The following is a 230686-nucleotide window of genomic DNA, read 5'->3' as shown; positions in this document are numbered from 1 at the left end:
ACAATCAGCTCGCCGTCGGCGAGGGTGCGACTACCGGCGGCGATCGTCGACCATGCCCGTTGGCGCGAGGCGTGAAGCGGGAACGAGATCGTCATGGCGTGATTCCTTGCTGCGCGGTTGAACTGGTCGCGGACTGATCGAGTGGTTGGGGCTACACGGATTCGAGCGCCGAGTGCGTGCCGAAGACGCGACGGTGGTAGGTAAGCGGATCGCTGTAGTGGTTTTCCGCCGCGACGACGTGGCCGAGAACGACCACGTGGTCTCCGCCCTCGACGAGCTGGTCGACGTGACAAGCGATCCACCCGGCGGCGCCTGCGATACGGGGGAGGTCGTGGTCGAGGTCCCACTGCACGCCGTGGAACTTGCCTACTCCGCCCTTCTTCGCGAACTTCAACGCGGTGCCGTGTTGGTTGCTAGCCAACACATTCAAACCGAACTTTCTCGATGCCGTGATGAGTTCGAGCGTCTCGGATCCCTTGTCCAAGGAAACCAGGACCATCGGAGGTGTCATCGACAGGGAGGTGAAGGCGCTGACGGTGGTGCCGAAGGGCAGGCCGCCGTCCATGGCGGTCACCACGGCGACCGGAGTCGCCACGTGCGCCATCACATCCTTGAACGCTTCCTGGACAGGACTCGAGGGAATGTGCATCGGAGACTTCCTTCTGTCGACTGTGTCCTACGCCACAAGTAGAGCGCATGAGTTGCCTGGTTCGCACTACTGCAGAACCCAGGGTTCTCGCCGGGTTTTGGTCTCTGAACCAATTAGGTGGCGGGCCCTCCCTACCGACCGACGACCGCTACCACTGAGCGATGGCGGCGCCTCGAAGCCAGTCGTGGACCCTGAGTGCGGCACGGAGGTTGGTCGTCGATTCTCCAGGAGGATGCTCACACAGGCTCAGCGCCTTCTGAACGCGGTAGGTGACGGTGTTCTTGGAAATATGCTCGGCAGCAGCCACTTTTGCCAGACTGTGATCCATGTCGAGATAGCGGACGAGGGTGGATCGCAGATCGGCCATTCGTGAGTCGTCGGCGGCGAGGGGGCCCAGCAGACGACTGGCGAATCCGGCAGCGGCATCCGGTTCGGCGAGGAGGAGCACTTCGAGGGCGACGTCTTCGTGTGCGCACGTGACGTGTGGCAGATCCGCGCGAAGACGCACTATCCGCTCCACCGCCAGGGCCTCCACGTGGCTGCGCCGGAACCCGTCCACTCCGGATCCCGGCTGACCGACGACCACGGTGATGTCACAGAAATCCGGCAACGGTTCTCGTGGGACGTCACCCTGCTCCGGCGCGACGGCCCCCCACGCCCAGATGGTCTGGAGTCCCACGGGAATCACCAGCGTCGCTGTAGAGATGCCCCAGTGCCGCAGTACAGGGTCGACGATGCTTCGCAGGTCATGACGCGAATGCGGCCCGCTCCACGCGATGATCGCCACGTGGTGCCCGCCGAGCGGATATCCCAGTACCTCGTATGCGCGAGAAAGGTCGACGGGTTCGGCTTCGATGATCTTCTTGACGAAGTCGAATCGAGCGGCGGAGACACCGGCCGCCCACGCGCTCTGCTCCTCGAGAAAGGTGGTGGCAGCGACGCCGGTGAATTTGTCCAGAACCTCGAAAAGCAGCACCGAGACCCGTCGCAACTCAGCGCTGCTCTCCGTCGGTGGAATCAGTCGGAGAGCCGCGTCGAGGAGGGCGGCCGCGAGAACGGCGTATCCGACCCGGATCGAGCCGAGAAGGTCGTTGAGCTCCAGACCGCGGCGCGCGAAGTCGGCCGCGACCTCCTCGACCTCGGCGCTCGCCAGGGAGGCGTCCGGCTCACCGAGGCCGGCGACCAGCGTCAGAGCCCGGAGCGTGGTCGACGTCGTCGCCCGGCGCACGGCGGCGAGCTGTGAGGCGCCTTCCCGAAGGACAGGCATCTCCCGCGAGATCGTGGAAGCGATATCTTCGCCGACCTCGACGGCCCAGGTCACAGCACCGTCGCCAAGGCTCGAGCGGATGCGATCCGCATCGAGACTGAGCCACTCGTGCTCGGATTGCCGGGGGCGGGTCCCCTCGAGTTCGTGAGTCCAGTGCGGCACTCGGCATCCTTCCACTCCGCCCCCCGGTCCCCGCGATACCGCCCTGTTGGGCTCTAGCCCAAATTACCCCGAAGTTCCTGGTCCTCAGCCAGTAGCAACACCTGCCGTAATCGAATGAAATTGTGACATCGATTCGTGACGGGCACCACAACGTCGGCATCCTCGGATCCGGCGTCGCCATGAGGCTCTTCACAGACGTCTCGGTCGCCGGCTAGGCACACCCGACGCTCGAGGGTGCGCCGGCCCGACCTCATCTATCCCTTCGCGGTTCCCGACTGCGAGCGGAGTCAAAGGAGCCAACGATGACCGCTACCCCCAAGTTCGCGCACGTCGTACTGCAGACCAGCCGGTTCGAGGAAATGCGCGACTGGTACTGCACGGTGCTGGACGCACATGTGGTCTACGAGGGACACGGCCTGTGCTTCATCACCTTCGATGAAGAACACCACCGCGTCGCATTGCTGGGAGCGCCGGTTCAGCTCGAGCCGAGGAATCCGGGTGCGGCGGGGATGCACCACACCGCCTACACCTTCGATACCCTCGACGACCTTCTCGATCGGTACGACTCGCTCAAGGAGAAGGGGATCGAGCCGAAGGTGCCGATCCAGCACGGGGTGACGACGTCGCTGTACTACCAGGACCCTGACGGCAACTTCGTCGAGTTGCAGATCGACAACTTCACCACCCCCGACGAGGCGACGGCCTACATGAACGGCCCCGAATACGGCAACAACCCGGTCGGGGTGTCGTTCGTACCCGAACTGATGCGGGAAGCCCTCGTGAAAGGCACACCGATCTCCGAGATCACCACCCACTCCTGGGCGTTGCAGACCAGCCCGGACCTCCCCGACCCGATGGCGGCGTTGACCAGCTGATCTTGCCCGTGCTCGGCCCGGCAGAAGCACCTCACTCTCACCGAAGGACACCTTTCATGCGTGTGGCAAACCAATCCGGCCGGCTCCAGATCGTGGCAGATGGGGTCGCCGTCGACGTCGAGCAGGCCAGCGGGTGCCGGTTCTCGCCGGACCCGCAGCACATCTTCGACCGGTGGGACGAGTTCACCGCATGGGCGGCCACGGTGGACTTCACCGGCGGGGTGCCGGTGGTCGAGTCGGAGCTGGGCGCTCCGGTGCCGCGGCCCGGCCAGATCTTCGCCGTCGGAGTGAACTATGCCGACCACGTCGAGGAATCCGGCCTGACGCTGCCCGATGCTCCGTTCGTGTTCACGAAGTTCCCCGCGTCGATCGCCGGTCCCTACGACATCATCGAACACCCGGGCGGGTCAGTCGATTTCGAGGTCGAACTCGTGGCGGTAATCGGCAAGGAGGCCCGCAACGTCCCCGTCTCGCAGGGCTGGGACCACGTTGCCGGGCTCACCCTCGGCCAGGATCTCTCCGAGCGGGACCTGCAGCTGTCCGGTCCGCCGCCGCAGCAGTTCAACCTCGGCAAGTCGTTCGCCGGTTTCGCCCCGATCGGGCCGGTGCTCGTGACCCCCGACGAATTCGGCGATCGTGATGACATCGAGGTCAGCACAATCCTGTCGGGCGAGGTGATGCAGAACTCGCGCACCCGGCATCTGATCTTCCCGATCCCGGTTCTCGTGGCCTACCTGTCGTCGATCCTCCCGTTGCGGCCCGGCGACCTGATCTTCACCGGTACCCCCTCGGGTATCGGCTTCACCCGCGATCCGAAACGGCTCATCGGCGTCGACGACGAACTCGTCAGCCGCGCCGAGGGTATCGGCGAGATGCGGCACCGCTTCACCGCCACGGATCGCCCGCACCCTCTCACCACTGCCTCCAGGAGCACCAACCATGTCTGACATCACCGTCCCCGTACTCGTCGTCGGCGGAGGCGGGTGTGGCCTGACCACCTCGATCCTCCTCTCCGAGCACGGCATCGAGCACCATCTCATCGAGCGGCACACCGGCACCTCGCACCTGCCGAAGGCGCACTACCTCAACCAGCGGACGATGGAGGTGCTGCGCCAGGTCGGTGTCGCGGACTCGATCTACGCGGTCGGCACTCCACCGAAGAACATGGGCAAGACGAGGTGGGTCACCTCGCTCGGCGGTGACGGCGAACTCGACGGCCGCACGCTCTTCACGCTCGAATCATTCGGCGGCGGACGGCTCGAGAGCGACTACGCAGTCGACAGTCCGTGCCCGTCCAGCAACTATCCGCAGATCCGGCTCGAGGTGCTGTTGCGCGAGCACGCCGAGAAGCGGGCGCCGGATTCGATTCACTTCGGCCGCGAACTCGTCTCGTTCGAGCAGGACGAGGACGGTGTCCACGCCGTCATTCTCAACCGGGAGACGCAGGAGACCTACACCGTTCACGCCCAGTACCTGGTCGCCGCCGACGGCGGCAAGACCGTCGGACCCGAACTCGGTGTGACGATGGAGGGCCCCACCGGGATCCTCGACATGGTCAGCACCCACTTCACCGCCGACCTGTCCCAGTGGTGGGAGGACGACGTCCTGATCACCTGGCTGCTCAACCCCGAGGGCGCCGGATCCTGGAACAGCGGCGCCATGGCCGCCATGGGCCCCACGTGGGGCAAGCACTCGGAAGAATTCGTCCTGCACTTCACCTTCCGCCCCGACGACCCGGCCCGATTCGACGAAGAAGCCATCGTTCCGCGACTCCGGGAACTGCTGAAGCTGCCCGACCTCGAACTCGAGGTGCACAAGGTCAGCCACTGGATCCTCGAAGGGGTGCTCGCCGACAAGTACCAGGTCGGCCGGATCTTCCTCGCCGGCGACGCAGCCCACCGACACCCGCCCACCACCGGTCTGGGTCTGAACACCGCCATCCAGGACGCCCACAACCTGGCCTGGAAGCTGGCCGCGGTGATCAAGGGTGACGCCGCCCCCGCCCTGCTCGACACCTACGAGCCCGAACGCCGCCTCGTCGGCATGCGCAACGTCGACTGGGCCATGTTCACCTTCCTCAACCACATGGTCGTCGACGCCGGCCTCGGCCTGATCCCCGGCCAGCCCCTCGAGGCCCAGGTCCAGGTGTTCCGGGACTACTTCTCCGACACCCCGATGGGTGAGACCCGCCGGGCCCGTGCGGCCGAGGTGATCAGTACCCAGCGCACCGAATTCCAGGCCCACGACCTCGAGATCGGGTTCGCCTACCGGGACGGGGCGCTCGTCCCGGACGGCACCGAGGCACCGCCGCGCGACCCGATGGGGCACAACTACCACCCCACCACGCGCCCCGGGCACCGCCTGCCCCACGCCTGGCTCGAGCACGAGGGCCGGCAGATCTCCACTCACGACCTGACTGAGAACAACGCGCACTTCGTGCTCATCACCGCCGCGGACGGTGCCGCGTGGTCCGACGCCGCCCGGTTGGCGAACGACAAGTTCGGTATTCAGATCAAGGTCGCCCAGATCGGCGCCGGCGCCGACTACACCGACCCCACCGGCCGCTGGAGTGAACTCCGCCAGATCGACGACACCGGGGCGATCCTGGTCCGCCCGGACAACCACGTCGCCTGGCGCGCCGCCGGCGCCGCCGCCGACCCCGCAGACGAGCTCACCCGGGCCCTCGGCACCGTGCTCGCACGCTGACACCACCGCACGAAACCCTCCCGCCACGGGCAGACCACGACACCACCTCTGCCCGTGGCGAGGGAGCCGGAAAGGACGCACCAACAATGACCGCGCCAGGACGTGAAGTGTTGTGGACCCCACCACCCGAGCGGGTCTTCGCCTCGAACATGAGCCGGTACCAACGCTGGCTCGCGGCCGAGAAGAACGTCGCCACCACCGACTTCGACTCTCTGTGGTGCTGGTCGATCAGCGACCTCGAGAAGTTCTGGCTCTCGATCTGGGAGTACTTCGACGTCATCGCCTCGGCGCCACCGCACACGGTGCTCGCCGACCCCCAGATGCCCGGCGCCCGGTGGTTCCCCGGCACCCGGCTGAATTGGGCCGAAAACCTGCTCCGCCATACCGACCAGGCCGGGCCCGCGATCATTTCGGTCGACGAAACCGGCACCACCGGGGAACTCTCGCGGGCCGAGCTGGTTGCGCAGGTCGCCAACCTTGCCGCGCACTTCCGGAACATCGGCGTGCGGCCCGGAGACCGGATCGCGGCGATGCTGCCGAACATCGCGCCCACCGTCGTCGCGGTGCTGGCCGCGGCCAGCGTCGGGGCGGTGTGGTCGTGTTGCGCACCAGATTTCGGTGTCAAAGGTATGGTCGACCGGTTCGCGCAGATCGAGCCGACCGTGCTGATCGGGGTGGACGGCTACCAGTTCAACGGCAAACGCGTCGACCGCCGGGACGTCTTCTCCGCCCTGCTGGACCAGCTGCCGACCGTGCGGCACGCCATCGTCGTCGACAACCTCGGTCTCCCATTCGATGGGGACCGCCTGCACAGTGTCGCCGATTATGCGGACCTGGTCGTCGGCGACGCCCGACCGGAGTACGAGCAGGTGCCGTTCGATCATCCGCTGTGGATCGTCTACAGCTCCGGCACCACCGGGATGCCGAAGGGCATCGTCCACTCGCACGGCGGCATCCTGCTCGAAGCCCTCAAGGCCAACGCGCTGCATTACGACCTCGGTCCCACGGACCGAGTGTTCATCGCCGCGAGCACCGCCTGGGTGGTGTGGAACATGCTCGTCGACGTCCTCGCGGTCGGCGCCACGCTGATCACGTACGACGGCAGCCCCACCTACGGGCGACCCGACCACCAGTTCGAGATCTGCGCCCACTACGGGGCAACACGATTCGGCACCGGCGCGGCCTATCTGACGTTGTGCGAGAAGGCCGGCACCCAACCCGGTACCGACTTCGACCTGACGAGGTTGCGGTCGATCATGTCCACCGGCTCCCCGCTACCGGACACCACCTGGCGGTGGATCTACGACGCGGTCAGCAACGATGTTCATTTGGGCTCGGACAGTGGTGGCACCGACGTCGCCACCGGATTCATCGGAGCCAACCCGCTGAGTCCGGTCCGCACCGGCGAACTTCAGGGCCCCTACCTGGGCGTCGACGTGCAGGCTTGGGACGAGAACGGCCGGTCCGTGATCGGTGAGGTCGGGGAAATGGTGATCGTCGCGCCGATGCCGTCGATGCCGATCTACTTCTGGAACGACCCCGACGGCAGCCGCTACCGGGACGCCTATTTCGAGACCTACCCCGGAGTGTGGCGGCACGGAGACTGGATCACCATCGACGCAAACGGCGCTTGCGAGGTCCATGGGCGATCGGACTCGACGATCAACCGTGGAGGTGTCCGGATGGGGTCGGCCGACATCTATCAAGCAGTCGAAGCCCTCCCCGAGATCGCCGAGGCCCTCGTAATCGGCGCCGAACTACCCAACGGCGGCTATCACATGCCGCTGTTCGTGGTCCTGCGCGACGGACATGACCTCGACGACGCTCTCGTGGAGAAGATTCGCACCACGATCCGTCGTGAGACCTCTCCCCGGCATGTCCCTGACGCGATTTTCGACGTCCCCGCAGTTCCCACCACCCGCACCGGGAAGCGCCTGGAGATTCCCGTCAAGAAGCTGATCCAGGGCGTTGCCCCGGAGACCGCGATCAACCGGGCCACCGTCGCCGACACGGCGGCCCTCGACTGGTACATCGACTATGCCGAACGCTTTCGCCGCAACAACGCGACATCGGCGGGCACGATCGGGGAGCGATAGCCGGGTCCGCCCTTGCCACGGACCGGGTGAAAAGTTTATGGTCAGTCCATTCGCATGAGAGGAGATCAGCGTGTCGATCAGAGTGGGATTGTCGGTCACCGACGCACTCCTTGTGCCGAAACCCGCAGATCGGCGACTTCTCCTCGATTCCGCGGCAGAGGCGGGGATCGACCACATCACCGTCGGTGACCACATCAGCTTCCACGGCGGTACCGGGTTCGACGGCATGGTGTCGGCGACGTCCGTGCTGTCGGCCCACGACACGCTGTCGGTGATCATCGGTGTCTACCTGCTCGGCCTGCGACATCCGATGCTCGCTGCGCGCCAGATAGCGACGCTGTCGCAGATCGCGCCCGGCCGGTTGGTCCTCGGCGCCGGTGTAGGCGGCGAGGACCGCTCCGAGATCTCGAACAGCGGGGTCGACCCCAGCACCCGCGGGCGTCGCCTCGACGAGACCCTCGACGTGTTGCGCGCCGTCCTCACCGGCGAGGAGGTGACGCATCACGGCGAGTTCTTCACCCTCGACCGCGCGCGCATCCTGCCGGCGCCCCAACCGCAGGTCCCGATCCTGATCGGCGGCCGCGGCGAATCCGCCATCCGACGCACCGCCCGCTACGGCGACGGCTGGCTCGGCATCTTCTGCACACCGCGGCGCTTCGCCGAGACGCGTACCGCGATTCTCGACGCTGCGGCGAAGGAGAACCGTGCTCCGGATTCGTTCGGTGTCAACGTCTGGTGTGGCCTCGACACCGATGCCGAGACCGCAGATCGTCTGGTCGGCGAGAAGATGCAGGCGCTGTACCAGTTGCCGCGCGAGAAGTTCCGACATCTCGCACCCGCCGGCACCCCCGAGCAGGTGGCCGAGTGGCTGAACTCGTTCGTCGAGGCAGGCGCCGACAACATCACCCTGGTCCCGGCAACCACGTCGATGGAATCGGCCATCGAGCACACGGCCTCGGTCCGCGCGCTGCTCCTCGACCATCACCGCTGACGGCAATGTCCACCGCAGACGAGGGGACCGGCCGTAAGCATCTGCCGCTGAGCGTGTTCGACGAACTTCTCGACGACGCTGCCGTCGCGGTCGACTGCCTGTCCGCAATCGTCCGGGTCTGCTCGGAGGCCACCGGAAAGGCGGTGACCCTGTTCGATCGCAAGGGCCACATCGTCGCATCGACCCGGCCCGAGGCGGCCAGGCAGACCGCGTTCCCACCACTCGGCGACATCGTGCGCGGGCAGCCGACCCCGACCGGCGCGGACCCCGTCCTCATCGCTGCCGAACTGGGCACCGGGTTGTCGCGGCGCAAGATACTCAGCGCGATCGTCGAACGCGGTGAACACCTCGGATGGCTCGTCGTCGACGAGCAACCCACGCCGTTCGTTCCCACGGACGAGTACGTGACCCACCGCTGCGCCCGCCGCATCGGGGCACAGTTCCTCACCCAGCGTCGCATCACGCGGGTCGCCTGGAACGCCCGGTCGAATCTCGCCCGCCAACTTGTTCGCGGCTCCGGAGCCTGGGCCGATCTCGCGGCCGGCGCCGAATACCTCGGCGTGAACGTCCACGCCCACCGCGCCCTGGTGTATGTCCGCGAACCCGAGGGAGCGCCCGACGATCTGGACCGCACCCTCGCCGAGTACACCGAGCGGGCACTCGGCCTGGAGGTGCTGTCGACGCGCGGGTCGGAGGGAATCCTCCTGCTCATCGAGGCACCCGCGCAGGTCGCATCGCCGACCGTCGTCCGGCGCATCACCGCGACTCTCGAGGCCGCGGTCACCGAACTGAGCCCGACGGGCGGGCTGATCGCCGGGGTGTCGTCCGTGTACGAACCCGATTCGTTCGTCCGCGCCTACCGGGAGGCCCGGGAGGTCGTGCGCTGCATCGACCGTTTCACCGACGGAACCGGCCACCGCGTTCTCGCCGTCGACGATCTGGGACCCGCCCGGCTGTTCCTGGCGAACGGCGAGGTGTCGGCTATTCGGCACTTCATCGATGACATGCTCGGCCCCCTCCTCGACGACGATGTCGCGTCGGCCGAACTGATTCGCACACTGGCCGTCTGGTTCGAGGAGAATCGTGGCATGCGCCGCACCGCCACCAGGCTGGGCGTGCACGAGAACACGGTCCGTCTCCGGTTGTCGCGGGTGCACACCCTCACCGGTCTCGACGTCACCGGCGACGCGACCCATCAACTGAGCATCCACACCGCACTACTCGTCCTTCGGCTACGCGACCATCCGGCACTCCACGCCGAAAGCCGTTGCGCCGATGCGAAGGACGATACCGCGTCGCTCACCGACGAACGGAGAACCGCATGACCGACCCTCGCCGCCGGAAGGCACTGGTGACCGGTGCCGCACGCGAGGGCGGGATCGGCAAGGCCATCGTCGCCCGGCTCGAGGCCGACGGGATGGAGGTCGTCACTCTCGACCGTTCACCTGGCTGCACGTATCAGGCCGACATGTCCACCGACGCGTTGCCGCCTTTCGACGACATCGACATCTACGTCGCCAACGCCGGGCTGACTACGATGTTCGGTGCCGCACACAGCTTGTCGATCGACAAGTGGCGGAAGGACCTCGACGTCAACCTCACCGGGACGTTCCGGGTTCTCCAGCAGTGCCTGCCGGGGATGCGCGAACGGCGGTACGGTCGCGTGGTCGTCATCTCCAGTACCGCAGGCACGCAGGGCATGCCGGCCCAGGTCTCCTACAGCACCACGAAGGCCGGCCTGCTCGGTCTGGTCAAGACCGTTGCCGCCGAGAACGTCGCCCTGGGCATCACCGCCAACGCCGTCCTACCCGGAATGACCGCCAGTTCCGGAATCCTGTCGATGCCGCAGGATATCCAGGACGCCTGGCTTGCCTCGATGCCCAACGGCTTCGTCGACCCGGCCGACATCGCGGACGCCGTCGCGTTCTTCTCCTCCCCCACCGCCCGCAGTGTCACCGGCCAGTTCCTCACCGTCGACGCCGGCGACGGCCTGAACACCCGCACGGTCACGTCCTCGGTGGCGCAGCGCTGACGGCGCCCGCGCGCACTCAGTTCACCAGCACGCCCCCGTCGACGGGGAGACTCACCCCGGTCAGATACGCGGACGCGTCGCCCGCCAGGAACACCACGACCGCGGCGATGTCTTCGGGGTCGCCGATGCGTCCGAGGGGAATCTTGGCATCGATGATCTTACGCTTGTAGTTCTCGCTGTAGTGGGCGGTCGCCTCCGACGGAAAGACCCCCGGCAGAATGGCATTGACGCGAATTCCGCTCGGCCCGAGTTGTGCGGCGAGGTCGCGGGTCAGGCCGAGGACGGCCGCCTTGCTCGCGCTGTATGCGGCGGCGGGCATCTTCGCGGTCGTGAGCGCCATGACGCTGGAGACGTTCACGATCGAACTACCCGCCCCCATCACCCGCGCGCACGCCTGGATCATCCAGTAGGAGCCGTGCAGGTTGACATCGACGACGGACCGGAAGTGGTCGGGCGGATCCTGCGTCACGTGGTGGTACTCGCCGCCGGTGCCCGCATTGTTGACGAGGACGTCCACCTTCCCGAATGCGTCGATGGCGGCATCGACGAGCCGATTGCACTGATCCATCTGCGTCACATCGGTCTCCACCGCCACCACGCGGGGGTTGTACTGCCGCACCTGCTCCGCGGTCGCGGCCAGTTTGTCGCCGCGCCGGGCACCGAGGACGACGTCCGCGCCCGCCTGCGCCAGCGCGAATGCGTAGGCCACGCCGAGTCCGGATGATGCTCCCGTCACGATCGCCACCTTCCCGCGCAAGGAGAATCGCTCCAGCATGTTTCGGTTATCGGCGGTATTCGACATAGGCAACCTCTATCACGCAGTCGGGCGGCAGCCGAAGCATCGAACCGAAGGCCACTGTGGGTTTCTTCAGCGGCAATTGCCTCCGTGATTGCGGTCTCGGCATACGGGCCCGATCGTGGACTCGTGACGGAATTCGACGTGAACACGCTGACCACACGGGCCACCGAGGCGGCAGGTCGCCAATGGCCGGGCTCCGCCGTGTCCGCGCCCTCGGCGCTGCCGGGTGGGGTGTCGAGCCTGACATACCGAGCCACTCTGGCGCGACCGGGCCTGCCCGACACCGGCATCGTCCTCAAGATGGCGCCGCCCGGGCTGGAACCGGTCCGGAACCGGGATGTGCTCCGCCAGGCGCGCATCATCCGTCTCCTCGACGGCGCACCCGGCGTCCGCGTGCCGTCGATTCTCTTCGAAGAGGACGGGACGGCCGAACGCCCGCCGCTCTTCGCCATGACTCTCGTCGACGGACAGTCCTACGAGCCGCTGCTCGATGTCGCCGATTCCCCGCCCGCCCCCGAGGCGATCGCCGTCCGCGCCCGGGCGGCCGCCCGGATGCTCGGCCGCATGCAGAACCTGGATCCCGTCGCACTCGGAATCGGCGACGAACCCGTCGTCACGGTGCCGGAGGAACTGGAGCGCTGGCGGCGCCTGCTGGACACCGTCGACGACGACATCGCACCCCGGCGCGCCGAACTCCATGCCGCCCTCGCGGAACGGATCCCGGCACCGGTCGCACCCACCCTGCTGCACGGCGACTACCGACTCGCGAACATGCTCTTCTCCGGCAAAGACCTCGCCGCGATCATCGACTGGGAAATCTGGTCGGTTGGCGACCCCCGCACCGACCTGGCGTGGTTGCTGATGCACACCGACCCCGTCCACCGATTCCGGCGGTCCCGTCCCGCGGCCGATGTCGAGGCCGGCACCGGGATGCCGTCCCGCCGTGAACTCCTGGATGCCTACCGTGCCGAGCGTGACGTCCCGGTACCCGACCTGGACTGGTTCCTCGCCTACTGCCACTACAAGACGGCGTCGACCCTCTCGGTCTTCGTCAAGCGCAACCGGAAACGCACCGATCCGGACCCGGCCCTGGTCGTCGCCGCCGACAGCCTCGCCGCGGTGATCGAGCGCGGCCTCACCGTCCTCGGGGCACCGGTGGCTCCTCGGCCGTGATGCCCCCGCGCGCCACCACCTCGACCACAACCTTCCCCGTCGCGGCGCGGTCGTCGAGCGCGCGCAGGGCGGTCGACGCCTGCTCGAGCGGGAACGTGGCCCCGACGTACGGCCGGATCCGCCCCTCGGCGGCGAGTCCCTCGACGGCGTCCCGGACCATCCGCAGCGTGCCCGGATACTCGGTTTCCATGTTGTCCATGGTGATTCCCGTGACGGTGAGGTTGCGGTGGAGGAGCCGGTTGACCTTCACCGTCGGGATCGAGCCTCCGGTGAATCCGACGACGACGAGCCGGCCGCCCTGCCGCAGGGAGCGGAGCGAGTCGGTGAACCTATCGCCGCCGACCGGGTCGATCACCACGTGGACGCCGCGGCCGTCGGTCAGGTCGCGGACGTCGTCGAGCCACGGCCCGTCCGACCGGACCACCGCGTGTGCACCGCATCGTCGGGCCACCGCGGCCTTCTCGTCGTTCGAGACCACGGCGATCGCCTTCGCGCCGAAGGTCTCGGCGAGGTCGAGTGCGGCGGTGCCCACCCCGCCCGCGGCGCCATGGACGAGGACGTACTCCCCCGGCTGAACCTGCGCTCGATGAAGTGCGTACCAGGCCGTCGAGTAATTCATGTACAGCGCAGCACCTTCCACGAACGACATCGTCGCCGGGAGCCTCACCGTGTAGTCGGGCAGAGCCAGGGCGCGGTCGGCGAGCGCTCCGTGCCACACGATTCCCCCGACCCTGTCGCCCGGCCGGAAGTCGGTGCCGGCCGGTGCCTCGACCACGACACCGGCGAATTCGCTGCCGCATACGTATGGTGTCGGCACGCCGTTCTGGTACTTGCCCCAGGTCTGCAACGGGTCGATGAACGACAGACCGGCGGCGTGCACGTCGACGAGCAGCCGCTGTCCGTCCGCGCGTGGGTGGGCGCCGACAGGTTCCGGCATTTCTGCCAAGGTGGCGGCCTCTGGGCCGGTCAGTTCCTCGACGACGACTGCGCGCATGGACGTCACTCTCCTCGTGTTCAGTGGAAGTAGGCCACGACCGCGTCCGCGACGCAGGCGGGCTTGTCGGAGCCCTCGATCTGGAAGGTCTGCCGAATCGTGAACCGGTATCCGCCGTCGATCGGCCGCGCATCCTGCAGTCGCGCCGTCATGCGGATCCGCGAACCGACCCGGACAGGATTCAGGAACCGCACCGAATCGAAGCCGTAGTTGAGGCCAAGCGAGTGCCCGTTCATCTCGAAGATCTCGTAGAGAAACTTCGGCCCGAGCGACAGCGTGTACATCCCGTGGGCGATGGTGCCGCCGAATCCGGCCTCCCGCCCCCGCTCGGGATCGAGGTGGATTCGCTCGAAGTCCTCGGTGTCGCGCGCGAACGCCGTGATGCGGTCCTGGGTCACGTCGTACCAGTCCGTGGTGCCGAGGTCGGTGCCGACCCTCGCGATCAACTCGTCGATCCCGTTCAGCTTCAGCATGTCCGCATGCAACCACGGCGACCACCCGCTCGACAGGGACCGGAGATCCGGCACTGGAGAAATCAACAGTGCGGCGCGACGATCGCCTGGCCGCGGACCCCGTCGCTCCCTAGCGTCCGAGACATCGGATCCCGAACCGGAGGACGCCCCATGGACTGGACCATTCCCGACGACGTGCAGCAGTTCGTTACCGACCTCGACGCGTTCATCGACCGTGAGATCGTGCCGCTCGAGGCGAAACATCCGCAGTTCTTCGATCACCGCCGCGAATACGCGCGGACGGACTGGGAACGGGACGGGTTCCCCCAGCAGGAATGGCGCGACTTGCTGCTCGAGGCGCGACGTCGATCCGATGCCGCCGGCTTCTTCCGATTCCCGCTGCCGCAGGCCCTCGGCGGGAACGACGGCAGCAACCTCGCGATGGCCGTCGTCCGTGAACACCTGCTCACCAGGGGCTCGGGCCTGCACTTCCCTCATTCCGACGAGGCGTCGGTGGTCGCGAATCTGCCGCTCGCCCTCGTGCTGCACGAATACGGCACTCCCGAGCAGCGGGAGCAGTACCTCGAACCGCTGATCCGCGGCGACATCGAGATCGCGTTCGGACTCACCGAGCCGGGACACGGCAGCGACGCGACGTACCTGGAGACGACGGCCCGGCGCCACGGCGACGACTGGGTGATCACCGGGGCGAAGCGCTTCAACAGCCTGGTCGACTGTTCCGAGGTCGACCTCGTGTTCGCACGCACGTCGGGGCAGGCGGGCAAGGCGGACGGGATCACCGCGTTCCTCGTGCCGACGGACGCCCCCGGCTTCTCGGTGCCGTTCAACCACTGGACGTTCAACATGCCCAGCGACCATTCGGAGGTCCATCTCGACGACGTGCGGGTGCCCGCGGGTGCCGTGGTCGGCGAGGTCGGCCGCGGACTCGACTGCGCCCAGCTGTTCGTTCACGAGAACCGCATCCGGCAGGCGGCGTCGTCGCTCGGGGCCGCGCAGTACTGCATCGACGAGAGCGTGCGGTACGCGCAGGAACGGGTCGTCTTCGGCAAGCCCCTGCACGAGCACCAGGGCATCCAGTGGCAGCTGGTGGAACTGCAGACCGACGCCGAACTGATCCGCAACACGATCTACAAGACCGCCGCGATGATGGACGAGCTCGGGAAAACGGCCGTCACCGACAAGGTCGCGATGGTGAATCTGCGCAGCAACCAGCTCGCGTGCCGGGCCGCCGACCGCGCGATCCAGATCCACGGCGGTGTCGGATACACCCGCCACAAGCAGTTCGAGCACATCTACCGCCACCACCGCCGCTACCGCATCACGGAAGGTACGGACGAGCTCCAGCTCCGTCGCATCGCGAGCCGGATGTTCGACTTCGGGTCTCGGCGGGGAGCGACTGTGGGAACCGCTTGAAGCAGTTTGGTCTGTCCTTTACATTTGGCCAGTCCATATGCTCTCATGCTGTGACGAGCGCCACTCCGGTGGCTCGCCCGCAGCCCAAGTACACGGTCCGACCCTCGACATCGATCGACAGGAGCTCCCATGAGCACAGCGTCCACGCGGCATCTGAACCGCTGGTGGTACGTCGTCACAGGCTTTGTGACACTGCTGTTCGGCACGACCGCCGTCAACGTGTTGTTCAACATTCTGGGTAAGCCCATGACCGCAGAATTCGGCTGGGAACGAAGCGTCATCAGCAACGGCCTGTCCATCGAAACGGTGCTGGTGGGCATCAGCATCGTCATTCTGGGTTTCCTCATCGACCGGTACGGACCCAAGATCCCGTCGGTTCCGATGTCACTGGCGTTCGGCATCGGCCTGATGCTGATGTCCGCGCTGCCGAACAATCAACTCGTCTTCTACCTGCTCTGTGTCGTGATCGGCGCCGGAGCGGGCGCCGTGAACCCGGTGGCGCATTCGACCGTGGTGAGTGCGTGGTTCCAGGACCGTCGCGGCATGGCGCTGGGCATCCTCATGGCCGGCCTCGGCTCGTGCGGAGTGCTGATGCCGTATCTGGCCAACTGGATGCTCGGCATCGGCGGATGGCGGATGGCGTTCCTGGTGATCGGCGCCCTGTGCACGGTCATCCCGGCCGCCGTCTACGCCTTCGTCACCCGCATGCCCGCCGAACACGAGGCCGAGCGCGTGGCCGCGCGTCTACAGGGCCGCATGGCCGGGGAATCGCTGCTCACCATCGCGAGGAAATACCGGCAGTTCTGGCTGCTGTCCGTCGCCATCTTCTTCGTGTCGTCGGCGACGTTCGGCCTGATGTCCCAGGTCGTGCCCATGACCACGGACAAGGGCATCACCCAGGGCACCGCCGTCTCCATTCTGTCGGTGCTGAGCCTGGCGTCGATCGGCGCACGACTGCTGGTCGGGTATCTGCTGGACCGGTTCTACGCCCCCGTCATCGGCTCGGTCATCTTCGCCCTGTGCGGGGTCGGGGTCTTCCTCATGATCACGTCGTCGCAGACGGGAGTTCTGTTCGCCGGCGCCGCCCTGATCGGTCTGGGTCTGGGTTCCGAGGGCGACCTCGCCGCCTACATGGTGAGCCGGTACTTCCCCAAGCACTCGTACGGCCGGGTGCTGGGATTCATCTACTTCCTGTACGCGCAGGGGTCGGCGTTCGGCATCTTCCTGCTCGGACAGGTCTACGGCGCCACCGGCTCGTACAGTGCCGGCGCGCTTCCGATCATCGTCCTGGTCGGCGTCGCCATCGCGTGCCTGCTGATGATGGGTTCCTACCGCTTCACGCTGGACCATCGTGAAATCGGCGCCGACAATGTGACCGTAGAACAGAAGGAGCACGTATGACCGACGGATTTCACGACGCCCTGGTGACGCACACCGCCGAGGACATGCCGGAGAAGTTCTTCGACCGGTTCATGTTCAATCTCCACCCGGACGGAGTCGCTGCACCGTCGGTGATCCTCGGCGCCGGCGTCTATCCGCCGCGGAACGTCGTGGACGGCTTCGTCGTCCTGACCACGGAGTCCGAGCAGCGTAATCTCCGCTTCTCCACCGAACACTCCGACACCGACGGCGCCTCCGTCGGACCGTTGACGTGGGAAACCGTGGAGGACAACACGACCTGGCGAATTCAGCTGGGCGAGAACAAGACCGGGCTCGAACTGGATCTGCTCTGGCGCGCACGGGCGCCGTACTGGCTCGGATCGGTGGACGTGAAGAACACGGACGGCAACGTCACCGCGTTCGATCACCTCTTCCAGCCCGGTCGCTACGAAGGCACTCTCACCCTCGACGGAACCACTACGGACGTCGGCGGCTGGTACGGCCTGCGGGACCGCTCCCGGGGCGTGCGCACGATGTCCGGGGGCCAGGGCCTGCACATCTGGTACCAGGCCCAGTTCCCGGACCGCACGTTCGGATTCCTGCTCGTCGAGGACCGCATGGGCGGACGGATCCTGCTGGAGGGCGCCGTCATGCACGACGACGGACGACTCGACGACATCACCGACGTCCGGCACGACCTGGTGTTCACCTCGGGCAACGACCTCGCCTCCGGCACGGTGGAGATCGCCACGGCCTCCGGAGCCACGTACCGCGTCGACGCGGACGCCTCGGCCGGCGGCGGCTTCATGGCAGGCGGCGGCTACGGCGGGCACCACGGCAAGGTCCGTGGCCGCGACCACGAGGAATTCGACGTCTACCCGTTGGACGGGACCGTGGGGCCGAAGACTCTCGACTCGGCCCTGACCGACCGGTGCTGCACGTTCGACTGGGACGGGCAGACCGGGTACGGGATCTTCGAGTTCGCGCTGTCGCGGTCGTCGTCCTACGCGTACCGCGCCAGCATCGCGACGTAGTCCGACGCGTGTCACTGCCCCCGCACGCGTCACGAGGTGCGGGGGCAGTGCGCTATTCGCGGAACGCGTCCAGGCCCTCGCTCGCCATCCGCACCATGTGGTCGGCGAGCCCGGCCGTGCGGGTCACCTTCGCGGGCCAGTACGCGATGGAGAAGATCATGCCCAGGCAGGATTGGGTGGCCACGGACACCTCTGCCGGCGACGCCGTGGGGATCGACCGCGCCACGGCAGCCTCCCAGCTCTGGACGTACTGCTTGCGCCGGCGATTGATGGCCTTCCGCCACGGATCGACCAGCGACCGGTCCTCACGCTGGCTGACATTCACGAGATGCCGGTGCCGGGCCGCGAAGAGGGCGTGGTGCCGGATCATCCGCTGGAGATCGAGATCGGCGTCGTCGTGGACGGGTTCGGTGGCGCCGATCAACTCGTCCATCGCCTCGTCGAACAGGGTGGCCAGGATCTCGTCCTTGCCGGAGAAATGGCGGTAGATGGCCGGACCGCTCAGTCCGGCACGAGACCCCAGTTCATCGACACTCGTACCGTGAAAGCCTTTTTCGTAGAACAGCTCTGCGGCAGTGTCGAGGATCTTCCGGTTCCGGTCCACCGCGCCATTCTAGCACCGGCTGTGAACGATCGTTATAGTGGATCGATGACGATACCAGCCGAAATCCCCTCCTACCTCCAGGTGGTCGCACTTCCCCGCGAGTGCGGGCCGGTGCTCGTTCCGTCCGCCTACGAGGACGAGAACGGCCACATGAACATCCGCCATTACTTCGACCTCGAGGCGCAGGCGATCGCGGAGGTGTTCGACCGGATGGGCATCACCGACGACTACCGCGCCACCCGTGGCCAGGGCTTCTTCACCGCGGAGCACCACATCCGCTACTACGCGGAGGTCCACGTCGGCGACCGGGTGTCGGTGCACGCTCGGCTCGTCGCACGCTCCGACAAGGTGGTGCACGCGATGGCCTTCCTCGTCGACGACACCACCGAGCGCCTCGCCAGCACCCTCGAGGTCACCGCCACCCACGTCGACCTCACCAGCCGCCGGGTCGTGCCCTTCGCCGACGACGTCGCCGAAGCCGTCGACCGGGAACTCGCCCGCACCGACGTCGACTGGCCCGCACCCGTCTGCGGCGCGATGGGCATCCGCGCCCGCGCCTGAGCGGATTCCTCCACGCGTCCGGGACAGACGCGCACCTTCTCGGTTCCCGCACTCGTTCCAGGGTCCGAGAACGGGTGCGGGAGCCGAAAAGATGAGCGCGTGTCGGCCTTGCCCGGGCGGCGTCGCGGACGCCCAGCGCCCGACTCACATCGTGTCGGACGGCCTCAGTTCCCGAATACGATCCTCGATTCGCTTTGCTGCTCTGCGCATCTGGGAAACGAGTCCCGCATCCATTCCGGCCTGGAGGCGGGTCGTCGGCAACGCGACGACCAGGGCGCCGAGAGCGTCGCCTTCACCGTTGCGAAGGCAGACCGCCACGGAGGACAAGCCGACCTCGACTGCATCGATGGCTGTCGCATAACCCTTCTCCGCCACAGCCCGCAATTCCCTTCGCAACTGGACGAACTCTGCCGGTGTCAGCCGGTCGGCCGACAGTGCATGGTCCGACTGATACAGGTCGGCGAGCGCGCTGTCGCCGAGTTGCGCGAGCAGCACTCGACCGCCGGCCGACGTGCGGGCGGGCGGAACATGCCCCTGGCGGTTTCCGACCCTGAGCAGTTTCTCCGATTCCACGGCTCCGATCACCCGGGACTCGACGCCGGTGCGTACGACGGGATTCACCGTCTCCCCTGTCAGAGAGGCAAGTTCGCGCATCGGGCCGAGGCTGGCATCGCGGAATGTCCGGGTCCAGGACGAATGAGTGGGACCGACCCCGATCGACGGCCCCGGGAGGTACCGCCGCGACTCGTCCTGCACGACGAAGCCGTGGTAGATCAGCATGGCCAGCAACCGGTGGGCGGTCGACTCAGCCACGCCGATCTCCTCGGCGGCATCCTTCAACCGGAGGCTGCCGTGGTCGCGGACTGCGTTCAGCAGTAGCAGCGCATTGTGCACGGACTCGATCATGTAAGTCGGCTTACTGATCGGCCTCGTCTTCATACCGGGATGATAGTCCGACTTCGCGGGGTCCGAAATGGGTACCCGCCACGGCGCACCCGCGATTACAGCCCGGCTTCTCAGACGGACACAAGCCCGCGGGTGTCGGCCTGGAACCGGCCGAAGTTCCTGTTCAGCTCGGACAGGTGCCGAGTACTCATGACCACCCCGTACCCGTCGCGCCCCGCACATGTCCACCGCATCAGAGCGTTGTGCACCATCGCGGTCGGCGCCGCGATCCAGGGCGCCCCGACGTTCGGCGTGGCCTGCAGGCGGAACTTCTTCCCACGCACGTCGGTGACCGTCATGTCGATTCCGGTGCACACCATTCCGAGGTGCGTGCTGGTCATCTCCAGCTCGTCGGTGAGCCCGTAGACCTCGCCGTCGTCCATCACGTATCCGTGCGAGAGCTGGAAGGCGTCGGGATTCGCCACCTCGGGGTTCCAGGGGCAGATCATGTGGAAGGCGAGGTCCTCGCCGAAGGTCGCCGAGACGATGTGGTTCGGCTTCCCGGCCTTCATGGGGTCACGCGGTCCCCAGCTCCGATCCATCCGCTCGATGGAGTCGACGACGTACTCGCGGCCGCGAACGATCATCGTTCCGGTCGCACGCCCGGTGGCATCCCCGTGCCCGATGGCCTTGCGGCTACCCGACTCGAGGTCGGCGTGGATATCGGCAACCGTGCCCGCCTGTGGACTGTGTTGCGGATCGTGAATGTCGAACGGGTCCATGAGGTTCACCCAGTCGACGTGGATCTCGGTGCCGTCGTCGGCGACGTAGTCGATGCGGAACTTGCGCGGCGCGTCGACCGCATCGATCGACAGTCCGATCGGCGAGTCGATCCGCGTGAAGGATGCCGGCGCGGGGAGATGTGGATTCTCGTTGTAGTGCAACAGTTCCGCTCGGGTGTCGGTGAGCGAGCCGCACACCATGACCTGGTTCCACATCACCCCGAGACTCGGGCGCACGTTCGTGTAGATCAGCGTGTAGAGGTTCGCCTCCGGAATCACGATCGGAAACAGGATCGTTTCGACCCACAGATGGTCGGCCTCAGGGGGATTCTGGTACTCGAAATGCTCGGCGCCGAATGCCATTTCTCTCATTCCTCACTTCTGTTGGATTGGTCTAGTGGGTTCTGGATCGTGCGGCCGTGCGCGCGGCGAAAATGCCCGCGATCACGGTGAGTGCGACGACGGCCATCGCGTAGAAGGCCGGGATGGTCGCTCCGCCGAGTCCGGCGAGTGCCGCCAGGATGATCGGGGTCGGGCCGGCGAAGAGGGTCGTCGACATCTGCCATCCGAGAGACAATCCGGTGTACCGGGTGTCGGTCTCGAACATCTCGGACAGCAGTGGTGTCACGGCCGCGATGTTCGCGGCGACGACGGGTGTGACGACCACCATCGCGGCGATCGCGAGTGGCAGCACACCGCTCGACAGCATCAGGAGCGACGGATAGATCAGTACGATCAGCGTGGCCGACGAGACGAGCAGTTGCGGGATCCGTCCCACCCGGTCGGACAGACGCGCAAAGGGAAGCACCGCAGTGCAATACGCGACCAGGCCGACGAACGTGATCAACTGCGCGTCTCCGGCGGAGAAGTCCGTGAACTCCTTCAGCGCGGACGGCATGTAGATGAAGTACAACGCCATCATGCACGAGTTGGTCGCCGCGATACCGATCCCGATGAGCACCGATCGATAGTCCCGTCGCAGCGTCGTCAGCAGCGGCGATTTCTGCACCCGCCCCTCCCGGGACAGGGCCGTGAACGCCGGCGTCTCCTCGAGCCGGAAGCGGATGTACAGGCCGATCAATCCCAGCGGCAGCGACAGCAGCAGCGGCAATCGCCATCCCCACGACGACATCGCCTCCGGCGACAGGGTCCGGGTCAGCGCCATCGCCGTTCCCGATCCGAACAGCATCGCCCCGCCGACGGTCAGCGAGATGAATCCGACGAAGAAGCCCCGCCGGGCAGGCGGCGCGAACTCCGCGATGAGCGACGTCGCTCCGCCGTACTCACCGCCCGCGGAGAGTCCCTGCACGAGACGGAGCACGGTCAGGAGAACCGGTGCCGCGACACCGATCTGGTAGTACGTGGGCAGCACACCGATGCCCGCCGTGGCGAGGGTCATCAGGGTGATGACGACCGAGAGGACGACCCTCCTGCCGTATCGGTCGCCCAACGGCGCGAAGATCACCGCGCCGAGGGGGCGTGCCACGAAGCTGGCGGCAAAGGCACCGAAGGTCAGCAATAGGCTGACGAACGAGTTCCCAGTGGGAAAGAAGGCCTGCGCGATGTACGTCGCGACGTAGCCGTAGATGACGAAATCGTAGTACTCGACGAACGTTCCGAAACTGGCGGCGGAGATCGCGCGCCGACGCATGTCGGTCGAGACCGTGGAGTCGGGTGCGGTGGTGATCACCTCGGATGACATATCTTCTCCTGATGCATGAGGCAGCGGTGCGTTGGCTAGTGGGTGCGGGGCGGAGCGGCAGGGGTGCCGAGGAGGGAGCGGAGCGGCGGGACGGCAGCCGGGTCCGGATCGACGCCCTGGGGCAGGAACCACGACCGCTGCATCTCGACGAGTGGTCGTGAGTGGTCGAGCACGAGGCGGCTGATCTCTGCGCCCGTGTCCGGGTCCGTGGATCGCGCCGATCGGACGATTCCGGCGATCGCTCGCGTCAACTCGTCCGTCGCCCGGTCGAGTTGTCCGTATTCCGGAACGGCGAGCCGATCGGTGGCACGTGCCTCCGCGAGTGCGTCCACGAGCAGTGACGCGGCCGCGGTGTCGGTAACCAGGTAGGCGCTGAGTCGTTCCGCCAGAGCGAGATACGTCCGGAACTCGTACAGCTTCCGCGGGTACTCGTGCTGTGCGCGGTCGCGGTAGAAGTCGAGTACGCCGGCGATGACGCGCACCTGCTCGGCTGCGAGCGAATTCGACTCCCCCAGCGCCGGTGTCACCGTCGTACGTAGTGAGCGGGCAGCTGCGCCGAACGTGTTCGCGGATTTGTTCACCATCAGAGAACCTCCTCGAGATCCTTGCCGAGTTGATGCGCCATCAGATATCCGGTCGCCTCGAGTCCCGTCAGCAGGACGTCCTGGTGGGTCTTCCCGAGCTTCGAGACGCGGTAGGCCGAGCCCAGCGCGGTGACGACGGACTGGTATTCGTTCAGGATCCGGTAGAACGTCAGCTTGTCCGGATCGACGGTCAGGCCGGATGCCTGCTCGTACTGCTCGAAGAACTCCGCGGTCGGCAGCAGACCCGTCGCGAGGAACTCCGAACCGTCCTCGGACGGATGGCCGAACGGGTACAGCGTCGCCCACGCGAGGTCGCGGTGGCGGTCGCCGAGGAAGCTGCGCTCCCAGTCGAGGATGGCCGTGACGGATCCGCTGTCCTCGTCGAACAGGAAGTTTCCCCCGCGATAGTCGCCGTGGACGAGACTGACACGGTCGAGGACGGGGAGATTGTCCTCGAGCCAGCCTTCCGCCACGTCGAGCAGCGGAAGGTCTTCTCCTCGGTCCTCCTCCCACACTCGTCTTGCCCGGTTCAACTGCCACAGGGCGCTCTCGGTGCCGCCCACCGCGGGCTTCTCGTAGTGGTCCAGTGGGGCCGCCGCGACGTCGAACGTGTGAATGCACGCCAGGAGGTCGACGAACTGCGGGGCGAGGACTTCGCGGAGTTCGGGACCGAAGTTGATTCCGATGCCGGCGATCCGACTCTGGGCGCGGCTGGGCTTCGCGGATCCGTGCACCCACGTGTAGACGAGCGCCGGCTCCGGGAACCACCGTCCCTCCTCGTCGACCCACCGGACCGTCGGCACCGGCACTGTCCCAGCGAGGGCGTTGATCACCTCGAATTCCCGCATCCGGCTGGTGGCATTGAGGGACTCCGGCGGCTCCATCCGGAGGACCAGGTCCTCGGTCACGTCGCTACCTGCCGGGTCGGAGTACCTGAGAGTGAAACCCATCTGGATCTTCGACGCTCCGCCCGTCAACCACCGTGCGTTCCGGACCTCGAATGCAGACGGCAGTACGTCCCGCAGCATGTTCTCGAGCGCCGCGGTGAGCAGGCCGAGATCGAAGCTGCGGTACCCCGACCCGGCCCGCCTCTCCATCTTGCGGGTCAGCATCCTGTCGTATTCGCCTTCGGTGGGGAATCGCGCGCGAATCTCCTCGATGATCTCGGGCGTGGGATCGTCTCGATCGGCGTCTGCGATCGGTCCGGGTATCTGCAGATCCCGGTGGATGGTTGCACTCATTGTTTCCTCATCACGCTCATGGCGGTACACGCCGTGACCGGAGCGCTACAGCACGGCTCTCCGGGAGATTGGGCCTTGCGGGTCGGGCGTCGTCACCTCGACGTCCGGAACATTAATGTGACCGGGCACACACGTACAGAAGGTTCTGCTGTGCAGAGGATGGAAGTACGACGACCGGGTCGCAACGTCATATTGCAGCGAATTCGCGTCGTATCAACGCAGGTCACAGTCTTTTAAACCGTTGGTCTTGAAAACGCTCGTTATCAGCGCTACCTTCGTCATAAGGTAAGACCAAAAGAACTTCGCGGGACTCACGTTCCGCGGGCAACACGAAAGGACCAACAGGTCGATGAGTGACTTCACGAGTGACTTCACGGATGTGACGTACGAGGTCGAGAACGGACTCGCCTGGATCACGATCAACCGGCCCGAGCGGTACAACGCGTTCCGCGCGAAGACGGTCGACGAGTTGGTGAAGTCGTTCAAGAAGGCGTGGGGCAGCTCCGAGGTCGGGGCGATCGCGCTCACCGGTGCCGGCGAGAAGGCGTTCTGCTCGGGTGGCGACCAGAAGCAGCGCATGGAGACGGGTGACTACGGCCCGTCCGACAGCGGCCTGTTCGAGGTCGAGGCCCTGCACCGCGTGCTCCGGGATGTGCCCAAGCCCGTGATCGCCGCGGTCAACGGTGTCGCGGTCGGTGGCGGCCACGTGCTGCACCTGCTGTGCGACCTGTCGATCGCCGCCGATCACGCCATCTTCGGGCAGAACGGCCCGCGGGTGGGATCGTTCGACGCCGGCCTGGGCACCGGCTACCTCGCCCGCGCGATCGGCGAGAAGCGCGCCCGTGAGATCTGGTTCCTGTGCCGCCGCTACAGCGCGGAGCAGGCCCTCGACTGGGGCCTGGTCAACAAGGTGGTGCCCGGTGACCAGTTGCGTGCCGAGGTCCGGGCGTGGGCCGACGAGATCCTGCAGCTGTCGCCGACGGCGCTGAAGGTGCTCAAGCAGTCGCTCAACGCCGACACCGAGCACTTCATCGCGCAGGGCAACATGGCCTACTCCACGCTGAAACTGTTCGGTGAGTCCGCCGAGGCCATCGAGGGCATCAGCGCGTTCAACGAGAAGCGCAAGCCCGACTTCTCCAAGTTCCGCGGCGCCTGACCGATGACTTCCGGACGGCGGGGCTGTCTTTCGCCTCGCCGTCCGGCAACTCACTTCCCGGGACCCGTCACAGAGAGCAGTAGGCCACATGCGTTTCACCCGAGAGCAACGAGAGTTCGCGGTCGCCGTCCGCGAGTTCTGCGACGCCGAATGCAAGACCCTCCAGCAACGTGACCTGCTGACCGAGGGCGGCACCCTGGCGAACAGCCAAATCATCCTCGACAAGTTCGCCGGCCTCGGCTGGCTCGCCGTCTCGCTGCCGGAGGAATACGGCGGGGGCGGCGCCGGAATGGTCGAGGAATGCATCTTCCTCGAGGAATCCGCCCGCGGCCTCGCACCCATCATCGCCTACTCCACCGGACTCACCGCCGCCCAGACGTATCTGCGCTACGGCACCGAGGAACAGAAACGCACCATCGTCGGCAACATGGCCGCAGGCAAGCTCGAGGCGATCGCCCTCAGCGAGCCCGGTGCCGGCTCCGATCTCGGTGGCGTCCGGATCAAGGCGGAACTGGTCGACGACCACTACGTCATCAACGGGCAGAAGACGTGGATCTCCGCGGCCCACATCGCCGAGCACATCCTGCTCCTCGCCCGGACAGATACGTCCGGCAACAAGCACCAGGGTCTGACCCTGTTCATGGTGCCGACCGACACGCCCGGCCTCCAGATACACGAGATCAAGACCATGGAAGCCCGGACCTGCAACGACCTCTACTTCACCGACGTCGCGGTCCCGGTAAGCGCTGTCGTCGGCACACCGAACCAGGCGTGGCGCCATCTGATGCGCGGACTGAGCGTCGAACGGCTCATCATCGCGACGATGGCGCTCGGCGGCGCCCAGCGTTCGCTCGACGACCTGATCGCCTTCGTCACCGAGCGCGAGCAGTTCGGCCACAAGATCAGCAGCTTCCAGGCCATCCGGCATCGGATCGCGGATCTCGCCACGGAGATCGCCTTCGCGAAGTCCTTCGTGTACGAGGTGGCCGAGCGGATCGACGCCGGCGAGGAAGACAACCTCAACCGCGAGGGCTCGATGGCCAAGCTGAAATGCACCGAGATCGCGAAGAAGACCGCGCTCGAGGCGATGCAGATGATGGGCGGCTACGGCTACACCCGCGAATACGGCATGGAGGAACAGGTCCGCCGCTCCCTGGCGCCGCCGATCTACGGCGGTACCAACGAGATTCAGCGCGAGATCATCAGCAAGAGCCTGGGCCTGTAGCCCTCGTTCCCGACCAATAGGACCATCGCATGACCACTTCTCCCTTCGCGTCCGACGCCCTCGCGGGCAAGCGCGTGCTCATCACCGGCGGCGGCACCGGGCTCGGTCGCGGCGTCGCCCGGCACCTCGTCGACCACGGCGCCGAAGTACACCTGTGGGGCCGCCGGCCCGCCGTCCTCGAAGAGGCCGCCGCGGAGGCATCCGTGTCCCGTCCGGGCTCGGTGCACTGGCAGACCGTCGACGTCCGCAACGCCGACCTGGTGTCGTCCGCGATGGACGAGATCTGGGCGCTGCACGGCCCGCTCACCGGCGTGATCAACAACGCCGCCGCGAATTTCATCGCCCCCACCGAATCCCTGAGCCCCCGCGCCTTCGAGGCCGTCACCTCCACCGTGATGAACGGCTCGTTCAACACCACCCACGCCGCAGGCCGCCGCTGGATCGAGGGCGGAACCAAGGGCGTCGTCCTGTCCACCCTCACCACCTGGGTGTGGAGCGGTTCCGCGTTCGTCGTTCCGTCCGCGATGGCGAAGGCCGCCGTGCACTCGATGACGATGTCGCTCGCCGTCGAATGGGCCCGCTACGGCATCCGGCTCAACGCGCTGGCCCCGGGACCGATCCCGACGGACTACGCGTGGGAGATGCTCAACCCCACCGAGAAGAGTGCCGTCGGCGCCACCCAGGCCGACCAGGTGCCGATGGGCCGGATGGGCACCATGGAGGAACTCGCCAACCTCACCATCTTCCTGCTGTCGGACGCCTGCGACTACCTCACCGGCCAGACCATCGCCATGGACGGCGGCCAGATGCTGGCCGGCCCCGGTACTTTCGCCGGACTGACGTCGATGAGCAGCGAAGACTGGGCCGCGGCCCGGGAAAAGAGCAAGGCCGCGAGCGAAGCAGCCAAGGCCCAGCGCGGGGTCTGACCCACACATCAGGGAGGCCTGCCGACGGACTCGCGTCCGTCGGCAGGCCTTCTCCCGTCTGTCCAGGAGGGACATGACCATCGAGGACGTCACCGCACTCCCATTCATCGCAACCGGCGCCGAAGCCTTGTTCCGGGTAGCACCCGTCACCGGCGACGCCAATCACGGCACGTCCGTGATGACGACCGGACCGTGGATGGCCGACGAGCGAGGGATGCCGTGCCGCGGCGCTCTCGGTGTCCTGACGGACGACGTGACGGGATACCCCATTACCGCCCGCGCCCCGGCCGGGCACTGGTCCGTCACGACGGAACTTCACCTCGACTTCTCCCGCAGCCCCGCACTGGACGGTTCAGTCCTGCAGGCGGAAAGCCACGTCGTCAGCGTCGATCCGGACGGCGGCCTGGCAACGGGCCGGGTCGTCGACGAGTCCGGACGGGTCGTCGCGCTCGCAAGCGCCCGGCTGCGTTTCGTCGCCGCCGAGATGCCAACGGGTTCGCCCGACGACGTCACCCCAGCCCGAGTGAACGCGACCTCGACCATCGAACTGCTCGGTGCTCACCACCGACGGGACAACGCCGCTGCCGGCCTCGAACTCGAACCGTCGGAATCGCTCCGCAATCCGCTGGGCAACGTCCACGGCGGGGTCCTCCTGTGCGCCTCCGAGATCGCCGGCCACTCCGCGGTGACACCACATGCCGAATTCCAGACGACGTCCATCGCCATGGCGTTCGTGCGGCCCTGCCCGGGCACCGAGCCGATCACCTTCGCCCCCAGAGTGATCTACCGCGGCCGCACCTTCGCCGTCGTCCAGGTCGCCGGGCGCAATCGATCCGGAAAGACCTGCACCACAGCGACGGTCACGTGTCATCGCATGTGACCGCCGCGGTGCCGGCGGTCAGGCGCCGGTGCCGCTCATCGCACGCAGCTCGTGCTCTAGGACCTTCCCGGTCGTGTTCCGCGGGAGGAGGTCGACGATGCGCAATTCGAGCGGCAATTTGTAACGCGCGAGATCGGCGCCGGCGAATTCACGCAAGTCTTCCAACTCCAGGCTCGCGCCTGACGCTGGAACGACGACCGCCATCACTCGCTCGCCCCAGCGATCGTCCGGGGCGCCGATAACCGCGACCTCGGCGACGGCCGGGTGGCCGTAAAGCACGCTCTCTACCTCGGCGGGGTAGACGTTCTCACCACCGCTGATGATCATGTCCATGAGCCGGTCGGCTACGTAGAAGTAGCGTCCTCGTCCTGGTAGGCCACGTCACCGGTGCGCAACCAGCCGTCCGGGCCGAGTGCGGCGGCAGTTTCCTCAGGCATGTTCCAGTATCCCGGGGTCACGGGGTCGCCGCGCACGCACAGTTCTCCGTGCACGCCCGGCGTCGTCACCGCGTTGCCGTCGGCGTCGATCAGCCGGACCTCGTTCAACATGCCGGCGGTGCCGCACGACCCGAGCTTGTCGAGCGCGCGATCGGTGCCCAAAAACGTCGCACCGGTCGTCGCCTCGGACCCCAGCAATGGCTGACGGGAATCCCGCGTGCCCCATACAGCCGCAACATCGATTCCGGGACCGGTGCCGCGCCCACGACGATGATGCGGACGCTGAACAAGTCGGCGGTGTCGAAACGCTCGCGTTTGCTCGTGAACAGCATCATGGCCGGCACCATGAACAGCTATGTCACCCGGTACCGCTCGATGTCGTCGAGCAGTGTCCCCGCGTAGAGTGGCGCCGACGTGAGCGCGGCATGTTCGGCGTTGTAGTTCACCGCCAGCATCCAGTTGACGTTGCTGGCCCACAGGTTTCGGTGTGTCAGTATCGCGCCCTTCGGCCTTCCCGTGGTTCCGGAGGTGTACAGGATCGGGGCGGGCGAATCTGCGTCGAGGCGACTTCGCCCACATGGCAGGGCCGCTGCGCCGGCAGGTCGTCGATTCCTTCCCAGCCGTCCCTGCCTGAGACAGCCTTGACGCAGAGGTCAGCCCACGGACTGTGTCAGCCCCGCCGCGCGGTGGGCGGCGTCGAGGAAGGCACGCACGAGTGCCCCGTCGCGGTAGTACTGATCGCCGACTCCGGCGACGGCACGGCGGCGCCCGTATTCGTACAGCACCGCCAGCTTCCACAGGGCCAGTGCCGTGTACCAGTTCAGGTTCGACAGGTCGGCGCCGGTGGCGGCCGCGTATCGCTGGGCGAGTTCGTCGCGGGTCGGGTACCCCTCCTCGAGCACGGCCGTACCGAGGTCCTCGGTCGGTGTGCGCTCTTCGCCCGCCACGGGATACGAGGCGAGGAAGTAGCCGAGATCGAACAGGGGGTCGCCGATTGTCGCGAGCTCCCAGTCCAGCACTGCGGCAATACGTCCCGGCGAGTCAGGCGCGAGGATGACGTTGCCGATGCGGTAGTCGTTGTGGATGATCGCCGCACCGGACTCGGTGGGCACGTTGGCCCCGAGCCACGCGTCGATGTCCGCGAACTCCGGCGGCGGTGTCCCGTCCTCGGCCGCCACCAATTTGCCCATGCGGCGCAGGTGACGCTCGTTGAATCCCTCGGGACGGCCCAGATCACCCAGCCCGGCGGCCTGCCAGTCCACCGCGTGCAGTGCGGCGAGTGTGTCGATCAACGCCTCCCCGATGCGGCGACGGTCCGCCGGCGCGCTCAACGCGGACGGCGTCTCGACGGTGACCACCGGACCCGCGACGTAATCCATGACGTAGAACGGGACATCGAGTACGTCACCGGTCTGCCCGACGGCGAGGACGTCCGCCACCGGCACACCACTGCCCGCAAGGCCCCCGACGAGGCGCGCCTCCCGCAGCATGTCGTGGGCCCCCGCCGGAACGGGTGGAGGCGGCGGGCGGCGGACAATCACCTGACGTACCCCGTCGGAGACGAGGAACGTCAGGTTGGAATGCCCGTCGCCGATCCGGGACGTCGTCAGCGGGCCCTCGGTGATGCCTCGATCGCGCAGGAACGACTCCAGCGCACCGAGCGTGTCGGGCGTCCAGTCCCAGGTCATTCGCTCGCCTCCATCCACATATTCATTCGTTGATTCCTACTGCCCGGTGAAGCGCGGCGCCCGCTTCTCTTTGAACGCGGCAAGCGCCTCCGGCATGTCCGCACACCGGGTGAGCAGCGCCTGCCCCCGGTTCTCCAATTCGAGGGCCGCCGAATACGACGTGACTTCCTGGTTCCGCTGCAGAGCCCGCTTCGACATCCGGACACCGCCCGGGGAGTTCGACGCGATCGCCTCGGCCACCGCGACAGCCTCGTCGAACAGCTCCTCGCTCGGCACCACCCGGTTCGCCAGCCCGATCCGGGCGGCCTCTTCGGCGCCGACGAAACGCGCCGTGTACGCGATCTCCGCAGCCCTTCCCGGTCCGACGAGGCGGGTGAGCTTCCATGACGTGCCCAGCTCACCGACGGACAGGCCGACCTTGACGAACGCCGCGTTGAACTTCGCGGTGGGTGCCACGAGGCGGATGTCGGCAGCCAGCGCGAGCGCCATCCCGCCTCCCGCCGCGGCACCGTGAATCGCCGCGATCACGGGGAACGGCAGGTGGTACAGCGCCGCCAATCCGCCGGTCGCGGTCTCCTGGAACCGCAGGAACTCGCGCACACCCATTTCGGTGATGACGTGGATCTCGTCGAGATCGAATCCCGCACAGAACACCCGGTCGCCCGCGCCTCGGATGATCAGCGCCCGGGCGTCCGTGTCACGCAATGCGTACGCGGCGGTGTTGAACTCCTCGAACATCTTCACGGTCATCGAGTTCATCCGGTCCGGCCGGTCGATCGTGAGGACGGCGATCTTGCCCTCGATCACCTCGAGGGTGAGGGTCTCCAGCTGGGGCGGCGTGTAGTTGCTCAGCACCGCCGTATTCTCCCGCGTTTCCGTCTGCGTCATGCCGGTCACCGCCCCGTGAACTTCGGGCTGCGCTTTTCCTTGAACGCGGCCAGGGCTTCGGGCATGTCCTCGCCGCGGGTGAGCAGTGCCTGACCGCGGTTCTCCAGTTCGAGCGCCGCCGCGTACGACGACACCTCCATGTTCGCGTGCAGCGCTCGCTTCGACAGCTGCACTCCGGCAGGGGAATTCGCGCTGATCAGCCGGGCCATGGCGAGCGCCTCGTCGAGCAGCGACTCGGCCGGAACGACCGCGTTCAGCAGCCCGAGGGACTCGGCCTCGACGGCCTCGATGAAGCGGCCGGTGTAGGCGAACTCCGCTGCCCGCGCGGGACCGATGAGCCGGGGCAGGTGCCAGGACGCGCCCAGGTCGCCGGCCGAGAGACCGATCCGCACGAACGCCGCGTTGAAGCGCGCCGCCGGCGAACCGATCCGGATGTCGGCGGCGAGGGACAGGGACAGCCCACCGCCGGCGGCCGCACCGTTGACCGCCGCGATCACCGGGACGCGGATACTGCGGATCGCCGCGAGTGCCCGCGCCGCCAGTTCCTGCTGGTCGAGCATGCCCATCGGCGTCAGTGACGACAGCCCCTCGGCGTCGTCGAGATCGAAGCCACCGCAGAACGCCTTACCGGCGCCGGTGAGGATCACGACCCGCAGGTCGTGCTCGTGATCCAGTTGCAGCGCAACCTTCTCCAGTTCGACGAACATGGTGTTCGTCATCGAGTTCATCCGTTCGGGGCGATTCAACGTCACGACGGCGATGCCGGGTTCCGGCCGCTCGAGCGTGAACGTCTCCCATGTGGTGGGCTCGGTCACGAGTTCACTCCTTCTCAAGTTCGGCGATCCCAGGTGATCGCCGTCAGTGTGTGGTCCGGGCGTCTCGCGCCCGGCAGGTCAGGTCGCTGCGGCGGCCTCGCGCACCGCACCCGAGCGCAGCCAGTCGGCGACGCGGCCCGAGGCGATCCCCCAGTCGGTCAGGATTTCGGCGGTGTGTTCGCCCGGCGCCGGCGGACGGCGGTCCACCGCGGCAGCCGTGCGACTGAATCGCGGCGCGGGCGCGGGCTGAACGAGCCCGTCGACCTCGACGAACGTGCCGCGCGCGACGTTGTGCGGGTGCGCCGGCGCCTCGTCGACGTCGAGCACGGGTGCGACGCAGGGCGTGAGTCCCTCGGCGGCGTCGAGCCAGTCGGCGAGGGTACGGCCGCGCACGGCGTCGGCGAAGATCTTCTTCATCTGCGGCCACTGCGATCGGTGGTTCTGGTCCGGGAGGTCGTCGGGCAGGTCCAGCAGCGCGACGAGGTCGGCGTAGAAGTGCGGTTCCAGGGCACCGACGGCCAGCCATTTGCCGTCCGCGGTCTCGTAGGCGTCGTAATAGGGCGCGCCGCTGTCGACGAGGTTGGTGCCGCGCTCACCGTTCCACACCCCGGTCTGCGCGAACCCGAAGAACGGTGTCGCGAGGAGTGCGGCGCCCTCGACCATGGACGCGTCGATCACCTGTCCGAGCCCTGAACGCTGCTTCTCGAAGAGAGCGGACACGATGCCGAGGGCGAGAAGCATTCCCCCGCCACCGAAGTCGCCGATCAGGCTGAGCGGCGGGGTCGGCGGCTCGCCTTGGCGTCCGATCATGGACAGGGTGCCACTGAGCGCCACGTAGTTGATGTCGTGGCCGACGTGCTGGGCGAGCGGGCCGTCCTGCCCGAAACCGGTCATGCGGCCGTAGATCAGCCCGGGATTTCGTTCCGCGCAGTCGTCGGGCCCGATGCCGAGTCGTTCGGCGACCCCGGGGCGGAAGCCCTCGATCAGGACGTCGGCGTCCGCCACGAGCGACAACACCACCTCCGCACCGTCCGGGTGCTTGAGATCGACGGCGAGTGAGCGACGGCCGCGGTGCAGCAGTTCGGCGCGGAAGTCGGCGTTCGGGCCGACCAGCCCGGCACCGGCGGCGCGGTCCACGCGAATCACGTCGGCGCCGAGATCGGCAAGGAGCATGGCACAGAACGGCCCGGGGCCGATCGAGCCGATCTCGACCACCTTCAGCCCCGACAGCGGCCCGGTGAACGAGCGTTTCACGGTGTCCTGCGCCATCTACCCGCCTCCCGTCGCTTTTTGGTCCGATAATAATACCTTGGAACCGTTCGTGGTGGAATCCCCCGACGGTCGCGTTCGAGCGTGTGCACTGACGACCAGCACGACCGACAGCAGTACCACCGCTCCCCCGACCACGAGCGCGGGCGTGACGGGCTCGGACAGCACGACCGATCCGAGCGCCACGGCCACCACCGGGTTCACATACGTATGGGTGGCCACCAACGGGAGTGGCGCGTGGTGCAGCAGCCAGGCGTACGCGGTGAAACCGACGATCGAGCCGAACACCACGAGGTAGCCGAACGCACCCCATGCCCGGGGCCCGATCTCGCCGTCCAGGCGTTCTCCCGTCGCGACCGAGGCGAGCGCCATCGCCACGCCCGCCGCCAGAAGCTGATACATCGCACTGACATACACGTCGTGGGGCAGCCAGATCCGCGGCTTGATCCACGAGCCGAACGACCAGGACAGACTCGACAGCACGATCACCGCCACGCCGACGAGCGGGAGTCCGGACCGGTCACCACCGTGCGGCAGCACCAGGATTGCGAGACCGATCAACCCCACCCCGACGCCGGCCAGCTCGAGAACCCGTGGACGGTCACCGGACAGGGTGCGGTAGATGCAGATCCACAGCGGCACCATGGCCACGAGGAGTGCCGTCACCCCGGAGGGCACTCCGTGCAGTTGGCCCACCGAGGTCAGGCCGTTGCCGCAGGCGAGAAGCAGGACACCCAGGAACGCGGCTCCCGCCGTTTCCCGCCAAGTGAGGCGCAGCCGACGCCAGCCGCCGCGAAAGGCCAGGAAGGCGGCCATCAACGCGGCGGCGAGCAGGAACCGTGCACCCATCGAGCCGAGCGGCGGGACCTCCTCGATCACCAGGCGGATCGCGAGGTAGATCGATCCCCAGATCACATAGACGAGGAACAGGGCGAGCGCGATCGCACCCCTTCCGGCACGCCCGGACGACACGGCGCTCAGGAGAAGCGCGGAGCGCGCTTCTCGAGGAAGGCGGTGATGCCCTCCTTTGCCTCTCCGTTCTCGAACAGATCCTGCTCCTGGGCGACCTCGAACGCGAAGCCCTCCTCGAGCGGTGTGTCGAACGACGCGTCGACCGTGCGGATGACGGCCCGCTGCGCGGGCAACGACATCGTGCACAGCTCGGCTGCGAGCGCCAGTGCGGCGTCGGTCGCGGTGCCGGCGTCGACGAGCCGGTCGATCAGGCCGATCGCGTGCGCCTCGGGGGCGAGGACCTGCCGGGCGGTCAGCATGATGTCCAGGGCACGGCCGCGGCCGACGAGACGCGGAAGTCGCTGCGTTCCACCGGCTCCGGGAATCAGTCCCAGCTTCACCTCGGGCAGGCCGAACTTCGCGTCGGCGCCGCCGACCCGCAGGGTGCAGGCCATGGCGAGTTCGAGGCCACCGCCCAACGCGAGGCCGTCGACCGCGGCGATCGAGATGCGGTCGGCCGACGCGAGCCGGTCGAGTGCTCCCCGGAGTCGATCCCCGTACGCGGTGAAGGACTCCGCGTCCACAGACGACATGTGCTTGATGTCGGCGCCTGCCGCGAAGAAGCCGGGAATGTCCGAGCGGACGACGATCACCTTCACCGAGCCGTCGGCATCGGCTGCGTCGAGTGCGGCGTTCAGGCCGTCGATGATCGGCAGCCCGAGGGCGTTCGCCGGCCGTCGCTGCAACGTGATCGTCATGACGCCGCCGTCGACGTCGCTCCACGCGACTGCGGGCGTTGCGGTTTCCGACATGCACACCATCCTTCTCGGTCCAGTCCCAGGTGAGTGGCAATGTGCGCCCGGGGACGCTTTGCCACTCACGTGGGGTATTGACCCAACCATACTAATTGTCGGACCGAAATGGAAGATCAGGGTCGACGCGGAAACTTCTCGAACTCGGGGCGCCGCTTCGCCTTGTACGCCTCCCGGCCCTCCTTCGCCTCGTCCGTCGAGTAGAAGAGCAGATTTGCATCGTGCGCAAGCTGCTGAATCCCGGCCATCCCGTCCTCTGCAGCGTTGAAACTGGCCTTCATCAGCCGCAGCGCGAACGGCGAGAGCTGCAGCATCTCGCGGCACCACTGCACGGTTTCCCGTTCCAGGTCGGCGAGCGGAACGACGGTATTGACCAACCCCATCTCACGCGCCTGCTCGGCGTCGTACTGGCGGCACAGGAACCAGATCTCCTTGGCCTTCTTCACCCCGACCAGTTCGGCGAGCAGACCCGCACCGTAGCCGCCGTCGAACGATCCGACCTTCGGGCCGACCTGACCGAACCGGGCATTGTCCGCCGCGATGGACAGGTCGCAGACCAGGTGCAGGATATGTCCGCCGCCGATCGCGTAGCCGGCGACCATCGCCACGACCGGCTTCGGCAGGCGACGGATCTGGATCTGCAGGTCGGTGACGTGGAACCGGCCGACGCTGCCCGCCTTCCCCGGCTCGGTGAGGTAGCCGGTATCGCCGCGCACCCGCTGGTCGCCGCCCGAACAGAACGCGTCGGGCCCCTCCCCCGTCAGCACGATGACACCGACCGAGGAGTCCTCGCGGGCGTCGACGAGAGCCTCGGAGATTTCCATCAACGTCTGCGGCCGGAACGCGTTGCGCACCTCCGGCCGGCAGATCGTGATCTTCGCGATCCCGTCACCACTGTGCTCATATCGGATGTCCTCGAACTCACCCACCGGGGTCCAGGACACGAAATCCGTTGCATCACCGTTGTTCGTCATGCCCCGATCATAGGCACATCTGTAAACGATCGTTACCGTCCGACCCCTGGGAATGCCGAACGCGCGGCCGGATGACTCCGGGCCGCGCGTTCGGGAAAGCCGAGGGTCAGGACATCGTCAGACCACCGCTGACCGAGAGGGTCTGGCCGGTGACGAATTCGGCTGCGTCGGAGGCGAAGTACGCGACCGCGGCGCCGATGTCCTCGGCCTGCCCGAGGCGCTTCATCGGCACGGCGCGGGTCATGCCGCCGATCACTTTGTCGGCGTCCTGGCCGGAGCTGTCGGCGAACTTGCGCAGCGCCGGGGTGTCGGTCGGGCCGGGGCACACCGTGTTCGCGGTGACGCCCTTGGTCGCGACCTCACGGGCAAGGGTCTTGGTGAAGGCGATGATGCCGCCCTTGGCACCCGAGTAGACGGCCTCGAGCGACGAGCCGACGCGGCCGGCGTCCGAACCGATGTTGATGACCCGACCGAAGCCGCGCTCGACCATGCCCGGGACGGTCGCCTGGATGACCCGCAGCTGGCCCTTGAAGTTGATGTCGAGGATCCGGTCCCAGAACGCCTCGTCGGTCTTCAGGAACGGCATGAAGTCGTCCCAGCCGGCGTTGTTCACGACGATCTCGACCGGACCGAACTGCTCGGCCACCTGCTTCACCGCGGCCTGCACGGACGCGGTGTCGGTGACGTCGACGGGCACGGCGATCGCCTGGCCGCCGGCGTCGCGGATGCCGGCGGCGGTCTCCTCCGCGACCTCCAGGTTGAGGTCGGCGACCGCGACGCGGAAGCCCGCGGCCCCGAGGGCGTCGGAGATGCCCTTGCCGATGCCCTGCGCACCGCCGGTCACGAATGCAACTCGATTACTCATGTTCTTCTCCGTCTGTGACTTTCGTGGATTGATGGTAAGCCGACTTCAGCGCAGGCTCGATGCCCATTCGATGGGACCCGCGACGATGGAGTGACTGGTGAGCTTGCGGCCCAGCACCGCCTGGGCTTCGCGCGCCGCCTCGATGACCCGGGGAAGGTCGAGACCCGTCTCGACGCCCATCTCGTGGAACATGCTCACCAGGTCCTCGGTGGCGATGTTGCCCGTCGAGCCCGCCGGAACGGGGCAGCCGCCCAGCTCACCGAAGCTGGATTCGAAACTCGCGCAGCCCGCTTCGAGCGCCGCGTAGGCGTTGGCGAGGCCCTGGCCGCGGGTGTTGTGGAAGTGGGCGGTCACTTCGACACCCGGCAGCCGGTCGAGTGCCGCGGCGAAGAACTCCGACGCATACGCCGGGTTGCACATGCCCGTGGTGTCGCCGAAGCCGATCTCGGTGGCACCGGCCTCGGCGAAGCGCTCCGCCAGATCCAGCACGCGGGTCAGGTCGACCTTGCCCTCGAACGGGCATCCGAACGACGTCGCGATCACCGCGGCGCAGTCGAGCCCCTCGGCGACGATCCGCTTGGCCATGACGTCGTTGTCGGCCATCGTCTCGTCGACGGTGCGATTGACGTTCTTCTTGTTGTGGGTCTCCGACGCGCTGACGAAGATCGCGACCTCGTGGAACTTGTCGCGCACCTTCAGCGCGTTGTCGAGCCCCTTGCTGTTGGGGACGAGCACCATCAGCTTCGTCTCGTCCGGAACCTCGATGCGCGACAGCACCTCGACCCCGTCCGCGAGCTGCGGGATCACGTCGGGCCGTACGAAACTGGCCACCTCGATCCGGGTGAACCCCGCCCGCCCCAGGGCATTGATCAACCGCACCTTGTCGTCGGTCGGAATGTGCTCCGGTTCGTTCTGGAAGCCGTCACGGGGACCGACCTCCCGGATCTGGACCCGCTGGGGACGCGTCATGGCGTCGACTCCTTTCCCCTCACTCCGCTGCGGATGCAAGGTCGTATTCCTCGAGATCGAATTCCAGGGTGGCGCGGTGCTCGGGTGCCGCGACCGCGATCATGCGGCGGGCGCGTTCACCGAGAGAACATCCGCGCAGTGCCGCGACACCGTGCTCGGTGACCACGAAGTCGACGTCGGCGCGGGCGGTGGTGACCGCGCCGTACTGCAGGGCGGTCTTGATCGTCGACTCCCCGCGAGAATCCGAGCGCATCGCGATGATCGAGCGGCCGCCGGTCATCGCCGCGGCCCGCGAGAAGTCCACCTGACCCCCCACGGCGCCCGCGTAGGTGGTGTTGCGCATTTCCGCACCGACCTGACCGGTCAGGTCGACCTCGATGGCCGAGTTGATCGACACGAACGAGCGGAGCTGCGAGAGCACCTGCGGCGCATGGGTGTAGCTCGCCGGGCGGAACGCCACCGGAAGTCCGGGCAGCCGGTCGTACAGCGCCGCGGTCCCGAGCGCGGCGCCCGTGATGTGCAGGCCCGGATCGATCTCCTTCCGCGCCCCGGTCAGCACGCCGCGGTCGATCAGCCGCAGTGCCGCGTCGGAGATCATGCCGGAGTGCAGCCCGAGGTCCTTGTGCCCCTCGAGAGCGGTGAGGACGGCCGACGGCAGTGTCCCGACGCCGATCTGGATCGTGTCGCCGTCCGCGATGAGATCGGCGACATTCCGCGCGATAGCCGACTCCGCCGCCGCGGGTGCGCGGTCCGGCGCCTCGAGCAACGGCCGGTCCGTCTCGACCACCGCCGCGAAGCGCGACAGCGGAATTCGCGGTGCGCCGAGCGTGACGGGCATCCGTCGGTTGATCTCGGCGATGAGGACCGGTGTGTGGTCCAGGGCGTCCGCGATGTAGTCGACACCGACGCCGAGCGAGCAGTTCCCGGCGGAGTCCGGCGGCGACACCTGCACGAAACCGACGTCGCACGGCAGCCGTCGTTCGGCGAAGAGCCGCGGCAGCGCCCCGTAATGGCAGGGCACGACCTCGAGCCGCGCGAGACGGCGTAGCTCGCCGAGGCCGCCGTAGGAGACGACGGAGAGTTCGTCGGGCAGTTCGCTCGTCAACCGCCGATCCCAGGTGAGTCCCACGAACGCGCGGACCGGGCCGATCGACGAGACCTGGTCGAGCAGCGCGTGGACGAGCGGGGTCGGTTCCGCGCTCGTCTGGCTCCACCAGATCCCGTCGCCGGGCCGGATGTGCGGTGTCAGGTCGATCATCAGTCGATCCGCTGGATCAGGGTCGCCGTTCCCAGGCCGCCACCGCAGCACATGGTCACCAGGCCGATTTCGGCGTCCCGCCGCTCGAGCTCGGCGACGATCGTCGCGATGAGACGGGCCCCGGTCGCGCCGACCGGGTGGCCGAGCGCGATCGCACCGCCGTTGACGTTGACCCGGTCCATGTCGGGCTTCAGTTCCCGCTCCCAGGCCAGGACGACCGAGCTGAACGCCTCGTTGACCTCGAAGAGATCGATGTCGTTCATGCTCATCCCGTTGCGGTCGAGCAACTTCCGGGTGGCCGGGATCGGCCCGGTCAGCATGATGATCGGGTCCACCCCGACCGTGGTCTGGTCGAGGATCCGGGCCCGGGCCCGCAGTCCGTGGGTATCGGCCGCCTCGCGGGAGGCGAGCAGTACACCGGCCGCCCCGTCCGAGATCGGCGACGAACTGCCCGCGGTGATGCGGCCGTTCTCCCGGAACACCGTCTTCAGCCCGGCCAGGCTGTCGAGGCTCGTGCCGGGGCGGACGGTCTGGTCGCTGGAGCGGGTCTCGCCGGCGAGATCGAGGGGGATCATCTCCGCGTCGAAACGACCCGCTTCGATGGCGTCGCTCGCCAGACGGTGGGAGCGTACGGCGAACTCGTCCATCTCCTGCCGGGAGATCTCCCACCGGTCGGCGATGAGTTCGGCGCTCTCGCCCTGGTTCACGAAGTCGTACCGGTCGCGCAGTGCTTCCGGCCACGGGTCCCCGTACAGTTCGGAGATCTTGGCCGGTGAGTTCATCGGCACGTGGCCCATGTGCTCGACACCGCCAGCGAGGACGACGTCGTGGGTGCCGGAACCGACGAGGGCGGCGCCCATCTCGACCGCGGTCTGTGCGGACCCGCAGCGACGGTCCAGGACCACGGCCGGAACCTCCGGCGGGTAGCCCGCCTGCAGCCAGGCGTTGCGGCCGATGTTGCGGGACTGCTCGCCGAACGGTGCGGTGCAGCCGATCACGAGGTCTTCGACGACGGCCGGGTCGAGGCCGCTGCGGCGGATCAGGTCGGTGTACACCGCGCCGAGCATGTCGTTGGGGTGGGTGTCGCGGAACCAGCCGCGGTCGGGGTGCGACTTGCCCATCGGGGTGCGGGCGGCTTCCGCGATGACGACCTCGCGCGCGGAACGCTGGAAGGGGTTGCGCTTGTCGGCCATCAGATCACCGTTCCTCCGTCGACGGGCAGTACCTGGCCCGTGATGTACGCAGCGCCGTCGGACGCGAAGAACACGAAGCTCGCGGAAATCTCGTCCGGTTCCGCCCAGCGGCCCAACGGGATCCGCGCGAGCGTCTTGGCGGCGAGCTTCTCGTTGCTGCGGATGTTCTCCGTCATCTTGGTCGCGGCGAGCGGGGCGAGCGCGTTGACCGTCACCTGCTTCTTGGCGAGCTCACGCGCCAGCGACTTCGTGAGACCGATGATGCCCGCCTTCGCGGCACCGTAGTTGGCCTGCCCGATGGTGCCCACCAGACCGGCCGCGGACGTCACGTTGATGATGCGCCCACTGCCGTCGGTGGGCAGGTACGGGAGAACGGCCTTGCTGCACACGAAGCTGCCGACGAGGTGGATGTCGACGATGCGGCGGAAGTCGTCCTCTTCGAGGTTCGGGAACATCGCGGGAGCGATGGCACCGGCGTTGTTGACCAGGATGTTGAGTGTGCCGTCATTCAGCGCGGCGGCCTGTTCCGCCGCCGCTGCGGCCGCCTCGCCGTCGCGGACGTCGAGGGCCGCGGACTTCGCCGAACCGCCGGCCGCGGTGATCTCCGCGGCCACGGCGGCTGCGGCGTCGCCGTCGACGTCGGTGACGAGCACGGCCGCACCCGCGCGGGCGTAGGCATGCGCCACCGAGGCGCCGATGCCACTGCCGGCACCGGTGACGAGTGCGGACTTTCCGGTGAGTTCGAACATCAGTAGCTCCTGGGGAGGCCGAGGACGTGCTCGCCGAGGTAGTTGAGGACCATCTCCTGGCTGAGCGGGGCTATCTTGGTCAGGCGGGCTTCGCGGAAGTACCGGGCCACGTGGTACTCCTCCGAGTAGCCCATCCCGCCGTGGGTCTGCAGGGCACGGTCGGCGGCCTGGAAACCGGCGTCGGCGCAGAGGTACTTGGCCATGTTGGCCTCGCGGGCGCAGGGCTTTCCGTTGTCGTAGAGCCACGTCGCCTTGCGCAGGACGAGTTCCGCGGCGTCGAGTCGTGCGAGCGAATCCGCGAGCGGGAACTGCAGGCCCTGATTCATGCCGATGGGCCTGCCGAACACCTCACGCTCGTTGGCGTACTGGACGCCCCGGCGCAACGCGGCCCGGCCGATGCCGAGGGCCTCCGACGCGACGAGCATGCGCTCCGGGTTGAGGCCGTCGAGAATGTATTTGAAGCCCTTGCCTTCCTCACCCACCCGGTCCTCGACCGGGATCTCGAGGCCGTCGATGAACAACTCGTTCGACGTGACCGCGTTGCGCCCCATCTTCTTGATCGGGCGGATGTCGACCTTCGAGCGGTCCAGGTCGGTGAGGAACAGCGTCAGACCGTCGGTCTTCTTCTTCGCATCTTCGAACTTCGTTGTGCGGGTGAGGAGAAGGATCTTCTCCGACTCCATCGCCTTCGAGATCCAGACCTTGCGGCCGTTGACGATGTACTTGTCGCCCTCGCGCCGCGCGAAGGTGGTGATCTTGGTGGTGTCCAAACCGGCGCCGGGCTCGGTGACGCCGAAGCAGACGTGCAGATCGCCGTCGACGATCCGCGGAAGGGTGCGCTGCTTGAGCTCCTCCGAGCCGTGCACGATCACCGGGTGCATCCCGAAGATCGACAGGTGCATCGAGCTCGCACCGTTCATGCCCGCGCCGGAGGCGGCCACTTCCTCGAGCAGGATCGAGGCCTCGGTGATGCCCATCCCGTGCCCGCCGTACGCCTCCGGCGTGGTGATGCCGAGCCAGCCACCCTTGGCGAACGCGTCGTAGAACTCGGTGGGGAACTCGTGCGCGCCGTCCTTCTCCACCCAGTACTGCTCGTCGAACTTGCCGGCGAGCTCTCGCACCGCATCTCGGATCGTCGCCTGATCCTCGGTCAGATCAAAGTCCACAGCACGTCCCGTCGTCGTTGGTTCCGTTTGGACTTAAATTACTAAAGGACAGACCAAAAAGTCAACGGCCGATCATCCAGCAGCCGGCAACAGGGGCAAATCCCGTGCCACGCGCTCGTTCCACACCCCCGGACCACCGAACAACTTCTCGTCGAGCTTGGCGCGCTTGTAGTAGAGGTGCAGGTCGTGTTCCCACGTGTAGCCGATCGCGCCGTGCATCACGAGAGCACTGTCGGCCGCCTGCACCGCATTGCGTGGAACCTGAGCCTTGGCGACGGCGGCATGAATCGCGCAGTCGTCCAGACCGAGATCTACCGACGCCGCGGCGTAGTACGCAATGGACCGTCCCGCCTCGACGGAGACGAGAATGCCTGCCGCAGCGTGCTTCACGGCCTGGAACGACCCGATCGCGACACCGAACTGCTGCCGCTGCTTGCTGTAGTCCACGGCAAGATGCAGCATGCGGTCCATCGCCCCGAGCGAGTCCGCGGCCACGAGCACGGCCGCCCGCAGTCCGGCGTCCTCGAGAGCGGTTTCGGCCTCGATGTCGAGGCGCTGCCCGGTGACGCCCTCGAACCGGACATCCGCGGCCGCGCGGGACGGGTCGAGGAAGCGGTGCTGTTCGACCGCGACACCCGGGTCGTCGACGCGCGCAAGGTACAGGGCGGCGGTGCCGTCCGGGCCGGTCGCCGGGACGACCAGCAGTTTCGCCCGTTCGGCGCCGAGCACCGTGGCGACGCGGCCGGTCAGTGCGCCGCCCTCGTCGGCGCGGACCGAATCGGCGAGGCCGAACGGACGCGTCGCGTCGACGGCCACGGCCGCGAACCCACCCCCCGCCAGCACGTCGGCGGCGACGTCGGCGGGCAGCAGGGGCGCGGCGAGGACGGACGCGGTCCAGGCACTCGACGGCGCGGCGTACCGGGCCAGCGCCTCGGCGGTCAGCGCCAGTTCGAGCAGACCACCGCCCTGACCACCGATGTCTTCGCCGAGACCGGCGGAGAACCAGCCTTCCTCGACGAATTTCTGCTCGAATTCGGCAGGATCTCCCGATTCACCCCATTTGCGGACATTCGCCGGAGCGGCGAACCGCCCGAGCCAGCCGTCCAGGGCTTCGGTGAACATTTCCTGCTCTTCTGACAGTTCCCAGCGCATAGAACTGGTCCTCTCGATGAGACGAAGAATAGGCTGCAAGACGAATGCAGCGAGAACCCAATGGTATATTAGGTCTGACCGTTAGACCAGAGAGGGCGGGGAGCCATGCCACCAGCCGTGCCGAACACCACCCGGAACGGGCGTTCCTCCATCCAGTTGACCCCGATGGAGGTACCGAAGGCGTCGGACGTCCTCGCGAACGAACTGCGCGAGCGCATCCTCAGCGGGGACTACGTCGAAGGCACACCGCTGCCGCCGGAACGCGAACTCGTCGTCCAGACGAAGATGAGCCGCACCACGGTTCGCGAGGCCCTGCGCATCCTCGAGGTGCAGGGACTGGTGCGTATCAAGGCGGGCCGGGCCGGGGGCGCCTTCGTGCAGCGCCCGGGTGAGCAATCCATGGCCGACACGGTGGCCCTGCTCATCCGCGGTCGCCAGATCCGCCTCGCCGCCCTGCTCGAGACCCGCGAGGCGATCGAGCCGTTCTGCGCGCAACTCGCCGCCCGCCATCGCACCGACGAGGATCTCGCGCGACTCGACGCCGCGAACGACGACATCGCCGGTGCAGGCGACAGCCTCGACGACTTCCTGCAGGCCAACATCGACTGGCACGTCGCCGTCGCGAGCGCCAGCCACAACGAATTGCTGTCGGGTCTGATGATCTCGCTGTCGCGGGCGATCTACGCCGCCACCGAAAACGAAGGCTTCATCGACGACAAGGTCCGCGAGATCACCGTCAAGGCGCACCGCTCCGTCACCAAGGCCATCCGCGACAAGGACGCCGACGCCGCCGTGCGTCGCATGAGCCGGCACGTCCACTCGTATGCCGAGTCGATCAAGGACTTCGAGAAGCGCACCGACATCCCACTCGACGAATAGCTTTCCCCGTTTGCCGTTTCGACGAAGAAGGGGCCCACACCGTGCGGTGTGGGCCCCTTCTTCGTTACTCACGACGCTTTGTCGCCGCTCGCCACCACGGCGCGGATCTCGTCGATCGCCTCCGGGTTCTCGGCACCGGACAGGTCACCCGGGTCGGTCCCCAGGGCGGCAGCGCGCACCGCCCGGCGCAGGATCTTCGCCGACCGGGTCTTCGGCAGCCGCGACACCCGGTGAACCACGCTCGGCGCGAACGGTTTTCCGAGTTCCGCGGCAACGCTGGCGACCAGTTCGGCCGAGATGTCCGCCGTGTCCGCGTCCGCGCGGGGAACCCAGAACGCCCACACCGCCTCGCCCTTCTTCGGGTCCGGGACACCGACCGCCGCCGCCTCCGATACCGCCGGATGCGCGGTGAGCACGGCCTCGACCTCCGCCGGGGCGAGGCGCTTGCCGGCCACGTTCATCACGTCGTCGGAGCGGCCCCGGATGTACCACTGGCCGTCGTCGTCGACGAGGGCGTAGTCGCCGTGCCGCCACATGCCGGGGAACGTCGACCAGTACGCCTCCAGGTAGCGTTCCTCGTCCTTCCACACCCCGCGCGTCATCGACGGCCACGGCTGCCTGCAGACGAGTTCGCCCTGTTCGCCGCGCAACGACCGTCCCGCGTCGTCGACGACGTCGACGTCCATCCCGAGGGACGGACCGCCCAGCGAGCAGCTGTGGATCGGCTCCACCGGGTACGGTGCCAGGAACGAGCCGCCCACCTCGGTGCCGCCGGAGAAGTTGATGACCGGAACGCGGCCCCCGAACACATCTTGTGCCAGCCAGTCGTACGAGTCCGGATCCCACGGCTCGCCGGTCGACCCGATCGTGTGCACCGACGACAGGTCGTACCGCGCCGCGACATCCGAATCCCGTCCGCGCAGGGTTCGGATCAGTGTCGGCGAGACGCCGAGCATCGTCACCCCGTGCCGCTGCGCGAGTTCCCACAGCCGGTCGGTGTCCGGCACGTCCGGCGAACCCTCGTACAGCACGAGGGTGCCGCCGTTGGCGTGGGTGCCGACGATCGACAGCGGCCCCATGATCCAGCCCATGTCGGTGATCCAGCAGAACACCCCACCGGGTTTGAGGTCGAACGAGTACGCCACCTCGCTGGCCGTCTTCACGAGGAAACCGGCGTGCGTGTGCACGGCGCCCTTCGGCTTGCCGGTCGTGCCGGACGTGTATGCCAGCGCGAACGGCTCACTCGCGTCCATCGCCTCGACCGGGCCCGGGTCGCCGCCGTTGCCGAGCAGCTTCGCCCAGGAGATGTCGCGGCCGGTGGATGCCACGTCGGCGCCGATGTTTTCGACCACGACGACCGATTGCACCGTCGGGCACGAGGCGAGTGCCTCGTCGAGGGCCGGCTTCATCGTGACGGACTTGCGGCGCCGCACCGTTCCGTCCGCGACGATCACCACCTTCGCGTCCGCGTCCTGGATACGGGACGCGATCGCGCTGGGAGCGAAGCCGGAGAACAGCGGAACCAGTACCGCACCGAGCCGCGCGACCGCGTACACCGACACGACCGCCTCGGGGATCATCGGCAGGAACAGGGCTACGGCGTCCCCCCTGCCGACCCCGAGCTCCCGCAGTCCCGCGGCGGCCCGCTCGACGTCCGCCGCGAGCTCACGGTACGACAGACTCCGGACGGTGCCGTCCTCCGCCTCGTGTGCGACCGCAGTCCGGTCGGCGACCGCCGGGTCGGTGAGCCACCGCCCCAGACACGCGTCGACGACGTTCGCCTTGCCCCCGACGAACCAGTCCGGGTGCTCGATTCCGCGGGAGGTGTCGAGCACCTCCTGGTACGGGGTCTGGAACGGCAAGCCGAGATCGCGAACCACCGCGTCCCAGTACCACCGCACGTCGGCGACGGAACGGGCACGGAGTTCGCCCAGGCCCGAGAGCCCGTGGGCGCGGGCGAGCCGGGTGACGTTGGCGTTCTCGACGTACTCGTCGGTGGGATGCCAGGTGTAGTCGGACACGGTCAGCTCCTCGGCATGTCGAGCATGCGCTCGGCGACGATGTTGCGCTGGATGAAGGTGGATCCGCCGGCGATGGCGGTGCCGCGGGCCTGATATGCGAGCCGTTGCCACCGCGCTGTCTTCTGCTGGTCTTCGTCGAGGGCGAACTGCCCGCCGACCGGTTCGAGGGACAGCCGGAAGTCGGCGAGTTCCTCGACGAGCGGGCAGAAGAACAGCTTGCCGATCGACGTGACCGGCCCCGGCGGGCCGTCGTTGGCCGCGAGCGTGATGACGCGCTGGCCGATGAGGTAGTGCACGAGGGCGCGGCCGTAGAGGTCGGCGACCTTCTGCCGGATCACCGGGTCCTCACCGAGCGGGCGGCCCGCGTCGTCGGTCATCCCCGCGATGTCCGACACGATGTCGCCCACGGCGCGCTTGGTGTTGACCCGACCCGTCGCGATCGCCACCCGCTCGTAGGCGAGCGTGCCCATCGCGACCTTCCATCCGCCGTCGACCTCCCCGACGACGAGGTCGTCGGGAATGAACACGTCGTCGAGGAACACCTCGTTGAATTCCGCTTCGCCGAGCATGTGGGCGAGCGGGCGCACCGTGATGCCCTCACTGTCCATGGGCACCAGGAAGTAGGTGATGCCCTTGTGCCGCGGGCCGCCGCCGGTGCGGGCAAGCAGGATCGCGTGGGCCGCGATGTGTGCGCGACTGGTCCAGATCTTCTGCCCGTTGACCTTCCAGCCCCCGTCCACCTTCGTGGCCTTGGTGCGCAGCGAGGCGAGGTCCGATCCTGCCTCCGGCTCGGAGAACAGCTGGCACCAGATTTCCTCACCGGTCAGAATGGGCCGGAGGAACCGTTCCTTCTGCGCGGGTGTCCCGAAATCGATGATGGTCGGGCCAGCGAAGTCCTCGCCGATGGTGTTGAGCCGCTCCGGCGCACCCACGCGGTCCATTTCCTCGGTGAAGATGGCCTTGCGGATCGGGTCGGCGGCCTGACCGCCGTACTCCTGCGGCCACGACATCCCGCCGTAGCCGGAGTCGAAGAGCAGTCGCTGCCATTGCTGCCAGAACGGCACCTTGTCGACCAGATCGACCGGTTCCGGCCACGGCAGCGTCGGGACCGCTTTCTCGGCCCACTCCCGGACCTCTGCACGGAATGTGGCCTCGTCTGGGGAATCAGCGAGCTCCATTGCACCCTCCTCACGAATTTAGGCGCAATGATACTATAGGTCAGTCCAAAAAGGAGGCCTGGATGTCAGACCCACTCCCCGCCGGCGTCGTCGACCGCGTCGAATACGACGTCGAACGCGGCAAAATCCGCGAATTCACGCGCGCGACGTTCACGACCGACCCCGTGCACACCGATCCGGCCGCCGCGCGCGACGCCGGCTTCCGCGATGCGCCCGCGACTCTCACGCATACCGTCGTCGCCGGACACCAGCGCGACCAGCGCGCGTTCGTCGACTCGCTGGGCCTGGCCCTCGCGCGGGTGGTGGTCGGTTCGGTCACGTGGACGTACCTGCGACCGCTCACCGCCGGCGACCACGTGGTCGGCACCCGCCGCGTCGTCGACGACGTACAGCGAGAAGGCAAGCGGGGCGGGACGATGCGCGTAGTGGCCCTGGAGACCGAGTACGTCGACGCCGTCGGTGAACCCGTGGTGCGGCTCGAGGAAGTCCTGATCGAACGAGGAGAGCAGCGATGAGAACACCGGCCAAGGTCCGCGTCGGCGATGCCCCCGACACCCGGGTGGTCGGCCCGATCAGCCAGACCGACATCGTCCGGTTCGCCGGCGCCGGAGGTGATTTCAATCCCCTGCACCACGATCCCGGCTTCGTCGCCACCACGGGTTTCCCGGGGGTGATCGCGATGGGGCAGATGCAGGCCGGGATCCTGGCCGGGTGGCTGTCCGACACGTTCGGCGTCGAGCACGTGCGCTCCTTCGGTGTCCGGTTCGTCGCCCCGGTCCTCCTCGGCGACACCCTGACCCTGGGCGGCACGGTCGTGACGATCACCGAGACGAATGGTGAGTCGCTGGCGACCCTCGATCTCGTCGCCTCCGGAGACAAGGGCCCGGTCGTCACCGGATCGGCGACGGTCGTGGTGGCCGCCGCCTGACCTCTCTTCCCGCACGACGAAGGGGGCGAAGCCGATCGGCTTCGCCCCCTTCGTCTTCCGATCAGCTGACGGCCTGTGCCCGCTGCTGCCGGTCGGCCTCGATCTTGGCCGCGATCTGAGCACGGAGCACGTTCTTCTGAATCTTGCCCGTGGCCGTCGTCGGCAGCGCCTCGACGATCTCCAGCCGCTCCGGAACCTTCTGGATCGCCACTCCCTGCTCGAGCAGGTAGGTCTTGATCTTCTCGAGCGTGATGTCGCCGTAGCCGGGCGCGGCGACGAGGTACAGACACACAGCCTCCCCGAGACGCTCGTCGGGCATCGCGACCGCGGCGACACCGCGGACGGCGGGATGCGCCGCCAGGAGGTCTTCGACCTGACGGACACTGATGTTCATGCCGCCGCGGATCACGATGTCCTTGGTCCGGCCGGTGACACGCACGTAGCCGTCCTCGTCCATCCGGCCGAGGTCTCCGGAGCGGGAGTGGCCGTCCGGCGTGAACAGCTTGGCCGTCTCCTCCGCGTTGTGGAGATACCCGAGCATGTGCATGGCGCCCTTGTAGGCGATGTCGCCTTCCTCGCCGCGCGGAACCTCGTCACCGAGTTCGTCGACGATCTTCACCGACTGCATCGGCAGCGGACGCCCGTCCGAGGTGAGCGACCGCTCGGGCTCGTCATTCACCGTGCACATGGTGGTGGTGACGTTTTCAGAGCGGCCGTACAGGCTCAGTACCTGCAGGCTCGGGAACAGTTCGGCCGCCTTGGTGACGAAGCTGGCGGGAATCGGGGCGCCGGCCGCCACCCACAGCCGCATGCTGCTGATGTCGTGCACGGCAGGGTCGTAGGCGTCCATGAGCATCTGCAGGAACGTCGTGGCACTCACCGCGACCGTGCACCCGCGCTCCTTGATCTGCGCCATCCCGCGGACCGGCTCCCACACCTCGATGAGATGCGACGCCGCTCCGTGCATGAGCGGAAGGACGATGCTGGTGACCAGGCCGGTGGTGTGCGTGATCGGCGAAGGGCCGAACTGCACGTCCTCGGGTGTGTAGGCGAACCCCTTGGCCAGCAGACGGGATCCACAGGCGAACGTGTTGAACGTGTGGATGCAGCCCTTGGGACGGGACGTGGTGCCGCTGCTGTAGACGATGACGAACGGCTCGTCCGGCCCGACACCGGGCCCGAGTTCGGCGATCGCCTCCTCGGGTCCGATCTCCGGGAACAGCGACTCGAACGACACCGCGCGGTTCGGCAGGTCGCCACTCCCGCGGACGACGACGACGTCCTCGAGCGAGTCGACGGCACCCAGGATCTCGGTGTACATGCCCGCGTAGTCGAACTTCTTGAAGCTCTGCGGCGTAATCGCCAGCCGCACACCGGCATTACCCAGGATGTATTCGACGTCGTCGCGGCGGTAGATCGGCATGATCGGCACCAGGACGGCGCCCAGGCGCGACAACGCCACGGCGATGATCGCGAATTCGATCCAGTTCGGAACCTGCACCGACACGCGGTCGCCGGTGGTGATCCCGTGGCGCCGCAGTCCCACGGCCAGGCTCAGCGCCCTGTCCCGCAACTGCCGGAAGGTGATGCCGCCGCTGGTGTCGTCGGTCAGAAAGATGCGGTCGCCCCGCTCGGCAACCTGGACCTCGAGCATGTCGAAGAAGGTGTCGCGGTGCCACTGCCCGGTGGCATAGAACTCTCGGATCTGTTCGTCCGAATAGCGATCGGTGACCGATGCGAACGCCATGAGAAGCCTTCCTCTGAGCGCAGACGTGAATAGGGAAGAGAAACCCCCGTGTTGGCCCTCACAATATAATGGTTGGACCGTAAGTGCAACGACTTCGGCCCCGGGTGATCAGCGCATGCTCCATACGGGAGAACGCTTTTCACGGAACGCGGTGACACCCTCGACGATGTCGTCGGTCGTGAACGCGAGAGCGAGCTGCGACTGCAGCGCCGTGAGGGCGTCCGGCAGGGACATGTCGCGCGTGTTGTTGATCGCCTCCTTGCCCAGACGCATGAGCAGCGGCGATTTGCCCGCGAGCCGCTTCGCCCACGCTCGGACCTCCGCCTCGAATTCGTCGTCCGGGATCACGCGGTTCACGAGCCCCAGCTCGCGTGCGTCCGTGGCCGTGATGAGCTCGCCGTACATCATCAGCTCGTTCGCCTTGAGCCGCCCGACGTTCCGGTAGATGAGGGCGGAGATCATGAAGGGAAAGACGCCGACGTTGATCTCCGGGCACCCGAACCGGACCGACTCCTTGGCGAGCACGAAATCGCACGCCAGCGCGAGACCGAACGCGCCGGCCAGCACGTCACCGCCCGCCGCGCAGATCACCGGCTTCCCGAGACCACCGATCAGTTGATAGAGCCGCGGGAAGCGATCCAGCCCGGCATATTTGACGATCGTGGGCGTCTCGCTCGCGAACGCCTTGAGGTCGCCGCCCGCCGAGAAGATCTTCTCGTGCGACGACGCCAGCACGACGACCCGCACGTCGTCGTCGTCCCGGGCGCGTTCGAGCGCGGCGAGAAGCTCGTCGAGCAGGTCGTCGGACAGCGCGTTGCGGGTTTCGGGGCGATCGAGAGTGAGGACGGCGACATGCTCGTCGACGTCGTATCGCACGGGGTGCGCCATTAGGCCGATCCTTTCATTTTGGTCGTACCATTCGACCCTAGTATGGCGGCCGTATCCGAGACAAGAACCTCCCCGGATCACTTTCGCGGAATACGTGACGTATTTGGACTGACCATATACATTGGACTCAGGCCGCGGGCGGTGCAGCAACGTCCCAGGTGACACCTTCTCTATACTGTGCGTTGTGTCACAGGAACGGACGACGGTGTCGTCGTCATCCGTGCGGCGGCCACGGCGCGAGGAGTGGTGAGTGGTCATTTCGACGAGTTCGTTCGAGCTTGCCGAGCAGGCGGTTGCAGAGTTGCAGGACCTTCTCGGCAACGAGCCGAATCTGATCCGCCTGGCGGACGGCGAACCCGACCTCACGGTGATTCGTGCGTTCGCGGCCCGGAAGTTGCGTGAGGGCGTCGACTCCCCCGAGCGCACCCTGCGCCTCGCAGAACTCGTGACAGAACTCGACGCCGCGAGTCGCGACGACATCGCCCGCCGACTGAGCGTGCACACCGCCCAGTTCGAGGCACTGCAGCGGGTCGTCCGTGCGCTCGATGCCGGTGCGGACCGCCTCGCCGACGTCGTGACCCAGGAACTGTGCACGAGCCTCGGATACGGCAAGGCGATGTTCTCCGTGGTCCGCGGTTCCACCTGGTCTCCCATCGCGCTAGCCGTCAACCCGGAACTGACCGGGGACTTCCACGAACTCGCCACGGCAATCGACGGACGCGAGATCGCGCTGCGCGAGGCACCGCGCGAGGCCGAACTGGTCCGCCGGCGCCGACCGTATGCCGTGGACGCCGTCGACACCTACCGGCACACGTACCGCCCGCTGATCGATCTGTCGCGGCCCGCCGGATACCTCGCCGTGCCGGTCGTCGTCGACGCCCGCGCGGTGGCGATCATCCACGTCGACCGCCAGAGCGACAGCCTGTCCGACACCGACGTCCACCTCGTCGCGGTACTGGCCGGCGCCTGCGCCTCGTCGAAGGAACGCGCCGACCTGCGGCGCCAGATCTCCACCCGCAACGAGCACGTCGACGCCGAGATACAGCGGCTCACCCAGGCACTGCGGCACCTCGAGCAGCCCCTGACGATGCCGGAGGTCGCCACCTGCGACCTCCCCCGGACCGACGCGTCCACCGACTCTCCGCAGGCACCGGTCGTCCCGCGCGCGCATGCGCTGACCGCGCGCGAACGCGAGGTGCTCACGTTGATGGCCACGGGGGCGACCAACGCCACCATCTCCCGTCGGCTGTGCATTTCCGACGGCACCGTCAAGTCCCACGTCCAGCGGATTTTCAAGAAACTCGGCGTCTCCACGCGGGCCGAGGTGGCGGCGCTGTGCGCCAACACCAAGACGGTGTCCGGTGGCTGACACTCCCCACCCCGAACCGCACACGGACGAGAACACCACGGACACCGATCGCGCCATCGCGGACATCCTCGCCGAAATGCGGACGGCCGCTCCGGCTCGTTCGACCGAACTCGGCAGGCTCCTCGTCGACCTCCTCGACCGCAGAAACGCCGCCGACGCGACCCGGTCCGCCGACATCGGCGCGGTCGCGACGGGCATCGATCGCGCGGTCCGGGCATTGGACGACGCGGCCTCGAGCGCGGAACTCATGCAGCGCGCGTGCGAGCGCGTCGCGGAACTCTGCTCCGTGGACAAGGTTGTCCTCTCACGCCTCGACGGCGACCGCATCATTCCCGTCGCCGCGTTGAGCACCGCCCCGGGCACGATGCCGTCTCTGCCCTCCGAGTTCGGTCTCCCCGACGGCTCGCCCGAGGCGGATGCGCTCGAGACGAACACGGTCACGGTGGGTTCCCACGTTCCGGCCGAGCTGCGAGAGTTGCTGGGCGCGAACGGTTTCACCACCGTCCCCGTCGTCGTCGACGGGACCGCTGCCGCGCTCCTTCACGTCGGCGCAGTGCTGGACGGGTCACGGCGCCACGCCCTGGGAGTGTTCGCCGAAGTGCTCGGCGGGCACTTCGAGCGAGTCGGTCTGGAGTCGCGTCGCGAGCGTCAGAATGCGCTCTTGCGCGAAAGCGCCCGGCGGTGGACCGGCGACGACGCGCCACCTTCCCACGGCGCCCTCGATCTCGCTCCGTCGCAGGCCGACCGCGACGCCGCCGAGCAGCGCCTGCTCGAACCACTGACCGAACGCGAAGCCGACGTCGTCCGATTGATTCTCACCGGGGCGTCGAATTCCGCGATCGCCGCCGAACTGGTCATCACCGTCGACACGGTCAAGTCCCACGTGAAACGCATCCTCCGCAAACTCGGCGCGACCAACCGCGCCGAACTGATCGCGAAGTATCAGTCCCCGGCCCGGTGAACCCGCCGGACCGGTCAGGCGTCCGTGGACGGCACGGTCACCGTGACGGTGTCCACGTCTGGTGTCAGGACGAGCTGGCAGGCGAGACGCGAACACGGCTGGACACCGTCGAGGAACTCGAGGAGGTCCTGTTCCTCCAACGTCGGCTCGCCGAACGCCGCACTCGCATCGTCGTCCAGGTACACGTGGCACGTGGCGCACGAGCAGCTACCGCCGCATTCGGCGACGATGCCGGGCAGGTTGTTGCGTACCGACCCGTCCATCACGCTCTGGCCGGCGGGGACGTCGACGGACGACGTCGAGCCGTCAGGGAGTTGGTATACGACGGTGGGCATGGCGATCTCCTTCGGGTTGACCGGGTGAACGTCAAAATTGTGTCGCCGGTCACTGTCCGGGCGCATCACCACTTCGACTGATTACCCCCCTCCGGTGGGGTGATTCCCGGCGTCTACGCAGGCGGCGACGACGGGGTGACGCGGCACACATCCCCCGTTAGGTGGACAACTATCGATCGATGGTGTGATGCCCCTCACTCCCGCAGCTGACAGGCTGAAGTCACTCCAGTCGGCGAGGGCGCCGCGACGTTCGGCGCCGCATCTCACTGCACCACGAAGGGGAATTGATGAGCACTACAGAGCAGGTCACGGAACTGATTCCGGACGCTGTCGCCCGCCAGGTCGTCCTGCCCGAGGGACACCGGGACAACGACGCGCTGTTCGAGGCCTACCGCTGGCTGCGGGAGAACAACCCGCTCGGGCGCGCCGAAGTGGAGGGGTACGACCCCATCTGGCTGGTGAGCAAGCACGCCGACATCATGGAGATCGAGCGCCAGCCCGACATCTTCACCAGTGCGGGCGGCGAGGACAAGGGCTCCGTCAACCCGATCCTGGCGAACCAGGCCGGCGACGCGTTCACCAAGAGCATCAACAACGGCAGCCTTCGCATCCTCGAGACCCTCACCTACCTCGACCCGCCGGAGCACACGGCGATCAAGGACATCGCGCTGGACTGGTTCCGGCCCACCAACCTCGCCCAGTGGGAGACCGTCATCCGCGATCTCGCCAAGGCGGCCGTCGCCCGGCTGCTGAAGACGGACGGGCGGATCGACTTCGTCAAGGATTTCGCCCTCCACTACCCCCTGCACGTCATCATGAGCCTGTTCGGGGTACCGGAGTCGGACGAGCCCCGGATGATGGCCCTCACGCAGGAATTCTTCGGCACCGCCGATCCCGATGCCGCGCGTGAAGACGTCGAGCCGCTCACCCCGGACGCCGCCGCGAAGCAGTGGGTGGCCACGATTCAGGACTTCTACGCCTACTTCGAGCGGCTGCTGCAGGACCGGCGGGCCGACCCGAAGGACGACCTCGCGACGATCATCTCGGTGGCACGCGACGAGAGCGGCGAGTACTACCCGAACGAGGTGGCCTACGGCTACTTCATCGCCATCGCGACCGCGGGTCACGACACCACCTCGAGCACCCTCGCGGGCGGCATTCTCGAACTCGGCCGCAACCCCGAACTCCTCGCGAAGGCGAAGGCGGACCCGGCGCTCGCGCCGCACATCGTCAACGAATCGCTGCGCTGGGCGTCCCCGGTGAAGCACTTCATGCGTCAGGCGACGCAGGACTACACGCTGCGCGGTCGCGAGATCAAGAAGGGCGACCGCTTCATGCTGCTGTACCAGTCGGGTAACCGCGACGCGGACGTCATCCCGGACCCCGACACGTTCGACATCACCCGCAGGCCCAACAAGCACATCGCGTTCGGCTACGGCCCGCACATGTGCATCGGTCAGCACCTGGCGAAGCTGGAACTGCGGATCATGTTCGAGGAACTGCTTCCCCACATCGAGTCGGTCGAGTTGGTCGACGACACCAAGATGATTCAGACCAACTTCGTCGGCGGGCTCAAGAACATGCCCGTCCAGATCGAGTTCGCCCGGTAACCATGGTCACGTCACAAGCCACACCCACCGTGGTGATCGTCGGCGCCGGGCATGCCGGCGGCACTCTCGCCGGCATGCTGCGGCAGCAGAAATTCGACGGTCGGATCGTCCTGTGCGGGGACGAAACCCATCCGCCCTATCACCGCCCGCCGCTGTCGAAGAAGTACGCCGACGACGAGTTCGTCCAGTGGCTCAAGCCGGAATCGTTCTACGCCGACAACGCGATCGACACGCTGCTCGGCGATCCGGTCGTCCGGATCGACCGGGACGCGCGAACCGCGACGACGGCGTCCGGTGACATTCTCGAGTACACGACGCTCGTTCTCGCGACGGGCGCCGCGCCGCGGACACTGACGTTGCCGGGGAGCGATCTCGAGGGTGTGCTCAGCCTGCGTACCCTCGCCGACGCCACGCAATTGCGCGAGGCCGTGCACACCGGATCGACTCTCGCCATCATCGGTGGTGGGTACGTCGGACTCGAGGTCGCCGCCTCGGCCCGCGCCCGCGGATGCGAGGTCACGGTGATCGAACGGGAAGACCGGGTGCTGGCGCGGGTCGCGAGTCCCGAACTGTCGGCCGCTCTCACCGACTTCCACCGAAACCGCGGCACTCGCATCCTCACCGGTGCCGAGGTCCGGGGAATCACCGAGAAGAGCGGTCGCGTCGCGGGTGTCGAACTCGGCGACGGAACCGAAATCCCCTGTGATCTCGTACTGGTCGGCGTCGGCGCGATCCCGAACGACACACTGGCACGGGAATCGGGCATCGAGTGCCTCGCCGGGATCGTCGTGGACGGTTCGGCACGCACCAGCGATCCACACGTTCTCGCGATCGGCGACGTGACCTACCGCCTGCACGACACGCTCGGGAAGATGGTGCGACTCGAAAGCATCCCCAGCGCAGTCGAACAGGCGAAGCAGGCGGCGTCGGTCATCACGGGGACGCCGCTGTCGCCGCACGAGGTGCCGTGGTTCTGGTCCGATCAGTTCGACCTGAAGATGAAGATGGCAGGTATGGTCGGCCCCGACACGAGGGCCGTCCTGCGCGGCAACCCGTCCGATTCGTCCTTCGCCCTGTTCCACCTCGACAGCGACGGGGTCCCGGTGGCCGTCGAGACCGTGAATGCCGCAAGCGAATTCATGGCAGGCAAGAAGTTCATCGGCAATCGCAGCAAGGTCGATCCCACCGCTCTCGCCGATCCCGCCATCTCGTTGCGGGAAGCCGTTCTCTGAGCATTTCGATTCCGGTCGTCCCCACCGGGCCGGCCGCACAAGACATGGAGACATGACGATGGAAGCACTCGCAGCAGTCGCGAGAGAACCGCACGCCGAGTTCACGCTCGAGCCGATCACCATCGACGGACCGAGGACCGGCGAGGTACTCGTCGAGATCGAGGCCGTCGGCATCTGCCACACCGACCTCGCCGCGCGCGACGGCGCCCTCCCCACCGCACTGCCCGCCGTCCTCGGCCACGAAGGCTGCGGCATCGTCCGCGAAATCGGCGACGGCGTCACCAAGGTCGCCCCCGGCGACCGCGTCGCCATCACCTTCAACAGCTGCGGCACCTGTCCCTCGTGCACCACCGGGGCACCGTCCTACTGCCACCAGTTCATGCACCTCGCCTACGACGGCGTCCGCGACGACGGCACCGGCCCGATCACCGCCGCCGACGGCGAATCCCTGACCGGCCTGTTCTTCGGGCAGTCCTCTTTCGCCACCTACAGCCTCGCGTTCGAACGCAACGTCGTGAAAGTGCCCACCGACATCCCCGCCGAACTCCTCGCACCGCTGGGCTGCGGCATCCAGACCGGCGCCGGCGCCGTGATGCGCTCCCTGAACTGCCGGCCCGGATCCGCGATCCTCGTCGCCGGCGCCGGATCGGTCGGCCTGGCCGCCGTCATGGGTGCCGTCGTCCAGGGCTGCACCACCATCATCGCCGTCGAACCCCACCAGTCTCGTCGTGACCTCGCCCTCGAACTCGGCGCCACCCACGCCCTCGACCCCGCCGCCGGCCCGGTCGCCGAGCAGGTCCGCGCCATCATCCCCGCCGGCGTGGACTACGCGATCGACACCTCCGGCATCCCTGCCGTGATCGAATCGCTCGTCGGCTCCATGACCTTCCACGGCAAGGTCGGCCTGATCGGTGTACCGGCCGACCCCGAATCGTCCGTGCCGCTGAACATCATCAACTCCCTCGCCATGGGTCTGACGATCACCGGAATCATCGAGGGCGACAGCGTCCCCGACGAGTTCATCCCCGAACTCGTCGAGCTGTACAAGGCCGGCCGGTTCCCGCTCGACAAACTCGTCACCACGTTCCCGTTCGCGAAGATCAACGACGCGATCGACGCCCAGCACCGCGGCGAGGTCCTCAAGCCCGTGCTCGTGCAGGACTGACACCCCCTCACCGAACCTCCCGAGAAGGACACCCGATGACGATCGACTACACCGATCTCTACATCCGCGGCGGATGGGCCAAGCCCTCCGGCGCCTCCACCATCCCGGTCATTTCCCCCACCACCGAACAGCAGATCGGCTCGGTCCCCGAGGGCGCCGAGACGGACATCGACGACGCCGTCGACGCCGCACGCGCCGCACTCACGGAGTGGGCGGCATGGAGCGCAGCACAGCGCGCCGAGGTGCTCGGCCGCTTCGCCGACGAACTCGAAGCCCGCGCCGAGGACACTTCGACCCGCGTGAGCAGCCAGAACGGCATGCCCATCACCCTCGCCCGGCAGTTCGAGGGCGGCTTCCCACCTGTCTTGCTCCGCTACTACGCCGACATGGCGGCGAAGCAGGAAGACGAGATCCGGCCCGGCATGCTCGGCGGATCCACCCTCGTCACCCGCTCCCCGATCGGCGTCGTCGGGGCCATCGTCCCGTGGAACGTGCCGCAGGCCATCACGTTCCTCAAACTCGCCCCCGCCCTCGCCGCCGGGTGCACCGTGGTCCTCAAGCCCTCCCCCGAGACCGTGCTCGACGCGTTCCTCATGGCCGAGGCCGCCATCGCCGCGGGACTGCCCGCCGGGGTGCTGAACATCGTCCCCGGCGGCCGCGAACTCGGCGCCTACCTCGTCGCCCACCCCGGCATCGACAAGGTGTCCTTCACCGGCTCCACCGGGGCCGGCCGCGCCATCGCCCGCACCTGCGGCGAACTGCTCCGGCCCGTCACCCTCGAACTCGGCGGCAAATCCGCCGCCGTCATCCTCGACGACGCCGACCTCGCCGCGAACCTCGAATCCTTCTACGCCGCGACCCTCCTCAACAACGGCCAGATCTGCTGGCTCGGCACCCGCGTCCTCGCACCCCGCTCGCGGTACACCGAGATCGTCGACACGATCACCGACCTCGCCAGGAGCCTGGCGGTCGGCGACCCGCTGTCCGACACCACCCAGATGGGGCCCCTCGTCTCCGCCCGGCAACGGCACCGCGTCGAAAGCTACATCGACAAGGGCCGCTCCGACGGCGGCCGCGTCACCACCGGCGGCCGCCGACCCGACAACATCGACCACGGCTGGTTCGTCGAACCCACCGTCTTCGCCGACGTCGAAACCGGCCACACCATCGCCCAGGAGGAGATCTTCGGCCCTGTCCTCTCGGTCATCCCCTACACCGACGAGGCCGAAGCCATCGCGATCGCCAACCACTCCGACTACGGACTCGGTGGCTCCATCTGGACCGCCGACCCCGACCGTGGCGCCGCGTTCGCGCGCAACGTCGCCAGCGGAACCGTCGGCATCAACGGCTACTCCAACGACCCCACCGCGCCCTTCGGCGGCATCAAGGACAGCGGCCTCGGCCGCGAACTCGGACCCGAGGGACTCGCGAGCTACCAGCAGCTCAAGAGCATCTACCTCGACGTGAGATGACCCGGCCGGGTGCGGCCGCGCGAGGAATCGCACGGCCGCACCCGCTTACCCGACAGCAGAGAAACAGGAGACACCCGTGACCAGGGAAGAACTCGACATGCTCGACTTCGCGGTCAAATGGGCACCCTTTGGCGGCGGCGACGAACACATCCTCCCCGAATTCGGCGTGTTCCCGACCGTGTTCTACCGCCGGTTACAACGTCTCCTCACCCACCACCCCACCATCAACGACAAAGTCAAACACCGACTCGACGAACTCTGCACGACCAAACTCGCACCCGCACGGCCGGGTAGGAAAAGGTCGTACTCGCGCGTTCGCACCGCGGGGTGACCGGACCACCGCGACCTACTTCGGCGCGGATTCCTCGACGACCCTGAGCCAGTGCACATGCGCCTGCCGTCCAGAACTTCTCGACAACGTCCCGCGACCGGAAGCCACCGGACGTCAATGTCAGCCGAGTCTGGCCGTACACAACCGATCGAAGGGCGAGAGCGATGCTTCCGCCGCAGTGAAAGTTCGGCATTCCGTGGCCACCCACGCCGTCTTCCTCGCATCCCATCAGCGCTCCGACGTTCCACGCAACGACGAGTTGGCCGCGCTGCGACATGCGCACCAACTTCGGCGCTCCCGTGGTTCCCCGGTGGGCATGACGATTGCGTCCCGATGGGGGTCGTCCTCGATCTCGACGGAGCGGCCGCGATGTTCGGTCAACGCTGCGGTGAACGTGCTGGTGTCGCCATCGACGAGAAGGACATCGCGAAGTGTCGCAACCCTCGCCAGAACCGCAGCCGCGTCCACACCGCGTTCTCGAAGGATCTCTCCGGTCGTAACCAGAACGGTCGCCGAGGTGAGGTTCAGGACATTGACGAGCGAAGCAAGTTCCAGAAAAGGATTCAGCGGCACCGCCGTACCCACCCGCTGAGCACCCCAGGTGGCGAACAATCCCTCGGGCACCATCGGGACCATCACCGCGACAACACTCGGCGCGCCCGCCGCACGCTCGAGAAACACCGATGCCGACGCTTCCACCCCGTTCAGCAGCTCTCGATACGTGACATCGCGGGACGGCGCCATGAAGTCCGGACCATCGAGATGCAGGATCGCGCTCTTGTCCGGGTGTCGACGAGCCGATTCGGCAAGACATGCGTGAATCGTCGAGCCGGGTAGCAGGTGCTGGTATCGCTGCTGTTCCACGCCGAGGATGTCCTCGCGTGACCGGACACGACGGCGCACGAGGGGCGCACGTGTGCTCATCTCAGGCAACGGAGATACCACCGTTCACACTGATTACCTGTCCTGTGATTCTGCGCGAGAGCGGAGATGCGAGGAACAGAATTGTATCGGCCAGATCCTCGGGCTCGGTCAGGCCCAGCTGAGCCTGCGAGACGATCTTGTCGAAGATTTTCTTGTTCGGCGGGATCCTCGGTCGCCCAGAACACAAGCGGCACGGGCACCACACCGTCGAGCATCTTCAGTACTTCGAACTCGCGCAGCCGCGGGGTCTCGACCATCGACCCCGGCGGATCCATCCGCAACACCATACGGTCCCGCCCGCGGTGCCCGTTCCGCACCCAGTCCAGATCGAAAACGAATTGCTCTTTCGACGCGCCGCCCGCAAGTCGGCCGATATTCTCGATGAGGAATTCCCCGTCGATCCTGCGGGAGAGGAACTCCCGCAAACGTTCCGACACAGCGTCGATTGCGGGCTGCTCATGGATCATGGCCCCCCGCCGTTGCATCTTGCGACGCAGCACGGCGTCGATCGTGGGCTCCACGCGCGCGGCCGCGCGGGAAGTCGGCGTTGTCATCACCATGTTTCATGCTCCGTTCGCGTGCGATGTGGCCACGGCGCGCAGCCGGCCGGAACTCGACAGTCGTTCGGCGAGGAACTCGAGACCCAGCACGTCCGTCGCCTCGGCGTACCCGACCCGGTTGCCCACCTGATAACGGAACAGACTCTGGCAACTGACGTAGGCGGGACTGAAGCTGTACCACGGTGCACCACCGACGGCCGTACCGAAGAATTCATGCTTCTTGCCACGGACGTCTACCGCGGTGATGTGGTTGTTGACTGCGATCATGTCGACTCGGGAGGCCTCGACGGTCGCGTGGGTGATCCCGAAGACTTCGCCGTCCTCGACGACGTAGCCGAAGCGCAGACCGTCGTAAATCACCTCCCCGTTCCGGATGCCCAGGGCCATCCCCAGGTGCAGGCCGAAGTCGGGGCCGAGCGTCACGTGGATCCAGGCGGCGCCACTGTGTCCGAGCTCCGCGCGAGGCCCCCAACTACGGTCCATGCCGTCGAAGCAATCGACCTGGTACTCCTTGCCCCGCAGTTCCAGGGTGCCGGTCACGTGCCCGATCATGTCGTAGTGCCCGTTGGCCCACACGTCACCGAGCCCGGTGTCGACAGGGCCGTCTGCGCCGGCCACGAGCGGGTTCTGCGTGGCGTCGTGCACATCGAAAGGTTCGTGCAGGCCTTGGAATTGGAGGTCGAAACGACAGGCCCCCAGGGCGTTTTCGTAGGAGACGCGGAAATCGCGGGGAGCGTTCGTCGCCTCGAGACTCAGGCCGCTCTCCAGCGTGAACTTGGAGAACACATCCGGTGCGGGTACATGCATCTGCGGGTCCGTGAAGTCGATCTCGTAGGGCTGGGTGCAGAGACCGGAATGCACGACGACCGACGAGATGGTCGCCCCGACATTCGGCCGAGACAACACGTACGCGTTGCCGAGGATTCCGGCCTCCGGAACAGAAAAGACCAAGACAATGGTCTCGGCCCAGGTACGAGCCGACGGCTCACTCGGGTGGTAATCCACATCAGCAGCGGTGATCACAAAGGCTCCTCAATTTCGCGGCGCAAGATCTGGTCACGGCGACCGTAAGCGCCGCGATGTGATCGACGCTACAAATCCTGCCGGAAATACCCCGCGCGGAATCACGATTACTCCCTCTGGGTGAGGGGCCGTAACACACGATGAGCGCGTGTTTCCCAATTACCATGGCTGGTACCTATTGTCGGCGGCTGGATCGGGGGCGAATCATGCCTGACATCATCGAGTTGATTTTCGACGACCACGAGTGGTTCCGGCGGCAGTTCGCCGCGCTGGACGAATTGAAGTCTCGGCGCCGGGTGGAGATCACTGCCGTGGAGGCGGTGTGGACGCCGTTGGCGAAACGCCTGGATCTGCACGCTGCGGCGGAAGAGGAAATCTTCTATCCCCAGCTTCTCCGTGTCGGCGACGACGCGGAGGCGGAAGCAGAGACTCTCGACGCGATCGGGGACCACAACGACATCCGCGACGGCGTCCGGGCGGCGGCGCGTAACCCCATCCTCTCCGAGGAGTGGTGGGCGGCGGTCGGCCGGACGCGCCGGGCGAACGACGAGCACATGGCCGAGGAGGAACGCGAGGGCCTGGCCGATTTCCGGACCGCCCCGGAAGATCTTCGCGAGTCGCTCGGGCGGCGGTTCGCCGAATACTTCCTCGTTCACCGTTCCCTGTCGGAGGCGGACACCTCGGACAAGGACCCGAAGGAGTACGTCCGGGAGGTCGAAGAGGACCTCGACGAGGACGACAACCCCGGATCGCTTCGAATCGGCAGCCTGAAGGGCCGGTAACAACGCACACTCCCCACATCACAGACCGCGCGGTCTGTGTTCTATAGTTCGGGCGGTCCGCGGCATCGGGCCGACCGGTTCTGTGGGGAGTGGAGTTGTGGCGCGAGTTTCCCGGCCGGTGCCCGATGCGCTCCCCCCACTCTCGTTCGAGCGGACCGTGCCGCGCAGGTATGTGCATCGGCAATCCGTGTCCGAGGTGTTCCTCACCGACTGCGTCCCGCTGCCGGAGCCGGACCGGTTCGTTCTCGCCGCGCAGTGGCCCCGGCTGCACGGCTTCTACCGCGCCCGGGACGGGCACTACGACACCATGCTGCTGGCGGAAACGCTCCGGCAGACCGCGATCTACCTGGGTCACACCCGCTACCGCGTCCCGTTGCCGAACCGGTTCGTCATGCAGCACCTGCAGGTTTCCGCGTCGCCGGACGCGCTCGAGGTCGGCGCCGCCGCTGCCGACGTGATCGTCGAGGTCGCCGTGTCGCGGCACGTCTACCGAGGCGACGCGCTCGCCGCGTTCCGCGTCGACCTGCGGTTCCGGTGCGGCGGGCTGCAGATCGGCGCCGCTACCGGTGACGCGGCCGTCTTCCCCCCGGCCGCGTACGCACGCGCCCGGTGGGGTGATCGTGGCCCGCGGACCGTGGGAACGCCCTGGTGCCCGGACCCCGTCCGGTCCGGTCTGGTCGGTCATGTCGACGACGCCCACGTGGTCCTCGGGCCGCAGCGTGCCAGGGACGAGTGGGAGGTGCGGGTCGACACCGCGCATCCCGTCCTGTTCGACCATCCGTGTGATCACATTCCCGGGATGCTGCTGTTCGAGGCGATCCGGCAGGCGGCCTGTGCCCGACTCGGACTACCGGACGCGCACCTCGCGTCCCTGGGAGCCACGTTCCACCGTTTCGCCGAACTCGACGAACGGACCACGATCCGGCTGGACGCGGTGGACGACGGCACGTTGTCCGTCACCGGGTCGATACGGCAGGGCGGCGTGGCGGTCGTGCGCGGAACCGCGGCGCTCGCCCCTACCGCGGTGAGCGCATGCGCGGGCAGCTAGTCGGCGTCGTCCGGTATCCAGCGGGCCCGCCGGACCCGGGCGATGTCCTGATGCCGGTTCACGGGCATGATCCCGGGAAGCAGGAACCCCCACATGTCGTCGACGCGCTGTTCGAGGTCGGTGCGCTGCGTCAGCACCTGGGAGACGGTCTGGACACCGGTGAAGGCACCGATGACGAACCTTGCCAGCCTCGGCGGGTCGATGTCGGCGCGGAGGTCCCCCTGCTCGACGGCCCGGGTGGCGAGCATCTCGCAACTGTTGATCCAGTCGAGGTAGGGGTCGGCGGGGCCCTGGTCGTCGGCGCTGAGTTCGAGGGTGATCCGGATACCGGCTCGCACGATCGGGTCGTTCACGATCTGCCGGGCCATTTCGTGGCACAGCATCACGATCTGCTCGATCGCCGACACCTGCTCGCGGCCGATCGCCTCGACCGACGCGATGGAGATCCGGTGTTGCTCACCGATGATGAAACGCGCCAGATCCTCTTTCGAACGGAAATGGAAGTACAAGGCCCCCTTCGTGATTCCGGCGTTCTCGACGATGTTGCCGAGTCTGGCTCCTTCGAAACCCGACTTCTCGAACATCTCCGCCGCCCCGCGGACGATCTGCTGTCGAGTCGCCGCAGCACGCGCCTGCTGAACCACGTTCACACCTTTCCCTGCCGCACGAGAGAAGAACGATGACGATGCAAGGACGGACCACACGCCCATTGCCCGGAGAGACGGTACCAGCGTCGACCGAAACGGAGAACGGCCGAACACTGTCCACGCCTCTGCGTGTCGCGGTCGTGGGCGCTACGGGGTTCGTCGGATCCGCCGTCGTGACGGCGTTGGCGACGGCCGGAATCCAGTGCATCGCGGTCGCCCGCGGTGCGCGGTACCCGGACGTACCGGGCGTGCTGTTCGCGCATGCGGATCTGACCGACCCGGGAAGTCTGGCAGCGGCGCTCGCCGGCGCCGACGTGGTCATCCACGCCGCGTCCTACACCGGCGACGACGCGGCGCAGTGCGTCACGGTCAACGTCGACGGCACCGAGAACCTCCTCGCCGCCGCGGCGCGAACCGGCGTCCGCCGGGTCCTCTACATCAGTACCGTCGGCGTCTACGGTCTCGGACCGCACAGTGGTATCGGCGAGAACGAGGCCGCGCCCGCGCCCGTCTCCGCGGTGAGTGCGAGCAGGCTGACCGCCGAACAGAGGGTCCTCGACCAGGGCGGCTGCGTCGTGCGTCCCGGGTTCGTCCACGGCCCCGGCGACCGCTGGTTCGTCCCCGGCCTGGTCCGGATCCTCGGGACGCTGGGGGCCTGGGTCGACGAGGGCCGGCCCCGGGTCTCGATCATCGCGGTGACCGACCTCGCCCGCCTCGTCGCCGACCTCGCCGTGCGGTCGCCCGCCCACACCGGCGCCGTGTTCCACGCCTGCCACCCGGACCCGGTGACCGTCCGCGAACTCGGGCAGGCGCTGGCGGACGCGGGTCTGCTGGCGCTACCCGCCACCAGCCTCACCTTCGACGAGGCGCTGACCGCCGGATCTCGGGACGGCCTGACCGAGCGGCACCTCGACCTGATCGGCCGCGACCACTGGTACGACCCGTCCCGCCTACTGACCGCCACCGGTGTGACCTTCGGCTCCGGTCCCCTGGCCGGCCTCCCGGCATGACGCGGTTCGGGCGGAGCGTCGTTTGTGGCCCGCGGTCGGGGTGTATACCCGGAGAGAGATGATGTCCCCCACCTGACGGAGTGTCGAGATGGCCCTTCTCGCCGAGATCGTCGTGGACACCGAAGGCGACAGCCGCGTAGTGGTGCTGTATCCGGTGATGTGGCTGTTCGTCGCGGTGCTGGTCACCTTCGTCGTCACCCGGATCATCACCCGCCGGATCCGCTCCAAAACGGGAGCAGCGGACGCGGACGAGGCGGTGGAACCGGAAGGCGGACTGATCGGCGACATCACCGTCGGCGGCGTGCACGTCCACCACCAGGTTCTCGGGATCCTCCTCATGACCCTCGCCGGAGTCGCACTCATCGCCACCACCCCGGAGGGCACGGCGCTGAACATCTTCGCGGCGGCGTTCGGCGTCGGCCTCGCGCTCACCTTCGACGAGTTCGCGCTGTGGGTGCACCTCGACGACGTGTACTGGAGCACCGCCGGCCGGAAGTCTGTGGACGCGATCTTCTGCGCGCTGATGATCACCGGTCTGATGATCGGCGGCGCCGAACTCGTGACCGGACGGATCGGCACCACAGAATGGTGGGTGTCGATCGGGTACCTGTTCGTCACGCTCGGCATCTCGGTGATCTGCCTGCTGAAGGGCAAGTTCGTCACGGGGATCGTCGGGGTCGTGTTCCAGCCGGTCGCGATCGTCGGCGCGATCCGCCTGGCCAAACCCGATTCCTGGTGGGCGGTCCGCCGCTACCGCACCCGGCCGAAGCGGCTGGCCCGCTCCGAGGCACGATTCGACGAGCGTTACCACGCGCGCTGGAACCGGGCCCGCGACTTCGTCGCCGGGACGCCGGACCCCCATCACGCCGAAACGCAGGGCTAACTGTCGTCCGCCGTCCGCGAGCGCCCCATCATCTCCAAACCCGCCATTGCCTTCTCCGCACCCGCCTCGTCCACCTTCTCCATGGCGAAACCCATGTGGATGACGATCCAGTCGCCCGGCTCCAGGCGGACGTCCTCGGGGAGCATCCCGACGTTCACCTTGCGTTGTTCGCCGACGACGTCGACGAGCGCAAGCTGGTTTCCGTAGCCCTCCAGCATGCGTACCACCCGGCCGGGGATACCGAGACACACGATTCAGCCCTCCGTCCCGTCCGGTAACACCGTGGCAGTGGAGTCGGACGCCAGCAGTTGATCCACGATCTCGAACACCGCGTCGACGGCGGGTGCGACAGCGGCGGCGACCCGCGGCGACAGCCCGATCCCCTCGTCGGTGGTCGCCACCTGACAGCCCAGGACCACGGTCCGGGGCAGGGTTCCGCCGAGGGCGCGCAGACTCGCGAACACGGCCGCCGGATCCATGCTGTGGGCGTCGAGCGGCGCCGCAGGCACCGAATCGGAACCCACCTCGAACGCCTTCAGCTCCCCCGGCTCACCTCGATCGGGGACGGCATCGACGAGCAGCAGCGCACCCCACCCGTCGAGCAGTTCGTACGCCAGATGTGTTCCACGGATGCCGAAATCGACGGCGCGGACTCCCGGCGGCAGCGACCTCGTCGCGACACCGCGCAGCACCTCGGGACCGAATCCGTCGTCGCCGAAGAAGATGTTGCCGACACCGGCAACCAGCACCCGCCTATCCGTCACGTGGCCTCACATCTTGCGCATACGCAGGTACCGCTTGATGTCGGGAAGCGAGAAGACGGCGACCGCCACTCCGGCGACCGCCAGCACCGCCAGCGCGGCGGTGGTGGCCTCTCCGAGAATCTTCATGACTGTTCATCCTTTCCGGTGTCTGCCGATACGGGCTCCACCTCGTCCGGGGCGAAGTACAGATACCGGCCGTACCACTCGTGCAACTCCGAAGCGGGGTCGTCCATCAGCACGACGCCGACGTGAGTGCCCCCGTCGACGTCGGCGTGCACGGTCACCACGCGAGCGAGCTGTCCCGCGAAGAACAGGTCCTGGGCGTCGGCCCGGCGCGACGGGTGGATCCGCACGACGGTGCCCTTCGCCACCCGGACCCCGTTCACGATGACGCCGTCGACGTCGGGGCGCACCGCGGTGTCGGCGTCCGGGTCCCACCACGGCACGTCGTCGGTCAGTTCCGGGACCAGACCCATGTCCGGGAGGCCGCGCTCGGCGACGTCGGGGTCCGGGAAGTGCGGGTTTCGCAGGACGCCGTGCATCTGGGCGAGCGTCGCCGGCGACATCTGCTCGCAGCGGTCGATGATCTGCGCGGCGAGCGGGTCGGTGGCGCGGGCCTGACGCTTCTCCTCCTCGGTGAGGGTCATGACCCGCAGCGTGAGGATCTCGTCGATCTCCGTGGCGTCGAACAGGGCGCCGTCGCTCTGCTCGGCCACCTCCGGGTGGTCGTACAGGATGATCGGCGACACCAGGACGAGGTCCGTCTCCCCCGGCAGCCCGGCCAGCACGGGGTAGCAGCGTTCCTGCGTGCAGGTCGACGCGAGTTGCGCGGCGTCGTCGGGCGGCTCGAGCAGGGAAACGAACTCGGCGCCCTCGGCAGCCAGCATCAAATGCGCCCCGATCAGCGAATGCCGGATGGCCGAATCCTTCGACCACGTGCCGATCGCGTCGATCTTGACGTTCTCGATCGACACCCGCAGCAGGTCCAGTCCGTCGTGCCGGTCACTTCCGACCCGGACGACGGCGCGCAGCGGCCATCTGGTCCGCACCACGCGCCCGGCGAGGGTGCCGTCGTCCTCGCGCAATTCCTCGACGTCCACCCCACCCTCGACGTCCACGTCGAGCCTGCAGTCCTCGAGCTCCTCGCCCGGGTACGCCGCGCCCAGGTCGATTTCGCGTTCCACCGCCTCGTCCCACGACAGCCAGCTGCGGCCGGCGACGGTGAGCTCACCGACCGGCTCGAATCCGGACCCCACCGTCTTCTCGACTTCACGCACCTGGAGTTGCAGGAAACGGACGGTCACGGAGACGCCGGACCGCTGACCCGCACGTGTCCGCATCAGCGTCTGACAGGACAGGCGCGGTTCCTCGCCGACCCCCGATTCCGCCGCACCCGGCGGTCCGAGGACGCCGAACTGCCAGCGCGACTGATTCTTCGACGAGCTCGCACGATACGGATACAGCAGGTAACCCTCGTAGAGCACCGCGTCGGCCACGGCTCGTACTCGCTGCAGGGACGCCGGGGAGATCATGCGATCACCTCCCCGGCTCCCTGCAGCAGGTTTGCGATGGCGACGTCCAGTCCGAGCAGTCCGTGCGCCGCCTTGTATTTCGCCAGCGCCGCCAGTGTGTCGTGGTCGAGGCGCACCCACCCCGTGTTCGGATAGTGGGCCTGCACGAGTTCGCGCCACACGGCGACCGGCAGGTCGTAGCTCGATTCCCGGTCCCAGGGGATCCGTTCCACCCCGAATCCCGCGACCCCTCGCGTGACGACCGTTCCGCTGAACAGGAACACCAGCGGCACCGTCGACCCGGATTCGTCCAGGGCGTGCAGGTACTTCGAGGCGGTCACCTCGAAGTCGTACGTGCACGGCAGCGGCAACTCCACCACGCTCGACCCGGTGAACCCCTGGGCCACGGTGCCGGTCTGCATCCACTGGAACGGTTTGAGCGTGGACGTCCACCGTTCGCGGGGCCCGAACAGGTCGAGCAGGCCCTCCACCTCGCCGTCCGTGTAGCGGCGGCGCTGCGGGTCGATGCGCACCTGGCACCGCACGGCCATCGCATGCACGACGGCACCGCTCGACTCCGTCACCGCCACGCGCGCAGTGAGATTCGGCGCAACCGCGAACGGTTCCGGAAACACGTCCTCGACGTGGAACGACAACTCGGTCACGTCGGCTCCTTCGCGACGCGACTCCGCGCCCGCACGTCGTCGAAGAACGTGTCGATGACCCGGCGCGCGTCCTGGCCGCCGTCGAACCCCCGCCACACCCGCCGCAACTCGCCCACCAACTGGTAGCAGGCATCGATGGGGACGAGATAGCACTCGGGATCGCCCTCACCGTGTTCGGGAACCCGCAGCAACAGCGCTTCGGTATCGGCGGCGAGTTGGCCGAGCGCCGGGTTCACCGCGAGCACACCGTCCCAGGCGTCGAGGGGCAGTTCCGATTCGGTCGCGCCCGCCGGACCGGGATAGAACGCGACGGTCTTGGCGAGCAGCGAGTTCCGGAACACGAACGCGAGCCCGACGGGGATCTCCAGTTCGTCCCACCGGCCGGGTGCGAGTTCGAAGGCCGGAAACGACAGGTAGCGTTCCGGGACGGCCCGGAAGCGCAGTTCGGCGCTCTCGTCGGTGAACAGCAGGTAGCACCCACGGCACACGCACATCAGCTGCCGGTCCTGCACGTTGACGACGTGCTGGTGGGCGTCGGCGATCGGCACGGCGCACATGTCGCATCGTTCTCCGACCACCGGTCTGGGCCGCTCGGACGCAATGCGCTGCAGAATGCGCAGCCCGTTCCCCGACGAGCTCATCACGCCACCTCCGCGGCGGGCACGGCGACGGAGACGACGCCGTCGCGCACGAGGACCGGAAGCGGCGACAGCGTGTCGGCGTCCGCGTCGCCGTCGAGGCGCAGGCCCGCGCGACGCGGGTCGAAGTGCGCCCGGCACGACGGGCAGCGCAGCACCGCGTCTCCCACCTGCCCACCCGCCTTCCGTTGCAGCGTGGCCCCGGCCAGCGAGTGGGTGCAGGCGGCGCACCGGTCGCGGTAGGCGAACAACTGCTCCCCGATCCGGCACACCAGAATCGGTAGCCCGGCAACGGAGAACCCGGCCACCTCCCCGGGCGTCAGCTCCTCGAGTTCGGGCACCGACACCCACGTCCCGGTGCCGCTCGACCCGTCCGATCCGTCCGGATGAACATGGGAGAACAGCGATTCCGCAGCGATCAGCCCGGATCCTGCGGCGGGCGTGGCACCCACCACCTCGATGTCCACGGTCTCCGGTGCGGCAGCCAGTACGGCGTCCTTGACGGCGAGTTCCAGCGTCACCGCCGACGACGGACAGCTCTTACAGCTGCCGGTCAACCGAAGCCGCACCACACCGTCCACCACACCGAGCAATTCGACGTCACCGCCATGGGAGCCCAGGTAGGGGCGCACACTGTCGAGCGCGGTCGCGACCCTCGTCTCGACATCGTGCGGATGGAGTCCGTTCACCAGCAGCAGGCTGGCCACGAGTTCGTCGTCGGCGAGCCGCTCGACGAGGTCGTCGTCGCGGTCACCGATGATCTCGAGGACGCGCTGCAACCCGGCGCCGTAGAGTTCGACCACCTCGCGGACCAGTTGTTCGGCGCGATCACGTGCCACCGAGCCACCTGTCGAACTCGCGTCCAACAGGCTGTCGATCCTCTCGCCGGCTGTCCGCCACCGATCGGGGTCGTCTCCTACTTCGTCACTCCCCCACGTCTCCGATCCGCCACTCTCCATGCGTACCTCGTCACTCGCCGGTCACGGACTGGGTGGGCGAATGCAGCTTCTCCAGCGTCTTCCCCTCACCGAGATACATGTGCACACCGCAGGGCAGGCAGGGGTCGAAACTGCGGACGGTCCGCATGATGTCGATACCCTTGAAGTGCTCCCGGTCGTTCTCCTCGAAGATCGGCTGACCCTGCACCGCGTCCTCGTACGGTCCGGGTGTCCCGAAGCTGTCGCGGGGGTTCGCGTTCCACGGGGTCGGCGGATACGGGTGGTAGTTCGCGATCTTGCCGTCACGAATCACCATGTGGTGCGACAGGACTCCGCGCACCGCCTCCGTGAACCCGCAGCCGATGCCCTCGTCGGGAACCTCGAACTTCTCCCACGTCTTCGTGTGCCCGGCGCGGATCTCGGCGAGCGCCTTCTCCGCGAAGTGCAGCGCGCACGCCGCCGCGTAGGCCTGGAAGTACGTCCGCGCCCGATCCCGCTCTATCGTGTTGCTGCCGTACTGCGGGATCTTCCATTCGAATTCCACCGGACCCTTGAGTGCGGTCTTCGGCAGGTTGATCTTCACACTGTGTCCGGTCGACTGCACGTACCCGATGTCGACGAGACCGGCAAGGGCAGTGCTCCACAGCCGGGCCAGCGGCCCGCCGCCGGTATCCAGCGCGAGGTGGTCGGTGCCGTCGAACCATCGCGGCGACATCACCCAGCTGTACTTGTCCTCCATGTCGCGTTTCTGCGGGTGCGGGTTGGTGTGCTGGTTCCACGGATGCCTACGGTCGACCGGGTTCCCGAGCGGATCGTTCTTCACGAACATCTCCTGGTCGGTCCAGTCGTCGTAATACGAACTGCCCAAGAGGATTCGGATGCCGAGATTGATGTCGACGAGGGACGTCGTCACCAGTTTCCCGTCGACCACGACACCGGGCGTGACGAACATCGCCCGTCCCCACTTCTCCATGTCCTTGTAGGAGAAGTTGCACACCGCGGGATCCTGGAACGATCCCCAGCAGCCGAGCAGGGTCCGGCGCAATCCGACCTTCTCGTAGCCGGGCATCGCCTCGTAGAAGAAGTCGAACAGGTCGTCGTGCATGGGGACGACCTTCTTCATGAACTCCACATAGCGCATCAGACGCGTCGTGTAGTCGGTCATCAACTGGATCGTCGCGACCGTTCCCACGCCACCCGGGTAGAGAGTGGACGGGTGCACGTGCCGTCCCTCCATGAGACAGAACATCTCTCGGGTCCACCGGCTGACCTGCAAGGCCTCCCGATAGAACTCACCGGTGAACGGGTTGAGCGACCGCATGATGTCGGCGATGGTCTTGTAGCCGTGCTCGCCGGCATGCGGCGCCTCGGTCTTCTCGGCCTGCGCCAGCACCCCCGGATTCGTCTCGGAGACCATCTTCTCGCAGAAGTCCACGCCGACGAGGTTCTCCTGGAAGATGTTGTGGTCGAACATGTATTCCGCGGCCTCGCCGAGATTGACGATCCACTCGCCGATGTGCGGGGGTTGCACACCGTAGGCCATGTTCTGGGTGTAGCACGAACACGTCGCATGATTGTCACCACAGATACCGCAGATGCGGCTCGTGATGAAGTGGGCGTCGCGGGGGTCCTTACCCTTCATGAAGATCGAATAGCCCCGGAAGATCGACGAGGTGCTGTGGCACTCCACGACTTCCTTCTGCTTGAAGTCGATCTTCGTATAGATGCCCAGGCTGCCCACAATCCGCGTGATCGGGTCCCACGCCATCTCGACCAGGCCGTCGGATTCCGACTTGTGCGAAGGTTCCGGAATGATCGTTGTCATCGACGTACCTCTCAGTGCTCCACGGCTGGGCGGCCGCCCAGTGGGCTCGAGGCCGGCGGACCACCGCCCGAGACCTCGAGCGTGACTACCAGGTGCGTGTCGCGCCCGTGGTCAGTTTCGTACCGCGACTGCGCCAGTGCGGTTCTTTGTCCAACGTGTTCTTGGTGATCTTGCGCAGGCTCCGAATCGCGGAGCCGTACAGCCCGGACGCCGTGGTGGAGAGTTTGCCGCCCGGCGGTTCGTCCATGAACGGCATGAACTTGTCCGGGAAGCCCGGCATCGTGCACCCGATGCAGATACCGCCCACATTCGGGCACCCACCCACACCGTTGATCCAGCCCCGCTTCGGGACGTTGCACTTGACGACAGGACCCCAGCACCCCAGCTTCACGATGCACTTCGGTGAACCGTACTCGGTGGCGAAATCACCCTGCTCGTAGTAGCCGGCGCGGTCGCAGCCCTCGTGCACCGTCGCGCCGAACAGCCACTGCGGACGCAGAGCGTCGTCGAGCGGAATCATGGGCGCCTGCTCGGTGGCCATGTAGAGGAGATACGTCAACGTCTCCGACAAATTGTCCGGCTGAATCGGGCATCCGGGAACGCAGACGATCGGAATGCCCGCCTTCGACTTCCAGTCCCAGCCGAGATAATCGGGTACACCCATCGCGCCGGTCGGATTTCCCGCCATCGCGTGGATGCCGCCGTACGTGGCGCACGTGCCCGCCGCGACGATCGCCGTCGCCTTCGGAGCCAGACGGTCGAGCCACTCACTCGTCGTCACCGGCTGACCGGTCTCGGGGTTGTTGCCGAAGCCGCACCAGTAACCCTCGTCGTGAAGTTGCTCGTTCGGGATGGAACCCTCCACCACCAGCACGAAGGGTTCGAGTTCGCCGCGGTCCGCCTTCCAGAACCACTCCAGGAAGTCGTCGGCGCCGCCCTCCGGACCGTTCTCGAAGTCGATCAGCGGCCAGTGCACGGCCACTTTGGGCAGGCCCGGCAGGGCTCCCAGGGCAATCTCCTCGACACTGGGCTGCGTCGCAGCCGTCAAGGCCACCGAATCGCCGTCGCAACTGAGTCCCGCATTGATCCACAGCACGTGAATCAGGGTGTCCTCGGCGTTGATTGCTTCCTGTGTCGGCATATCAGGTCGCTTTCCGGAGTGAACACAACTCCTGTCGCCACCGGAGTCGACCGTCGGCCCACCTGTGTGGCGCTGATATTTATTTAGCTCCGCCGCGGAGCGGATGTCAACGGTCCCCGGCGCGTCGCACCGCACCGTTCGACCCGGTCGTGAAGGGGTCTCATTGCTTCGCAATCCACTCGTACCACTGCTGGATGCCCTGACCGGTGGTCGCCGACAGAGTGATCGTCCGCAAGTCGGGGTTCACCGACCGGGCATACTTCGTGCAGAGGTCGACGTCGAAGTCCACGTACGGCAACAGGTCCGCCTTGTTCACGATCACGAGGTTCGCCGCCGCGAACATGTGCGGATACTTGAGCGGCTTGTCCGTCCCCTCGGTCACCGAGATCACCACCACCCGGCTCCTCTCACCGAGATCGAACAGGGCCGGACAGACGAGATTGCCCACGTTCTCGATGAACAACAACGAGTTCGGCTCGGGGTCGAGGGCGGTCAGCGCGTCCCGCATCATCTCGGCGTCGAGATGACACCCGGCGCCCGTGTTCACTTGCACCACAGCACAACCCGTCGCCTTGATGCGATTCGCGTCGAGCATCGTCTCCTGGTCGCCTTCGACCACCGACACCCGCCGCTGCCCGCCGATGTCGGCGATGGTGCGTTCGAGCAGCGTCGTCTTCCCGGACCCGGGCGAACTCATCACGTTCAGCGCGAGCACCCCGCGTCCGGCCAGCCAGCCCCGATTGCGCTCCGCGGTGAGGTCGTTCTTCGCCAGCACCTTCTGCTCGAGCGTGACCGTCTCGGTCGGCTGCTCGTGCGGGTGTTCATGGTCGTGCGGGTGCTCGTGGGTGTGGGGGTGTTCATGGTCGTGCGGGTGGTCATGGTCGTGCGGGTGGTCATGGTCGTGCGGGTGCTCGTGGTCGTGGTCGTGGGGCACCGTGATTCTTGTTCCGGTCTCGTCTCCGCATCCGCAGGTGGCACACATATCCGTCAGCTCACTTCCATCGAGAGGATTCGCAGTTCCCGGCCCGACGTAACCTGCACGTCCGCACTTCCGCACGGACACAACAACACCAGGTCCGTGAGCACGAAGTCCTCGCCGCATTCTCTGCAGTGCGCACCGCCCGGGGTGTGGTCGATGTCTAGGCGGGCGCCGTGCGCAACGGTCCCTTCGGTGACCAGTTCGAAACAGAACTGCATCGAATCGGCGACCACCGCAGTCAGCGCCCCCACCTGCACACGCACACTGTGGACCGTCCGTCCCGCCGCCGTCTCGCAGACGGCGTCGACGACGCTCTGGGTGATTGCCAATTCGTGCATCACGACCCCGCTTACGGACTCGTCACTCTCCTGTTCGAGCGTAGCGCTTCGCACCCGTGAGTACTTATTAACCGCGGGCGGTTAATCCCGGATCCACCGATGTGGTGCGGGCCGGGTGATGGGTTCGGTTGCGGCCGTTGATGGGCTGTCGGGGCGTGGGTGATCGCCCGACCGATGTGTCGGGTTGTTCCACTGGGTCTTTCGGGTCGGGGCCGGGGGTGGCCGGGCGGATTAGGTGACCTGGGGTCTTCGATGCCGGGTGTGGGTGAAGAGTTGGTTCCATTCGGATTCCCAGGGCCAGCGCCGCGGCAGGTGCAGGGTGAGGCGGCGGGCCGAGGACGCGATCCGCGCCGGGACCGAGATCAGGGTCCGGCGGATGGTGGCGGTCGTCGCCCGCACCAGGCGGGCCCCGGTGAGGGTGGCGGCGGCGCGGGTGAGATTGAACGCCATCACCGCAAGCACCAGCCAGGCACTATTGGCGGCGAACCGCCCCGACGGCAGGTGCGCGAGCGCGGAATTCTTCAGGTCGGCGTGGACCTGCTCGATGATCGCGTGCCCGCGGTGGATCTTGTCCGCGGCCACGGTGTCCAGGACGGCGGGGTCGGTGGTGGTGAAGAACGCGTGGAACCGCCAGGCGTCGAACAACGTGCCCTGACCATCGGTGTGTTCCCGCAGGTCGGGGATGCGGCGCACCACCAACCGGCCCGGTGTCCGCTCGGAGGCGAGGCGGGTGAACGCGGTGAAGTCGATCTCGGCGACCTCGGCGCGGGAGATCCACCGGCCGGCCTGTTCGTCGTAGACGGCGTCGGTGTATTCGATCGGTGTCCACGCCGTCTCGTCGATGGCGGCGATCGCCGCCTTCACCGTCGCGGTCATCCGCACCGTGACCGAGACGTCGGCGCCGGAGCGCAGTGCCGCGGACACGGTCGGGTGCCCGTAGAAGGCCGAGTCGGCCCGCACCAGCACAGACCCCGGTGACAGCTGCGGGCGCAGGCGGCCGAGTGTGGCGAGGGCGTCGCTGACCATCCGGGATGCCCCGCGTGGGGATCCGCAGCCGCCGCGGCGCAGGCGTTGGCCGACGATCACCGGTGCCCGCCCGTCGGTGGTGGCGGTGGCGATCAGCGCGTTCAACCCCCGGACCCCCGTATATCCGTAGCCCGAACCCTGCTTGGCGTGCCCGTGCACCGGGACGATGGTGTCGTCGAGGTCGACGAGGATCCGCCCACCGACTTCGGGCCCACCGACCAGCGGTGTTCGTTCGGCCAGGCCTTGCAGGAATCGGGCGGCGACGGCGTCGAGTTGGCGGACGTGCCCGAAGGAGAACGTCCGCAGGAAGGAGCCCAGCGTCGACGGGGCGTACGGGTGGTCGAATACCGTGGGCATGGCGCCGTGCCGCAGCAGCGCCATGTCGTCGATGCTGTCGGCGCCGGCGACCATGCCCGCTACCAGTGCGGTCACCTTCCGGCCCGCGTGTGCGCCCTTGTCGGTGGGCAGCGTCAGATGCTCGTCTGCCAGGTCATCGAGGCCGCAGTCCTGAGCCAACCCCAGGACCGGGATCAGTCCGGCCTCGGCGAGGAGATTGCGGTCGTCGAACGCCGAGGCCGTCACCGGGTGGGTGTGGGATAGTTGGTCGGGTAGCCCCGACGCCTTGCGGCGCCGAGGCCCCCTCAGAACCGGACGTGCGACTTTCACCGCATCCGGCTCAAGCAAGCCCCACGGGCGTCTGTCCCCTGATTCCGCTGGACCCACTGCCCTGTCGCTCGAGTTGTCGGCAGTGGGCATGCGTGAGGCGTGTGGCCCGATCGCCGCCATGGGCGTTACCCAAGACGAGGGCAGTAGCGCGTAGCGCTCTCGTCATGGCCTTGATCCACTGTTCCCACTCTTGTGGGCTTTGTGGAGCGTGGTCGGCGTGCAGAAGGAATGTCCCGCACACGGGGCATAGCCCGCGCTGCTGGAGCAGCAGCGAGGCTGTGAGACCACCGAGTTGCGCGTATGCCTTTCGTCGCCGACGTGCCCAATACTGGTCCAGGGCAGGATCGTCAGGTGACGCGGTGCCCATGACCATGTTGTGGCGGACGATCTTCGTCCAGGCGAACTGGCGTAGGTACTTCCCGCTGTCGCGGTCGCCGAACACCCATCGGTCTGTTCTGGATGGGTTGAACGTGCCGAAGTATCGATCCACGACCCAGTTCCTCGACTTTCTCGGGTGGGCGCGCAGCGCCCACCCGTAGAGGTGTTGCCACAGATAGTGATCCACGGCGGAGAACACCTCTTTGGAGACCACGCTCCGGTAGTAGCCAGCCCAACCCCGAATGATCGGGGTCAGTTGGCGGATCACCGCTTCGGAGTTGGTTCCCCGTAGGGAACGCACCTCGTCGGCGAGCCGATGCCGGATCCGCTTCACTGCCGCTGCGCTGGGTTTGATGAGCAGTTTGCCGTCGTATCGACGGACGTTGAACCCCAGGAAGTCGAATCCTGCGTCGACGTGGACAATTCGTGTCTTGTCTTCGTTGAATTCGAGGCCCCGTGGCGTCAACCACTCACCCAACCGGTGCCGGGCCTGTTCGGCTTGGCCCTTGGTGTGACACATGATGACGAAGTCGTCGGCGTATCTCACCAGCACCGGAGCTCCTCTTGCCACGTGCGCCCCATGGGGGTCGCTACGTGTGTAGCGAACTCCAGCGGCTTCCTCCATCCCGTGCAGCGCAATGTTGAGCAGCATCGGGCTGATCACCCCACCTTGAGGGGTTCCTTCGTCGGTGGAGGTGAACCGGCCCTGCTCGATCACTCCTGCAGCCAGCCATCCGGCGACAAGCCCCCGTGCGGGGAAGGTTCCCAGATGTGCCAGCAGCCGCTCATGATCGATGCGGTCGAACGCTGCCGACAGGTCCGCGTCGAGCACCCACTGGCGCTTGGATCTGCGTCCTTTGAGCGTCCAGTAGATCGCTTCGATCGCGTCGTGACAGCCACGCCCGGGCCGGAACCCATACGAGCGTGGTTCGAACCGCGCTTCCCACTCCGGCTCCAACGCATTCGCGACACGAGCTTGTTGCACCCGGTCACGAAGCACGGGAATCCCCAGTGGACGCTGCTTTCCATTCGCCTTCGGAATGTAGACACGCTTGACCGGTCGGGCCTGCCACAGCGCAGTATGCCGGTGCAGATCCACCGCCAACTCAGCCCTGGCAGAAGAAGTCAAAACGACTTCTCCATCGATGCCCGCGGTCCTGCGTCCAGCGTTGCGCTGCGTCACCCGCCGCACACTGTGGAGCGTGTTCGACTGGCTTCGCAGCATCAGTTTCTGCAAGTTGCGGACCCGTTTGAGATCCCCTTCTTGCGACGCCTTGAAAATCCTCCGCCGCAGCCGCCGTACGTCCTGCTCCACCGAGCGCCACGAGATCGCATCCCAGTTCGTCATGACGTCTTGTGGTCCGTTCACCGAAGTGGTGTCCAACTTGTCCGCAAGTTCTGGCGCTGTCATCGTCGTCCCTTTCAAAGGCTCACCTGGCCCACGTCAGCACCCTCCACGGGTTCGAGTGTTCACTCGTATCCGGCCAGTTATCCGAACCCCGCCGTCGGAGGAGACGACATCAAATCGGGTCGGTTTCCTGTCGCCTTTCGGCCACCGGCATTAGCTTCTTGGGCCATCCTGTTCCCGCCCAGGCGTTCAGCCTTCCTCACGGTCGGCCCACCGAACCACCAGTCCGGACCAGAGCGGGGTTTCCACGTTCCACATGCGCAAGACCCGGCCGGGGTGGGTGCCGCCTCGATCCCGGGGCGACGGTGTTCATACGACCGGTCAGATGCCCCCGGTCGCCGTCTGCCGCTTCTCAACGGCCAGCCCTATACCCCGGCCCAAGCTTCCATCTATCCGAGGCTCATCTTGACGAGACGTTTCGGCGGTTCACTCACGTTCACCCGTCCGGCCTTCCCCTCACCTGCCGCCCCGGGATGGATCCAGGACAGCTTCGGCTTCTACCCCTGAGCTTCGCACCCCGCCGTTACCAGCGACGCACGTCAAGGTGGGGGGACGGGCCATCGAACACAAACCCGGGCTACGTCATCGACAACACCGCCGACCTCCAATCAACGCGCCACTTGACGCATGCGACCTCGTGTCGCACCACCCTAGAGATGCCCTTCGTGTCGATCGAACTGGTTCTGTGAGAAGTCCAATTCTTTCAGCACGCAAGGGCATCTCGCCGTTTCGACTCACCTACCCCGACACCACATCGGTGGATCCAGGTTAATAAGTACTCACAGGCGTTCGATGATGGTGGCGTTCGCGGTGCCGCCGCCCTCACAGATCGTCTGGAGTCCGTAGCGGCCGCCGGTGCGCTCGAGTTCGTTGAGGAGCGTCGCCATCAGCTTCGTGCCGGTCGCACCGAGGGGGTGGCCGAGGGCGATCGCGCCGCCGTTGACGTTCACCTTCGCCGGGTCGGCGCCGATCTCCTTGATCCACGCGAGGACGACCGGCGCGAATGCCTCGTTGATCTCGACCAGGTCGATGTCGTCGATGCTCAGGCCGGTCTTCTCCAGCGCGTACCGGGTCGCGGGAATCGGGGCGCTGAGCATGAAGATCGGGTCGGCGCCGCGGGCGCTGAGGTGGTGGATGCGGGCGCGGGGCGTCAGGCCGTACCGCTCGACCGCTTCCGGTGAGGCCAGCAGCACCGCGCTCGCGCCGTCGGAGATCTGGCTCGCGACCGCGGCCGTGAGGCGTCCGCCGTCGGTGAGGGTCTTCAGCGAGGCCATCTTCTCGAGGCTGGTCTCGCGGGGACCCTCGTCGGTGGTGAAATCCCCCACCGGCACGATCTCGCGGTCGAAGCGACCCGCGGCGATCGCCGTCCGGGCCCGCTCGTGGCTCTGCAGTGCCCAGCGTTCGAGTTCCTCGCGGCTGATGTCCCACTTGTCGGCGATCAGTTCGGCGCCGTTGAACTGCGACACCTCCTGGTCGCCGTAGCGTTCCGTCCAGCCCGTGGACCCGCCGAACGGGGTGTCGAATCCGTACTGCTGCCCGACCACCATCGCCGACGCGATCGGGATCTGGCTCATGTTCTGCACACCGCCCGCGACGATCAGGTCGGCGGTGCCGCTCAGGATCGCCTGCGCCCCGAAGTGCACGGCCTGCTGACTCGACCCGCACTGCCGGTCGACGGTGACACCGGGGACCTCCTCCGGGTAGCCGGCGGCGAGCCACGCGGTGCGGGCGATGTTGCCGGCCTGCCCGCCGATGGCGTCGACGCAACCGAAGACGACGTCGTCGACACCGGCCGGGTCGATGCCCGTGCGCTCGACGATCGCCTTGATGACGTGCGCACCCAGGTCTGCGGGGTGCACGCCGGACAGGCCACCGTTCTTCTTGCCGATCGGGGTGCGAACGGCGTCGACGATGTAGGCCTCGGTCATGGGAAAACTCCTAGTCGGTGTCAGGGACTCGCAAGTCCGTCGAGGACGATCGAGAGGTACTGCTTGGCCACGGTGTCGACCGTGACCGAACCGCCGGGCCGGTACCAGCGGACGGCGACCCAGGCGGTGTCGCGGAGGAAGCGGAAGGCGAGCTCGACGTCGATGTCGGCCCGGAACGTGCCGTCCTTCACCCCCGTCTCGAGCACACCCATCCACAGCTCGCGGAACTCGGTGTTCAGTTCGGACAGGTACGCGAAACGCTCGTTGGCGACGAGGTGCTTCACCTCGTCCTGATAGATCGCGACCGCCGAATGCGACGCGTCGATCGCCTCGTACGACGTGGTGACCAGAGCTTCGAGGGTCGCGCGAGCGTCGAGTCCGGACGCGACGATCTCGCGGTACTTGCCGAACAGGTCGTCGAGGAAGCCCCGTAGGATCTCGTCGACCATCGATTCCTTGGAATCGAAGTGGTGGTACAGGCTGCCTGACAGGATGCCTGCGGCGTCGGCGATGTCGCGGACCGTGGTGGCCCGCAGGCCGCGCTCGGCGAACAGGGTGGCCGCGATGTCGAGGAGTTCGGCCCTGCGTCCGGTCTTGTTTGCCGAATCGTCGGTGCCCTGGGGTGGAGTCATCGTTCCATCCTATCAACCAAGCGCTTGCTAGGCCTCCGGCCCTGTGCGCCTTTCTGGTTGCTCCAGCTACCAAAAAGGCGCACGGGCGGCGGAGCCGCCTACGCCCTCTGCGACGAGATCGACACGACCTCGCCGGTGAGGTAGGTGGTGTAGTCGCTGGCGAGCATGGCGATGGTGGCGGCGATCTCCCACACCTCGGCGGCTCGGCCGAAGGCCTCGTCGGACGCCAGCTTGTCGAGGAGTTCCTCACTGGTCACCTTCGCGAGGAACGCGTGCCGCGCGATGGACGGTGCGACGGCATTGATCCGGACCCCGTACTCCGCAGCCTCGATCGCGCTGCACCGGGTCAGCGCCATGACGCCCGCCTTCGCCGCCGCGTAGTGCGCCTGCGAGTGCTGAGCCCGCCACCCGAGGACGGACGCATTGTTGACCAGCACACCGTTGTGCTCGACCCCCTTGAAATAGCGCAGCGCGGCGCGGGTGGCCCGGAACGTTCCGTTCAGCGTGATGTCGAGGACGCGATCCCATTCCTCGTCGGTCATGTCGACGAGCGGGGTCTCGCCGCCGAGTCCGGCGTTGTTGACGAGGACGTCGATCCGGCCCAGCGCATCGGCCGCCCCGGCGATCAGGGCGTCCACCTGCTCCGTGCTGGAAACGTCGCACGTCAGCGCCTCGACCACCTGTCCGGGGAACTCGGCGGCCAGTTTGTCCCTTGTCTCGAGCAGACGCCGCTCGTGCCAGTCGGACACCAGGACGTCGGCGCCCTCGAGCAGGGCGCGACGTGCGGACGCGAACCCGATGCCGGTGCCGGCGGCCGCGGTGACGACGACCTTCTTCCCTTTCAGCAGGTCGTGTCCCGGCGTCTCGACGGGCGCGGTGGCGAGTGGTGAAGTGTCGGTCACGGTCGTGCCTCTCGGGGAAGTCCGAGCACGCGCTCGGAGATGATGTTGCGCTGGATCTCGTTGGATCCGCCGTAGATGGTGTCGGCGCGGGTGAACAGGAACAGCCGCTGCCATTCGCCGAGTTCGAGGTGTTCGGGATCGGCGATGTCGGACGACGGCGCGACCGGGGCGAGGAGCGACGACGCACCCTGCACCTCCATCGCCAGCTGACCGAGGTCGCGGTGCCAGTTGGCCCACAGCAGTTTCGCGACGGACGCCTCGGGCCCGGATGTTCCGGCGTCGACCGCCTCGAGGGTGCGCAGGGCGTGGGCGCGCATCACCCGTAGCCCCACCCAGGCGCGGGCGATCTTCTCGCGAATGTTCGGGTCCGATGCTGCGCCGGTCGCTTTCGCGAGGTCGACGACGCCCTGCAGTTCGCGGGCGAATCCGATCTGCTGCCCGAGCGTGGACACGCCGCGTTCGAACGTGAGCAGTCCCATCGCGACCCGCCAGCCGTCGCCGGGCTCGCCGACCACCAGATCCGCGTCGGTGACGGCGTCGTCGAAGAACACCTCGTTGAACTCGGACGTGCCGGTGAGTTGCTGGATCGGTCGGACGGTGACGCCGGGCTGGTCGAGTGGCACCAGCAGGAAGCTCAGGCCCTGGTGCCGCTTCGAGCCCGGTTCCGTGCGGCACAGCACGAATGCCCACTGGGCGACGTGCGCGAGCGACGTCCATACCTTCTGTCCGTTGATCACCCATTTGTCGCCGTCGCGGCGTGCGGTGGTCGCGACGTTCGCGAGGTCGGAACCGGCGCCCGGCTCCGAGTACCCCTGCGCCCACAGTTCGGAGACCGTGTTGATTCCGGGGAGGAAGCGACGCTTCTGCTCCTCGGTGCCGAACGCGATGAGCGTCGGCCCGAGCAGTTCCTCGCCTACGTGACTGACCCGCGCCGGCGCCCCCGCCTTCGCGTATTCCTGATGGAACACGACCTGCTGCGCGAGCGTGGCTCCGCGCCCGCCGTATTCCTTCGGCCAGCCCAGGCACGTCCACCCGGCGGCAGCCAGGTGCCGGTCCCACGCGAGCCGTTCCTCGAAGAACTCGTGCTCGCTCCCGGGGCCACCCTTGCCCTTCAGCCGGGCGAAGTCGCCGGTCAGGTTGTCGTTCAGCCACGTTCTGACGCTCTCGGCGAAGTCGTCGTCGGTGATCAGCCCGTCCGGGCTCTCGCTCTGGTCCACGTCTGTAAGATAACCTACCAAGCACTTGCTAGGTAGGTAGGGAGCCCAGTGACCGAACATCCGAGAACCATCCCGTCCGCCGTCACCCACGCCGCGCGTGAGTACGGCGAGCTTCTGGCGGTGTCCGACGGCGACGTCCGTCTGACCTTCACACAACTGCACGACCGTGTCCGCGATTTCGCCGCCGCACTCTGCTCTCAAGGCGTGCGACCGGGCGATCACGTCGCGGTGTGGTCGCCCAACACGTATCACTGGGTGGTCGCGGCGCTCGGCATCCACTACGCCGGCGCGACACTCGTCCCGATCAACACCCGCTACACCGCGCCCGAGGCCCTCGACCTGCTCGAACGCACCAAGGCCACCGCGCTGGTGGTCGCGGGCATGTTCCTCGGCACCGACCGCTACGCGGCCCTGCGGGATGCATCGGGCACCCTCGACCTGCCGACGGTCGTCCGCGTTCCCGTCGACGGCGGCGACGCCCCGACCCCGGGTGTCGTCGACTTCGACGACTTCCTCGCCCTCGCCGGCGACGACACCCGCGCCGAGGCCGACGCCCGCGCGGCCGCCGTCTCCCCCGACGACGTCTCCGACGTGATGTTCACGTCGGGCACGACGGGCCGGAGCAAGGGTGTGATGAGCGCGCACCGCCAGTCGGTGGGCATCGCGCGGGCGTGGGGCGAATGCGCCGAGGTGACGCCGGAGGACAACTACCTCATCATCAACCCGTTCTTCCACACCTTCGGCTACAAGGCCGGATTCCTGGTGTGCCTGCTGAACGGGGTCACGGTGGTGCCGATGGCGGTGTTCGACGTGCCGAAGGTGATGGCGACCGTGCACGACGAGCAGATCACCGTGCTGCCCGGCGCGCCCACGATCTTCCAATCGATCCTCGACCACCCCGACCGCCCCGAGTACGACCTGTCCAGCCTGCGGGTCGCGATCACCGGAGCGGCCGCGGTCCCCGTCGCGCTGGTGGAACGCATGCAGTCGGAACTGAGTTTCGACGCCGTCCTCACCGCCTACGGCCAGACCGAGGCCGTCGTGGTCACGATGTGCCGGACCGACGACGACCCGGTAACCGTCTCCACGACGTCCGGTCGTGCCATCCCCGGGATGGAGGTCCGGATCGGCGACCACGGCGAGATCCTGGTGCGCGGCGAGAACGTGATGCTCGGCTATCTCGACGACCCCGAATCGACGGCCAAGACCATCGACGCGGACGGCTGGCTGCACACGGGCGACGTCGGCACCCTCGACGACCGCGGCTACGTCGACATCACCGACCGCCTCAAGGACATGTACATCTCCGGCGGGTTCAACGTGTATCCCGCTGAGGTGGAGAACGCCCTTGCCAGGCTCGACGGCGTCGCGGAGTCTGCCGTCATCGGTGTTCCCGACCAGCGGATGGGCGAGGTCGGGCGCGCGTTCGTCGTGGCGAAGGCGGGTACCGCGCTCGCCGAGGACGACGTGATCGCGTTCTGCAAGGAGCGACTCGCGGGCTTCAAGGTGCCCCGCTCGGTGCGCTTCGTCGACTCCCTCCCCCGGAACCCCTCCGGGAAGGTCATGAAAAACGTTCTGCGTGAGGAGAAGAAATGACGGTTCCGGACGAGGGTGACGTCGTCACCTACGACGTGCGCGACGGTGTCGCATTCGTGACGCTCAACCGCCCCGACTACCGCAACGCCCAGAACTCGGTGATGACGTACGCCCTCGACGCCGCATTCGAGCGGGCCGTCGAGGACGACGACGTGAAGGTGATCGTCCTCGCCGGCAACGGCAAGCACTTCAGCGCCGGGCACGACATCGGCACCCCGGGCCGGGACCATCACGTCCACTACGACAACAAGGCCGTCATGTGGTGGGACCACGTGGACAAGCCCGGCGGCGACCAGCGCTATGCCCGCGAGATGGAGGTCTATCTCGGGATGTGCCGGCGGTGGCGGGAGATCCCGAAGCCGACGATCGCGATGATCCAGGGCGCCTGCATCGCCGGCGGCCTGATGCTGGCGTGGGTGTGCGACCTGATCGTGGCGTCGGACGACGCGTTCTTCTCCGATCCGGTCGTACGTATGGGCATTCCCGGGGTCGAGTACTTCGCGCACCCGTGGATGCTGGGACCGCGGTTCGCGAAGGAAATCCTCTTCACCGGTGATCGATTCACCGCGCAGCGGGCGTACGAGGTGGGCATGGTCAACCACGTCGTGCCGCGCGAGAACCTCGAGACGGAAACCCTGGCGATCGCCGGCCGCATCGCCGCGATGCCCCGGTTCGGTCTCGCGCTCACCAAGAAGGCCGTCAACCAGTGCGAGGACCAGATGGGTATGCGTAACGGCATGGATTCGGTGTTCGGCCTGCATCATTTCGCGCACGCACACAACGCCGAGGTCGACACCGACTCCCTCGGCGGCATGGACGCCAAGTCGATGGCAGCGAGCGCCCGCAACGAGAACGGGGCCAAGTAAGTGGATCTGGAGTACGACGACGCCACCCTCGCCTTCCGCGACGAGGTCCGGGCCTTCCTGAAGGCCACCGTGCCGGCCGAACCGCTGCCGTCGATGGACACCGCAGAAGGATTCGAGGCGCACCGTCAATGGGAACGCACCCTCGCCGACGCCCGGCTGTCCGTGGTGTCGTGGCCGGAGGAACTCGGCGGACGGGACGCGTCCCTGCTGCAATGGGTGGTGTTCGAGGAGGAGTACTACCGCTCCGGTGCGCCGGGACGCGTCAGCCAGAACGGCATCTTCCTGCTCGCCCCGACCCTGTTCGAGCACGCCAGCGCCGAGCAGTTGGCGCGCATCATGCCGCGGATGGCCCGCGCCGACGACATCTGGGCGCAGGCGTGGTCGGAACCCGAGTCGGGCAGCGACCTCGCGTCGCTGCGCTCCACCGCCCGCCGCGTCGACGGCGGCTGGGTCCTCAACGGACAGAAGACGTGGAGTTCCCGCGCGAGCTTCGCGGACTGGGGTTTCGGTCTGTTCCGGTCTGACCCGGACGCGCAGCGGCACAAGGGAATCACGTACTTCATGTTCGACCTGCGGTCGCCGGGCGTCACCATCCGCCCGATCGATCAGCTCGACGGCGAGCCCGGTTTCGCGGAGATCTTCCTCGAGGATGTCTTCGTTCCGGACGACCCCGCGAACCCCGGTGAGTCGGGCGTGATCGGCGGCGTGAACGAGGGCTGGCGGGTCGCGATGAGCACGGCGTCGAACGAACGCGGGCTGTCGCTGCGCAGTCCGGGCCGCTTTCTCGCGACGGTGGACCGGCTCGTCGACCTGTTCCGCGACAGCGGACGTACCGACGACACCGCCCTGCGGAACAAGGTCGCCGACGCCTGGATCGGCGCCCGCGCGTACCAGCTGAACACGTTCGGCACCGTCACCCGGCTCGCCGACGGCGGGCAACTGGGCGCCGAATCGTCGATCAACAAGGTGTTCTGGTCGGAGTGGGACATCGCCACCCACGAGACTGCCCTCGAGTTGCAGGGCGCCTCCGCCGAGCTCGCGGACAACTGGATGGACGGCTACCTCTTCTCCCTGTCCGGTCCGATCTACGCCGGCACCAACGAGATTCAGAAGAACGTGATCGCCGAGCGGCTGCTCGGCCTACCGAAGGCGGATCGATGAGATTCACACTCGACTCCTCCCACCAGGATTTCGCGTCCAGCATCGACGCGCTGCTGTCGAAGGCCGACATGCCGTCGGTGATCCGGTCGTGGAACACCGGCGACACCGGAGCCGGCCTGAAGGTGTGGCAGCGACTCGCCGAGACCGGCGTCAACGGACTACTGATCGCCGACGAACACGACGGTCTGGGCGCCGACGCCGTCGACCTCGTCGTGGCCGTCGAACAACTCGGACGCCACGCGGTTCCGGGACCGGTGGCCGAGACCGTTGCCGTCGCACCGGCCCTGCTCGCACAGGTGGCGCCGGACCGACTGTCCGCGCTGGCATCCGGATCGCTCGCCACGGTCGCGGCCCCGCCGCACGTGCCGTTCGCGGTGGACGCCGACTCCGTCGACCTGGTCCTGCTCGTCGACGGGTCGACGGTCAGCATCGGCGCGCCCGGTGCGGTGCAGAACTCGGTCGACCAGTCGCGGCGGCTGTTCCCGCTGACAGCGACCGACGTGCTGGGCGACGCCGACTTCACCGCCGCATTCGACCTCGGCGCCCTCGCGACCGCGGCCCAGTTGCAGGGGCTCGGGCAGACGCTGCTCGACGTCACCACCGATTACGCCAAGCAGCGCAAGCAGTTCGGCAAGGTGATCGGACAGTTCCAGGCGATCAAGCATCACCTGGCGGAGGTGGCGGTCGGGCTGGAGATGTCGCGGCCGCTGCTGCACGGCGCCGCGCTGGCCGTGCGGGACGGGTCCGCCGACAGTTCCCGGGACGTCTCGGCCGCGAAGGTGGCGTGCGGGGACGCCGCGTACCGGGCGGCGCGGGTGGCGCTGCAGGTGCACGGCGCCATCGGCTACACCCAGGAGCACGACCTGTCGCTGTGGCTGACGAAGGTCCGGGCGCTGGTCACGGCCTGGGGCACGCCGGCGTTCCACCGCGGCCGCGTCGTCGATGCACTGGTGGAGGTGTCATGAGTTTCGACAACGAGGAACGGGCCGCACTCCGCGAATCGGTCCGCGACCTGCTGGGCAAGCACTCCGACTCCGCCGCCGTCCGCCGGGCGATCACCACCGAGCACGGGTACGACGGCGCCCTGTGGACCAAGTTGTGCGAGCAGATCGGCGTCGCTGCGCTCGCGATCCCGGAGAAGTACGACGGCGTCGGGGCGGCGCTGCTGGAAGTCCATGTGGTGCAGGAAGAGCTGGGCCGCACGCTGACGCCGTCGCCGATGCTCGGCAGTGCGGTGCTCGCCGCGCAGGCGCTGGTGCTGTCGGGGGACGACGACGCGTGCGCCCGCCTGCTTCCCGGCATCGCTGCGGGTTCGGTGGCGGCACTGTGCTGGGCCGGCCCGGACGGGTGGGGCGGCTTCGGCGTGACGGCGTCGGGCGAGACGCTGTCGGGGACGGCGTCGTACGTGCTCGGCGGTGACGTCGCGGACGTGCTGCTCGTTCTCACGTCCGACGGCCTGTTCGAGGTGGACCCGTCGGCCGAGGGCGTGCGTCGTTCTCGCGTTTCGGCGATGGACCCGACGCGGTCGCTGTCGGAGGTCACGTTCGACGGAGTCACCGCGCGCAGACTGGTCTCCCCCACCGACCTCGTCGAGCAGTTGCGCACCATCGCACTGGTCGCGTTGTCGGCCGAGCAGGTCGGGGCGGCGGAGGCAGCGCTGCAGCAGACCGTCGAGTATGCGAAGTCGCGCAAGCAGTTCGGCCGAGTCATCGGCTCGTTCCAGGCACTGAAACATCGCATGGCCGACATGTACGCGCTCGTCGAGACGGCCCGGTCGATGTCGTACGCGGCCGCGCTGTCGGGGACGCACGACGATGCCGTCGTCGCGAAGGTGTACTGCTCCGAGGCGCTGCAACAGGTCGCGGCCGAGGCGATCCAACTGCACGGCGGCATCGCCATCACCTGGGAGCACGACGCGCAGTTGTACTTCAAACGGGCGCACGGGAGCGCACAGCTGTTCGGGCAGCCGCGGGAGTTCCTGGCCGAGCTCGCCACCGCCGCGGGGCTGTAGGCGGCTCCGCCGCCCGTGCGTGGTCAAGGAGTCTCTGGACTCGCTAACCACTCACGGGCGCGGAGCGCCTCCAGGTAGCTCGCGACCCCGTCCTCGTCGTTGCTGGGCAGGACGTGGTCGGCGAGGGCGAGGACTTCGGGCAGCGCGTTGGACGGGCACAGTGCCGTGCCGGCCCACGTGAGCATCGGGACGTCGTTGATGGCGTCGCCGGCGACCGCGACCTCAGCCGTCGTGATGCCGTCGACCGCACACAGCTCGGCGAGGGCGCTCGCCTTGGACACCCCGGACGCCGCCATCTCGACGTACGGCGCACCGGAATGCGTCAGTTCGACGCCGTCGACGCCCGCCGCGACAGCCGCCCGGTACAGGTCCGCGCTGGGCACCTCCGGGTGCCGGGCGACGATCTTCACCATCGGCTCGTCCATGTCGGGCAGCAGCTCCGACAGCGTCATCTCGTGCGGGTGCCGGTGGTGGTCGGCGAACTCGCACAGCGCGGCGTACGCCGGTTCGGCGACGAACCGCGTCGGGCCCACGTTCGCGAACACGACACCCGGCATCAGCGCCCGCACCCGGTCCATCGCCGCCGCGGCCGACGCCATCGCGATGGTCGTCGTCGCCGTGATCACCGGGGTTCCGTCGGCCAGGTCGAGGACGACGGCACCGTTCGCGCAGATCGCCTTCCCGCGGAACCCGCACGACTGCGCGAGTTCGTGCACCGAATGCCGGGCGCGGGCCGTCGCCCACACCACCTCGACCCCCGACCGTCGCGCGTCTTCCATGGCCTGCGCGGTGCGCGGGGAGATCGTGCGGTCCGACCGCAGCAGAGTGCCGTCGAGGTCCGTCGCCAGTAGCCGAATTCGGGTCACCTCCGCATGATGCCAGGCAGCGCATGTGCCCCTCACGACCCCATCGCAGTCGATAGCCTGGACAGCATGAGTCCTCGAGTACCCAGCATCGTGCTGAATTCCGGAACCATCGTCCCCCAGCTCGGCTTGGGGGTCTGGCAGGCCGACAACGCCGAGACCGAGCACGCCGTCGGGTTCGCCCTGGACGAGGCGGGCTACCGGCACATCGACACGGCCGCCGCGTACGGCAACGAGGAGGGTGTCGGCCGCGGCATCGCGAACTCGGGAGTCCCACGCGAGGACGTCTTCCTCACCACCAAGTTGTGGAACTCGGACCAGGGCTACGAGCCGGCGTTGAAAGCGTTCGACGCGAGCCTCGGGCGTCTCGGCGTCGACTACGTCGATCTGTACCTGATCCATTGGCCGCTGCAGGACGACGACCGCATCCTCCGCACCTGGGATGCGCTGGAGAAGATCGCCGAGTCCGGGCGCGCCAAGGCGATCGGCGTGTGCAATTTCGAACCGCGTCATCTGCAGTTGCTGATCGACCGCGGCGGCGTCGTCCCGGCGGTCGATCAGGTGGAGTTGCATCCGCATCTGGCTCAGCAGCCGATCCGTGAGTTCGCCGTCGAGCACGGCATCGCGGTCGAATCGTGGAGCCCGCTCGGCGGCACGAGCAACTCCGGGTGGGGCGACGCGTCCAAGCCGAACACCCTGCTCACGGATCCGATCATCACCCGCATCGGCGACCGGCACAGCAAGTCCGCGGCCCAGGTGCTGATCCGCTGGCACCTGCAGAGCGGTTTGATCGTCATCCCCAAGTCGGTGCACGAATCGCGGATCCGCGAGAACATCGACGTGTTCGACTTCGAACTCAGCGAGCAGGACCTCAGCGAGATCGAGACGATGGACGACGGCGCCCGCGTCGGAGCGCACCCGGACGAGCTCGACATCGGCGCCCCGGAGTAGGCCGCTTCGCGGCTCGTGCGCCTTTTTGGCTGCTCCGACAACCAGAAAGGCGCACGGGCGCGAAGCGCCTACAGCTTCACCGGCATCTCCTCCAGCCCGGACACGAAGTTGGCGGGACGACGCCGCAGCGGGGTGTCGTCGACGAGCACCATGTCGGGAAGCCGCGACAGCAGTTGTTCGAACATGATCCTCGCTTCGAGCCGGGCAAGTTGGTTGCCGAGGCAGAAGTGGGTGCCGAAACCGAAGGCGACGTGCGGGTTCGGCGACCGTCCGATGTCGAAGACGTCGGGGTTCTCGAACACCGCCTCGTCGAAGTTGGCGGATTCGAAGAGCAGCATCATCTTCTCGCCCTCGCGCAGGGCGGTGCCGAAGAAGTCGACGTCGCGGGTGACGGTGCGGCACATGTTCTTGATCGGCGACGACCAGCGCAGCATCTCTTCGACCGCCGCCGGGATGCCGTCCGGGTCGCGCACGAGACGCGCCCGCTGTTCGGGGTGGCGCAGCAGCTGTTCCATCCCGCCGCTGAGGACGTGCCGGGTGGTCTCGTCACCACCGATGAGGATCAGCAGGGTTTCGCCGACGATGTCGTCGTCGCTCAGCCGATGCCCGTCGATCTCGCTGTGCACGAGGATGCTGGTGAGATCCTCGGTCGGGTTGTTGCGCCGCTCCTCGATGGTGCGCAGTGTGAACTCGTTGAACGCGACGTACGCGTTCGCCTGCGCCAGCAGTTCCTCTTCGGTGGCGTTGCTGCCGAGTGCGTTCATCAGGTCGTCGGACCATTGCAGGAACGTGGCGCGTTCCTCGGGGCGGACACCGAGCATGTCGCCGACGACGGCCATGGGGAGCGGCGCCGCCAGATCGCGCACGAAGTCCACTTCGTCCCTGTCGCACGCGGCGTCGATGAGGTGGTCGCAGATCTCGCGGATCCGGCCGACTTTCGCCTCGACCTGTTTGCGGGTGAAACCGGCGTTGACGAGCCGGCGATGCTGCAGGTGCTGGGGGTCGTCCATGTCGATCATCTGGGGCAGCGGGCCCACACCGGGCCGGATCCCGCCCGCGTTCGAGAACAACTCCGGATCGCGTTCGGCGGCCAGGACGGCCTCGTACGACGCGGCGCCGAGAATGCCTTCCGCCCGGTACACCGGCTCGTGCGTCCGCATCCATGCGTACGCCTGCCGCGGGTCGCCGAGTTCCCCCGAGTAGAACCGCCCGTCGATGAGATCGAATTCCGGCCTGTCCGTCATCGAGGCGCTCCTCCGCATTGAATCCCGCCGTTCGTGCCCCGATAATAGAACGTGTTTCTACTATGACGCAGTGGTATAACGGCAGTTTTCATAGATCCCCGGCTCGATAATTGACACGAGTTCTATCACCTGGAGGTGTGCGTGGTTACGAACGACGGCAGCAGCGGGCTCGCGAAGACGTCCGTACTCGTCACCGGCGGCGGCAGCGGCATCGGACTCGGCATCGCCACCGCGCTGGCGGCCGAGGGCGTGCACGTCACGATCTGCGGCCGAAACGAGGAGAAGCTCGCCCGGGCGGCGGAGCAGATCGGCGCCGGCAATCCCGCGGGGACGGTCGACGTCGTGACGGCCGACGTCACGAACGAGGACGACGTCGTCCGCGCGGTCGCGAAGGCGAGCGAGCGCACCGGTCAACTCGACGGCGTCGTCACCTGCGCGGGCGGTAACGAAACCGTGGGCCCGGTGACACAGCTCGACGTCGACGCGTGGCGCAGGACCGTCGACCTCAACGTCACCGGCACGATGCTGACGATCAAGCATGCCGCCCGGGCACTGGTCGCCGGGGGCGGCGGTTCCATAGTCACCATCTCCTCGATCGCGAGCAGCAACACGCACCGCTGGTTCGGCGCGTACGGCCCGTCCAAGGCGGGTGTCGACAACCTGACGCGACTCGCCGCCGACGAACTCGGGGCCAGCAACGTGCGCGTCAACTGCATCCGGCCCGGACTGACCCGCACCGACCTCGTCGCACTCATCACCGACGGCGGCCCGGTCCTGGACGACTACCTGGCGAACACCCCGATCGCCCGGGTCGGCGAGGTCACCGACATCGCCGCGCTCGCCAAGTTCCTCCTCGGTCCCGACTCCACGTGGATCACGGGACAGATCATCAACGTCGACGGCGGGCAGATGCTGCGTCGCGGCCCCGACTTCGGGTCGATGTTCGAGCCCATGTTCGGCGCCGACGGCCTGCGCGGGGTGGTCGCGCCGTGACGTCGCATCAGGTTCTGGGCAAGCAGGTCGAGATGCCCGTGGAGATCCGGGCGGCCTCGGCGTTCACGGCGATGTTTTCGGTCCCGACCGCTGTCGCGCAGTCGCTGATCGACCACACCGGACTGGAGATCCTGCAGTTCCGGCCCGGGCGCGGTGTGTGCGTGCTGGTGTTCGTCGACTACGTGGACGGCGACCTCGGCCCGTACAACGAGTTCGGGGTGTCGTTCCTCGTCCGCGACCACCGGGCCGCCGGGACGTCGGTCCCGCGGGACCTCAAGGCCCTGGCCCAGGGACGGGCCGGCGCGCTGATCCACCACCTGCCGGTCGACGGCGACTTCACCCTGGCCGCCGGCCGCGGCATCTGGGGCTTCCCGAAGGTCCTCGCACATTTCGAGGTCGACCACTCCGGGTCCGTCAAACGCGGGTCGGTGAGCCAGGGCGGTCGGCTGATCGCCCAGTTGAGTGTCAAACAGGGCATTCCGGTGCCGGGTTCGGGCGCGAGTGCGTCGCTCGCCGCGTATTCGCATCTGGACGGGCTCACCCGATTCACCACCTGGGACATGAAACCCAGCGGGGTCCGCTCCCGGCCGGGCGGCGCGGAGCTGAAACTGGGCAGCCATCCGATCGCCGACGAACTGCGGTCGCTGGGACTTCCGAAGCGGGCACTCGTCACGTCGTCGATTCCCGATCTGAAGATGACGTTCGGGGACGCGCAGCCCGTCTGACCCCACGTGAGCGGCAAAGTGTGCGCGGGCACGCTTTGCCACTCACCTGCGCCTACCGGGTTTCGTCCGCCAGGTCCAGGGACGAGGCCACGTCGAGGAAGTGCCGGATCGCCGGGATCTGTTGCCTGTCGGCGCGATAAGCGACCGACACCGTCGACACCGCCTGGGCGTCGGAGAGTGCGACGTACCGCAGGTCCGGGAGGTGCAGGGCACGGAGGCTGGCCGGAACGACGGTGACTCCGGTGTTGGCGGCGACCAGCCCGAGGAGGGTGGGAAATTGGACGGCTTCCTGCGCGGCCTCCAACCGGAAGCCCGCGTGATGGCACAGGGCCGCGATGTGGTCGTACAGTCGCGACACCTGACCCCGCGGGAAGGTGAGAAACCGTTCGTCGCGCAATTCGACGAGCCGCACCGACGCGCGGCCGGCGAAGGGATGCGACGAGTGCATCGCCACCAGCAGCGGTTCACGGGTCAGCGGCCGGACCACGATGCCCTCCGCCCGGTCGACTTCGCGGACCAGCCCGATGTCGAGAATCCCGTCGGCGATCGCCGACAGTTGGCGGTCGGTCGTCGACTCGGACAGTTCCACCTGAACTCCGGGCCACTCCTTCTGCAGGGCGAGCACCGTCGCGGGGACGATCCGCAACGCCGCGGAACTGACGAATCCGATCCGCAGCAGCCCCACCTCCCCGTGCGCCACCTGTTCCACCGCGGCGAGCGCGTGGTCGGCCTCGGCCAGGACCCGCCTGCCCTCGTCGAGAAGCACGCGGCCTGCGTCGGTCAGTTCGACGCGTCTCGTCGTGCGCTCGAACAGCGTGGTGCGCAGTTCCTTCTCGAACTTGCTGATCTGCTGACTGAGCGCGGGCTGTGCGATGTGCAGGCGTTCGGCGGCGCGCCTGAAGTTCATCTCCTCGGCCACCGTGACGAAATATCGAAGCTGCCGCAGTTCCACGCGATTGATACTTGCAACTTATCAGTCGGTTGACAATAGGTACTTCTGCGCGGTGCGCGCCGGGCCTAGCGTTGAGGGCACCGAACTAGTTGAGGGCACCGAATTACCAGCGCTTCGAGGAGTCAGCAGTGCAGCACCACGTCACCGCACCAGACACGGACAATCGTCTCCGCCACCTGATCGGCGGGGAATGGGTGGACGGCGACGGCCCGGTCACCGCGACGACGAACCCCTCCGACGAGACCGTCGTCGCCGAGTACCACCAGGCCGACAGTCGCCTCCTCGACGCGGCGGTGGCTGCCGCGATGTCGGCGCGCCGGGAATGGGACGACCGCGGCATCATCGCCCGCGGACTCGTCCTCCGCCGGGCAGCCGAGATCCTGGCCGAGCGTGCCGAGACGATCGCGACTCTGATGACCCGCGAGCACGGCAAGACGCTCCCCGAATCGCGGGCCGAGGTGGGGGCCACCGTCGAAACCCTGCACTACCACGCGGCCCAGGCACGGAGCGCCGACGGCGCCACCTTCCCCTCGTCACATCCCGACGAGGTGATCCGCACGGTCCGCCGACCGCTCGGGGTGGTGGCCGCCATCACGCCGTGGAACTTCCCGTTGCAGATTCCGGCGTGGAAGCTGGCACCGGCGTTGCTGTGGGGCAACACGGTGGTGTGGAAACCGGCCAGCGACACGGTGGCCGTTGCCGCCGCCTTCGCCGACGTCCTTGCCGCAGCCGGTGTTCCGGCGGGTGTCCTGAACATGATCCTGGGTCCGGGCCCGATCGGCGCGGAACTGGTGGCGCGGCAGGAGATCTCGGGAGTCACGTTCACCGGCTCGGTCCCGGTGGGCCGGTCGATCCAGGCTGCCGCGGTTCCGCGCGGCGCGAAGGTGCAGATGGAACTCGGCGGGCACAACGCGGCAATCGTGCTCCCCGACGTCGATCCGCGGAACGCAGCGGCCGTGCTGATCGCCGGGGCCATGGGAAGCACCGGCCAGAAGTGCACCGCGACACGGCGGATCATCGCCGTCGGCGACGCCTACGACGACCTCGTTCCCGAACTCGTCGCACGGGTGGAGGCACTTGTCGTCGGCGACGGGCTGGACCCCGACTCCCAGATCGGCCCACTCGTCTCCGCCCGCGCGGCAAAGGAAGTGACGGCCGCGATCGAGCAGGCACTGTCCGAGGGCGCCGAACTGCTGGGGTCTGCACCCCTTCCCACTTCGGGTGCGGCTTTCGTGGCGCCGACACTGCTCGCCGGCACCACCGCACTGACCATCAGCCGGGAAGAGGTGTTCGGACCGGTGACCACCGTCTTGCGCGCGAAGGACCTCGACGAGGCCATCGACATCGCGAACGCCACACCGTTCGGCCTCACCGCTGCCGTCTTCACATGCGACGAGCGGGTCGTGCGACGGTGCATTCGGGACCTCGACGCCGGCCTGATCAAGGTCAACGCGCCCAACACCGGTTCCGAATTGCATGCTCCCTTCGGCGGACTGAAGGACTCGTCGTTCCCGGCTCCCCGTGAGCAGAATGCGGCGACGAGCGCCGAATTCTTCACGTGGAGCAAGATCGCCTACGCCCGCACCGGAACACCGAGGAGCGAGGCATGAGACCGACCGCATTGCTCCGCCGGTCGCAGACGTCAGCCCGCTCCCCCGAGCAGGTTCTGGACCCGGCCGATCTGGGAGCGGCCCGCTACACCCGGCACAGCTTCGCCCGATCCTTCCTCCGAACCGCGGCCGCCGAGAAGTGGCGGGTCGAGCGCGAGCGGTGGGACGTCGACGCCGACGGCCGCGGTGAGGTCGTGTACCGCGTCGACATCGGCGGACGCGACGTGAGATTCGTCGTGTTCTCGACGACCCTCGCCGACAGCGATCGCACCGACCGCGTCATCGCCAAGGCGTGGGACGTCACCGCCGCCCTGATCGAAGGTCCGCTCACCGAGAGTCGTTCGAGTGCACTGCGAGTGGAGGTGCCACGTCAGGAAGAAGGCCGGGCGGACGACAGCACCCTCATCTGGACCCGGGCGAACCGCAGTGCACGGTTCTTCGACTACGTCGCCGACCGGCTGTCCGAGGGCGGTCAACCGGACGTCGCGACGATGGGCGACGCCGCCTACATTCTCCGGAGCACCGCGTTCTACAGCAACGGAAAGTTCGGGCTCGCAGATTTCGATCGGCTCGACGCCGACCATCCTCTGCGCCTGCCCTACCGGGCCCACATGCTGACCGCGTGGCTGCTGCGTGAGTTCAGCTACGACCTGGTCGAACACTGTGCCCGTTCCCGGAACCCCCGGGCGGCGCGGCTGTCCGGAGACTGGCGACGCTACCTCGGGCTGGGGAACGCGACCGGTCTCGGCATGGTGCCCTACGTCGTCAATCATCCGCAGGTACTGGACGCCTGGTGCGCCACCCGCGAACTCCCGCTCGCACACGCGCTCGCGCAAACGACCGCACCCGGCGACCCCCGCATCGGTACTGCCCGCGACCTGCTCGACCGGGCCACGCGCTACTTCGCCGAACGCGCGGACATGCCGACGGCCCCGTTCGTCACCTGCGGTGAGCTCTCCTCCCAACTCGACCTCTTCCGCGGCGTACTGTCCGAGTACATCGACTCGGGGACCATCGACGGCACACCGACCGGCCATGCCTGGCGGGCGTTGCACGACCGGGCCGCATCGATCGGGGTGGAGGCCCGCGGAGTGATGGACTCCGTGATCGTCGAGGTGCATACGGAACTCGACACCGAGGTCGAGGAATTGCTGCGCTGCGATCAGCGTCTGGCCGTCGAACCGGCGCAGACCTGTGCCGCGCTCCGCGCCGTCCTCCGGGACCGCTATGCGTGGGTGCAGCGCTTCGACTTCGACGACCCCGACGAGCAGGCCCATTTCTGGTTCTCGTCGGAGAACAACGAGGAGCCGCGCCGGGGACGCCGCGGGGTCGATCCGGGTGAGCACGTAGAGCATCCGATCGACGTCGCCCGATCCGTCGCCGCCCTGGAACGCGATCTGGCAGTCGCTCCGGGTGACGCCACGGTCGCTGCCTTCCTCGTCGAGCATCCTCGGCACCGCGGCATCGTCGCCCGCGTCCAGACGCTCACCGACATCCCGTACGCCGAGGCCCGCGACAACCTGCTCGCCCGGAACTTCCTGCCCCTGAATCTGCAGCGCTTCCAACTCGCGATGTACGGGATGGACAACTTCACCCCGCAATCGACCGACTGGCTGCGCGTGACCCTCTACTCGGGAGCCCCACGGGCCGAAGACGTCGCCGCCGGGATCGACGACGACTGGATCTTCACCCGCAAGCCGCGAAAGGACGCCTAGTGCACACGCTCAGACACTCCGATCTGCTGGTGGTGGACGGACTCCAGATCAACAACTGGGACCGGAAGGTCCTCGAGGAACTGCGCGCCGGCGGTGTCACCGGCGTGAACGCTACCTGCGCGGTGTGGGACGGTCCCGCCGACACACTCGGCGCCGTCGCCCAGTGGTATCAGCTCGCCGCCGACAACGACGACATCGTCACCCTCGCGGCAACCTCCGAGGACATTCGCAACGCGAAGCGGGACAACCGAATCGCCGTGCTTCTGGGATTCCAGAATTCCTCCCCGTTCGGCGACGACTACCGGATGGTGGAGATCTTCCACCGCCTGGGAGTACGCGTCGCCCAGCTCACCTACAACATCCAGAACCTGGCGGGCGGCGCCTGCTACGACGAACACGACTCGGGACTGACGGCGTTCGGACGCATCATGATCGCCGAGATGAACCGGGTGGGCATGCTCGTCGACCTCTCCCACGTCGGGAACCGCACCTGCCTGGACGCCATCGACGCATCGCGCACTCCCGTCGCGATCACCCATTCGAACCCGACCTGGTTCGTCGACAGCCCCCGCAACAAACCGGACGAGGTCATCGATGCGCTGGCCGCCCGCGGCGGCGTCATCGGCTGCTGCCTCTACCCGAACGTTCTGGGCGGCGAATCGACGTCCAGTGCGGATTTCGCGGTCATGGTCGCGCGACTCGTCGACCAGATCGGCCCCGACCACGTCGCGATCGGGAGTGACTGCACGCGCAACTGGTCGGAGGACTACGTCGCGTGGCTGCGCAACGGCCGCTGGCGACCGCCCAGCCAGAACCCGGTCGAACCCGAGTGGCCGATGTGGCCGCACTGGTTCTCGGGCCCGTCGGACTTCCCGGTACTCACCGAGTGCCTGCAGAAGGTCGGCCTCGACGACGGAACCATCGCGAAGATACTCGGCGAGAACTGGTTGCGGATCTTCGACGACGTCTTCCCCGGACTGCACGGCACACAGGAACGCCGATGACCGACATGCTCATCCACGAATCCGAGCACCACACCGCATCCCCCGCGAGCAACCGAATCAGGCTGGCAGTACGTGAGGTTCGCGAGACCGCGTTCCGCGCCCTGTACGCCGCGGGCGTCGCTGCGGGCGAAGCCCGTGGCGCCGCCGACGTCGTGACGGCGATGCAACTCCACGCCCGCACCGGCATCGACACGCTCCTGGACACGATCGCCGGACTCGATTCGAATCCCGGCGACGCCACGCTGACCAGGGGGCCGGGAGTCGACATCGTCGAGCGCGCACCGAGGAGCGCCCTGTTGACGGGCCCGCTGGCGGTCGATCTGGCGCTGTCGCAGTCCCGTCCGGTTCTCCTGCCCAGGATCGTCGATCACGAGGCCGTCGCCTGGTACGCCCTGCACGCCGCCACCCGGTCCGGTGCGACCCTGTGGCTGATCACCCTCGACGACGGCGGGCACCCGGCCGACGCGACCGTCGTGACGGGTGCGGGCGACATGTACCGCGGCGTTTCCACGGCGGCGCTCGCAAGTGGCGCGCCGACCGACGGTGAGTACGGCGGCGGCACACTCGTCCGAACCGCGCCGCCCGCCTCGCACCCCACCCGTCCCATCCACACCGCCGACGAAAGGGAGACGCGGTACCGCCACGCCGTCTCCTACGGTGTGTTCGTCGACGCCGCGACGTGGTCGCGCGCGTACGAACTCGGCAGGCGATTCCTCGTCCCGGAGGCGCACTCATGACCGATCAGCGTGAACTCGTCCCGCACCCGGCCGGCACCGAGCGCCCGTACGCGAGAGCGGCGGTGTTCGCAGGCACCATCTGGGCCTGCGGGCAGATTCCCACCACCGCGGACGGACGGACGCCGGCTGCGATCGGCGACCAAGTCCGGGTCGCGCTCGACAACCTGGAGGCCACTCTCCGGGCGTCGGGCGGGGGCCTGCACACTCTCCTGAAGACCACGGTGTACCTGGCCGACCTCTCGGAATTCGACGAGTACAACACCGCCTATCTGGCTCGGCTGCACGGCATTCCCCTGCCGCCGCGGACGACGGTCGAGGTGGCTCGATTCCGCGGCGACAAGCGAATCGAGATCGACGGAATCGCGGCCGTCGACCCAGCGAATTGATAAGCACTGAGCATGAATTGGTAGGAGATTGGTAATTCCGCGAAGCGAGTTCGCTTCCTACTGTGGCAGCAACCACATCACGTGGGGACCAACCCGCAAGCCCACACCCCCGATGGGATTCCTCAGATGAACCTCGACACCACCGTCACCGCCCGATCGGGCGTGACACTGGACAGCGCCAAGCTCAACGGCTTTCACGCCAAACTCGCCCTCTTCTCGTCTGGCGGCCCCTTCCTCGACGGCTACATCCTCAGCATCATCGGCATCGCGATGGTCCAGATTCAGGCGCAGTGGGACATGAGCGCACTGTGGGCCGGCCTCATCGGATCCTCCGCGCTCATCGGAGTCTTCCTCGGTGGCGCCGTATTCGGTGCCGTGACCGACCGGATCGGCCGGAAGTTGATGTACACCATCGACCTGATCGTGATCATCGTCTGCTCGGTGCTGCAGTTCTTCGCAGCGGACGAAATGCAATTGTTCATACTGCGCCTGATCATCGGCATCGCGGTCGGCGCCGACTATCCGATCGCCACCGCGCTGGTGACAGAATTCGCACCGAAGGCGTGGCGCGCCAAACTCGTCGGCGGCCTCAACGCCATGTGGTTCGTGGGCGCAACCGTCGCTGCGTTCGTGGGATACCTCCTGCTCAGCAATCCCGACGGGTGGAAGTGGATGCTGCTCTCCTCCGCGGTTCCCGCCACCCTGATCGTCATCGCCCGCACGAGCATTCCCGAGTCCCCCCGGTGGTTGCTGAGCAAGGGACGGTCCGGCGAGGCATTGACCGTGTTGCGAAAGACCATCGGGGAGGGTGCAACGCTCGACGATCTGCCCGACGAGGAAGGAAGCACGTCCATTCGCGGGTTGATGCGCGGCGGATACCTGAAGCGGGTCGTGTTCATCTCGATCTTCTGGACGTGCACGATCGTGACGCTCTTCGCCATCTACGCGTTCGGCCCGCAGATCCTCGAACTCTTCAACCTCGGCTCCGGAAATCTCGCCCACATCGGGTACGGCCTCATCAACCTGTTCTTCCTGATCGGCAACGTCGTCGCACTGCTCCTCGTCGACCGGCTCGGGCGACGGCCGATCCTGATCTGGGGGTTCGTGCTCTCCGGTCTCGGACTGCTGTTCCTCGCGATCAAGCCGGACGCGGGCCTGTGGGTGATCGCGTTCGCGTTCGCCATCTACGCGCTGTTCAACGGCGGTCCCTCCATCCTCGAATGGATCTACCCCAACGAACTGTTCCCCACCGAGGTGCGGGCCACTGCCGTCGGCCTCTGCACGGGGATCAGCCGTATCGGTGCGGCGATCGGCACGTTCGCCACCCCGTGGGCACTGTCCAATCTCGGACTCTCCGCAACGATGTACATCGCCGCGGGTATCGCCGGAGTGGGCGCACTCGTCAGCTTCCTCATGGCCCCGGAAACCCGGGGAACGGATCTGAGCGACGCGGCCTCGCTGCGCTGAATCCGCACCCCCACAGACCCGCCCCTCCGCCGCGCGACGTCCCGGCGGAGGGGCGAACCACCAGTCATGCTGGTGTCGATTTTCAGAGTGCGGACCGGGACCCGAAGACGGTCGAACTCACCAGCGGTGCCATCGGACCTCCGATCAGGAGAGATATCTCCGCGTCCTTGACGGGGTTCGGTGATCCACCGCGTATCTGACGCACGGCTTCCACCGCGAGCCCGATGCCGTGCACGAATCCTTCGGCGATGTTTCCGCCTGCAGTGTTGATCGGCAGTGTGCCACTGGGAACGGTGAGATTCTCCAGAGTGAGATACTCGCCGGATTCTGCGCCGCGCGGGCAGAGGCCGTGATCGATCATTGCGGCTACCGCTGGTCCGGTGAAGTTCTCGTACACCTGGGCGACATCGACGTCGCCGGGGCCGATTCCCGCGGTGCCCCACAGTCTCTCCACGAGCGCAGGATGGAATCCCGCACTCGAGTAGTGGTCTTCGTTCTCGGCCGATTCCGACCATCCGCGCGCGGCTCCCTGGACGCCGGCCAGAATGTACGCCGGATCGCCCCGATAGTCGTCCACACGGTCGGCGGGAACCACGAGCAGCGCTGCTGCTCCGTCGTTCTCGCGGGAGCAATCGAAGAGGGTGAGAGGCTCCGACACGACTCGCGCTCCGGTGTAGGTGTCGTGGTCGACCGAACGACCGTAGGCCACCGCGCGTTCGTTGGTCCGTGCATGGAAGTAACCCGCTCGAGAGACAGCTTCGAGGGCTGATCGCGGCACCCCTTCGACCTCCATGAGCCGCTGTGTCCGCAGGGCGCAGATCTGGACCGGGGTGAACATTCCGTGCGCCGAGTACAGCGAACTTACGTAACCCTTGTTGTACGCCCTGCGCCCGTCGGTATTCTCGCTCAGCCCGCGATACACGGCGACGCACTCGGCCTGACCGGAAGCGACCGCCGCACCTGCCATGTTGATCGCCGCTGCAACGCCACCACCACCGCCGCCCCACACTTCGGACGACCACCGGACCTCATCGACACCGAGCGCGGCACCGATGACGAGCCCTTCGCTGGAATCATGACCGTACGAGACGAATCCGTCGACCTTGCGCGGATCCACCGCGGCATCGTCACACGCAGCCATGATCGCCTGCAGGACCAGTTGGGGTGTGGTGAACGGGCTCGTTCCGCGCTTGTGGTAGGGGGTGCTGCCCGCGCCCACCACCGCGGTTGTACCCCGGAATCCTGATCGTTTACCTGTCATTGCCACTCTCCCTCAGCAACGTGCCACCGAACAAGTGGCGATCCGGTCGTGCCGGGCGGCGGAGTGTCGATCTTGCCCTGGACACTCATGCCGATCCTGACCTCGCGCCCGTCCGTGTCCTCCAGAACACCCAGCACGCGACTGTTTCCGGCCTGGGCCAGTTCGACCAGCACGACGACATAGGGGAGGTGTCCGGCGGTTTCCGGGCTGAAGTTCTGCCAGGTCCGCGTCCACGAGTAGATTCTTCCCGCAGGATCGACGGTCTCCCACGTGGTGTTCAGCGAACGGCAGTGGGGACACATCGGACGTGGCGCCCAGATCCATTCGGTGCAATCGCCACATCGCTGCAGTCGCAATTCGCCGTTGGCCAGACCGGCCCAATGTTCCTGATCGACGCCGTCAGGGCTCGGCCCGTACTCGTTCATCCAGGGACGCGTCTCGGGGATGTTGCGCACGCGCGTCACCCGCCAACTACCTCCGAACGGTACCCAGCATGCACGAAGCTCGACCGACTCTCCCCGGACGTCCGTGTACTTCGTGACCGCAACGACCTCACCATCCGGTCCTGCTTCCGTGCTGACCAATTGCGCACGGACGAGGTCGGCGGGAACCGTGGCCGACGTCAGCAGTTGGCCTACCCGGTCGGGAAGGAAGTCCGCGATGAGACCGTCATGGTCGCCCGCCACGGTCATCCGCCCGTGTTCGACGATTAGATCGATCAGCGCTTCGGGCACGTGTGCCATACTCATCTCCTCGTGTATTCGCTTATTGACGCGATGTCGATGCGCCGGTGCACTCTCACCGGACTCTCTCGAATCGGGCAGGAATATCCTTGAAATCAGCTCGGATCCGCGCCTTCGCGATCTTTCCGGTTGGCAAGCGAGGCAGTGGTTCGTCGAGAAGCACCACATACCGCGGCACCTTGAAATCGGCCAGGTGCATCTCGCAATGGCGGACGAGTTCCTCGACATCGACATCGCCCGTCACGATCGCAGCAGGGGTTTCACCGAAGCGGCCGTCGTCGACCGGAATGACCGAAACCTCCGCTACACCGTCGAAATTCACGATGACAGACTCGATTTCGATCGGGGAGATGTTGATACCACCGGAGATGATCAAGTCCTTCAACCGGTCGACGAACCGCAAGCGGCCATCCCCGTCGACGACGCCCAGGTCACCTGTGTGCAACCAGCCGCTCCGGATGGCGCGGGCGGTCGTGACCTCGTCGCCCCAGTACCCCGGCGTGACGGCCGGGCCGCCGATGAGGATCTCACCGGGCTCACCGGGAGCACAGTCGGTGTCGTCATCGCGGACCACTCGGAACTCGGAGAATACCGAACCGAATCCACAGGTATCCGGGTGCGCGAATGCATCAGCCGGTGTCGTGGCGGTCGTGACCCCACCGCCTTCCGTCATTCCGTATATCTGGCGGAGGGCGACTCCCTTGTCGCCCCAGGTGTGCAGGAGGTCGATCGGCACTGCCGCTCCTCCCACAATCGCGGATCGGAGCGACGACAGGTCGGCGGACCGGAACGTGGGGGCGGCGGCCATCTCCTGGTAGACGAGCGGCACTCCGCATGCCATCTCGATGGAGAAGCGCTCTATCCGGTCGAGTGCCCGTGCGGGATCGAACTTGTGTTCGATCACGGTGGATCCCCCGAAGACGATCGGCATCACCACACCGTTCAACATTCCGGGGAGAAAGCTCAGCGGAAGGGCCAGCAACATCGAATAGCCCTGATGCACTGCAGGCTCGCGGAGCGAGGATTCGAAGCAGATGTCCATGACCTGACGGTTAGTGAACTTCACACCCTTGGGCTGGCCGGTGGATCCACTGGTGAAGATCACGAAGATCAGGCTCTCGGGCGTCGTGTCGATGCGAAAGTCGTCGTCGCCCCCTACGCGTAGCGAGTTCAGTGTGTCGAAGGAGACGGTTTTCACCGACGGATCCGGCAGGGCGCGTCGTACGAGCGCCTCATGCGACGGTGCGGCAAGTACCGCGCGCAGACCGGCCTCGTCCGCAATCTTGGACAGCTCGGTCTCGGTGAATCGGCTGTTGAGCGGCACCAGAACGGCGCCGGCCTCGAGCGCCGCAAGCGCGCCGACCGGCCACGTCATCGAGTTCGCACCGACAATCCCCACTCGATCTCCGGAGTCGACTCCGAGATCGTGCAGCAGTCGCGCACCGCGACTCGTCCAGTTCGTCAGTGTTCGATAGTCGACCGTGTCGTCCTCGAACCGGAACGCCGGTGCGTCGCCCTGACTCCTGCCCCACCACTCGATTGCCGAGCCGATTGTGAGTGCCATCGCCGGTCACGAATCCGACTGTGTAGCTGACATATCCGCTCGGTGTGCTGCCGCGGGTCGGGCGGCGGGCACGGCAACCGTGTCCGGCTGCCGTTTCGGGACGGCCACGACCAGCGCCGCGGCGACCAACCCGACCGCCGCGAACACGTAGAACGCCCACTGGGTACCGAGCGAGGAGCCGACGATGAGTCCGGCGACGATCGGGCCGCACACGCCGCCGAGCCGACCCAGCCCGATCGCCAAGCCGAGGGCTGTGCCCCGCGCCCGGGGCGAGTAGTAGATGCCGACGAACCCGGACACGGCCGTCTGCGACGCCGAGCAGAAGCCGATGAGCAGGATCAGTGCGAATACCAGTGCCTGCGCCGGCTCGAGGGTCAGGACGGACACCGCGATCGCTCCGACGACGAAGCCTGTCGAGATCACCGGACGCGGGCCGAAGCGGTCGGCCAGTCCGCTGAGCACCACCATGCCCATGGCGCTACCGAGGTTGAAGGCCAGCAGGAACACCAGGGCCGAACCCAGGTCGTATCCGGTGGACCGGAGCATCTGCGGAATCCAGGTGTTCATCGCGTACGCCACCAGCAGTCCGCAGAAGGAGATGAGCGGGAACAGCACCGTCGCGCCCCGGTATCCCGGGGCGAAGAGCCGGGCCAGAGCACGCCCGCGGCCGGTGTCGGAGCCGTCCTCGGTCACTGCGCGACCGGATTCCGTGCGCATGTCGATGCTGTAGCGCACCATGATCGCCTGCGCCTCGTCGTGCCGCCCCTTCTGAATCAGGAACGCGACCGATTCCGGCAGCGTCTTCAGCGTTATCGCGAGCACGACGACACCGAGCGCACCACCGACGAGGAACATCATGTGCCATCCGTATGCCGGGATGACGTAGATTGCCGAGATCGCGGCGACGCACCCACCGATGGTGAAACCGGTCTGGATGACCCCGTTGAAGAACTGGCGCCGCTCGAACGGCACGTACTCCATCGTCAGCGCGATCACTGTGGGCAGTGCGCCACCGAATCCGATCCCGGCTGCGAACCGGAACAGCCCGAACAACTCCAGATTCGGAGCGAATGCGCACAGAGCGGTGAAGAGGCTGAAGTTGACGACGCAGGCGAGGATCACCGGGCGGCGCCCGACGATGTCCGTGAAATACCCGGCGAACATGGCACCGATCAGCATTCCCACCAGGGACAAGCTGCCGACGAGCCCGGCCGATGCTGCGGTTATACCCCACTCCTCCTTTTCGAGGAGGGTGGGTAGGACGGTGCCGAACATGATGAGATCCAAACCATCCAGTGTCGTGATGGCGAGGCAGGTAGCGACGACCGCAAGCGTGCTGGACCTGCCGTTGGTGGCCGATCCGGCCAGGTGGAATGTCATGGAATTCCCTTCTCGTCACTGCGGCACAGGCTCGTCGACAGGACGTGCCGTCACAGGGCGGACGAACGTGGACGGCAGCCGAAATCGAGGTGGCCGCCGGAAAAGCGAATTCAGATCCGGTATGACCCGGATCACGTCCATTAATCTAATGGTTATTGTTTTAGGTGGCAAGGCCCAAGATTCGGCAGGGCGCCGCAGTCAGGAACTTCGAGCGTCGTGGCCGCCGTGTTCCCCACCACATCTGCATTGTGTTTCAATGCATTTCACGCTCAACTGTCACACCACCGACCGGGCGCGGAAACCGCGTCGCAATACGGCGGGGAGACAGTGGGTGCATGAACGATGCCGTGAGAGAACCCGGAGTTCACGTCAACGCGTGCGAGGCGTGCGGCCGGCTTCCGCATCCCCGCCGCGGCCGCCTGGCGCTCGCGAAACTGTGCGCCGTGTTTCCCGTCGAGCTGTTGCTCCACGCCTTGGTCATTCATTTCCACGTCTCGTATCTGGCCACGGTCGCAGTTCTCACCGTCACCACGACGGTGTCGGTGATCTGGGTGGTCGAGCCGTCGGCGATGCGGCTCCTCGGCGGATGGCTGCACGGTCCCGCGGACGGCAGGCACGGCCATCCCGCGACCGGACAATCGCTCTGGCGCATCCGGGTCCGGGTGGGCGATCGCCCGGGTCAGCTGGAATCGCTGGCCCACAACCTCGCGGCGCTGGGCGCGAACATCCTGACCGTGCACGTTCATCACCTGGACGGCGGTTCACTCGACGAGCTGATCGTCGGGGCGTGCCGGGACACGTCGCCCGAGGCGCTGTCGAATGCCGTTCGCGCCGGCGGCGGTCACGGTGTCGGCATCTGGCCCGCGTCGGCGCTCGCCCTGATCGACGGCCAGACCAAGGCCTTGACGTTGGCGTCGCGGGTCGTGGCCGATTCGTCGGAGCTTCCCCTATCGATCGCGGAACTCCTCGGAGCCCAGTTCGTCGATGTACGCACGAGCGACGTCCCCACCACGGCGGCGAGTGTCGAGATCCCGTCGGGTGATGACATACTCGTCTTCGTCCGACCGGCGGACGAGCCGTTCACGCCGGCCGAGATCGCCCGAGCCCGCCGCCTCGGCGAGCTGGCGCAGAAGAAGCGGGACATGACAGTGGCGACGGAACGGCCGTAAAGCCCTCGAGGACCGTCATTCGCGCACAATTGCACCCCAACACGAGCCGACTTCCGTGACAGATCGTCAATGTGTTTGACATACTTGAACTAATGACTACCCGGACACTGTTTCACGGCTCTCACAAGGATGCGATCTCGATGCGAGATAACCAGTCCGCAGCCTCCGCCTTGCAACTCTACTGCGCCTTTCGACACCAGAATCCGCACAGCGTGATGCCCTCCGACTACGTCACCGACAGCGGTTTCCGACTCGGACGTTGGCAGGACCGTCAGCGCGTGGCCCGCATGCTGGGCACCCTGCCGCCCCAACGTATCCAGCAACTCGACGCGATCGGCTTTCTGTGGAGCGATGACGCCGTCCCGCTCCCGGCCGTGTCACCGGCCGACAGCAAGCGGCGCCGAATGCTCACCGCCATCGCCGCCTACCGCGAAGAGCACGGCAACGCACTCGTTCCCGCGAACTATGTCACCGCCGACGGAGAACAGGTGGGCCAGTGGCTCTATCGAGCGGTGAAGAAGTGGCGGGCCGACGCACTGCCGGACGAGGAGCGGCGCCCACTCGTCGTGCTCGGCGTCTCTCCCGGTCCGCGCCCACGAGGGCCGCGGACCTCGGCTTCGCGCACGTCTGCTCGGCATTCCGTCGGTCGCCACTGACGGCCAGAGCCGTCAGAAGTCCTCGTTGATGCAGGCCAGACGATCACCGGCCATCCCGGCCTCGCCGGGACCGGTCATGGTGCGCTGTGCGTGGAGCACCACGGAGTTGGCCTCACCTTCGCGAAACTCCCAGTCGACCGTCGTCGACGCCTGCGCGTTGCCGCTCGCGTCGGTGGTGACGTCGAGCCAGATCTCGTTCTGTGGATTCGCGTATGCGGGATCCGAAGACGGCGATTCCGGAGTGGCGGCGGGATCGACGTCGTTCTGATAGTGCGGTCCAGAATCCGAAGGTTTCGGCCCGCACGGCCGTGTGTGCGCGTGCACACCGAAGTCACGGTTCGGTGCGAGCCCGGTCGCGGTGAACGTCACCGTTGTGCGGCCGTCCTGTCCCTCGGATTCGAGACGGACGGAGGAACCCACCGGAACAGCCACTTCGTCGTAGGTGAACGCGTTGTCCTCGGCGGCACCCTCCACCGGAAGTTGGAAGCCGTCACCTGTCGTGCCCGGAAGCGGGACAGGCACGCTGGTCGTCGTTTCGGCAGAAGCCGGGGGTGTCTCGACGGTGGCATCCGTCGACGCATCGTCGCTTCCGCATCCGGACGCCACCAGCGCGGTCAGGGACACGCCAGCGATCAGAGTTGCTCGTCGTGTGTTCATGACTTCCCGCGTACCCGCGGAGCGGACCACCGAATCCGCCCTCGACACCGGTGCTGCGCAGAAGTGGCGGCGGTACCGACGCGGAGCCTGCCGGCCTCGGGTCCGAGCACCGACTCCCGGAACTAAACCCCTTCCACTGCAACCATTCTCGGAACATCACGCACCGTTGCCGGCGTGATCGACCTGGCGAACGTCCCGCCGGCCCGGCGTTCTTCCGGGACTCACCGATATCGAAGAGTGCAAGCGGCCCGGCGTTCTTCCGGGACTCACCGATATCGAAGAGTGCAAGTCGAACTTACACCAAGAGATTAGGTTAGGTTTACTTCATGATAAGGTTCACGCGCTTCCTCGCGTGCACGTGCTGATCGCTCTTTTTCGTTCGACAGCCGGGATCGACGCCCGGGTGGGGCGCCGATCCTGGACGAGCAGAAAGCATGACGAGCGTGAGAACATCCGTGGGCCGAATCGGCCTCGTGGCCATCACAGCAGTACTGGCGAGCACCCTGGCCGCCTGTGGGCAATCCGAAACCGTCGACGACTCCGGCGCCGCCTCGGCCGGCGAGGGCAGCACGAGCTACCCCCTCGTCCTCGACAACTGCGGGCAGCAGGTCACCGTCGACGCCGCGCCGCAGCGGGTGGTGTCACTGGACCAGGGGTCGACCGAGATCCTGCTGTCCCTCGGCCTCGCCGACCGGCTGGTGGGCACGGCGTCGTGGACGGACCCGATCCGCGAGAACCTCGCGGCGGCCAACGCGACGGTGCCGCGGCTCGCGGACAACGCCCCGACGTACGAGGTGGTCCTGGACGCCGATCCGGACTTCGTGACGGCCTCGTTCGGCCGGCACTTCGAGCAGGGCGGTGTGGCGGAGCGCTCTCGGTTCGCCGAGACCGGAGTCGAGTCGTACCTGTCTCCCACCGACTGTGACAACGGAGTCAGCATCAACGGTGGCGGCAAGCGCACGAATCCGCTGACGATGGACGCGCTGTACCAGGAAATCGGTGAACTCGCGTCGGTGTTCGACGTGACCGAGCGGGGAACCCAGCTGATCGCGGAACTGAAGGAACGAGAAGCCGCGGCTCTGCGGTCGATCGAGAAGTCGAATGTGTCGACAGCCTTCTGGTTCGCCGACACCAAGAGTCCGTACGTGGCCGGCGGCCTGGGGTCCGCGAGCCTGCTCGCCAAGTCGGTCGGCGCCACCAATGTGTTCTCCGACCTCACCGACGACTGGTCGCCCGTGGGCTGGGAGATCGTGGTGGAACGGAACCCGGACGTCCTGATCCTCGGCGACCTGCTCCGCAACCGCTTCCCCGGCGACCTGCTGGCGGACAAGATCGCCTTCCTCGAATCCGACCCGGTGACGCAGAACCTCGATGCGGTGCGCGACAAGCGGTACATCGCGCTGCACGGCGCCGAGATGAACCCGTCGATCCGCGCCGTCGACGGCCTCGAGAAGGTCGCTGCCGGCCTTCGCGACCAGAAGGTTCCGTCCTGACTGCGACCCTCGACCACGCCGAGACCGGTGTCCCCGCACCGGTTCGGCGGCGGTGGGTGTTCGGGACGCTGATCGCGGCCGGCGGCGTCGTCGCGCTCGGACTGTCGATTCTCGTCGCGGTCACCCTCGGCCCGGCGGATGTCTCACTGGTCAACGTTCGCGACGTGCTGCTCAATCACCTGGGACTCGCGGATATCCCGGTGCGGCTGTCGAAGAACGCGATCGTGTGGGAGGAACGCCTGCCCCGGGCACTGGTCGCCGCCGCGTGCGGCGCCGGACTCGGACTCTGCGGCGTCATCATGCAATCACTGCTGCGCAACCCGCTCGCCGACCCGTTCGTCCTGGGGATCTCGTCGGGTGCGTCGACCGGCGCGGTGGTGGTGGGCGTGCTCGGGGTCGGCGGCGCAGCGCTCGGACTGTCCGGCGGCGCGTTCATCGGCGCACTGGTCGCGTTCGGGCTGGTGTTGCTGCTCGCCCACCTCTCCGGCGGCAACAACGACCGTGTCATCCTCGCGGGCGTCGCGAGCACCCAATTGTTCTCGGCGCTCACGTCGTTCGTGATCTTCGCCTTCGCCGACTCCGACGAGACCCGCGGCGTGATGTTCTGGCTGCTCGGCTCCCTCGAGGGCGTCCGCTGGGACGACGTCACCCTGTGCGCGATCATCGTGTTCGCCGGCACCGCCCTGTGCCTGCGCTACGCGTACGTCCTCGACGCCTTCTCCTTCGGCGACGAGGTGGCGGCGTCGCTCGGCATCGCCGTAGGCAAGGTCCGACTCCTGCTCCTCGTGGTCACGGCGATCATCACGGCGACCCTCGTCAGCGTCGCCGGGGCGATCGGCTTCGTCGGGCTCGTCCTCCCCCACGCCGCACGATTCCTCGTGGGCCCCACACACAGTCGCCTGATCCCGGCGACCGCGGTGATGGGTGCCGTCTTCATGGTGTGGGTGGACGCCGTCTCCCGGGTCGCGTTCGCACCCACCCCGCTTCCGGTGGGTGTCGGCACCGCCCTCGTCGGCGTTCCCGCGTTCATCGTCATTCTGTCCCGGCGAAGGAGAGCCCAGTGACACTCCACGCAGACGACGTCACGTGGAACCGTGGAGGTGCACTCGTCGTCGACGGTGTCACCGTCACACCGGAACAGGGTGCGACCGTGGGTCTGCTCGGACCCAACGGATCCGGCAAGTCGTCTCTGCTGCGGCTGCTGAACGGCGTCGTCCGCCCCACCTCCGGTGTCGTGACACTCGACGGCGACGACCTCACCACCGTGCGTCGCAAGGACATTGCGCGAGCTGTCGCCGTGGTGAGTCAGCATGCCGACACCGATGTCGACATCAGTGTGCGCGACGTGGTGCGACTCGGACGGATCCCGCACCGCGGGACGTTCGGCGGCAACCCGGCCGCCGACGACGCCGCCGTCACCGACGCGCTCGAGCACACCGGTCTCACGGCGAAGGCGGATCGGCTCTGGCACAGACTGTCCGGCGGCGAGAAACAACGAGTGCAGATCGCCCGTGCCCTGGCTCAACAACCGCGCGAGCTGCTCCTCGACGAGCCGACCAATCACCTCGACATCCACCACCAACTGGAGTTGCTCTCACTCGTCACGCGGTTGCCGGTCACCAGCGTGATCGCCCTGCACGACCTCAACCTCGCCGCCATGTTCTGCGACACCGTCATCGTGCTGAAAGACGGTCGCGTGGTGGCCGGCGGAACCCCGGCCGAGGTGCTGACGTCGGACCTGATCGCCCAGGTGTACAACGTCCGCGCCGAGGTACTCGTCGACGAGGTGAAGGGTCGGTTGTCCATCCTGTTCGAGCCGGGACCGGTTCCCGTCCCCGTCCACTGAGGAACCTCGACTCGTGACGGAGACGGACACCCGTGGTCGTTTCGTGGGCCGATGGTCGCTGCTGCGCAGTCTGGCCGCGGCGACCCCCGAGGTCCGGCTGCTCGTCCTCACCCAACTCGCATTCAACGTCGGCTTCTTCATGGTGCTGCCCTATCTGTCGGTGCATCTGTCCGAGGATCTCGGTCTGCGAGCGGCATTCGTCGGCGCCGTGCTCGGTCTGCGCACCTTCTCGCAGCAGGGACTGTTCTTCGTCGGCGGTTCGCTCGCCGACCGCTGGGGTGTCAAACCGGTTGTGCTGTCGGGCTGCGTCTGCCGCATCCTCGGTTTCGCCGGGTTCGCATTGTTCACGTCGGTCTCCGGGATCGTGGTCGCGACCATCCTGACCGGGTTCGCGGGCGCCCTGTTCTCGCCCGCTGTCGAAGCGGCGCTCGCCACGGCTGCGGGCGGAACCGACGACGGGGGACGGTCCCGGGTGGACGCGTTCGCGCTGTTCAACGTGTGCGGGCAGATCGGGTCGTTCGCCGGTCCGCTCGTCGGATCGGTACTGCTGCTCGCCGACTTCTCGGCCGCGTGCCTCGCCGCGGCCGGGGTATTCGTCGCCATCCTGCTCGCGCACGTACGGTGGCTGCCGTCCGGGCCGGGCTCCCACGCCACCGACAGCTGGTGCGAGGGCTGGTGGGAAATACTCGGGAACAGGCGGTTCCTCCTCTTCGCCGCGGTGATGAGCACGCAGTTGGTCGCGTACAACCAGCTGTACCTGCTGCTGCCGCTGGCGGTGGAGCGGGTCTGGGGCTCGCAGTCCCCGCTCGGCTGGTTCTTCGCCCTGTCGTCGATGTTCGTCGTCGCCGCACAACTGCCTGTCACGAGGCGGGCGAACACCCACGCCGCCCTTCCCCTCGGTCTCGCCGTCATGGCCGTCGGTTTCGGCGTCATGGCCCTCGCCGTCCCCGTCCAACCCCGCGGGTTACCCGGACTGATACCACTCGCCGGCTTCGTACTCCTGCTCGCGCTCGGCCAGATGATCGCCATGCCGGTCGCACGAGATGCGATTGCCCGCATGGCCTCCGGTCGCCGGCTCGGAACGTATTACGGCCTGTTCGCCTCCGTCGGTGGAGCCGCGGTCCTGCTCGGATCCGTTGCCCTCGGCGCCCTGGTCGACGCCGTACCGTCCACCGGGTGGCCCCTCGCCGCACCGTGGTGTGCCGTGGGAGCTCTCCTCACCGGCAGCGCAGTGGCCGTTCGGGTCCTCCTCCGCAACGGTCGGAACATCGACCGCGGATAACGGAGGGCCTGCCGATCCGTGTCCCTGGGACAATGACGTGACAACGAAGAGGCGGCGACCGTATTCCGTCGCCCGGTCGTGTCGAGATCCGGTCGGTCCGTTCGTCATTTCTTCGAGACATCGTGACAGTGGTGATTGGAGGAGCTGTGCAGTACATGCTGCTGATCTACAACTGTGAGCGGCCCGACCCGGACGACCCGGAGTTTCCCGGGGCCATGGCCAGGGTGAATGCGTTCGCCGACGAGTGCCGCCGCCGGGGCGTGTTCGTCGGCGGGCACCCGCTGCACCCCGAGCACACCGCCACCACCGTCAGTGTCCGGGACGGCCGGACGCTGATCACGGACGGACCCTTCGTCGAAACCCACGAGCACCTCGGCGGGGCCTACATCCTCGACTGCCGCAACCTGGACGAGGCCCTGGAACTGGCCGCGCTGTGCCCGATGGCGGAGCAGGGTTCGATCGAGGTGCGGCCGATCGTCGGGGCGGCGAACGAAAAATGAGTTCGGCGGCGATCCTGCAGCGCGTCTACCGCGAGCACCGGACCCTGATGCTCGCGGCCCTGATCCGCGCACTCGGCGACTTCGAACTCGCGGAGGACGCGCTCCAGGACGCGTGCGCACTCGCGCTGCGCAAATGGGGTGACACGGCGCCGGACGACCCGGTGGCCTGGTTGCTGACCGCGGGCCGCAATTGCGCCGTCGACCGGCTTCGGCGCGCGCGGGTCGGACGGGACAAACTCGCGCAGCTCGGTGCGCAGCCCGAGGCGGTGACGACGATGACGAAACTCGGCGAGAGCAGCCTTCTCGAAACGGGCGACGAGCGACTGAGCTTGATATTCACGTGCTGCCACCCCGCCCTGTCGGAGGACGCACGGGTCGCGCTCACTCTGCAGGCCGTGGCGGGGCTGACCGCCGGGGAGATCGCCCGGCTGTTCCTCGTCGGCGAACCGACACTGGCGCAACGCCTGGTGCGGGCGAAACGGAAGATCCGCGACGCCGGCATCAGCCTGGACGTCCCGGCCGACCATCTGCTGCCCGAACGGCTCGCCGGCGTTCTCTCGGTGGTGTACCTGATCTTCACCCACGGCTACACCACCGACCCCGACCGACCCGAACACCGCACACTGCGCCGGGAGGCGATCCGGCTCGCCGAACTGGTCGCCGCCCTCATGCCCGACGAGCCCGAAGCGGCCGGACTGGTCGCGCTGTTGCTGCTGCACGACTCGCGCAGCACCGCCCGCTACGACCCTGCCGGTGATGTGGTGCTGTTGGCGGACCAGGATCGGTCCCGCTGGGATCGCGCCGAAATAGTCGAGGCTGTCGGGCTGCTGGATCGGGCACTGCGCCTGGGAAGACCGGGCCCGTACCAGTTGCAGGCCGCGATCGCCGCCCTCCATGCCCAGGCCGCGTCGGCCGATCGGACGGATTGGCGCGGCATCGCTGCCCTCTACGCCGAACTGCTCGCGGCGGCCCCCTCGCCGGTGGTGACGCTCAATCACGCGGTCGCCGTGGGCATGGCCACCACCCCGGGCGAGGGTCTGCTGCTGATCGACCGGATCGACGGCCTCGACAATTACCACCTGCTGCACGCGGCCCGCGCAGATCTCCTGCGCCGCCTCGGCCGCGCCGCGGAGGCCGCAGAGGCGTATCGGAACGCACACCGGCTCGCCACCAACCCCGCCGACCGACGATTCCTCGCCGGCCGTCTGCACGACCTCGACGCTCAGGAGTCCCGATGAGACTGTCCGTTCTCGACCACGGCCACCGCCGCCGCGCCACACTCTTCCTCACGCTCACGTCGACGATGTCGCGCGTGGACAGTCCCGACATCGTGAAGATGCTGCTGTACCGGCCGGGCTTCCTCACCCGCCCGCTGCTCGACCTCACCGCCGACGCGATGCGCGGGCCGTCGTACTGGACCGCCGGAGAACGCGAATACCTCGCGATGTGCACCGCGCAGCTGTACCGATGCCCGTTCTGCATCGACACGCACGCCGAGCTCACCCGCATCGCCGGCCGGGGCGAGATCGATCCGGCCGATCCCGCCTCGGCACGGCCGCCACTGCGCGCCGTCCGCGAGTTCCTCGACCAGCTCAACCGGACACCGGACCGCGTCGACGCCACCGGCATCGCCGACCTGCCCGAACCCGCAGTCCTGGACGCTCTGCACGTGAACCTGGTGTGGAACATCGTCAACCGGCTGGCCAACGCGTTCGGGTTCACTCTTCGCGAGGGCCAACTGCACAGCGGCACCCGAGCATTACACCGGTTCGGCTACCGCTTCCCGGGATTTCTTCTCGCCGAGGGGAAGACGACCGACCACGGTGACGTCGCGGCCAACCTGCGCCAATCGGTGCTGAACTCCCCTGCCACCACCGACCCGCCCCTGCGCGCCGCCGCCGCGGCAGGCGGCCCGCTCCCCGAGCCCTGGCAGTCCTACGTCACCGCCGTCCGTGACGCCTCGTACACGATCACCGACACCGACGTCACCCGGCTGACCGCCGCCGGGCACACCGAGGATCAGATCTTCGAGGTCACCGCCGCGGCAGCGGTCGGGGCGGCGCTCCGCAGCTTCGACGCCGGCCGGAACGCGCTGGGCCGCAGGGTCACCGACTGAATCCGGCTCCGTCGCAACGTATTCGTCGATCTCCGGCGGATCCTCAGGTGGTGCCCGGTAGGTATTCGGCGCCGATGTCGTCGGGGGCGGTGTCCTCGCAGAGGTGCGGGTCGGCGTCGAACCACATCGCCTTTCCAGTGCCCTCGTAACGGGGCCAGCCGGGATCGCCGTGGGTTGCGAAGTCGACCCAGGTTCGGTGCATCGCGTGGGTGAGGGTTTCGGGTGCGGCGTCTCCGAGGAGGCCGCGGCACGCCTGTGTGGTGTCGAAGACGAAGGGGACGTCGAGGCCGTGTGCCGCGCCGTGTAGTGGTGATCGCCATGCGAATTCGTAGACGTAGGCAGGGCCCGGGTGACGCCGCGCGGTGCGGCGGCTCGGTGATCGGAACATCAAGTCGGTGTAGGCGGCGGTGAGTGCCTGCGCGGGGGTGACGGCCGGTTCGTGGAGACGGTGTCGCGCGAGGAGCGCTTCGGCGTCGGGGTAGGTGGCGGCCAGTTCGGCGACGGCGTCGTCCGCGTCGAAGTCGGCGAACTCGTCGGCACCGAAGCCGAGGTTGGCTTCCTCGAGCGTGGTGCCGATCAACAGGTCCACGCCGCGCGCGTGGGCGCTCGGGACTCCGACCGGGTCGGGCAGGACGTCGTCACCGGTGGTGGGGAGGAACAGCGCACGACCGTGGCCGGGGTCGACACCGTTGTCGTCGCGCAGGTCGGGGCGGGGTTCGTGCCTGAGCAGAGCGCCCTGCGCGCGCAGCAGGTCGGGCGCGGAGCATGCTCGGAATGCGCCCGCTGCCGGGGAGATCCCGAGCCGGGCGGCGAGTGCCTTCGTGAGATCTTCGGCGAGACCCAGCGGGCGCGCCATCTCGTCGTGTCCGCTCTGGACGATCGCTCGCCGGAACAGTCCGGCGGCCGCCGGGGAGTGCAGCAGGAACGCGACCGACGTGCCGCCGGCCGACTCGCCGAAGACGGTGACGTCGTCCGGGTTCCCGCCGAACCCGGTGACGTTGTCGCGGACCCAGTGCAGCGCCGCGATCTGGTCGCGCAATGCGATGTTGGTGACCTCGCCGGGCAGTGCGAGGAACCCCTCCGCGCCGAGGCGGTAGTTGACCGTGACCAGGACGACGCCGTCGCGGGCGAACGCCGTGCCGTCGAAAGCCGGGGCGGAACCCGAGCCGATCATGAATCCGCCGCCGTGGATGTAGACCATCACCGGGAGCCCACTCGTGCCCGGGTCGGGTGTCCAGACATTGAGATTGAGGAAGTTGCCGTCCCCGGTCACCCACCCCGGCCCGACCAGCGGCGCCAGACACGCCTGAGTGGGGTGCAACGACGGCTGAGGTGCGGTCGCGCCGTACGCGGTGGCGTCCCTGACCCCAGCCCAAAGTTCGACCGGGCCAGGGGGTGCGAATCGGCGTTCGCCCACCGGAGCTGCCGCGTACGGGATGCCCAGGAAGCGGGCGACGCCGCCGGTGTGGTCACCGGCGAGTCGCCCTGCCCCTGTGTTCACGGAACGGACGGTCATCAGCGGCCGTCCTAGGCCTCGAGGCCGGATCCGCCGTGGCAGTCGGCGATCGTGGGCGGCGCGGCGAGGAACGGGCGCAGCTCGAGCCATTCGTGGATCGGCTTCCCACCCGCACCCGGCGCCGCGGACAGCTCTCCGGCCAGCTCGAGCGCCCGCTCGTGGGTCTCGACATCGATCACCATCCAGCCCGCGATCAGGTCCTTCGTCTCCGCGAACGGGCCGTCGGTGACCGGTGGCCGTCCCTCGCCGTCGTAGCGGACGAACGTGCCCTCCGGGGACAGTGCCTGACCGTCGACGAACTCACCGGTCCCCTCGAGCTTGGTCGCGAAATCCTGCATGTACTGCACGTGCGCCGAGATCTCCTCCGGTGTCCACTCGGCCATCGGCACGTCGTTGACCGCCGCCGGCGCGCCGCGGTAGTGCTTGAGCAGAAGGTACTTGGCCATCAGGTTCTCCTCGGTTCTGGTGCGACCCATTCTGGCCGCATTCACCACGGGGACGGAGCCGATCACGGGTTCTCGACATCGCCTCCGGAACTATTTCCGATCGACGCGATCGAGCCAGTCGGCGAACAGCGCGGCGAGCAGTGCGGGCCGCTCGTGCATCAGCGCGTGACCGGCGTCCTCGACGACCGCCAGGGCGGCGTGCGGATAACTGTCGAGCAATGCGCACGCGTCGGCGTACCCGGCGACCGAATCGTGCCGGCCCGCCACGATCACCGTCGGCCCCGGGAACGCACCCGACCCGACATCGACCGCCCACCCGGCGAAGATGCGACCGAGCGCATCCTCGTCGACGAGCGTCGTCCCCGGCACCACGTGGTCGCGGTAGCGGCGAGCGGTGGCCCCGGTGCGCACGACGAAGTACTCATCGAACCCCGCCCACTGCGCACGCTCGAGTTCGTCGTAGGCATCGGTGTCCCGGCGAACCACCGCGTGGCCGGGCACGTTCCGCGACCGCTCGGCGACCGGACACACCAACGCCAGACCGAGTACCGCGTCTGGTCTCTGCGCGGCCACGCCACGAGCCAGGTAGGCGCCGTACGAATGCCCCACCAGCAGCACGGGGCCCGCCGCCACGCCGTCGACGAAGTCGCCGAGCAGCGTCACCACGTCGTCGTTGCAGGTTAGCCCGTCCGCTGTCGACAGGCCCATCCCCGGCAGGTCCGGGTAGATCCGCCGGTACCCCGCGCCCGGAACGACGGCCTCGATCGCCGCCTCGATCTCGCGATGATCCACGCCGGCACCGTGCAGGGCGACGATCGGCACGCCACTGCCGTGCTCGACCCAGTGGACCACGGCGTGGTCGAACCGGCGCTCCATGGCAACACCCTAACGATCCTGGCGCCGCAGCTCCCGAGACGTCGGACGAAACAGGGCGCGGGCACCACAGGCCACGCGCCGTTTCGGCAGGTCAGCGACTGGCCGCGGCCGGAGAGAAAATGGTTGGCGGGCACGACGCCCGCACTGCTACCGTTCGACGGACCGTGACTTCGTGCGAGGAGGTGGGACCCATGAACGCTGTAACCCTGTGGGTGCTCCCCCTCTGCACGGCCGGGCGATCGACGTAGGTGTCGCCGGGAGCGCCTCGACCACAAGGCAATCCCGAAAGGCAACACCATGCACTTCACCTCCGAGACATCGTCGAACGGTGTCATCGAACGAACCTTCACCCTGGGCGAGATCACCGGCGTGCTCTGGACACCCGAATCCGGAACCGCCGGTGCGCCGCTGCTGCTGTCGGGACACAGCGGCGGCATGCACAAGAGGGCGCCGGGCCTGGTCGCCGGCGCACTCCACTGCGCGACCACCTACGGGTACACCGTCGCCGCCATCGACGCGCCCGGACACGGTGACCGGCCGCGGAATATCCAGGATCAACGGTGGGCCGACGCGATCCATCGGGCTCGGGCGGCGGGCGAGCCGATCGCTCCGATCGTCGTCGACTACAACGCATCGCTGGCGGAGCGTGCGGTGCCGGAATGGCAAGCCGCCCTCGACGCCCTGCAGGCACTGCCCGACATCGGCACCGAAGCACCGATCGGCTACGGCGGCATGACGTTGGGTGTCGCGACCGGGCTGATGCTGGCGACGGTCGAATCCCGGATCGCTGCCCTGAGTTTCGGTGCGGTCTTCGTGGACGACGCTCTGATCGAGACGGCACGAAAGGTCACCGTCCCGGTCGAGTACCGGATTCCGTGGGACGACGAGTACATCGACCGCAATGCCGGACTCGCACTGTTCGACGCCTTCGGCTCGAAGGAGAAGACACTGCACGCCCACCCGGGCGGGTACAACCAGGTGCCCGACTACGAGCGCGACAGCTCGGCCCGGTTCTTCGCCCGCCACCTCCGCCGGGCCGGCGTGACACCGGCCTGACGTGCCCGGTATCGGCAAGTTTCGGGCCGTAGCGCCCTAGACTCGGGGCCATGGGACGGACCGACCGCGTCAGCCGGGTGATCTCGGCGTCACCGACGACCGTGTACGACGCCCTGGTCGACCGGGAATCCGTCGAGGCCTGGTTGCCACCGGAAGGCATGCGGGGTCGGATCGAGAAGTGGGACCCCCGTCCCGGTGGCGGGTTCCGGATGGTCCTCACCTACCTCGACGCCGCCGACAGCCCCGGCAAGAGTTCGGCAGCGACGGATGTCGTCGACGTCGGATTCACCGCCTTGATGCCGGCGGAGCGGGTGGTACAGCAGGCGGTGTTCGAGGCCGACGACCCGTCGTACGCGGGCACCATGACGATGACCTGGCAACTCGCCGCGACCGAAGGTGGCACGTCCGTGACCGTCACAGCCACGGACGTGCCACCCGGCATCGACCAAGCGGACCACGAGGCCGGCATCGCGTCCTCGCTGGCCAACCTGGCGTCATACGTCGAGGTCGCCGACTGACGTCCTGCCCGTCTCGCGAGCAGTGACGATGCAATTTTGCACATCCCCTTTGCAGGTTCGGTGATTCCGCGATCCTCGGCGCGCGGGCACACTCGAAACCGATCCTGGCGGAGAGCGACGCACAGCGGCCCGCTTCCCCGGGATTCACCCACGACCTGTTGTTCGGATCGATGCCCCGGGTGGGCTTCCTCCTCGGCCCGTGCGTGGAACGTCGGCAACCACAAGGAGTACAGATGAGCAAGATCGCTTTCCTCGGGCTCGGAAACATGGGCCTGGGTATGGCCACGAATCTGACACGAGGCGGCCACACGGTCGTCGGATTCGATCCCTCCCCCGCAGCAGCGGAGAAGGCTCGGGCACACGGAATCGCTTCCGCTGACAGTGTTGTCGACGCCGCGGAGAACGCCGACGTGATCATCACGATGCTGCCCAGCGGCAAGCATGTGCTCGACGTCTACGCAGACCTGGTTCCGGCAGCACAGCCGGGAACCCTGTTCCTCGACTGCTCGACGATCGATGTCGCCGACGCGCGGGCCGCCGCCGAACTCGCTGTCGCCGCCGGCCACAGCGCCGTGGACGCCCCCGTCTCCGGCGGCACCGTCGGCGCGGACGGCGGAACCCTCACGTTCATGGTCGGTGGTCCGGCCGACGCGGTGGACCGGGCCGCCACGTTCCTCGATGCCATGGGCTCGCGCATCGTCCGATGCGGCGACGCCGGAGCCGGTCAGGCTGCAAAGATCTGCAACAACATGATCCTGGGAATCTCCATGATCGCCGTCAGCGAAGCTTTCGCGCTGGGCGCCAAGCTCGGCCTGACCGACCAGGCACTGTTCGATGTCTCGTCGACCGCGTCCGGCCAGTGCTGGGCGCTGACGACCAACTGCCCGGTTCCCGGTCCCGTTCCGACCAGCCCCGCCAACCGCGACTACGCCGGCGGATTCGGGAGTGCGTTGATGCTCAAGGACCTTCGGCTCGCGCAGGCCGCCGCAACCGACAACGGGGTGGACACTTCGCTCGGGCGGCGTGCAACCGAACTGTACGAACAGTTCGTCGCTCAAGACGGCCCGGGTCGTGACTTCTCCGCGATCGTCACGGCGATCCGTTCCGGCGCTCTCGACGCGCAGGCGTAACCGTGCGCATCATTCTGACGGGGCCACCGGGAGCGGGTAAAGGAACTCAGGCGCAGTCGCTTTCGTCGAAGTTGCAGCTCCCCCACATCTCGACCGGCGATCTGTTCCGCAGCCACATCGCGGAGGGCACAGACCTGGGCCGGCGAGCGAAAACGTTCCTCGATGCGGGCGAACTGGTGCCGGACGAGGTCACCATCGGCATGGTGGTGGAGCGACTCGCTGCCGACGACGCGACCGCCGGGTTCATTCTGGACGGCTTCCCCCGCACCGTCGCTCAGGCAGTCGCTCTCGACGAGTTCCTGGCCGAGCAGCTGATCCAGATCAACGCTGTACTCGATTTCTCGATCGCGGACGATGCCGTCGTCGGGCGGATGCTGGCCCGTGGACGCGCCGACGACACCGAGGACGTCATTCGCCGGCGTCTGCGGGTCTATCACGACGAAACCCGCCCGCTGCTCGACTACTACTCGGCGCTGCTGGTCTCGGTCGATGCGGACGGTGAGGTCGACGAGATCTACGCCCGCGCGATCGGCGCGTTGTCCGAGCGCGTCGCGTCGACCCCTTAGCACTGTTCACCCGCACCCCTATTGCTTCCGTCCTCGCTGCACTCGCAGCAGAGCCATCCGTATGTCAAGGAGATTCCGATATGACCTCCACACAGCCCACCCTCGCCGATCTCGAGATTCCCGAGGCACGCGACTACCCCATGTTCGTCGACGGCAGTTGGGTGGAAGCCCGGTCCGGCGACTGGACCGACGTGACGACCCCGATCCTGCGTGAGCACGTGATCGGCCGTGTGCCGTCGTCGAGCACCGAGGACGTCGATCGGGCGGTCCGCGCGGCGAACAAGGCGTTCCCGCAGTGGCGTTCCCAGCACTTCACCGCACGAGCCCGGATCCTCGCGAAGATCGCCGACGCCATCGACGCCCGCTCCGAGGAACTCGCACGCCTCACCGCGCTCGACACCGGCAACGCGCTGCGCACCCAGGCCCGCCCCGAGGTCGCCACCCTGGCGAACCTGTTCCGCTACTTCTCCGGCGTCGCCGGGGAGATCAAGGGCACCGTGCTGCCCGCCGGTGACGACCAGCTGCAGTACTCCCGGCAGGAGCCGCTCGGCGTCATCGGCGCCATCCTGCCCTGGAACTCCCCGCTGATGATCGCCGGTTTCAAGATCCCCGCGGCCCTCGTCGCCGGCAACACCGTCGTCGTCAAGGCCGCCGAAGCCGCACCGCTCAGCGTCCTGCTGCTCGCCGAGATCTGCGCCGAATACCTCCCCGCCGGTGTCCTCAACGTCATCACCGGATCCGGTCGGGTGGCCGGTGAGGCGCTCGTGCAGCACCCGGACGTCCACAAGGTCTCGTTCACCGGCTCCACCGAGGTCGGCCGCCACGTGGCCCGCGAAGCCGGTGGCCGCCTGGCCCACGTCTCCCTCGAACTCGGCGGCAAGAACCCCTCCATCGTCTTCCCCGACGTCGACGTGGACGACGACTTCATCAGCCAGCTGCTGCTCTCGACCCGGGTGCACCGGCAGGGCCAGAGCTGCACCGCCGGATCCCGCCTGTTCCTGCACCAGGACATCTACGACCAGGTCCTCGACCGTCTGGTCACCACCCTCGCCGGCCTGAAAGTCGGTAACCCGCTGGACGAGGCGACGGACATGGGCGCGATCATCAACGACAAGCAGTTCGCGTCGGTGAACGGGTTCCTCGAAGACGGCCTGAGCTCGACCAAGGTCTCCACCGTCCTCGACGGCTCCCCCGACACGATCGGCAACACCGACGGCTACTACATGGGCCCGACCGTGTTCTCCGGCGCCGACAACACCTGGCGACTGTCGCGGGAAGAAATCTTCGGACCCGCCCTCGTCGCGATCCCGTGGAACGACCACGCCGACGTCGTCGCGATGGCCAACGACTCGCACTACGGTCTGGCCGCGTACGTGTGGACGCACAACCTCGACCTGGCCCTGTCCACGGCCCACGCGCTCGAAACCGGGTGGGTGCAGGTCAACCAGGGCGGCGGCCAGATGGTCGGCCAGTCCTACGGCGGATACAAGCAGAGCGGCCTCGGCCGCGAGGTGTCCCTCGAGGGCATGATCGCCGGATTCACCCAGACCAAGCAGGTCAACGTGCGCCTGCGCACACTCTGAGGAGGAACGCATCATGACTGTCGGACCTCTCAATGACATTCTCGTGCTCGACCTCTCCCGGGCACTGGCCGGGCCGATCGCCGCGATGATGCTCGGCGACCTCGGCGCCCGCGTGATCAAGGTCGAAGCCCCGGGCACCGGCGACGACTCCCGCACCTGGGGGCCGCCGTTCGTCGGGCCGCAGGACGACCCGCAGTCGTCGTACTTCATGTCGGCGAACCGGAACAAGGAATCGATCGTGCTGGATCTGAAATCCGAGCACGGTAAGGACGCGCTGCGCCGGCTGATCCGGCAGGCGGACGTGCTGATCGAGAACCTCCGGCCGGGCGCCTTCGATCGCCTCGGGTTTTCGCCGGAGGTACTCGAAGAGCTCAACTCACGGCTGATCACGTTGTCCATCACCGGGTTCGGGCACGACGGTCCGGAAGGTTCCCGCCCGGGCTACGACCAGATCGCCCAGGGCGAGGCCGGACTCATGTCGGTGACCGGTGACCCCGACGGGGAACCGACGCGGATCGGAGTGCCGATGGCGGACGTCCTCGCGGGTGTCCACGGCACCGCCGGAGTGTCGGCGGCGCTGGCCGCCCGGGAGAAGACCGGCAAGGGCATGGTCGTCCGGACGTCGCTGTTGGCCGCCGCGGTCAGCGCACACACCTTCCAGGGCACGAAGTGGACCGTCGGTGGTCAGGTCGCGCAGCGGTCCGGCAATCACCATCCGCAGATCGCCCCGTACGGCAGTTTCCGCTGCGCGGACGGCTACGTGCAGATCGCGGTCGGCAGCGAGGCGATCTGGGCGAAGTTCGCCCCGGTGGCCGGTCTGTCGGCCGACGATCCGCGGTTCGCGGTCAACCGTGACCGGGTCGCGGGCCGGGATGCGTTGATCGCCGCCATCGAGGCCGACTTCGCCGGCCGTACCCGGGTCGATGTGCTCGCCGCGCTCGAGGCCGCGGGTGTTCCCGCGGGGTCGATCCGCACGATCGACGAGGTGTACGAGTGGGAGCAGACCCGCAGCCAGGGACTGCTGCTCGAGGTCGACCACCCGGTGGTGGGACCTGTGCAGTTGCCGGGTCCGTCCTTGCGGATGGAAACGGCCGGCGGCGACTCGCTGGTGCGCGCCGAGCATGCCGCACCCCCGGTGCTCGGGCAGCACACCGAGCAGATCCTCGACTGGCTCGACGCGGTCGACGCCGCCGAGTCGCGGGGCACCATGGTGCCCGCACAGGCGTGACGCCGAGCGGCCGTGCTACGCGGTGGGGACCAGTTCCTCTCGACGGCTGAGGGCCTCTTCCTGGATCGCTTGCCGGACAGCCTGTACCGCAGGATTGGTCAGGCTTTCGCGGCGAGCGGCCAGGGAGAAGGCGAGCCGGACATCGACGACATCGGGCAGGATCCTGCGCAGATCGGCGTGCTGGTCGGCCATGAACGCCGGCAGCAGTCCGATGCCGCCGCCCGACCGGGTGGCAGCGACGTGAGCGAAGATGTTGGTGGACATGAATTTTGCCGCGACACCGGGCAGGTGCCGGTTCAGGTCGAGATCCCCGACCTGCAGCAGGGAATCGACGAAGAAGACCAGCGGATGCGCCGTCAACTCCTCGATGCTGCCGGGTTCACCGTGGTCGCGGAAATACTGTTCGCTGCCGTACAACCCGAGCGAGTACTGGCACACGCGTTCGGAGACCAGCCGGCTGGTGATCGGTGTCCCCACCGCGACGGCCAGGTCGAACCCCGATTGATAGAGGTTGAGTTGCCTTGTATCGGTGATCAATTCGACGACGAGATGCGGATGGTTCATTCTCAGCTTGGCCAGCGCCGGAGCGACGAACAACGAGCCGAATCCGTCCGGGGCGGTGATCCGGACCGTTCCGCGGAGTGGATTCTCGCTGATGCCGAGGACCACGTCGGCAGCTTCCTGAACGGCTTCCTCGATCAGTTGCGCCTTCTCCGCGATCGATCGGCCGACATCGGTCAACTCCCACCCGTCGGTGCTGCGCTGCAGCAGACGGACGCCGAGGACCTTCTCGAGCGCGCGCACTCGCCGCGAGACAGTGGTGTGATCGACGCCCAGGTCCATCGCCGCGGATTGGCGGCGACCGGTTCGCGCCACGGCGAGCAGATACCGCAGATCATCCGAGCGAATATTGCGCACGTCGATCACGGCCGGCCTCCCGCCAGGTCGGCGGCCGCGGTCGATGCCCGCCGGGTTGCGGTGAGCAGCTGTTGCAGACCCTCGTGGAGACGGTGCATGTCCTGCGGGTCTGCGAGCGCGACGCCATCGAGGGCGCGGCTCGCCGAGGCCCCCACCTCGCGCCCCTTGTCGGTGATCGTGACGAGGGTCGAGCGGCGATCGGAACGGTTGATCGCCCGCACGCACAGCCCGGCCTCTTCGAGTCCGTCGACGAGCGTTCCGATGGTGGTCGGGTGCCGGTCCAGGGCGCGAACGATGCGCACCATGGGCAGTGGCCCGTTCGCGGCGACCATCATCGCCAAGACCTCGTACCGGGCGAAGGACAGTCCGAGTGGGCGCAACGTGGAGTTGAGGTGGTGGGTGATCAGCTTCTGCGTCTGCAGGACGGCGGCGATCAGCGCCGTGGCCGACGCGACGGAATCGGCGCCGGGCGCCGGGTGGGGTGGTTGCGGAGTGGCCACCGGTAGCCTCCTCGTGGTTCGGAATCGGACATCCAATGAACGACCACTTTCGGGTCACATCCCACTGGCAATTTACATGGATATCCAACTATAGTACTTCCAACTACCCGAACCTGAAAGGGTCGATTGATATGTTCACCTTGACCGATGACGAGCGGGCGATTCGTGACACGGCCCGTGATTTCGCGGCCGAGCATCTCGCGCCGCATGCTGTGGAGTGGGATCAGACGAAGCATTTCCCGGTGGATGTGCTGCGGAAGGCGGCGTCGTTGGGGATGGGCGGGATCTACGTCCGCGAGGACGTGGGGGGTTCGGAGCTGACCCGGGTCGATGCGGCCCGGATCTTCGAGCAGTTGGCGAAGGGCTGCCCGTCGATCGCCGCCTATATTTCCATTCACAACATGGTGACCTGGATGATCGACAGGTTCGGCACCGAGGAGCAACGGCATCAGTGGGTGCCTCGGTTGTGTGCGATGGATCAGCTGGGCAGTTACTGCCTGACCGAGCCGGGTGCGGGTTCGGATGCGGCGGCGTTGAGCACCCGCGCGGTCCGCGACGGCGACGACTTCGTCCTCAACGGGGTCAAGCAGTTCATCTCCGGGGCCGGGACGTCGGAGGTGTATGTGGTGATGGCCCGCACCGGCGAGGGCGGGCCGCGGGGGATTTCGGCGTTCATCGTGCCGAAGGAGTCGGCGGGGCTGTCGTTCGGGCCGAACGAGGTGAAGATGGGCTGGAACGCCCAACCGACCCGGCAGGTGATCTTCGAGGATGTGCGGGTGCCGGCGGCGAACCTGCTCGGTAGCGAGGGCGGCGGGTTCCGGATCGCGATGGCCGGCCTGAACGGGGGCCGCCTCAACATCGCGGCGTGCTCGGTCGGCGGGGCGCAGACCGCCCTGGACAAGGCCGTCGCCTATCTGGCGGACCGGAAGGCGTTCGGGGCGGCGTTGCTGGACTCGCAGGCGTTGCAGTTCCAGCTCGCGGACATGCGCACCGAACTCGAGGCCGCCCGCACCCTGTTGTGGCGGGCGGCCGCCGCCCTCGAGGAGGGTGCCCCGGATGTGGTGGAGTTGTGTGCGATGGCGAAACGGTTCGCCACCGACACCGGGTTCGAGGTCGCGAACCGGGCGCTGCAGCTGCACGGCGGGTACGGCTACCTTGCCGAGTACGGGATCGAGAAGATCGTCCGCGACCTGCGGGTGCATCAGATCCTCGAAGGCAGCAACGAGATCATGCGGGTGGTCATCGCCCGCAGCATCATCGCGGGACACGGAAAGGGAGCGGCATGACAGGCGCGGGAACCACGGAGCCGGAGGTTCTGATCGACACCAGCGGCGGGGTGGGCCGGATCGTGTTGAACCGGCCGAGGGCGATCAACGCCCTCAACCATTCGATGGTCCGGCAGATTGCGGCGGCCCTGACGGAGTGGGCCGGCGACGATCAAGTGCGGGCGGTGCTGATCACCGGCGCCGGGGACCGCGGGTTGTGCGCGGGCGGGGACATCGTCTCGATCTACCACGACGCCAAAACCGGGGGCACCGGGTCGCGGGAGTTCTGGCGCGAGGAGTACATCCTCAACGCCGCCATCGCGAACTACCGCAAACCGTATGTGGCGGTCATGGACGGCATCGTGATGGGCGGCGGGGTCGGGGTGTCGGCGCACGGCAGCGTCCGGATCGTGACGGAGCGGTCGATGATCGGGATGCCCGAGACCGGGATCGGGTTCGTCCCCGACGTCGGCGGCACCTACCTGCTGGCCCGCACCCCCGGCGAGTTGGGCACGCACATCGCGCTCACCACGGCACGGCTGAGCGCCGGGGATGCGATCGCGTGCGGGTTCGCCGACCACTTCATCCCGTCCGAGCAGATCGCCGCGTTCGTACAGAAGCTGTCGGAAACCTCGGTGGAGGCGGCGGTGGCCGCGTTCACCGCACCGGCGCCGGCCTCGGACCTGCTGGCGCAGCAGGGCTGGATCGATGCCGCGTACTCGGCGGATTCGGTCCCGGAGATCGTGTCCCGGCTCCAACGCAGTGGGGTGCCGGAGGCGGCGAAGGCGGCCGAGCAGATCCTGTCGAAGTCGCCGACCGCGTGCGCGGTCACCCTGGCCTCGCTGCGCCGCGCCCGCGCGGCGGGCAGCCTCGAGGACGTGTTGAACGACGAATTCCGGGTGTCCGTCGCCTGCCTGAACTCGCACGACCTCGTCGAGGGAATCCGGGCGCAGGTCGTCGACAAGGACCGCAACCCACACTGGTCACCCGCCACCCTCGACGAGGTCACCGACGACGACGTCGCACAGTTCTTCACACCCCTCGGAGACCTCGAACTCGGCCTCCCCCATCCCACCACGACGACGACGACCGGAGCACAGCAGTGACCGACTACGAGACCATCCTCCTCGACCGCAAGGGCCGGGTCGGGATCATCACCCTCAACCGCCCGAAAGCGCTGAACGCGTTGAACTCCCAGCTTCTCCGCGAACTCGTCACGGCAATCGAAGAGCTCGACACCGACAGCGGCATCGGCGCCATCCTCATCACCGGGTCCGAACGCGCGTTTGCGGCCGGCGCGGACATCAAGGAGATGCAGACCAAGTCCTACATGGACGTCTACCTCTCCGACTTCTTCTCCATCGGCGACCGCATCGCCGCCGCCCGCAAACCCATCGTCGCCGCGGTTGCGGGATACGCCCTCGGCGGCGGGTGCGAACTGGCGATGATGTGCGACATCCTCCTCGCCGCCGACACCGCCAAGTTCGGGCAGCCCGAGATCAAACTCGGCGTCATCCCCGGCATCGGCGGCTCACAACGCCTCACGCGCGCCGTCGGCAAGGCCAAGGCGATGGAACTGTGCCTGACGGGCCGGACCATGGACGCCGAGGAAGCCGAACGCGCCGGACTCGTCGCCCGCATCGTCCCCGCCGCCGACCTGTTCGACGACGCCCTGCAGACGGCCACCACCGTCGCCGAGATGTCGCTGCCCGTCGCGATGATGGCGAAGGAAGCGGTCAACCGATCCTTCGAGACCACCCTCACCGAGGGAATCCGCTTCGAACGACGCGTGTTCCACTCGACGTTCGCCACCGAGGACCAGAAGGAAGGCATGGCCGCATTCGTCGAAAAGCGGGCGCCGGACTTCACCCACCGGTAGTCCCCACCCGGTCCGAGCCGCCCCGCACCGAGCATCGGTGCGGGGCGGCTCTGCCTCTAGACCGGTACGACCACAGAATCGTCCTGCACCGGCCGGGCTTTCGACCGCCGGTCGAGGGTGGTGGCGACGAGGAGGACGGCGAGCGCGGCGACGGTGAGGGCCGCTCCCATCCAGATCGGGGACGTGAAACCGAGTCCCGCGGCGATGGTGATGCCGCCGAGCCAGGCCCCGAGTGCGTTGCCCACGTTGAAGGCGGCGATGTTCGCGCCGGATGCCATGGTCGGGGCCTGTGCCGCGTAGTTCATGATGCGCATCTGCAGTCCGGGGACGGTCGCGAAGCCGAACGCGCCCATGAGGAACAGGGCGACGATCGTCATCGGCTTGCTGCCGGCGGTGAGGGCGAATACGACGAGCACGACGGTGAGCACGGCGAGGACGGTGGTCAGCGTGCGGGTGAGTACCTTGTCGGCGGCGCGTCCGCCGAGGACGTTGCCGACGAACAGTCCACCGCCGAAGAGCACGAGGAGCCACGGCACGCTGCTCGACGCGAATCCGCCGACCTCGGTGAGGGTGAACGCGATGTACGTGAACGCACCGAACATGCCGCCGAACCCGAGGATCGTGACGGCGATCGAGAACCACACCTGCGGGTTCCGGAAGGCCCCCAGCTCGCTGCGCAGACCGCCGGATTCCGGTGCGTCTTCCGTGCGGGACACGGACGGCACAAGTGCCGCGATGCCGAGCAACGCCACGACGCCGATGACGGTGATGGCCCAGAACGTGGAACGCCACCCGAACTGCTGACCGAGGAACGTGCCGAACGGGACGCCGAGCACATTGGCGATGGTCAGCCCCGCGAACATCGTCGCGATGGCGCCGGCCCGCTTGCTCGCGGGCACGAGGTCGGCGGCGAGGACCGACCCGATGCCGAAGAACGCGCCGTGGCACAGGGCCGCGAGGACGCGTCCACCCATCATGACCTCGTAGGTCGGGGCGAGCGCGGAGAGGAGGTTGCCGCCGATGAACAGCACCATCAGTGCCTCGAGGACGCGTTTGCGGTCGAAGCGGGTGACCGCCGCGGTGATGACGATGGCTCCGACGGCGACGGAGAGGGCGTAGCCGGAGATGAGGTAGCCGGCCACGGATTCGCTGACCTGGAAATCGGTCGACACCTCCGGCAGCAGTCCCATGATGACGAATTCGGTGAGACCGATCCCGAAGCCGCCCATGGCGAGGGCGAGCAGACCCAGTGGCATCGCAGCCACTCCTTTCGTACAGACTGGAAGATAAGAGCGCTAGCTCGAATACCGCGTCTGCATTAGTTGCAGGCGCGTCATAAATAGTTGCACACGCCTTCTATGTGCGCAAGCTGGTATTCTGACCTGGCAGTCGTATCCACAGGAGGTGGCCCATGGCAGTCGCTGACGACGCCGTCGAGATCCGGTCGCAGGGCTGGCGCACGCTCGCGGCGCTGCACGGCCTGCTCGAGGCGGAGCTCGAACGCGCCCTGCAGCGGGGTCACGACCTCTCGGTGGTCGAGTACACGGTGCTCGACGCACTGAGCCGCCAGGACGGCTGGCACATGCGGATGGCGCAGCTCGCCCGAGCAGCCGCGCTGAGCAGCAGCGCCACCACCAGGCTGGTGAACCGCTTGGAGAACCGCGGCCTGCTCACCCGGATTCTGTGCGACGACGACCGTCGCGGGATCTACACCGAACTCACACCCGCGGGACGGGCGGCACTGGACGAGGCGCGTCCCACCCACGACGCCACCCTGGAGTCGGCGCTGGACCGGGCGGCCGAGGTTCCCGAGCTCGCCCATCTCGCCCGCGCCCTGCACGAGCTCCCCGCGTAGGTGAGCGGCAAAGCGTGCGGGAGCACACTTTGCCGCTCACGTCAGGGCAGCGGCGTGAAGTCGCGTGACGCGATGTACTCCGGCCGCGGACGCGGTGAGGCGAACGGCTCGACGAGCGTGTTCTCGACACTGTTGAACACGAGGAACAGGTTCGACCGCGGGTAGGGCGTGATGTTGTTGCCCGACCCGTGCATGACGTTGGAGTCGAACCACAGCGCCGTGCCCGCCGCACCGGTGAACTGTTCGATCCCGAACTCCGCGGCCATCCGGGTCACGTCCTCCCGGCGCGGAACCCCGACCTCCTGCGCGACGAGGGAGGACGTGTAGTTGTCGTCGGGGGTGGCGCCGACGCACTGGACGAAGCGCTGGTGCGATCCGGGCATCACCATCAGGGATCCGTTGAACGGGTAGTTCTCGGTGAGGGTGATCGAGCAGCTGACGGCCCGCGGCACGGGGAGACCGTCCTCGGCGTGCCACGTCTCGAAGTCCGAGTGCCAGTAGAACCCGGTGCCCTTGAAACCGGGCATGGAATTGATCCGGCTCTGGTGGATGTAGACGTCGGAGCCGAGGAGTTGACGTGCGCGGTCGAGAATCCTGCCGTCGCGGATCAGCGCGGCGACCACGTCACTGCGCCGGTGCACGTCGAAGACGGACCGAACCTCGTCGGTGCCGCGTTCGGTGATGACGCGCCCGCTGTCGCGCATCGACGGGTCCCGGGACAGCCGGTCGAGTTCCTTCCGGCAGGACTTCACTTCGCCGGCGTCCAGCACGGTGTCGACGATGGTGAAGCCGCGCGCCTCGTGTCCGGCGAGGGCGGCCGTGTCGAAGGGTCCGTCCGCGGGGCCTCCCCACACGGCCGGTTCGTTCCGTTGGAGCATCGACGGCTCGGCGGCGATCCGAGTCGGGTAGCGATCGTGGCGGTTGGTGTCTCCCTGGATCTCGGCTACCTGGGTCATTGCCCCTCCTCGGCACTTACCTCTACGTCGCTGTCGCTATGACGACAGCGTCTTCTGATCGGCGCGCAGCCGCTGGACGGCGTCGTCCAGGTGCTCGGCGAGCAGTTTCTGTACCTCGCCGGCCGTACCCGTGCGGATGGCCTCACGCAGGGTCGCGTGTTCCTGCGCCTGCTCGCGGATGTCGTCGTAGGTGGTCTGCAACGCCCCCAGGCACATCCGGGTCTCGGTCAGCAGCGTCCGCGCCGCGCGGATGAGCCGCGGGCTCTGCGCGCTCTCCACCAGGATCTGGTGGAACTGCTGGTCGGCGTCCGAGACGGCGGCGGCGTCGCCGCGCTCGGCCGCGGCCTGCATGACGAGCACGATCGGTTCGAGCGCGAGGTAGGTGGCTTCCCGGCGACCGTCGGCGAGAATCATCTCGAGGGCACCGCGCTCGATGACCGACCGGCTCCGGTACACGTCGACGACGTCGTCGAGGGTCAGTTCCGTCACGAAGATCCCGCGGTGACGGATGCTGTGCAGTATGCCCTCGGAGACGAGCCTCTGCATGGCTTCGCGCAGGGGCCCGCGCGAGACCTGGAAGTGCGCGGCCAGTTCCGCCTCGCCCAGCTGTGCACCCGGTTCGAGCGCACCCTTCATGATGGCGACCCGCAGGCGGTCCGCGATGAATTCGGCAGTCGATTGACGACTGACGGGTTCCAGGTCAGTCAGAGCCATGACTGTGGCCTTTCTCGAACAACGTTCCCAACGACGGTTGTACCGCCGTGTGGCCCGCAAGACGCAGGCCTTCCCAGATGGTGACCTGGTTTGCCGTGAGGACCGGCTTGCCGAGGCGCTGCTCGAGAGTACTCAGCGCACCGAGCGTCCTCATCGCAGTATCGGGGATGAGCAGGGCCTCGGCGTCCGGGTGGTCGTTCTCCACCGCGAGTTCCACCACGGATTCCGGGCTGAGCAGACCGACCTCGGCGGCGGTGTCGATCCCCGCGCTCGACATCGACAGCACCTCGATGCCGGCGGCGGCGAGGAATTCGACGAACAGCTTCGCGACGTCCTCCGGGTAGCTCGCGGCCACCGCGACCCGGGTGATCCCCAGGGCGTGCAGTGCGTTGACGAACGCGAAGCTGGTGCTGGAGGTGGGCACACCGGTGGCCGCGGCGAGCGTCTCGGCCTGCTGCTTCGCACCGTCGGGGCCGTAGACGAAGCTGCCCGACGTGCACGCCCAGACGACGGCGTCCGGCTTCTCGTCGGCGAGCAGTGCGGCCCCGCCGGCGAGCTTCTCGGGGCTTCCGAGGTCGAGCAGTTCGGGCACGGCGTGCAGGTCGGTGCCGTAGATGTGCACGACCGGCAGATCCACTCCGAGCATCTCCGCGGCGAAGGGGTAGTCGTCCTCGGCGGCGTGATCGGGGTAGATGAATCCCACGGTGGGGGTCGGCGTGCTCGTCATACGTTCTCCTCTGTGCGGGTCGTGCGGGCTGATGTCAGAAGACGTTGCGCAGCCATTTGCCGGGGCCGGTCATGGGGAGTTTCATCCGGCCGAGACAGGCCCAGATCGTGAGCTGGTTGGCGGTGAGGACCGGTTTGCCGAGTTCCTGCTCGAGCGGGGCGATGACGTCGTAGGTCGGCAGATTGGTGCAGCTGACGAAGATCGCCTCCGACCGGGGGTCGTCCGCCGCGATGATCCGCTCGGCGATCGTGCGGTAGTTGACCTTCCAGATGCCGCCGCCGAGCCCGAGGTGATCGGAGCGCACCACCTCGGTGCCCGCCTCGTCGAGGAACGCGTGCAGCCGTTCGGTCAGCGGGGCGTCGTACGGCGTGATCACCGACAGCCTGCTCAGCTCGAGGTGTTCGATCGCCTCGACCAGCGCCCCGGACGTGGTGACCGCGTGCGGGGCGCCGGCCTCGCAGATCGCATCGCACAGGGTTCGCTCGTATTCGAGGCCCTTGATGAAACTTCCCGACGTGCACAGATAGGCGACGACCTCCGGCTCGACGTGCAGGACGTCGCGCGTCGCCGCCATGAGGTGTCTTCGCTCGGACACGAGTTCAGCCATCTCGAGGCTGACGGGCACGGGTTCGTACGGCGTGCGCGCCAGATGCAGGCTCACCTCGAGGGGAGCCCAGCGCCAGAGTTCACGTTCGAGCGCCAGGTCGAACGGGGCGATGATGCCGATTCCCCGCTGCGCGATCGGGCCCTCGAATTCGGGAATGTTCAGTTCCAACACCAGGCCTCACCTTCGTTCCGGCCACGCCCGAGCATTATCAGATTGTTGACAATCATACGAGTTACTCTTACGGTGTCAACGTGAGTCGGAACCCGATCGTCGCGGTGCTACATGCCCACGTCCTGCCGAGCGACGAACTCATGGCACCGGTTTCGTCCCGTGCCGAAGTTCGCTACACCGGCAAGGCGGGGTTGAGCGACGCCCTCGACGGCGCGGACGTGCTGTTTCTCTACGACTTCCTCACCGACGCGGTACCCGGAGCGTGGCACGCCGCCGGTTCGCTGCAGTGGCTGCACATCGCCGCGGCCGGCGTCGATCCCGTCATGTTCCCCGAGGCGCGCGACAGCGACGTCACGATCACCAACTCCCGGGGCGTGTTCGACGGGGCGATCGCCGAGTACGTGCTGGCTCAGATCCTCTCGTTCGCGAAGGATCTGCCGGGTTCGCTCCGGCTGCAGCAGTCCCACACCTGGCAGCACCGCGAATCCGAGCGGATCGCGGGCCGCACGGCCCTGATCGTCGGCACCGGACCCATAGGCCGCGCGATCGCCCGACTTCTCCGCGCCGCGGGGATGAAGGTCAGCGGGTCGGGTCGCACCGCCCGGGGCGCCGATCCCGACTTCGGGACGGTCACCGCCACCGAAGATCTCCCGGATCAGCTCGCCGTCGCCGATTACGTGATCGCGGTGGCACCGCTCACCGGGCAGACCCGCCACCTGTTCCGCGATACGACGTTCGCCGCCATGAAGCCGGGCGCCCGGTTCGTCAACGTCGGACGCGGCGAGCTCGTCCGCACCGACGACCTCGTGGCCGCCCTGCGGGCGGGAACGATCGCGGGCGCCGCGCTCGACGTGTTCGACACCGAACCGCTTCCCGCGGACCATCCGCTCTGGGACATGCCGAACGTGTCGATCACGCCCCACAATTCGGGCGACTTCGCCGGCTGGCGCGACGACCTCGTCACCGTGTTCACCGACAATTTCGAACGCTGGGTGACGGGGTACCCGCTGGAGAACGTAGTTGACAAGCACCTCGGGTACGTACCGAGCCGATGACGACAGGGCCCGAACGTCCAGGCTGAAGGAGTTCTCATGAATCCCACCGACATGACCGCCGTCGAACTGGTCACGGCCTACTCGTCCGGAGAACTTTCGCCGGTGGACGCCACGCAGGCGATGCTCGACGCCATCACCGAGCGTGATCGCGCCATCAACTCCTACTGTCTCGTCGACGAGGAGCGGGCGCTTGCGCAGGCCCGGAAGTCCGAGGAGCGCTGGAACACCGGCTACTCCAAGGGACTGCTCGACGGCGTCCCGATCTCCATCAAGGACATCTTCCTCACCGACGGCTGGCCGACGCTCCGCGGATCGCAGGCCGTCGACGAGGACCAGCCGTGGGACGTCGACAGTCCCGTGGCCGCCCGGCTGCGCGAGGACGGGATGGTGTTCCTCGGCAAGACCACGACCCCCGAAATCGCCTGGAAGGCCGTCACCGACAGCGCCCTGTGCGGGATCACCCGCAACCCGGCCGACCCGACCAAGACGGCCGGTGGTTCCTCGGGCGGCAGTGCCGCTGCGGTCGCGGCGGGTCTCGGCCCCTGCTCCGTCGGCACCGACGGCGGGGGCAGTGTGCGGATCCCCGCGTCGTTCTGCGGCGTCGTCGGGTTCAAGCCCACACACGGTCGCATCCCCCTGTTCCCGGCGAGCCCGTTCGGACCGCTGGCGCACGCCGGTCCGATCACCCGCACGGTCGAGGACGCGGCACTGCTGATGGACATCCTGTCGCTGCCCGACCCGCGCGACCCGACGTCGCTCGCCCCGTTCCCGACCACCTTCCGCGGCGAGATCGGCCGCGACGTGGTCGGACTCGGCGTCGCGTACTCCCCCACGCTCGGCTACGTGACCGTCGACCCGGAGGTCCGGACGATCGTCGACCGAGCGGTGCAGGCACTCGACGCCGCGGGTCTCCCGGTCACCGCCGCCGACCCCGGGTTCGGCGATCCGATCGACGCCTTCGAACTGCTGTGGGCGGCCGGGGCCGCGGCAATGCTGAAGAACTTCCCGGATGGCGCACGCGACAAGGTCGACCCGGGCCTCGGCAAGGTCTGGGAACGGGGCGAGAAGTTCAGCGCGGTCGACTATCTCGACGCTCGCGCGGTCGCCGCGGACATCGGCATCACGATGGGCAAATTCCATCTGACGCACAACGTCCTGCTGACACCCACCGTCCCCATTCCAGCTTTCGAGGCGGGCTACGACGTGCCGCCGGGCAGCGACCTCACCGGCTGGCCGCAGTGGACGCCGTTCACGTACCCGTTCAACCTGACGCAGCAGCCGGCGATCAGCATCCCCGTCGGGCGCACCGCGGCCGGTCTTCCGGTGGGCCTGCAGATCGTCGGGCCCCGGCATTCGGACGACCTCGTGCTCGCGGTCGCGCGATACGCGGAGCACGTCCTCGGCTAGGTCGACCGAAAAGCACACGATTCGCGTGACATCCGAGGATGATCAGGGTGAGGCCCGGTACCGCGAACGTCTGCTCTGCTGCCGGGTGACGGTTGCCTGACAGGAGTTTTCGGGGTCGGGGAGAGCCCGGGAGAGTAGATGACAGCAATGCCGGTGTCCGGGGTCCCGCCGCATTCGCCGCAGGACCGGGATCAGTACGCCCCGGGCACGCTCGTCGCCACTCGATACAAGCTCCTCGGACGATTCGCCGGACCCGACTGGGTGCAGTGGTGGCACGCCCACGACACCGAACTGTGCCGGGACGTTTCGCTCGGCCTCGTCGATTCGGCGCACCTGCGCGACACCGACACCCACCCGGATCCGGTGACGCGGTTCTGCCGGAACACCACCGGGACCAGCTTCAACCACGAGGGGCGGATCGCGCAGGTTTACGACGTCGTGGCGGCCGGCGACCGGATCGCCGTGGTCGCGGAATGGACGCCCGGATGGCGGGTCGCGGATGTCGCGCGCACGGTTCCGCGGCCGCTGGACGCCGCGCGCATCGTGCGCGACCTCGCCGCCGCCACCGCGGACGCGCATCATTTCGGTGCCCGCATCTCGCTCGATCATCCCAACCGGGTACGGATCTCCCGGGAAGGACTCGCGGTCCTCGCCTTCCCTGCCACCCTCGCCGACGGGACCACGGCCGACGACGTCGCCGGCCTCGGCGCGCTGCTGTACGCGCTGTTGCTCGGCACGTGGCCGCTGCCGTCGTCCGGCGCGACCCTCGCAGCCGGACTTCCCCCCGCAGGCCGTCGGGGCGACGGTTCCGTCGTCCCTCCGCATCGGGTGCGGCCCACGATTCCCCGCCGGCTGTCCGACGTGGCCGTGAACGCCCTCACCCGGCGACCCGGGATGGACACCGCGCAGGCAATGGTCGACGCCCTCGACCGGATGCTGGCGGACGCGCGGGCTCGTTCGGCTCCCGCCTTCGCCCCCAAGAAGAAGGTCCGACCGAAGCTCGACGACCGGTCGGCCCGACCGCGGACGCCGCTTCCCGCGATGAGCGCCGCACTCGGCGTGGTTGTCGCCCTCGGCGCCGCCGGATGGGCGATCGGCACCTCGTTCACCGCGTCGGACGCGCCGCCGGCGGCCGTCGCGGACAGCACGCTCAGCGAGATCGTGCCCGCGCCGGAACCCGATCCGACACCGCTCATCCCGTCGTCCGCGGCCGTCTACTCGCCCCAGCATTTCCCCGACAACGGGACGAGGGCCTTCCTCGCGGTCGACGCCGACCCGGCAACGTTCTGGGCGACGGACCGCTACCCGCAGCAACTAGCGCCGACGAAGGGTGGAGTGGGCCTGATCGTGTCGTTCCCGAAACCCGTCGACCTGCGGACCGTCTGGATCGAATCACCCACGCCGGGCACCAGGGTCGAGATCCGGACCGCGCCTGCCGCCTGGGCCGGCATCGGCCACACCCAGTTACTCGGCGCCGCCACGCTCGCGCCGGGAGTCACCCGGATCGCCGCCCGGACGCCGGCACCCACCACCCGCGTCCTCGTGTGGATCTCCGGACTGTCCACGGTCGAATCCGGATTCCAGTCGAGTCTGTCGGAAATCGGATTCCTCGGTGACGGCGGATGAGCCGCGACATCTTCGGCCCCACCCAGCCGAACACGGGCAGCACCGCGCGCGATCACCTCGCGAACGAGCGAACCTATCTCGCCTGGCACCGCACGGGCATCAGCGTCGCCGCACTCGGTGTGGCGGTGGCGAAGTTCGCCCCACACCGCGGCGACCACGCCATTGCCGCCGGTTTCATCCTGATCGCCGCGGGACTGCTGGTATCCGCGTACGGCACGTTCCGCTACCGGGCCATCAGCAAGCAGATCGAATCCGGGGAATTCGCGCCGGCGACGTTCGCCGCCGTCGCCACCTCCAGTATCGTGACCGTGCTCGCGCTGCTCGCCGTGGTGGTCCTACTCTGAGACGGGCACGGCCTCGACGCAGCGGAATCCGATGTGGCTCATCCCGGTATCCACCATCTGCGGCCGCCGCGCCGCGGGCCGGTACCGGCGACAGTAGCTGTCGGCGCAGAGGAACGATCCACCCTTGATCACCCGCCGTGGAACCCGGAACTGGGGTTGGCGGGGGTCGAAGCTCGCCGTCATGCCGGGCCCGCGCGGATTGCGCGGCGCGCAGCACGACTCCGCGGTGTCACGGTGCCGATCGGCGTACCAGTCGGCAGTCCATTCCCACACGTTGCCCGCCATGTCGAACAGCCCGTAGCCGTTGGGCCGATAGCTACCGACGGCGGTCGTGGTGCCGTACCCGGGGTCGGCGCGCCACGGGAAGTCCCCGTGCCAGTAGTTCGCCGACGGCTCGCTTGCGGGCGCGTCGCCCCAGGTGAATTCGGCCTGGTCGAGACCGCCGCGCGCCGCCGCCTCCCACTGCGCCTCGGTGGGGAGCGACCGCCCGGCCCACTGTGCGTACGCGGCCGCATCCTCGTGGGCGACGTGGACGACGGGATGTCGTTCGCGGCCGGCGATCGTCGACGCGGGCCCGGTGGGGCGCTGCCAGGACGCGCCCACCGTCCAGGTCCACCACTGGCTCAGGTGACGGAGGTCGACCGGTCCGCGGGTGGGGGTGAACACCATCGATCCGGGTTGCAGATTCTCTGCGGGAGCCCCGGGAAAGTCGGCGGGGTCCAGCGGACGCTCGGCAACCGTGACGTATCCGGTGTCCCGGACGAACGTCGTGAACTGTGCGTTCGTGACCTGGTGCGCCTCGATCGCGAACGCGTCGACCGCCACCCGATGCGCCGGTCCTTCTTCCGGATAGTGCCGATCCGAGCCCATGGTGAACGTCTGGGCGGGGATGCGACGGACGGCGGAAACGGTCACGGTGTCCACGAGGTTCCCCCTTCCGACTGCTCAGGTGACGGCCGGCGAGAAGACGCTCGTCCAATCGTTCTTCATGCTTACCACGGTCCAGTTGTTTGCTCGTGCCTCTTCGAGGGCCTGCTCGGCTCCGGCGACGTAGTCGAATTCGCGGTCGGCGTCGTCGTGCAGGATCAGCACCCGCAGGGACGGACGGTCGGGTAGCCCGGAGAACGCGAGCATCGGCAGGTCGCCGTTGGAGTTGCCGACCGACAGGATCGGCCGACGCCCGATCCTGCTCCAGATCCGGACCGGTTTCTCGGGTCCGTCGTCGAAGAAGTCCATTGCCGCCTTGTAGAGCAGATCCGTCCGCCCCTCCTCGGCGCGGTAGGAGAGGCCGAGTGCGCTGCCGATGATCCGCTCCGGCGGCACCCCGTAGAGCTGCCCGGCGATCGGGCGCATGAAGTCCCGGTCACCGCCGGACGCGATGTAGATCGTGAACCCGTTCGCCTCGAGATAGCGCAGCAACTCGACCATCGGTGCGTATCCGCATCCCCGGTACGGGCGACCGAGAGTCGGGTGGTCCGCCCCGTCGAAGAACGCGGTGACGCGGGCGTCGTAGTTCTCGACGCTGACCTCGTCGAACGCCCGGGTGATCGCGCCCATCAGCAGCTTCAGATCCGTGTCGTCGCCGTGGTAGTGCTTGATCATTGCGGCGCCGAGCCATTTCAGGTCGTGCTCGTGCGCGGCCTGCCAGGGTTGCGTCCGTTGCAGTTCGGGTTCGTCTGCCGCCATCTCCGCCAGACGCCGGATGGTGAAGTCGAGCTGGATGGGCATCGGCTTCTCACACCACAATGTGCCGTCGTTGTCGAACACGGCCACCCGGTCTCCCTGCTCGACGAAGTCCGGTCCCCGGGTAGTCACCCGGGCGACGAAATCCTCGATCGTGGACCGCGTCGACCCGTCCGCCCAGGAACCACTCAGCCCGGCTCCCACGACGGTCAGTCCTTCGCCAGGAAGGCGTGCAACTTCGCCACCGCGTGGTCGATCGTGAAGCTCGCCGGCTCGTGCCTCGGGGGAAATTCCTTGAACGTCTCGAGGAATTGGGTCGTGATGAATGTTCCGTAGATGGCGATGTAGTCGTGGTCGAGGAACCAGTCCCAGTAGGTGTTCGACGTGATATCGGCGCGCTCGAACGGGTCGGTGCGCAGGTTGAACAGTTTCGGCAGCCGCAGGGGGGTGAACGGCTCCGCCCACAGTCCGAGGGTGCCCTGCGCCCGCTGCTCCATGAACACGATTTTCCAGTTGTCGAAACGGATACCCAGCACGTCGCAGTCGTCCGAGAAGTAGACCATTCCCCGGCGCGGGGACGTCTCGACCTCACCGGTGAGGTACGGGAGCAGGTTGTATCCGTCGATGTGCACCTTGAATGTCTTGTCGCCGACGTCGTAGCCGGCCTTCAGTTGCTCGACGACGTCGGGTGCTCCGGCGGCGGCGAGGAAGGTGGGTAGCCAGTCGTGATGCTGGACGATCTCGTTGGACACGCTGCCCGCGGGTATCTTGCCCGGCCAGCGGATCACCTCGGGGACGCGGAACGCACCCTCCCAGTTGGTGTCCTTCTCGCTGCGGAACGGGGTGGTGGCGCCGTCCGGCCACGTGTTCGCATGCGGGCCGTTGTCGGTGCTGTAGATGACGATGGTGTTCTCGGCGAGACCCAGTTCGTCGACGGCGTCGAGCAGCAGGCCGACGTGCTTGTCGTGATCGACCATGGTGTCGTGGTACGGCGACTGCCAGTGCCCGGCCTGGCCGAGGCTTTCCGGCTTGGTGTGGGTCCTCAGGTGCATGTGGGTGGTGTTCATCCACACGAAGAACGGTGTGTCCGCTTCCTTCTGGCGCGTGATGAAGTCGATTGCCGCGGACACCGTCTCGTCGTCGATGGTCTCCATCCGCTTCTTGGTCAGCGGCCCGGTGTCTTCGATGCGCTGCTTCCCGTGCGGTCCGTACCGCGGATCGACCTCGCCGGCGTCCTCCTCCGTGGCCCAGCAATGGAGGACTCCGCGAGGCATCATCACCTCATGCAGTGTGGGATAGTCCTGCGCGCTGGGATAGTCGGGGAGTTCGGGTTCTTCCTCCGCGTTCAGGTGATAGAGGTTGCCGAAGAACTCGTCGAACCCATGCACGGTGGGCAGATATTTGTTCAGATCGCCGAGATGGTTCTTCCCGAACTGTCCGGTGGCGTATCCGAGGGGCTTGAGGAGTTCGGCGATGGTGGGGTCCTCTGGCGACAATCCGACGTCGACTCCCGGGATTCCGACCTTGCTCATGCCGGTGCGATACACGCTCTGCCCCGTGATGAACGACGCGCGACCGGCCGTGCAACTCTGCTCACCGTAGGAGTCGGTGAACTTCATGCCCTCGTCGGCGAGACGATCTATGTTCGGTGTCCGGTACCCCATCAGTCCGTCGCTGTAGCAGCTGAGATTGGTGATTCCGATGTCGTCGCCCCAGATGACCAGGATGTTGGGTTGCGCGTCCGTCATCTGTCTCTCCTCGCCTCATCGGGTCGTAAGCGATTCCCGTGCCCCACCGAAATCGCAATGCTGACGTTCCTCGCCGAGCCGCAGCGCCACATCACCCGTACGGGGTGAGACGGCGCTCAGTCCGGCGAGGTCGACGGCGGCCGGTCCATCGCGAGGATGTACACACTGATCACCAGCACCCACGCGGGGAAGACCAGCGTCACCCACAGGCTGAAGCTGACAACCACGAGCAGGGCGAACGACAGCAGGTAGGTGGTGACGGCGAGCCATCTCGGCATCAGGCCGGTGCGCAGCCAGATGGTTCCCAGCGAGATCATGAACACCCCGGCCATGCGAACGGCGTAGACGTTGTTCACGTGCAACATCACTTCGCGCCCGAAGTAGACGAGGTCGTTCTGCGGACCGGTGGTGAGCCGGGAAATGGCGAGCATCCCGCCGGCGAGTGCCATCGACACGAACGTCATCGCGAGGAACAGGATCCCACTGCCCAGGAAGACCGTCGAGAAGAAACGGTCTTCGAGTTCCCCGAGACGGTCGCGGATGACGCCGATGAACCACAGGAACGCGATGCCCGCGAAGGGCGCGAGGATCAGGGCCGTCGTGATCTGCCGCTGATGGCTCACCCATGGGTCACCCGGTGCACCCGGCAACGCGCTGCGCAGCAGGACGATGCTGCAGGCGAACAGCAGGCCGAACACGACACCGGCGACGGCCGCGGCCCGTGGAGTGGACAGCCGATGGAACTCCGCGTCGCCTCGTATCTCGGCCATGAGTCCAGTCTTCGCCGAGGTCGAACGTCAGGGCAACAGTCGTCCCCGGTTTCAGAACGACGTCTCCAGGGTGCGCCTGAGAGCGGTGAGATCCAGCGTTGCCGCCAGATCTGCAATGGTCACGCCGGACAGTGATGCACGCCAGGCCCGTTCGGCCTCGGCCATGACCTTCGCGATGCCGCAGGGGGTCTTGCACTGTTCCGGTGGCGCGGCGAGCAGCCCCTGCTGCCGGATCTCGGTGCACCGAAATGCCGGCCCCGCGCCGTCGACCGCCTGCACGACGTCGAGCACCGTGATGTCCGCGGGCGCCCGGGTCAGGACGTACCCGCCGTCGCGGCCCTCGGTCGGGTGGACGAGGCCGGCCCGTGCCAGCGACTGCAGGTGCTTCGCGAGATAGGACTTCGACACCCCGTGCAGGTCGGCCAGCCGGGCGGTCGGCACCGGGCCCTCGGCCTGGCTGAGCACGACGCAGCAGTGGAGCGACCACTCCACACCACCGGAAATCTTCATGCTCACGACCCTATTTGCGCAGCCATTCGTCCAGTGTGGTCGGGGCGATCCAGGCGCCGGAGCCGGGTGTCGGCGTGATTGCCGCGTCGTCGAGTTGCGCACCGAAGTAGCCGGCGTCGGGATCGGTCGTCACGGATCGCTTGTCGCCGGTCGACGCGAACAGCCGGCGCACCAGTTCGTCGATGCCCAGCGGCTCGGGACCGGCAATCTCGACCGTGCCGTTGAGCGGGGAGCCGGTGACGACCTCGGCCACCCGGGACACGACGTCGCGCGAGGCGATGGGCTGAAGGTGCGCCGGGGTGGCGTGCACCGTGTCGCCGACGGTCCCGGCGTCGGCGATACCCGCGATGAACTCGAAGAACTGCGTCGATCGCACGATCGAGTAGGGCACCGGGCCCGCCTTGACCACGTCTTCCTGCGCGACCTTGGCCCGCAGGTATCCCGAGTCGGGGAGTCGGTCGGCGCCCACGATCGACAGGATCACGTGGTGCCCGACGCCGGCAGCCTCCTCGGCGGCGAGCAGGTGTTTCGTCGACTCGCGGAAGAACGCCAGGACGTCGTCGTCCTCCCACGACGGCGAATTGGTCAGGTCCACGACCACGTCGGCTCCCTCGACGGCCTCCGCTACGCCCTTGCCGGTGGTGGTGTCGATGCCGGCCTCACGGCCGAGGGCCACCGCATCGTGGCCGGCTTCGGCGAGCTTCGCCGCGACCTGGCTTCCGATGAGCCCTTTTCCGAAAATGACGATCTTCACGACTCTCTCCTTTACTCGGATAATCCGTGTCTGAGTTTACTCCGACAGTTGTTGTCCGAGTCAAGGGTCCGCGTCACACAGATTCGGGCCTCACCACGACGGGGACCCCCTCGTACGGCGCGAGGGTGATCGGGAAACTGTGAAGCTCGTCCACGGCGCCGATCTGCTCGTCCGTGAACAGGTTGACCGCGGCCGATCCGGCGGGCAGGAACTGCGACTGGACGGTCGCGGCAATCTCCTCGGACGTGAAGTTGAGAACCGTGACCTCGAGACTCGCGTCCGCCAGTTCGTGAACCATGACGAGCAGCCCCTTGTGCGACACGGTGGGCACGTCGAGTTGCACCGCGGTGGCGATGCCGAATCGGTTCCGGACATCGATGATGCGGGCGAGACGGCGGGCGAACGAATTCGGATCCTGCAGCTGCACAGGCAAACTCCCGTACAGGCTGCGTCCACGCGGGATGCCCGACTCCGACCGGGCGGCGTCGGGATTGACCCCCATGAGGTCGTGTGCACCCCGGTTGATCCAGCGGGTGTCCCCCTCCGCGAGAAGATCGGCGACGTCCTCGGACGGCACGGGCAGCAGTCCGCACAGATCCCACCCCGACAGGGCGAAGACACCCGGTTGCAGCGCGTTGAACATCGCCAGCAGCAGATGAGCCTGCTTGACGGTGTCGATGTCGGCGTCGTCCATCCGGTCGAGGTCGCGGATGCCCAGCGCGGCGGTGATGACGCTGGCCGTCGTGCAGGCGATCCCGTTCGTGGTGAACGTGCGGTTGTACGGCGCCCACCGCCCGGTGAGCCGCTCGCACAGGTCCTTGCGGATGCGGTCGCCGAGGTCGGACCCGGTGACCGACTCGCCGGCGTAGTCGAACTCCTCGTCCTTGTGCAGCGTCGCGAAGTGGACCAGTTCGAACGTCAGCTCGTCGTGGTTCTGCAGGGCATGGACGAGTGAGGCGGCGTCGACGCCGTGGTCGCGGGCGAGATTCATGGTCAGCCGGAGGAACTCGGTGTTCCCCATGACCAGCGCGTGATGGTAGGCGGGACGGTTGATGAAGTCGTACGACAGGTCGGCCCCGGTGGTGCCCATCGCCTTGATGTCGTCGATGGTGAGGTTCAGCTCCTGGAACGTGAACCCACCCATCTTCCGCACGATGCTGGCGATGAGGTGATTCGCCGCCTCCGACAGCGGGTGCCCCTCCGACCAGCCGGGAAGGCCCTCGGTGCGGCGTTCCACCCCGAGGAATCCGTTGGCGTCCAGGCGGAGCGCGCCTGCGCCGAGGTCCGCGATGGAATGGCAGGCGTCGCCGATGACGAGGCGCATGCCCGCGAACGACGGATCGAGCCAGTTGATGGACGGCTGGCCGGCCTTGAAATAGTGCAGGTACACCCACCTGCGCTCGATGCCGTCCACTCCCTTCACCGCGGGGGTGACGCTCCAGTTGGTCTCCTTCACCCCGAGTTCGTAGAAGATGACGCGCTGGAGTTGCCCGATGATGTACCCGGCGCGGGCGAGTTGCGCCTCGGTGTCTGCGTCGATGTTCACCGCGTCCCGGCCGTCCGGCACGCGAGGGAGCAGGTGCCAGTCCTGCTGTTCGATCTCCACCATGTGATAGATGCCGGGATAGTCGGCGTACGCCATCTCGGCGAGCCGGAAGTCGGCACCCTTCCCGGTGTGACCGGGGACGATGTCGTCGATGACGATGCCGTCGTACGCCGCGGCGACGACGCAGAGCTTGCGGAACTCCTCCTCCGTCCCGAACGCCGAGTCGATCTGCATGCTGATGCGGTCGAAGTGGCCGTCCACCGACGGCGTGGCCCGCCACCCCTTGATCCCGCCGGCCTGCTTCACCGGCCCCGTGTGCACCGCCGTCACCCCGATCTCGGAGAACGCCTGCCACAACGACTCGTCGCCGAGCGAACTCAGGAAACTCGCACCCGGCGCCGTGATGATCGAAATCGGGTACGCCGTGAACCACACCGAACCCCGCTCCACCGCGGCCCGCGGATTGGGATCGGCATACGGGTTCTGCCACATGCTCCCCTTGCCGGACAGCTGCTCCGCGATCAACTTCGCATCGTGCAGGATCGACTGGTTGATCAGCCACTCCACATACTTCGGGTTGTCCGGCACCGGCTCACCCGACTGCGCTTCCACCCTCGCCGCCCGGCGAACCGACGGTTTCAGCGGCCGCGGCCGGGCCGGGTAGAACTGCTCGTCGTAGCTGATCTCGCTGGGCTCGTGATGGATCTCGGGGTTCATGGTCCTCCGTCGTCATCTCGTCGACTCCGCCGCACCGGTCGGCTATCCGTCCACCGTCCCACGGAAACGACCGCCCGGCATGCGGAGTCGGAGGACTGTCAGCGAACCGCAGAACGTTCGTGAGCCACGTCGCCGGCAGGGGCATCGCTCAGACTGGCAAGTTACTGCCGGACGCCGACCGCCACTCCTCACGTGAGTGCGAAAGTGTGCTCGGGCACTCTTTGCCACTCACGTGGGGAGCAGGGCCTGACGGCACGGCCGAGGAACTCGACGAGGCACCGCACTCGTCATCGATCCATCATGAGGGATGGCGCCCACCCGACGCGGGCCATCGCCGTCATTCGCGCGGCGGGGCGGTGCTGGATTCGCAGGGAGGCGCGGTGCTGGCACGGACGACGAGCGACGTCTTCATCAACGACCGTGTGCGGGTGCCGCCGCCCAGCCGATCGAGCAGGATCGTGGCCGCAGCGCGGCCCTTCTCGACGATCGGCTGATGAATCGTGCTGAGACCGAGCAGTTCCGCGACCGGCGCGTCGTCGAACCCGATGACGGACAGGTCGCCGGGTACCGAGAGGCCGCGCTCGCGCAGCACCTCCCACGCCGCCACGGCGTGCACGTCGGAGGTCGCCACGAGGGCGGTCGGCAGAGCGGAGCCGAGCAGGATCCGGGTAGCCTCCGCACCGGCGGCCCGATCGATGTTCCCCGCCACGACGATGGACAGCTCCTCGGGGGCGAGGTGGTGATCGCGGGCCGCGTCGAAGTAGCCGGCGAGGCGTTCGCGTGCGTTGCGTTCGGTCGCCGCGCCGACGTCGTCCAGCGTGGCCATCCGGCAGTCGGTGTGCTGGTCAAGTTTGTCGACGATGACCCCGATGCGCCGGTGACCCAGCTTCAGGATGTGGTCCATCTGCAGGTAGGCGCCGTTCCGGTCGTCGATGGCCACGAACGGCAGTCCCGCACTTCTCGGCGAATCGACCACGACGGCCGGAACGCCGCGCGCGATGATCGCCTCGACGAGAGGGTGACCGTCGGGGACGTTGTGGATGACCACGCCGTCGACGAGTCCGCGCAGAACTAGCGAGTTCGGCGGGGAATCCGGGGAGCCGCCGCGTGAGGCCGGGAACAGGGTGAGGGCGATGTCGGCCGAGTTCCCGATCTCCGCGATGCCCTTCATCAGCAGCGTCACCGACGGATCCTCGAGGGCCTGCACCGGGGAGTCGGGCACTATCACGCCGACCGCGCCGATCCGCCCCGACCGCAGGCTGCTCCCGGCGATGTTCGGCCCGGCATAGCCGAGGTCCGCGGCGACGGAATAGATGCGTTCCCGTTGTGTCGCAGAGACCTTCGACGATTTACTGAAGGCGTAGGAAACGGTGGCGACCGACACTCCGGCAGCTTTGGCGACATCCTTCATCGTGACCAAGTGGTTCTCCCTCGTCGGCGATCATCGGCCACAACCGTTGCGCGCCGAGGCGCGCAGCGAGACCGATCCTAGTCCGCGCCCCCGCGCTCCCGACGTTCCCCTCGAATTCACCCATTGACAGCACTCCCTCTGGTGATACGATTCACCACCATAAGTTAATCGTTTCACCCTCCGCTTTTCACCCTCTGCCGTTTCACCACTCACGGGAGCACTCATGACCAAGGTCCTCTACCTCTACGGCGGCTGGCCCGGCCACCATCCGTACGACATCGCCGCCTGGGCACGCGAACTGTTTTCCGAGCTGAACTACCAGGTCGAGGAGTCCCAGGACATCTTCACCCTCGACCGCGACCTGACCGGATACGACCTGATCGTGCTCGGCTGGAACAACGCCCTCACCACCGAAGACCTCAGCGATTCGCAGGAGAAGAATCTGCTCGACGCCGTCGCGGCCGGAACCGGGGTCGCGGCGTGGCACGGTGCCGCCGCCGCGTTCCGGGCAAGCCTGAAGTACCACTTCCTCCTCGGCGGCGACTTCGTCGAACACCCTGCAGGCGAGGCGTTCCCGCAGCCGTACAAGGTGAGCATCAGCGACCGCGAGCACGAGGTGACCGCGGGTGTCGAGGATTTCGCCGTGGCGTCCGAGCAGTACTACATGCACGTCGATCCGAACAACCACGTGCTCGCGGAAACGGAGTTCACCGGCGAGCATCTGCCCTGGCTGGAGGGGCTGCGCAGCCCGGTGGCGTGGGTGCGGCAGTGGGGCGCCGGGCGGGTGTTCTACCACTCGATCGGCCACACGCCGGCCGACTTGTCGGAGCCGAACGTGCGCCGACTGACCAAGCAGGGATTGCGCTACGCCGCCCGCGTCGCGCACTGAAGAACGAGGAGACACGATCATGGCGAAATTGACCGGCGGGCAGGTGGTCGCCCAGGTTCTGAAGCAGTACGGCGTCGAGTACGTCACCGGCATTCCCGGCCACGGAATCTGGTCGCTCACCGATGCGTTCCTGGAGAAGGGATCCGAGATCCCGTTCATCCAGGTCTACCACGAGCAGAGCGCCACTCACCTCGCGGACGGGTACTACCGGGTGTCCGGTAAGCCGATGGCGGCGGTGGCGTCGATCGGGGCGGGTGCGGCGAACACCGTGCTCGGTCTCGCGACCGCGTACAGCGACTCGACGAGTCTGCTGTGCATCACGGGCGGGCCGCCCACGCACATGCGCGGACGCGGTCTGCTGCAGGAACTCGAACGGCACACCGACAACGGCTTCCCGCAGGTCACGGATGCGGTGTCGAAGCGCAGCTGGGTCGCCACCCGCGTGGAGGAGCTGCCGTTCATCATGCACCGCGCGTTCAGCACCATGCTGACCGGTCGCCCGGGCCCCGCGCACATAGAGGTACCGATGGACGTGCAGGCCGAGGCAGCCGACGTCAATCTCCACGACCTCGCACGACGGTTGCCGGTCGGACTCCAGCAGCCCGACCCGCTGGCGATCGACAAGGCCGTCTCCGTGCTCCGCGACTCCCGCAGGCCGGTGATCGTCGTCGGCGGCGGCGCCATCACGTCCGACTCGGCCGACGAGGTGCTCGCCCTCGCCGAGGCGTGGCAGATCCCCGTGGTCACGACCTGGAACGGCAAGGGCGCGTTCCCCGAGGATCACGCCCTGTTCGCCGGGAGTGTCGGGCAGACCGGAACGATCGTGGGCAACGCCGTCGCGTCCCGCGCCGACGTGGTGCTCTCGATCGGCTGCCGCTTCACGGACTGGTCGTCGTCGAGTTACGCACAGGGCGTGACGTTCTCGATCCCGCCGGCGAAACTGATCCACATCGACATCGACCCGCACGAGATCGGCAAGAACTACCCGGCGGAGGTCGGGATCGTCGCCGACGCCAAGCCGACCGTCGCCGCCATCGTCAGCTCGCTCCCCCGTAGCAGCGCCGACCGCTCCGAATACCTCGCCGAACTCGAGCAGCTGAAGGCGGAGTGGGAGGCCAAGCTCGCCGGCCGTCGCGACTCCGACCGGTTCCCGTTCACCTCGCAACGCCCCCTCGGCGGTCTGCGGTCGGTGATGGAACGGGACGGCATCATCGTCGCCGGTTCCGGCAACACCCAGGGCGCCGTGAAGCAGACGTTTCCGGTGTATCACCCGCGCACCCACCTGACCTCGGGCGGATTCTCGTCGATGGGCTGGGCAGTGCCCGCCGCGATCGGCGCCAAGCTCGCCGCCCCCGAGCGGCAGGTGGCGTGTGTCGTCGGTGACGGCGATTTCCTCATGACGTCGCAAGAGATCGGCGTCTGCGTGCAGCACGACATTCCGGTGGTCTTCGTGGTTCAGGACAACGCGGGCTTCATGTCCATCCGCGGCGGACAGCGCAAGCAGACCAGCCGGCACATCGGCACCGAGTTCAACCGCCCCGACGGCACCCCGTACAGCCCCGATTTCAAGGCCCTCGGCCAGTCCTTCGGCCTCGAATCGTTCCGGGTGGACGACCCGGCCGACCTCGAGGCCACCTACCGGAAGGCCTTCGACGCGAAAGCACCTGCGCTGATCGAGATCCCGACCGATCGCGACGCGGCGGGACCGTGGGTTCCCGGTTGGTGGGACTTCCCCGTTCCCGCGTACATCGAGGACGAGCGTCAGGACGAGTACTGGGCCACCCGAGCCAAGGAACAGCACCTGTGAGAACCTCCGGACACGATCAGATCGACGCGTATTCACCGCTGCGCGAGGGCGCGGTGGTCGATGTGGGCGACTCCGACACGGTCACCGCCGATGTCGTGGTCGTCGGATCCGGAATGGGTGGTTCGACGCTGGCGTGGGCGCTGCGCGATCGGGACGTCGACGTCCTGGTCGTCGAGCGCGGGCGGTTCCTCCCCCGTGAGGTGGAGAACTCGCAGGCCGCGGAGATGTTCCTGGAGGGCCGGTACAAGACCGCTGAACCGTGGTTCGACGGCAGCAACGGTGAGCCGTTCCAGCCCGGTGTCTACTACTGGGTGGGAGGCAACACCAAGTTCTACGGCGGCAGCCTCCCCCGCTTCCGCGTCACGGATTTCGAGGAGACGCAGCACTACGACGGCATCTCGCCGAAGTGGCCGTTCAGCTACGCCGATCTCGAACCGTTCTATGCCGAGGCGGAGCGTCTCTACCAGGTGCACGGCATCGACGGCGAGGATCCGACGGAACCTCCGCGGTCGTCGCCGTACCCGCTGCCGCCGCTGCCGCACGAACCGACGATCGAGCGTTTCGCGTCCTCCCTCCGTCGGCAGGGTCTGCACCCGTTCCACACACCGAACGGCATGAACCTGACGACGCAGGAGCACCGCCGGCAGTCGACGGCGTCGGACGGCACCCCGTCGCAGACCGATCACAAGAGTGAGGCCGAGAACCGGGCGTTGCGTCCCGCTCTCGAGTCGGATCGGGTGCGCCTGCTCACCGAGGCGAAGGTGACGCGTCTGCTCACCGACGCGAAGGGCACGCGAATCGTCGCCGCGGAGGCCGAGTTCCGCGGTCGCACGATCCGGATCCAGGCCAACCAGTTCGTGGTCTCGGCCGGGGCGGTCAACACCGCGGCGCTGCTGCTCCGCTCCGCCGACGAGCGGAATCCGGATGGCCTCGGTAACTCGTCGGGGCTGCTGGGCCGGAACTACATGGTGCACAACAGCACCTTCTTCATGGGAGTCAACCCTTTCCGGACCAACACGACCGCGTGGCAGAAGACGCTGGGCATCAACGACTGGTACGTCGCGGGCCCGGACAACGAGTTCCCGCTCGGCAATCTGCAGATGCTCGGCAAATTGCAGGCCGCGCACGTGAAGGGTGCACGGCCCTGGGCGCCGATGTGGGCGCTCGAGGCGGTGGTGGATCGCAGTCTCGACATCTACCTCACCACCGAGGACCTGCCGACCCGGAACAACCGGGTCCGGATCGACGGCGACCGGATCATCGTGGACTGGACTCCCAACAACACTGCGCCGCATCGTGAACTGGTTCGCCGTGTCTCCGCCGCGGTCCGCAGGGCGGGGTATCCGATCATCCTCACCGAGCGGATGGGGATCGCGACGAACTCGCACATGTGCGGAACCGCGGTCGCGGGCACCGATCCGGCGACGAGCGTGCTCGACCCGAACTGCCGAAGTCACGACGTCGACAACCTGTGGGTGGTGGACGGATCGTTCTTCCCGTCGTCGGCGGCGCTCAACCCCGCGCTGACCATCGCGGCCAACGCGCTGCGCGTCGCACCCCACATCGCCTCTGCCGCAGAATAGCGTCGATCCGCGGACCCTCTGACCGCGTCACACCCACCGCACCGGGTGTGACGCGCAGGAAGGGTCCGCGGATCTTCGCGCTCACTTCACGTGGGCGAGTGCAGACTCCTCGGTCTCGCGTGTCTGTCCGGCCGCACCGGCCACCAGTCCGGCGAGGACGGCGCCGGCCAGGACGACGTAGAACGCCTGCAGGAGACCGAATTGCTCGCCGAGAAGACCGAGCAGCGGAGGCCCGACCAGAAACGCCATGTACCCGAGCGTCGACACCGCGCTGACGCGTCGCGCGGCGTCCGCGTTCGATTCGGCTGCCGCGGACAGTGCGAGCGGAAAACCCAGGGCGACACCGACACCCCACAACGCGCAGCCGAGCGCAGCAAGTACCAGGTCCCCCGCCAGGATTACCGTCAGGATCCCCGCCACCGCGAGCACAGCGGACCAGCGGACGGTCACGGCGCGGCCGTACCGGTCGACGACACGCCCGCCGAGCAGGCGACCGGATGTCATTGCGGCCACGAACACGACGTAGAACACAGCGCCGGTCGACGAGGTGACTCCGTAGCCGTCGACGATCCCGAGCGGCAACCAGTCGTTGGCACTGCCTTCCGCGAATGCCATACCGAGAGCGATCAGGCCGAGGAGAACGATCCGGGTCTCCCGCCAGACCGTCGCGTTCCGGGACGCGCTCGTCCTACGGCGGGTGCGCGTGACCTCTCGTCCGGACGCCGGCGGAAGCAGTGCCACGACGCTTCCGCTCGCCACCAGGACGACGACGGCGAGCACCCCGAGATGCACGGGCACCGGAACGTCGAGTAGTTCGGCAATCGCGCCGAGACCGGCGCCGGCGAGCGTTCCGAGACTGAACGCACCGTGCAGCGACGGAAGAAAGCTGCGTCCCATCCGTTTCTCGATCGCGGCGCCCTCGACGTTGAGCGCCACCTCGCACATGCCGAATCCCGCGCCGGTGAACGCGAGTCCGAGACCGACCAGGGCCGCGATCGCGAAACCCGAACCGAGCCCGACCGTCAGGAGTCCGAGGCTTGCGACCGTGGCCGCAGCCGTGATGACGTGACGGGCACCGACGCGGGCGACGACGGGACCGGCGAGCAGTAGTCCCGCCATCGATCCGATCGACAGACCGAGGATGATCAGACCCATGTCGCCGGTACCGACGCCGAGGGACGAGCGGATGGCCGGGGTGCGGGTCACCCAGGACGCGTACGTGATCCCCGTTCCGACGAAGATGACGAAAGTTGCGAGTCTCCAGCCACGCTCACCGCGCTTCAACTGCGAACTCTCGGTAGGCACAGCTCTCTCCTGCTCGTGTCGGGAAGGTTTGGTTAATCGTATCAACACAAACGGTCCGGCACCTCGTGGAGAGGTGCCGGACCGCGGCGAAGTGCGGACGACCTACCCGGCAGCGACCTCGTGCCGGTTCGTCTCCGACACCGGCTTGTGGTAGCGCGGCACCAGACGCATCAGTGCGGGCCCGCCGATCGCGATCAGTCCGAGCAGGATGGCCGGCAGCAGCGGCATCCATTCGATTCCGAGGTTGTCGACGACGACGGTGATCGCCGCCGGCCCGACGAGCATGCCCACGTAGCCGATGGCGTTGACGAGACCGATGTTCCGCCCCGCGTTCTCGGGATCGCGTCGCCCGGCCGCCGACAGCATGAGGGGCGCCATGCAGGCCAGGCCGAGCCCGAGCAGCACGAAGCCGGTGAGCGCGAGCGGCGCCGATCCGCCCAGCATCGCGAGCAGCGCACCCGCGGCGCCGATGACACCGCTCGCGCCGACGATGAGTCGGGCACCGAAGTACTCGGCCAGCTTGTCGCCGAACAACCGGCCGACGAACTGTGCTCCCGAGTAGAGCGTCACGGCCGTCGCTGCCAGTCCCGCCGTGGTGCCGACCGCGCGGCGAACGAATTCCTGACCCCAGTCCAGGACCGCGCCCTCGCTCAGCATCGACCCGAGCAGGAGCACCCCGAATCCGATCATCACGAGCAACGTCGCCGTCGTGGCCGACCGCTTGCCCGGGTGCGCGGGGTCGGCTGCGCCCGGAATTTCGTCCTGTTCCGGCGGCAGCAACTCGTCGAGGGACAGAAGCCACTTGCCGAAGACGACACCGAGGACCGACAGGACCACGCCGATCGAGATGTAGGCGACGGCCGGGCTGTCGGTGAAGTGCCGGGCCAGGGCGCTGCCGACGAGACCGAGAACGAAGCCGCCCGCCGGGTAGGCGGCGTGGAACGCCGACATGATGGGTCGCCCGTAATACCGCTCGACCTGCACACCGTGGGTGTTGAACGCCGTGTCGAAGGCACCGCGGAGCAGACCGATGAGCACGCCGATCACCATCGCCCCGACCAGTCCGTCGAGGAAGGCGAGGGGGATGTAACAGAGGGGGTAGACGACCATCGTGGGCATGGCCGTGTTGCGCGGGCCGTACCGATCGATGAACGGGCCGATGGCGAAGCAGCCGACGGCGGCGCCGATGCCGATCGACAACGCGAGGAGGCCGAACTGGGAGTCGCCGCCGTCGCCTTCCCAGCCGAGGTGACTACGCAACGAACTGGTGCTCGTCGACCACATCAACATCACGGCGCCCAGTTGGAAGAAGCCGAAAAATGTTGCGATTCGCGCCTTTCGCACGCGTGTATGGTCGAGCACGGGAGCGGTGCCTGCTCCATGTGTTGCCATGATTTCGTCCTTGCGGTAGGTCTCGGATCGCCGCGAGCGCCTATGGGGGTAGGCATCCGTTCAGCGAGTAGCGAGTGCGTGAACTTTCGATCAACGCCGACTGGATGGCCGGAATCTTGGTGAAAACACTACGAAGGTGACGCGCCGCACAACAGGTACAGACCGTGTACCTCCTGCGCACAGACTGCACAGAATGAGAAGGCCGCGCGCCCCGCTCCGCACTCATGGTCGCGCCCCGCTCCGCACTCATGGTCGCGCCCCGCTCCGCCGCGCCACGACCGACGACCCCGCGAGCAGATCCAGCCCCTTCACCGCGAGCAGCAGACTCTGGCGGGTGGCGGCGTCGTCCAGGGATTTGCCCAGGATCGCGGCGATGCGGTCGAGCCTGTTGTACAAGGTCCGGCGTTGGATGAAGAGTTTGTCCGCCGCTTCGGTCTTGCGGCCGTCGACGGCGAGGAACGCGCGCAGCGTCGGTAGCAGCGGGGTGGTCGACTGCGCATCCTTCGTGAGCAGGGGGCCGAGTTCGTCCTCGACGAAGCTGGCGAGCTCGGGGCCCTGCGCCAGTGTCACGAGCAGACGTTCGACGCCGAGGTCGTCGAAATGCAGCACGGGCGAGGCGGGCAGGGACCGCGACACCGCGGCGGCACTCTTCGCCTGCGTGACCGCGACCGGCAGCATCGAGGCGGGCACACCGCGGCTCATGCCGCCGCCGTGCTCCATTGTCCCGAGCAGGCCTGCGAGCTCGTCGCGCGTTCGGCCGGACTCCGCCGCGACGGCGACGACGTAGTCACCCATGTCGGCGCTGATCGCACCCGTGTCGATCGCGCGGCCGGCGCGCGGACCGGGGGGCTCGTCGCGGGCCTCCTTGTTCGCGATGACGACGACGATGTGACCCGACCCCAGCTGGTACCCGAGTCTGCCTGCCTGGTCGACGAATTCGGCCCCGGCGAGATCACCGATCAGCAGTCGGGTGATCAGGGCAGTGCTCCGCTGATCGTCCCGCGCTTCCCGGCTCCGGTCGGTCAGCAACGAGATCGCGACGGACGCGGCGGCACGCTCGGTCGCGAAGGCCGCGGTGGACCGTTCGGTCGCGGGCCGGTCGGTGAAGACGTGGATCCAGCCCCACGGCTGACCACGCATGAGAACCGGCCGGCGGACGCATCCGCTGTCGTCGCTGTGGAGGCCCCGCGCATGCCGATCCCAGGCCTCGATGCCGGCGTCTTCGTCGAACTCGCCGACGTACGCCATCACGCGATGCGCGATGTTCTCGAGCACCACCGTGCCGTCGGTGAGTTCGGCCAGCGTCTGCACGATCGAGAGGTAGTCCGCGCCCTCCAGGAGAAGGTTCGAGAACGTGGACTCGACTTCCCGCTCGTATGTGAGCGCCTGCAGGCGCTTGTCGGTCAGGATCTCGTGCACCTGTGAGGACACACCGGCGAACGACACCTCGCGGGCGAGGGCGATGATCGGCAGGTCGCAGGCCTGCCCTTCGGCGACTACGGCATCCGGTACGCGGTCGAACATCCGTCCCGACTCCTCGATGACGAGAGCGGCGGCCCCGGCATGGGCGGCTGCGCGCACGAACACCTGCTGAAGGGCGTCCGTCCTGCCCATTCCGAGCCCGGCGGTCAGGAGTAATTCTCCACCTCGCAGGAAGCGGGCGATATCGGAGATCTCCGACGAATGCACCCAGCGGACCTCACGGTCGAGGCTGCCCGATCCGGTGAGGACACGGGCTCCCGCATCCTTCAGGAGATCGATTTCGAGAGCGTCGGCGACGGTGAAGACCATGCTCAATGGTACACAGAACGTGCATGAACCGACGCAAATGATTCTCACAATGCAACTGTCGGAACCGGGTGTGGCACCGCGATGCTGAGTGGCAACAGTTCCAGCCCTCGCTGATCCGAAGGAAGCATCCCATGTCATTCGTTCTCAAGGCCGCCGTCGGTGAACCAGCGCAGCGGGCGAGCAACCCCGCCGTGGTCGACACCGTCGCCGCCGTCATCGCCGACGTCCGCGCGAACGGCGACGAGGCCGTCCGGAAGTACTCCGAGAAGTTCGACGGCTGGTCCCCGGAATCGTTCCGGCTGAGCGAGGACCGGGTCGAGGAGATCGTGAAATCCGTTCCCGAGACCGTCCTGGACGATCTGCGATTCGCGCAGCGCCAGATCCGCGACTTCGCCCAGGCGCAGCGGGACTCGATCCAGGACCTCGAGGTCGAGACGCTGCCGGGTGTGTTCCTCGGGCACCGCAACGTCCCGATCGACGCGGCGGCCGCTTACGTCCCCGGTGGGCGTTACCCGCTGACCGCGTCCGCACACATGACGGTGCTCACCGCGAAGGTCGCGGGTGTCGAACGTGTGGCCGCGACGACGCCGCCGAATGCCGGCGAGCCGCCGCAGATCAGCGTCGCGGCGATGCACCTCGCCGGCGCCGACGAGATCTTCGTCCTCGGCGGAGTGCAGGCCGTCGCCGCCCTGGCGCTCGGCACCGAGACCATCGACCCGGTGTCCATCCTCACCGGCCCCGGCAACGCCTATGTCGCCGAAGCCAAGCGCCAACTGTTCGGCGAGGTCGGGATCGACCTCTTCGCGGGACCGACCGAAACACTCATCGTCGCCGACGACCTGGCCGACCCGTTCACCATTGCCGTCGATCTGCTCAGCCAGGCCGAGCACGGTCCGGATTCTCCGTGCGTGCTGATCACCACGTCCGAGACCGTGGGACGCGCCGTGATCGACCACATCGAGGCCCTGCTCCCCGGCCTGGTGACGAATGCCATCGCCGGGCCCGCGTGGCGGGATCACGGCCAGATCCACGTGGTGGACACCCTCGACGAGGCGTATCGGCTCGCCGACGTCTTCGCGTCGGAGCACGTCCAGATCCTCACCGAGGATCCCCGCCAGGCCCTCACGTCCATGCGGAACTACGGCGCGCTGTTCCTCGGCGAGGGCACGTGTGTTCCTTACGGCGACAAGCTGATCGGCACCAATCACGTCCTCCCGACGCTTGGCGCCGCCCGCTACACGGGCGGCCTGTGGGTGGGCAAGTTCCTCAAGACGCTCACCTACCAGGAGGTGCGCGACCTCGGCAGCAGCGCGAAACTCGGCGAGGTGTGCGGACGCCTGTCGCGCCTGGAGAAGTTCGAGGGGCACGCCCGTTCCGGCGACCTCCGCGCCGCCAAGTTCGGCAACGCCCCGCTCCCGTGGGGCGACATCCCGACCCGCGTGACGTCCGAACGATGACCCGCATCGAACACGATCTCCTCGGCGACCGCGAGGTCCCGGACGACGCCTATTACGGCATCCACACACTGCGGGCGACGGAGAACTTCCCGATCACCGGCATCCCGCTGGCCAGTCATCCCGACCTCGTGTCGGCGCTGGCGTCCGTCAAGCAGGCGGCGGCGCTGGCCAACGCCGGACTCGGACTGCTGCCGCGGCGCGAGGCGGACGCCATCGTGGCGGCCTGCGAGGAGATCCGGGCGGGCGCGCTGCGCGACCAGTTCGTGGTGGACGTCATCCAGGGCGGCGCCGGCACGTCGACGAACATGAACGCGAACGAGGTGGTGGCCAACCGGGCGCTGGAATTTCTCGGCCACCGAAAAGGCCGCTACGAGCATCTCCATCCGCTCGAGCACGTGAACCTGAGCCAGAGCACGAACGACGTCTACCCCACCGCGATCAAGGCCGGCCTCCAGACGGCGTTGACCCGGCTGCGGGCGGCGATGCAGGACCTGGCTGCGGCGTTCGCCGTGAAGTCTGCGGAGTTCTCCGACGTCCTCAAGGTCGGCCGCACCCAGTTGCAGGACGCGGTCCCGATGACCCTGGGGCAGGAAATCGCGACGTTCGCGCTCATGATCGACGAGGATTCCCAGCGGCTCGGGGAGGCGGCGACGCTCATCTCCGAGATCAACCTGGGCGGAACGGCGATCGGGACCGGACTCAACGCGCACCACGAGTACGCGTGGCGGGTGCGCGAGCATCTTGCCGCGATCACCGGGATCGAGGTGACGACGGCGTCCGACCTGATCGAGGCCACCCAGGACGTCGGGGCGTTCGTCCAGCTGTCCGGGGTGCTCAAGCGCACCGCGGTGAAGCTGTCCAAGATCTGCAACGATCTCCGGCTCCTGTCGTCGGGTCCGCGCGCCGGATTCGGTGAGATCACGTTGCCGCCCGTGCAGGCGGGGTCGTCGATCATGCCGGGGAAGGTGAACCCGGTGATCCCGGAGGTGGTGAACCAGATCGCCTTCCGGGTGGTGGGCAACGACCTGACCGTGACGATGGCGGCCGAGGGCGGGCAGCTTCAGCTCAACGCGTTCGAGCCGGTCATCGCGCACAGCCTGTTCGAGACGATCGAACTGCTCACCCGCGGATGCACCGTCCTGCGGGAGCGCTGCGTAGTCGGCATCGGCGCGAACGTCGAGCATCTGAAGAACATGGTGGACGCGTCGATCGGCGTGGTCACGGCCCTCAACCCGCACATCGGGTACACCGCGGCCACCGCCATCGCAGCCGACGCCCTCGCGACCGGTCGCACCGTCTCCGCGCTCGTGCTCGAGCGAGGGCTGCTCAGCCCCGAGCAGCTCGACGACGTGCTGCGGCCGGAGAACCTCACTCGGCCGCTCGTGCCCTGACGGCCACGGGCAGCTCGTCCCACCGAGGACGAGTCGCCCGTGCGGGGTTGACATCCACCACGCTGCCGCTAACCTTTAGTTATACGTATAACCACATCACCGACTGCCGGTTCGTGTCGACCCGCCCGGCAGAACGTTGACACCACTCTCTACGACCGAGGAGCAGGACCCATGAGAGACGCATCCGCGGGGGAGCCCACAGGCCCGAGCAAACACGGCTACGACGTCGTCATCGTCGGCAGCGGTATGGGCGGCGGAACGCTCGCCTACGCGCTCGCAGACTCGGGAGTCGACGTGCTTCTGATCGAACGCGGCGACTTCCTGCCGCAGGAGAAGCAGAACTGGAGCCCGCAGGATGTCTTCGAGGGGCACCGGTACGCGAACGCCGAGCAGTGGTACGACACCGAGGGCAGGCCGTTCAGCCCCGGCACGTACTACTACGTGGGCGGGAACACGAAGCTGTACGGCTCGTCGCTGGTGCGGTTCCGGCGTGAAGACTTCCAGTCGACGCAGCACGAGGCCGGCGAATCTCCGGAGTGGCCGTTCTCGTACGACGAATTCGCGCCGTATTACGCACGTGCAGAAGAGGTCTACCGGGTTCACGGCGATCACACCGACGACCCGACGCTCCCCCGCGACGAGCCGTTCCCCTACCCTGCCATCGGTCACGAGCCGCCGGTGCAGGAGGCGGCCGACGCACTGCGGCGTCTCGGGTACACCCCGTCGAACATCCCACTGGGCATCGACCTGCGGGACGGCGGCGGATGCATCCGATGTCAGACCTGCGACGGATTCCCCTGCCGGTTGCTGGCGAAGTCGGATGCGGATGTGCGCTGCGTCCGGCCGGCCGTTGCGTCCGGCTCGGTGGAACTGCTGACCAACGCGTACGCCGAGCGCGTCCTCACCGACGAGACCGGGAAACAGGCCACCGGCGTACGACTCCGGCACCGCGGTGCCGAACTCGTCGTCGACGCCCGCACCGTCGTGGTGTCCTGTGGCGCCGTCAACTCGGCGGCGCTGCTGCTCCGGTCGGCGAACGCCGCGCACCCGGACGGTCTTGCCAACTCCTCCGGCATGGTCGGACGAAACTACATGGTGCACAACAACTCCATCATGGTCGGCATCAACCCGCTGAAGAAGAACACGTCCGAGTTCCAGAAGACGTTGTACATCAACGATTTCTACGCTCAGGGCACCGCGGATCACCCCTACCCACTCGGTCACGTGCAGCTCATCGGCAAGTTGCAGGGCGAGATGATCAAGGGCCAGCGGCCGCTGATCCCCAAGTGGGCGCTGAGCCAGGCCACCGCCCGCAGCATGGACTGGTGGCTGTTCACCGAGGATCTGCCCGATCCGGACAACCGCGTCACGCTCACCGACGACGGCAACATCCAGATCGCATGGATCCCCAACAACACTCGCGCCCACGAGGTCCTCGTCCGGGAGGTACGCAAGATCCTCCGGAAGATCGGCTATCCGTTCGTCTTCAGCCAGGGCACCGGCATCGAGGTCAACTCCCACCAGGCCGGCACCGTGCGGGCCGGAACCGACCCTGCCACCTCGGTGCTCGATGCCGACTGCCGCGCCCACGACGTCGACAATCTGTACGTCGTCGACTCGTCTTTCTTCCCGTCGCTACCCGTGATGAACCCCGCCCTGTCCATCGCGGCCAACGCCTTCCGCGTCGCCGAGGCGATCACCGCACAGCACCGCACGACCGCAGGCCGGACCGCCCCGGCTGAACCCGCATCCGCCTGAACCCGTCCCACGACAGCTAGGAACCACCGACATGACTACACAGCAACTCACCGGCGGACAGATGGTCGTCGACTTCCTCATCCGCGAGGGAGTCGAGAAGGTCTTCGCGATCCCCGGACACGGCAACACTGCGCTCCTCGACGCGTTCGTCGACCGCGCCGACGAGATCGAACTGGTGCCGGCCATGCACGAACAGGGCGCCGCCCACATGGCCGACGGTTACTACCGGGCCTCGGGGAAGATCGCCGCGATCTGTACCTCCATCGGACCGGGCGCCACCAACACCCTCACCGGTCTCGCGACCGCCTTCGCCGACTCGATGCCGATGCTCCTCATCACCGGCGCCGTGCACACCTACATGGAGAACCGCGGGGTTCTCCAGGAGATCGACCGCCCCCACGGCAACAACTTTCCCCGCATGGTCGAACCCGTCGTCAAGCGCTGGTGGCAGCCCAGTCGCCTCGAACAGCTTCCGGTGGCGCTCGCGCAGGCGTTCAACACCATGCACGAGGGCCGGCGTGGACCCGTGCTCGTCGACATCCCGCAGGACCTGCAGGCCGAGTACGGCGACTACACCCCCGACACCGGCGCCCGCAGACCCGCCACCCGGGCCACCGGCGACCCTGCCGTGATCGCCGAGGCCGCACGCCTGCTCGCCGGCGCGAAACGTCCCGTCATCGTGGCCGGCGGCGGCGTCATCCACGCCGAGGCCGCCGCGGAACTGATGGCCGTCGCCGAGCACCTCGGAGCACCGGTGACGCACTCCTTCCAGGGCAAGGGCGCATTCCCCGCCGACCACGACCTGTACGCGTGGCCGTGCGGCGACATGGGGTCGATCCCCGGCAACGGCGTGACCCGCACGGCCGACGTGATCCTCGCGGTCGGCTGCCGGTTCAGCGACCGCATCACGTCGTCGTACCGTCCCGGCGTCACATTCGACATCCCGAACACCAAGCTGGTGCAGATCGACATCGACGGCTTCGAGATCGGCCGCAACTACCCCGTCGAGGTCGGCGTCGTCGGCGATGCGAAAACCTCCCTGCGGAGCCTGCAGGAAGCACTCGCCGACCTGGGGCCGGCCCTCGACTACCGCAGCACCGACTACTTCGCCGAACTGCAGGACCTCAAGACGCAGTGGGACGAGCACCTGCGGCCGATGCGCACCACCGACTACCTGCCGATGACGAACTCGCGTGCGATGGTCGAGATCCGCAAGGCCCTTCCGCGCGAGGGCATCCTGGTCACCGACTCGTCCAACCCCGCGAACCAGGCGTTCAACGAGTTCCCGATCTACGGCCCGAAGACGAACATCGTGGCCGGTGGCTTCTCCGGCATCGGATTCGGTGTGCCCGCGGCGATCGGTGCGCAGATCGGTGCCCCGGACACCCCGGTCCTGGCCATGGTCGGCGACGGCAGCTTCCTCCAGACCGGCACCGAGATCGCGACCGCCGCGATGCTCGGAGTGCCGCTGGTGATCGTCGTCCTCAACAACGGTGGCTGGGAAGCGATCAAGGACCTCCAGATCAGCCTGTTCGGTGAGGAACGCGAAATCATCTCCGGGTGGAAGAACCTGGACGGGACACCGTATTTCGCCGACATCACCCGGTTCGCCCAGTCGCTCGGCTGCAGCGCCGAGCGCGTCGAGGACCCGGAGAAGCTGGCCGACGCGATCGAGCGTGCGTTCGCGACGCCGGGCCCGGTCATCATCGAGGCGATGAGCGCCCACGAACTGCCGTGGACCGAGATGCACCCGACCGGGTGGTGGGACATCACCGTCCCCGCCTACCACGGCGAGGTCCGCGACGACTACGTCGCGCAGCGCGGATTCTGATCGGGGGCCGGCATGGGTGAGATCAAGCTCGGTCTGAACCTGGAGTTCGCGCGCTTCGAGAACGGCTCGTTCGACTGGGCGATGGACCGGGCCGCGGAGATCGGCTACAAGTACGTCGAGCCGATGGTCTACTGGGGCCGCGAGTTGCTGAGCACGGCCGGGTATTTCCACACCCGGTCGATGCTCGACGACCCGCTCATCATGCGGGACGCCGCCGAATCGCGTGGGCTGAGCATCTCCTCGTTGTCCAGCCATGCGCCGCTGGCCAAGCCGGACGTGAGCGTCGACTACCTGAAGCAGTCGATCCGCTACGCGGCCGAGGTCGGATCGCCGATGATCATGGTCGACGACGGGCCGCTGCCGACGTGGACCACCGAGGCGGAGAACTACACGCTGATGCGGTACACCCTGCAGGAGGCGGCGAAGGTGGCCGAACCCCGCGGCATCAAGATCGCGATCGAGACGCACGGTGAGTACACCGCGACCCCGGAGCGGCTGGAGAAGATCATGACGCTGATCGACAGCCCGGCGCTGACGATCAACCTCGACACCGGCAACAGCTACCTCAGCGAGAACGACCCGCACGAGTGGCTCGACCGGATCGTCGGGGACGTCACGCACCTGCACGCCAAGGACATCGGCGTCGAGGACGCGAAGAGACTGCGCGGCAGGGTCCGTGGCATGCTCGGCTGCGCCTGCGGCGACGGCGTCATCGACTGGGAACGCATCGTCACCACGCTGCACAAGGCCGACCACGACGTCGTCCTGTCGGTCGAGTGCGGCGGCCTCGACGCCGCGAAGAAGAGCTACACCTACCTCACAGATCTGATCACCCGCATCCAGGGCAGCTGACAACGACGTCACCGGTCCTGCAGGTGATCTCGCGACACGCTGGGTCCTGAACCGACATTCGAGTCCCCGGTGCGTCGTGTCCACCGTGCCGCCCGACACCCCGGGTGTCGGGCGGCACGCCTCACCCACCAACAGTGCGGATGGCGATAGGCGCGATCCGGGAAGAGCCTTGTCATGAATACTTCTGCCCGCACCGTGGCACGTCGTCGCGTGGTGATCATCGGTTCCGGATTCGGCGGTCTGTTCGCCGCGAAGGCGTTGCGCCGGGCCGACGTCGACGTGCTCGTCGTCGACCGCACCAGTCACCACCTGTTCCAGCCGCTGCTGTACCAGGTGGCGACGGGGATCCTGTCCGAGGGCGAGATCGCACCGTCGACCCGGATGGTGCCGAAGAAGCAGTCGAACGCCTCGGTGATGCTCGGGGACGTCACCGACATCGACCTGACCGGGCGCACCATCACGTCGACCCATCAGGGCAGAACGACCACCACCGGGTACGACAGCCTGATCGTATCGGCCGCTGCCCGGCAGTCGTACTTCGGCAACGACCACTTCGCCGAGCTGGCCAGGCAGCTGGCCGAGCAGTCGGGAGCCGAACTCGACCGCGCCGGGCGGATCGCCGTCCGCGAGGACCTGACGGTCCCGGGACACCCCGAGGTGTTCGTGATCGGCGACATGATGGCCCGCGACCGCCTTCCCTGGGTCGCGCAGGTCGCAATCCAGGGTGGCCGCTACGCGGCGCAGCAGATCCCAGACGGCGGCCCACCGTCCGACCGGGCCCCCTTCCGCTACCGGGACAAGGGGTCGATGGCGACGGTCTCGCGATTCAACGCCGTCGTGAAGGTCGGAGGCATCGAACTCGCGGGGCTGCCGGCCTGGATCCTGTGGCTGGCCGTCCACGTCGTCTACGTCGTCGGCTTCCGGAGCCGCCTGTCCACGCTGATGTCGTGGACGTGGACGTTCCTCGGGTCGTGGCGGGGACAGTTGACCGTCACGGACCAGCAGTCGCGGCACGCAACGTCATGGGCAAGCCCGTTCTCCTCGACCGGTGTGAGGAGAGCGATGACGGTGTCGTCGCCAGAGCGAGCTGACACCCGGACGGCGGGGGCGGTCCGGCCGATAAGCTGGGCTCGACAACCGCGCGACGGAGAGGATCGGCATTCGTGACCACGATGCACGACGTCGCCCGCGCGGCAGGCGTGTCGCAGGCCGCGGTCTCATACGCCTACAACCAGCCACACAAGCTGTCGGCGGCCCGGCGCGCCCACATCTTCCAGGTCGCCGCCGAACTCGGCTACGCCGGACCCAACCCCGCGGGCCGCAATCTCCGCACCGGGCAGGTCGGTGCGCTGGGGCTGATGATCACCGACTCGTTGCGCTACGCGTTCGACGATCCCGCCACCTCGCAGTTGCTCAAGGGCATCTCGGAGGTCGGTGAACTCGCCGAGGTCGCGCTGACGCTGCTGCCCTGCCCACTCGAGTCGACCCGTGTCGCCGAGGGTTCCGGCGTCCTCGTGCGGGGCGCGGTGGACGGCTTCCTCGCGTACGCGATGCCGGACGGCCACCCCGGGATGCAGACGGCGATGAGCCGCCGGCTGCCGATCGTCGTCATCGACGGTCCCAATCCGGGCGGACTGCCGCGGGTCGGAATCCGGGATCGGCAGGCCGCCAAGGAGATCGCGGAGCACGTTCTGTCACTCGGGCACCGGCGGGTCGGGTTTCTCGTCGACCGCCTCGTGCCCGACGGCAAGGGCGGACCCGTGGACGCCGCCCGCATCAAAGCCGCCCGTGACCACGTGATGAAGGAACGCCTCGCCGGATACGCGTCTGCCTGCCGCAAACACACCGTGCCGTGGTCGTCCGCCGTCGTCGTCGAAGCGGGCGGGTTCGACTACGAACTGTCACGCACCGCCGTCGAGACGCTGCTCGACTCCGGACCCGTGACCGCCGTCGTCGCCGCGTCCGATCTGCTGGCCCTCGCAGCGATCGACGTCGCCCAGGAACGTGGACTGCGAGTTCCGGAGGATCTGTCGGTCGTTGGTTTCGACGACATTCCCGCGGCCCGTGCGGCCGGACTCACGACGGTCCGGCAACCACTCGTCGACAAGGGCCGAGAGGCGGCGCAACTACTGCTCGACATCATCGGCGGCGGGACGGGACGGGAAATCACCCTCCCCACCGAACTCGTCGTCCGCGAGAGCTCCGGACCCGCCCCCGCCGATCGGTGAGTCACCCTGCCGCGCCGCGTAGTTCGGGATTGCCGTCGACGACGGCGTAGAGCGCCTCGGTGATCGCCTTGACCCGCGCGAGTCGCGTCAACTCCCGCGGCACCACCAGCCAGTAGGTGCGGTGGGCGATGAAGTCGTCGGTGAGAATCGGCACGAGATCCTCGTCGAGCGCCCCGATGTAGCTCGGCAGCGGCGCGATCCCGACGCCGTGCTTCACCGCCTGGTAGTGGCCGGCGATGTTGTTGGTCTGGATCTGCGCCCGGAAGTCCGGCAGAAGCCGATCGAGGATCCGCAGCGGTTCGACGTCCAGGAACGCGTCGACGTACCAGATGAGCGTGTGCGTACGCAGGTCGTCGATCGTGGCGATGGCGTCGTGCGTGTCGAGGTAGTGCCGCGAGGCGTAGAGACGAAGATCGTACTCCGCGAGTTTGCGGACCACGACAGACCGGGGGGACGGGCGTTCGAGCGTCACCGCGATGTCGAAGTCCCGGCCCGTCAACACGTCGTGCGTGGTGGACGTGACGAGTTCGGTGAAGAGGTCCGGATGCTCGGTGCGTACCGCGGCCAGGCCGGGCACCAACACGAACGCCCCGAACCCGTCGGGAGTGAGTATCCGGACGGTCCCGGTCAGGGCGCCCGGAGCTGCGGACGACGTCACGTCGAGGGCCGCGAGCAGCGTCGATTCCACCGATTCCGCGTACGGGACCAGACGTCGGCCGGCCTCGGTGAGCTGCCACCCGGACGCGCCGCGGTCGAAGAGTCGCGTCCCGGTGTCCTTCTCCAGGCGGGTGATTCGGCGTGACACGGTGGTCTGGTCGACGTCGAGACGCTTCGCGGCATCCGCGAGACGACCCGTCCGCGACAGTTCGAGCAGATAGCGCATGTTGTCGGCGGTGAACACGGCCCGCACCTCCCCGGCATTTTTGCAGTTTCCAATGCCAGATTACTCGTTGACGCAGGCATTGTTGCCAGACCAGACTCGGAGGCACCCCCCGAACTTCCAGGAGTGAACCCCGATGGCCGTCATCTCGCATTGGCTCAACAACAAGACCTACCCCGGAACGCGCGTCGACACCGCTCCGGTGACGAACCCGGCGACCGGCACCGTCACCGGTCAGGTCGCCCTCGCCAGCGTCGAGGATTCCCGCGCGGTGATCGACGCCGCCGCCGCGGCGTTCCCCGCGTGGCGGGACACCTCCCTCGCCAAGCGCACCCAGATCATCTTCAAGTTCCGGGAACTGCTCAACGAGCGTAAGGGCGAGCTGGCGGAGATCATCACCGCCGAGCACGGCAAGGTCGTCTCCGACGCATTGGGAGAGGTGTCCCGCGGCCAGGAGGTCGTCGAATTCGCCTGCGGCATCGCGCACCTGCTCAAGGGCGGCATGACCGAAAACGCCTCCACCAACGTCGACGTCGCCTCGATCCGCCAGCCCGTCGGCCCGGTCGGGATCATCTCCCCGTTCAACTTCCCCGCCATGGTCCCGATGTGGTTCTTCCCCGTCGCCATCGCCGCCGGCAACACCGTCGTCCTCAAGCCCTCGGAGAAGGACCCCACCGCCGCCATCTGGATGGCCGAACTCTGGGCCGAAGCCGGCCTCCCCGCCGGGGTGTTCAACGTCCTCCAAGGGGACAAGACCGCCGTCGACGAACTGCTCACCAACCCCGCCATCAAGGCCATCTCCTTCGTCGGCTCCACCCCCATCGCCCAGTACGTGTACGCCACCGGCACCGCCCACGGCAAACGCGTCCAAGCCCTCGGCGGCGCGAAGAACCACGCCATCGTCCTCCCCGACGCCGACCTCGACCTCGCCGCCGACGCCATGGTCAACGCCGGCTTCGGCTCCGCCGGCGAACGCTGCATGGCCATCAGCGCCCTGGTCGCGGTCGGCGACATCGCCGACGAGTTGGTCGCGAAGATCACACAGCGCACCGACACCCTCAAGATCGGAGACGGCACCAAAGACTCCGACATGGGACCGCTGGTAACCAAGGTGCACCGCGACAAGGTCGCCTCCTACATCGACGCCGGCGAACACGACGGCGCCACCATCGTCGTCGACGGCCGTCAGGTGCAGCCCAACGGCGGCAAGGACGGGTTCTGGCTCGGACCGACCCTGATCGACCACGTCACCACCGACATGTCCGTGTACACCGACGAAATCTTCGGACCCGTCCTGTCCGTGATCCGAGTCGACTCCTACGACGAGGCCCTGGAGTTGGTGAACTCCAGCGAGTTCGGCAACGGCACCGCCATCTTCACCAACGACGGCGGCGCCGCCCGCCGGTTCCAGAACGAGGTCGAGGTCGGCATGGTCGGCATCAACGTCCCCATCCCCGTCCCCATGGCCTACTACAGCTTCGGCGGGTGGAAGAACTCGCTGTTCGGCGACAGCCACGCCCACGGCGCCGAGGGTGTGCACTTCTTCACCCGCGGCAAGGTCGTCACCACCCGCTGGCTCGACCCCAGCCACGGCGGCCTCAACCTCGGCTTCCCCCAGAACAACTAAGGAACCTCTCCCATGACCGCACAACTCTCACTCCCCCGTTTCGCGAGGATCGGGGCCGGAGCAGTCGACGAGATCGGCTCGGTTGTCGACCAATTGGGCCTGCAGAGGCCCGTTCTCGTCACCGACTCGTATCTGACCGGCACCGGCGCGGCCGACCGGATCATGACCCTCCTCAGGTCGGCGGGCAAGGAGCCGGCACTGTTCTCCGGCACCGTGCCCGACCCGACCACCGATTCGCTGGAGGACGGGCTGCGGATCGTCGCCGAGCACCGGGCGGATTCGGTGATCGGGTTCGGCGGCGGCAGTCCGATGGACACCGCGAAGGCACTGGCAGTATTGTCCGCGAACGGCGGCGAGATGCGCGCGTACAAGGCACCTCACGTGTACACCGGGAAGGCGCTGCCGATCATCGCGATCCCGACCACCGCCGGCAGCGGCTCCGAGGCGACGCAATTCACGGTCATCAGCGACAGCGCGTCCGACGAGAAGATGCTGTGTCCGGGGCTCTCGTTCCTGCCGATCGCCGCGATCGTGGATTTCGAACTCACGATGTCGATGCCGCCGCGGCTGACCGCGGATACCGGGATCGATGCGCTCACCCACGCGATCGAGGCGTACGTCAGCAGGAAGGCCCAGCCGTTCACCGACGGACTCGCGCTCGCCGCGATCCGCACCATCGGCAAGCACATCGGCACGGCGTACGCGGACGGTGAAGACCGCACCGCGAGAGAAGCGATGATGGTCGCATCCATGCAGGCCGGCATGGCGTTCTCCAACTCGAGCGTGGCGCTGGTGCATGGAATGAGCAGGCCGATCGGCGCGCATTTCCATGTGGCTCACGGACTGTCGAACGCGATGCTGCTGCCCGCAATCACGGCGTTCTCCGTGCAGGGAGCGGAGAGCCGCTACGCCGACTGCGCGCGGGCGTTCGGGGCGGCACCGGAATCGGCGGGCGATTCCGTCGCCGCGCAGTTCCTCGTCGAGACCCTCACCACGCTGTGTCACGACCTGAAGGTCCCGACGCCGCTCGCGTACGGCATCGACCGCGCCGCCTGGGACGGCCTCATCCCGCTGATGGCCGAGCAGGCGCTGGCGTCCGGATCGCCCGGCAACAATCCGGTCGTGCCCACCGCCGGCCAGATCGAGACGCTGTATTCGGAGGTCTTCAGCTAGAACTCGACGGTTCCCCTCAGGTACCGCCGGTATGTCCCGGACAGGTGAACGCGGTCGCCGCGCACCTCGCAGCGCACGATTCCTCCCCGCGCCGACAGTTGGCGTCCGACAAGGCTGTTGCGGCCGAGGACGCCGGCCCAGTACGGCGCGATCTGTGAGTGCGCGGACCCCGTCACCGGATCTTCCCGAACCCCGGCGGCGGCGCCGAACCATCGCGACACGAAGTCGACTCCGTCCGTGTCCGACGCCGCGGTGACGACGATGCCCCGCACCTTCAGCGGGCTGATCACGGCGAAGTCGGGGGTCATCGACGCGATGTCGTCTTCGGATTCGGCGACGAACACGAGGTCGGTGGCCTTCAGGCACGTCCGCACCGGGATGTTGAGCGCCGCGACGATCCGGGGGTCGGCGTCGGCCGGGACGGGCGGCTCGGCGGGGAAATCCATCACCAGTGTCCCGTCCGGTCCCCGGTCGACGTGCAGCCACCCGCTCCGCGTCCAGAACTGGATGCGGTCGGCGTCCGGGTGCACGTCCTCGAAGATCTGCGCGGCCGCGGCGAGCGTCGCATGGCCGCACAGGTCCACCTCGACGGCGGGGGTGAACCACCGCAGGTGATAGGCCGGGTGGGCCGGGTCGTGGGGGCTCGCGTCGTCGGGTAGCCGCGCCGTGTAGAACGCGGTCTCGGACAGATTGTTCTCTTCGGCGAGTTGCTGGAGAACCGAATCGTCCAGCCAGTCGGTCAGCGGCATGACCGCCGCCGGGTTGCCCTCGAAGGGTCCGGCGGCGAACGCGTCGATCTGATAGATGTCCAGCTTCATAGCGTCCGATGGTGGTGGACGATCCGGCGCCCGTCGAGGGCCATCTCGCACACGCTGGACCGGTCGCGCCGACGTCAGGCTCGGGCGAAGCTCATCGTCTCGCCTTCGACCCCGCGCATCCACAGGTCGTTGCACGCGGCCGCCAATTCCGGCAGTCCCTCCTCGATGGCGGCGAACACGTTGCCCGGCACCCAGCCGACGTCGCCGTTGAGCAGGAGATTGTTGCGGCCGTAGAAGATCGCGAGGTCGGTGGCGCCCTGCGCGGCGTGCGCCTCGGAGCCCGGCTCGTACCCGTAGGCGGAGTTGCCGATCTCCCAGGGCTCGAAGTCGAACAGGCACACGTCGCCGGGAATCGGTGTGACGGTGGGATTTTCCCGCCGCGGCGCCGCGGTGATCCGTGGGATGAGGGTGTACACCTCGTTGCGCGCGTACTTGGCGTGGTACGCGTCGCCACTCTGCGGAAGCACGTCCCACACCGCGTCGCAGGTGAGCGGCGCGTCCTCGTCGAGGAGCCGGGCGCGGCACGTCACGCCGCGCTTGTCCAGGGTGATGGTGATGTAGCGAGCCATGATGCCTCCTTCGGAGCGTGTGAGTATTTGTTAACCGCCCGCGGTTAACAAGTACTCACAGGTGCGGGTCACACTTCGTCGAGAACCTCGGACCAAATCTTCAGGGCATCCTCGATCTGTTCCGACGTGACGATGAGCGGTGGAATCATCCGTACCACGTTCATGTGGGCGCCGCAGGTCAACAACAGCAGCCCCTTCTTCGCGGCCAGTTGCTGCGCCGCAGCCGCTTTCGCACGGTCCGCGCTACCGTCGGCGGCGGTGAATTCGCTGCCCACCAGCAGTCCGAGGCCGCGGACGTCGCCGATCCCCTCGATGGCCTTTTGCCTCGCACCCTCGAGCAGCTGGATGCCGCGGGCGGCGGCGTTGGCGACGAGGTCTTCCTTCTCGATGACCTCGAGCGTCGCGACCGCGGCCGCGCAGGACACGGCGTTGCCGCCGTACGTCCCGCCCTGCGACCCCGGCCAGCCCTTGGCCATGAGTTCCTCGGACGCCGCGATGCCCGACAGCGGGAACCCGCTGGCCAGCCCCTTGGCGATGGTAATGATGTCGGGCCGGACGTCGAAGTGCTGGTGCCCGAAGAATTTGCCGGTGCGGCCGAATCCGGTCTGGATCTCGTCGATGACGAGCAGGATGCCGTACTTGTCGGCACGCTCGCGGAGTCCCTGGAAGAACGCGGTGTTGCCGGGCACGTAGCCGCCCTCACCGAGGACGGGTTCGACGACGAACGCGGCCGTCTCGTTCGGCGCGGTGAGCGTCGCGAAGATGTAGTCGAGTTCCTTCAGCGCGAACGCCGTCGCCTCTTCCTCGGACCAGCCGTAGCGGTAGGCGTTGGGGAACGGGGCCACGTGGACGCCGCCCATCAGCGGGCTGAAGCCGGCCGAGAACCGGGTGCCGGACGTGGTCATGGTCGCCGTCGCGACCGTGCGTCCGTGGAATCCGCCGTGGAACACGATGATGTTGGGGCGGCCGGTTGCCTGCCGCGACAGTCGGAGCGACGCCTCCACGGCCTCGCTTCCCGAGTTCGCGAAGAACAGCGAGTCGAGTCCCGGGGGCAACACCGACCCCAGCCGATCGACGAGTTCGAGCATCGGCTGGTGCATGACCGTCGTGTACTGCCCGTGGATGAGGGAGCCGACCTGCCTGCGCGCGGCCTCCACGACGTGCGGGTGGCAGTGCCCGGTGCTGGTGACGCCGATGCCCGCGGTGAAGTCGAGATAGCGGCGACCGTCGGTGCCGTAGAGGTAGCAGCCTTCTCCGTGATCGACCGTCACGGGTGTGGCCTGTGCGAGCAGTGGAGATAACCGAGTCACGAGAACCCTCCCACGCGTAGACGCCGCCGAATGTCGGCAAGTGCATTGTCAGATTGTCAACAATCTGTATAACATGGGCCACGTCACTTCGGCAACGGAGAATCGGGAGTAACCATGCTCGAGGAAGCAGCAATCGCATCCGTACAGACCGGCCTCTTCATCGGCGGCAAATGGCGCGACAGCGCCCGCACCATGCCGGTCCACGACCCGTCCACCGGACAGATCCTGTGCACGGTCGCCGACGCCGACGCGTCGGAGGCACGGGAGGCGCTGGACGCAGCGGTCGCGGCGCAACCGTCGTGGGCGGACACCACCCCCCGCGAGCGCAGCACCATCCTCATGAACGCGCACCGGTTGCTGCTCGAGAACGTCGACCGGCTCGCGCTCGTCATGACACTGGAGATGGGCAAGCCACTCACCGAGGCCCGCGGCGAAATCGCCTACGCCGCAGAGTTCTTCCGCTGGTTTGCCGAAGAAGCCGTCCGTATCGACGGCGGCTACATGACGGCGCCGGGCGGCGGGTCGCGATTCCTCGTCACCAAACAGCCCGTCGGGCCGAGCCTGCTCATCACCCCGTGGAACTTCCCGATGGCGATGGGCACCCGCAAGATCGGGCCCGCGATCGCCGCCGGCTGCACGTCCGTCATCAAACCGGCGGCGCAGACTCCGCTGTCGATCCTGGCGCTCGCCGACATCCTCACCGAGGCCGGACTTCCGGACGGCGTCGTCAACGTCGTCACCACGTCCAGCCCGGACGAGGTGATCACTCCCCTGATCCTCGACGGCCGGGCCCGCAAGCTGTCGTTCACCGGTTCGACGAAGGTCGGGAAGCATCTGCTCGAACTGTGCGCCCGCACGGTCATGCGCACGTCCATGGAACTCGGCGGCAACGCGCCGTTCCTCGTGTTCGAGGACGCGAACCTCGACGACGCCGTCGACGGCGCCATGGCCGCGAAGATGCGCAACATCGGCCAGGCCTGCACGGCCGCCAACCGCATCCTCGTGCACAGTTCGGTGGCCGAGGAATTCACCCGCAAGCTCACCCAGCGGATGGAGGCGCTGCCGGTCGGTCGCGGCACCGAGGACGGCGTCGTCGTCGGACCGCTCATCGACGAGGCCGCCGTCGCCAAGGTGGGCAGCCTCGTCGCCGATGCCGTCGAACGCGGGGCGTCGGTGCTCACCGGCGGCGCGGCACTCGACCGGCCGGGCAACTTCTACCCGGCGACGGTGCTCACGGGCGTGCCCGACGACGCCGAGATGTGCCACAACGAGATCTTCGGTCCGGTGGCCGCGATCAGCACGTTCGAGACCGAGGCCGAGGCCGTCGAACGGGCCAACGACACCCCGTACGGGCTGGTGGCGTACGTGTACACCGAGAGCCTCAAGCGCGGCATCCGCGTGTGCGAGGCGCTGGAATCGGGGATGGTCGGACTCAACCAGGGCGTGGTGTCGAACCCGGCGGCGCCGTTCGGCGGCGTGAAGGAATCCGGACTCGGGCGCGAAGGCGGGACCACCGGCATCGACGAATTCCTCGAGACCAAGTACATCGGCGTCGCCGTCTAGAACGCTAGAGCCAGGTGTCTTCCGACGACGTGGTGAGGAACGCCTCGAGGTCGTCGCGCCACGGTGCGGGCACCGTCTTGTCCGGTTCGATGCCCGTGTACTGGCCGCGGTAGAACAGCAACGGCCGCTCCTCCCTGATCTCGCTCAGGGAGGAGACCCGGCCGAACGCCACCCAGTGGTCGCCGCCGTCGTGCACGCTCTCGAGCGAGCAGTCGATGTGGGCGAGCGAACCGGTGAGGATCGGCGAACCCAGCGGCGACGCCGTCCAGTCGATTCCCGCGAACTTGTCCGGTTCCCGGGACCCGAAACGGGCGCACGTCGACTGCTGCTCCTCGGACAGGACGTTCACACAGAAGATGCCGCTGCGCTCGATCGCCGCCCACGACCGTGACGTCTTGGTCGGGCAGAACAACACCAGCGGCGGTTCCAGCGACAGCGCCGCGAACGACTGACACGCGAACCCCGCCGGCTCACCGCCGTCGAGGGTGGTGATGATGGTGACACCGGTGCAGAACTGGCCGAGCACCGTCCGGAACCGTCGCGGATCGATCGCCTCGGCCGTGACGGCCCCGTCCCCGGTCACCTCGGTCACGGCTGCATCCCGACGCTGAAGTCGTGACCCCACAGGCTGACGGCCGTGCTCTCCCGCGCGATCCAGCTCTCGTCCTCCACCTGGCGTCCCTCGCAACCGAATTCGACGTCGAACCCGCCCGGAGTCTTCATGTAGAACGACAGCATCAGGTCGTTGACGTGCCGGCCGAGCGTGGCCGACATCTTGACCTTCTTGCGCAGCGCACGGTCGAGGCACAGCCCGACGTCGTCGGAGTTCTCGACCTCGATCATGAGGTGCACGATGCCGCTGGGTGTGGGCATCGGCAGGAACGCCAGGCTGTGGTGCCGCGGGTTGCAGCCGAAGAACCGCAGCCACGCCGGTTTGCCGTCCGCGGGCCGCCCGACCATCTGCGGGGGCAGCCGCATCGAGTCGCGCAGGCGGAAACCGAGCACATCGCGGTAGAAGTGCAGCGACGCCTCGTCGTCGGTGGTCGAGAGGACGACGTGCCCGAGGCCCTGCTCACCGGTGACGAACTTGTGCCCGTACGGGCTGACGACCCGCCGGTGTTCGAGAGCCGCGCCGTGGAACGCCTCGAGCGTGTTGCCCGACGGGTCCTCGAACGTGATCAGCTCGTCGACCCTGCGGTCCTGCAACTGCTCGGCCGTGCCCTCCTTGAACGCGACGCCGGCCGCCGACAGGTTGTCGCGGACCTCCTGCAACTCCGCGGCGTTGGCCGTTTCCCAGCCCGACACCGACAGCCGGTCGTGGTCCCCGGGGACGATCACGAGGCGCGCCGGGAAGTCGTCCATCCTCAGGTACAGGGCGTCCGGGTCGGCCCCCTTGCCCTCGACCATGCCGAGCACCTTGAGACCGTATTCGCGCCACGCGGCCATGTCCGTGGCCTCGATGCGCATGTACGCCAGCGAACGAATACTCATCACTTACCCCCGTCCAGGAGGAAATCGGTTGCCAGACGGTTGAACTCGTCGAACTTCTCGAGCTGCGCCCAGTGTCCGCACCCGCCGAAGACGTGCAGCTGCGCCCGCGGGATCAGCTTGAGCGCCACCAGCGCGCCGTCGAGCGGATTGACGCGGTCTTCGCGACCCCAGATCAGCAGCACGCGCTGGCGCAGCTTGTATGCGTCGCGCCACAGCATGCCGAGCTCGAAATCGGCCGAGGAGAACGACTTTCCCATCGCCTTCGCCGCGGCGAGCGACTCGGGAGTGCTTGCCGCCGCGAACCGTTCGTCGATCAGTTCGTCGGTGATCAGCTTCTGGTCGAACACCATGATCCGCAGGAACGCCTCGAGGTTCTCCCGGGTGGGCGCGTAGCCGAACTTGCCGAGGTTCTTCACTCCCTCGGTGGGGTCGGGGGCGAACAGGTTGACGCTCAGCCCGCCGGGCCCCATGAGGACGAGCCGGCCCGCGCGGTCCGGGTAGTCCAGCGCGAAACGCACTGCTGCACCGCCGCCGAGGGAGTTTCCGAGCAGGTGGACGCGTCCGCCGATGTCGAGGGTGTCGAGCAGATCCTTCAACGCGGACGCACTGTGCACGAAGTACTGTGGGTGCTCGGTCGGTTTGTCCGACAACCCGTATCCCGGCTGGTCGACAGCGAGGACGTGGAACTTCTCGGCGAGAACCGGGATGTTCCTGGCGAAGTTCGACCACGACGAAGCGCCCGGCCCGCCGCCGTGCAGCAGCACGATCGTGGTGTCGTTGCCGACGCCGGCCTCGTGGTAGTGCAGTGTCAGGTCCGGCCGGACCTGGGCGAACTTCGAGGTGGACTCGAACGTGAGGGCCTCTTCGGTAGTCGTCACGGGTTCTCCTAGACCATCGTGTCGGTGACGGGCAGACCGAATTCGCCGGTGCCGTACATGACGTAGGCGCGCTCGGGATCGTTGGCCGCGTGGACGCGTCCGGCGTGAGCGTCGCGCCAGAAGCGTTGCAGCGGTGTTCCGTTGGCCAGCGCGGTCGCGCCGGAGCTCTCGAACAGTTTGTCGATCGACGAGATGGCACGGCCCGTGGCCCGCACCTGGTCACGGCGGGCCCGCAGCCGCAGCTCGAACGGGACCTCCTCGCCGGCGACGAGCAGCGCGTATTCGTCGGCGACGTTGCCGGACAGCTGGCGCCAGGCGGCGTCGATGTCACTCGACGCCTCGGCGATGCGGACCTTGGCGAACGGGTCGTCCTTCGCCTTCTCACCGGCGAACGCCGCGCGGACGCGCTTTCCCTGGTGCTCGACGTGCGCGTCGTACGCGCCGTACGCCATCCCGACGATCGGTGCGGAGATGGTGGTGGGATGGATTGTTCCCCAGGGCATCTTGTAGACGGGCGCGGTGTTGCGCTGGAGCCCGGGAGCGGTGAGGGTGCTCATCGCCTTGAAGCTGAGGACGCGGTGCGTCGGGACGAACACGTCCTCGACCACCACCGTGTTGCTGCCGGTTCCACGGAGCCCCACGACGTTCCATACGTCGTCGATCCGGTAGTCCCCCCGGGGGATCAGGAAACTGACGAAGTCGACGGGGCGGCCGTCCTTGATGACCGGTCCGCCGAGCACCGCCCAGGTGGCGTGGTCACAGCCGGACGACCAGGCCCACGCGCCGTTGACCGTGTATCCGCCGTCGACGACCTGTCCGGCGCCCATCGGTGCGTACGACGACGAGATGCGGACGTCGGTGTCGTTGCCCCACACGTCTTCCTGGGCCTGCTGGGAGAACAGCGCGAGGTGCCAGTTGTGGACACCGATGATCGACGAGACCCAGCCCGTGGAACCGCAGGCGCTCGCGATCTTCCGCACGGCGGAGTAGAACAGCACCGGATCCGCCTGGTAGCCACCCCACTGTTCGGGCTGGAGCAACCGGAAGAACCCGGTCTCCTGCAGCGCCTTCATGGAATCGTCGGGGATGCGACGGAGATCCTCGGTCTCCTGCGCCCGCTCACGCAGCGTCGGCAGTAGTGCGTCGAGCCGCTGCATCACCTCGTGACTGTCATGGTCACCCACAGGACGCTCCTGTCTCGTTCGATGGTTCACTTGTCTTCTGAGACTAGAACACGTTCCCATTTATGTCGAGATAGCAGCAAAGGCGCTGTTTGACGGCCCGGGTCTGGAAGAAGTCCCTCGATAATCTGGCGGATCGGGACGAAGTTCTATAACGTGTTCTACTAACAGTATGAAGGGATGTGAGGGCACAATGGCGCAGATTCGCGAGATCGATGTGGGCACGGTCCAGACCCGCTTCGCGCGTGGCTGGCACTGCCTCGGTTTGACCAAGACGTTCAAGGACGGCAAACCGCATTCGATCGAGGCATTCGGCACCAAACTCGTAGTCTTCGCCGACAGCAAGGGCGAACTGAAGGTTCTGGACGCGTACTGCCGGCACATGGGCGGCGACCTGTCGCAGGGCACCGTGAAGGGCGACTCCATCGCCTGCCCGTTCCACGACTGGCGCTGGGGCGGCAACGGCAAGTGCACCAGCATCCCCTACGCACGCCGGGTTCCTCCGATCGCCCGCACCCGGGCCTGGACCACCCTCGAGCAGAACGGTCAGCTGTTCGTCTGGAACGACCCCGAGGGCAATCCCCCGCCGGAGAACGTGACCATCCCCCGCATCGAGGGCGCCTACAGCGACGAATGGACCGACTGGACCTGGAACTCGATGCTGATCGAGGGTTCCAACTGCCGCGAGATCATCGACAACGTCGTCGACATGGCGCACTTCTTCTACATCCACTACGCGTTCCCGACGTACTTCAAGAACGTCTTCGAGGGCCACATCGCGACGCAGTACCTCAACACGAAGGGCCGCCCCGACGTCGGGATGGCGACGCAGTACGGCATGGAGTCGCTGCTGCGCTCCGAGGCCGCGTACTACGGGCCGTCCTACATGATCAACCCGCTGTGGAACAGCTACGGCGGGTACGAGGTCGAGAGCGTCCTCATCAACTGCCACTACCCGGTGACGAACAATTCGTTCGTGCTCCAATACGGTGTCACCGTCAAGAAGCCGACCGGCATCGACGACGAGACGGCCGACAAGCTGGCCGCAAAGTTCACCGAGGGCATCGCCGAGGGCTTCCTGCAGGACGTCGAGATCTGGAAGAACAAGACCAAGATCGACAACCCCCTGCTGTGCGACGAAGACGGTCCCGTCTACCAGCTGCGACGCTGGTACGACCAGTTCTACGTCGACGTCGCCGACGTCACCGACAAGATGACGCAGCGCTTCGAATTCGAGGTCGACACCACCAAGGCCAACGAGGCCTGGCAGCACGAGGTCGACGAGAACCTGGCCCGGCAGAAGGCCGAACGTGAGAACAGGGAAGCGCAGGTCTGACGATGAGTGCCTCGACCGAATGGGCCAAAGCTCCCGACTTCGCCGGGCAGCCTGCGCGGCTCGAGGCCATTCATGCGCAGACGGTGGCCGACAAGGCCACCTACCTCGACGACGGTATGAACGAAGTCGAGTGCCGCACGTGCGGCACCTGTGTGCTGGTGCGCAAGAACAGCCTCGAGCACACGAGCGTCCAGTGGACGGACGACCCGGCGAAGACGTGCCCGACATTCCGGGACGCCGTCGGCGAGGGGCAGTCCACCGCACTCCGGGAGGGGTGTCCACGACTGTGGGACAGCATCAACCACGCGGTGATGGAGGGGTTCATCGACGTGCGGGATCGCGTCGAATAGTCGTCGGCGCCGTCGCGCCCGGGTAGATCGCCCGATGTGACATCAGTGCAGTCTGTCTGCACGAATGTCATATCGGGCGCTTACGCTGGAATGAGCCGTCGGACGCGGCGGCGTCAGCCGAACCCCGGAGGCGTGCCATGACAGGTCGAATCGTGCACTTCGAGATCCCCTTCGACGACGGTGACCGCGCACGAGCGTTCTATCGGGACGCATTCGGGTGGGCCATCGCCGAAATCCCCGACATGGACTACAGCATGGTCACCACCGGCCCCGTCGGCGAGAGCGGCATGCCCGACGAGCCGGGGTACATCAACGGCGGCATGATGCAGCGCGGCGAGGTGACCTCCCCCGTGGTCACCGTGGACGTCGAGAGCATCGACGCGGCCCTGGAGAAGGTCGAATCCCTCGGCGGGAAGACCGTCACCGGCAGGACTCCCGTCGGGAACATGGGCTTCGCCGCGTACTTCACCGACTCCGAGGGCAACGTCGTCGGGCTGTGGGAGACCGCCCGCTGACCGTGAGTACTTATTAACCGCAGGCGGTTAATAAGTACTCACAGGTGCTCGCGTTGCAGTTCGAGGGCAATGTCGATCAGCTGGTCTTCCTGGCCGCCGACGAGTTTGCGCTTGCCCGCGCGGACGAGGAGTTCGGCCGACGAGACGCCGTACCGTTCGGCCTGGCGTTCGGCGTGCTTGAGGAAGCTCGAGTAGACGCCGGCGTACCCCATCATCAGCGCCTGCCGGTCGAGGAGGCATTCGGCGGGCATCGCCGGACGCACCACGTCCTCGGCGGCGTCGGCGATCGCGAAGAAGTCGATGCCCGTCTTGACGCCGATCTTGTCGCACACGCCGACGAACGCCTCGACCGGTGCGTTTCCGGCCCCGGCCCCGAATCGCCGTGTGCTGCCGTCGATCTGCTTGGCACCCGCCCGGACCGCGGCGATGGAGTTCGCCACACCGAGGCCGAGGTTCTCGTGCCCGTGGAAACCCACCTGGGCGTCGGCGCCGAGTTCCTGGACCAGCGCCTCGACGCGGTCGGACACCTGTTCGAGCACGAGCGCGCCCGCGGAGTCGACGACGTACACGCACTGGCAGCCCGCGTCGGCCATGATCCGGGCCTGCCGGGCCAGCTTCTCCGGCGGAATCGAATGCGCCATCATCAGGAAGCCGACGGTCTCGAGACCGCGGTCGCGGGCCAGGCCGAAGTGCTGGATGGACACGTCCGCCTCGGTGCAGTGCGTGGCGATGCGGCAGATCGACGCGCCGTTGTCCTGGGCGACGATGATGTCGTCCTTGATGCCCAGCCCCGGCAGCATCAGGAACGCGATCTTCGCGTTCCTCGCCGTGTCGACGGCGATCGAGATGAGTTCCTGCTCCGGCACCTTCGAGAACCCGTAATTGAACGAAGACCCACCGAGTCCGTCGCCATGCGTCACCTCGATGACCGGGACCCCGGCGCTGTCGAGGGCGCCGACGATGGCCCGGACCTCGTCACCGGTGAACTGGTGCCGCTTGTGATGCGAACCGTCCCGCAGGGAGGTGTCGGTGACGCGGATGTCCCAGCTGCTGCTCATATTTCCCGTCGCTCCGCTCGCCCCGTCGAAATCGACCATCGTGCTCATGCCTCCACACTCAGGAGTTTCTGGGCGATCTCCTCGCCCACCTTGGTTGCCGCCGCGGTCATGATGTCGAGGTTGCCCGCGTACGGCGGCAGGAAGTCGCCCGCACCCTCGACCTCGACGAACGTCGTGACCGTCGCCTGCCCGCCCGACACGACGCTCGGGTCGTCGAACTGCGGTTCGTTGAGCAATCGGTAGCCGGGGACGTACTGCTGGATGTCGGCGACCACGCGGTGGATGGAATCGGTGATGGCGGCGCGGTCGGCGTCCTCGGGGATCGCGCAGAAGATCGTGTCGCGCATGATCATCGGCGGGTCGGCGGGGTTGAGGATGATGATGGCCTTGCCGCGCTGCGCACCGCCGATGGTTTCGATGCCGCGGCTGGTGGTCTTGGTGAACTCGTCGATGTTGGCGCGGGTGCCCGGGCCCGCGGAGACGGACGCGACCGATGCGACGATCTCGGCGTAGGGCACGTCGACGACGCGGGAGACCGCGTACACGATCGGGATCGTTGCCTGCCCGCCGCACGTGATCATGTTGACGTTGGGGGCGCCGAGGTGTTCGCGCAGGTTGGCGGGCGGGACCACGGCCGGTCCGACGGCGGCGGGGGTGAGGTCGACGGCGCGGATGCCCGCGGCCTCGTACCGCGGTGCGGAATCCCGGTGCACGTGCGCCGACGTCGCCTCGAAGACGAGGTCGGGCTTCTCCGGCTGGTTCAGCAACCAGCCGACACCCTCGGCGGACGTCTCCAGTCCCATCGTTCGGGCCCGGGCCAGGCCTTCGCTCTCGGGGTCGATCCCGATCATCCACCGGGGTTCGAGCCACTCGGATCGCTGCAGCTTGTAGAGCAGGTCGGTGCTGATGTTGCCCGAGCCGACGATCGCCACGCTTGCCTTGGTCATGAACAGACTCCTACTTGAACTGCAGGGATACGGTGCCGAGCCCACTGAACTCGGCGCGGAAGTGATCGCCCGGGTGCGCGTCGATGGCGCGGGTGCAGGAGCCGGGCAGCACGATGTCGCCGGCCTTCAACCGGACGCCGAAGCTCTCGACCTTCTGCGCGAGCCAGGCGACGGCGGTCACCGGGTTGCCGAGCACCGCGTCGCTGCGGCCCTCGGCCTTGGTCTCGCCGTTGCTCGTCAGGACGGCGTCGATGGCCTTGATGTCGATGTCGGCCGGCCGTACCCGGTTCTTACCGAGCACGAAGCCGGCGGACGACGCGTTGTCGGCGATCGTGTCCGGCAGGGTGATCTTCCAGTCGGTGATCCGGCTGTCGATCAGTTCGATGGACGGCGCGAACGCCACCGTGGCGTCGAGGACGTCCTGTTCGGTGCAGCCTGCGCCGGGGAGGTCGGCGCCAAGCACGAACGCGACCTCCACCTCGACGCGCGGGAAGCAGAACCGGGCGGTGTCGACGGGCTGGTCCTCGAACACCTCCATGTCGGCGAGTAGGTGGCCGTAGTCGGGTTCGTCGACGCCCATCATCTGCTGCATGGCGAGGGAGGACAGGCCCACCTTGTGCCCGACGACCTTCGCGCCGTCCTGCAGCCGGCGGCGGATGTTGATGAGCTGGATCTCGTAGGCGTCGACGACGTCGATGTCGGGATGGTCCGCGGTCAGGGGGCCGATGGGGGCCCGGCCGCGCTCCGCGGCGTCGAGCCGATCCGCCAACTCGGTGCGTAGCTGCGTCGAGAGCATGGTGTGAGGCCTTCCCTGAAGTTCGTGTGCGTGCGCACGCCCACCGGTTTCCACTGCAACGTGTTTCGTTCTTCTTCGTTGACGTCAGTAATACTTCCTGGCAGAAACGATGGACTGACAACCCCATCATTCTATAACGTGTTCTACATGAGCAAGCACGAATACGACATCGTGGTCGTCGGTAGTGGTGCCGGTGGAATGACCGCGGCCCTCACCGCGGCCCACAAGGGACTCAGCGTCGTCATCCTCGAAAAGGCAGCGCACTTCGGTGGCTCCACCGCGCGCTCCGGCGGTGGCGTCTGGATCCCGAACAACGAGGCGCTGATCGCCGCCGGCGTCGAGGACACCACCGACGCCGCGCGGACCTACCTCCACAGCATCATCGGCGACGTCGTCCCGAAGGACCGGATCGACGCCTACATCGACCGCGGCCCCGAGATGCTGTCGTTCGTGCTGAAGAACAGCCCGCTGAAACTGCAGTGGGTGCCCGAATACTCGGACTACTATCCCGAGGCCCCCGGCGGTCGGCTCGGCGGGCGGTCCGTCGAGCCGACCCCGTTCGACGGCCGGAAACTCGGCGCCGACCTCGCGAAGCTCGAACCCGATTACGTCAAGGCCCCGTCGAATTTCGTGATCACCCAAGCGGATTACCGCTGGCTGAATCTCCTGATGCGCAACCCGCGCGGTCCGCTGCGGGCCGCCCGCGTCGGGCTCCGGTTCCTCGGCGCCAAACTCACCGGCAAGCGCCTGCTCGTCCGCGGTCAGGCGCTCGTCGCCGGACTGCAGGCCGGACTGAAGGCCGCCGGCGTCCCGATCCTGCTCGACACCCCGCTCACCGACCTGTACGTGGAGGACGGCGTGATCCGCGGAGTCACCGCCACGGTCGACAGTCAGCCGCAGGTGTTCCGCGCGCGCCGCGGCGTGGTGATCGCGTCGGGCGGATTCGAGCACAACGACGAGGCCCGCAAGAAGTACCAGCGGGCGCCGATCGGCACCGAGTGGACCGTCGGCGCGAAGGCCAACACGGGCGACGGCATCTGGGCGGGCGAAAAGCTCGGTGCCGCGCTCGATCTGATGGAGGACGCCTGGTGGGGTCCGTCCATCCCGCTCACCGGCGGACCGTGGTTCGCGCTGTCCGAGCGGAGCCTGCCCGGCTGCATCATGATCAACGAGTCCGGCCGGCGCTTCGTCAACGAATCGGCGCCGTACGTCGAGGCGACGCACGCGATGTACGGCGGGACATACGGCCAGGGCGACGGACCGGGCGAGAACGTCCCGTGCTGGCTCGTCCTCGACCAGCGGTACCGCGACCGGTACGCGTTCGCCGGCGTCACCCCCCGTTCCCCGTTCCCCGGCCGCTGGCTGAAGGCCGGTGTCGTCGTCAAGGCAGGCACCGTCGCCGAGTTGGCCGGAAAGATCGGCGTCCCTGTCGACGCCCTCACCGAAACGGTCTCGCGTTTCAACACTTTCGCGAGGAACGGCAGGGACGAGGACTTCGGCCGCGGCGAGAGCGGCTACGACCACTACTACGGGGACCCCCGCAACAAGCCGAACCCGAGCCTCGGCGCTCTCGAGAAGGCACCGTTCTTCGCCGTCAAGATGGTTCCGGGCGACCTCGGCACCAAGGGCGGTCTCCGCACCGACCGCCACGCCCGCGTGCTCCGGGAAGACGGCAGCACCATCGAGAACCTCTATGCGGTGGGCAATGCCAGCGGCCCGGTGATGGGCCACACCTACGCGGGCCCCGGCGCGACCATCGGCCCGGCAATGACATTCGGCTACCTCGCCGTCCTCGACATCCTCGCGAAAGCCGACCAGACCGAGCTGACCGGAGACGCCACCAATGCCCATTGATCCGGACATCGCCATCGGGGCCGAACTGCCCGCTCAGGAGTTCTCCTGGACCAGTTCCGACGTGCAGCACTACCACCTCGCTCTCGGCGCCGGGTCGCGCCCGCTCGACGAGAAGGAATTGCGCTACCTGACGGACGGGACGCCGCAGGTACTCCCCACGTTCGCCACGGTCGCCGCGAACTTCCATGCCACCGAGGCGCCGAGCGTATCGTTCCCGGGAGTCGAGATCGACCTCGCCAAGGTGGTCCACGGCAGCCAGGACGTGACCGTGCACCGGCCGATTCCGCCGGAGGGCAAGGCCCGCACCACCACCCGCATCGCCGAGGTGTGGGACAAGGGCAAGGCCGCCGTCATCGTGCAGGAATCGGCGACCACCGACCTCGACGGCACTCCCCTGTGGACCGGGCGGTCGTCCATCTTCGCCCGCGGCGAAGGCGGTTTCGGCGGCGAGCGCGGACCGTCGACATCCGTCACATTGCCCGACCGGCCGGCCGACGCCGAGGTCGACACCCTCGTCCTGCCGCAGCAGGCGCTGCTCTACCGGATGTGCGGCGACCGCAACCCCCTGCATTCCGACCCGAAGTTCGCTTCCGCCGCAGGGTTTCCCGCCCCCATCCTGCACGGCCTGTGCACCTACGGAATGGTGTGCAAGGCGGCCGTGGACGCGGTCCTCGACGCGGACGTGTCGCAGGTCGCGGGGTTCCGGGTCCGGTTCGCAGGCGTGGTGTTCCCCGGCGAGACACTGCACACCCGGATCTGGAAGGACGAGGGCAGACTCCTCATCTCCGCGACGGTCCCCGAGCGCGACGACGCCCCGGCCCTGGCCGACGTGGTGCTGACACTGGCACAGGGGTGACAGTTACCGAAATTTGACCGAATCCGCCCAGTTCGGGCGGGATGTTCGCAATTACCAGGCACGACACCGCAACACTTTGTACGCTTTCCGTGACCTCATCGAGACGTGTCAACCGATGGTCGGGGCGGTTCCACGGCTCTTCACGAGCAGTAGCGAACAAAGGGGGGACCTCGTGTCCCAGCGCAGTCCTCTCCGTCCCGTGCGCCGTGCCGCCGTTGCCGGTGCTCTCGCGTTCTGTGCGACCGCTCTCGTCGCACTACCCGCCAATGCCGCACCGGTGGCCGGCAGTTCCGACAGCGGCAGCACGGGCGGCAGTTCGATGGGCTCCTCCGTCCTCCCGACGCCCATCCCCACTCCGACCGGGCTGGCCGCGCTCGCGGCCGCGACGACGCAGACGGGCAAGCCCTACCTGTGGGGTGGGACGGGTCCGGACGCGTGGGACTGCTCGGGTCTCGTGCAATGGGCATTCCGGCAGGCGGGGGTGAATCTGCCGCGCACCACCTGGGAGCAGGCCGAGGTCGGTGCCCCCATTCCACTGTGGGCGCTGGCTCCCGGCGACATCGTGGTGCTCAACGACGACGCGTCGCACATCGGTATCTACGCGGGCTTCGGTCAGGTCTTCAACGCATACGGACGCGGCGTGCCGGTCGGGCTGGCGCCGCTGTCGCAGTTCCACATCTACGGCATCCGGCGGTTCTGACGGTCGGGGGCGGTGCGTCCGCCGACGTACGGCCACACCGCGGCGACGAACAGTCCCACCACCGCGACCGGCCCGAGCAGAGACGCCCACGCGGGCAGGTCCGGCAGTGCCGCTGCCAGAACGGCCGCGGCGCCGGCGGCGACCGCCCCCAGCAGTAGCGTCGGGATTCCCCGCGCCGGGCCGGCGTAGGCGACGAGCAGCAGCGCCGTCGCCGCGACCCCGGCCGCAGCCGCCGCGCGCGCGGACGCGTCGCCCAGGACGAGCGCGACCATCGCCCCCTGCACCGCGAGCACCGCAACCCATCTCATCGGCGTGCCCCCGACGGTCGACGACCGCGATCGGCGAGGGTCAGCGCCAGGTCCAGCGCGGAATCGTCGTCCCACGCCACCACCGGGACCCCGAGTACCCCCATGTTCCGGTACATGTTCCGGCGTTCGAGCCGCCACATCCGCCCGGTCATCGGGTCGAGTTCGTGCTCGAACGGCGGGCCGCGGAGGACGTCGACGGCCACGACGACGTGCCCTCGGCGCCTCAATTCCAGCAGCGACAGCGCGAAGCCGGTGTCCAGCATGGTGGAGAACGCGATGACCACCGCCCGAGGCGGCAGCGCGACCCGCGGGACCAGTGTGCCTTCCGCGGCTCCGCCGACCTCGTGCACGGAGGTGCCGCCGGCGTCGAGGACAGTGTCGAGGATCCGGTAGAACTGCCTGCGCCCGATGTCGGCGCCGAGCCATCGCAGCCGGAGCCCGTGGGCGACGACCCCGGCCCGGTCGCCGCGCTGCAGGGCCGCCTGCACCACCTGTGTCGCACCGCGCACGGTCCGCTGCAGGCTCTCCGACGCCGGTCCGGGCGCCTGCGGGGTGGTGTCGAGTACGGCGACGACGTCCGCGGCGCGGTCCATGATCCGTTCGGTCACGTGGAGCCTGCCGCGCCGGGCACTGACGGGCCAGTTGACGCTGCGCAGCGGATCGCCGGGGGCGTGCGGCCGGATGTCGCCGAACTCGACGCCCGAACCGAATCGGCGGGTGCTGTGCGCGCCGATCCGGTCCGGAAGCGGGGCGTGCGGAAGCGGAGTCGGCATCGGCGGTGCGAGCGGAAAGATCCGCAATTCGGTGACGGGGACCCGCGCCGTCGCCGTCAGCAGACCGCCGCCCGCGCGTGCCGTGACGATCAGGGCGGGATCGTATCGACCCCACCGGTCCGCCGACAGCAGGTACTCGCCGTCGCCGGCCTGCTCGACCGTGTAGCTGTCGGACGGTGCCGGGGTCACCGCGAGTTCCGCCGCACCGCCGCACGCTCTCACGTCCACCGAGAACCGGGCGGACTCGGATTCGAAGCACCGCAGCACGTCGCCCGACGTCTCGACCCGCACACGTGTGGCCGGTCGCGGCAACCACCTCAGTGCACCGAGCGCGCCCAGCATCGGGGCGGCGAACGCCATCAGTTCCCACCACCGCCCCACGACCGCGGCGGTCAGTGCCACGGCCGCACACGTCGTGAGTGCGAGCGCTGCCGGCGACGCCCGCCACGTGAGCGGATGCTCCGTCATCGCGCCCTCGGCGCGGGCAGGCGGCGCAGCAGTTCGGCGAGGACGTCGTCGCTGCGGATGCGGCGCACCCACATCTCCGGGCGCAGGCTGATGCGGTGCGCGACAGCGGGAACGGCCAGCGCCTTGATGTCCTCGGGGATGACGAAGTCGCGGCCGGCGAGGAGGGCGCGGGCCCGCGCCAACTGGACGAGATCGAGTTCGGCGCGGGGGCTGGCCCCCACCTCGACCTGCGGGTGATGCCGGGTGGCGTTCGCGAGCGCGACGACGTACCCGAGGACGTCGTGATGCACGCTGACCTGTTCGAGCGATTCGCGCATCGCCAGGAGGTCGGCGGCATCGACCACCTGCTGGACGACGGCGGCGGCGGATCCCCGATCGAGCCGTCGGCGCAGCATCTCGTGCTCGTCGGTCTCGGTGAGGTACCCCAGTCGCAGGCGGAGCGCGAACCGGTCGAGCTGCGCCTCGGGCAGCGGGTAGGTGCCCTCGTATTCGATGGGATTGTCGGTGGCGAGTACGACGAAGGGACGCGGCAGCATTCGGGTGGTGCCGTCGACGCTGACCTGCCCCTCGGCCATGGCCTCGAGCAACGCGGCCTGGGTCTTGGGCGGGGTTCGGTTGATCTCGTCGGCGAGGAGCAGGTTGGTGAAGATCGGGCCCGGACGGAACTCGAACCGCCCCGACGGCATGTCGTAGATGGTGGCGCCGAGCAGGTCGGCGGGCAGCAGGTCGGGGGTGAACTGGACCCGCGTGAAGTCGAGCCCGAGCGCGGCGGCGAAAGAGCGCGCCACCAACGTCTTTCCGAGTCCGGGCAGGTCCTCGATGAGCACGTGCCCGCCCGCGAGCACGGCGAGCAGGATCGACGTGAGTTCGTCGTGCTTGCCGACCACCGCCCGTTCGACCTCCGCCAGCACCGCGTGGGCGCGCGCGGTGGTGACCTCGGCGGGCATCGTCACAGCTGCTCCAGTCGTTGCAGGATCCGGTCGAGGACGTCCCGGCCCGGACCGGGCTCCGTCCTGTCGAAGCGCCGCACGCCGTCGGGATCGACCCACCGCCACAGGTCGCCGAAGAACACCTCGCCCGCCGCTGCGGTGTCGGCGGGATCGAGTCCCTGCCGCTGTCCGGTCGACTGCTGGAATTCGCGCGCCAGCAGCGGACGCAGATGGTGATCCCAGTCGCCGCGCGTGCCGTCCGCCCAGCTGATCAGCGATTCCGTCCGCGCCATCCAACGGGCCGCCGCCTCGGCCCGTTCCGCTTCCGGACCGGACGTTTCGGCGTCGGCGTCTGCGGGTGCCATCCGTCGTCGAATCTCGAACAGCACCAGCGCGGTCACCGCTCCCGCGATCAGCACCGCGGCAGCGTACCGGCCCGCGGCCACCAGCGGAACCTCCACAGCCAGTACCGCTCCGACACCGATTACCGCGACGGCGAGCATGCGTCGCTCCCCACGTCTTCGAGCACGCGCCGCAGCAGATCCGCGGCCTCGTCACGGTGATGTTCACCCATCGGATGCAGGCTGAACCGTGCCTCCGAGAACAGGCGCACCAGTGGTGCCGCCGCCTCGAAGCGCAGCGCTCCGAGTTGGACTGCGCGAGCGAGCACTTCGGATGGCGTGTCCGAATCCCGCGGCTCGGCGCCCGGCGCCGCCCGCAACGCGTCCTCCATCGCCGCGTAGCTGGCAATGATGGCCTCGCGCGGCGGCAGACCGGGGGCCACGACCACGGCGAGACCTTCCTCCGCGGCCCGGGCCAACGATTGCGTGCCGGCCGGAGCGTCGGGGGAACTCGCCGCCGTCCAGGCGCCGACCCGGGATCTGAGGGGACGCCGGGCCACGGCACCGAGGATCAGCACCGTCACCAGGATCGGACCGACAATCGCTGCCGCGGTCCACAATTCCGCGAGGTCCTCGCGGGTCTCCGCGACCGTGTCGGGCGGCGGGGCCGGCTCGGTGGACACCACCTCGCCGGTTCGGTCGTCCCCCTCGTCTGCGGCCTGGCTGGTCGTCGCCCGCTGACGGTCGAGAGGCTCGTCGCCACGGACGGATCCGAGGAGGAACGCCGCGGCCACGACAAGGGAGGCGAACACCGCCCACCCGACCACGTGCCTGCGGGAGACCGACGACCCGGCGTTCCCGGTCGACCCGACCGTCGGCGGGTCGGGGGCGACCCGGGGCCGGCCACCACGGACGGCCGACGCGAGCGCAATGGCCGCGACGACGACGGCGATCGCCGAGAGCACGACCAACGCCCGCGTCGCCCCCGCACTCGGCTCCGCCGCAGTGGCGGGGGTGTCGGGTGCGGGGACCGCCCTGACCACAAGGGTGGCCGTCACGACGGCCGCCAGCAGGGCGACCGTGTGGACGATCCTGCTCATCACCCGACGGTCCGGCATCCTCACTCCCGAGTTGCCCCTCCATCGTGACACGCGGAGACCGGGAAAATCACTCGTTCACGGCCGCGGACGGCGCAGCATGTTCTCCGGCGCACCATCCACGAAGGAGAGTTACTTGACGATGTCCCCGGCAACCGGAGCAGAATTGGCTCGTTCATTGGAACCTCTGGGGGTTGCGATTCCCTCGGCCGTTCCCACGCATTGGTACAACCTGGCGGCCGATCTTCCGGAACCCGTTCCGCCGCATCTGCATCCCGGGACGCGGGAGCCGCTGGGACCGGAAGACCTGGCGCCGCTGTTTCCGGCGAGCCTGATCGAGCAGGAGGTCGCGACCGACCGCTACATCGAGATCCCCGAAACGGTGCGGGAGATCTACGGCATGTGGCGTCCGTCGCCGCTGGTGCGCGCGCATCGGCTCGAGCGGGTGCTCGGCACCCCGGCGCGGATCTACTACAAGTACGAGGGCGTGAGCCCGGTCGGCTCGCACAAGCCGAATACGGCTGTCGCGCAGGCCTACTACAACGCCCTCGAGGGCACCACCAAGCTCACCACCGAGACCGGCGCGGGCCAGTGGGGCGCGTCGCTGTCGTTCGCCGGTGCGCTGCTCGGTCTCGACGTCGAGGTGTGGCAGGTCCGCGCGTCCTACGACGCGAAGCCCTACCGCCGGCTCCAGATGGAGGCGTACGGCGGCATCTGCCATCCGTCCCCGTCCGACCTCACCGAGGCGGGCCGCGCGATTCTCGCCGAGCACCCCGACACGACGGGTTCGCTGGGGATGGCGATCAGCGAGGCCGTCGAAGTGGCCGCGAACGACCCCCGCGCGCACTACTCGCTGGGCAGCGTCCTCAACCACGTCATGCTCCACCAGACCGTGATCGGCCAGGAGGCGATGGCCCAGCTCGAGGATGCAGGCGAACCGATCGCGCACACGGTATTCGGTTGCGCCGGAGGCGGTTCCAATCTCGCCGGCCTGACCTTCCCGTTCCTTGGCCGCAACCTGCGCGAGGGCGCCACCACCCGCCTCATCGCGTGTGAACCGGCGGCCTGCCCGTCGCTCACGCAGGGCGAGTACCGCTACGACTTCGGCGACGTCGCGGGCCTCACGCCACTGTTGAAGATGTACACGCTGGGCAACGACTTCGTACCGCCTGCGATCCATGCAGGCGGTCTGCGGTACCACGGCATGTCGCCGATGGTCTCGCACGCCGTCGCCCTCGGACTGATGGAGGCCACCGCGATCGAGCAGGACGACGCTCTCACCGCGGGATTGCTGTTCGCCCGCGCCGAAGGCATCATCCCCGCGCCGGAGTCCACGCACGGCGTGGCCGCGGCCATCGCGCACGCCCGCACGGTCACCGAACCGGAGGTCGTGGTCATCGGACTGTCCGGCAACGGCCAGCTGGATCTGCCCGCGTACAGCCGGTACGTCTGATCGACACACCCCCGCCGAGGCAGACCCCCTGGTCTGTCTCGGCGGTCACCGGCGCAGCGTCGACAACCGGGCTGACCAGGCGATCGACGTCGAGTGTGCCCGCGAGTCCGGTGAACATCTCCTCCCACCGTGCGTCCGCCACGACGGTCAGCGCGGTGCCGCCGTCGTACAGCACGTCGACGACGTTCGCGAAGCGTCGCAGGGTCTGCGCGCCGGCCTCCCGCAGCCGGGGCACGCCGATGAGCACCCAGTGGCCGAACCGTTCGGACAGGTCGAGGTAGTCGGCGGGCGCGGTCGGGGTGCCGCACAGCGCCGCGAACTCGAACCAGACCGTCCGGTCACGTACCGCCGCGGCCGTCACGGTGCGTGTGCCGACGGACACGACGACCCGCTCCGACGGGGCCGGAACCTCGATGTCGGTCGCGGGGACGAACCGGCCGGCGGCGAACCCGGTCTCCGGCGTGGTCGCGGTGCGGTAGTCAACGGGACCGCCCACCCGCACGACGGTCAGATTCCGTTCGAGCACGGTGATCGTCGGCGCGAACAGGTGATGGAACAGCGGGTTGGGCAGCAGACCCTCGGGCGGATAGTTCGACGTGACCACCAGCGTGATGCCGCGAGCGAACAGCGCCTCCAGCAGCCGCGCGACCAGCATCGCGTCCCCGACGTCGTGGAGGTGGAACTCGTCGAAGCACAGTAGCCGGACGTCCCCGAGCGCCGCGTCGATCGCGAGGTCGATGGACCCCAGCGTGTGTGCGTCGGCGTGGAGGCGGCGGAAGAACGCGTGGAAGTGCACGCGCCGGCTCGGGACCTCCGAGGCCGCGTGGAAGCGATCCATCAGCCACGTCTTGCCACGTCCCACAGGCCCCCAGAGATACACGCCGCGAACCCCGGGCCTGCCCTGCGCCAGGCCGTCGGCGGTCTCGTCCAGGACGGCCACGGCCGAGCGCTGCGCTTCGTCCAGCAGAACCTCTACCTCCACGGGAGGAGACACTACGAACGGAGAGTCTCGGGCGACAAGCCGATGTGAGGAGGAAGACTGCGCGGCGCGAGGGCCCGAACCTGGCAGACGAGGCGACGGGAATCCCGCATTTCTGCGAAGATCGTGACGTGAACCCCCAGTACCTCAGCCGTCTCCCGGACAGCGGTTTCGACCGCGTCGACGCACTCCTCACACCCGTCGACAGCGACCTCGCGGCGGCCTTTCCGGGTGATCGGCAGCAACCGCAGCCCATCCACACCGTCTACGTGAGCGCGGCGGACTCCGGCCCGGACACCCCGAGGGTGTGGGGCGAGCAGGCTGTCGAACTGCTGGACAGGTACACCGGCGCGTTGTCCGAAATCGGCACGACCGGTGCGCTTCCCGACGTGCGCGCGACGCTCGAGCGCTGCCCGATCCAGGATCTGCGGATCGACTTCGAGGACGGCTACGGCTGGCGGAGCGACGACGTCGAGGACGCGGCCGCGCTGGAGACGGGTCGCACGCTGCGACAGCTCTCGTCCGCCCCGTCGGGCCCGCGGTCGCTGGGTATCCGCGCGAAGGGGCTGGCGCCGCACGAGCGCCGCCGCGGCATCCGGACGCTCGAACTGGTCCTCGAAGGCGCGGGTGGGGTTCCCGACGGCTTCGTGTTCACCGTGCCGAAACTGCGTGCGGCCCAGCAGGTCACCGCCGTCGTCGCGCTGTGTGAGGAACTGGAGAGCGCGTACGGGCTCCCCGACGGGTCGCTGCGCTTCGAGTTGCAGATCGAGAGCCCGCAGGCCGTCCTCGGGCCGGACGGCACCGTGACCGTCGCGAAGGCGATCCAGCTCGCCGAGGGGCGCTGCACCGGATTGCACTACGGCACTTACGACTACAGCGCGGCTTGCGGGATCGCCTCCCGATTCCAGTCGCTCGAGCACCCGGTGGCCGACCACGCCAAGTCCGTGATGCTGGTGGCCGCGGCCCAGACCGGGGTGTGGGTGTGCGACGGGTCCACCCAGGTGGTCCCGCAGGGCAGCGACGAGGAGATCCGCGCCGCGCTCGCCCGGCACTACCGGCTCGTCACCCGGTCGCTCGAACGCGGGTACTACCAGGGGTGGGACATGCATCCCGGGCATCTGATCACCCGCTGGCTCGCGACGTTCGACTTCTACCGCGACGCGCTGCCCGCCGCGGCCACCCGTCTGCAGGCCTACCTCGACCGCCAGGGCGGCGGGGTGATGGACGAGCCGGCCACCGCGCAGGCTCTCGCGACGGTGGTGCTGCGGGGGCTGGCGTGCGGCGCGTTCGACGAGGACGCGGTCCGCGCGCAGGCGCCCGGATGCACGGTGGACACGCTGCGCGACCTCCTCACCCGGGCGGTGGTTCCCGAGAGCTGAGCGCCTCCCCGCGTCCGGCAGACCACCCGCACCACCCCTCCGAGGTCCTACACTTGGCCCACGCCCGATCAGGAGGTAGCAGCACCCGTGACCCCGAACGCCTTGACCCCGCCCAGCTTCCGGAGTCTTCCGGACCTGGCCGTACGCACACTCGGCGGCGCCGTCGTGTGGGCCAACGACGAGTTGTTCGCCGAGCGGGAGAACCTCATCCGCCCCACGGCCGCCGTGTACCAGCCGGCGACGTTCGGCCACAAGGGTCAGGTGTACGACGGCTGGGAGACCCGCCGCCGCCGGGTGGCGGGCACGGACGAGGCAATCGTCCGGCTCGGGGTTCCGGGCGTGGTGCGCGGCGTCGTGGTCGATACCGCCTGGTTCAAGGGGAACTATCCGCCGGAGATCTCGGTGCAGGCGGCGTCCGTCGACGGCTACCCGTCCGCCGAGGAACTGGTCGGCGCCGACTGGACCACGATCGTCGAGCGCAGCCCCGTCGAGGGTGACACCGAGAATCCGTTCGCGGTCGACTCCGGCGCTCGGTGGACGCACGTGAAGCTCACGATGCACCCGGACGGCGGCGTCGCCCGCCTGCGGGTGCACGGCGAGGGCCGCCCCGACCCGCGTTTTCTCGATGCGGGCCCCGTCGATCTCGCGGCGCTCGAGAACGGTGCCCGAGTCACGTCCTGTTCCAACATGTTCTACGGATCGCCGCAGAACATGCTGCTCCCCGGCCTCGCCCGGGTGATGGGCGACGGCTGGGAAACGTCCCGCCGCCGCGACGACGGCAACGACTGGGTCGAGATCCGGCTCGCCGCCCAGGGCACGGTGTCGCTGGCCGAGATCGACACGTCGTACTTCCTGGGCAACGCCCCAGGTGAGGCGAGCCTGCTCGGACGGGACGGGGACGGCGAGTGGGTGGAATTGCTCCCGCGGACGCGTCTGCAGCCCGACACGAGGCACCGCTTCGTCATCGACGGTGATCGGCCCGTCACGGACGCCCGGCTCGACATCTTCCCGGACGGCGGCATGGCGCGGTTGCGGTTGTGGGGTTCCCTGACCGAGGCGGGTCGGGCAGGCTTGGAATCATGACCCACGGTTTCGACACCAACTACCCTCGTGACCTGGTCGGATACGGGCAGCACCCGCCCGATCCGCAGTGGCCGGGCGGGGCGAAGATCGCCGTCCAGTTCGTCCTCAACTACGAGGAGGGCGCCGAGAACAACGTCCTCCACGGCGACCAGGGCTCGGAGACGTTCCTGTCGGAGATGGTCGGTGCGCAGGCGTTTCCGAACCGGCACATGAGCATGGAATCGATCTACGAATACGGTTCCCGCGCCGGACTGTGGCGGGTGCTCCGGGCGTTCGAGCGGCGCGGGCTGCCGCTGACGATCTTCGCGGTAGCCAAGGCGATGCAGCGGAACCCGGAGGCCGTCAGCGCCTTTCGCGAACTCGGCCACGAGATCGCCTGCCACGGTCTGTGGTGGAAGTCGTACCAGCTCTCCGACGAGGACGCCGAGCGCAGAGACCTGGCCGAGGCGGTGGACATCCTGCGGGATCTCACCGGCGAGGCCCCGCTGGGCTGGTACACCGGCCGCGACTCCCCGCTCACCCGGAAACTGGTGGTCGAGCACGGCGGCTTCGAGTACGACTCCGACTCGTACGCCGACGACCTGCCGTACTGGGTGAAGGTCGACGCCCCCGGGAAAGGCCTCGTCGACCACCTGGTGGTGCCGTACACCCTCGACACCAACGACATGCGGTTCGCGTCCCCCGGCGGTTTCCCGAGCGGCGAGCAGTTCTTCGCGCACCTGCGGGACGCGTTCGACGTCCTGTACGCGGAGGGGACGGCCGGGGCGCCGAAGATGCTGTCCGTGGGCCTGCACTGCCGCATCGTCGGCAGGCCCGCCCGCACGGCGGCGCTGGAGCGCTTCCTCGACCACGTGCAGTCCCACGACGGCGTCTGGGTCGCCCGGCGCATCGAGATCGCCCGCCACTGGCGCGCCGTCCACCCCGCCTGAGGACGGCCCCGATGCCCCCGCGACGACCGTCGCTGCTGGTCACGAACCTGGCCAACCGGGATCCCGGCAGCTCTCAGACCGTGATCCTGGAGGAACTGCGCCGGGTGATCCTCAGCGGCGGCGCCCCGCCGGGCACCCCGATCCCGGTGGACGAGGTGGCCGAGCACTTCGGTGTCAGCCGGATCCCGATCCGGGAGTCGCTGAAGACACTGATCGGCGAGGGCCTCGTCGATCACCGAGCCAACTCCGGGTACACGGTCGCCCGGCTGACCGTGGACGAACTCGAGGAGCTCTACCTGGTGCGGGGCGTCCTCGAGTCGGCGGCGCACTCGGTGGCGATCACCCTCGCCGACCAGGCCGACGACACGAGGGCCAGGGAGACGTACGCGGCACTCGACCGGTCGGTTCTCGAGGACGACCTGACCGCGTACCACCGGGAGAGCCGCAACTTCCACCTCGCCCTCGCGTCACCGTGCCGGATGCAGCGGCTGCTGCACATGTTCGAGGCGGCGTGGAACATCACCGAGCCGGTGCAGCCGATGTCGCAGGTGGGGACGCCGGAGCGGCTGCGGCTGCACCTCGGGCACCGCGACATGCTCGCGGCGTTCCTCGCCCGGGACGCCGCGGCGCTGAAGGCGGCCACCGATCGGCACAACGAACAACTCGACACGGTGATCGCGGCCCTGCCCACGGACACCGGAATCTTCCGGGACACGCCCGGGTAGGCACTCCGGCAAGATATATTCTCGGCCCGCTCGGGCGCCCCCGAGAATATATCTTCGCCGTCACAGTCAGGAAATATCCGAAAACTACTTTTGCTCCCAGCGCTTCGGTGGTGTGCTTTTCACCGGGGCACCCTCACGTCGAAGCAGTCTTTTTCCGGACTGCACCAGGGAGCAAAACGATGACTCAGACAGCGTCCTCCCCCGAAGGGGAAACCGTTCCCGGTGCACACCTGGCCGGCGCCGGACTGATCAAGCCCGGCTATCACCCGCGACTGACCAACGACGACCTCGCGCCGCTGAAGACCCAGTCGTGGTCGTCGTACAACATCTTCGCGTTCTGGATGTCCGACGTGCACAGCGTCGGCGGGTACGTCACCGCGGGCAGCCTGTTCGCGCTCGGACTGACCAGCTGGCAGGTCCTCGTGGCCCTGGTGGTCGGCATCGCGATCGTCAACGTGTTCGCGAACCTGGTGGCCAAGCCCAGCCAGGTCGCCGGTGTCCCCTACCCGGTCATGTGCCGCAGCGCCTTCGGCGTGCTGGGGGCGAACGTCCCGGCCGTCATCCGCGGCCTCATCGCGGTGGCGTGGTACGGAATCCAGACCTACCTGGCGTCGCACGCGTTCGTGATCCTCGGCCTGAAGATCTGGCCCGGCCTCGCGCCCTGGGCGGACGTGCACGAGCACGGATTCCTCGGACTGTCGGCGCTCGGCTGGGCCGGGTTCATGACGATGTGGGTGCTGCAGGCGCTCGTCTTCTGGCGCGGCATGGAGAGCATCCGCAAGTTCATCGACTTCTGCGGCCCCGCGGTGTACGTCGTGATGCTGATGCTCGCCATCTACCTGATCAGCGAGGCCGGCTGGTCGAACATCAGCCTGAACCTCGGCGAGGTGAACTACACCGGATGGTCGGCAGTGCCCGTGGTGCTCGGCGCGATCGCCCTTGTCGTGTCGTACTTCTCGGGACCGATGCTCAACTTCGGCGACTTCTCCCGGTACGGAAAGACATTCGGCGCGGTCAAGCGCGGCAACTTCCTCGGCCTCCCGGTGAACTTCCTGTTCTTCTCGATCCTCACCGTCGTCACCGCGTCCGCGACCCTGCCCGTGTACGGCCGCCTGATCACCGACCCGGTCGAAACGGTCGCGCAGATGGACAACCTGTTCGCCGTCGTCCTCGGCCTGCTCACCTTCATCGTCGCCACCATCGGCATCAACATCGTCGCCAACTTCGTGTCCCCGGCCTTCGACTTCTCGCACGTCAGCCCGCAGCGCATCAGCTGGCGTACGGGCGGGATGATCGCCGCCGTCGGTTCGGTGCTGATCACCCCGTGGAACCTCTACAACAACCCCGAGGTCATCCACTACACGCTCGAAACGCTCGGCGCCTTCATCGGCCCGCTGTTCGGAATCCTCATCGCGGACTACTACCTGGTGCGCAGGCAGCGGGTGATCCTCGACGACATGTTCACCATGTCGCACGACGGAACATATTGGTATAGAAAGGGTTACAACCCCGCTGCGATCACCTCCACCGTCATCGGCGCGCTCGTCGCGATGATTCCGGTGATCCTCAAGGCACAGCCGTTCGGACTCGACGTGTGGGGCATGGCCGGCGCCGCCCAGTACTCGTGGTTCCTGGGCATGGGCATCGGATTCCTCTGTTACCTCGCGCTGTCCACCGGCGCGCGTCGTGCGCACCGCACCGCAACGGTCGAGGCGTAGGTCGGGGAACGTGCACATCAAGATCGTCAATCCCAACACCACCCGGGCGATGACCGACAAGATCGGCGACTGCGCCCGCTCCGTCGCCGGGCCGGGGACGCTCGTCGAGGCCGTGAGCCCGCAGATGGGCCCCGCCTCGATCGAGAGTCACTACGACGAAGCACTCAGCGTCCCCGGACTTCTCGAGGAGATCGCACGCGGCGAGGAGGCCCGCGTGGACGGGTACGTAATCGCCTGCTTCGGCGACCCGGGCCTCGACGCGGCCCGCGAACTGGCCTCCGGCCCCGTCCTCGGCATCGCCGAGGCGGCCATGCACACCGCGAGCTTCCTGGGCCGCGGGTTCAGCGTCGTCACGACACTGGCGCGCACCCGGGGGCGGGCGTGGGAACTCGCCGAACGGTATGGCATGCAACGCTTCTGCCTCGGCGTGCACGCGTGCGAGATCGCGGTCCTCGACCTCGACCGCGACCCGGACGCGGTGAAGGTGATCACCGAGGCGTGCCGCGCCGCCCTCGACCGGGACGGTTCCGACGCGATCGTACTGGGCTGCGCGGGCATGGCCGACCTGTGCGCCGTCATCTCCGCGGAACTCGGGGTGCCGGTGGTCGACGGCGTGGCGGCGGCCACCCTCATGGTGCAGTCCCTCGTGACGCTCGGACTGCGGACCGGTGCACGCGGCGAGTTCGCGGCTCCCCTGCCGAAGAAGTACAGCGGACTGCTCGAAGGTTTCGGTCGCTGACCCGACCCGTGCGCCATAGTGGTAGCCGGAGGTACCGAAAAGGCGCACGAGCGAGGAGCCCTCATGACCGAACCGCCCGGCCTGATCGCATTCAACGCGCTGAGCGACGCGCGGGCCGTCGACCTGCTCGTGCAGTGCTGCTCGTCGACAGCATGGGCGCGACGGGTGGCCGCCGCCCGGCCGTTCCCGTCCGCCGACGCGCTGCACACCGCCGCCGAGAACGCACTCGCCGACCTGACCGAGCCCGAGGTCGACGCGGCCCTGGCCGGGCATCCGCGAATCGGCGACCGCGCCGACAACCCGTCGTCCGCGCGCGAGCAGTCGGCGGTCGCGTCCGCCGACGACGAGATCCGCGCACGCCTGCGGGCGGGTAACGAGGAGTACGAGCAGAAGTTCGGGCACGTCTACCTGGTGTGCGCGTCCGGTCGGTCGGCGCAGGAACTGCTCGACGTGCTGCACGCGCGTCTCGGCAACGACGCCGCGACGGAACGCAGGATCCTGCGGACCGAACTGGCCGCCATCAACCGGTTGCGCCTGGACCGCCTTCTCGGCGAGAACGGAGACTGATGTCCAAGATCCTGAGCACCCACGTACTCGACGCCACCGACGGCACACCCGCCGCCGGGGTGCGGGTGGAACTGGTGTCCCCCGACGGCGGCGTCCTCGCGAGCGCGGTGACCGATTCGGACGGCCGCGTCGCCGAGATCGCGCCGGAGGGTCTGCCCGCGGCGACGTATTCGCTGGTCTTCGCGACCGGTGAGTATTTCGCCGCCCGCGGCCGGGAGACGTTCTACCCGGAGGTGACCGTCACGTTCGTCCTCGACGACCCCCAGCGCGGGTACCACGTCCCGTTGCTGTTGTCCCCGTTCGCCTATTCCACCTACCGCGGGAGCTGAAGAATGACCGACCTCACCGGCGCCATCGTTCTGGGCGACAACCAGTACGGCAAGGCCGAGAACCGAATCGTGCGGATCTACCGCGACACCCCCCGGCACGAGATTCGGGACGTGAGCGTGTCGACGTGCCTGCGCGGCGACTTCTCAGCGGCGCACCTCGCCGGCGACCAGAGTTCGGTGCTGCCCACCGACACCCAGAAGCAGACGGCGTACTCCTACGCGAAGGAGAAGGGACTCGACTCCATCGAGGAGTACGGACTGACGCTGGCCCGGCACTTCGTGGACGACGTGGCCCCGGTCGCAGGTGCTCGCATCGAGATCGAGGAGTACGCGTGGCAGCGGGCGGTGGTCGACGGAGCGGAACACGACCACACCTGGGTGCGCAAGGGCGAGGAGGTGCGCACCGCGGCGATCACCGTCGACGCCGACGGCACGTGGGTGGTCGGCGGTCTGAAGGACCTGGTGATCCTCAAGTCCACGGGCAGCGAGTTCTTCGGATTCCTGAAGGACGAGTACACGATTCTCGAGGAGACCCACGACCGGGTGATGGCGACGTCGCTCGTCGTGCAGTGGCGGTTCGTCTCCACCGACGTGGACTGGAACAGTGTGTACGCCGGAATCAAGGAGCAGATCGTCGCGACGTTCGCGACCGTCCATTCGCTCGCCCTGCAGCAGACGCTGTACGAAATCGGCAAGGCGATCCTGGAGCGTTACCCCGTGCTCGCGGAGGTGCGCCTGTCGGCCCCGAACAAGCACCACTTCGCCCACGACCTCGCGCGTTTCGGCGTCGAGAACGACAACGAGGTCTTCCACGCCGCCGACCGCCCGTACGGCCTGATCCAGGCCACGGTGCAGCGGTCCGACGCACCCGGCGCCGGCCCCGCGTGGTCCGCGTACGCGGGGTGGCTCAGCTGATGAACGCCGGCCCCGGCACGGTCGTCGTCTCCGGCGCCTACGTCGCCACGGTCGACGCCGTGGGCACCGAGCATCCGGACGGCTACGTGGTGGTGCGGGGCAACCGCATCGTCGACGTCGGTGCCGGTCCCGCCCCGGTGATCGAGGGCGCACGGGTCGTCGACGGACGCGGCTGCCTGCTGACACCCGGACTGGTGAACACCCACCATCACCTGTACCAGTGGATCACCCGCGGACTCGCCGCCGACGACACCCTGTTCGGCTGGCTGACCACCCTCTATCCGATCTGGGCGGGCATCGACGCCGACGCCGTCCGGACCGCGGCCACCGGCGGTCTCGCCTGGCTGGCGAAGCACGGGTGCACGACCACCACCGACCACCATTACGTCGTGCCGCGCGACGGCGGCGACGTGTTCGGCGCCGAGATCGAGGCCGCCCGGACCGTCGGGCTGCGGTTCCACCCCAGCCGGGGGTCGATGGACCTCGGCCACAGTCGGGGCGGGTTGCCACCCGACTCGGTCGTGGAGCGTCTCGACGACGTCCTGACGGGCACCCAGGACCTCATCGACCGCTGGCACGACCCTTCGCCCGACTCGATGCTGAGGGTCGCGGTGGCGCCCTGCTCCCCGTTCTCCGTCACCGCCGACCTGCTGACCGGGGCCGCGGCCCTCGCCCGGTCCGCCGGCGTGCGACTGCACACCCACCTCGCGGAAACCGTTGACGAGCAGGACTTCTGTCTCGACCGGCTCGGCTGCACCCCGGTGCAGTACATGGAGCAACTCGGCTGGGTGGGACCCGACGTCTGGTACGCCCATGCCGTCCACCTCGACGACGTCGCGATCACCACCCTGGCCGGCACCGGGACGGGCGTCGCCCACTGCCCCACGTCCAATGCCCGTCTCGGCGCCGGCATCGCCCGGGCCCGGGACCTCCACGCGGCCGGAGTCCCGCTGGGGCTCGGAGTCGACGGCGCCGCCAGCAACGAGGCGTGCAACATGCTCGAGGAGGCTCGTCACGCCGTGCTGTTCGCCCGGGCCCGCGGCGGCCCGGCGGCGATGACGGTGCGCACCGCCCTCGAACTCGCCACCCGCGGCGGGGCCCGGGTGCTCGGCCGGGACGACGAACTCGGCTCCCTCGAACCCGGCAAACTGGCCGATCTCGCGCTGTGGCGGGTCGACACCCTCGCACATTCCGGTATCACCGACCCGGTGGCGGCTGTGGTCCTCGGCGCCACTCCGCCGCTGGAGTTGCTTCTGGTAAACGGGCGGGCGGTCGTCGAGCGTGGAAGAGTGATCACCGTGAACGAGGACGACGTCGCCACCGAGGTCGAGCGGGCCCATCGCGCCCTGGTGCGCAAGGCGGGCTGACACCATGGACCTGTCGTTCGTCACGCAGATCTCGGCCCCGCGCAGCCGCGACGACCTGCCCGCCCCGGAACCTGGAACGGCATACCTGGCGGGCGGCACCTGGCTGTATTCGGAACCGCAACCGACGATCACCCGGCTGGTCGACCTGGCCACCCTCGACTGGCCCGCGATCACCGTCCACGACGACGAGCTCGAACTCGCCGCGACGTGCACCATCGAGAATCTCTGCGACGCACCACTTCCCGCCGAGTGGGTGGCCAAGAGCCTGTTCCGGCCGTGCGCCGAGTCGCTGGTCGCGTCGTGGAAGATCTGGCACACCGCTACCGTCGGCGGCAACCTCGCGCTGGCGCTCCCGGCCGGCGCGATGATCACGCTGTGCTGCGCGCTCGACGCCGAGGCGCTGGTCTGGGCCCCCGACGGTGGCGAACGCCGGGTTCCGGTGGACCGGTTCGTCACCGGGGCAGGCCGCACGACACTGGGGGCCGGTGAACTGATCCGCAGCATCCACCTCCCCGCCGCCGCGTTGCGGGGCCGCACGTCGCTGCGGAAGATCGCGTACTCGCCGCTCGGACGGTCCGGTGCGCTGCTCGTCGGACGCGTCGGCTCGGACGGATTCACACTGACCGTCACGGCGTCCACGATCCGGCCGTTCGTGCTGCGTTTCCCCGCTCCCCCCGACCCCGGCCTGTTGAGCCGGTCTCTGTCGGAACAGATTTCCGTCGACGACTACCTGACCGACGCCCACGGCGCCGCGGACTGGCGTCGGCACGTCACGGGAGTTCTCGCCGAGGAGATCAGGAGGGAGCTGGAATGAAGTTGACGGTCGACGGGCAGACGGTGGATGCCGATCCCCGGCCCGGTCAGTGCCTGCGCACCTTCCTGCGGGAGCAGCAGCGGTTCGCGGTCAAGAAGGGCTGCGACGCCGGCGATTGCGGCGCGTGCTCCGTTCTGCTCGACGGGAGTCCGGTGCATTCGTGTGTGGTGCCGGCGCATCGCGCGGAGAACCGCGAGGTGACCACCGCCGCCGGTCTCGGCGGTCCCGATCGACTCCATCCCGTGCAGCAGCAGTTCGTCGACGCGGCGGGATTCCAGTGCGGATTCTGCACGCCCGGGATGGTGGTGACCGCATCGGCGCTCGACTCCGCGCAACGTGCCGACCTGCCGCGCGCCCTGAAGGGGAATCTGTGCCGCTGCACCGGTTACCGTGCGATTCGCGACGCCGTCGGCGGCGTCTGCACCACCGAATCAGACAGTGTTGGTAGGTCGTTCGGCCGTTCCATTCCCGCTCCTGCCGCCACGCGCGTGGTGTGCGGCGCCGAACCCTACACGCTCGACCTCGCCGTCGACGGGCTGACGCACATCCAGATCCTCGGCAGCCCGCATCCGCACGCCCGCATCACCCGCCTCGACACGTCCGCCGCAGAGCGACTGCCCGGCGTCCACGCGGTGCTCACCCACCGCGACAGTCCCGACGTGGCCTACTCCACGGCCCGCCACGAATTCCGTACCGACGACCCCGACGACACCTACGTGTTCGACACCATCCTGCGGTTCCGGGGGCAGCGCGTCGCGGCCGTCGTCGCCGACTCGGTCGACATCGCCCGGCGCGCAGTGGAACTGATCGAGGCGGAGTACGAGGTCCTCGAACCGGTCTTCGACCCCGACCTGGCGCGCCGCCCCGGTGCACCCCTGCTGCACGGCGACAAGGGCGCCGAGTCCCGGATCGCGGATCCGGCCCGGAACCTGGTGGCCGAGGTGCACGGCGAGGTCGGTGACCTCGCGGCCGGACTCGCGGCGGCACGGGACACCGGCGCGGTGGTCGAGGGCACGTGGCAGACACAACGCGTGCAGCACACCCACCTCGAAACCCATTCGGCCATCGGCTGGCTCGACTCCGACGGGCGGCTCACCCTCCGCAGCAGCACCCAGGTGCCCTTTCTCGTCCGCGACGAACTCGCTCACCTGTTCTCCCTCGACCGCGCACAGGTCCGGGTGTTCACGGCCCGCGTCGGGGGTGGCTTCGGCGCGAAGCAGGAGATGCTGGTCGAGGATCTCGTCGCCCTCGCCGTGCTGCGCACCGGCCGACCGGTGCAGTATGAATTCACCCGCTCCGACCAGTTCACGATCGCACCGTGCCGGCATCCCATGCGGGTCTCGGTGAAGGTCGGGGCCGGCGGCGACGGAAAGCTGACCGCGCTCGCCGTCGACGTGCTCTCGGACGCCGGAGCCTACGGCAATCACTCGGTGGGGGTGATGTTCCACGGCTGCAGCGAATCCGTTGCGCTGTACCGGTCGCCGAACAAGCGGGTGGATGCCCAGGCCGTCTACACCAACAACCTGCCGTCCGGGGCGTTCCGCGGTTACGGTCTGGGCCAGATCATCTTCGCGGTGGAGTCCGCGCTCGACCAACTGGCCGCGGAGCTGGGGATCGATCCGTTCGAGTTGCGTCGCCGCAACGTCGTCGTGCCGGGTGACGACTTCGTCGACTTCGAGGTGGAGCACGGCGACCTCACTTACGGCAGTTACGGACTCGACCAGTGCCTCGACCTCGCGGAGGCTGCTTTGCGCCGCGGCAACGACGTGCACCCGCCGGACGGGCCGCAGTGGCGGGTCGGCGAGGGCATGGCGGCGTCCATGATCGCGACCATTCCGCCGCGGGGGCACTTCGCGGACGTGTCCTGCACCCTCGTCGAGGGCGGCCGGTACGAACTTCGGGTGGGCACCGCCGAGTTCGGCAACGGCACCACCACCGTCCACGCGCAGCTCGCCGCGTCCGCGCTGGGCACCACCGCCGACCGGATCACCGTGATCCAATCCGACACCGACGTCGCCGACCATGACACCGGAGCGTTCGGCTCGGCAGGCACGGTCGTCGCCGGAAAGGCGGTACATCTCGCCGGAACCCGGTTGCGGGAGCAGCTGTTCGAGGTCGCTCGCCGCGTCGCGGGCGCCGCCGAGGACAGCGACTGCGCGCTGACACCCGACGCCGTCGAGGTCGCCGGGCGAACCGTCGAACTCGACAAGCTGGTGCCCGAGGGACCGCTCCGCGCGGAGGGGCACCACGACGGCACCCCGCGGTCGGTGGTCTTCAACGTGCACGCCTTCCGGGTCGCGGTCGACACCGTCACCGGGGAGGTCCGGATCCTGCAGTCCATCCAGGCGGCGGATGCCGGCACGGTCCTCAACCCGCAGCAGTGCCGCGGGCAGGTCGAGGGCGGCGTGGCACAGGCGATCGGCAGCGCGCTGTACGAGGAGATCCTGCTCGACGGAGCCGGGACCGTGCTCAACCCGCAGCTGCGGAACTATCACATCCCGCAGCTCGTGGACGTCCCGGACACCGAGGTCTATTTCGCGGACACCTACGACGAGCTGGGTCCGCACGGCGCCAAGTCGATGAGCGAATCCCCGTACAACCCGGTCGCGCCGGCCCTGGCCAACGCCATCGCGGACGCAACGGGCGCCCGGCTCCGCAGCCTCCCGATGACCCCCGCCGCCGTCTGGCGATGCGCTTCGCCCCCGTGAGTACTTATTAACCGCCCGACGTTAATAAGTACTCACGGGTGCGAAGCACAATCGGGCGCTGGCCCTTGACCAGTTTCGTCTCGGCGACGCTCACCGGGAACCAGCGGGCGTCGTCGACCTCGGGGAACTGCTGAAACTTCCCCGACCGCGGCGGCCACTCCAGTTCGAAGGTGTTGCTCCCGACGAAGGTGACGTCGTCCTTCGCCTCCGCCAGGTAGACGGTGATCAGCTTGCGGGACGGCTGCTTGAATTGTCCGAGCAGGTGATACTCGACGTCCGGCGGCGGTGCACCGATCTCTTCCTCGTACTCGCGCAGCGCTGCCGCGAAGGGATCCTCCCCCTCGACGTAGATGCCCTTGGGGATCGACCACGCGGCCTCGTCCTTACGCGCCCAGAACGGGCCGCCCATGTGCACGATCCACAGCTGGAGCACCCCCGCATCGTCGAAGCGATACAGGAGCACTCCAGCGCTGGTGACGGTCATGGGACCACGTTAGGCTGCGGCGTCCTCTCGCTGGTCGCGCAACTCGATGGTTTCGATCTCCTGGGCGTAGTGGAAGTGCGGGCGGCGGTGGCCGAGGAACGATCCGAACCACGACATCACCGCGACGTACCGGTTGCGGAACCCGACCAGGTAGACGAGGTGCACGGCCAGCCACAGGAACCAGGCGAGCACACCGGTCAGCTCGATCTTACCGACGCGGGTGATGGCGCGGAACCGGTTGATGATGGCCATGCTGCCCTTGTCTCGGTACTTGAACGGCGTTCCGAGGGCGCGCTTTCCGGTGATGATCGCCGCGACGTGCCTGCCGCCCTGCATCGCGAACGGCGACTGCGCGGGGAGGTTGTTCAGCGAGGCCATGTCGCCGATCGCGAAGACGTCGTCGTAGCGGCCCACCGTGAGGTCCTCGTCGACCAGGAGGCGGCCACCGCGGCCGGTCTCACAGCCGGTCCGGTCCGCGAGTACGGCGGCGAAGTCGTTGGCCTGGATGCCGGCCGACCAGATGATCGTGTCGGCCGTGAGGCGCTTCTCGAAACCGGTACTCGGCGACGACAGCGTGGCACCGTGTTCGTCGATGTCCGTGACCATGGTGCCGAGCACCACCTCGACACCCGCCTTCTCCAGCGAGTCCTGCGTGTACTTGCTGAGCTTGCCGCCGAAGACCGGCAGCGTCTCGCCTGCGCCCTCGACCAGGGTGACGGTGACCTCTTCGGCCGTGATGTCGCGGAGCGACTTCTCGAAGTAGCGGCCGGCCAGTTCCTTGATCTGACCTGCCAGTTCGACACCGGTCGGGCCGGCACCGATCACGATGAAATGCAGCAGGTCGCGCCGGCGCTCCGCGTCGGAGGTGGTGTGCGCCTCCTCGAAGCAGCGGACGATCTGGCGCCGCAGCCGGTCGGCGTCGGCGACGGTCTTGAGCGCGTACGTGACCTCGGCGAACTCGTCGCGGCCGAAGTAGGCCTGCCGTGCGCCCGTCGCGGCGACGAGGCTGTCGTAGCCGATCGTGTGGCGGATGCTGCCGGCCTCGTAGACGACCTCTTTCTTGTCCGGGTCGACGTCGACGACACGGCCGAGCCGGACGTCGCCGCTGGGGTACTTGGCGAGGATCGCGCGGATCGACGGGGCGATCTCGCCGGGCGAGATGACACCGGTCGCGACCTGGTACAGGAGCGGCTGGAACAGATGTTCGGTGGTCTCGGAAATCAGCACGAACGGCGTGCCTGCCTTGCCGAGCTTCTTCGCCGCCGCGAGGGCGCCGAATCCCGATCCCACGATGACGACCTGTGTGCGATCCACCGAAAACCTCCTACTGCCTTGTGCATCTCTTAGCGCTGCGTATGAGCTCCACATTAGGGATCGGCCGATGTTAATTGCCAGTAAGCTGGGGAAATCGAAATTGTGTTATCTCGATTGCTCATAAGTCGTGTGGAAAGGACGTAACCTCGAGTCATGGAGTTCCGACAGCTTCGCTACTTCCTCGCGGTCGGCGAGGAGGGCAGTTTCTCGCGCGCGGCGCAACGCTGCTTCATCTCGCAGTCGGCGATCAGCCATCAGATCGCCAAACTTGAGCAGGAGTTGGGCACCACCCTGCTCGAGCGGACGACCCGCGCCACCAAGCTCACTCCCGCCGGCGAGCGCCTCATGCCGATCGCCGCCGAGATGATGGGGCTCGAGGCGCGCGCGCTGTCGGTGGGTCTCGATCCGCGCAACCGTCTGCGCATCAGCGCGAGCATGAGCTTCGCGACGCAGAGTCTCGAGGCGATTTCACTTGTGCGCGAAGATTTCCCGCAGCTCGACATCGAATTCGTCATCAAGGACTTCACCGACCGCATGACCGCGGTCGCGTCGGGCGACGCCGACCTCGCACTGATCCGCGGCGGCGTCGATCGGCCGGGTCTAGAAACGGTGGAGTTCGGGCTGGAAGATCTGGTGATCGTCACGTCGAGCAAGCACCCGCTGGCCGGGGTCTCGACCGTCGACCTGAGCGAACTGGCGCCGTATCCGCTGCTCCTGCCGCCGCGCAGCAGTCAGATCCTGATCCACACGGTGGTCGAGGACGCGTTCCGGCAGGTCGGGCAGCGGGTGATGCTCGGACCGTCGATCCCGAGCGACCACACCGCGACCCTCGACGTCCTCACCACCCCGCGGTCGTGGACCGTGCTGTACGCCGACACTGCGGACGCGACTCCCCGGCGGGGGCTGAGCTTCCTGCGCGAGGCCCACGACCGTCTGCGCATCCCGGTGTGCGGGGTGGTCCGCAGCGGGACCGCGACGAGGCCCGAACTCACGCACCTGTTCCTGGCGCTCGCACAGTCGATCGCCGGGTCCGGCGGTTCGACCTAGATCTCGATCAGCCCGTGCCGGTCGACCCAGGCCTGCACGCGGTCGAGCAGAACGCCGGGGACCTCGAGCTGCGGCGTGTGCCCCACGTCGGCGAGAATCACGCTGTCCCACCGCGGATTTGCCGTCGCGACCTTGCGGGCGGCCGCGACCGGGACCAGCCGGTCGCGGTCGCCGTGGAGCAGCAGGACGGGCTGCGCAATCGACTGCATGACGTCGAGGTACCGGCGCGGACGAGCCAGCACCCGCATCAGCGACCGGCTGGCCTGAAGGAACGCCGCATCCTCGGACGGCTGCCCGCGCCGGTAGCCCGCGAGCGCCGTTGCGGCGACGAGGGAATCCTCGGACGCCCGGCTCGGGTCGGCGAAGCACAGGTCGATCATGCGCTCGACCAACTGCCGGTCCGTCATCTTCCTGCTCGAGTACTGCAGGAACCGCTCCCCCACGTACGGCGTGAAATACATCGCGAACTGTGCCGCGATCCGCGGGTCCGGGATCCGTTGGGCGACAGGAAGTGCGGGGTCGACGAGAACGAGGGCCGAGACGGCGTCGGGGTGCGCCGCCGCCTCGAACAGCGAGATCATGCCGCCCATCGAGTTGCCCATGAGGATCACGGGACGGCCGACGACCTCGCGCAGGAATCGGTGCAGCACCTTCGCGTTGGCACCGACCCCCGTCTGACGACGACCGGACGGGCTGAGCCCGAAACCGGGGAGATCGACGGTCAGCACCCGCGTGCGCCTCGCGAGTAACGGCGCGATGCGGACCCAGTTGAGGTGCGAGCCGCCGAGTCCGTGGACCATGACGACCGGGGTGGCCCCGGTGTCTTCGCCGTACTCGACCCAGTGCACCGGCCCGTCGAGGTCGACGACGCTGCCCGCGCCGCCCCACCGGTGCGCGAACTCCTTCTGCGCAGGTACACCGACTCTGCTCGGATCCACCATGTGTCCGTCCGTTCCGACTGTTGCCGTGTCGAGGCCACCGGCCAGTCTACGATGCCCCGCGAACTTGTCCGAGGAAAGTAGGTTGTACGCATGCAGCACAGACCGGTGAGAGTTCGATGACGATCGGAGGCGTGCTGCTCGCCGCAGGGGCCGGTTCACGCATGGGCATGCCCAAGGCACTCGTCGTCGGGGCCGACGGACAGCCGTGGCTGGAGCGCGGCGTCCGGGTGCTGGCGGACGCGGGATGTGAACCCACCGTCGTGGTGCTCGGTGCCCGCGCCGACGAGGCCGAGGTCCTTCTACCCGACGGCGTCCCCGTGACCGTCGGGATCGCGGAGGACTGGCAGTCGGGACTGTCCGCGTCGCTGCGCCGGGGACTCGAGGTCGCGGCGACGTTCGACGACGTCGAGGCCGTGGTCATCACCCTGGTCGATCTCCCCGACCTCGGTGCCGACGCCGTCCGGCGGGTGGCCGCGGTACCGTCCGGCGACGCCCGGTCGGCGCTCCGTCAGGCCCAATACGGCGGACGCCCGGGCCACCCCGTGCTGATCGGCCGGGACCATTGGCTCCCGTTGCGGCGCAGCCTCACCGGAGACTCCGGCGCGCGGAAATACCTCGCGGCGCACGGCGCCGAGGCGGTCGACTGTTCCGACCTGGGGTCGGGCCGCGACGTCGATTCGCCGCGCGAACTCGGCTGACTTCTCGGACGAACGGGACGCTCGTTCGATCTGACGCAACCGGCGTCCCGTTCGTCCAGTGGTGGGGAGCTAGCGGCTGACGGCCTTCTTGTACCGCCGGATCGCGAACGGCACGAAGATCACCAGCAGCACCGCCGACCACAGGAGTGAGGCGATGACCGGGTGCTGCAGCGGCCACGCGTCGGGAACGGTCATGGCCGGGTTGGTGTTTCCGAACAGTTCCCGCACCGCCTGCGTCACTGCCGACACCGGGTTCCATTCCGCGATCACCTTCAGCGGGCCGGGCAGGTTGGTGGTCTCGACGAACGTGTTCGCGATGAACGAGAGCGGGAAGATGACGATGAAACTGGCGTTGTTGAACACCTCCGGTGTCCGGATCCACAGCCCGACCACGGCCATCACCCAGGACAGGGCGTAGGCGAACAGCAGCAGGAGCAGGTAGCCGAGAAGCGCTTCGCCGAGACTCGAATGGATCCGCCACCCGATGATGAGACCCGTCAGCGACATCACGACGAGGCTGACGATGTTGATCAGGACGTCGGTGGAGGTGCGGCCGAGGAGGACTGCGGACGGGGCCATCGGCAGCGACCGGAATCGGTCGATGATCCCCTTCTGCAGATCCTCGACCATCCCGAGTCCCGTCCACGTGGCCCCGAAGATGACGGTCTGCGTGAAGATCCCGGCGATCAGGAACTCCCGATAGGACATGCCGGGAACCTGGATCGCGCTGCCGAAGACGTACGCGAACAGCAGCACGAACATGATCGGCGACAACGTGGTGAACACGATGAGGTCGGGGACGCGCTTGATCTTGATCATGTTGCGTTTGGCGATCGTGAGCCCGTCCGCGAGCGCGGTGTGCACGGATGCCGTCTGTGGGGCGGTCATGAGACTTGCTTCTCCTCGGCTTCGTGTCCGGTCAGGGTGAGGAAGACGTCGTCCAGAGTCGGCCTGCGCAGTCCGACGTCGAATACCTTCACTCCGCGATTCGAGAGTCTTCCCAGCGCCTCGACGAGGGCGTCGGCACCCCCGGACACGGGAACCGTCACTCGGCGGACGTTCTCTTCCACCAGGATGTCGCCGGCGGCGAGCGGGGCCAGTTCGTCGCGCACCACCGAGAGGTCGATGCCCTCGCGGACACTCAGCTCGATGCGCTCGCCGCCGACGCGGTCCTTCAGTTCGTCGGCGGTTCCGCGGGCGATGACGGAGCCGTGGTCGATGACCGCGATCTGGTCGGCGAGCCGCTCGGCCTCCTCCATGTACTGCGTCGTCAGCAACAGGGTGGTGCCCCTGGCGACGAGGTTGTCGATGACGTCCCACAGTGCCAGCCGGGCGCGGGGGTCGAGCCCGGTGGTCGGTTCGTCGAGGAACAGCACCTCCGGCTCGGCCACGAGTGCGCCCGCGAGGTCGAGGCGGCGCCGCATGCCGCCCGAGTAGCCCTTGACGGGGCGATCTCCCGCCTCGACCAGGTCGAACTGTTCGAGCAACTCGCGGGCGCGCGCCTTACTGCGTTTGGCGCCGAGGTGGTAGAGCCGCCCGACCATCTCGAGGTTCTCGAAACCGGTGAGGTACTCGTCGACGGCCGCGTACTGCCCCGACGCGCCGATCCGGGATCGGAGGACCCGCGCGTCGTGGACGACGTCGAGTCCGGCTACCTCCGCCCGGCCGGCATCCGGGACGAGGAGGGTGGTGAAGACCCGCACCGCCGTCGTCTTGCCTGCGCCGTTCGGGCCGAGCAGCGCCATGACCGTTCCCGAGGGGACCGCGAGGTCGACCCCGTCCAGCGCTGTGACCTTGCCATACTTCTTGACCAGACCCTCTGCCGTTATCGCATCGACCATCAGAAGTTCCCATCCGTTGGCGTGTCGAACCAGTGTGACTCGAGGCACCGACAGGTGCAGGGGAATATTCGACGTTCCGGGCAGGCCCTCTGCGGCGGTACTCTGAGATTCGAGCAGGTCAGCGCACAGATCTTCGGCAGGAGACCAAGATGTCGGACGCGGCGTCGGAACTCCGGACGGGCCGTGCGGCCTTCGAACGGCGAGACTGGCGCGACGCGTACGCACGCCTGTCGAGCGCCGATCGGCAGGACCCGCTGTCCGGTGACGACCTCGAACTGCTCGCCACCGCCGCCTACCTGCTCGGTGAGGACGACGCCAGCACCGAATGGTGGGAGCGGGCGGTGCACGAGTGGACCCGCACGGGTCGGCCGGTGCGCTCGGCGCGGTGCGCGTTCTGGCTCTCCTTCGGCCTGATCATGCGGGGCGAGCAGGCGCGCGGCGGCGGCTGGCTGGGCAAGGCCCAGCGGCTGCTGGACACCGCGGGCGTGGACTGCGCGGAGCGCGGCTATCTGATGGTGCCGCAGGGGCTGCATCGAATCGACGACGGTGACGGCACCGCGGCCCGGGACATCTTCCGCACGGTGACGGAGGTGGGTATCCGGTTCGCCGACCCGGATCTGACGACGCTCGGAGTGCTGGGCACCGGCCATTCGCTCGTCCTGCTGGGGAACGTCGACGAGGCGGTGTCCGCATTCGACGAAGCGATGGTCGGGGTGACGTCCGACAACGTGTCCCCGGTGGTGGCGGGGATCGTGTACTGCGCCGTGATCGAGCAGTGCCAGAACATCTGCGATCTCCGCCGGTCGAGGGAATGGACTGTGGCGCTGGAGGAGTGGTGTTCCACGCAACCCGGCCTCGTCCCCTACCGCGGCCAGTGCCTCGTCCACCGCGCGGAGATCCTGCAACTGCAGGGCGAGTGGCCGACGGCGATGGACTCGGCCCGGCGGGCGCACGAACGACTCGCCTCGCATGCCGCGGCCGGGTCCGCCGCCTACGTGATGGCCGACCTCCACCGTCTGCGCGGCGAGGTCGCGCAGGCCGAGAAACTGTTCCTGGAGGCGAACCGCTGGGGTCGGCGCCCGCAACCCGGACTCGCCCTGCTGCGGATGGCGCAGGGGCGGGTCGGCAGCGCGGCCGCGTCGATCCGCTGTGCGGTGGACGAGTCCACCGGCGCCGTGGAACGCGCCCGGCTGCTGCCCGCCTGCGTGGAGATCCTGCTCGCCGCGGGCGACATCCCGGCGGCGCGGTCCGCCGCAGACGAACTCGACTCGACGGCAACGCGGTTCGCGATTCCCTATCTGTGCGCCCTGGCCGCGCAGGCCTCGGGATCGGTGCTGCACGCAGAGGGGCGGGGCAGCGACGCGCTGACCGTTCTGCGCGACGCGTGGCGGCGCTGGCAGGAGGTCGGCGCGCCCTACGAGTGCGCGCGGGTCCGGGAATCGATCGCGCTGGTGTGCCGCGGCCTCGGCGACGACGACACCGCGCAGATGGAGCACGACCTCGCGTCCGCGACCTATCGGCAATTGGGCGCGCTCCCGGACCTCGAGCGACTGCGGGCCGAGTTCCGCTCCGACGCGGCGGACTCCACTCCCCTGACTCCTCGCGAAGTGTGCGTGCTGCGACTCGTCGCGGCAGGCAAGAGCAACCGGGCGGTGGCGACGGACCTGTTCCTCAGCGAGAAGACGGTCGCGCGGCACCTGAGCAACATCTTCGTCAAGCTGGGAATCTCGTCGCGGTCGGCGGCCACCGCCTATGCCTACGAGCATCATCTCGTCGGCCCGTCTGCATGAAAGTACCCATACGGTCGTACGTATCTGCGCCTTTCTCCCGACGCGCCCCGATCGGTCCGCTCATAGCGTTGAGCACAACCACCGATCACCGAGGGAAGAAGGCACCCGATGTCCACAGAACATTTCGACACGATCGTGATCGGTGCCGGTCAGGCCGGCCTCGCCACCGGCTACCACCTCGCCGGACGCGGGCAGCGATTCGTGATCCTCGACGCCCACGACCGGGTCGGGGACGTGTGGCGGGAGCGGTTCGACTCGCTCCGGCTGTACAGTCCGGCCCGGTACGACGGACTGCCCGGCTGGGGAATTCCCGCCCCGGCGTGGTCCTGGCCGGGGAAGGACGAAGTCGCCGACTACTTCGAGGCCTATGCGGAGCGGTTCGCGCTGCCGGTCCGGACCGGCGTCACCGTGGACGGACTGTCCCGCGTCGGTGACCGTTACGTCGTCACCGCCGGAACGGACCGGTACGAGGCCGACAACGTCGTCGTCGCGTCCGGGACGTGGCAAACCCCGGTCGTCCCGGAACTCGCCGAGCAACTCGACCCCCGGATCCGCCAACTGCATTCCAGCGACTACCGCAATCCCTCCCAACTGCAGGACGGGCCGGTGCTGGTGGTCGGGTGCAGCCACTCCGGCGCGGACATCGCCCTGGAGGCCTCCCGTTCGCATCGCACCACGATCTGCGGTCCGGTCCGCGGTGAGGTGCCGTTCGACATCGAGGGCCGCGCCGCACACGTCGCGATCCCGATCATGTGGTTTCTGGCCAATCACGTTCTGACCGAACGCACACCGATCGGCCGGAAGATGCGCGTCCACGTCCGTTCGGGTGGCGGACCGTTGCTGCGGGTCAAACGCGCCGACCTCGCCGCGGCTCGTGTGGAGCACTTCCCCGCGAAGGTGACGAGTGTGCGCGACGGCCGACCGGTACTGGACGACGGCACCGAAGTCGACGTCCGCAACGTGGTCTGGTGCACCGGGTTCCGGAAGGATACGTCGTGGATCCAGATCCCCGTCACCGGCGCGGACGGCTGGCCCGAGCAGTCCCGCGGAGTCTCACCGGACCATCCGGGACTGTATTTCGTGGGGCTGCCGTTCCTGCAGGCGTTCGCGTCGATGCTCACCGGCGGAGTGGGCCGCGACGCCGCGTACGTCGCGAAACACATTGCGCGCAGACAGTCACGGGCCGGCGTCAGGCCGTCAGCACCAGCCCCGACGTAGGCACCCCGGTGCCTGCGGTGACGAGGACGTTCTGCGCGCCCGAGACCTGATTGACGGATGTGCCGCGGATCTGCCGCACCCCCTCGGCGATGCCGTTCATGCCGTGGATGTAGGCCTCGCCGAGTTGGCCACCGTGGGTGTTGAGCGGCAGGCTGCCGTCGAGGTCGATGGCCCCGTCGGCGATGAAGTCCTTGGCCTCACCGCGACCGCAGAAGCCGAGTTCTTCGAGCTGCATCAATACGTAGGGTGTGAAGTGGTCGTACAGGATTGCCAGATCCATGTCCCGCGGTCCGAGCCCGGCCTGCTCCCACAGCTGCCTGCCGACCAGCTCCATCTCCGGCAGTCCCGCGAGCTCGGGTCGGTAGTAGCTGGTCATGATGTACTGGTCGCTGCCGCTGCCCTGGGCTGCCGCCGCGATCACCGCCGGTTTCTGCTTCAGGTCCTTCGCCCGCTCCGGGGACGTGACCACGATCGCGATGCCGCCGTCGGACTCCTGGCAGCAGTCGAGCAGATGCAGGGGCTCGGCGATGAAGCGGGAATTCTGGTGGTCCTCGAGGGTGATCGGCTTGCCGTAGAAGAAGGCGTTCGGGTTGGTGGCCGCGTGCGTGCGGTCGGTGACCGCGACCCGCCCGAAGTCCTCACTCGTGGCGCCGTATTCGTGCATGTACCGCTGGGCGACCATCGCGACGAACGCCGCCGGCGTCGACAGGCCGTGCGGGTAGGAGAACGCGTTGTCGGTGCCGGACGAGTTCACCTGCTGCACCAGACCGGAGTTCACCTGCCCGAACCGCATCCCCGACCGCTCGTTGAATGCCCGGTACGCCACCACCACGTCGGCGACACCGGTGGCCACGGCCATCGCGGCCTGCTGCACGGTGGCGCACGCCGCGCCGCCGCCGTAGTGGATGCGGCTGAAGAACTTCAGATCCGGGATTCCGACCGAACGGGCAACGGCCGCTTCGGTGTTGGTGTCCATCGTGAAGGACGTGAGGCCGTCGACGTCCGAGGGGGTCAGCCCGGCGTCGACGAGCGCGGCCGTGACCGCCTCCGCCGCCAGCCGTAATTCGCTGCGACCGGAATCCTTCGAGAAGTCGGTGGCGCCGATCCCGGCGATGACGGCCTTGCCCGACAATCCGCTCATGCACCCGCTCCGTTCGTGCGCCCGTCCACGACGAGGGTCACCTTCGACGTGATGTGGTCGCCGAGACCGTTCTTCCCGAGGACGTCGAGTGTGACGACGCCGTCGTCCACCGACGCCACCGTGCCGCTCAGCGTGAGCGTGTCGTAGGCGTACCACGGAACCCCGAGGCGGAGCGCGATCGACTTGATCACCGCGGTCGGTCCCGCCCAGTCCGTGACGAACCGCTGCACCAGCCCGGTGTCGGTGAGGATGTTGACGAAGATGTCCTTCGATCCGCGCTGCTGCGCCAGGTCGCGGTCGTGGTGGACGTCCTGGAAGTCGCGCGTCGCGAGGGCGGCGGAGACGACGAACGTCGGGTCGCCGGTGACGGACAGTTCCGGAAGCGTCGTTCCCACCGCGACATCGAGAGTGGACGTCATGACTGCTGCTCCTTCGCTCCGCGTTGCCACGCGTACAGGGTCCACGGCGCGCCGCCCGTCTCTTCGTCGCCCGGGAAGTCGAGGTAGATCGCCTCCACCGGCATCCCGATCGTCACCTCGGCGGGCTCGACCCCGCGCAGCTCGCCGAGCATGCGGACGCCTTCCTCCAGTTCGACCAGCGCCACCACGAACGGCAGCGAGCGTCCCGGAACCTTCGGCGCATGATGGACGACGTAACTGAACACCGTGCCACGACCCGACGCAACGACGTAGTCCGTCGCCTCCGCCTTGTCCTTCCACAGCGCCGGCACCGGCGGATGCTGCAGCGACCCGTCCTCGCGCTGCTGGATCCGCAGTTCGTGGGCGGCGATCCCGTCCCAGAAGAACTGGGTGTCCTGGGAGGCGCTGGGCCGCATCATCTTCGTCGGGTCCAGGTCGACGTAGGACGCGCCCTGCCCGTTCCCCGACGGCCCGGGCCGATCGGTCTTCGGCACGAACTTCAGGATCCGGAACAGCATCTCGGCCACCGGCTCGCCCGCGGCGTCGCGCCACACACTGCGGGTGTTGAAGAAGAACCCCTCACCGAGACCCGTCTTCTTCGGGCCCACCACGTCCTCGAGCGTCGTGGTGATGGTGACCTCCTCGCCGACCAACAGGTAGCGGTGGTAGATCTGATCGCAGTTGGTGGCGACGACGGACGTGAACCCGGCCTCGTCGAGGATCGTCGTCATGCGCCCGAGCGGGTCGTCGGTCTGCCGAACGGCATTCAGGCCCTGCATCGTCCACACCTGGGCCATCGCGGGCGGGGCGACGATGCCGTCGTGCCCGGCAGCCCGCGCCGCCGCCTCGTCGACGTAGATCGGGTTCCTGTCGCCGATCGCCTCCACCCAGTTGCGGATCATCGGCAGGTTGATCGGGTCCCGTCCGGGCCGGGGAGCGCTCGGGCCGGCCGACCGGACCTCTTCTGCGGCAGCGAGAATCTGTTCGGAACTCATAGCGCGCGGCGCTCCTATCGCGGGACTCGGGGAAGTTTCAGGCCGGCTGTCGCGATCAGCTCACGCATCACCTCGTTGACCCCGCCGCCGAACGTGATGACGAGGTTGCGCTTGACCTGCATGTCGAGCCACGTCACGAGGTCGGCGGTCGCCGGCTCGGACGGGTCGCCGTACCGTCCGACGATCTCTTCGACGAGCCGGCCGATGCGCTGAATGCGTTCGGTGGCGAACACTTTCGTCGCGGACGCGTCGGCGACGTCGACGGCGTCCGCCTCACTCGACGCCACCTGCCAGTTGAGGAGTTCGTTGAGGCGGTACGTCGCGTGGATCTCGCCGAGCGCGCGCCGCACGTCCGGTTCGCCGAGCAGGTCGTGCGCGGCCGCCCAGTTGCGGACGCGGTCGTAGAGTCCCCCGACCCGGCCGGCGGGCCCGAGCATGACGCGTTCGTGGTTGAGCTGGGTGGTGATCAGCCGCCAGCCCTGATTCTCCTCGCCGACCAGCATGTCCGCGGGCACCCGGACATCGGAGTAGTACGTGGCGTTGACGTGGTGGGCGCCGTCGCACGTGATGATCGGTGTCCAGCTGTAGCCCGGGTCCTTGGTGTCCATGATCAGGATGGAGATGCCGCGGTGCCGCGAATCCGCCGGGCCCGTGCGGACGGCGAGCCACAGGTAGTCGGCGTCGTGGCCGCCGGTGGTGAAGATCTTCTGCCCGTTGACCACGTACTCGTCGCCGACGCGCACGGCGGTGGTGCGCAGCGCCGCGAGGTCGGTGCCCGCCTCCGGTTCGGTGTAGCCGATCGCGAAGTGCACCTCGCCGGCGAGGATCGCGGGGAGGAACTTACGCTTCTGTTCCTCCGTGCCGTACTTCTGCAGCGTCGGGCCGACCGTCTGCAGCGTGACCGAGGGCAGCGGAACATCGGCGCGCACAGCCTCGTTCACGAAGATCTGCTGCTCGATCTCGCCGAAACCGCGGCCGCCGAATTCCACCGGCCAGCCCACACCGAGCCAGCCGTCCTTGCCCATCCGGCGGATGACCTCGCGGTAGGTGGCGCCGTGCCGCTCCGTGCGCATCACCTCCGCCTCGGCCGGGGAGATCAGCCCGGAGAAATAGCGGCGGAGTTCCGCTTGCAGTTCACGCTGCTCGTCGGTCAGATCGATGAACACCGGGCCCCCACGAGGTCGAGTCGGTACGAGGCGCCGCCCACGAGGCGGGCCAGGTCTTTGGCAGTCGAGTAGTAGCGGTGCAGCGGGTACGTGACGTCGACGCCGATGCCGCCGTGCAGGTGGTGCAGAACCTGCATGGCGGCAGGCACTTCCGCGGCGATCCAGTACGCCATCACGTCCAGATCGTCCTGCGCGTCCAGGCCTTCGGACACCCGCCACGACGCCGCGAGCGCGGACACGTGCAGCGTGCGGGACGTGACGTAGACGTCCGCGATCTGCTGGGACACGGCCTGGAACGTGGCGAGCGGCTTGCCGAACTGATGGCGGGTGGCGAGGTGTTCGGCCGCCAGAGCCGTTGCGCCCGAAAGCAGTCCGTCCGCGACGGCGCCGATCGAGGCCAGGGCGATGCGGTACAGCGCCTGCACCGCGTCGTCGCCGGCCGCGAGCAGTGCGCCCCGCGCACCGTCGAACGTGATCGCGAATTCGGGGCTCCCCGACGCCGAGGGGGTCGGTGCGAGCGTGACGCCGTCCGCGCCTGGATCCACGAGGACCACCCCGGCATCCGTCGGCACCAGGATCCGATGCGCCCCCTCCGCGAACGGCACCGCGAGCACCCGCCCGGTGACGGAGTAGCCGTCGCCGTCCGCGACCGCGGTCACCGACGGCCGTGCCGGGAACTGCGCCCCGGGTTCCGCGAGCGTCGCCGTGAACGTGCGGCCGTCGGCGAGACCGGTGAGCAGCGCGTCCTGCGTCGCGTCGTCGCCGAGCGCGACGATGGGCAGCACGCCGAATCCGAGCGTCGCGAGGGCCGGGACCTGCGCCGCCTTCCGCCCGACCTCGGTGAGCAGCGCACCGACGTCGGTGACCGACAGTCCCTCGCCGCCGAGGCGTTCCGGCAGTGCGAGGGTCAGCAGATCGGCGTCGGCGAACGCGGCCCAGAGGGCGTCGCCGTCGAGGTCGCGGGCCAGCAGTCCGGCCGCGACCTGGGCCACGGCCTCCTGGGTTTCGTCTCGAGTGAAGTCCACGCTGACAATCCCACTTTCAATTTAGAACGTGTTCTAGTTGTATCACCATCCCGGACCCCGCGGAAGACCATCGCGACAGGCTCAGCCGCGGGGCAGCCCGAGGATCCGCTCGGCCGCGACCGTCAGCAGGATCTGCGTCGTTCCGCCCGCGATGGACAGGCAGCGGGTGTTGAGGAACTCCCGCGCCAGCGGACCCTCCACCCAGCCGTCCGGGCCGCCGAGTTCCATCGCGAACTCCGCGACGGCCTGCCGCTGCCGCACACCGACGAGCTTGCGGACGCTCGATTCAGGTCCGGGATCCTGCCCGTCCAGCTGCCGGAGGGTGGTGCGCAGTTCGAGCTGGGAGCCGACGAGCGCGTTGCCGATGAGGTGCCCGAGCCTGTCGTCGATCACCGGGTCGCCGTCCCCCGCGAGCGCGAGCAGGTCCTCCATCGCCGCACCGAGCGAGGAGCCCCCGCCCATCGCGACCCGCTCGTTCGCCAGCGTGGTGCGGGCCAGTTTCCAGCCGTCGCCGAGATTCCCGACCACCAGCTCGTCGGGCACGAACACGTCCTCGAGGTACACCTCGTTGAACAGGGCGTCGCCGGTGATCTCGCGCAGCGGCGAGATGGTGATGCCCGGGCTCGTCATGTCGACGAGGAAGTAGGTGATGCCCTTGTGCTTGGGCGCGTCCCGGTCGGTGCGGGCGAGGCAGATCGCCCAGTCCGCCTCCTGAGCCCGCGACGTCCACACCTTCTGACCGTTCAGCGTCCACCCGCCGTCCACCCGCTCCGCGGACGTGCGCAGCGCCGCGAGGTCGGAGCCGGCGCCGGGTTCGCTGAACAACTGGCACCAGATGATCTCGCCGCGCAGCGTCGGGGTGGCGAAGCGCTCGATCTGCTCGGCGCTGCCGTGCTCGAGGATGGTCGGCACCGCCCACCAGCCGATCACGAGGTCGGGCCTGCCGACCCCGACCGCCGCCAGTTCCTCCTCGATCAGGATCTGCTCGGCGGCACGAGCGCCGCGTCCGTAGGGTGCGGGCCAGTGCGGGGCGAGGTAGCCCGAGTCCGCGAGGGCCGCGCGTCGCTCCGACTCGGGCCGCGCCACCAGCTCGGCGATCTCGGCGCGGATCCGCGCCCGTTCTTCGTCGAGCCCGGACAGGTCGATCGACAGATGCCTGCGGGCACCCGCGCGTGTCAGTTCCGTGACCCGCGCCCGCCAACGCGTCGAGCCGCCGAGCAGCTGCCGCAGCGACGTGGCCCGGCGCAGGTAGAAGTGGGCGTCGTGCTCCCAGGTGAAGCCGATGCCGCCGAGCACCTGGATGCAGTCCTTGGCGGTCTCCACGGCGGCGTCGAGCGTGATCGCCGCCGCGACCGCAGCTGCGACCGGCAGTTCGCCGCCGTCCGCATCCCAGGCGTGCTCCGCCGCCACGGCCGCGTCCCACGCCGCCGCCCCGGACTGTTCGACGCGGCACAGCATCTCCGCGCACAGATGCTTGATCGCCTGGAACGATCCGATCGGTGTGCCGAACTGTTCGCGAATCTTGGCGTACTCCACCGCCGTTCGCAGGCACCAGCTCGCGATCCCGGACGCCTCCGCCGCGGCGAGCGTCGCGGCGAGGTCGGTCACGAGCCCGTCCCGCACGCCCGTGACCACCCGGTCGGCCGCGACCGCCACCCCGTCGCAGCGCACCCGCGCGAGGGGTCGGCTCTTGTCGATCGTGTCGGCAACCGTGATGTCGAGGCCGTCGGAGTCGCCGTCGACCAGGCACCACACGACCCCCTCGCCCGCGTCGGCCGGCAACAGCACCGACACTCCCGCGTCGCTGCCGATCGCGAAGCCGGCGTCGCCGGTGATCGTCAACCCGCCGTCGACGCCGAGCGTCGCGTTCACCGGGGAGTTGCTGCCGAGAGCCACCGCGCACGGCATCGCGCCGTCGGCGAGGTCCTCGGACCACCGTTTCGCGGCGGCGCCGGAGCTGCGACCGACGACGAGAGCGGCCAGTGCGGTGGAGAGAACAGGACCCGGGACGAGTTCGGTCGCGGCCTGTTCCAGCATTGCGGCGAGATCGACGATCTCCGCCCCCGATCCACCGACCTCTTCGGGCACGGCGACCGAGAAAATTCCGAGCGCGGAGAAGGACGGCCACGACGTGCGCCACGAATCTGCTGGTCCTTGCCGTACTGTGACCAGCGGATCCGTCGACCGCGCCCACGCCTGGATCGCACCCGCTGCAGCCCTCTGTTCTTCGGTGGTGGCGATAGTCACAACGGGTATCCGCCTCTCCTGAATGACACATTCGTCTAGAACGTGTTCTAATATGACACCTGGCCATGAGTCAAGGCGCGAAGGAAAACAGGTAATGACGACCAGCTCTCGATCACGGTCCACGACGGTCGCTGCGGCGACGCTGGGCGAGGACGATCTCAGTTCCAACGCGCAGAAGGAACGGCGCAAGCGGATCCTCGACGCGACCCTGGCCCTGGCGTCCAAGGGCGGATACGAGGCCGTGCAGATGCGGGCCGTCGCCGAACGCGCCGACGTCGCCGTGGGAACGCTGTACCGCTATTTCCCGTCCAAGGTGCACCTGCTGGTGTCGGCGCTCGCCCGCGAGTTCGAGCGGATCGATTCGCGCGGAAAGAACCCGCCGGGCCGGAACCCGCTCGAGCGGATGCAGCTGATTCTCAGCCAGATCACCCGGGCCATGCAGCGCGACCCGCTGCTGACCGAGGCCATGACGCGCGCGTTCATGTTCGCCGACGCCTCGGCGGCCGCCGAGGTCGATCAGGTGGGCAAGCTGATGGACCGTCTGTTCGCCCGCGCGATGACGGACACCGAGCCCACCGAAGACCAGTTGGCCGTCGCCCGCGTCATCTCCGACGTGTGGTTGTCGAACCTGGTGGCCTGGCTCACACGCCGCTCGTCCGCGACCGATGTCGCGAATCGGCTCGAACTCACCGTCGAACTGCTGCTCGGTGACGGAAGCCGCAGACCCGAGTAGGACCCGATCGGGGCACAGCCCCCGCCGACAACGCGCTCACAGCCGCCGCATCCCCTAGATTTGATCATGTGAGCGCCCACGATCTGCCCATCGAACTTCGTCGTGCCCTGTCGAGGGTTGCACGGACCCCTCGTCTGCTCGTCGCTTCCGATTACGACGGCACGATGGCCCCCATCGTCTCCGACCCCGAGAAGGCGTTTCCCCACGCCGAATCGGTGCGCGCTCTCCGCGCGCTGGCCAGCCTCGCAGGCACGACGGCGGCCGTGATCTCGGGCCGGGCCCTCAAAGACCTCGCCGCGCTGTCGCGGCTGCCCGCCGAGGTTCAACTGGTCGGGAGCCACGGCTCGGAATTCGACATCGGCTTCATCCATGCGATCGACGCCGACGCCAAGAAGCTTCTCGTCGAGATCACCGAGGAACTCACCCGAATCTCGAAGCTGCACCCCGGCACGTCCGTCGAGGCGAAGCCTGCGAGCGTCGCCCTCCACGTCCGCAACGCCGATGCGGAGGAGGGCGCCCAGGCCCTGGCCGCGGTGCGTGCCGACGCCGGGCAGCGGGTGGGCGTGCAGGTCACCGAGGGCAAGTCCGTCGTCGAACTGGCCGTCGTCGCCACCGACAAGGGCCATGCCCTCGACCTGATCCGCCACCAGGACGGTGCGACGGCAGCGGTGTTCGTCGGCGACGACGTCACCGACGAGAAGGCGTTCGCCCGTCTCCAGGGTCCCGACCTGGGGGTGAAGGTCGGCCCGGGCGAGAGTCTCGCCGAGTACCGGGTCTCGACCACCGAGGACGTGGCCGCGGCCCTCGCGTTCCTGCTCGAGGAGCGCCGCACCTGGCTGTCGGGGGCCCACGCGCCGCCGATCGAGCGCCTCACCATGCTCGCCAGCCCGCGGACCGTCGCCCTCGTAACCCCCGACGCGACCCTCACCTGGCTGTGTCACCCCGAACCCGACTCGGCGTCCGTGTTCGCGCACCTTCTCGGCGGACCGGAGGCCGGCCACTTCAGCGTGGGCCCGCACCGCAGCGCCCTGCCGCTGAGCCAGCGGTACATCGACAGCACGATGACCGTGCAGACCCGGTGGGCCAGCCTCGCCGTCACCGACTACCTGCCGCACGACGTCCGCCAGGGCCGCACCGACCTGACCCGGGTGATCAGCGGTAAGGCCGCCGCCGTCGTGACGTTCGCGCCGCGACCCGAGTTCGGGCAGGGCCAGGTCATCCTGGAGGCGGTCAGCGAGGGACTGCGGGTGCACGGCACCAACGAGCCGATCGTGCTGCGCTCCCCCGGCGTCCAGTGGAACGTGACTTCGGACGGCAACCAGCAGACCGCGCACGCCGTCGTCGACCCGTCCGGCGGCGACATCGTGCTGGAATTACGTTGCGGCACCGAGGAAATCGGACCTTCGGAAACTCCGGAGGAAGAGCGCCGCGCACTCGCGGAGTCGTACTGGTCGGATTGGGCGAAGAGCCTCACCCTGCCCACCCTGAAACCCGACCTGATGAAGCGTTCGGCGCTCACCCTCCGCGGTCTCGTGCACGTCGACTCCGGCGCGATCATGGCCGCCGCCACCACCTCCCTGCCCGAGGAAATCGGCGGCGTCCGTAACTGGGACTACCGCTACTGCTGGCTCCGCGACGCCGCGCTCACCGCGTCCGCACTCGTCAGCCTCGGTTCCCTCAGCGAGGCCGAGGGCTACCTCGACTGGGTGCACGACGTCCTCGAGACGCTGCCCGGCCCCGAACGCCTGCACCCCCTCTACACGCTGCACGGCGGCGGCCTGCCGCCCGAGGCCGTCATCGATTCGCTGCCCGGATACGCGGGCTCGCGTCCGGTCCGCATCGGCAACGCGGCCAATCAGCAGGTGCAGCTCGACGTGTTCGGACCCATCGTCGAACTCATCCACGACCTGTCCCACGCCCGCGAGAAGCAGGGCGCCGAGGTCGCGCTCAACGACCGCGACTGGGAACTGGTCTGCGCCATGGTCGAGGCCGTGGAACGCCGCTGGTTCGAACCCGACCACGGCATCTGGGAAATCCGCGACAACCCGCGTCACCACGTGTACTCCAAGGTGATGGGCTGGGTCACCATCGACCGCGCGGTCGCGTTGGCCGAGCACTTCGGCCGCGACATCGAGCCCGGCTGGACGCCGCTGCGCGACAAGATCGCCGACGAGGTGCGCGAGAAGGGCTGGAAGGACGAGGTGCGCTCCTTCACCGCCGCGTACGACGGCACCGACCTCGACGCCGCCACCCTGTTCATCGGACTCTCCGGGCTGATCGACCCGTCGGACGAGAGGTTCGCGGCCACCGTCACGGCCACCGAGGCCGAACTGCGCAGCGGGTCGACCGTGTACCGGTACCACCACGACGACGGACTGCCCGGGACCGAGGGCGGTTTCCACCTCTGCGCGGCGTGGCTCGTCGAGGCGTACCTGCTGATCGGTCAGCGGTCGCAGGCGGAGGCGTTGTTCGCGCAGCTGGTCGACGCCGCCGGACCGACCGGGCTGCTCAGCGAGGAGTACGACCCCGTCGCCGAACGCTCACTGGGCAACCACCCCCAGGCGTACAGCCACCTCGGGCTGCTGCGCTGCGCTCAGCTCCTGGCCTAGAGCCCCTGGGCCTCGGGCCGGTCAGCGTCTGGCCGGCCCGGCGGTCGTGCCGCGCAGCAGTTCGGTCTCGAGCATCTCGACGGTCGCGACACCGGAGTGCGACGGGGACATGAGAAGGGCGCCCGCCCGGCGCCCCTTCTCCTCCTGCGGTTGCCGGACGGTCGTCAGACCCTCGCGCAGGGCGTCGTCGACGCCGTCGAACCCCGTGACCGACAGCTGTGCGGGCACGTCGATGCCCTGCCAGCGCGCCCAATCCAGGGCGCCCAGGGCAAGGACGTCGGTGGTGCACACGAGCGCGGTGATCCGCGGATTCACCCCGAGTGCCTGCGCGGCCCCGGCATGCCCCGACTTCGCGGTGTGCTCGAAGCGTTCGATCACGGTGAGGGTGGCAGGGTCCAGGCCGGCGTCCGCCATCGCGTCGCGCACCCCCTCGATGCGTTCGCGCTGCACGTGGAAGTTCGGTGACCGCAGACGCTCGGCGTCGGCGACTCCGTCCGAACGGTCGCGCCCCAGCCTCATACTCAGCACGCCGATGTCGCGGTGGCCGAGGCCGATCAGATAGTCGGCGAGACCGCGCATCGCACCTCGGTCGTCGATCCCGACGAGCGACGCCCCCGGGATCTCCCGCGGCTGATCGCACACGACCATCGGCAGGTGCCGCTCGCACACCGCCGCGAGATAGGGGTCGTCGTCCGCCACCGAATACACGACGAATCCGTCGACACCCGCCTGCTGCACGACCGCAGCGGCGTCGGCCTCCTCGCGTCCCGGCCCCGCGGGAATCAGGAGCAGCCCCTGCCCGGCCGCCTCGCACGACTCGGCCAGTCCGGACAGAAAGCTCATCGCGGCGGGGTCGCGGAAGGAATAGCTGAGGGCCTCGGTGAGCAGCAGTCCGACGGCGCCGGCCTTACGGGTGCGCAGGGATCGGGCCACCGGGTCGGGGCCGGGATAGCCGCGGCGCTTCGCCGCCTGCAGCACCCGGTCGCGGAGTTCCGCGGAGAGTTGATCCGGCCGGTTGTAGGCGTTGGAGACGGTCGTTCGCGAAATATTGAGCTCGGCCGCGAGCGACGCCAGCGTGGCTTGGCGACGTGGCTGTCGAGACCTGGGCATAGGGGGACGTTAGTACCTGGCCCGGCTTCTGGCTCGTCGGGGCTGCACCGAAAGTGCACTACCAGGACCGATCCGCTAAAGTGCAACGGTAACGGTTTCCAATAGCGTTTAGTGTTCGTCTTCTGTCAGGAGTTTTCTGTGCGCGCTTTCCCAGGTTTTCGTGCCGCCTCGGCGGCCGTCGGGCTGTCGTTCGCCGCGGCCGTCACCCTCACCGCGTGCGGCTCCGACACCACCGGCGACGGCACGCTGACCGTCGTCGCGTCGACGAACGTCTGGGGCAGCGTCGCCCAGGCCGTCGCCGGCGACAAAGTCGACGTCACCTCGATCATCACCGAGCCGTCTTCCGACCCGCACTCCTTCGAGGCGACCCCGACCGACGCCGCGAAGCTCACCGACGCGTCGCTGATCGTCTACAACGGCGGCGGGTACGACCACTTCGTCGACGACATCATCGGCACCGGCAACAGCGACCAGCTCACGGTCAACGCGTTCGACCTCCTCGAGGGCGGCGCGCACGCGAACGAAGAAGAGCACTCCGGCGAAGGCGACTCCCACGAGGGCCACGACCACGACCACGGCGACGTCAATGAACACGTCTGGTTCGACGTCGACACCGTCGACGCCACCGCGCAGTCCATCGCCGACAAACTCGGACAGCTCGACCCCGACAACGCCGACGCGTACAAGGCCAACGCCGCCACCTTCCACGGCCGGCTCGAGCAGATCTCCGCGATCACCGACGGCATCGCCGCAGCGCATCCGGGCGCGCCCGTCGCGCAGACCGAACCGATCGCCTACTACCTGCTCCAGTCCGCGGGTCTGAAGGACGTCACCCCGCCCGACTTCACCAGCGCCATCGAGAACGGCAACGATCCCGCACCCGCCGCCATCGCCGCGACGCGGCAACTGCTCACCGGCAAGCAGGTGCAGGCCCTCGTCTACAACGTGCAGACCCAGGACCGGGTCACCCAGGACGTGCGCGCCACGGCCGAGTCGGCGGGCATTCCCGTCGTCGAGGTGACCGAAACCCTGCCCGAAGGCCTGGACTACATTCAGTGGCAGACCAATACCGCCGAGTCGCTTGCCGCGGCTCTGCAATAGAACTGATCGGCTTGTGACTGAACCCACTTCGAAGAACGCCGGCAACGGTCGCGTCCCCGCGCTGGAACTGACGGGGGCGCGGCTGTCCTTCGGCGAACGCACACTCTGGCAGGACCTCGACCTCACCGTGGAACCCGGCGAATTCGTCGCCGTCCTCGGACCCAACGGGTCGGGCAAGACGTCGCTGCTCAAGGTGCTGCTCGGCCAGCTCGCCCTCAGCTCCGGCACCGCGCGCATCGCCGGAACCCCGGCGCGGAAAGGCAATTCGCACGTCGGGTACATCCCCCAGCAGAAGTCGCTCGACGACGGGTTGCCGCTCCGCGGCCGCGACCTCGTCGGGCTCGGCGTCGACGGCCACCAGTGGGGAACTGGTCTTCTCCGGCGCGGCCGTCGCCGGGCCATCGTCGACGCGGCGATCGCCGAAGTCGGCGCCCAGCACTACGCGGACGCACCGATCGGTTCCATGTCCGGCGGCGAGCAGCAGCGACTGCGGATCGCGCAGGCCCTCGTCGGCAACCCGCAGATCCTGCTGTGCGACGAACCGCTGCTCAGCCTCGACCTGGCCAACCAGAACCTCGTGTCCGGCCTCATCGACCGGCGGCGCCGCACCCACGACACCGCCGTCCTCTTCGTCACCCACGAGATCAACCCGATCCTTCCGCTCGTCGACCGCGTGCTGTACCTCGTCGACGGCCAGTTCCGCATCGGCACACCGGAAGAGGTCATGACGTCGGAGGTGCTGTCCGAGCTGTACCGCACCGACGTCGAGGTGCTGCACGTACGCGGCCGCCTCGTCGTCATCGGCACCGGCGACGCCATCGACGCACTCGGCAGCGCGGGCGGCCTCCGCCCCGGCGAGGGCGTGCACCACACGGACGAGGGACACGCATGAGCAACAAATTCACCGACGCCATGTCACGCATGTTCGACGTCCCCGCCACCGTCGACCTCCTGCAATACGACTTCGTGCAGCAGGCGTTGATCGCGGGCGCCATCCTCGGCCTCCTCGCGGGCGCCATCGGACCGCTGATCGTGAGCAGGCAGATGTCGTTCGCCGTGCACGGCACGAGCGAGCTGTCCCTGACCGGCGCATCCGCTGCCCTGCTCATCGGCGTCAGCGTCGGGGCCGGTGCCATCGCCGGTTCCGTGGTCGCGGCCGTCCTCTTCGGACTCCTCGGCGCGAAGGCCCGCGACCGTGACTCCGTGATCGGCGTGATCATGGCGTTCGGGCTCGGTCTGTCGGTGCTGTTCATCTGGTCGTATCAAGGCCGCACCGGCACCAGTTTCTCGCTGCTGATCGGGCAGATCGTCGCCCCCGGAGACAGCGGGCTGCAGTTGCTGCTGCTCTGCGCCGTCCTGGTCATCGGGGTCCTCGGCCTGATTTACCGCCCCCTCCTCTTCGCGAGCACCGACCCCGACGTCGCCGAGGCCCGCGGCGTCCCGGTGCGCGCGCTGTCCATCGTGTTCGCCGTCCTCGTCGGCATCACCGCCGCCCTCGGCGTGCAGATCGTCGGGGCTCTGCTCGTCATGGCACTGCTCATCACCCCTGCCGCAGCCGCCGCCTACGTCACCGCCAGCCCCCTCAAGGCGACCATCCTGTCCATCGTGTTCGCCGAACTCGCCGCCGTCGGCGGCATCCTGCTGTCCCTCGCACCCGGCGTCCCCGTGTCCAGCTTCGTCACCACGATCTCGTTCATCATCTACCTCATCTGCAGACTCAGCGGCTCCTCACGACGCAAAAACGCCGGACGCCTCGCCCACTCGCACGCTCACACACACTGAGCCGCCTACAGGTGGTCGGGGAAATACGGCGCCAGCGACGTCGCCACCTTCGTCGCCTGATCACACGCCGCCTCGACGGTGGTGAACTCCTCCAGCTCGCTATAGCCGATCATGAACTCGAGAATCCCCGGCTCGATCGCCACCGACACCGTGCACGCACTACCCCCACGAAAATCCGACACCAGCGCACTCCGCCCGCCGATCTGTGTCTCTCTCAGGACGTTGAATCGGTCGCTCGACTCGATGTCTTCAAACGTCTCGGCACGCGCGGCGATCGTGATGCCGTAGTTTGGATTGTTCGACAAATACCCACAGCCGCGGGCGCTTGGGACGTCGGTGTCATCGCGTTCCGGCGGCCGCACATCGAGACCGACAGCGCGGATAGCATCGGGCGGGAGTCCGTCGCAGGGATGGAACGTGATCTCAGGTTTCGGTTGCTGGCCCGCCTGACCCTCGACTGATT

The 230686-nt window shown here is 67.9% G+C and carries 221 protein-coding genes and 1 pseudogene (2 of these 222 cut by a window edge); 108 read left to right on the top strand and 114 right to left on the bottom strand.

What is annotated here, in order from left to right; genetic code table 11:
* From ROP_RS22925 to ROP_RS22915, 3 genes are all read right to left on the bottom strand, one after another.
* Positions 1–95: the beginning of a 3,4-dihydroxy-2-butanone-4-phosphate synthase gene (locus ROP_RS22925; protein ID WP_012691789.1), read on the bottom strand. 547 nt of this gene lie to the left of the window's left edge; the window shows 95 of its 642 coding nt (coding positions 1–95); it begins with the start codon at positions 93–95; the stop codon falls past the left edge of the window.
* A 56-nt stretch (positions 96–151) separates the two neighbouring features.
* Entirely contained in the window at positions 152–649 is a 498-nt protein-coding gene (locus ROP_RS22920; RefSeq protein WP_012691788.1) for a flavin reductase family protein, read from the bottom strand.
* A gap of 148 nt (positions 650–797) precedes the next feature.
* Positions 798–2078, bottom strand: a complete 1281-nt coding sequence (locus ROP_RS22915; RefSeq protein ID WP_012691787.1) for a PucR family transcriptional regulator — start codon at positions 2076–2078, stop codon at positions 798–800.
* Between the two features lie 302 nt (positions 2079–2380).
* Here ROP_RS22915 and ROP_RS22910 point away from each other — a divergent pair, with 302 nt between their 5' ends.
* The 7 genes from ROP_RS22910 (at position 2381) to ROP_RS22880 (ending at position 10778) form a co-directional block, all read left to right on the top strand.
* Complete coding sequence (locus ROP_RS22910; RefSeq protein ID WP_012691786.1) at positions 2381–2953, top strand: VOC family protein; 573 nt, start codon at positions 2381–2383, stop codon at positions 2951–2953.
* A gap of 56 nt (positions 2954–3009) precedes the next feature.
* Entirely contained in the window at positions 3010–3900 is an 891-nt protein-coding gene (locus ROP_RS22905) for a fumarylacetoacetate hydrolase family protein (protein ID WP_012691785.1), read from the top strand.
* The gene (locus ROP_RS22900) at positions 3893–5659 is read left to right on the top strand and encodes an FAD-dependent oxidoreductase (RefSeq protein ID WP_012691784.1); all 1767 of its coding nucleotides are present in this window, start codon (positions 3893–3895) and stop codon (positions 5657–5659) included. The genes ROP_RS22905 and ROP_RS22900 overlap by 8 nt, the downstream gene beginning before the upstream one ends.
* Positions 5660–5745: 86 nt before the next feature.
* On the top strand, positions 5746–7755 hold the full coding sequence (locus tag ROP_RS22895) for an acetoacetate--CoA ligase (protein WP_012691783.1): 2010 nt from the start codon (positions 5746–5748) through the stop codon (positions 7753–7755).
* Positions 7756–7825: 70 nt separating this feature from the next.
* Positions 7826–8746 carry an LLM class flavin-dependent oxidoreductase gene (locus tag ROP_RS22890; protein WP_012691782.1) on the top strand — a complete coding sequence of 307 codons (921 nt, stop codon included), beginning with the start codon at positions 7826–7828 and terminating at the stop codon, positions 8744–8746.
* A 5-nt stretch (positions 8747–8751) separates the two neighbouring features.
* Entirely contained in the window at positions 8752–10071 is a 1320-nt protein-coding gene (locus ROP_RS22885) for a PucR family transcriptional regulator (protein WP_012691781.1), read from the top strand.
* The gene (locus ROP_RS22880; protein ID WP_012691780.1) at positions 10068–10778 is read left to right on the top strand and encodes an SDR family NAD(P)-dependent oxidoreductase; all 711 of its coding nucleotides are present in this window, start codon (positions 10068–10070) and stop codon (positions 10776–10778) included. The genes ROP_RS22885 and ROP_RS22880 overlap by 4 nt, the downstream gene beginning before the upstream one ends.
* A 16-nt stretch (positions 10779–10794) precedes the next feature.
* Here the strand turns inward: ROP_RS22880 and ROP_RS22875 are convergent, their stop codons facing one another.
* On the bottom strand, positions 10795–11580 hold the full coding sequence (locus ROP_RS22875) for an SDR family NAD(P)-dependent oxidoreductase (protein WP_043825177.1): 786 nt from the start codon (positions 11578–11580) through the stop codon (positions 10795–10797).
* A gap of 123 nt (positions 11581–11703) precedes the next feature.
* Between ROP_RS22875 and ROP_RS22870 the strand changes: the two genes are divergently transcribed.
* On the top strand, positions 11704–12750 hold the full coding sequence (locus ROP_RS22870) for a phosphotransferase family protein (RefSeq protein WP_012691778.1): 1047 nt from the start codon (positions 11704–11706) through the stop codon (positions 12748–12750).
* Here ROP_RS22870 and ROP_RS22865 read toward each other — a convergent pair.
* Positions 12713–13744 carry an NADPH:quinone oxidoreductase family protein gene (locus tag ROP_RS22865; RefSeq protein WP_012691777.1) on the bottom strand — a complete coding sequence of 344 codons (1032 nt, stop codon included), beginning with the start codon at positions 13742–13744 and terminating at the stop codon, positions 12713–12715. The genes ROP_RS22870 and ROP_RS22865 overlap by 38 nt on opposite strands.
* Before the next feature lie 20 nt (positions 13745–13764).
* Positions 13765–14217 (bottom strand): MaoC family dehydratase, encoded by a 453-nt coding sequence (locus tag ROP_RS22860; protein ID WP_012691776.1) that lies wholly within the window; start codon positions 14215–14217, stop codon positions 13765–13767.
* Positions 14218–14367: 150 nt separating this feature from the next.
* Here ROP_RS22860 and ROP_RS22855 point away from each other — a divergent pair, with 150 nt between their 5' ends.
* From ROP_RS22855 to ROP_RS22845, 3 genes are all read left to right on the top strand, one after another.
* A complete protein-coding gene (locus ROP_RS22855; protein ID WP_012691775.1) occupies positions 14368–15630 on the top strand; it encodes an acyl-CoA dehydrogenase family protein in 1263 nt (420 codons plus the stop codon).
* Positions 15631–15759: 129 nt separating this feature from the next.
* Complete coding sequence (locus tag ROP_RS22850; RefSeq protein ID WP_012691774.1) at positions 15760–17031, top strand: MFS transporter; 1272 nt, start codon at positions 15760–15762, stop codon at positions 17029–17031.
* Positions 17028–18044: a DUF7064 domain-containing protein gene (locus tag ROP_RS22845; RefSeq protein ID WP_012691773.1), complete on the top strand. Its 1017-nt coding sequence runs from the start codon at positions 17028–17030 to the stop codon at positions 18042–18044. The genes ROP_RS22850 and ROP_RS22845 overlap by 4 nt, the downstream gene beginning before the upstream one ends.
* Before the next feature lie 52 nt (positions 18045–18096).
* On the opposite strand, the gene ROP_RS22840 is transcribed toward ROP_RS22845, so the two are convergent.
* Positions 18097–18648 carry a TetR/AcrR family transcriptional regulator gene (locus ROP_RS22840; RefSeq protein WP_012691772.1) on the bottom strand — a complete coding sequence of 184 codons (552 nt, stop codon included), beginning with the start codon at positions 18646–18648 and terminating at the stop codon, positions 18097–18099.
* Between the two features lie 45 nt (positions 18649–18693).
* Here ROP_RS22840 and ROP_RS22835 point away from each other — a divergent pair, with 45 nt between their 5' ends.
* Positions 18694–19209, top strand: a complete 516-nt coding sequence (locus tag ROP_RS22835) for a thioesterase family protein (RefSeq protein WP_043825175.1) — start codon at positions 18694–18696, stop codon at positions 19207–19209.
* Positions 19210–19353: 144 nt separating this feature from the next.
* Here the strand turns inward: ROP_RS22835 and ROP_RS22830 are convergent, their stop codons facing one another.
* The 5 genes from ROP_RS22830 to ROP_RS22810 all read right to left on the bottom strand — a co-directional run bounded on the left by ROP_RS22830 (position 19354) and on the right by ROP_RS22810 (position 24403).
* Positions 19354–20148 carry an IclR family transcriptional regulator gene (locus ROP_RS22830; protein WP_012691770.1) on the bottom strand — a complete coding sequence of 265 codons (795 nt, stop codon included), beginning with the start codon at positions 20146–20148 and terminating at the stop codon, positions 19354–19356.
* 77 nt (positions 20149–20225) lie between these two features.
* Positions 20226–21239, bottom strand: coding sequence for a DUF7064 domain-containing protein (locus tag ROP_RS22825; protein ID WP_043825174.1), 1014 nt, complete (start codon positions 21237–21239; stop codon positions 20226–20228).
* Positions 21240–21270: 31 nt separating this feature from the next.
* Positions 21271–22578 (bottom strand): MFS transporter, encoded by a 1308-nt coding sequence (locus ROP_RS22820; RefSeq protein ID WP_012691768.1) that lies wholly within the window; start codon positions 22576–22578, stop codon positions 21271–21273.
* A gap of 35 nt (positions 22579–22613) precedes the next feature.
* Positions 22614–23162, bottom strand: a complete 549-nt coding sequence (locus ROP_RS22815; RefSeq protein WP_012691767.1) for a hypothetical protein — start codon at positions 23160–23162, stop codon at positions 22614–22616.
* Positions 23162–24403: a phosphotransferase family protein gene (locus ROP_RS22810; RefSeq protein WP_043825173.1), complete on the bottom strand. Its 1242-nt coding sequence runs from the start codon at positions 24401–24403 to the stop codon at positions 23162–23164. The genes ROP_RS22815 and ROP_RS22810 overlap by 1 nt, the downstream gene beginning before the upstream one ends.
* A gap of 349 nt (positions 24404–24752) precedes the next feature.
* On the opposite strand from ROP_RS22810, the gene ROP_RS22805 reads away from it, so the two are divergent.
* From ROP_RS22805 to ROP_RS22790, 4 genes are all read left to right on the top strand, one after another.
* On the top strand, positions 24753–25559 hold the full coding sequence (locus tag ROP_RS22805; RefSeq protein ID WP_009475531.1) for an enoyl-CoA hydratase-related protein: 807 nt from the start codon (positions 24753–24755) through the stop codon (positions 25557–25559).
* A gap of 88 nt (positions 25560–25647) precedes the next feature.
* Positions 25648–26784 (top strand): acyl-CoA dehydrogenase family protein, encoded by a 1137-nt coding sequence (locus ROP_RS22800; protein WP_012691765.1) that lies wholly within the window; start codon positions 25648–25650, stop codon positions 26782–26784.
* A 29-nt stretch (positions 26785–26813) separates the two neighbouring features.
* Positions 26814–27710 carry an SDR family oxidoreductase gene (locus tag ROP_RS22795; protein ID WP_009475533.1) on the top strand — a complete coding sequence of 299 codons (897 nt, stop codon included), beginning with the start codon at positions 26814–26816 and terminating at the stop codon, positions 27708–27710.
* A gap of 73 nt (positions 27711–27783) precedes the next feature.
* On the top strand, positions 27784–28590 hold the full coding sequence (locus ROP_RS22790; protein WP_012691764.1) for a PaaI family thioesterase: 807 nt from the start codon (positions 27784–27786) through the stop codon (positions 28588–28590).
* 18 nt (positions 28591–28608) lie between these two features.
* Here the strand turns inward: ROP_RS22790 and ROP_RS44290 are convergent, their stop codons facing one another.
* From ROP_RS44290 to ROP_RS22715, 17 genes and pseudogenes are all read right to left on the bottom strand, one after another.
* Positions 28609–28923, bottom strand: coding sequence for an AMP-binding enzyme (locus ROP_RS44290; RefSeq protein ID WP_012691763.1), 315 nt, complete (start codon positions 28921–28923; stop codon positions 28609–28611).
* 11 nt (positions 28924–28934) lie between these two features.
* On the bottom strand, positions 28935–29225 hold the full coding sequence (locus ROP_RS44285; RefSeq protein ID WP_012691762.1) for an AMP-binding protein: 291 nt from the start codon (positions 29223–29225) through the stop codon (positions 28935–28937).
* A gap of 260 nt (positions 29226–29485) precedes the next feature.
* Positions 29486–29563 (bottom strand): annotated as a pseudogene (locus tag ROP_RS44280) (AMP-binding protein); the annotation flags it as partial.
* A 117-nt stretch (positions 29564–29680) separates the two neighbouring features.
* A complete protein-coding gene (locus tag ROP_RS22780) occupies positions 29681–30715 on the bottom strand; it encodes a phosphotransferase family protein (RefSeq protein WP_012691760.1) in 1035 nt (344 codons plus the stop codon).
* Between the two features lie 36 nt (positions 30716–30751).
* On the bottom strand, positions 30752–31603 hold the full coding sequence (locus tag ROP_RS22775; RefSeq protein WP_050785225.1) for an enoyl-CoA hydratase/isomerase family protein: 852 nt from the start codon (positions 31601–31603) through the stop codon (positions 30752–30754).
* A gap of 5 nt (positions 31604–31608) precedes the next feature.
* Complete coding sequence (locus ROP_RS22770) at positions 31609–32418, bottom strand: enoyl-CoA hydratase/isomerase family protein (RefSeq protein WP_043825170.1); 810 nt, start codon at positions 32416–32418, stop codon at positions 31609–31611.
* A gap of 78 nt (positions 32419–32496) precedes the next feature.
* Positions 32497–33687 carry a CaiB/BaiF CoA transferase family protein gene (locus ROP_RS22765; RefSeq protein WP_012691757.1) on the bottom strand — a complete coding sequence of 397 codons (1191 nt, stop codon included), beginning with the start codon at positions 33685–33687 and terminating at the stop codon, positions 32497–32499.
* On the bottom strand, positions 33688–34659 hold the full coding sequence (locus ROP_RS22760) for an EamA family transporter (RefSeq protein WP_012691756.1): 972 nt from the start codon (positions 34657–34659) through the stop codon (positions 33688–33690). It lies immediately after the preceding gene.
* A gap of 5 nt (positions 34660–34664) precedes the next feature.
* Entirely contained in the window at positions 34665–35450 is a 786-nt protein-coding gene (locus tag ROP_RS22755; protein WP_012691755.1) for an enoyl-CoA hydratase-related protein, read from the bottom strand.
* Between the two features lie 116 nt (positions 35451–35566).
* Positions 35567–36424 (bottom strand): 1,4-dihydroxy-2-naphthoyl-CoA synthase, encoded by an 858-nt coding sequence (gene menB, locus ROP_RS22750; RefSeq protein ID WP_012691754.1) that lies wholly within the window; start codon positions 36422–36424, stop codon positions 35567–35569.
* A gap of 106 nt (positions 36425–36530) precedes the next feature.
* Positions 36531–37289: an SDR family NAD(P)-dependent oxidoreductase gene (locus ROP_RS22745; protein WP_009475543.1), complete on the bottom strand. Its 759-nt coding sequence runs from the start codon at positions 37287–37289 to the stop codon at positions 36531–36533.
* A 45-nt stretch (positions 37290–37334) separates the two neighbouring features.
* Positions 37335–38258 carry a hydroxymethylglutaryl-CoA lyase gene (locus ROP_RS22740; RefSeq protein ID WP_012691753.1) on the bottom strand — a complete coding sequence of 308 codons (924 nt, stop codon included), beginning with the start codon at positions 38256–38258 and terminating at the stop codon, positions 37335–37337.
* A gap of 19 nt (positions 38259–38277) precedes the next feature.
* Positions 38278–39516 (bottom strand): acetyl-CoA hydrolase/transferase family protein, encoded by a 1239-nt coding sequence (locus ROP_RS22735; RefSeq protein WP_012691752.1) that lies wholly within the window; start codon positions 39514–39516, stop codon positions 38278–38280.
* A complete protein-coding gene (locus ROP_RS22730) occupies positions 39516–40709 on the bottom strand; it encodes a thiolase family protein (protein ID WP_012691751.1) in 1194 nt (397 codons plus the stop codon). Before ROP_RS22730 ends, ROP_RS22735 begins: the two co-directional genes overlap by 1 nt.
* The gene (locus ROP_RS22725; protein ID WP_012691750.1) at positions 40709–41458 is read right to left on the bottom strand and encodes an SDR family NAD(P)-dependent oxidoreductase; all 750 of its coding nucleotides are present in this window, start codon (positions 41456–41458) and stop codon (positions 40709–40711) included. Before ROP_RS22725 ends, ROP_RS22730 begins: the two co-directional genes overlap by 1 nt.
* A complete protein-coding gene (locus tag ROP_RS22720; RefSeq protein WP_009475548.1) occupies positions 41458–42624 on the bottom strand; it encodes an acyl-CoA dehydrogenase family protein in 1167 nt (388 codons plus the stop codon). Before ROP_RS22720 ends, ROP_RS22725 begins: the two co-directional genes overlap by 1 nt.
* A 72-nt stretch (positions 42625–42696) precedes the next feature.
* The gene (locus tag ROP_RS22715) at positions 42697–43776 is read right to left on the bottom strand and encodes an acyl-CoA dehydrogenase family protein (protein WP_012691749.1); all 1080 of its coding nucleotides are present in this window, start codon (positions 43774–43776) and stop codon (positions 42697–42699) included.
* 117 nt (positions 43777–43893) lie between these two features.
* Here ROP_RS22715 and ROP_RS22710 point away from each other — a divergent pair, with 117 nt between their 5' ends.
* Positions 43894–44655 (top strand): FadR/GntR family transcriptional regulator, encoded by a 762-nt coding sequence (locus tag ROP_RS22710; protein ID WP_012691748.1) that lies wholly within the window; start codon positions 43894–43896, stop codon positions 44653–44655.
* 68 nt (positions 44656–44723) lie between these two features.
* Here ROP_RS22710 and ROP_RS22705 read toward each other — a convergent pair whose 3' ends face one another.
* Positions 44724–46676 carry an AMP-binding protein gene (locus tag ROP_RS22705; protein ID WP_012691747.1) on the bottom strand — a complete coding sequence of 651 codons (1953 nt, stop codon included), beginning with the start codon at positions 46674–46676 and terminating at the stop codon, positions 44724–44726.
* Between the two features lie 2 nt (positions 46677–46678).
* A complete protein-coding gene (locus tag ROP_RS22700; protein WP_012691746.1) occupies positions 46679–47854 on the bottom strand; it encodes an acyl-CoA dehydrogenase family protein in 1176 nt (391 codons plus the stop codon).
* Between the two features lie 62 nt (positions 47855–47916).
* On the opposite strand from ROP_RS22700, the gene ROP_RS22695 reads away from it, so the two are divergent.
* Both ROP_RS22695 and ROP_RS22690 read left to right on the top strand, forming a co-directional pair.
* Positions 47917–48369, top strand: a complete 453-nt coding sequence (locus ROP_RS22695; RefSeq protein WP_012691745.1) for an FAS1-like dehydratase domain-containing protein — start codon at positions 47917–47919, stop codon at positions 48367–48369.
* Positions 48366–48782 (top strand): MaoC family dehydratase, encoded by a 417-nt coding sequence (locus tag ROP_RS22690; protein WP_012691744.1) that lies wholly within the window; start codon positions 48366–48368, stop codon positions 48780–48782. Before ROP_RS22695 ends, ROP_RS22690 begins: the two co-directional genes overlap by 4 nt.
* A 61-nt stretch (positions 48783–48843) precedes the next feature.
* Here ROP_RS22690 and ROP_RS22685 read toward each other — a convergent pair whose 3' ends face one another.
* Both ROP_RS22685 and ROP_RS22680 read right to left on the bottom strand, forming a co-directional pair.
* Positions 48844–50529: an AMP-binding protein gene (locus ROP_RS22685; RefSeq protein WP_012691743.1), complete on the bottom strand. Its 1686-nt coding sequence runs from the start codon at positions 50527–50529 to the stop codon at positions 48844–48846.
* Positions 50530–50637: 108 nt separating this feature from the next.
* Entirely contained in the window at positions 50638–51417 is a 780-nt protein-coding gene (locus ROP_RS22680) for an enoyl-CoA hydratase/isomerase family protein (RefSeq protein ID WP_043825167.1), read from the bottom strand.
* 250 nt (positions 51418–51667) lie between these two features.
* On the opposite strand from ROP_RS22680, the gene ROP_RS22675 reads away from it, so the two are divergent.
* Both ROP_RS22675 and ROP_RS22670 read left to right on the top strand, forming a co-directional pair.
* Positions 51668–52786 carry a LuxR C-terminal-related transcriptional regulator gene (locus tag ROP_RS22675; RefSeq protein ID WP_012691741.1) on the top strand — a complete coding sequence of 373 codons (1119 nt, stop codon included), beginning with the start codon at positions 51668–51670 and terminating at the stop codon, positions 52784–52786.
* A complete protein-coding gene (locus tag ROP_RS22670) occupies positions 52779–53747 on the top strand; it encodes a helix-turn-helix transcriptional regulator (RefSeq protein ID WP_012691740.1) in 969 nt (322 codons plus the stop codon). Before ROP_RS22675 ends, ROP_RS22670 begins: the two co-directional genes overlap by 8 nt.
* A 14-nt stretch (positions 53748–53761) precedes the next feature.
* Here ROP_RS22670 and ROP_RS22665 read toward each other — a convergent pair whose 3' ends face one another.
* Positions 53762–54082 carry a 2Fe-2S iron-sulfur cluster-binding protein gene (locus ROP_RS22665; protein ID WP_012691739.1) on the bottom strand — a complete coding sequence of 107 codons (321 nt, stop codon included), beginning with the start codon at positions 54080–54082 and terminating at the stop codon, positions 53762–53764.
* A gap of 287 nt (positions 54083–54369) precedes the next feature.
* Between ROP_RS22665 and ROP_RS22660 the strand changes: the two genes are divergently transcribed.
* The 5 genes from ROP_RS22660 to ROP_RS22640 all read left to right on the top strand — a co-directional run bounded on the left by ROP_RS22660 (position 54370) and on the right by ROP_RS22640 (position 59892).
* Entirely contained in the window at positions 54370–55692 is a 1323-nt protein-coding gene (locus ROP_RS22660; protein ID WP_012691738.1) for a cytochrome P450, read from the top strand.
* A gap of 2 nt (positions 55693–55694) precedes the next feature.
* Positions 55695–56924: an NAD(P)/FAD-dependent oxidoreductase gene (locus tag ROP_RS22655; RefSeq protein WP_012691737.1), complete on the top strand. Its 1230-nt coding sequence runs from the start codon at positions 55695–55697 to the stop codon at positions 56922–56924.
* Between the two features lie 58 nt (positions 56925–56982).
* Positions 56983–58089, top strand: coding sequence for an NAD(P)-dependent alcohol dehydrogenase (locus ROP_RS22650; RefSeq protein ID WP_012691736.1), 1107 nt, complete (start codon positions 56983–56985; stop codon positions 58087–58089).
* 35 nt (positions 58090–58124) lie between these two features.
* Complete coding sequence (locus tag ROP_RS22645) at positions 58125–59561, top strand: aldehyde dehydrogenase (protein ID WP_012691735.1); 1437 nt, start codon at positions 58125–58127, stop codon at positions 59559–59561.
* 76 nt (positions 59562–59637) lie between these two features.
* Positions 59638–59892 (top strand): hypothetical protein, encoded by a 255-nt coding sequence (locus ROP_RS22640; protein ID WP_012691734.1) that lies wholly within the window; start codon positions 59638–59640, stop codon positions 59890–59892.
* 228 nt (positions 59893–60120) lie between these two features.
* Here ROP_RS22640 and ROP_RS22635 read toward each other — a convergent pair whose 3' ends face one another.
* The 3 genes from ROP_RS22635 to ROP_RS22625 all read right to left on the bottom strand — a co-directional run bounded on the left by ROP_RS22635 (position 60121) and on the right by ROP_RS22625 (position 62327).
* On the bottom strand, positions 60121–60816 hold the full coding sequence (locus ROP_RS22635) for an AMP-binding protein (protein WP_012691733.1): 696 nt from the start codon (positions 60814–60816) through the stop codon (positions 60121–60123).
* A gap of 1 nt (position 60817) precedes the next feature.
* A complete protein-coding gene (locus ROP_RS41395; RefSeq protein WP_231868969.1) occupies positions 60818–61021 on the bottom strand; it encodes an SDR family oxidoreductase in 204 nt (67 codons plus the stop codon).
* A gap of 358 nt (positions 61022–61379) precedes the next feature.
* A complete protein-coding gene (locus tag ROP_RS22625) occupies positions 61380–62327 on the bottom strand; it encodes a DUF7064 domain-containing protein (protein WP_231868968.1) in 948 nt (315 codons plus the stop codon).
* Positions 62328–62605: 278 nt separating this feature from the next.
* On the opposite strand from ROP_RS22625, the gene ROP_RS22620 reads away from it, so the two are divergent.
* Both ROP_RS22620 and ROP_RS22615 read left to right on the top strand, forming a co-directional pair.
* Complete coding sequence (locus ROP_RS22620; RefSeq protein WP_012691730.1) at positions 62606–63181, top strand: hemerythrin domain-containing protein; 576 nt, start codon at positions 62606–62608, stop codon at positions 63179–63181.
* A 97-nt stretch (positions 63182–63278) separates the two neighbouring features.
* The gene (locus ROP_RS22615; protein ID WP_043825164.1) at positions 63279–64229 is read left to right on the top strand and encodes a ScbA/BarX family gamma-butyrolactone biosynthesis protein; all 951 of its coding nucleotides are present in this window, start codon (positions 63279–63281) and stop codon (positions 64227–64229) included.
* Here ROP_RS22615 and ROP_RS22610 read toward each other — a convergent pair.
* Positions 64226–64873, bottom strand: coding sequence for a ScbR family autoregulator-binding transcription factor (locus ROP_RS22610; RefSeq protein ID WP_012691728.1), 648 nt, complete (start codon positions 64871–64873; stop codon positions 64226–64228). The two genes, ROP_RS22615 and ROP_RS22610, sit on opposite strands and share 4 nt — an antisense overlap.
* A 35-nt stretch (positions 64874–64908) precedes the next feature.
* Between ROP_RS22610 and ROP_RS22605 the strand changes: the two genes are divergently transcribed.
* Complete coding sequence (locus ROP_RS22605; RefSeq protein ID WP_043825162.1) at positions 64909–65886, top strand: NAD-dependent epimerase/dehydratase family protein; 978 nt, start codon at positions 64909–64911, stop codon at positions 65884–65886.
* 88 nt (positions 65887–65974) lie between these two features.
* Positions 65975–66769: a hypothetical protein gene (locus tag ROP_RS22600; protein WP_012691726.1), complete on the top strand. Its 795-nt coding sequence runs from the start codon at positions 65975–65977 to the stop codon at positions 66767–66769.
* Here the strand turns inward: ROP_RS22600 and ROP_RS22595 are convergent.
* The 17 genes from ROP_RS22595 to ROP_RS22515 form a co-directional block, all read right to left on the bottom strand.
* Complete coding sequence (locus ROP_RS22595) at positions 66766–67020, bottom strand: HypC/HybG/HupF family hydrogenase formation chaperone (protein WP_012691725.1); 255 nt, start codon at positions 67018–67020, stop codon at positions 66766–66768. The genes ROP_RS22600 and ROP_RS22595 overlap by 4 nt on opposite strands.
* A 3-nt stretch (positions 67021–67023) precedes the next feature.
* The gene (locus tag ROP_RS22590; protein WP_012691724.1) at positions 67024–67533 is read right to left on the bottom strand and encodes a hydrogenase maturation protease; all 510 of its coding nucleotides are present in this window, start codon (positions 67531–67533) and stop codon (positions 67024–67026) included.
* Positions 67534–67539: 6 nt separating this feature from the next.
* Positions 67540–67659, bottom strand: a complete 120-nt coding sequence (locus ROP_RS45300) for a DUF6893 family small protein (RefSeq protein ID WP_043825160.1) — start codon at positions 67657–67659, stop codon at positions 67540–67542.
* Entirely contained in the window at positions 67656–69065 is a 1410-nt protein-coding gene (locus ROP_RS22580) for a hypothetical protein (protein ID WP_012691723.1), read from the bottom strand. The genes ROP_RS45300 and ROP_RS22580 overlap by 4 nt, the downstream gene beginning before the upstream one ends.
* Positions 69062–69709, bottom strand: coding sequence for a DUF6084 family protein (locus ROP_RS22575; protein ID WP_012691722.1), 648 nt, complete (start codon positions 69707–69709; stop codon positions 69062–69064). The genes ROP_RS22580 and ROP_RS22575 overlap by 4 nt, the downstream gene beginning before the upstream one ends.
* Complete coding sequence (locus ROP_RS22570) at positions 69706–70350, bottom strand: DUF5947 family protein (RefSeq protein WP_043825158.1); 645 nt, start codon at positions 70348–70350, stop codon at positions 69706–69708. Before ROP_RS22570 ends, ROP_RS22575 begins: the two co-directional genes overlap by 4 nt.
* A complete protein-coding gene (locus tag ROP_RS22565; RefSeq protein ID WP_050785118.1) occupies positions 70350–71306 on the bottom strand; it encodes a NifU family protein in 957 nt (318 codons plus the stop codon). Before ROP_RS22565 ends, ROP_RS22570 begins: the two co-directional genes overlap by 1 nt.
* A gap of 10 nt (positions 71307–71316) precedes the next feature.
* Positions 71317–73110 (bottom strand): nickel-dependent hydrogenase large subunit, encoded by a 1794-nt coding sequence (locus ROP_RS22560; protein ID WP_012691719.1) that lies wholly within the window; start codon positions 73108–73110, stop codon positions 71317–71319.
* A gap of 85 nt (positions 73111–73195) precedes the next feature.
* Positions 73196–74251, bottom strand: a complete 1056-nt coding sequence (locus tag ROP_RS22555) for a hydrogenase expression protein HypE (protein ID WP_012691718.1) — start codon at positions 74249–74251, stop codon at positions 73196–73198.
* A gap of 160 nt (positions 74252–74411) precedes the next feature.
* Positions 74412–75233 carry a hydrogenase nickel incorporation protein HypB gene (gene hypB / locus ROP_RS22550; protein WP_012691717.1) on the bottom strand — a complete coding sequence of 274 codons (822 nt, stop codon included), beginning with the start codon at positions 75231–75233 and terminating at the stop codon, positions 74412–74414.
* Between the two features lie 5 nt (positions 75234–75238).
* Positions 75239–75568 carry a hydrogenase maturation nickel metallochaperone HypA gene (hypA, locus tag ROP_RS22545; RefSeq protein WP_012691716.1) on the bottom strand — a complete coding sequence of 110 codons (330 nt, stop codon included), beginning with the start codon at positions 75566–75568 and terminating at the stop codon, positions 75239–75241.
* 231 nt (positions 75569–75799) lie between these two features.
* Positions 75800–77239: an IS1380-like element ISRop1 family transposase gene (locus tag ROP_RS22540; protein WP_050785223.1), complete on the bottom strand. Its 1440-nt coding sequence runs from the start codon at positions 77237–77239 to the stop codon at positions 75800–75802.
* A gap of 31 nt (positions 77240–77270) precedes the next feature.
* Positions 77271–79049 carry a group II intron reverse transcriptase/maturase gene (ltrA, locus tag ROP_RS22535; protein WP_012690089.1) on the bottom strand — a complete coding sequence of 593 codons (1779 nt, stop codon included), beginning with the start codon at positions 79047–79049 and terminating at the stop codon, positions 77271–77273.
* A gap of 776 nt (positions 79050–79825) precedes the next feature.
* On the bottom strand, positions 79826–80974 hold the full coding sequence (locus ROP_RS22530) for an acetyl-CoA C-acetyltransferase (protein ID WP_012691714.1): 1149 nt from the start codon (positions 80972–80974) through the stop codon (positions 79826–79828).
* Positions 80975–80994: 20 nt separating this feature from the next.
* Positions 80995–81606: a TetR/AcrR family transcriptional regulator gene (locus ROP_RS22525; RefSeq protein WP_012691713.1), complete on the bottom strand. Its 612-nt coding sequence runs from the start codon at positions 81604–81606 to the stop codon at positions 80995–80997.
* Positions 81607–81704: 98 nt separating this feature from the next.
* Positions 81705–82508, bottom strand: a complete 804-nt coding sequence (locus tag ROP_RS22520; RefSeq protein WP_012691712.1) for an SDR family oxidoreductase — start codon at positions 82506–82508, stop codon at positions 81705–81707.
* Positions 82505–83725 (bottom strand): acyl-CoA dehydrogenase family protein, encoded by a 1221-nt coding sequence (locus ROP_RS22515; protein WP_012691711.1) that lies wholly within the window; start codon positions 83723–83725, stop codon positions 82505–82507. Before ROP_RS22515 ends, ROP_RS22520 begins: the two co-directional genes overlap by 4 nt.
* 48 nt (positions 83726–83773) lie before the next feature.
* On the opposite strand from ROP_RS22515, the gene fadD3 reads away from it, so the two are divergent.
* Genes fadD3 through ROP_RS22490 form a run of 5 tightly spaced genes read left to right on the top strand, consistent with a single transcriptional unit; the run spans position 83774 to position 89359 of the window.
* Positions 83774–85321 (top strand): 3-[(3aS,4S,7aS)-7a-methyl-1,5-dioxo-octahydro-1H-inden-4-yl]propanoyl:CoA ligase, encoded by a 1548-nt coding sequence (gene fadD3 / locus ROP_RS22510; RefSeq protein WP_012691710.1) that lies wholly within the window; start codon positions 83774–83776, stop codon positions 85319–85321.
* Positions 85318–86187: an enoyl-CoA hydratase gene (locus ROP_RS22505; protein ID WP_012691709.1), complete on the top strand. Its 870-nt coding sequence runs from the start codon at positions 85318–85320 to the stop codon at positions 86185–86187. The genes fadD3 and ROP_RS22505 overlap by 4 nt, the downstream gene beginning before the upstream one ends.
* The gene (locus tag ROP_RS22500) at positions 86188–87348 is read left to right on the top strand and encodes an acyl-CoA dehydrogenase family protein (protein WP_012691708.1); all 1161 of its coding nucleotides are present in this window, start codon (positions 86188–86190) and stop codon (positions 87346–87348) included.
* Positions 87345–88313, top strand: a complete 969-nt coding sequence (locus ROP_RS22495; protein WP_012691707.1) for an acyl-CoA dehydrogenase family protein — start codon at positions 87345–87347, stop codon at positions 88311–88313. Before ROP_RS22500 ends, ROP_RS22495 begins: the two co-directional genes overlap by 4 nt.
* Entirely contained in the window at positions 88310–89359 is a 1050-nt protein-coding gene (locus ROP_RS22490; protein WP_012691706.1) for an acyl-CoA dehydrogenase family protein, read from the top strand. The genes ROP_RS22495 and ROP_RS22490 overlap by 4 nt, the downstream gene beginning before the upstream one ends.
* 23 nt (positions 89360–89382) lie before the next feature.
* Here ROP_RS22490 and ROP_RS22485 read toward each other — a convergent pair whose 3' ends face one another.
* Entirely contained in the window at positions 89383–90225 is an 843-nt protein-coding gene (locus ROP_RS22485) for an HAD family hydrolase (protein WP_043825153.1), read from the bottom strand.
* A gap of 66 nt (positions 90226–90291) precedes the next feature.
* On the opposite strand from ROP_RS22485, the gene ROP_RS22480 reads away from it, so the two are divergent.
* Positions 90292–91173, top strand: a complete 882-nt coding sequence (locus ROP_RS22480) for an aldo/keto reductase (protein WP_012691704.1) — start codon at positions 90292–90294, stop codon at positions 91171–91173.
* Between the two features lie 68 nt (positions 91174–91241).
* Here the strand turns inward: ROP_RS22480 and ROP_RS22475 are convergent, their stop codons facing one another.
* On the bottom strand, positions 91242–92417 hold the full coding sequence (locus ROP_RS22475) for a cytochrome P450 (protein WP_043825152.1): 1176 nt from the start codon (positions 92415–92417) through the stop codon (positions 91242–91244).
* 141 nt (positions 92418–92558) lie between these two features.
* Between ROP_RS22475 and ROP_RS22470 the strand changes: the two genes are divergently transcribed.
* Together ROP_RS22470 and ROP_RS22465 are read left to right on the top strand one after the other, a co-directional pair.
* Complete coding sequence (locus tag ROP_RS22470; protein ID WP_012691702.1) at positions 92559–93410, top strand: SDR family oxidoreductase; 852 nt, start codon at positions 92559–92561, stop codon at positions 93408–93410.
* Complete coding sequence (locus ROP_RS22465) at positions 93407–94135, top strand: acetoacetate decarboxylase family protein (protein WP_012691701.1); 729 nt, start codon at positions 93407–93409, stop codon at positions 94133–94135. Before ROP_RS22470 ends, ROP_RS22465 begins: the two co-directional genes overlap by 4 nt.
* A 52-nt stretch (positions 94136–94187) precedes the next feature.
* Here the strand turns inward: ROP_RS22465 and ROP_RS22460 are convergent, their stop codons facing one another.
* Complete coding sequence (locus ROP_RS22460) at positions 94188–95087, bottom strand: LysR family transcriptional regulator (protein WP_012691700.1); 900 nt, start codon at positions 95085–95087, stop codon at positions 94188–94190.
* A gap of 128 nt (positions 95088–95215) precedes the next feature.
* Between ROP_RS22460 and ROP_RS22455 the strand changes: the two genes are divergently transcribed.
* The 6 genes from ROP_RS22455 (at position 95216) to ROP_RS22430 (ending at position 102006) form a co-directional block, all read left to right on the top strand.
* On the top strand, positions 95216–96697 hold the full coding sequence (locus ROP_RS22455; protein WP_012691699.1) for an aldehyde dehydrogenase family protein: 1482 nt from the start codon (positions 95216–95218) through the stop codon (positions 96695–96697).
* Positions 96694–98412, top strand: a complete 1719-nt coding sequence (locus ROP_RS22450) for a hypothetical protein (protein ID WP_012691698.1) — start codon at positions 96694–96696, stop codon at positions 98410–98412. Before ROP_RS22455 ends, ROP_RS22450 begins: the two co-directional genes overlap by 4 nt.
* On the top strand, positions 98412–99416 hold the full coding sequence (locus ROP_RS22445) for a membrane dipeptidase (RefSeq protein WP_012691697.1): 1005 nt from the start codon (positions 98412–98414) through the stop codon (positions 99414–99416). Before ROP_RS22450 ends, ROP_RS22445 begins: the two co-directional genes overlap by 1 nt.
* On the top strand, positions 99413–100153 hold the full coding sequence (locus ROP_RS22440; RefSeq protein WP_012691696.1) for a hypothetical protein: 741 nt from the start codon (positions 99413–99415) through the stop codon (positions 100151–100153). The genes ROP_RS22445 and ROP_RS22440 overlap by 4 nt, the downstream gene beginning before the upstream one ends.
* Positions 100150–100539 (top strand): RidA family protein, encoded by a 390-nt coding sequence (locus tag ROP_RS22435; RefSeq protein ID WP_012691695.1) that lies wholly within the window; start codon positions 100150–100152, stop codon positions 100537–100539. The genes ROP_RS22440 and ROP_RS22435 overlap by 4 nt, the downstream gene beginning before the upstream one ends.
* 126 nt (positions 100540–100665) lie before the next feature.
* Entirely contained in the window at positions 100666–102006 is a 1341-nt protein-coding gene (locus ROP_RS22430) for an MFS transporter (protein ID WP_012691694.1), read from the top strand.
* Positions 102007–102088: 82 nt separating this feature from the next.
* Here ROP_RS22430 and ROP_RS22425 read toward each other — a convergent pair whose 3' ends face one another.
* Genes ROP_RS22425 through ROP_RS22410 form a run of 4 tightly spaced genes read right to left on the bottom strand, consistent with a single transcriptional unit; the run spans position 102089 to position 106954 of the window.
* Complete coding sequence (locus ROP_RS22425; RefSeq protein WP_043825150.1) at positions 102089–103267, bottom strand: thiolase C-terminal domain-containing protein; 1179 nt, start codon at positions 103265–103267, stop codon at positions 102089–102091.
* Complete coding sequence (locus ROP_RS22420) at positions 103264–104010, bottom strand: Zn-ribbon domain-containing OB-fold protein (protein WP_012691692.1); 747 nt, start codon at positions 104008–104010, stop codon at positions 103264–103266. Before ROP_RS22420 ends, ROP_RS22425 begins: the two co-directional genes overlap by 4 nt.
* A 55-nt stretch (positions 104011–104065) precedes the next feature.
* Positions 104066–105574 carry a class I adenylate-forming enzyme family protein gene (locus ROP_RS22415; protein WP_012691691.1) on the bottom strand — a complete coding sequence of 503 codons (1509 nt, stop codon included), beginning with the start codon at positions 105572–105574 and terminating at the stop codon, positions 104066–104068.
* A 6-nt stretch (positions 105575–105580) separates the two neighbouring features.
* Entirely contained in the window at positions 105581–106954 is a 1374-nt protein-coding gene (locus tag ROP_RS22410) for an MFS transporter (protein WP_012691690.1), read from the bottom strand.
* Between the two features lie 335 nt (positions 106955–107289).
* On the opposite strand from ROP_RS22410, the gene ROP_RS22405 reads away from it, so the two are divergent.
* Both ROP_RS22405 and ROP_RS22400 read left to right on the top strand, forming a co-directional pair.
* Positions 107290–108123 carry an amino acid-binding protein gene (locus ROP_RS22405; protein WP_012691689.1) on the top strand — a complete coding sequence of 278 codons (834 nt, stop codon included), beginning with the start codon at positions 107290–107292 and terminating at the stop codon, positions 108121–108123.
* Positions 108124–108263: 140 nt separating this feature from the next.
* Positions 108264–108779 carry a helicase associated domain-containing protein gene (locus tag ROP_RS22400; protein ID WP_043825145.1) on the top strand — a complete coding sequence of 172 codons (516 nt, stop codon included), beginning with the start codon at positions 108264–108266 and terminating at the stop codon, positions 108777–108779.
* Between the two features lie 12 nt (positions 108780–108791).
* Here ROP_RS22400 and ROP_RS22395 read toward each other — a convergent pair whose 3' ends face one another.
* Positions 108792–109436, bottom strand: a complete 645-nt coding sequence (locus ROP_RS22395; protein WP_043826751.1) for a superoxide dismutase family protein — start codon at positions 109434–109436, stop codon at positions 108792–108794.
* Between the two features lie 443 nt (positions 109437–109879).
* On the opposite strand from ROP_RS22395, the gene ROP_RS22390 reads away from it, so the two are divergent.
* The 7 genes from ROP_RS22390 (at position 109880) to ROP_RS22360 (ending at position 116673) form a co-directional block, all read left to right on the top strand.
* Entirely contained in the window at positions 109880–110929 is a 1050-nt protein-coding gene (locus ROP_RS22390) for an ABC transporter substrate-binding protein (protein ID WP_012691686.1), read from the top strand.
* A gap of 56 nt (positions 110930–110985) precedes the next feature.
* Positions 110986–111993, top strand: coding sequence for a FecCD family ABC transporter permease (locus tag ROP_RS22385; RefSeq protein WP_012691685.1), 1008 nt, complete (start codon positions 110986–110988; stop codon positions 111991–111993).
* The gene (locus tag ROP_RS22380) at positions 111990–112775 is read left to right on the top strand and encodes an ABC transporter ATP-binding protein (RefSeq protein WP_012691684.1); all 786 of its coding nucleotides are present in this window, start codon (positions 111990–111992) and stop codon (positions 112773–112775) included. Before ROP_RS22385 ends, ROP_RS22380 begins: the two co-directional genes overlap by 4 nt.
* A gap of 13 nt (positions 112776–112788) precedes the next feature.
* Positions 112789–114057 (top strand): MFS transporter, encoded by a 1269-nt coding sequence (locus tag ROP_RS22375; protein WP_050785117.1) that lies wholly within the window; start codon positions 112789–112791, stop codon positions 114055–114057.
* Positions 114058–114203: 146 nt separating this feature from the next.
* Positions 114204–114557, top strand: a complete 354-nt coding sequence (locus ROP_RS22370; protein WP_012691682.1) for a YciI family protein — start codon at positions 114204–114206, stop codon at positions 114555–114557.
* A complete protein-coding gene (locus tag ROP_RS22365; protein WP_012691681.1) occupies positions 114554–115795 on the top strand; it encodes an RNA polymerase sigma factor in 1242 nt (413 codons plus the stop codon). Before ROP_RS22370 ends, ROP_RS22365 begins: the two co-directional genes overlap by 4 nt.
* A complete protein-coding gene (locus ROP_RS22360; RefSeq protein ID WP_012691680.1) occupies positions 115792–116673 on the top strand; it encodes a carboxymuconolactone decarboxylase family protein in 882 nt (293 codons plus the stop codon). Before ROP_RS22365 ends, ROP_RS22360 begins: the two co-directional genes overlap by 4 nt.
* A 43-nt stretch (positions 116674–116716) precedes the next feature.
* Here ROP_RS22360 and ROP_RS22355 read toward each other — a convergent pair whose 3' ends face one another.
* From ROP_RS22355 to ROP_RS22345, 3 genes are all read right to left on the bottom strand, one after another.
* A complete protein-coding gene (locus tag ROP_RS22355; RefSeq protein ID WP_231868966.1) occupies positions 116717–118174 on the bottom strand; it encodes a carboxylesterase/lipase family protein in 1458 nt (485 codons plus the stop codon).
* A 26-nt stretch (positions 118175–118200) separates the two neighbouring features.
* A complete protein-coding gene (locus ROP_RS22350; RefSeq protein WP_043826749.1) occupies positions 118201–118635 on the bottom strand; it encodes a YciI family protein in 435 nt (144 codons plus the stop codon).
* A 90-nt stretch (positions 118636–118725) separates the two neighbouring features.
* Positions 118726–119511 (bottom strand): alpha/beta fold hydrolase, encoded by a 786-nt coding sequence (locus ROP_RS22345; protein WP_012691677.1) that lies wholly within the window; start codon positions 119509–119511, stop codon positions 118726–118728.
* A gap of 297 nt (positions 119512–119808) precedes the next feature.
* On the opposite strand from ROP_RS22345, the gene ROP_RS22340 reads away from it, so the two are divergent.
* From ROP_RS22340 to ROP_RS22315, 6 genes are all read left to right on the top strand, one after another.
* On the top strand, positions 119809–120567 hold the full coding sequence (locus ROP_RS22340; RefSeq protein WP_012691676.1) for an alpha/beta hydrolase: 759 nt from the start codon (positions 119809–119811) through the stop codon (positions 120565–120567).
* Between the two features lie 50 nt (positions 120568–120617).
* Positions 120618–121085, top strand: a complete 468-nt coding sequence (locus tag ROP_RS22335; RefSeq protein WP_012691675.1) for an SRPBCC family protein — start codon at positions 120618–120620, stop codon at positions 121083–121085.
* Positions 121086–121255: 170 nt separating this feature from the next.
* Positions 121256–122215, top strand: coding sequence for a 3-hydroxyisobutyrate dehydrogenase (mmsB, locus tag ROP_RS22330; RefSeq protein WP_331458003.1), 960 nt, complete (start codon positions 121256–121258; stop codon positions 122213–122215).
* 2 nt (positions 122216–122217) lie between these two features.
* Positions 122218–122781, top strand: a complete 564-nt coding sequence (locus tag ROP_RS22325; RefSeq protein ID WP_012691673.1) for an adenylate kinase — start codon at positions 122218–122220, stop codon at positions 122779–122781.
* An 80-nt stretch (positions 122782–122861) separates the two neighbouring features.
* Entirely contained in the window at positions 122862–124364 is a 1503-nt protein-coding gene (locus tag ROP_RS22320; protein ID WP_012691672.1) for an aldehyde dehydrogenase family protein, read from the top strand.
* 13 nt (positions 124365–124377) lie between these two features.
* Positions 124378–125592, top strand: a complete 1215-nt coding sequence (locus ROP_RS22315) for a CaiB/BaiF CoA transferase family protein (protein WP_012691671.1) — start codon at positions 124378–124380, stop codon at positions 125590–125592.
* Positions 125593–125607: 15 nt separating this feature from the next.
* On the opposite strand, the gene ROP_RS22310 is transcribed toward ROP_RS22315, so the two are convergent.
* Together ROP_RS22310 and ROP_RS22305 are read right to left on the bottom strand one after the other, a co-directional pair.
* Entirely contained in the window at positions 125608–126519 is a 912-nt protein-coding gene (locus tag ROP_RS22310; RefSeq protein ID WP_012691670.1) for a LysR family transcriptional regulator, read from the bottom strand.
* Entirely contained in the window at positions 126516–127010 is a 495-nt protein-coding gene (locus ROP_RS22305) for a MarR family winged helix-turn-helix transcriptional regulator (protein WP_012691669.1), read from the bottom strand. The genes ROP_RS22310 and ROP_RS22305 overlap by 4 nt, the downstream gene beginning before the upstream one ends.
* Before the next feature lie 131 nt (positions 127011–127141).
* Here ROP_RS22305 and ROP_RS22300 point away from each other — a divergent pair, with 131 nt between their 5' ends.
* From ROP_RS22300 to ROP_RS22290, 3 genes are read left to right on the top strand one after another with little or no spacing between them, the layout of a single operon-like run.
* On the top strand, positions 127142–128296 hold the full coding sequence (locus tag ROP_RS22300; RefSeq protein ID WP_012688466.1) for an isobutyryl-CoA dehydrogenase: 1155 nt from the start codon (positions 127142–127144) through the stop codon (positions 128294–128296).
* The gene (locus tag ROP_RS22295) at positions 128293–129381 is read left to right on the top strand and encodes an enoyl-CoA hydratase/isomerase family protein (RefSeq protein ID WP_012691668.1); all 1089 of its coding nucleotides are present in this window, start codon (positions 128293–128295) and stop codon (positions 129379–129381) included. The genes ROP_RS22300 and ROP_RS22295 overlap by 4 nt, the downstream gene beginning before the upstream one ends.
* Complete coding sequence (locus ROP_RS22290) at positions 129378–130154, top strand: enoyl-CoA hydratase (protein WP_012691667.1); 777 nt, start codon at positions 129378–129380, stop codon at positions 130152–130154. Before ROP_RS22295 ends, ROP_RS22290 begins: the two co-directional genes overlap by 4 nt.
* 56 nt (positions 130155–130210) lie before the next feature.
* Here the strand turns inward: ROP_RS22290 and ROP_RS22285 are convergent, their stop codons facing one another.
* Positions 130211–131410, bottom strand: coding sequence for an MFS transporter (locus ROP_RS22285; RefSeq protein WP_012691666.1), 1200 nt, complete (start codon positions 131408–131410; stop codon positions 130211–130213).
* Positions 131411–131565: 155 nt separating this feature from the next.
* On the opposite strand from ROP_RS22285, the gene ROP_RS22280 reads away from it, so the two are divergent.
* Positions 131566–132009, top strand: coding sequence for a MarR family winged helix-turn-helix transcriptional regulator (locus ROP_RS22280; protein ID WP_012691665.1), 444 nt, complete (start codon positions 131566–131568; stop codon positions 132007–132009).
* Between the two features lie 41 nt (positions 132010–132050).
* Here the strand turns inward: ROP_RS22280 and thpD are convergent, their stop codons facing one another.
* The 4 genes from thpD to ROP_RS22260 are packed head-to-tail and all read right to left on the bottom strand — an operon-like array spanning position 132051 to position 135184.
* The gene (gene thpD / locus ROP_RS22275) at positions 132051–132965 is read right to left on the bottom strand and encodes an ectoine hydroxylase (protein WP_012691664.1); all 915 of its coding nucleotides are present in this window, start codon (positions 132963–132965) and stop codon (positions 132051–132053) included.
* Between the two features lie 36 nt (positions 132966–133001).
* Positions 133002–133679, bottom strand: a complete 678-nt coding sequence (locus ROP_RS22270; protein ID WP_012691663.1) for a GntR family transcriptional regulator — start codon at positions 133677–133679, stop codon at positions 133002–133004.
* Complete coding sequence (locus tag ROP_RS22265; protein ID WP_012691662.1) at positions 133666–134406, bottom strand: maleate cis-trans isomerase family protein; 741 nt, start codon at positions 134404–134406, stop codon at positions 133666–133668. The genes ROP_RS22270 and ROP_RS22265 overlap by 14 nt, the downstream gene beginning before the upstream one ends.
* A 34-nt stretch (positions 134407–134440) precedes the next feature.
* Positions 134441–135184, bottom strand: coding sequence for a maleate cis-trans isomerase family protein (locus ROP_RS22260; protein ID WP_012691661.1), 744 nt, complete (start codon positions 135182–135184; stop codon positions 134441–134443).
* An 80-nt stretch (positions 135185–135264) separates the two neighbouring features.
* Here ROP_RS22260 and ROP_RS22255 point away from each other — a divergent pair, with 80 nt between their 5' ends.
* The 4 genes from ROP_RS22255 (at position 135265) to ROP_RS22240 (ending at position 139616) form a co-directional block, all read left to right on the top strand.
* The gene (locus ROP_RS22255; RefSeq protein ID WP_012691660.1) at positions 135265–136239 is read left to right on the top strand and encodes a D-2-hydroxyacid dehydrogenase; all 975 of its coding nucleotides are present in this window, start codon (positions 135265–135267) and stop codon (positions 136237–136239) included.
* Positions 136240–136275: 36 nt separating this feature from the next.
* Entirely contained in the window at positions 136276–137646 is a 1371-nt protein-coding gene (locus ROP_RS22250; protein ID WP_012691659.1) for an amidase, read from the top strand.
* Between the two features lie 138 nt (positions 137647–137784).
* On the top strand, positions 137785–139272 hold the full coding sequence (locus ROP_RS22245; protein WP_012691658.1) for a hypothetical protein: 1488 nt from the start codon (positions 137785–137787) through the stop codon (positions 139270–139272).
* Complete coding sequence (locus ROP_RS22240; RefSeq protein WP_012691657.1) at positions 139269–139616, top strand: YidH family protein; 348 nt, start codon at positions 139269–139271, stop codon at positions 139614–139616. The genes ROP_RS22245 and ROP_RS22240 overlap by 4 nt, the downstream gene beginning before the upstream one ends.
* On the opposite strand, the gene ROP_RS22235 is transcribed toward ROP_RS22240, so the two are convergent.
* From ROP_RS22235 to ROP_RS22200, 8 genes are all read right to left on the bottom strand, one after another.
* Positions 139608–140540, bottom strand: coding sequence for a formylglycine-generating enzyme family protein (locus tag ROP_RS22235; RefSeq protein ID WP_012691656.1), 933 nt, complete (start codon positions 140538–140540; stop codon positions 139608–139610). The genes ROP_RS22240 and ROP_RS22235 overlap by 9 nt on opposite strands.
* Positions 140541–140561: 21 nt before the next feature.
* Positions 140562–141503 (bottom strand): HAD family hydrolase, encoded by a 942-nt coding sequence (locus ROP_RS22230; protein ID WP_012691655.1) that lies wholly within the window; start codon positions 141501–141503, stop codon positions 140562–140564.
* Between the two features lie 5 nt (positions 141504–141508).
* Complete coding sequence (locus ROP_RS22225) at positions 141509–143047, bottom strand: arylsulfatase (protein ID WP_012691654.1); 1539 nt, start codon at positions 143045–143047, stop codon at positions 141509–141511.
* Between the two features lie 116 nt (positions 143048–143163).
* Complete coding sequence (locus ROP_RS22220; protein WP_012691653.1) at positions 143164–143817, bottom strand: hypothetical protein; 654 nt, start codon at positions 143815–143817, stop codon at positions 143164–143166.
* Between the two features lie 51 nt (positions 143818–143868).
* Complete coding sequence (locus ROP_RS22215; protein ID WP_043825139.1) at positions 143869–144327, bottom strand: RrF2 family transcriptional regulator; 459 nt, start codon at positions 144325–144327, stop codon at positions 143869–143871.
* A 10-nt stretch (positions 144328–144337) separates the two neighbouring features.
* Positions 144338–145081: an SDR family oxidoreductase gene (locus ROP_RS22210; RefSeq protein ID WP_012691651.1), complete on the bottom strand. Its 744-nt coding sequence runs from the start codon at positions 145079–145081 to the stop codon at positions 144338–144340.
* Between the two features lie 73 nt (positions 145082–145154).
* Entirely contained in the window at positions 145155–147344 is a 2190-nt protein-coding gene (gene treS, locus ROP_RS22205) for a maltose alpha-D-glucosyltransferase (protein WP_012691650.1), read from the bottom strand.
* Positions 147345–147681: 337 nt separating this feature from the next.
* Positions 147682–148764, bottom strand: coding sequence for a LacI family DNA-binding transcriptional regulator (locus tag ROP_RS22200; protein ID WP_012691649.1), 1083 nt, complete (start codon positions 148762–148764; stop codon positions 147682–147684).
* Between the two features lie 214 nt (positions 148765–148978).
* On the opposite strand from ROP_RS22200, the gene ROP_RS22195 reads away from it, so the two are divergent.
* From ROP_RS22195 to ROP_RS22185, 3 genes are read left to right on the top strand one after another with little or no spacing between them, the layout of a single operon-like run.
* Positions 148979–149644: a ThuA domain-containing protein gene (locus ROP_RS22195; protein WP_012691648.1), complete on the top strand. Its 666-nt coding sequence runs from the start codon at positions 148979–148981 to the stop codon at positions 149642–149644.
* A gap of 19 nt (positions 149645–149663) precedes the next feature.
* A complete protein-coding gene (locus tag ROP_RS22190; RefSeq protein ID WP_012691647.1) occupies positions 149664–151451 on the top strand; it encodes a thiamine pyrophosphate-binding protein in 1788 nt (595 codons plus the stop codon).
* Positions 151448–153034 (top strand): GMC oxidoreductase, encoded by a 1587-nt coding sequence (locus tag ROP_RS22185; protein ID WP_043825137.1) that lies wholly within the window; start codon positions 151448–151450, stop codon positions 153032–153034. The genes ROP_RS22190 and ROP_RS22185 overlap by 4 nt, the downstream gene beginning before the upstream one ends.
* A gap of 81 nt (positions 153035–153115) precedes the next feature.
* Here ROP_RS22185 and ROP_RS22180 read toward each other — a convergent pair whose 3' ends face one another.
* From ROP_RS22180 to ROP_RS22170, 3 genes are all read right to left on the bottom strand, one after another.
* The gene (locus ROP_RS22180; protein ID WP_012691645.1) at positions 153116–154339 is read right to left on the bottom strand and encodes an MFS transporter; all 1224 of its coding nucleotides are present in this window, start codon (positions 154337–154339) and stop codon (positions 153116–153118) included.
* A gap of 102 nt (positions 154340–154441) precedes the next feature.
* Entirely contained in the window at positions 154442–155731 is a 1290-nt protein-coding gene (locus ROP_RS22175; protein ID WP_012691644.1) for an MFS transporter, read from the bottom strand.
* A gap of 246 nt (positions 155732–155977) precedes the next feature.
* Positions 155978–157522 (bottom strand): PucR family transcriptional regulator, encoded by a 1545-nt coding sequence (locus tag ROP_RS22170; protein ID WP_043825134.1) that lies wholly within the window; start codon positions 157520–157522, stop codon positions 155978–155980.
* Between the two features lie 131 nt (positions 157523–157653).
* Between ROP_RS22170 and hisD the strand changes: the two genes are divergently transcribed.
* The 7 genes from hisD to ROP_RS22135 all read left to right on the top strand — a co-directional run bounded on the left by hisD (position 157654) and on the right by ROP_RS22135 (position 167039).
* Positions 157654–158979 (top strand): histidinol dehydrogenase, encoded by a 1326-nt coding sequence (gene hisD / locus ROP_RS22165; RefSeq protein ID WP_012691642.1) that lies wholly within the window; start codon positions 157654–157656, stop codon positions 158977–158979.
* Positions 158976–160370 carry an aspartate ammonia-lyase gene (gene aspA / locus ROP_RS22160; RefSeq protein ID WP_012691641.1) on the top strand — a complete coding sequence of 465 codons (1395 nt, stop codon included), beginning with the start codon at positions 158976–158978 and terminating at the stop codon, positions 160368–160370. Before hisD ends, aspA begins: the two co-directional genes overlap by 4 nt.
* 171 nt (positions 160371–160541) lie before the next feature.
* Complete coding sequence (locus tag ROP_RS22155; protein ID WP_012691640.1) at positions 160542–162128, top strand: GMC family oxidoreductase; 1587 nt, start codon at positions 160542–160544, stop codon at positions 162126–162128.
* Positions 162129–162159: 31 nt separating this feature from the next.
* Entirely contained in the window at positions 162160–163959 is a 1800-nt protein-coding gene (locus ROP_RS22150; RefSeq protein ID WP_012691639.1) for a thiamine pyrophosphate-binding protein, read from the top strand.
* A 12-nt stretch (positions 163960–163971) separates the two neighbouring features.
* Positions 163972–164811 carry a sugar phosphate isomerase/epimerase family protein gene (locus tag ROP_RS22145; protein WP_012691638.1) on the top strand — a complete coding sequence of 280 codons (840 nt, stop codon included), beginning with the start codon at positions 163972–163974 and terminating at the stop codon, positions 164809–164811.
* A 174-nt stretch (positions 164812–164985) separates the two neighbouring features.
* Positions 164986–165978, top strand: coding sequence for an NAD(P)/FAD-dependent oxidoreductase (locus tag ROP_RS22140; protein ID WP_012691637.1), 993 nt, complete (start codon positions 164986–164988; stop codon positions 165976–165978).
* Positions 165975–167039, top strand: a complete 1065-nt coding sequence (locus tag ROP_RS22135; RefSeq protein ID WP_012691636.1) for a LacI family DNA-binding transcriptional regulator — start codon at positions 165975–165977, stop codon at positions 167037–167039. The genes ROP_RS22140 and ROP_RS22135 overlap by 4 nt, the downstream gene beginning before the upstream one ends.
* Position 167040: 1 nt before the next feature.
* On the opposite strand, the gene ROP_RS22130 is transcribed toward ROP_RS22135, so the two are convergent.
* The gene (locus tag ROP_RS22130) at positions 167041–167940 is read right to left on the bottom strand and encodes a LysR family transcriptional regulator (RefSeq protein WP_043826746.1); all 900 of its coding nucleotides are present in this window, start codon (positions 167938–167940) and stop codon (positions 167041–167043) included.
* Between the two features lie 115 nt (positions 167941–168055).
* On the opposite strand from ROP_RS22130, the gene ROP_RS22125 reads away from it, so the two are divergent.
* The gene (locus tag ROP_RS22125) at positions 168056–169546 is read left to right on the top strand and encodes a CoA-acylating methylmalonate-semialdehyde dehydrogenase (protein WP_012691634.1); all 1491 of its coding nucleotides are present in this window, start codon (positions 168056–168058) and stop codon (positions 169544–169546) included.
* 12 nt (positions 169547–169558) lie between these two features.
* A complete protein-coding gene (locus ROP_RS22120; RefSeq protein ID WP_012691633.1) occupies positions 169559–170719 on the top strand; it encodes an iron-containing alcohol dehydrogenase in 1161 nt (386 codons plus the stop codon).
* Here ROP_RS22120 and ROP_RS22115 read toward each other — a convergent pair.
* The 3 genes from ROP_RS22115 to ROP_RS22105 form a co-directional block, all read right to left on the bottom strand.
* Entirely contained in the window at positions 170716–171537 is an 822-nt protein-coding gene (locus tag ROP_RS22115; RefSeq protein WP_012691632.1) for a PhzF family phenazine biosynthesis protein, read from the bottom strand. The genes ROP_RS22120 and ROP_RS22115 overlap by 4 nt on opposite strands.
* 74 nt (positions 171538–171611) lie before the next feature.
* Positions 171612–172106 carry a DUF3830 family protein gene (locus ROP_RS22110; RefSeq protein WP_012691631.1) on the bottom strand — a complete coding sequence of 165 codons (495 nt, stop codon included), beginning with the start codon at positions 172104–172106 and terminating at the stop codon, positions 171612–171614.
* Between the two features lie 68 nt (positions 172107–172174).
* On the bottom strand, positions 172175–173416 hold the full coding sequence (locus ROP_RS22105; protein WP_012691630.1) for an aspartate aminotransferase family protein: 1242 nt from the start codon (positions 173414–173416) through the stop codon (positions 172175–172177).
* A gap of 114 nt (positions 173417–173530) precedes the next feature.
* On the opposite strand from ROP_RS22105, the gene ROP_RS22100 reads away from it, so the two are divergent.
* Complete coding sequence (locus ROP_RS22100) at positions 173531–174979, top strand: NAD-dependent succinate-semialdehyde dehydrogenase (RefSeq protein WP_012691629.1); 1449 nt, start codon at positions 173531–173533, stop codon at positions 174977–174979.
* A gap of 4 nt (positions 174980–174983) precedes the next feature.
* Here the strand turns inward: ROP_RS22100 and hsaB are convergent, their stop codons facing one another.
* Genes hsaB through hsaA form a run of 4 tightly spaced genes read right to left on the bottom strand, consistent with a single transcriptional unit; the run spans position 174984 to position 178532 of the window.
* Entirely contained in the window at positions 174984–175571 is a 588-nt protein-coding gene (gene hsaB / locus ROP_RS22095; protein ID WP_012691628.1) for a 3-hydroxy-9,10-secoandrosta-1,3,5(10)-triene-9,17-dione monooxygenase reductase subunit, read from the bottom strand.
* A complete protein-coding gene (gene hsaC / locus ROP_RS22090) occupies positions 175568–176470 on the bottom strand; it encodes an iron-dependent extradiol dioxygenase HsaC (RefSeq protein ID WP_012691627.1) in 903 nt (300 codons plus the stop codon). The genes hsaB and hsaC overlap by 4 nt, the downstream gene beginning before the upstream one ends.
* Positions 176470–177348 (bottom strand): 4,5:9,10-diseco-3-hydroxy-5,9,17-trioxoandrosta-1(10),2-diene-4-oate hydrolase, encoded by an 879-nt coding sequence (gene hsaD / locus ROP_RS22085; protein WP_012691626.1) that lies wholly within the window; start codon positions 177346–177348, stop codon positions 176470–176472. Before hsaD ends, hsaC begins: the two co-directional genes overlap by 1 nt.
* 8 nt (positions 177349–177356) lie before the next feature.
* Positions 177357–178532, bottom strand: coding sequence for a 3-hydroxy-9,10-secoandrosta-1,3,5(10)-triene-9,17-dione monooxygenase oxygenase subunit (gene hsaA, locus ROP_RS22080; protein ID WP_012691625.1), 1176 nt, complete (start codon positions 178530–178532; stop codon positions 177357–177359).
* A gap of 190 nt (positions 178533–178722) precedes the next feature.
* Between hsaA and ROP_RS22075 the strand changes: the two genes are divergently transcribed.
* The 3 genes from ROP_RS22075 (at position 178723) to ROP_RS22065 (ending at position 180730) form a co-directional block, all read left to right on the top strand.
* Positions 178723–179865: a Rieske 2Fe-2S domain-containing protein gene (locus tag ROP_RS22075; protein ID WP_043825132.1), complete on the top strand. Its 1143-nt coding sequence runs from the start codon at positions 178723–178725 to the stop codon at positions 179863–179865.
* A 2-nt stretch (positions 179866–179867) separates the two neighbouring features.
* Positions 179868–180215: a hypothetical protein gene (locus ROP_RS22070; protein WP_012691623.1), complete on the top strand. Its 348-nt coding sequence runs from the start codon at positions 179868–179870 to the stop codon at positions 180213–180215.
* 137 nt (positions 180216–180352) lie between these two features.
* Complete coding sequence (locus tag ROP_RS22065) at positions 180353–180730, top strand: VOC family protein (protein ID WP_012691622.1); 378 nt, start codon at positions 180353–180355, stop codon at positions 180728–180730.
* A gap of 38 nt (positions 180731–180768) precedes the next feature.
* Here ROP_RS22065 and dmpG read toward each other — a convergent pair whose 3' ends face one another.
* From dmpG to ROP_RS22050, 3 genes are read right to left on the bottom strand one after another with little or no spacing between them, the layout of a single operon-like run.
* Positions 180769–181788 (bottom strand): 4-hydroxy-2-oxovalerate aldolase, encoded by a 1020-nt coding sequence (gene dmpG, locus ROP_RS22060; protein ID WP_012691621.1) that lies wholly within the window; start codon positions 181786–181788, stop codon positions 180769–180771.
* Between the two features lie 44 nt (positions 181789–181832).
* Positions 181833–182735 carry an acetaldehyde dehydrogenase (acetylating) gene (locus ROP_RS22055; RefSeq protein WP_012691620.1) on the bottom strand — a complete coding sequence of 301 codons (903 nt, stop codon included), beginning with the start codon at positions 182733–182735 and terminating at the stop codon, positions 181833–181835.
* Between the two features lie 10 nt (positions 182736–182745).
* On the bottom strand, positions 182746–183531 hold the full coding sequence (locus ROP_RS22050) for a 2-keto-4-pentenoate hydratase (protein ID WP_012691619.1): 786 nt from the start codon (positions 183529–183531) through the stop codon (positions 182746–182748).
* 147 nt (positions 183532–183678) lie between these two features.
* On the opposite strand from ROP_RS22050, the gene kstD reads away from it, so the two are divergent.
* The 3 genes from kstD to ROP_RS22035 all read left to right on the top strand — a co-directional run bounded on the left by kstD (position 183679) and on the right by ROP_RS22035 (position 186941).
* A complete protein-coding gene (gene kstD, locus ROP_RS22045; protein ID WP_080512581.1) occupies positions 183679–185385 on the top strand; it encodes a 3-oxosteroid 1-dehydrogenase in 1707 nt (568 codons plus the stop codon).
* Positions 185375–186241 carry a MaoC/PaaZ C-terminal domain-containing protein gene (locus tag ROP_RS22040; protein ID WP_012691617.1) on the top strand — a complete coding sequence of 289 codons (867 nt, stop codon included), beginning with the start codon at positions 185375–185377 and terminating at the stop codon, positions 186239–186241. The genes kstD and ROP_RS22040 overlap by 11 nt, the downstream gene beginning before the upstream one ends.
* Positions 186242–186440: 199 nt before the next feature.
* Positions 186441–186941, top strand: coding sequence for a C40 family peptidase (locus tag ROP_RS22035; RefSeq protein WP_012691616.1), 501 nt, complete (start codon positions 186441–186443; stop codon positions 186939–186941).
* Here the strand turns inward: ROP_RS22035 and ROP_RS22030 are convergent.
* From ROP_RS22030 to ROP_RS22010, 5 genes are read right to left on the bottom strand one after another with little or no spacing between them, the layout of a single operon-like run.
* On the bottom strand, positions 186920–187249 hold the full coding sequence (locus tag ROP_RS22030) for a hypothetical protein (protein ID WP_012691615.1): 330 nt from the start codon (positions 187247–187249) through the stop codon (positions 186920–186922). The two genes, ROP_RS22035 and ROP_RS22030, sit on opposite strands and share 22 nt — an antisense overlap.
* A complete protein-coding gene (locus ROP_RS22025; protein ID WP_012691614.1) occupies positions 187246–188490 on the bottom strand; it encodes a DUF58 domain-containing protein in 1245 nt (414 codons plus the stop codon). The genes ROP_RS22030 and ROP_RS22025 overlap by 4 nt, the downstream gene beginning before the upstream one ends.
* Positions 188487–189443 (bottom strand): AAA family ATPase, encoded by a 957-nt coding sequence (locus tag ROP_RS22020; protein WP_012691613.1) that lies wholly within the window; start codon positions 189441–189443, stop codon positions 188487–188489. Before ROP_RS22020 ends, ROP_RS22025 begins: the two co-directional genes overlap by 4 nt.
* On the bottom strand, positions 189440–189922 hold the full coding sequence (locus tag ROP_RS22015; RefSeq protein ID WP_012691612.1) for a hypothetical protein: 483 nt from the start codon (positions 189920–189922) through the stop codon (positions 189440–189442). Before ROP_RS22015 ends, ROP_RS22020 begins: the two co-directional genes overlap by 4 nt.
* The gene (locus ROP_RS22010; RefSeq protein WP_043825126.1) at positions 189904–190878 is read right to left on the bottom strand and encodes a DUF4129 domain-containing protein; all 975 of its coding nucleotides are present in this window, start codon (positions 190876–190878) and stop codon (positions 189904–189906) included. Before ROP_RS22010 ends, ROP_RS22015 begins: the two co-directional genes overlap by 19 nt.
* Positions 190879–190993: 115 nt before the next feature.
* Here ROP_RS22010 and ROP_RS22005 point away from each other — a divergent pair, with 115 nt between their 5' ends.
* Positions 190994–192310 carry a TrpB-like pyridoxal phosphate-dependent enzyme gene (locus ROP_RS22005; protein ID WP_043826744.1) on the top strand — a complete coding sequence of 439 codons (1317 nt, stop codon included), beginning with the start codon at positions 190994–190996 and terminating at the stop codon, positions 192308–192310.
* On the opposite strand, the gene zapE is transcribed toward ROP_RS22005, so the two are convergent.
* Positions 192252–193292 (bottom strand): cell division protein ZapE, encoded by a 1041-nt coding sequence (gene zapE / locus ROP_RS22000; RefSeq protein WP_231868964.1) that lies wholly within the window; start codon positions 193290–193292, stop codon positions 192252–192254. The genes ROP_RS22005 and zapE overlap by 59 nt on opposite strands.
* Before the next feature lie 128 nt (positions 193293–193420).
* Between zapE and ROP_RS21995 the strand changes: the two genes are divergently transcribed.
* The 12 genes from ROP_RS21995 (at position 193421) to ROP_RS21940 (ending at position 206562) form a co-directional block, all read left to right on the top strand.
* Positions 193421–194668 (top strand): DUF6986 family protein, encoded by a 1248-nt coding sequence (locus tag ROP_RS21995; protein WP_050785222.1) that lies wholly within the window; start codon positions 193421–193423, stop codon positions 194666–194668.
* Positions 194669–194755: 87 nt separating this feature from the next.
* Entirely contained in the window at positions 194756–195751 is a 996-nt protein-coding gene (gene alc / locus ROP_RS21990; RefSeq protein WP_012691607.1) for an allantoicase, read from the top strand.
* Positions 195748–196680, top strand: a complete 933-nt coding sequence (puuE, locus tag ROP_RS21985) for an allantoinase PuuE (protein WP_012691606.1) — start codon at positions 195748–195750, stop codon at positions 196678–196680. Before alc ends, puuE begins: the two co-directional genes overlap by 4 nt.
* An 11-nt stretch (positions 196681–196691) precedes the next feature.
* Positions 196692–197405, top strand: coding sequence for a GntR family transcriptional regulator (locus ROP_RS21980; protein ID WP_012691605.1), 714 nt, complete (start codon positions 196692–196694; stop codon positions 197403–197405).
* Between the two features lie 179 nt (positions 197406–197584).
* A complete protein-coding gene (locus ROP_RS21975) occupies positions 197585–199123 on the top strand; it encodes an NCS1 family nucleobase:cation symporter-1 (protein WP_012691604.1) in 1539 nt (512 codons plus the stop codon).
* A gap of 10 nt (positions 199124–199133) precedes the next feature.
* On the top strand, positions 199134–199862 hold the full coding sequence (locus tag ROP_RS21970) for an aspartate/glutamate racemase family protein (RefSeq protein WP_012691603.1): 729 nt from the start codon (positions 199134–199136) through the stop codon (positions 199860–199862).
* A gap of 63 nt (positions 199863–199925) precedes the next feature.
* Complete coding sequence (uraD, locus tag ROP_RS21965) at positions 199926–200429, top strand: 2-oxo-4-hydroxy-4-carboxy-5-ureidoimidazoline decarboxylase (protein WP_012691602.1); 504 nt, start codon at positions 199926–199928, stop codon at positions 200427–200429.
* On the top strand, positions 200429–200758 hold the full coding sequence (uraH, locus tag ROP_RS21960) for a hydroxyisourate hydrolase (protein ID WP_012691601.1): 330 nt from the start codon (positions 200429–200431) through the stop codon (positions 200756–200758). Before uraD ends, uraH begins: the two co-directional genes overlap by 1 nt.
* A gap of 3 nt (positions 200759–200761) precedes the next feature.
* Positions 200762–201673 carry a factor-independent urate hydroxylase gene (pucL, locus tag ROP_RS21955; protein WP_012691600.1) on the top strand — a complete coding sequence of 304 codons (912 nt, stop codon included), beginning with the start codon at positions 200762–200764 and terminating at the stop codon, positions 201671–201673.
* Positions 201673–203040 carry an 8-oxoguanine deaminase gene (locus tag ROP_RS21950; protein WP_012691599.1) on the top strand — a complete coding sequence of 456 codons (1368 nt, stop codon included), beginning with the start codon at positions 201673–201675 and terminating at the stop codon, positions 203038–203040. Before pucL ends, ROP_RS21950 begins: the two co-directional genes overlap by 1 nt.
* Before the next feature lie 4 nt (positions 203041–203044).
* A complete protein-coding gene (locus tag ROP_RS21945) occupies positions 203045–203854 on the top strand; it encodes an FAD binding domain-containing protein (RefSeq protein WP_012691598.1) in 810 nt (269 codons plus the stop codon).
* On the top strand, positions 203851–206562 hold the full coding sequence (locus ROP_RS21940) for a molybdopterin-dependent oxidoreductase (protein ID WP_012691597.1): 2712 nt from the start codon (positions 203851–203853) through the stop codon (positions 206560–206562). The genes ROP_RS21945 and ROP_RS21940 overlap by 4 nt, the downstream gene beginning before the upstream one ends.
* 7 nt (positions 206563–206569) lie before the next feature.
* Here ROP_RS21940 and ROP_RS21935 read toward each other — a convergent pair whose 3' ends face one another.
* Together ROP_RS21935 and ROP_RS21930 are read right to left on the bottom strand one after the other, a co-directional pair.
* Entirely contained in the window at positions 206570–207046 is a 477-nt protein-coding gene (locus tag ROP_RS21935; protein ID WP_012691596.1) for an NUDIX domain-containing protein, read from the bottom strand.
* Positions 207047–207055: 9 nt separating this feature from the next.
* On the bottom strand, positions 207056–208360 hold the full coding sequence (locus ROP_RS21930; RefSeq protein ID WP_012691595.1) for an NAD(P)/FAD-dependent oxidoreductase: 1305 nt from the start codon (positions 208358–208360) through the stop codon (positions 207056–207058).
* A gap of 153 nt (positions 208361–208513) precedes the next feature.
* Here ROP_RS21930 and ROP_RS21925 point away from each other — a divergent pair, with 153 nt between their 5' ends.
* On the top strand, positions 208514–209407 hold the full coding sequence (locus ROP_RS21925; RefSeq protein ID WP_012691594.1) for a LysR family transcriptional regulator: 894 nt from the start codon (positions 208514–208516) through the stop codon (positions 209405–209407).
* Here the strand turns inward: ROP_RS21925 and ROP_RS21920 are convergent.
* A complete protein-coding gene (locus ROP_RS21920; RefSeq protein WP_012691593.1) occupies positions 209404–210348 on the bottom strand; it encodes an alpha/beta fold hydrolase in 945 nt (314 codons plus the stop codon). The two genes, ROP_RS21925 and ROP_RS21920, sit on opposite strands and share 4 nt — an antisense overlap.
* A gap of 116 nt (positions 210349–210464) precedes the next feature.
* Between ROP_RS21920 and ROP_RS21915 the strand changes: the two genes are divergently transcribed.
* Entirely contained in the window at positions 210465–211046 is a 582-nt protein-coding gene (locus ROP_RS21915) for a nucleotidyltransferase family protein (RefSeq protein ID WP_012691592.1), read from the top strand.
* Positions 211047–211115: 69 nt separating this feature from the next.
* On the opposite strand, the gene ROP_RS21910 is transcribed toward ROP_RS21915, so the two are convergent.
* Positions 211116–211934, bottom strand: coding sequence for an ABC transporter permease (locus ROP_RS21910; RefSeq protein ID WP_012691591.1), 819 nt, complete (start codon positions 211932–211934; stop codon positions 211116–211118).
* Positions 211931–212887 (bottom strand): daunorubicin resistance protein DrrA family ABC transporter ATP-binding protein, encoded by a 957-nt coding sequence (locus ROP_RS21905; protein ID WP_012691590.1) that lies wholly within the window; start codon positions 212885–212887, stop codon positions 211931–211933. Before ROP_RS21905 ends, ROP_RS21910 begins: the two co-directional genes overlap by 4 nt.
* 149 nt (positions 212888–213036) lie before the next feature.
* Here ROP_RS21905 and ROP_RS21900 point away from each other — a divergent pair, with 149 nt between their 5' ends.
* Together ROP_RS21900 and ROP_RS21895 are read left to right on the top strand one after the other, a co-directional pair.
* Positions 213037–214677, top strand: a complete 1641-nt coding sequence (locus ROP_RS21900; RefSeq protein ID WP_012691589.1) for a helix-turn-helix transcriptional regulator — start codon at positions 213037–213039, stop codon at positions 214675–214677.
* Positions 214678–214785: 108 nt separating this feature from the next.
* A complete protein-coding gene (locus ROP_RS21895) occupies positions 214786–215895 on the top strand; it encodes a flavin-containing monooxygenase (protein WP_012691588.1) in 1110 nt (369 codons plus the stop codon).
* Here the strand turns inward: ROP_RS21895 and ROP_RS21890 are convergent.
* The 6 genes from ROP_RS21890 to ROP_RS21865 all read right to left on the bottom strand — a co-directional run bounded on the left by ROP_RS21890 (position 215867) and on the right by ROP_RS21865 (position 222888).
* Positions 215867–217036 carry a lipid-transfer protein gene (locus tag ROP_RS21890; protein ID WP_012691587.1) on the bottom strand — a complete coding sequence of 390 codons (1170 nt, stop codon included), beginning with the start codon at positions 217034–217036 and terminating at the stop codon, positions 215867–215869. The two genes, ROP_RS21895 and ROP_RS21890, sit on opposite strands and share 29 nt — an antisense overlap.
* Positions 217033–217455: a MaoC family dehydratase gene (locus tag ROP_RS21885; RefSeq protein ID WP_012691586.1), complete on the bottom strand. Its 423-nt coding sequence runs from the start codon at positions 217453–217455 to the stop codon at positions 217033–217035. Before ROP_RS21885 ends, ROP_RS21890 begins: the two co-directional genes overlap by 4 nt.
* Complete coding sequence (locus ROP_RS21880) at positions 217452–218450, bottom strand: bifunctional MaoC family dehydratase N-terminal/OB-fold nucleic acid binding domain-containing protein (protein ID WP_012691585.1); 999 nt, start codon at positions 218448–218450, stop codon at positions 217452–217454. The genes ROP_RS21885 and ROP_RS21880 overlap by 4 nt, the downstream gene beginning before the upstream one ends.
* Positions 218451–218464: 14 nt before the next feature.
* Positions 218465–219616 carry an acyl-CoA dehydrogenase family protein gene (locus ROP_RS21875; protein WP_012691584.1) on the bottom strand — a complete coding sequence of 384 codons (1152 nt, stop codon included), beginning with the start codon at positions 219614–219616 and terminating at the stop codon, positions 218465–218467.
* Positions 219601–220641, bottom strand: a complete 1041-nt coding sequence (locus tag ROP_RS21870) for an acyl-CoA dehydrogenase family protein (RefSeq protein WP_012691583.1) — start codon at positions 220639–220641, stop codon at positions 219601–219603. The genes ROP_RS21875 and ROP_RS21870 overlap by 16 nt, the downstream gene beginning before the upstream one ends.
* An 81-nt stretch (positions 220642–220722) precedes the next feature.
* Positions 220723–222888, bottom strand: coding sequence for an acyl-CoA dehydrogenase (locus tag ROP_RS21865; protein WP_012691582.1), 2166 nt, complete (start codon positions 222886–222888; stop codon positions 220723–220725).
* 94 nt (positions 222889–222982) lie between these two features.
* Between ROP_RS21865 and kstR the strand changes: the two genes are divergently transcribed.
* Both kstR and otsB read left to right on the top strand, forming a co-directional pair.
* Positions 222983–223621, top strand: coding sequence for a cholesterol catabolism transcriptional regulator KstR (kstR, locus tag ROP_RS21860; protein WP_005566090.1), 639 nt, complete (start codon positions 222983–222985; stop codon positions 223619–223621).
* A gap of 68 nt (positions 223622–223689) precedes the next feature.
* Positions 223690–226230: a trehalose-phosphatase gene (gene otsB / locus ROP_RS21855; protein WP_012691581.1), complete on the top strand. Its 2541-nt coding sequence runs from the start codon at positions 223690–223692 to the stop codon at positions 226228–226230.
* 21 nt (positions 226231–226251) lie between these two features.
* Here the strand turns inward: otsB and ROP_RS21850 are convergent, their stop codons facing one another.
* A complete protein-coding gene (locus tag ROP_RS21850) occupies positions 226252–227340 on the bottom strand; it encodes a LacI family DNA-binding transcriptional regulator (protein ID WP_012691580.1) in 1089 nt (362 codons plus the stop codon).
* A gap of 138 nt (positions 227341–227478) precedes the next feature.
* On the opposite strand from ROP_RS21850, the gene ROP_RS21845 reads away from it, so the two are divergent.
* The 3 genes from ROP_RS21845 to ROP_RS21835 are packed head-to-tail and all read left to right on the top strand — an operon-like array spanning position 227479 to position 230223.
* A complete protein-coding gene (locus ROP_RS21845; RefSeq protein WP_043825122.1) occupies positions 227479–228441 on the top strand; it encodes a metal ABC transporter solute-binding protein, Zn/Mn family in 963 nt (320 codons plus the stop codon).
* 13 nt (positions 228442–228454) lie between these two features.
* Positions 228455–229333: a metal ABC transporter ATP-binding protein gene (locus ROP_RS21840; RefSeq protein WP_012691578.1), complete on the top strand. Its 879-nt coding sequence runs from the start codon at positions 228455–228457 to the stop codon at positions 229331–229333.
* Positions 229330–230223 carry a metal ABC transporter permease gene (locus ROP_RS21835; RefSeq protein WP_012691577.1) on the top strand — a complete coding sequence of 298 codons (894 nt, stop codon included), beginning with the start codon at positions 229330–229332 and terminating at the stop codon, positions 230221–230223. The genes ROP_RS21840 and ROP_RS21835 overlap by 4 nt, the downstream gene beginning before the upstream one ends.
* Positions 230224–230228: 5 nt before the next feature.
* Here the strand turns inward: ROP_RS21835 and ROP_RS21830 are convergent, their stop codons facing one another.
* Positions 230229–230686: the 3' portion of a DUF3558 domain-containing protein gene (locus tag ROP_RS21830; protein WP_012691576.1), read on the bottom strand. The gene runs 73 nt beyond the window's last position; 458 of the gene's 531 nt are visible here — the last part of the coding sequence; its start codon lies off the right edge, out of view; the stop codon is at positions 230229–230231.

Source organism: Rhodococcus opacus B4 (assembly GCF_000010805.1).
GTDB lineage: Bacteria > Actinomycetota > Actinomycetes > Mycobacteriales > Mycobacteriaceae > Rhodococcus_F > Rhodococcus_F opacus_C.
Note: the sequence above shows the minus strand (reverse complement) of the source record. Positions and strands in the feature narration are given on the sequence as shown.

Coding starts and splice junctions, on each gene's coding strand:
- ROP_RS22920 (WP_012691788.1), bottom strand. CDS start 649: ATGCACATTCCCTCGAGTCCTGTCCAGGAAGCGTTCAAGGATGTGATG.
- ROP_RS22910 (WP_012691786.1), top strand. CDS start 2,381: ATGACCGCTACCCCCAAGTTCGCGCACGTCGTACTGCAGACCAGCCGG.
- ROP_RS22905 (WP_012691785.1), top strand. CDS start 3,010: ATGCGTGTGGCAAACCAATCCGGCCGGCTCCAGATCGTGGCAGATGGG.
- ROP_RS22900 (WP_012691784.1), top strand. CDS start 3,893: ATGTCTGACATCACCGTCCCCGTACTCGTCGTCGGCGGAGGCGGGTGT.
- ROP_RS22895 (WP_012691783.1), top strand. CDS start 5,746: ATGACCGCGCCAGGACGTGAAGTGTTGTGGACCCCACCACCCGAGCGG.
- ROP_RS22885 (WP_012691781.1), top strand. CDS start 8,752: ATGTCCACCGCAGACGAGGGGACCGGCCGTAAGCATCTGCCGCTGAGC.
- ROP_RS22880 (WP_012691780.1), top strand. CDS start 10,068: ATGACCGACCCTCGCCGCCGGAAGGCACTGGTGACCGGTGCCGCACGC.
- ROP_RS22875 (WP_043825177.1), bottom strand. CDS start 11,580: ATGTCGAATACCGCCGATAACCGAAACATGCTGGAGCGATTCTCCTTG.
- ROP_RS22865 (WP_012691777.1), bottom strand. CDS start 13,744: ATGCGCGCAGTCGTCGTCGAGGAACTGACCGGCCCAGAGGCCGCCACC.
- ROP_RS22860 (WP_012691776.1), bottom strand. CDS start 14,217: ATGCTGAAGCTGAACGGGATCGACGAGTTGATCGCGAGGGTCGGCACC.
- ROP_RS22855 (WP_012691775.1), top strand. CDS start 14,368: ATGGACTGGACCATTCCCGACGACGTGCAGCAGTTCGTTACCGACCTC.
- ROP_RS22850 (WP_012691774.1), top strand. CDS start 15,760: ATGAGCACAGCGTCCACGCGGCATCTGAACCGCTGGTGGTACGTCGTC.
- ROP_RS22845 (WP_012691773.1), top strand. CDS start 17,028: ATGACCGACGGATTTCACGACGCCCTGGTGACGCACACCGCCGAGGAC.
- ROP_RS22835 (WP_043825175.1), top strand. CDS start 18,694: ATGACGATACCAGCCGAAATCCCCTCCTACCTCCAGGTGGTCGCACTT.
- ROP_RS22830 (WP_012691770.1), bottom strand. CDS start 20,148: ATGAAGACGAGGCCGATCAGTAAGCCGACTTACATGATCGAGTCCGTG.
- ROP_RS22825 (WP_043825174.1), bottom strand. CDS start 21,239: ATGGCATTCGGCGCCGAGCATTTCGAGTACCAGAATCCCCCTGAGGCC.
- ROP_RS22820 (WP_012691768.1), bottom strand. CDS start 22,578: ATGTCATCCGAGGTGATCACCACCGCACCCGACTCCACGGTCTCGACC.
- ROP_RS22815 (WP_012691767.1), bottom strand. CDS start 23,162: ATGGTGAACAAATCCGCGAACACGTTCGGCGCAGCTGCCCGCTCACTA.
- ROP_RS22810 (WP_043825173.1), bottom strand. CDS start 24,403: ATGAGTGCAACCATCCACCGGGATCTGCAGATACCCGGACCGATCGCA.
- ROP_RS22805 (WP_009475531.1), top strand. CDS start 24,753: ATGAGTGACTTCACGAGTGACTTCACGGATGTGACGTACGAGGTCGAG.
- ROP_RS22800 (WP_012691765.1), top strand. CDS start 25,648: ATGCGTTTCACCCGAGAGCAACGAGAGTTCGCGGTCGCCGTCCGCGAG.
- ROP_RS22795 (WP_009475533.1), top strand. CDS start 26,814: ATGACCACTTCTCCCTTCGCGTCCGACGCCCTCGCGGGCAAGCGCGTG.
- ROP_RS22790 (WP_012691764.1), top strand. CDS start 27,784: ATGACCATCGAGGACGTCACCGCACTCCCATTCATCGCAACCGGCGCC.
- ROP_RS44290 (WP_012691763.1), bottom strand. CDS start 28,923: ATGGACATGATCATCAGCGGTGGTGAGAACGTCTACCCCGCCGAGGTA.
- ROP_RS22780 (WP_012691760.1), bottom strand. CDS start 30,715: ATGACCTGGGACTGGACGCCCGACACGCTCGGTGCGCTGGAGTCGTTC.
- ROP_RS22775 (WP_050785225.1), bottom strand. CDS start 31,603: ATGACGCAGACGGAAACGCGGGAGAATACGGCGGTGCTGAGCAACTAC.
- ROP_RS22765 (WP_012691757.1), bottom strand. CDS start 33,687: ATGGCGCAGGACACCGTGAAACGCTCGTTCACCGGGCCGCTGTCGGGG.
- ROP_RS22755 (WP_012691755.1), bottom strand. CDS start 35,450: ATGTCGGAAACCGCAACGCCCGCAGTCGCGTGGAGCGACGTCGACGGC.
- menB (WP_012691754.1), bottom strand. CDS start 36,424: ATGACGAACAACGGTGATGCAACGGATTTCGTGTCCTGGACCCCGGTG.
- ROP_RS22745 (WP_009475543.1), bottom strand. CDS start 37,289: ATGAGTAATCGAGTTGCATTCGTGACCGGCGGTGCGCAGGGCATCGGC.
- ROP_RS22740 (WP_012691753.1), bottom strand. CDS start 38,258: ATGACGCGTCCCCAGCGGGTCCAGATCCGGGAGGTCGGTCCCCGTGAC.
- ROP_RS22735 (WP_012691752.1), bottom strand. CDS start 39,516: ATGATCGACCTGACACCGCACATCCGGCCCGGCGACGGGATCTGGTGG.
- ROP_RS22730 (WP_012691751.1), bottom strand. CDS start 40,709: ATGGCCGACAAGCGCAACCCCTTCCAGCGTTCCGCGCGCGAGGTCGTC.
- ROP_RS22725 (WP_012691750.1), bottom strand. CDS start 41,458: ATGTTCGAACTCACCGGAAAGTCCGCACTCGTCACCGGTGCCGGCAGT.
- ROP_RS22715 (WP_012691749.1), bottom strand. CDS start 43,776: ATGCGCTGGGAACTGTCAGAAGAGCAGGAAATGTTCACCGAAGCCCTG.
- ROP_RS22700 (WP_012691746.1), bottom strand. CDS start 47,854: ATGGAGCTCGCTGATTCCCCAGACGAGGCCACATTCCGTGCAGAGGTC.
- ROP_RS22695 (WP_012691745.1), top strand. CDS start 47,917: ATGTCAGACCCACTCCCCGCCGGCGTCGTCGACCGCGTCGAATACGAC.
- ROP_RS22690 (WP_012691744.1), top strand. CDS start 48,366: ATGAGAACACCGGCCAAGGTCCGCGTCGGCGATGCCCCCGACACCCGG.
- ROP_RS22685 (WP_012691743.1), bottom strand. CDS start 50,529: ATGGCGTTCGCATCGGTCACCGATCGCTATTCGGACGAACAGATCCGA.
- ROP_RS22680 (WP_043825167.1), bottom strand. CDS start 51,417: ATGGCGCACCCCGTGCGATACGACGTCGACGAGCATGTCGCCGTCCTC.
- ROP_RS22665 (WP_012691739.1), bottom strand. CDS start 54,082: ATGCCCACCGTCGTATACCAACTCCCTGACGGCTCGACGTCGTCCGTC.
- ROP_RS22660 (WP_012691738.1), top strand. CDS start 54,370: ATGAGCACTACAGAGCAGGTCACGGAACTGATTCCGGACGCTGTCGCC.
- ROP_RS22655 (WP_012691737.1), top strand. CDS start 55,695: ATGGTCACGTCACAAGCCACACCCACCGTGGTGATCGTCGGCGCCGGG.
- ROP_RS22650 (WP_012691736.1), top strand. CDS start 56,983: ATGGAAGCACTCGCAGCAGTCGCGAGAGAACCGCACGCCGAGTTCACG.
- ROP_RS22645 (WP_012691735.1), top strand. CDS start 58,125: ATGACGATCGACTACACCGATCTCTACATCCGCGGCGGATGGGCCAAG.
- ROP_RS22635 (WP_012691733.1), bottom strand. CDS start 60,816: ATGAGCACACGTGCGCCCCTCGTGCGCCGTCGTGTCCGGTCACGCGAG.
- ROP_RS22620 (WP_012691730.1), top strand. CDS start 62,606: ATGCCTGACATCATCGAGTTGATTTTCGACGACCACGAGTGGTTCCGG.
- ROP_RS22605 (WP_043825162.1), top strand. CDS start 64,909: ATGACGATGCAAGGACGGACCACACGCCCATTGCCCGGAGAGACGGTA.
- ROP_RS22600 (WP_012691726.1), top strand. CDS start 65,975: ATGGCCCTTCTCGCCGAGATCGTCGTGGACACCGAAGGCGACAGCCGC.
- ROP_RS45300 (WP_043825160.1), bottom strand. CDS start 67,659: ATGAAGATTCTCGGAGAGGCCACCACCGCCGCGCTGGCGGTGCTGGCG.
- ROP_RS22580 (WP_012691723.1), bottom strand. CDS start 69,065: ATGATCTCCCCGGCGTCCCTGCAGCGAGTACGAGCCGTGGCCGACGCG.
- ROP_RS22570 (WP_043825158.1), bottom strand. CDS start 70,350: ATGAGCTCGTCGGGGAACGGGCTGCGCATTCTGCAGCGCATTGCGTCC.
- ROP_RS22565 (WP_050785118.1), bottom strand. CDS start 71,306: ATGGAGAGTGGCGGATCGGAGACGTGGGGGAGTGACGAAGTAGGAGAC.
- ROP_RS22560 (WP_012691719.1), bottom strand. CDS start 73,110: ATGACAACGATCATTCCGGAACCTTCGCACAAGTCGGAATCCGACGGC.
- ROP_RS22555 (WP_012691718.1), bottom strand. CDS start 74,251: ATGCCGACACAGGAAGCAATCAACGCCGAGGACACCCTGATTCACGTG.
- hypB (WP_012691717.1), bottom strand. CDS start 75,233: ATGTGTGCCACCTGCGGATGCGGAGACGAGACCGGAACAAGAATCACG.
- hypA (WP_012691716.1), bottom strand. CDS start 75,568: ATGCACGAATTGGCAATCACCCAGAGCGTCGTCGACGCCGTCTGCGAG.
- ltrA (WP_012690089.1), bottom strand. CDS start 79,049: ATGACAGCGCCAGAACTTGCGGACAAGTTGGACACCACTTCGGTGAAC.
- ROP_RS22530 (WP_012691714.1), bottom strand. CDS start 80,974: ATGACCGAGGCCTACATCGTCGACGCCGTTCGCACCCCGATCGGCAAG.
- ROP_RS22525 (WP_012691713.1), bottom strand. CDS start 81,606: ATGACTCCACCCCAGGGCACCGACGATTCGGCAAACAAGACCGGACGC.
- ROP_RS22505 (WP_012691709.1), top strand. CDS start 85,318: ATGACGGTTCCGGACGAGGGTGACGTCGTCACCTACGACGTGCGCGAC.
- ROP_RS22495 (WP_012691707.1), top strand. CDS start 87,345: ATGAGATTCACACTCGACTCCTCCCACCAGGATTTCGCGTCCAGCATC.
- ROP_RS22490 (WP_012691706.1), top strand. CDS start 88,310: ATGAGTTTCGACAACGAGGAACGGGCCGCACTCCGCGAATCGGTCCGC.
- ROP_RS22480 (WP_012691704.1), top strand. CDS start 90,292: ATGAGTCCTCGAGTACCCAGCATCGTGCTGAATTCCGGAACCATCGTC.
- ROP_RS22475 (WP_043825152.1), bottom strand. CDS start 92,417: ATGACGGACAGGCCGGAATTCGATCTCATCGACGGGCGGTTCTACTCG.
- ROP_RS22450 (WP_012691698.1), top strand. CDS start 96,694: ATGAGACCGACCGCATTGCTCCGCCGGTCGCAGACGTCAGCCCGCTCC.
- ROP_RS22440 (WP_012691696.1), top strand. CDS start 99,413: ATGACCGACATGCTCATCCACGAATCCGAGCACCACACCGCATCCCCC.
- ROP_RS22435 (WP_012691695.1), top strand. CDS start 100,150: ATGACCGATCAGCGTGAACTCGTCCCGCACCCGGCCGGCACCGAGCGC.
- ROP_RS22430 (WP_012691694.1), top strand. CDS start 100,666: ATGAACCTCGACACCACCGTCACCGCCCGATCGGGCGTGACACTGGAC.
- ROP_RS22425 (WP_043825150.1), bottom strand. CDS start 103,267: ATGACAGGTAAACGATCAGGATTCCGGGGTACAACCGCGGTGGTGGGC.
- ROP_RS22420 (WP_012691692.1), bottom strand. CDS start 104,010: ATGGCACACGTGCCCGAAGCGCTGATCGATCTAATCGTCGAACACGGG.
- ROP_RS22415 (WP_012691691.1), bottom strand. CDS start 105,574: ATGGCACTCACAATCGGCTCGGCAATCGAGTGGTGGGGCAGGAGTCAG.
- ROP_RS22410 (WP_012691690.1), bottom strand. CDS start 106,954: ATGACATTCCACCTGGCCGGATCGGCCACCAACGGCAGGTCCAGCACG.
- ROP_RS22405 (WP_012691689.1), top strand. CDS start 107,290: ATGAACGATGCCGTGAGAGAACCCGGAGTTCACGTCAACGCGTGCGAG.
- ROP_RS22400 (WP_043825145.1), top strand. CDS start 108,264: ATGCGAGATAACCAGTCCGCAGCCTCCGCCTTGCAACTCTACTGCGCC.
- ROP_RS22395 (WP_043826751.1), bottom strand. CDS start 109,436: ATGAACACACGACGAGCAACTCTGATCGCTGGCGTGTCCCTGACCGCG.
- ROP_RS22365 (WP_012691681.1), top strand. CDS start 114,554: ATGAGTTCGGCGGCGATCCTGCAGCGCGTCTACCGCGAGCACCGGACC.
- ROP_RS22360 (WP_012691680.1), top strand. CDS start 115,792: ATGAGACTGTCCGTTCTCGACCACGGCCACCGCCGCCGCGCCACACTC.
- ROP_RS22350 (WP_043826749.1), bottom strand. CDS start 118,635: ATGGCCAAGTACCTTCTGCTCAAGCACTACCGCGGCGCGCCGGCGGCG.
- ROP_RS22345 (WP_012691677.1), bottom strand. CDS start 119,511: ATGGAGCGCCGGTTCGACCACGCCGTGGTCCACTGGGTCGAGCACGGC.
- ROP_RS22340 (WP_012691676.1), top strand. CDS start 119,809: ATGCACTTCACCTCCGAGACATCGTCGAACGGTGTCATCGAACGAACC.
- ROP_RS22335 (WP_012691675.1), top strand. CDS start 120,618: ATGGGACGGACCGACCGCGTCAGCCGGGTGATCTCGGCGTCACCGACG.
- mmsB (WP_331458003.1), top strand. CDS start 121,256: ATGCCCCGGGTGGGCTTCCTCCTCGGCCCGTGCGTGGAACGTCGGCAA.
- ROP_RS22320 (WP_012691672.1), top strand. CDS start 122,862: ATGACCTCCACACAGCCCACCCTCGCCGATCTCGAGATTCCCGAGGCA.
- ROP_RS22315 (WP_012691671.1), top strand. CDS start 124,378: ATGACTGTCGGACCTCTCAATGACATTCTCGTGCTCGACCTCTCCCGG.
- ROP_RS22300 (WP_012688466.1), top strand. CDS start 127,142: ATGTTCACCTTGACCGATGACGAGCGGGCGATTCGTGACACGGCCCGT.
- ROP_RS22295 (WP_012691668.1), top strand. CDS start 128,293: ATGACAGGCGCGGGAACCACGGAGCCGGAGGTTCTGATCGACACCAGC.
- ROP_RS22285 (WP_012691666.1), bottom strand. CDS start 131,410: ATGCCACTGGGTCTGCTCGCCCTCGCCATGGGCGGCTTCGGGATCGGT.
- ROP_RS22280 (WP_012691665.1), top strand. CDS start 131,566: ATGGCAGTCGCTGACGACGCCGTCGAGATCCGGTCGCAGGGCTGGCGC.
- thpD (WP_012691664.1), bottom strand. CDS start 132,965: ATGACCCAGGTAGCCGAGATCCAGGGAGACACCAACCGCCACGATCGC.
- ROP_RS22270 (WP_012691663.1), bottom strand. CDS start 133,679: ATGGCTCTGACTGACCTGGAACCCGTCAGTCGTCAATCGACTGCCGAA.
- ROP_RS22265 (WP_012691662.1), bottom strand. CDS start 134,406: ATGACGAGCACGCCGACCCCCACCGTGGGATTCATCTACCCCGATCAC.
- ROP_RS22250 (WP_012691659.1), top strand. CDS start 136,276: ATGAATCCCACCGACATGACCGCCGTCGAACTGGTCACGGCCTACTCG.
- ROP_RS22245 (WP_012691658.1), top strand. CDS start 137,785: ATGACAGCAATGCCGGTGTCCGGGGTCCCGCCGCATTCGCCGCAGGAC.
- ROP_RS22240 (WP_012691657.1), top strand. CDS start 139,269: ATGAGCCGCGACATCTTCGGCCCCACCCAGCCGAACACGGGCAGCACC.
- ROP_RS22225 (WP_012691654.1), bottom strand. CDS start 143,047: ATGACGGACGCGCAACCCAACATCCTGGTCATCTGGGGCGACGACATC.
- ROP_RS22220 (WP_012691653.1), bottom strand. CDS start 143,817: ATGGCCGAGATACGAGGCGACGCGGAGTTCCATCGGCTGTCCACTCCA.
- ROP_RS22215 (WP_043825139.1), bottom strand. CDS start 144,327: ATGAAGATTTCCGGTGGTGTGGAGTGGTCGCTCCACTGCTGCGTCGTG.
- treS (WP_012691650.1), bottom strand. CDS start 147,344: ATGAACCCCGAGATCCATCACGAGCCCAGCGAGATCAGCTACGACGAG.
- ROP_RS22195 (WP_012691648.1), top strand. CDS start 148,979: ATGACCAAGGTCCTCTACCTCTACGGCGGCTGGCCCGGCCACCATCCG.
- ROP_RS22190 (WP_012691647.1), top strand. CDS start 149,664: ATGGCGAAATTGACCGGCGGGCAGGTGGTCGCCCAGGTTCTGAAGCAG.
- ROP_RS22175 (WP_012691644.1), bottom strand. CDS start 155,731: ATGGCAACACATGGAGCAGGCACCGCTCCCGTGCTCGACCATACACGC.
- ROP_RS22170 (WP_043825134.1), bottom strand. CDS start 157,522: ATGGTCTTCACCGTCGCCGACGCTCTCGAAATCGATCTCCTGAAGGAT.
- hisD (WP_012691642.1), top strand. CDS start 157,654: ATGTCATTCGTTCTCAAGGCCGCCGTCGGTGAACCAGCGCAGCGGGCG.
- aspA (WP_012691641.1), top strand. CDS start 158,976: ATGACCCGCATCGAACACGATCTCCTCGGCGACCGCGAGGTCCCGGAC.
- ROP_RS22155 (WP_012691640.1), top strand. CDS start 160,542: ATGAGAGACGCATCCGCGGGGGAGCCCACAGGCCCGAGCAAACACGGC.
- ROP_RS22150 (WP_012691639.1), top strand. CDS start 162,160: ATGACTACACAGCAACTCACCGGCGGACAGATGGTCGTCGACTTCCTC.
- ROP_RS22145 (WP_012691638.1), top strand. CDS start 163,972: ATGGGTGAGATCAAGCTCGGTCTGAACCTGGAGTTCGCGCGCTTCGAG.
- ROP_RS22140 (WP_012691637.1), top strand. CDS start 164,986: ATGAATACTTCTGCCCGCACCGTGGCACGTCGTCGCGTGGTGATCATC.
- ROP_RS22125 (WP_012691634.1), top strand. CDS start 168,056: ATGGCCGTCATCTCGCATTGGCTCAACAACAAGACCTACCCCGGAACG.
- ROP_RS22120 (WP_012691633.1), top strand. CDS start 169,559: ATGACCGCACAACTCTCACTCCCCCGTTTCGCGAGGATCGGGGCCGGA.
- ROP_RS22115 (WP_012691632.1), bottom strand. CDS start 171,537: ATGAAGCTGGACATCTATCAGATCGACGCGTTCGCCGCCGGACCCTTC.
- ROP_RS22110 (WP_012691631.1), bottom strand. CDS start 172,106: ATGGCTCGCTACATCACCATCACCCTGGACAAGCGCGGCGTGACGTGC.
- ROP_RS22100 (WP_012691629.1), top strand. CDS start 173,531: ATGCTCGAGGAAGCAGCAATCGCATCCGTACAGACCGGCCTCTTCATC.
- hsaC (WP_012691627.1), bottom strand. CDS start 176,470: ATGAGTATTCGTTCGCTGGCGTACATGCGCATCGAGGCCACGGACATG.
- ROP_RS22075 (WP_043825132.1), top strand. CDS start 178,723: ATGGCGCAGATTCGCGAGATCGATGTGGGCACGGTCCAGACCCGCTTC.
- ROP_RS22070 (WP_012691623.1), top strand. CDS start 179,868: ATGAGTGCCTCGACCGAATGGGCCAAAGCTCCCGACTTCGCCGGGCAG.
- ROP_RS22065 (WP_012691622.1), top strand. CDS start 180,353: ATGACAGGTCGAATCGTGCACTTCGAGATCCCCTTCGACGACGGTGAC.
- dmpG (WP_012691621.1), bottom strand. CDS start 181,788: ATGAGCAGCAGCTGGGACATCCGCGTCACCGACACCTCCCTGCGGGAC.
- ROP_RS22055 (WP_012691620.1), bottom strand. CDS start 182,735: ATGACCAAGGCAAGCGTGGCGATCGTCGGCTCGGGCAACATCAGCACC.
- ROP_RS22050 (WP_012691619.1), bottom strand. CDS start 183,531: ATGCTCTCGACGCAGCTACGCACCGAGTTGGCGGATCGGCTCGACGCC.
- kstD (WP_080512581.1), top strand. CDS start 183,679: ATGAGCAAGCACGAATACGACATCGTGGTCGTCGGTAGTGGTGCCGGT.
- ROP_RS22040 (WP_012691617.1), top strand. CDS start 185,375: ATGCCCATTGATCCGGACATCGCCATCGGGGCCGAACTGCCCGCTCAG.
- ROP_RS22030 (WP_012691615.1), bottom strand. CDS start 187,249: ATGAGATGGGTTGCGGTGCTCGCGGTGCAGGGGGCGATGGTCGCGCTC.
- ROP_RS22025 (WP_012691614.1), bottom strand. CDS start 188,490: ATGACGGAGCATCCGCTCACGTGGCGGGCGTCGCCGGCAGCGCTCGCA.
- ROP_RS22015 (WP_012691612.1), bottom strand. CDS start 189,922: ATGCTCGCCGTCGCGGTAATCGGTGTCGGAGCGGTACTGGCTGTGGAG.
- ROP_RS22010 (WP_043825126.1), bottom strand. CDS start 190,878: ATGCCGGACCGTCGGGTGATGAGCAGGATCGTCCACACGGTCGCCCTG.
- puuE (WP_012691606.1), top strand. CDS start 195,748: ATGACCCACGGTTTCGACACCAACTACCCTCGTGACCTGGTCGGATAC.
- ROP_RS21980 (WP_012691605.1), top strand. CDS start 196,692: ATGCCCCCGCGACGACCGTCGCTGCTGGTCACGAACCTGGCCAACCGG.
- ROP_RS21975 (WP_012691604.1), top strand. CDS start 197,585: ATGACTCAGACAGCGTCCTCCCCCGAAGGGGAAACCGTTCCCGGTGCA.
- uraD (WP_012691602.1), top strand. CDS start 199,926: ATGACCGAACCGCCCGGCCTGATCGCATTCAACGCGCTGAGCGACGCG.
- uraH (WP_012691601.1), top strand. CDS start 200,429: ATGTCCAAGATCCTGAGCACCCACGTACTCGACGCCACCGACGGCACA.
- pucL (WP_012691600.1), top strand. CDS start 200,762: ATGACCGACCTCACCGGCGCCATCGTTCTGGGCGACAACCAGTACGGC.
- ROP_RS21950 (WP_012691599.1), top strand. CDS start 201,673: ATGAACGCCGGCCCCGGCACGGTCGTCGTCTCCGGCGCCTACGTCGCC.
- ROP_RS21945 (WP_012691598.1), top strand. CDS start 203,045: ATGGACCTGTCGTTCGTCACGCAGATCTCGGCCCCGCGCAGCCGCGAC.
- ROP_RS21940 (WP_012691597.1), top strand. CDS start 203,851: ATGAAGTTGACGGTCGACGGGCAGACGGTGGATGCCGATCCCCGGCCC.
- ROP_RS21935 (WP_012691596.1), bottom strand. CDS start 207,046: ATGACCGTCACCAGCGCTGGAGTGCTCCTGTATCGCTTCGACGATGCG.
- ROP_RS21925 (WP_012691594.1), top strand. CDS start 208,514: ATGGAGTTCCGACAGCTTCGCTACTTCCTCGCGGTCGGCGAGGAGGGC.
- ROP_RS21920 (WP_012691593.1), bottom strand. CDS start 210,348: ATGGTGGATCCGAGCAGAGTCGGTGTACCTGCGCAGAAGGAGTTCGCG.
- ROP_RS21915 (WP_012691592.1), top strand. CDS start 210,465: ATGACGATCGGAGGCGTGCTGCTCGCCGCAGGGGCCGGTTCACGCATG.
- ROP_RS21910 (WP_012691591.1), bottom strand. CDS start 211,934: ATGACCGCCCCACAGACGGCATCCGTGCACACCGCGCTCGCGGACGGG.
- ROP_RS21905 (WP_012691590.1), bottom strand. CDS start 212,887: ATGGTCGATGCGATAACGGCAGAGGGTCTGGTCAAGAAGTATGGCAAG.
- ROP_RS21900 (WP_012691589.1), top strand. CDS start 213,037: ATGTCGGACGCGGCGTCGGAACTCCGGACGGGCCGTGCGGCCTTCGAA.
- ROP_RS21895 (WP_012691588.1), top strand. CDS start 214,786: ATGTCCACAGAACATTTCGACACGATCGTGATCGGTGCCGGTCAGGCC.
- ROP_RS21890 (WP_012691587.1), bottom strand. CDS start 217,036: ATGAGCGGATTGTCGGGCAAGGCCGTCATCGCCGGGATCGGCGCCACC.
- ROP_RS21885 (WP_012691586.1), bottom strand. CDS start 217,455: ATGACGTCCACTCTCGATGTCGCGGTGGGAACGACGCTTCCGGAACTG.
- ROP_RS21880 (WP_012691585.1), bottom strand. CDS start 218,450: ATGAGTTCCGAACAGATTCTCGCTGCCGCAGAAGAGGTCCGGTCGGCC.
- kstR (WP_005566090.1), top strand. CDS start 222,983: ATGACGACCAGCTCTCGATCACGGTCCACGACGGTCGCTGCGGCGACG.
- ROP_RS21850 (WP_012691580.1), bottom strand. CDS start 227,340: ATGCCCAGGTCTCGACAGCCACGTCGCCAAGCCACGCTGGCGTCGCTC.
- ROP_RS21835 (WP_012691577.1), top strand. CDS start 229,330: ATGAGCAACAAATTCACCGACGCCATGTCACGCATGTTCGACGTCCCC.